Annotated in this window: 218 protein-coding genes and 3 pseudogenes (2 of these 221 only partly in view); 127 read left to right on the forward strand and 94 right to left on the reverse strand. The window is 62.6% G+C overall.

Annotation, left to right across the window (positions count from 1 at the left end; genetic code table 11):
* Positions 1 to 186, reverse strand: partial view of an MFS transporter gene (locus J2J99_RS06015; protein WP_168294371.1) — the beginning only. The gene continues 1242 nt to the left of window position 1, outside the view; the window shows 186 of its 1428 coding nt (coding positions 1-186); its start codon is at positions 184 to 186; its stop codon lies off the left edge, out of view.
* A 102-nt stretch (positions 187 to 288) separates the two neighbouring features.
* Between J2J99_RS06015 and J2J99_RS06020 the strand changes: the two genes are divergently transcribed.
* Positions 289 to 912: a helix-turn-helix transcriptional regulator gene (locus J2J99_RS06020; protein WP_168294370.1), complete on the forward strand. Its 624-nt coding sequence runs from the start codon at positions 289 to 291 to the stop codon at positions 910 to 912.
* A gap of 24 nt (positions 913 to 936) precedes the next feature.
* Here the strand turns inward: J2J99_RS06020 and J2J99_RS06025 are convergent, their stop codons facing one another.
* Positions 937 to 2148 (reverse strand): MFS transporter, encoded by a 1212-nt coding sequence (locus tag J2J99_RS06025; protein WP_168294369.1) that lies wholly within the window; start codon positions 2146 to 2148, stop codon positions 937 to 939.
* A gap of 355 nt (positions 2149 to 2503) precedes the next feature.
* Here J2J99_RS06025 and J2J99_RS06030 point away from each other — a divergent pair, with 355 nt between their 5' ends.
* Positions 2504 to 3511, forward strand: coding sequence for an asparaginase (locus J2J99_RS06030; RefSeq protein ID WP_168294368.1), 1008 nt, complete (start codon positions 2504 to 2506; stop codon positions 3509 to 3511).
* Here the strand turns inward: J2J99_RS06030 and J2J99_RS06035 are convergent, their stop codons facing one another.
* A complete protein-coding gene (locus J2J99_RS06035; protein WP_168294432.1) occupies positions 3512 to 4267 on the reverse strand; it encodes a DeoR/GlpR family DNA-binding transcription regulator in 756 nt (251 codons plus the stop codon).
* Between the two features lie 141 nt (positions 4268 to 4408).
* Between J2J99_RS06035 and J2J99_RS06040 the strand changes: the two genes are divergently transcribed.
* A complete protein-coding gene (locus J2J99_RS06040; RefSeq protein ID WP_168294431.1) occupies positions 4409 to 4765 on the forward strand; it encodes a DUF4406 domain-containing protein in 357 nt (118 codons plus the stop codon).
* Positions 4766 to 5029: 264 nt separating this feature from the next.
* Positions 5030 to 5650, forward strand: coding sequence for a glutathione S-transferase family protein (locus J2J99_RS06045; protein ID WP_168294367.1), 621 nt, complete (start codon positions 5030 to 5032; stop codon positions 5648 to 5650).
* Between the two features lie 245 nt (positions 5651 to 5895).
* On the opposite strand, the gene J2J99_RS06050 is transcribed toward J2J99_RS06045, so the two are convergent.
* On the reverse strand, positions 5896 to 6096 hold the full coding sequence (locus J2J99_RS06050; protein WP_168294430.1) for a hypothetical protein: 201 nt from the start codon (positions 6094 to 6096) through the stop codon (positions 5896 to 5898).
* Between the two features lie 112 nt (positions 6097 to 6208).
* Between J2J99_RS06050 and J2J99_RS06055 the strand changes: the two genes are divergently transcribed.
* Complete coding sequence (locus J2J99_RS06055; protein WP_168294366.1) at positions 6209 to 7105, forward strand: LysR substrate-binding domain-containing protein; 897 nt, start codon at positions 6209 to 6211, stop codon at positions 7103 to 7105.
* Here the strand turns inward: J2J99_RS06055 and J2J99_RS06060 are convergent, their stop codons facing one another.
* Entirely contained in the window at positions 7106 to 7771 is a 666-nt protein-coding gene (locus J2J99_RS06060) for a glutathione S-transferase family protein (protein ID WP_168294365.1), read from the reverse strand. It abuts the gene before it with no gap.
* Positions 7772 to 8026: 255 nt separating this feature from the next.
* On the opposite strand from J2J99_RS06060, the gene J2J99_RS06065 reads away from it, so the two are divergent.
* Positions 8027 to 8266, forward strand: coding sequence for a hypothetical protein (locus tag J2J99_RS06065; RefSeq protein WP_168294429.1), 240 nt, complete (start codon positions 8027 to 8029; stop codon positions 8264 to 8266).
* Between the two features lie 53 nt (positions 8267 to 8319).
* Complete coding sequence (locus tag J2J99_RS06070) at positions 8320 to 8784, forward strand: YbhB/YbcL family Raf kinase inhibitor-like protein (RefSeq protein ID WP_168294364.1); 465 nt, start codon at positions 8320 to 8322, stop codon at positions 8782 to 8784.
* Between the two features lie 72 nt (positions 8785 to 8856).
* Here the strand turns inward: J2J99_RS06070 and J2J99_RS06075 are convergent, their stop codons facing one another.
* Positions 8857 to 10221: a TIGR03808 family TAT-translocated repetitive protein gene (locus tag J2J99_RS06075; RefSeq protein ID WP_168294363.1), complete on the reverse strand. Its 1365-nt coding sequence runs from the start codon at positions 10219 to 10221 to the stop codon at positions 8857 to 8859.
* Positions 10222 to 10472: 251 nt separating this feature from the next.
* On the opposite strand from J2J99_RS06075, the gene J2J99_RS06080 reads away from it, so the two are divergent.
* Positions 10473 to 12767: a sensor domain-containing protein gene (locus J2J99_RS06080; RefSeq protein WP_168294362.1), complete on the forward strand. Its 2295-nt coding sequence runs from the start codon at positions 10473 to 10475 to the stop codon at positions 12765 to 12767.
* 39 nt (positions 12768 to 12806) lie between these two features.
* Here J2J99_RS06080 and J2J99_RS06085 read toward each other — a convergent pair whose 3' ends face one another.
* The gene (locus J2J99_RS06085) at positions 12807 to 13529 is read right to left on the reverse strand and encodes a LuxR family transcriptional regulator (protein ID WP_168294361.1); all 723 of its coding nucleotides are present in this window, start codon (positions 13527 to 13529) and stop codon (positions 12807 to 12809) included.
* A 462-nt stretch (positions 13530 to 13991) separates the two neighbouring features.
* On the opposite strand from J2J99_RS06085, the gene J2J99_RS06090 reads away from it, so the two are divergent.
* Positions 13992 to 15782, forward strand: coding sequence for a methyl-accepting chemotaxis protein (locus tag J2J99_RS06090; RefSeq protein ID WP_168294360.1), 1791 nt, complete (start codon positions 13992 to 13994; stop codon positions 15780 to 15782).
* Between the two features lie 18 nt (positions 15783 to 15800).
* On the opposite strand, the gene J2J99_RS06095 is transcribed toward J2J99_RS06090, so the two are convergent.
* Positions 15801 to 16772: a glycerophosphodiester phosphodiesterase family protein gene (locus J2J99_RS06095; protein ID WP_168294359.1), complete on the reverse strand. Its 972-nt coding sequence runs from the start codon at positions 16770 to 16772 to the stop codon at positions 15801 to 15803.
* Positions 16773 to 16892: 120 nt separating this feature from the next.
* Between J2J99_RS06095 and J2J99_RS06100 the strand changes: the two genes are divergently transcribed.
* The 10 genes from J2J99_RS06100 to J2J99_RS06145 all read left to right on the forward strand — a co-directional run bounded on the left by J2J99_RS06100 (position 16893) and on the right by J2J99_RS06145 (position 25118).
* Entirely contained in the window at positions 16893 to 17699 is an 807-nt protein-coding gene (locus J2J99_RS06100) for an alpha/beta fold hydrolase (protein WP_168294358.1), read from the forward strand.
* Positions 17700 to 17745: 46 nt separating this feature from the next.
* Positions 17746 to 18756, forward strand: a complete 1011-nt coding sequence (locus J2J99_RS06105) for a ligase-associated DNA damage response exonuclease (RefSeq protein ID WP_168294357.1) — start codon at positions 17746 to 17748, stop codon at positions 18754 to 18756.
* Between the two features lie 255 nt (positions 18757 to 19011).
* Complete coding sequence (locus tag J2J99_RS06110) at positions 19012 to 20637, forward strand: cisplatin damage response ATP-dependent DNA ligase (protein ID WP_168294356.1); 1626 nt, start codon at positions 19012 to 19014, stop codon at positions 20635 to 20637.
* Between the two features lie 119 nt (positions 20638 to 20756).
* Positions 20757 to 21680 (forward strand): alpha/beta fold hydrolase, encoded by a 924-nt coding sequence (locus tag J2J99_RS06115; protein ID WP_168294355.1) that lies wholly within the window; start codon positions 20757 to 20759, stop codon positions 21678 to 21680.
* A gap of 145 nt (positions 21681 to 21825) precedes the next feature.
* A complete protein-coding gene (locus J2J99_RS06120; RefSeq protein ID WP_168294354.1) occupies positions 21826 to 22632 on the forward strand; it encodes a L,D-transpeptidase in 807 nt (268 codons plus the stop codon).
* Positions 22633 to 22772: 140 nt separating this feature from the next.
* The gene (locus J2J99_RS06125) at positions 22773 to 23507 is read left to right on the forward strand and encodes a L,D-transpeptidase family protein (protein ID WP_168294353.1); all 735 of its coding nucleotides are present in this window, start codon (positions 22773 to 22775) and stop codon (positions 23505 to 23507) included.
* A 244-nt stretch (positions 23508 to 23751) separates the two neighbouring features.
* On the forward strand, positions 23752 to 23961 hold the full coding sequence (locus J2J99_RS06130; protein ID WP_085777399.1) for a cold-shock protein: 210 nt from the start codon (positions 23752 to 23754) through the stop codon (positions 23959 to 23961).
* A 239-nt stretch (positions 23962 to 24200) separates the two neighbouring features.
* Entirely contained in the window at positions 24201 to 24485 is a 285-nt protein-coding gene (locus J2J99_RS06135; RefSeq protein WP_097582792.1) for a cold-shock protein, read from the forward strand.
* Between the two features lie 54 nt (positions 24486 to 24539).
* Positions 24540 to 24776 carry a 30S ribosomal protein S21 gene (rpsU, locus tag J2J99_RS06140; protein ID WP_003569533.1) on the forward strand — a complete coding sequence of 79 codons (237 nt, stop codon included), beginning with the start codon at positions 24540 to 24542 and terminating at the stop codon, positions 24774 to 24776.
* Between the two features lie 108 nt (positions 24777 to 24884).
* Positions 24885 to 25118: a hypothetical protein gene (locus J2J99_RS06145; protein ID WP_168294352.1), complete on the forward strand. Its 234-nt coding sequence runs from the start codon at positions 24885 to 24887 to the stop codon at positions 25116 to 25118.
* A gap of 30 nt (positions 25119 to 25148) precedes the next feature.
* On the opposite strand, the gene J2J99_RS06150 is transcribed toward J2J99_RS06145, so the two are convergent.
* Positions 25149 to 25637, reverse strand: coding sequence for a MarR family winged helix-turn-helix transcriptional regulator (locus tag J2J99_RS06150; protein WP_168294351.1), 489 nt, complete (start codon positions 25635 to 25637; stop codon positions 25149 to 25151).
* Positions 25638 to 25875: 238 nt separating this feature from the next.
* Between J2J99_RS06150 and J2J99_RS06155 the strand changes: the two genes are divergently transcribed.
* Positions 25876 to 26298, forward strand: coding sequence for an organic hydroperoxide resistance protein (locus tag J2J99_RS06155; protein ID WP_168294350.1), 423 nt, complete (start codon positions 25876 to 25878; stop codon positions 26296 to 26298).
* Positions 26299 to 26582: 284 nt separating this feature from the next.
* Here the strand turns inward: J2J99_RS06155 and J2J99_RS06160 are convergent, their stop codons facing one another.
* On the reverse strand, positions 26583 to 27107 hold the full coding sequence (locus tag J2J99_RS06160) for a MarR family winged helix-turn-helix transcriptional regulator (RefSeq protein ID WP_168294349.1): 525 nt from the start codon (positions 27105 to 27107) through the stop codon (positions 26583 to 26585).
* Between the two features lie 86 nt (positions 27108 to 27193).
* On the opposite strand from J2J99_RS06160, the gene J2J99_RS06165 reads away from it, so the two are divergent.
* The 3 genes from J2J99_RS06165 (at position 27194) to J2J99_RS06175 (ending at position 29309) form a co-directional block, all read left to right on the forward strand.
* Positions 27194 to 27919: a DUF899 domain-containing protein gene (locus J2J99_RS06165; RefSeq protein WP_168294348.1), complete on the forward strand. Its 726-nt coding sequence runs from the start codon at positions 27194 to 27196 to the stop codon at positions 27917 to 27919.
* 94 nt (positions 27920 to 28013) lie between these two features.
* Positions 28014 to 28481: a DUF1579 domain-containing protein gene (locus J2J99_RS06170; RefSeq protein WP_168294347.1), complete on the forward strand. Its 468-nt coding sequence runs from the start codon at positions 28014 to 28016 to the stop codon at positions 28479 to 28481.
* 48 nt (positions 28482 to 28529) lie between these two features.
* Positions 28530 to 29309 (forward strand): VOC family protein, encoded by a 780-nt coding sequence (locus tag J2J99_RS06175; protein WP_168294428.1) that lies wholly within the window; start codon positions 28530 to 28532, stop codon positions 29307 to 29309.
* Positions 29310 to 29496: 187 nt separating this feature from the next.
* On the opposite strand, the gene J2J99_RS06180 is transcribed toward J2J99_RS06175, so the two are convergent.
* The 3 genes from J2J99_RS06180 to J2J99_RS06190 form a co-directional block, all read right to left on the reverse strand.
* Positions 29497 to 31023, reverse strand: a complete 1527-nt coding sequence (locus J2J99_RS06180; protein ID WP_168294346.1) for an ABC-F family ATP-binding cassette domain-containing protein — start codon at positions 31021 to 31023, stop codon at positions 29497 to 29499.
* Between the two features lie 502 nt (positions 31024 to 31525).
* A complete protein-coding gene (locus tag J2J99_RS06185) occupies positions 31526 to 33121 on the reverse strand; it encodes an ABC-F family ATP-binding cassette domain-containing protein (protein WP_168294345.1) in 1596 nt (531 codons plus the stop codon).
* Between the two features lie 349 nt (positions 33122 to 33470).
* Complete coding sequence (locus tag J2J99_RS06190; RefSeq protein WP_168294344.1) at positions 33471 to 35024, reverse strand: helicase HerA-like C-terminal domain-containing protein; 1554 nt, start codon at positions 35022 to 35024, stop codon at positions 33471 to 33473.
* 212 nt (positions 35025 to 35236) lie between these two features.
* Here J2J99_RS06190 and J2J99_RS06195 point away from each other — a divergent pair, with 212 nt between their 5' ends.
* From J2J99_RS06195 to J2J99_RS06205, 3 genes are all read left to right on the forward strand, one after another.
* Entirely contained in the window at positions 35237 to 35629 is a 393-nt protein-coding gene (locus J2J99_RS06195; protein ID WP_168294343.1) for a hypothetical protein, read from the forward strand.
* Positions 35630 to 35740: 111 nt separating this feature from the next.
* The gene (locus J2J99_RS06200; protein ID WP_168294342.1) at positions 35741 to 36196 is read left to right on the forward strand and encodes an NUDIX hydrolase; all 456 of its coding nucleotides are present in this window, start codon (positions 35741 to 35743) and stop codon (positions 36194 to 36196) included.
* Positions 36197 to 36327: 131 nt separating this feature from the next.
* Entirely contained in the window at positions 36328 to 36642 is a 315-nt protein-coding gene (locus J2J99_RS06205) for a hypothetical protein (protein WP_168294341.1), read from the forward strand.
* 12 nt (positions 36643 to 36654) lie between these two features.
* On the opposite strand, the gene zwf is transcribed toward J2J99_RS06205, so the two are convergent.
* From zwf to J2J99_RS06230, 5 genes are all read right to left on the reverse strand, one after another.
* Positions 36655 to 38172: a glucose-6-phosphate dehydrogenase gene (gene zwf, locus J2J99_RS06210; RefSeq protein WP_168294340.1), complete on the reverse strand. Its 1518-nt coding sequence runs from the start codon at positions 38170 to 38172 to the stop codon at positions 36655 to 36657.
* A gap of 140 nt (positions 38173 to 38312) precedes the next feature.
* Positions 38313 to 39083 carry a trans-aconitate 2-methyltransferase gene (gene tam / locus J2J99_RS06215; protein WP_168294339.1) on the reverse strand — a complete coding sequence of 257 codons (771 nt, stop codon included), beginning with the start codon at positions 39081 to 39083 and terminating at the stop codon, positions 38313 to 38315.
* 97 nt (positions 39084 to 39180) lie between these two features.
* Positions 39181 to 40455, reverse strand: coding sequence for a hemolysin family protein (locus tag J2J99_RS06220; RefSeq protein WP_168294338.1), 1275 nt, complete (start codon positions 40453 to 40455; stop codon positions 39181 to 39183).
* A gap of 367 nt (positions 40456 to 40822) precedes the next feature.
* Positions 40823 to 41272 carry a hypothetical protein gene (locus J2J99_RS06225; RefSeq protein ID WP_168294337.1) on the reverse strand — a complete coding sequence of 150 codons (450 nt, stop codon included), beginning with the start codon at positions 41270 to 41272 and terminating at the stop codon, positions 40823 to 40825.
* A 76-nt stretch (positions 41273 to 41348) separates the two neighbouring features.
* On the reverse strand, positions 41349 to 42035 hold the full coding sequence (locus J2J99_RS06230) for a TetR/AcrR family transcriptional regulator (RefSeq protein WP_168294336.1): 687 nt from the start codon (positions 42033 to 42035) through the stop codon (positions 41349 to 41351).
* Between the two features lie 313 nt (positions 42036 to 42348).
* Here J2J99_RS06230 and J2J99_RS06235 point away from each other — a divergent pair, with 313 nt between their 5' ends.
* Both J2J99_RS06235 and J2J99_RS06240 read left to right on the forward strand, forming a co-directional pair.
* Entirely contained in the window at positions 42349 to 43242 is an 894-nt protein-coding gene (locus tag J2J99_RS06235; RefSeq protein ID WP_168294335.1) for a DUF2092 domain-containing protein, read from the forward strand.
* A gap of 905 nt (positions 43243 to 44147) precedes the next feature.
* Positions 44148 to 44342, forward strand: coding sequence for a hypothetical protein (locus J2J99_RS06240; protein ID WP_168294334.1), 195 nt, complete (start codon positions 44148 to 44150; stop codon positions 44340 to 44342).
* Between the two features lie 111 nt (positions 44343 to 44453).
* Here the strand turns inward: J2J99_RS06240 and J2J99_RS06245 are convergent, their stop codons facing one another.
* Positions 44454 to 45032: a TetR/AcrR family transcriptional regulator gene (locus tag J2J99_RS06245; protein ID WP_246735311.1), complete on the reverse strand. Its 579-nt coding sequence runs from the start codon at positions 45030 to 45032 to the stop codon at positions 44454 to 44456.
* A gap of 271 nt (positions 45033 to 45303) precedes the next feature.
* Here J2J99_RS06245 and J2J99_RS06250 point away from each other — a divergent pair, with 271 nt between their 5' ends.
* The 6 genes from J2J99_RS06250 to J2J99_RS06275 all read left to right on the forward strand — a co-directional run bounded on the left by J2J99_RS06250 (position 45304) and on the right by J2J99_RS06275 (position 54273).
* Positions 45304 to 46368, forward strand: a complete 1065-nt coding sequence (locus J2J99_RS06250; protein ID WP_168294333.1) for an efflux RND transporter periplasmic adaptor subunit — start codon at positions 45304 to 45306, stop codon at positions 46366 to 46368.
* 1 nt (position 46369) lies between these two features.
* On the forward strand, positions 46370 to 47467 hold the full coding sequence (locus tag J2J99_RS06255; RefSeq protein ID WP_168294332.1) for an efflux RND transporter periplasmic adaptor subunit: 1098 nt from the start codon (positions 46370 to 46372) through the stop codon (positions 47465 to 47467).
* The gene (locus J2J99_RS06260; protein ID WP_168294331.1) at positions 47464 to 50505 is read left to right on the forward strand and encodes an efflux RND transporter permease subunit; all 3042 of its coding nucleotides are present in this window, start codon (positions 47464 to 47466) and stop codon (positions 50503 to 50505) included. The genes J2J99_RS06255 and J2J99_RS06260 overlap by 4 nt, the downstream gene beginning before the upstream one ends.
* 1 nt (position 50506) lies before the next feature.
* Positions 50507 to 51796 carry an alpha/beta hydrolase gene (locus J2J99_RS06265; RefSeq protein WP_168294330.1) on the forward strand — a complete coding sequence of 430 codons (1290 nt, stop codon included), beginning with the start codon at positions 50507 to 50509 and terminating at the stop codon, positions 51794 to 51796.
* 110 nt (positions 51797 to 51906) lie between these two features.
* Positions 51907 to 52179: a TetR/AcrR family transcriptional regulator gene (locus J2J99_RS06270; protein WP_246735310.1), complete on the forward strand. Its 273-nt coding sequence runs from the start codon at positions 51907 to 51909 to the stop codon at positions 52177 to 52179.
* 408 nt (positions 52180 to 52587) lie between these two features.
* A complete protein-coding gene (locus J2J99_RS06275; protein ID WP_168294329.1) occupies positions 52588 to 54273 on the forward strand; it encodes an ABC transporter ATP-binding protein/permease in 1686 nt (561 codons plus the stop codon).
* A 144-nt stretch (positions 54274 to 54417) separates the two neighbouring features.
* Here J2J99_RS06275 and J2J99_RS06280 read toward each other — a convergent pair whose 3' ends face one another.
* Positions 54418 to 55764, reverse strand: a complete 1347-nt coding sequence (locus tag J2J99_RS06280; protein ID WP_168294328.1) for a glucoamylase family protein — start codon at positions 55762 to 55764, stop codon at positions 54418 to 54420.
* A gap of 338 nt (positions 55765 to 56102) precedes the next feature.
* On the opposite strand from J2J99_RS06280, the gene J2J99_RS06285 reads away from it, so the two are divergent.
* From J2J99_RS06285 to J2J99_RS06295, 3 genes are read left to right on the forward strand one after another with little or no spacing between them, the layout of a single operon-like run.
* The gene (locus J2J99_RS06285) at positions 56103 to 57200 is read left to right on the forward strand and encodes an HlyD family secretion protein (RefSeq protein ID WP_168294327.1); all 1098 of its coding nucleotides are present in this window, start codon (positions 56103 to 56105) and stop codon (positions 57198 to 57200) included.
* The gene (gene rbbA / locus J2J99_RS06290) at positions 57197 to 59962 is read left to right on the forward strand and encodes a ribosome-associated ATPase/putative transporter RbbA (protein WP_168294326.1); all 2766 of its coding nucleotides are present in this window, start codon (positions 57197 to 57199) and stop codon (positions 59960 to 59962) included. The genes J2J99_RS06285 and rbbA overlap by 4 nt, the downstream gene beginning before the upstream one ends.
* Position 59963: 1 nt before the next feature.
* Positions 59964 to 61184, forward strand: coding sequence for an ABC transporter permease (locus J2J99_RS06295; RefSeq protein WP_168294325.1), 1221 nt, complete (start codon positions 59964 to 59966; stop codon positions 61182 to 61184).
* A gap of 176 nt (positions 61185 to 61360) precedes the next feature.
* On the opposite strand, the gene J2J99_RS06300 is transcribed toward J2J99_RS06295, so the two are convergent.
* Both J2J99_RS06300 and J2J99_RS06305 read right to left on the reverse strand, forming a co-directional pair.
* Positions 61361 to 61828, reverse strand: a complete 468-nt coding sequence (locus J2J99_RS06300) for a cupin domain-containing protein (RefSeq protein WP_168294324.1) — start codon at positions 61826 to 61828, stop codon at positions 61361 to 61363.
* Positions 61829 to 61899: 71 nt separating this feature from the next.
* Positions 61900 to 62526 (reverse strand): cysteine hydrolase family protein, encoded by a 627-nt coding sequence (locus tag J2J99_RS06305; protein ID WP_168294323.1) that lies wholly within the window; start codon positions 62524 to 62526, stop codon positions 61900 to 61902.
* 77 nt (positions 62527 to 62603) lie between these two features.
* On the opposite strand from J2J99_RS06305, the gene J2J99_RS06310 reads away from it, so the two are divergent.
* On the forward strand, positions 62604 to 63488 hold the full coding sequence (locus tag J2J99_RS06310) for a LysR family transcriptional regulator (protein ID WP_168294322.1): 885 nt from the start codon (positions 62604 to 62606) through the stop codon (positions 63486 to 63488).
* Between the two features lie 164 nt (positions 63489 to 63652).
* Here the strand turns inward: J2J99_RS06310 and J2J99_RS06315 are convergent, their stop codons facing one another.
* Entirely contained in the window at positions 63653 to 64693 is a 1041-nt protein-coding gene (locus tag J2J99_RS06315; protein WP_168294321.1) for a zinc-dependent alcohol dehydrogenase family protein, read from the reverse strand.
* Positions 64694 to 64943: 250 nt separating this feature from the next.
* Between J2J99_RS06315 and J2J99_RS06320 the strand changes: the two genes are divergently transcribed.
* Complete coding sequence (locus J2J99_RS06320; protein WP_168294320.1) at positions 64944 to 65831, forward strand: branched-chain amino acid aminotransferase; 888 nt, start codon at positions 64944 to 64946, stop codon at positions 65829 to 65831.
* A gap of 383 nt (positions 65832 to 66214) precedes the next feature.
* Here the strand turns inward: J2J99_RS06320 and J2J99_RS06325 are convergent, their stop codons facing one another.
* The gene (locus tag J2J99_RS06325) at positions 66215 to 67114 is read right to left on the reverse strand and encodes a LysR family transcriptional regulator (RefSeq protein WP_168294319.1); all 900 of its coding nucleotides are present in this window, start codon (positions 67112 to 67114) and stop codon (positions 66215 to 66217) included.
* Positions 67115 to 67250: 136 nt separating this feature from the next.
* Here J2J99_RS06325 and J2J99_RS06330 point away from each other — a divergent pair, with 136 nt between their 5' ends.
* From J2J99_RS06330 to nadE, 4 genes are all read left to right on the forward strand, one after another.
* A complete protein-coding gene (locus J2J99_RS06330; RefSeq protein WP_168294318.1) occupies positions 67251 to 68459 on the forward strand; it encodes an HlyD family secretion protein in 1209 nt (402 codons plus the stop codon).
* A gap of 76 nt (positions 68460 to 68535) precedes the next feature.
* Positions 68536 to 70155 carry an MDR family MFS transporter gene (locus J2J99_RS06335; RefSeq protein ID WP_168294317.1) on the forward strand — a complete coding sequence of 540 codons (1620 nt, stop codon included), beginning with the start codon at positions 68536 to 68538 and terminating at the stop codon, positions 70153 to 70155.
* A 27-nt stretch (positions 70156 to 70182) separates the two neighbouring features.
* Positions 70183 to 71373, forward strand: coding sequence for an adenylate/guanylate cyclase domain-containing protein (locus J2J99_RS06340; protein ID WP_168294316.1), 1191 nt, complete (start codon positions 70183 to 70185; stop codon positions 71371 to 71373).
* Positions 71374 to 71514: 141 nt separating this feature from the next.
* The gene (gene nadE / locus J2J99_RS06345; RefSeq protein ID WP_168294315.1) at positions 71515 to 72348 is read left to right on the forward strand and encodes an ammonia-dependent NAD(+) synthetase; all 834 of its coding nucleotides are present in this window, start codon (positions 71515 to 71517) and stop codon (positions 72346 to 72348) included.
* A gap of 9 nt (positions 72349 to 72357) precedes the next feature.
* Here the strand turns inward: nadE and J2J99_RS06350 are convergent, their stop codons facing one another.
* Positions 72358 to 73041, reverse strand: coding sequence for a glutathione S-transferase N-terminal domain-containing protein (locus J2J99_RS06350; RefSeq protein WP_168294314.1), 684 nt, complete (start codon positions 73039 to 73041; stop codon positions 72358 to 72360).
* 117 nt (positions 73042 to 73158) lie between these two features.
* On the opposite strand from J2J99_RS06350, the gene J2J99_RS06355 reads away from it, so the two are divergent.
* Positions 73159 to 73776, forward strand: coding sequence for a TetR/AcrR family transcriptional regulator (locus J2J99_RS06355; RefSeq protein ID WP_168294313.1), 618 nt, complete (start codon positions 73159 to 73161; stop codon positions 73774 to 73776).
* Here the strand turns inward: J2J99_RS06355 and J2J99_RS06360 are convergent.
* Positions 73738 to 75012 (reverse strand): MFS transporter, encoded by a 1275-nt coding sequence (locus J2J99_RS06360; RefSeq protein WP_168294312.1) that lies wholly within the window; start codon positions 75010 to 75012, stop codon positions 73738 to 73740. The two genes, J2J99_RS06355 and J2J99_RS06360, sit on opposite strands and share 39 nt — an antisense overlap.
* 113 nt (positions 75013 to 75125) lie before the next feature.
* Here J2J99_RS06360 and J2J99_RS06365 point away from each other — a divergent pair, with 113 nt between their 5' ends.
* Positions 75126 to 75467 carry a nuclear transport factor 2 family protein gene (locus J2J99_RS06365; RefSeq protein WP_168294311.1) on the forward strand — a complete coding sequence of 114 codons (342 nt, stop codon included), beginning with the start codon at positions 75126 to 75128 and terminating at the stop codon, positions 75465 to 75467.
* A 99-nt stretch (positions 75468 to 75566) separates the two neighbouring features.
* Here J2J99_RS06365 and J2J99_RS06370 read toward each other — a convergent pair.
* From J2J99_RS06370 to J2J99_RS06380, 3 genes and pseudogenes are all read right to left on the reverse strand, one after another.
* Positions 75567 to 76297 (reverse strand): annotated as a pseudogene (locus J2J99_RS06370) (sulfite exporter TauE/SafE family protein).
* A 58-nt stretch (positions 76298 to 76355) separates the two neighbouring features.
* The gene (locus tag J2J99_RS06375) at positions 76356 to 77009 is read right to left on the reverse strand and encodes a class I SAM-dependent methyltransferase (RefSeq protein WP_168294310.1); all 654 of its coding nucleotides are present in this window, start codon (positions 77007 to 77009) and stop codon (positions 76356 to 76358) included.
* Positions 77010 to 77159: 150 nt separating this feature from the next.
* Positions 77160 to 77486: a hypothetical protein gene (locus tag J2J99_RS06380; RefSeq protein ID WP_168294309.1), complete on the reverse strand. Its 327-nt coding sequence runs from the start codon at positions 77484 to 77486 to the stop codon at positions 77160 to 77162.
* Positions 77487 to 77698: 212 nt separating this feature from the next.
* On the opposite strand from J2J99_RS06380, the gene J2J99_RS06385 reads away from it, so the two are divergent.
* Both J2J99_RS06385 and J2J99_RS06390 read left to right on the forward strand, forming a co-directional pair.
* Positions 77699 to 78301 carry a superoxide dismutase gene (locus J2J99_RS06385; protein WP_168294308.1) on the forward strand — a complete coding sequence of 201 codons (603 nt, stop codon included), beginning with the start codon at positions 77699 to 77701 and terminating at the stop codon, positions 78299 to 78301.
* Between the two features lie 124 nt (positions 78302 to 78425).
* Complete coding sequence (locus J2J99_RS06390; RefSeq protein WP_168294307.1) at positions 78426 to 79271, forward strand: metallophosphoesterase; 846 nt, start codon at positions 78426 to 78428, stop codon at positions 79269 to 79271.
* Positions 79272 to 79602: 331 nt separating this feature from the next.
* Here J2J99_RS06390 and J2J99_RS06395 read toward each other — a convergent pair whose 3' ends face one another.
* A complete protein-coding gene (locus J2J99_RS06395) occupies positions 79603 to 80295 on the reverse strand; it encodes a helix-turn-helix transcriptional regulator (RefSeq protein WP_168294306.1) in 693 nt (230 codons plus the stop codon).
* A 129-nt stretch (positions 80296 to 80424) separates the two neighbouring features.
* On the opposite strand from J2J99_RS06395, the gene J2J99_RS06400 reads away from it, so the two are divergent.
* From J2J99_RS06400 to J2J99_RS06410, 3 genes are all read left to right on the forward strand, one after another.
* Positions 80425 to 81060, forward strand: coding sequence for a LysE family translocator (locus J2J99_RS06400; protein WP_168294305.1), 636 nt, complete (start codon positions 80425 to 80427; stop codon positions 81058 to 81060).
* Positions 81061 to 81196: 136 nt separating this feature from the next.
* Positions 81197 to 81637: a c-type cytochrome gene (locus J2J99_RS06405; protein WP_168294304.1), complete on the forward strand. Its 441-nt coding sequence runs from the start codon at positions 81197 to 81199 to the stop codon at positions 81635 to 81637.
* Positions 81638 to 81799: 162 nt separating this feature from the next.
* Positions 81800 to 82714 (forward strand): c-type cytochrome, encoded by a 915-nt coding sequence (locus tag J2J99_RS06410; RefSeq protein WP_168294303.1) that lies wholly within the window; start codon positions 81800 to 81802, stop codon positions 82712 to 82714.
* A gap of 19 nt (positions 82715 to 82733) precedes the next feature.
* Here the strand turns inward: J2J99_RS06410 and J2J99_RS06415 are convergent, their stop codons facing one another.
* Positions 82734 to 83228 (reverse strand): GNAT family N-acetyltransferase, encoded by a 495-nt coding sequence (locus J2J99_RS06415; RefSeq protein ID WP_168294302.1) that lies wholly within the window; start codon positions 83226 to 83228, stop codon positions 82734 to 82736.
* 279 nt (positions 83229 to 83507) lie between these two features.
* Between J2J99_RS06415 and dmeR the strand changes: the two genes are divergently transcribed.
* The 3 genes from dmeR (at position 83508) to bla (ending at position 85785) form a co-directional block, all read left to right on the forward strand.
* On the forward strand, positions 83508 to 83780 hold the full coding sequence (dmeR, locus tag J2J99_RS06420; RefSeq protein ID WP_168294301.1) for a Ni(II)/Co(II)-sensing transcriptional repressor DmeR: 273 nt from the start codon (positions 83508 to 83510) through the stop codon (positions 83778 to 83780).
* An 18-nt stretch (positions 83781 to 83798) separates the two neighbouring features.
* Positions 83799 to 84785, forward strand: coding sequence for a CDF family Co(II)/Ni(II) efflux transporter DmeF (dmeF, locus tag J2J99_RS06425; RefSeq protein WP_168294300.1), 987 nt, complete (start codon positions 83799 to 83801; stop codon positions 84783 to 84785).
* Positions 84786 to 84894: 109 nt separating this feature from the next.
* A complete protein-coding gene (bla, locus tag J2J99_RS06430; protein ID WP_168294299.1) occupies positions 84895 to 85785 on the forward strand; it encodes a class A beta-lactamase in 891 nt (296 codons plus the stop codon).
* Positions 85786 to 85813: 28 nt separating this feature from the next.
* Here bla and J2J99_RS06435 read toward each other — a convergent pair whose 3' ends face one another.
* Entirely contained in the window at positions 85814 to 86053 is a 240-nt protein-coding gene (locus J2J99_RS06435; protein ID WP_168294298.1) for a DUF1127 domain-containing protein, read from the reverse strand.
* Between the two features lie 175 nt (positions 86054 to 86228).
* Here J2J99_RS06435 and J2J99_RS06440 point away from each other — a divergent pair, with 175 nt between their 5' ends.
* Positions 86229 to 88235, forward strand: a complete 2007-nt coding sequence (locus J2J99_RS06440; protein ID WP_168294297.1) for a BTAD domain-containing putative transcriptional regulator — start codon at positions 86229 to 86231, stop codon at positions 88233 to 88235.
* Positions 88236 to 88561: 326 nt separating this feature from the next.
* On the opposite strand, the gene J2J99_RS06445 is transcribed toward J2J99_RS06440, so the two are convergent.
* The 3 genes from J2J99_RS06445 to J2J99_RS06455 form a co-directional block, all read right to left on the reverse strand.
* Positions 88562 to 90901, reverse strand: a complete 2340-nt coding sequence (locus J2J99_RS06445) for a glucose/quinate/shikimate family membrane-bound PQQ-dependent dehydrogenase (RefSeq protein ID WP_168294296.1) — start codon at positions 90899 to 90901, stop codon at positions 88562 to 88564.
* Positions 90902 to 91077: 176 nt separating this feature from the next.
* Positions 91078 to 92580 carry a protein adenylyltransferase SelO gene (locus J2J99_RS06450; protein ID WP_168294295.1) on the reverse strand — a complete coding sequence of 501 codons (1503 nt, stop codon included), beginning with the start codon at positions 92578 to 92580 and terminating at the stop codon, positions 91078 to 91080.
* A gap of 151 nt (positions 92581 to 92731) precedes the next feature.
* Complete coding sequence (locus J2J99_RS06455) at positions 92732 to 93625, reverse strand: LysR family transcriptional regulator (RefSeq protein WP_168294294.1); 894 nt, start codon at positions 93623 to 93625, stop codon at positions 92732 to 92734.
* Between the two features lie 103 nt (positions 93626 to 93728).
* Here J2J99_RS06455 and J2J99_RS06460 point away from each other — a divergent pair, with 103 nt between their 5' ends.
* From J2J99_RS06460 to J2J99_RS06470, 3 genes are all read left to right on the forward strand, one after another.
* Positions 93729 to 94598 (forward strand): SDR family oxidoreductase, encoded by an 870-nt coding sequence (locus J2J99_RS06460; protein WP_168294293.1) that lies wholly within the window; start codon positions 93729 to 93731, stop codon positions 94596 to 94598.
* A 32-nt stretch (positions 94599 to 94630) separates the two neighbouring features.
* A complete protein-coding gene (locus tag J2J99_RS06465) occupies positions 94631 to 95011 on the forward strand; it encodes a hypothetical protein (protein ID WP_207600953.1) in 381 nt (126 codons plus the stop codon).
* A 92-nt stretch (positions 95012 to 95103) separates the two neighbouring features.
* On the forward strand, positions 95104 to 96558 hold the full coding sequence (locus J2J99_RS06470; protein ID WP_168294292.1) for a DHA2 family efflux MFS transporter permease subunit: 1455 nt from the start codon (positions 95104 to 95106) through the stop codon (positions 96556 to 96558).
* Positions 96559 to 96822: 264 nt separating this feature from the next.
* On the opposite strand, the gene J2J99_RS06475 is transcribed toward J2J99_RS06470, so the two are convergent.
* Positions 96823 to 97770 carry a homocysteine S-methyltransferase family protein gene (locus tag J2J99_RS06475; protein WP_168294291.1) on the reverse strand — a complete coding sequence of 316 codons (948 nt, stop codon included), beginning with the start codon at positions 97768 to 97770 and terminating at the stop codon, positions 96823 to 96825.
* A gap of 222 nt (positions 97771 to 97992) precedes the next feature.
* Between J2J99_RS06475 and J2J99_RS06480 the strand changes: the two genes are divergently transcribed.
* Complete coding sequence (locus J2J99_RS06480) at positions 97993 to 98670, forward strand: TetR/AcrR family transcriptional regulator (protein WP_168294290.1); 678 nt, start codon at positions 97993 to 97995, stop codon at positions 98668 to 98670.
* Here the strand turns inward: J2J99_RS06480 and J2J99_RS06485 are convergent.
* Both J2J99_RS06485 and J2J99_RS06490 read right to left on the reverse strand, forming a co-directional pair.
* Positions 98667 to 99188 carry a DUF1697 domain-containing protein gene (locus J2J99_RS06485; protein WP_168294289.1) on the reverse strand — a complete coding sequence of 174 codons (522 nt, stop codon included), beginning with the start codon at positions 99186 to 99188 and terminating at the stop codon, positions 98667 to 98669. The two genes, J2J99_RS06480 and J2J99_RS06485, sit on opposite strands and share 4 nt — an antisense overlap.
* Before the next feature lie 43 nt (positions 99189 to 99231).
* Positions 99232 to 101340, reverse strand: coding sequence for a S9 family peptidase (locus J2J99_RS06490; protein ID WP_168294288.1), 2109 nt, complete (start codon positions 101338 to 101340; stop codon positions 99232 to 99234).
* A 242-nt stretch (positions 101341 to 101582) separates the two neighbouring features.
* Between J2J99_RS06490 and J2J99_RS06495 the strand changes: the two genes are divergently transcribed.
* The gene (locus tag J2J99_RS06495; protein WP_168294287.1) at positions 101583 to 101972 is read left to right on the forward strand and encodes a DUF930 domain-containing protein; all 390 of its coding nucleotides are present in this window, start codon (positions 101583 to 101585) and stop codon (positions 101970 to 101972) included.
* Between the two features lie 91 nt (positions 101973 to 102063).
* The gene (locus J2J99_RS06500; RefSeq protein WP_168294286.1) at positions 102064 to 102852 is read left to right on the forward strand and encodes a polysaccharide deacetylase family protein; all 789 of its coding nucleotides are present in this window, start codon (positions 102064 to 102066) and stop codon (positions 102850 to 102852) included.
* A 51-nt stretch (positions 102853 to 102903) separates the two neighbouring features.
* On the opposite strand, the gene J2J99_RS06505 is transcribed toward J2J99_RS06500, so the two are convergent.
* Both J2J99_RS06505 and J2J99_RS06510 read right to left on the reverse strand, forming a co-directional pair.
* On the reverse strand, positions 102904 to 104190 hold the full coding sequence (locus tag J2J99_RS06505; protein WP_168294285.1) for an NAD(P)/FAD-dependent oxidoreductase: 1287 nt from the start codon (positions 104188 to 104190) through the stop codon (positions 102904 to 102906).
* Positions 104191 to 104209: 19 nt separating this feature from the next.
* Positions 104210 to 105379 (reverse strand): AI-2E family transporter, encoded by a 1170-nt coding sequence (locus J2J99_RS06510; RefSeq protein WP_168294284.1) that lies wholly within the window; start codon positions 105377 to 105379, stop codon positions 104210 to 104212.
* 210 nt (positions 105380 to 105589) lie between these two features.
* On the opposite strand from J2J99_RS06510, the gene J2J99_RS06515 reads away from it, so the two are divergent.
* A complete protein-coding gene (locus tag J2J99_RS06515; RefSeq protein ID WP_168294283.1) occupies positions 105590 to 105973 on the forward strand; it encodes a hypothetical protein in 384 nt (127 codons plus the stop codon).
* 6 nt (positions 105974 to 105979) lie between these two features.
* Here the strand turns inward: J2J99_RS06515 and J2J99_RS06520 are convergent, their stop codons facing one another.
* Complete coding sequence (locus J2J99_RS06520; protein ID WP_168294282.1) at positions 105980 to 106840, reverse strand: VOC family protein; 861 nt, start codon at positions 106838 to 106840, stop codon at positions 105980 to 105982.
* Between the two features lie 229 nt (positions 106841 to 107069).
* Between J2J99_RS06520 and J2J99_RS06525 the strand changes: the two genes are divergently transcribed.
* The 4 genes from J2J99_RS06525 (at position 107070) to J2J99_RS06540 (ending at position 109779) form a co-directional block, all read left to right on the forward strand.
* Entirely contained in the window at positions 107070 to 107489 is a 420-nt protein-coding gene (locus tag J2J99_RS06525; protein WP_168294281.1) for a universal stress protein, read from the forward strand.
* A 156-nt stretch (positions 107490 to 107645) separates the two neighbouring features.
* Positions 107646 to 108314, forward strand: a complete 669-nt coding sequence (gene trhA, locus J2J99_RS06530) for a PAQR family membrane homeostasis protein TrhA (protein ID WP_168294280.1) — start codon at positions 107646 to 107648, stop codon at positions 108312 to 108314.
* Between the two features lie 102 nt (positions 108315 to 108416).
* Positions 108417 to 108932, forward strand: a complete 516-nt coding sequence (locus tag J2J99_RS06535; protein WP_168294279.1) for a GNAT family N-acetyltransferase — start codon at positions 108417 to 108419, stop codon at positions 108930 to 108932.
* 145 nt (positions 108933 to 109077) lie between these two features.
* Positions 109078 to 109779, forward strand: a complete 702-nt coding sequence (locus tag J2J99_RS06540) for a pentapeptide repeat-containing protein (RefSeq protein ID WP_168294278.1) — start codon at positions 109078 to 109080, stop codon at positions 109777 to 109779.
* Positions 109780 to 109842: 63 nt separating this feature from the next.
* Here J2J99_RS06540 and J2J99_RS06545 read toward each other — a convergent pair whose 3' ends face one another.
* The gene (locus J2J99_RS06545) at positions 109843 to 110115 is read right to left on the reverse strand and encodes an usg protein (RefSeq protein WP_168294277.1); all 273 of its coding nucleotides are present in this window, start codon (positions 110113 to 110115) and stop codon (positions 109843 to 109845) included.
* Positions 110116 to 110395: 280 nt separating this feature from the next.
* On the opposite strand from J2J99_RS06545, the gene groES reads away from it, so the two are divergent.
* From groES to J2J99_RS06570, 5 genes are all read left to right on the forward strand, one after another.
* The gene (gene groES / locus J2J99_RS06550; RefSeq protein WP_064681958.1) at positions 110396 to 110710 is read left to right on the forward strand and encodes a co-chaperone GroES; all 315 of its coding nucleotides are present in this window, start codon (positions 110396 to 110398) and stop codon (positions 110708 to 110710) included.
* 51 nt (positions 110711 to 110761) lie between these two features.
* Complete coding sequence (gene groL / locus J2J99_RS06555) at positions 110762 to 112390, forward strand: chaperonin GroEL (protein ID WP_207600954.1); 1629 nt, start codon at positions 110762 to 110764, stop codon at positions 112388 to 112390.
* Positions 112391 to 112485: 95 nt separating this feature from the next.
* Positions 112486 to 112899, forward strand: a complete 414-nt coding sequence (locus J2J99_RS06560) for a hypothetical protein (protein ID WP_168294262.1) — start codon at positions 112486 to 112488, stop codon at positions 112897 to 112899.
* 86 nt (positions 112900 to 112985) lie between these two features.
* On the forward strand, positions 112986 to 114080 hold the full coding sequence (locus J2J99_RS06565) for a glycosyltransferase family 4 protein (RefSeq protein ID WP_168294261.1): 1095 nt from the start codon (positions 112986 to 112988) through the stop codon (positions 114078 to 114080).
* Between the two features lie 15 nt (positions 114081 to 114095).
* Complete coding sequence (locus J2J99_RS06570) at positions 114096 to 116306, forward strand: amylo-alpha-1,6-glucosidase (protein WP_168294260.1); 2211 nt, start codon at positions 114096 to 114098, stop codon at positions 116304 to 116306.
* A 37-nt stretch (positions 116307 to 116343) separates the two neighbouring features.
* Here the strand turns inward: J2J99_RS06570 and J2J99_RS06575 are convergent, their stop codons facing one another.
* The gene (locus tag J2J99_RS06575) at positions 116344 to 116565 is read right to left on the reverse strand and encodes a hypothetical protein (protein ID WP_168294259.1); all 222 of its coding nucleotides are present in this window, start codon (positions 116563 to 116565) and stop codon (positions 116344 to 116346) included.
* A 215-nt stretch (positions 116566 to 116780) separates the two neighbouring features.
* Between J2J99_RS06575 and J2J99_RS06580 the strand changes: the two genes are divergently transcribed.
* Together J2J99_RS06580 and J2J99_RS06585 are read left to right on the forward strand one after the other, a co-directional pair.
* On the forward strand, positions 116781 to 117254 hold the full coding sequence (locus tag J2J99_RS06580) for an Hsp20 family protein (protein ID WP_168294258.1): 474 nt from the start codon (positions 116781 to 116783) through the stop codon (positions 117252 to 117254).
* Positions 117255 to 117343: 89 nt separating this feature from the next.
* Positions 117344 to 117853, forward strand: coding sequence for an Hsp20/alpha crystallin family protein (locus J2J99_RS06585; protein WP_168294257.1), 510 nt, complete (start codon positions 117344 to 117346; stop codon positions 117851 to 117853).
* Positions 117854 to 118021: 168 nt separating this feature from the next.
* Here the strand turns inward: J2J99_RS06585 and J2J99_RS06590 are convergent, their stop codons facing one another.
* Positions 118022 to 118321 (reverse strand): DUF982 domain-containing protein, encoded by a 300-nt coding sequence (locus J2J99_RS06590; protein WP_168294256.1) that lies wholly within the window; start codon positions 118319 to 118321, stop codon positions 118022 to 118024.
* Between the two features lie 337 nt (positions 118322 to 118658).
* A complete protein-coding gene (msrB, locus tag J2J99_RS06595; protein ID WP_168294255.1) occupies positions 118659 to 119072 on the reverse strand; it encodes a peptide-methionine (R)-S-oxide reductase MsrB in 414 nt (137 codons plus the stop codon).
* Positions 119073 to 119251: 179 nt separating this feature from the next.
* On the opposite strand from msrB, the gene J2J99_RS06600 reads away from it, so the two are divergent.
* The 9 genes from J2J99_RS06600 (at position 119252) to J2J99_RS06640 (ending at position 126637) form a co-directional block, all read left to right on the forward strand.
* Complete coding sequence (locus tag J2J99_RS06600; RefSeq protein ID WP_168294254.1) at positions 119252 to 119467, forward strand: hypothetical protein; 216 nt, start codon at positions 119252 to 119254, stop codon at positions 119465 to 119467.
* A 104-nt stretch (positions 119468 to 119571) separates the two neighbouring features.
* Entirely contained in the window at positions 119572 to 121938 is a 2367-nt protein-coding gene (locus J2J99_RS06605) for a putative monovalent cation/H+ antiporter subunit A (protein WP_168294253.1), read from the forward strand.
* A gap of 4 nt (positions 121939 to 121942) precedes the next feature.
* Positions 121943 to 122383 carry a Na+/H+ antiporter subunit B gene (locus J2J99_RS06610; protein WP_168294252.1) on the forward strand — a complete coding sequence of 147 codons (441 nt, stop codon included), beginning with the start codon at positions 121943 to 121945 and terminating at the stop codon, positions 122381 to 122383.
* Positions 122383 to 122760, forward strand: coding sequence for a Na+/H+ antiporter subunit C (locus tag J2J99_RS06615; RefSeq protein WP_168294251.1), 378 nt, complete (start codon positions 122383 to 122385; stop codon positions 122758 to 122760). The genes J2J99_RS06610 and J2J99_RS06615 overlap by 1 nt, the downstream gene beginning before the upstream one ends.
* A 303-nt stretch (positions 122761 to 123063) precedes the next feature.
* Positions 123064 to 124617: a Na+/H+ antiporter subunit D gene (locus J2J99_RS06620; protein ID WP_168294250.1), complete on the forward strand. Its 1554-nt coding sequence runs from the start codon at positions 123064 to 123066 to the stop codon at positions 124615 to 124617.
* The gene (locus J2J99_RS06625) at positions 124614 to 125087 is read left to right on the forward strand and encodes a Na+/H+ antiporter subunit E (protein WP_168294249.1); all 474 of its coding nucleotides are present in this window, start codon (positions 124614 to 124616) and stop codon (positions 125085 to 125087) included. The genes J2J99_RS06620 and J2J99_RS06625 overlap by 4 nt, the downstream gene beginning before the upstream one ends.
* Entirely contained in the window at positions 125084 to 125437 is a 354-nt protein-coding gene (locus J2J99_RS06630) for a cation:proton antiporter (protein WP_168294248.1), read from the forward strand. The genes J2J99_RS06625 and J2J99_RS06630 overlap by 4 nt, the downstream gene beginning before the upstream one ends.
* Positions 125434 to 125766, forward strand: a complete 333-nt coding sequence (gene mnhG, locus J2J99_RS06635) for a monovalent cation/H(+) antiporter subunit G (RefSeq protein WP_168294247.1) — start codon at positions 125434 to 125436, stop codon at positions 125764 to 125766. The genes J2J99_RS06630 and mnhG overlap by 4 nt, the downstream gene beginning before the upstream one ends.
* A gap of 439 nt (positions 125767 to 126205) precedes the next feature.
* Entirely contained in the window at positions 126206 to 126637 is a 432-nt protein-coding gene (locus tag J2J99_RS06640) for a Ros/MucR family transcriptional regulator (protein WP_010060045.1), read from the forward strand.
* Between the two features lie 560 nt (positions 126638 to 127197).
* Here the strand turns inward: J2J99_RS06640 and J2J99_RS06645 are convergent.
* Positions 127198 to 127626: a SufE family protein gene (locus J2J99_RS06645; RefSeq protein WP_168294246.1), complete on the reverse strand. Its 429-nt coding sequence runs from the start codon at positions 127624 to 127626 to the stop codon at positions 127198 to 127200.
* 415 nt (positions 127627 to 128041) lie between these two features.
* Complete coding sequence (locus tag J2J99_RS06650) at positions 128042 to 128536, reverse strand: DUF5330 domain-containing protein (RefSeq protein WP_168294245.1); 495 nt, start codon at positions 128534 to 128536, stop codon at positions 128042 to 128044.
* Positions 128537 to 128989: 453 nt separating this feature from the next.
* Between J2J99_RS06650 and J2J99_RS06655 the strand changes: the two genes are divergently transcribed.
* The 4 genes from J2J99_RS06655 (at position 128990) to J2J99_RS06670 (ending at position 133428) form a co-directional block, all read left to right on the forward strand.
* Complete coding sequence (locus tag J2J99_RS06655) at positions 128990 to 130531, forward strand: sensor histidine kinase (protein ID WP_168294244.1); 1542 nt, start codon at positions 128990 to 128992, stop codon at positions 130529 to 130531.
* Positions 130503 to 131456: a peptidoglycan-binding domain-containing protein gene (locus tag J2J99_RS06660; protein ID WP_168294243.1), complete on the forward strand. Its 954-nt coding sequence runs from the start codon at positions 130503 to 130505 to the stop codon at positions 131454 to 131456. The genes J2J99_RS06655 and J2J99_RS06660 overlap by 29 nt, the downstream gene beginning before the upstream one ends.
* A gap of 112 nt (positions 131457 to 131568) precedes the next feature.
* A complete protein-coding gene (locus J2J99_RS06665) occupies positions 131569 to 133017 on the forward strand; it encodes a methyl-accepting chemotaxis protein (RefSeq protein ID WP_168294242.1) in 1449 nt (482 codons plus the stop codon).
* Positions 133018 to 133083: 66 nt separating this feature from the next.
* On the forward strand, positions 133084 to 133428 hold the full coding sequence (locus J2J99_RS06670; RefSeq protein WP_168294241.1) for a DUF1491 family protein: 345 nt from the start codon (positions 133084 to 133086) through the stop codon (positions 133426 to 133428).
* Positions 133429 to 133448: 20 nt separating this feature from the next.
* Here the strand turns inward: J2J99_RS06670 and J2J99_RS06675 are convergent, their stop codons facing one another.
* The gene (locus J2J99_RS06675) at positions 133449 to 134498 is read right to left on the reverse strand and encodes a DUF2336 domain-containing protein (protein WP_207600955.1); all 1050 of its coding nucleotides are present in this window, start codon (positions 134496 to 134498) and stop codon (positions 133449 to 133451) included.
* Positions 134499 to 135467: 969 nt separating this feature from the next.
* On the opposite strand from J2J99_RS06675, the gene J2J99_RS33900 reads away from it, so the two are divergent.
* A complete protein-coding gene (locus tag J2J99_RS33900; RefSeq protein WP_168294239.1) occupies positions 135468 to 135650 on the forward strand; it encodes a hypothetical protein in 183 nt (60 codons plus the stop codon).
* On the opposite strand, the gene J2J99_RS06680 is transcribed toward J2J99_RS33900, so the two are convergent.
* The 3 genes from J2J99_RS06680 to J2J99_RS06690 form a co-directional block, all read right to left on the reverse strand.
* Positions 135647 to 136195 carry a DUF1254 domain-containing protein gene (locus J2J99_RS06680; RefSeq protein ID WP_168294238.1) on the reverse strand — a complete coding sequence of 183 codons (549 nt, stop codon included), beginning with the start codon at positions 136193 to 136195 and terminating at the stop codon, positions 135647 to 135649. The genes J2J99_RS33900 and J2J99_RS06680 overlap by 4 nt on opposite strands.
* Positions 136188 to 136775, reverse strand: coding sequence for a DUF1214 domain-containing protein (locus J2J99_RS06685; RefSeq protein WP_168294237.1), 588 nt, complete (start codon positions 136773 to 136775; stop codon positions 136188 to 136190). The genes J2J99_RS06680 and J2J99_RS06685 overlap by 8 nt, the downstream gene beginning before the upstream one ends.
* A gap of 291 nt (positions 136776 to 137066) precedes the next feature.
* On the reverse strand, positions 137067 to 139250 hold the full coding sequence (locus tag J2J99_RS06690) for a transglycosylase domain-containing protein (RefSeq protein WP_168294236.1): 2184 nt from the start codon (positions 139248 to 139250) through the stop codon (positions 137067 to 137069).
* 195 nt (positions 139251 to 139445) lie between these two features.
* Here J2J99_RS06690 and J2J99_RS06695 point away from each other — a divergent pair, with 195 nt between their 5' ends.
* The gene (locus tag J2J99_RS06695) at positions 139446 to 139928 is read left to right on the forward strand and encodes a YcgN family cysteine cluster protein (RefSeq protein WP_168294235.1); all 483 of its coding nucleotides are present in this window, start codon (positions 139446 to 139448) and stop codon (positions 139926 to 139928) included.
* 6 nt (positions 139929 to 139934) lie between these two features.
* Here the strand turns inward: J2J99_RS06695 and J2J99_RS06700 are convergent, their stop codons facing one another.
* The gene (locus J2J99_RS06700; RefSeq protein WP_168294234.1) at positions 139935 to 140495 is read right to left on the reverse strand and encodes a TetR family transcriptional regulator; all 561 of its coding nucleotides are present in this window, start codon (positions 140493 to 140495) and stop codon (positions 139935 to 139937) included.
* A gap of 90 nt (positions 140496 to 140585) precedes the next feature.
* Here J2J99_RS06700 and J2J99_RS06705 point away from each other — a divergent pair, with 90 nt between their 5' ends.
* Positions 140586 to 141500 carry an SDR family oxidoreductase gene (locus tag J2J99_RS06705; RefSeq protein WP_168294233.1) on the forward strand — a complete coding sequence of 305 codons (915 nt, stop codon included), beginning with the start codon at positions 140586 to 140588 and terminating at the stop codon, positions 141498 to 141500.
* Positions 141501 to 142054: 554 nt separating this feature from the next.
* On the opposite strand, the gene J2J99_RS06710 is transcribed toward J2J99_RS06705, so the two are convergent.
* Entirely contained in the window at positions 142055 to 142465 is a 411-nt protein-coding gene (locus J2J99_RS06710; protein WP_246638579.1) for a nuclear transport factor 2 family protein, read from the reverse strand.
* A 42-nt stretch (positions 142466 to 142507) separates the two neighbouring features.
* Between J2J99_RS06710 and J2J99_RS06715 the strand changes: the two genes are divergently transcribed.
* Entirely contained in the window at positions 142508 to 143554 is a 1047-nt protein-coding gene (locus tag J2J99_RS06715) for an AraC family transcriptional regulator (RefSeq protein ID WP_168294232.1), read from the forward strand.
* Positions 143555 to 143661: 107 nt separating this feature from the next.
* On the opposite strand, the gene J2J99_RS06720 is transcribed toward J2J99_RS06715, so the two are convergent.
* Positions 143662 to 144765, reverse strand: coding sequence for a fatty acid desaturase (locus J2J99_RS06720; protein WP_168294231.1), 1104 nt, complete (start codon positions 144763 to 144765; stop codon positions 143662 to 143664).
* A gap of 69 nt (positions 144766 to 144834) precedes the next feature.
* Between J2J99_RS06720 and J2J99_RS06725 the strand changes: the two genes are divergently transcribed.
* Positions 144835 to 145140: a hypothetical protein gene (locus tag J2J99_RS06725; RefSeq protein WP_168294110.1), complete on the forward strand. Its 306-nt coding sequence runs from the start codon at positions 144835 to 144837 to the stop codon at positions 145138 to 145140.
* A 51-nt stretch (positions 145141 to 145191) separates the two neighbouring features.
* Here the strand turns inward: J2J99_RS06725 and J2J99_RS06730 are convergent.
* Positions 145192 to 145591 (reverse strand): annotated as a pseudogene (locus J2J99_RS06730) (hypothetical protein).
* A 95-nt stretch (positions 145592 to 145686) separates the two neighbouring features.
* A complete protein-coding gene (locus J2J99_RS06735) occupies positions 145687 to 147087 on the reverse strand; it encodes an MFS transporter (protein WP_168294229.1) in 1401 nt (466 codons plus the stop codon).
* A 122-nt stretch (positions 147088 to 147209) separates the two neighbouring features.
* On the opposite strand from J2J99_RS06735, the gene J2J99_RS06740 reads away from it, so the two are divergent.
* A complete protein-coding gene (locus tag J2J99_RS06740; RefSeq protein ID WP_168294425.1) occupies positions 147210 to 148172 on the forward strand; it encodes a LysR family transcriptional regulator in 963 nt (320 codons plus the stop codon).
* 20 nt (positions 148173 to 148192) lie between these two features.
* Here J2J99_RS06740 and J2J99_RS06745 read toward each other — a convergent pair whose 3' ends face one another.
* The 3 genes from J2J99_RS06745 to J2J99_RS06755 form a co-directional block, all read right to left on the reverse strand.
* The gene (locus J2J99_RS06745) at positions 148193 to 148573 is read right to left on the reverse strand and encodes a VOC family protein (RefSeq protein ID WP_168294228.1); all 381 of its coding nucleotides are present in this window, start codon (positions 148571 to 148573) and stop codon (positions 148193 to 148195) included.
* 133 nt (positions 148574 to 148706) lie between these two features.
* Positions 148707 to 149612 (reverse strand): S1C family serine protease, encoded by a 906-nt coding sequence (locus J2J99_RS06750; protein ID WP_168294227.1) that lies wholly within the window; start codon positions 149610 to 149612, stop codon positions 148707 to 148709.
* Between the two features lie 149 nt (positions 149613 to 149761).
* Positions 149762 to 150706 carry an AraC family transcriptional regulator gene (locus J2J99_RS06755; protein ID WP_168294226.1) on the reverse strand — a complete coding sequence of 315 codons (945 nt, stop codon included), beginning with the start codon at positions 150704 to 150706 and terminating at the stop codon, positions 149762 to 149764.
* A gap of 114 nt (positions 150707 to 150820) precedes the next feature.
* On the opposite strand from J2J99_RS06755, the gene J2J99_RS06760 reads away from it, so the two are divergent.
* The 3 genes from J2J99_RS06760 (at position 150821) to J2J99_RS06770 (ending at position 153882) form a co-directional block, all read left to right on the forward strand.
* Positions 150821 to 151786 (forward strand): SDR family NAD(P)-dependent oxidoreductase, encoded by a 966-nt coding sequence (locus J2J99_RS06760; protein ID WP_168294225.1) that lies wholly within the window; start codon positions 150821 to 150823, stop codon positions 151784 to 151786.
* Between the two features lie 108 nt (positions 151787 to 151894).
* Positions 151895 to 153298: an aminotransferase-like domain-containing protein gene (locus J2J99_RS06765; protein ID WP_168294224.1), complete on the forward strand. Its 1404-nt coding sequence runs from the start codon at positions 151895 to 151897 to the stop codon at positions 153296 to 153298.
* A 215-nt stretch (positions 153299 to 153513) separates the two neighbouring features.
* Positions 153514 to 153882, forward strand: coding sequence for a DUF983 domain-containing protein (locus J2J99_RS06770; protein WP_168294223.1), 369 nt, complete (start codon positions 153514 to 153516; stop codon positions 153880 to 153882).
* Between the two features lie 2 nt (positions 153883 to 153884).
* Here the strand turns inward: J2J99_RS06770 and J2J99_RS06775 are convergent, their stop codons facing one another.
* Positions 153885 to 154778, reverse strand: coding sequence for a LysR family transcriptional regulator (locus tag J2J99_RS06775; RefSeq protein ID WP_168294222.1), 894 nt, complete (start codon positions 154776 to 154778; stop codon positions 153885 to 153887).
* Between the two features lie 158 nt (positions 154779 to 154936).
* On the opposite strand from J2J99_RS06775, the gene J2J99_RS06780 reads away from it, so the two are divergent.
* The 4 genes from J2J99_RS06780 (at position 154937) to J2J99_RS06795 (ending at position 157644) form a co-directional block, all read left to right on the forward strand.
* On the forward strand, positions 154937 to 155548 hold the full coding sequence (locus J2J99_RS06780) for a glutathione S-transferase family protein (RefSeq protein ID WP_168294221.1): 612 nt from the start codon (positions 154937 to 154939) through the stop codon (positions 155546 to 155548).
* A 42-nt stretch (positions 155549 to 155590) separates the two neighbouring features.
* On the forward strand, positions 155591 to 156523 hold the full coding sequence (locus J2J99_RS06785) for a pyridoxamine 5'-phosphate oxidase family protein (RefSeq protein WP_168294220.1): 933 nt from the start codon (positions 155591 to 155593) through the stop codon (positions 156521 to 156523).
* A 78-nt stretch (positions 156524 to 156601) separates the two neighbouring features.
* The gene (locus tag J2J99_RS06790; RefSeq protein WP_168294219.1) at positions 156602 to 157063 is read left to right on the forward strand and encodes a nuclear transport factor 2 family protein; all 462 of its coding nucleotides are present in this window, start codon (positions 156602 to 156604) and stop codon (positions 157061 to 157063) included.
* Positions 157064 to 157083: 20 nt separating this feature from the next.
* Complete coding sequence (locus J2J99_RS06795; RefSeq protein WP_168294218.1) at positions 157084 to 157644, forward strand: TetR/AcrR family transcriptional regulator; 561 nt, start codon at positions 157084 to 157086, stop codon at positions 157642 to 157644.
* Positions 157645 to 157682: 38 nt separating this feature from the next.
* Here J2J99_RS06795 and J2J99_RS34450 read toward each other — a convergent pair whose 3' ends face one another.
* Positions 157683 to 157814, reverse strand: a complete 132-nt coding sequence (locus tag J2J99_RS34450) for a hypothetical protein (protein ID WP_259665744.1) — start codon at positions 157812 to 157814, stop codon at positions 157683 to 157685.
* Positions 157815 to 157970: 156 nt separating this feature from the next.
* Here J2J99_RS34450 and J2J99_RS06800 point away from each other — a divergent pair.
* Positions 157971 to 158662: pseudogene (locus J2J99_RS06800) on the forward strand (hypothetical protein).
* Between the two features lie 13 nt (positions 158663 to 158675).
* Positions 158676 to 158981, forward strand: coding sequence for a Dabb family protein (locus J2J99_RS06805; protein WP_039618754.1), 306 nt, complete (start codon positions 158676 to 158678; stop codon positions 158979 to 158981).
* A gap of 187 nt (positions 158982 to 159168) precedes the next feature.
* On the opposite strand, the gene J2J99_RS06810 is transcribed toward J2J99_RS06805, so the two are convergent.
* Positions 159169 to 160392: an MFS transporter gene (locus J2J99_RS06810; RefSeq protein ID WP_168294216.1), complete on the reverse strand. Its 1224-nt coding sequence runs from the start codon at positions 160390 to 160392 to the stop codon at positions 159169 to 159171.
* Positions 160393 to 160718: 326 nt separating this feature from the next.
* Here J2J99_RS06810 and J2J99_RS06815 point away from each other — a divergent pair, with 326 nt between their 5' ends.
* From J2J99_RS06815 to J2J99_RS06870, 12 genes are all read left to right on the forward strand, one after another.
* A complete protein-coding gene (locus J2J99_RS06815) occupies positions 160719 to 160967 on the forward strand; it encodes a hypothetical protein (RefSeq protein WP_168294215.1) in 249 nt (82 codons plus the stop codon).
* A 54-nt stretch (positions 160968 to 161021) separates the two neighbouring features.
* Entirely contained in the window at positions 161022 to 161693 is a 672-nt protein-coding gene (locus J2J99_RS06820) for a response regulator transcription factor (protein WP_064682001.1), read from the forward strand.
* On the forward strand, positions 161683 to 163086 hold the full coding sequence (locus J2J99_RS06825; RefSeq protein ID WP_168294214.1) for a sensor histidine kinase: 1404 nt from the start codon (positions 161683 to 161685) through the stop codon (positions 163084 to 163086). The genes J2J99_RS06820 and J2J99_RS06825 overlap by 11 nt, the downstream gene beginning before the upstream one ends.
* 119 nt (positions 163087 to 163205) lie before the next feature.
* Positions 163206 to 163631, forward strand: coding sequence for a hypothetical protein (locus tag J2J99_RS06830; RefSeq protein WP_168294213.1), 426 nt, complete (start codon positions 163206 to 163208; stop codon positions 163629 to 163631).
* A gap of 98 nt (positions 163632 to 163729) precedes the next feature.
* A complete protein-coding gene (gene ccmI / locus J2J99_RS06835; protein ID WP_168294212.1) occupies positions 163730 to 164860 on the forward strand; it encodes a c-type cytochrome biogenesis protein CcmI in 1131 nt (376 codons plus the stop codon).
* Complete coding sequence (gene ccmE / locus J2J99_RS06840; RefSeq protein ID WP_168294211.1) at positions 164857 to 165369, forward strand: cytochrome c maturation protein CcmE; 513 nt, start codon at positions 164857 to 164859, stop codon at positions 165367 to 165369. Before ccmI ends, ccmE begins: the two co-directional genes overlap by 4 nt.
* Positions 165366 to 167363, forward strand: a complete 1998-nt coding sequence (locus J2J99_RS06845) for a heme lyase CcmF/NrfE family subunit (protein ID WP_168294210.1) — start codon at positions 165366 to 165368, stop codon at positions 167361 to 167363. The genes ccmE and J2J99_RS06845 overlap by 4 nt, the downstream gene beginning before the upstream one ends.
* Complete coding sequence (locus tag J2J99_RS06850; protein WP_168294209.1) at positions 167360 to 167815, forward strand: cytochrome c-type biogenesis protein; 456 nt, start codon at positions 167360 to 167362, stop codon at positions 167813 to 167815. The genes J2J99_RS06845 and J2J99_RS06850 overlap by 4 nt, the downstream gene beginning before the upstream one ends.
* Before the next feature lie 176 nt (positions 167816 to 167991).
* Complete coding sequence (locus J2J99_RS06855; protein ID WP_168294208.1) at positions 167992 to 169578, forward strand: Do family serine endopeptidase; 1587 nt, start codon at positions 167992 to 167994, stop codon at positions 169576 to 169578.
* Between the two features lie 66 nt (positions 169579 to 169644).
* Entirely contained in the window at positions 169645 to 170400 is a 756-nt protein-coding gene (locus tag J2J99_RS06860; RefSeq protein ID WP_375337381.1) for a response regulator transcription factor, read from the forward strand.
* Positions 170397 to 171809: a sensor histidine kinase gene (locus J2J99_RS06865; RefSeq protein WP_168294206.1), complete on the forward strand. Its 1413-nt coding sequence runs from the start codon at positions 170397 to 170399 to the stop codon at positions 171807 to 171809. The genes J2J99_RS06860 and J2J99_RS06865 overlap by 4 nt, the downstream gene beginning before the upstream one ends.
* A gap of 137 nt (positions 171810 to 171946) precedes the next feature.
* On the forward strand, positions 171947 to 174901 hold the full coding sequence (locus J2J99_RS06870; RefSeq protein ID WP_168294205.1) for a bifunctional [glutamine synthetase] adenylyltransferase/[glutamine synthetase]-adenylyl-L-tyrosine phosphorylase: 2955 nt from the start codon (positions 171947 to 171949) through the stop codon (positions 174899 to 174901).
* Here the strand turns inward: J2J99_RS06870 and J2J99_RS06875 are convergent.
* Both J2J99_RS06875 and pepN read right to left on the reverse strand, forming a co-directional pair.
* Complete coding sequence (locus tag J2J99_RS06875; RefSeq protein ID WP_168294204.1) at positions 174898 to 177207, reverse strand: PAS domain-containing sensor histidine kinase; 2310 nt, start codon at positions 177205 to 177207, stop codon at positions 174898 to 174900. The two genes, J2J99_RS06870 and J2J99_RS06875, sit on opposite strands and share 4 nt — an antisense overlap.
* Positions 177208 to 177399: 192 nt before the next feature.
* Positions 177400 to 180048: an aminopeptidase N gene (gene pepN, locus J2J99_RS06880; protein WP_168294203.1), complete on the reverse strand. Its 2649-nt coding sequence runs from the start codon at positions 180046 to 180048 to the stop codon at positions 177400 to 177402.
* Positions 180049 to 180541: 493 nt separating this feature from the next.
* On the opposite strand from pepN, the gene J2J99_RS06885 reads away from it, so the two are divergent.
* Both J2J99_RS06885 and J2J99_RS06890 read left to right on the forward strand, forming a co-directional pair.
* On the forward strand, positions 180542 to 181480 hold the full coding sequence (locus J2J99_RS06885) for a DMT family transporter (protein ID WP_168294202.1): 939 nt from the start codon (positions 180542 to 180544) through the stop codon (positions 181478 to 181480).
* Positions 181481 to 181703: 223 nt separating this feature from the next.
* Positions 181704 to 182576 (forward strand): hypothetical protein, encoded by an 873-nt coding sequence (locus tag J2J99_RS06890; RefSeq protein ID WP_168294201.1) that lies wholly within the window; start codon positions 181704 to 181706, stop codon positions 182574 to 182576.
* 243 nt (positions 182577 to 182819) lie between these two features.
* On the opposite strand, the gene J2J99_RS06895 is transcribed toward J2J99_RS06890, so the two are convergent.
* The 5 genes from J2J99_RS06895 to J2J99_RS06915 form a co-directional block, all read right to left on the reverse strand.
* Entirely contained in the window at positions 182820 to 183011 is a 192-nt protein-coding gene (locus J2J99_RS06895) for a hypothetical protein (RefSeq protein ID WP_168294200.1), read from the reverse strand.
* Positions 183012 to 183143: 132 nt separating this feature from the next.
* Positions 183144 to 184034 (reverse strand): uracil-DNA glycosylase, encoded by an 891-nt coding sequence (locus J2J99_RS06900; RefSeq protein ID WP_168294199.1) that lies wholly within the window; start codon positions 184032 to 184034, stop codon positions 183144 to 183146.
* A gap of 68 nt (positions 184035 to 184102) precedes the next feature.
* Entirely contained in the window at positions 184103 to 185395 is a 1293-nt protein-coding gene (locus tag J2J99_RS06905; protein WP_168294198.1) for an Hsp70 family protein, read from the reverse strand.
* Between the two features lie 255 nt (positions 185396 to 185650).
* Entirely contained in the window at positions 185651 to 188767 is a 3117-nt protein-coding gene (locus J2J99_RS06910) for an efflux RND transporter permease subunit (RefSeq protein WP_168294197.1), read from the reverse strand.
* Positions 188764 to 190071, reverse strand: a complete 1308-nt coding sequence (locus J2J99_RS06915; protein ID WP_168294196.1) for an efflux RND transporter periplasmic adaptor subunit — start codon at positions 190069 to 190071, stop codon at positions 188764 to 188766. Before J2J99_RS06915 ends, J2J99_RS06910 begins: the two co-directional genes overlap by 4 nt.
* A 271-nt stretch (positions 190072 to 190342) precedes the next feature.
* On the opposite strand from J2J99_RS06915, the gene J2J99_RS06920 reads away from it, so the two are divergent.
* Positions 190343 to 191224, forward strand: coding sequence for a phosphotransferase family protein (locus J2J99_RS06920; RefSeq protein ID WP_168294195.1), 882 nt, complete (start codon positions 190343 to 190345; stop codon positions 191222 to 191224).
* Positions 191225 to 191236: 12 nt separating this feature from the next.
* Here the strand turns inward: J2J99_RS06920 and J2J99_RS06925 are convergent, their stop codons facing one another.
* Complete coding sequence (locus tag J2J99_RS06925) at positions 191237 to 192025, reverse strand: SDR family oxidoreductase (RefSeq protein ID WP_168294194.1); 789 nt, start codon at positions 192023 to 192025, stop codon at positions 191237 to 191239.
* Between the two features lie 245 nt (positions 192026 to 192270).
* Here J2J99_RS06925 and J2J99_RS06930 point away from each other — a divergent pair, with 245 nt between their 5' ends.
* Together J2J99_RS06930 and J2J99_RS06935 are read left to right on the forward strand one after the other, a co-directional pair.
* On the forward strand, positions 192271 to 193935 hold the full coding sequence (locus tag J2J99_RS06930) for an electron transfer flavoprotein-ubiquinone oxidoreductase (protein WP_168294193.1): 1665 nt from the start codon (positions 192271 to 192273) through the stop codon (positions 193933 to 193935).
* 114 nt (positions 193936 to 194049) lie between these two features.
* Positions 194050 to 194664 (forward strand): L,D-transpeptidase, encoded by a 615-nt coding sequence (locus tag J2J99_RS06935; RefSeq protein WP_168294192.1) that lies wholly within the window; start codon positions 194050 to 194052, stop codon positions 194662 to 194664.
* Positions 194665 to 194744: 80 nt separating this feature from the next.
* On the opposite strand, the gene J2J99_RS06940 is transcribed toward J2J99_RS06935, so the two are convergent.
* Positions 194745 to 195647, reverse strand: coding sequence for a DMT family transporter (locus J2J99_RS06940; protein WP_168294191.1), 903 nt, complete (start codon positions 195645 to 195647; stop codon positions 194745 to 194747).
* Positions 195648 to 195742: 95 nt separating this feature from the next.
* On the opposite strand from J2J99_RS06940, the gene J2J99_RS06945 reads away from it, so the two are divergent.
* Positions 195743 to 196264, forward strand: coding sequence for an Lrp/AsnC family transcriptional regulator (locus J2J99_RS06945; protein ID WP_205918538.1), 522 nt, complete (start codon positions 195743 to 195745; stop codon positions 196262 to 196264).
* A 117-nt stretch (positions 196265 to 196381) separates the two neighbouring features.
* Here J2J99_RS06945 and mgtE read toward each other — a convergent pair whose 3' ends face one another.
* Together mgtE and J2J99_RS06955 are read right to left on the reverse strand one after the other, a co-directional pair.
* Positions 196382 to 197755: a magnesium transporter gene (gene mgtE, locus J2J99_RS06950; protein WP_168294189.1), complete on the reverse strand. Its 1374-nt coding sequence runs from the start codon at positions 197753 to 197755 to the stop codon at positions 196382 to 196384.
* A gap of 264 nt (positions 197756 to 198019) precedes the next feature.
* Positions 198020 to 199249: an MFS transporter gene (locus J2J99_RS06955; RefSeq protein WP_168294188.1), complete on the reverse strand. Its 1230-nt coding sequence runs from the start codon at positions 199247 to 199249 to the stop codon at positions 198020 to 198022.
* A gap of 290 nt (positions 199250 to 199539) precedes the next feature.
* On the opposite strand from J2J99_RS06955, the gene J2J99_RS06960 reads away from it, so the two are divergent.
* Positions 199540 to 200484: a diacylglycerol/lipid kinase family protein gene (locus J2J99_RS06960; protein WP_168294187.1), complete on the forward strand. Its 945-nt coding sequence runs from the start codon at positions 199540 to 199542 to the stop codon at positions 200482 to 200484.
* Positions 200485 to 200497: 13 nt separating this feature from the next.
* On the opposite strand, the gene J2J99_RS06965 is transcribed toward J2J99_RS06960, so the two are convergent.
* Entirely contained in the window at positions 200498 to 201847 is a 1350-nt protein-coding gene (locus J2J99_RS06965; protein ID WP_168294424.1) for a glutamine synthetase family protein, read from the reverse strand.
* Between the two features lie 83 nt (positions 201848 to 201930).
* Here J2J99_RS06965 and J2J99_RS06970 point away from each other — a divergent pair, with 83 nt between their 5' ends.
* On the forward strand, positions 201931 to 203298 hold the full coding sequence (locus tag J2J99_RS06970) for an aspartate aminotransferase family protein (RefSeq protein ID WP_168294186.1): 1368 nt from the start codon (positions 201931 to 201933) through the stop codon (positions 203296 to 203298).
* Positions 203299 to 203403: 105 nt separating this feature from the next.
* Here the strand turns inward: J2J99_RS06970 and J2J99_RS06975 are convergent, their stop codons facing one another.
* The 4 genes from J2J99_RS06975 to J2J99_RS06990 form a co-directional block, all read right to left on the reverse strand.
* Complete coding sequence (locus tag J2J99_RS06975; protein WP_168294185.1) at positions 203404 to 204894, reverse strand: ArnT family glycosyltransferase; 1491 nt, start codon at positions 204892 to 204894, stop codon at positions 203404 to 203406.
* Positions 204895 to 206394 (reverse strand): glycosyltransferase family 39 protein, encoded by a 1500-nt coding sequence (locus tag J2J99_RS06980; protein ID WP_168294184.1) that lies wholly within the window; start codon positions 206392 to 206394, stop codon positions 204895 to 204897.
* 12 nt (positions 206395 to 206406) lie between these two features.
* On the reverse strand, positions 206407 to 207423 hold the full coding sequence (locus tag J2J99_RS06985; RefSeq protein WP_168294183.1) for a glycosyltransferase family 2 protein: 1017 nt from the start codon (positions 207421 to 207423) through the stop codon (positions 206407 to 206409).
* A gap of 132 nt (positions 207424 to 207555) precedes the next feature.
* Positions 207556 to 209049, reverse strand: coding sequence for an ArnT family glycosyltransferase (locus tag J2J99_RS06990; protein ID WP_168294182.1), 1494 nt, complete (start codon positions 209047 to 209049; stop codon positions 207556 to 207558).
* A 183-nt stretch (positions 209050 to 209232) separates the two neighbouring features.
* On the opposite strand from J2J99_RS06990, the gene J2J99_RS06995 reads away from it, so the two are divergent.
* Positions 209233 to 210195, forward strand: coding sequence for a lysylphosphatidylglycerol synthase domain-containing protein (locus J2J99_RS06995; protein WP_168294181.1), 963 nt, complete (start codon positions 209233 to 209235; stop codon positions 210193 to 210195).
* On the opposite strand, the gene J2J99_RS07000 is transcribed toward J2J99_RS06995, so the two are convergent.
* From J2J99_RS07000 to J2J99_RS07015, 4 genes are read right to left on the reverse strand one after another with little or no spacing between them, the layout of a single operon-like run.
* The gene (locus J2J99_RS07000; protein WP_168294180.1) at positions 210163 to 211404 is read right to left on the reverse strand and encodes an RNA polymerase sigma factor; all 1242 of its coding nucleotides are present in this window, start codon (positions 211402 to 211404) and stop codon (positions 210163 to 210165) included. The two genes, J2J99_RS06995 and J2J99_RS07000, sit on opposite strands and share 33 nt — an antisense overlap.
* Positions 211405 to 211412: 8 nt before the next feature.
* The gene (locus J2J99_RS07005) at positions 211413 to 211772 is read right to left on the reverse strand and encodes a YciI family protein (RefSeq protein ID WP_168294179.1); all 360 of its coding nucleotides are present in this window, start codon (positions 211770 to 211772) and stop codon (positions 211413 to 211415) included.
* 3 nt (positions 211773 to 211775) lie between these two features.
* Positions 211776 to 212135 (reverse strand): YciI family protein, encoded by a 360-nt coding sequence (locus tag J2J99_RS07010; protein ID WP_168294178.1) that lies wholly within the window; start codon positions 212133 to 212135, stop codon positions 211776 to 211778.
* Positions 212136 to 212145: 10 nt separating this feature from the next.
* Positions 212146 to 212505: a YciI family protein gene (locus J2J99_RS07015; RefSeq protein ID WP_168294177.1), complete on the reverse strand. Its 360-nt coding sequence runs from the start codon at positions 212503 to 212505 to the stop codon at positions 212146 to 212148.
* A gap of 153 nt (positions 212506 to 212658) precedes the next feature.
* Between J2J99_RS07015 and J2J99_RS07020 the strand changes: the two genes are divergently transcribed.
* Entirely contained in the window at positions 212659 to 212871 is a 213-nt protein-coding gene (locus J2J99_RS07020; RefSeq protein ID WP_168294176.1) for a hypothetical protein, read from the forward strand.
* 128 nt (positions 212872 to 212999) lie between these two features.
* Here J2J99_RS07020 and amn read toward each other — a convergent pair whose 3' ends face one another.
* The 3 genes from amn to J2J99_RS07035 form a co-directional block, all read right to left on the reverse strand.
* A complete protein-coding gene (gene amn, locus J2J99_RS07025; RefSeq protein ID WP_168294175.1) occupies positions 213000 to 214502 on the reverse strand; it encodes an AMP nucleosidase in 1503 nt (500 codons plus the stop codon).
* A gap of 86 nt (positions 214503 to 214588) precedes the next feature.
* Complete coding sequence (locus J2J99_RS07030) at positions 214589 to 214768, reverse strand: hypothetical protein (protein WP_168294174.1); 180 nt, start codon at positions 214766 to 214768, stop codon at positions 214589 to 214591.
* 215 nt (positions 214769 to 214983) lie between these two features.
* Positions 214984 to 215322 carry a DUF2147 domain-containing protein gene (locus J2J99_RS07035; RefSeq protein ID WP_168294173.1) on the reverse strand — a complete coding sequence of 113 codons (339 nt, stop codon included), beginning with the start codon at positions 215320 to 215322 and terminating at the stop codon, positions 214984 to 214986.
* 449 nt (positions 215323 to 215771) lie between these two features.
* Between J2J99_RS07035 and J2J99_RS07040 the strand changes: the two genes are divergently transcribed.
* Complete coding sequence (locus J2J99_RS07040; RefSeq protein WP_168294172.1) at positions 215772 to 216038, forward strand: SEL1-like repeat protein; 267 nt, start codon at positions 215772 to 215774, stop codon at positions 216036 to 216038.
* Between the two features lie 185 nt (positions 216039 to 216223).
* Here the strand turns inward: J2J99_RS07040 and J2J99_RS07045 are convergent, their stop codons facing one another.
* From J2J99_RS07045 to J2J99_RS07055, 3 genes are all read right to left on the reverse strand, one after another.
* A complete protein-coding gene (locus tag J2J99_RS07045; RefSeq protein WP_168294171.1) occupies positions 216224 to 217336 on the reverse strand; it encodes a pyridoxal phosphate-dependent aminotransferase in 1113 nt (370 codons plus the stop codon).
* Between the two features lie 72 nt (positions 217337 to 217408).
* A complete protein-coding gene (locus tag J2J99_RS07050) occupies positions 217409 to 217840 on the reverse strand; it encodes a PilZ domain-containing protein (RefSeq protein ID WP_168294170.1) in 432 nt (143 codons plus the stop codon).
* A gap of 198 nt (positions 217841 to 218038) precedes the next feature.
* On the reverse strand, positions 218039 to 218440 hold the full coding sequence (locus J2J99_RS07055; protein WP_168294169.1) for a DUF2177 family protein: 402 nt from the start codon (positions 218438 to 218440) through the stop codon (positions 218039 to 218041).
* A 162-nt stretch (positions 218441 to 218602) separates the two neighbouring features.
* Between J2J99_RS07055 and J2J99_RS07060 the strand changes: the two genes are divergently transcribed.
* On the forward strand, positions 218603 to 219049 hold the full coding sequence (locus J2J99_RS07060; RefSeq protein WP_168294168.1) for a baeRF12 domain-containing protein: 447 nt from the start codon (positions 218603 to 218605) through the stop codon (positions 219047 to 219049).
* Between the two features lie 42 nt (positions 219050 to 219091).
* On the opposite strand, the gene J2J99_RS07065 is transcribed toward J2J99_RS07060, so the two are convergent.
* The gene (locus tag J2J99_RS07065) at positions 219092 to 219958 is read right to left on the reverse strand and encodes a LysR family transcriptional regulator (RefSeq protein WP_168294167.1); all 867 of its coding nucleotides are present in this window, start codon (positions 219956 to 219958) and stop codon (positions 219092 to 219094) included.
* An 89-nt stretch (positions 219959 to 220047) separates the two neighbouring features.
* On the opposite strand from J2J99_RS07065, the gene J2J99_RS33905 reads away from it, so the two are divergent.
* The gene (locus J2J99_RS33905; protein WP_168294166.1) at positions 220048 to 220293 is read left to right on the forward strand and encodes a hypothetical protein; all 246 of its coding nucleotides are present in this window, start codon (positions 220048 to 220050) and stop codon (positions 220291 to 220293) included.
* On the opposite strand, the gene J2J99_RS07070 is transcribed toward J2J99_RS33905, so the two are convergent.
* Entirely contained in the window at positions 220244 to 220576 is a 333-nt protein-coding gene (locus J2J99_RS07070) for a hypothetical protein (RefSeq protein WP_168294165.1), read from the reverse strand. The genes J2J99_RS33905 and J2J99_RS07070 overlap by 50 nt on opposite strands.
* 352 nt (positions 220577 to 220928) lie before the next feature.
* Here J2J99_RS07070 and J2J99_RS07075 point away from each other — a divergent pair, with 352 nt between their 5' ends.
* Together J2J99_RS07075 and J2J99_RS07080 are read left to right on the forward strand one after the other, a co-directional pair.
* Complete coding sequence (locus J2J99_RS07075) at positions 220929 to 221366, forward strand: glyoxalase superfamily protein (protein ID WP_205918536.1); 438 nt, start codon at positions 220929 to 220931, stop codon at positions 221364 to 221366.
* An 85-nt stretch (positions 221367 to 221451) separates the two neighbouring features.
* Positions 221452 to 222816 carry an MATE family efflux transporter gene (locus J2J99_RS07080; RefSeq protein ID WP_168294163.1) on the forward strand — a complete coding sequence of 455 codons (1365 nt, stop codon included), beginning with the start codon at positions 221452 to 221454 and terminating at the stop codon, positions 222814 to 222816.
* Positions 222817 to 222861: 45 nt separating this feature from the next.
* Here the strand turns inward: J2J99_RS07080 and J2J99_RS07085 are convergent, their stop codons facing one another.
* From J2J99_RS07085 to iolB, 4 genes are all read right to left on the reverse strand, one after another.
* Positions 222862 to 223023, reverse strand: coding sequence for a hypothetical protein (locus J2J99_RS07085; RefSeq protein ID WP_168294162.1), 162 nt, complete (start codon positions 223021 to 223023; stop codon positions 222862 to 222864).
* 95 nt (positions 223024 to 223118) lie between these two features.
* Positions 223119 to 223955 (reverse strand): helix-turn-helix transcriptional regulator, encoded by an 837-nt coding sequence (locus tag J2J99_RS07090; RefSeq protein WP_168294161.1) that lies wholly within the window; start codon positions 223953 to 223955, stop codon positions 223119 to 223121.
* 69 nt (positions 223956 to 224024) lie between these two features.
* Entirely contained in the window at positions 224025 to 224234 is a 210-nt protein-coding gene (locus J2J99_RS07095; protein ID WP_168294160.1) for a DUF1127 domain-containing protein, read from the reverse strand.
* A gap of 89 nt (positions 224235 to 224323) precedes the next feature.
* Positions 224324 to 224854, reverse strand: the 3' portion of a protein-coding gene (gene iolB / locus J2J99_RS07100) for a 5-deoxy-glucuronate isomerase (RefSeq protein ID WP_168294159.1). Its footprint extends 267 nt past the window's final position; the window shows 531 of its 798 coding nt (coding positions 268-798); the start codon falls outside the window, past its right edge; its stop codon occupies positions 224324 to 224326.

The following is a 224854-nucleotide window of genomic DNA, read 5'->3' on the forward strand; positions in this document are numbered from 1 at the left end:
AAACAGGGCAAGACCGCCGATGTCGCGCACGATCGAAGGGGCTATGGTCGCGGTGATGTAGCTCTCGACCGCATAAAGCGTCACGCCGCCGGCCAGCATCAGCGTTGCGGCCAGGTGCTCGGGAAGGAACAGGCGCAAGACGGAATTGACGTTCGCATTGGCGATGGTCTGGTCGATTTCGGACATGGGGCGATCCTCGACGTTTTCGCTGGCGGGAAATTATTTTCCAAGTTATAAATTGGAAAATTGCATGCCTCCCGAATTAAAACAAGACATGGCTTGGAAAATATGCGCCAATCCCCAGCCAACCGGATTCTGATCCTGATAAAGACCGAGGGTCCCCAGCTTGCCTCCGCAATCGGCGATACGCTCGGCATCACGGGCGAGGCCGCCCGCCAGCAGCTGGCCAGGATGGCGGAGGAGGGGCTGGTGGAGCCGGTTTCCGTCGCCGCCGCAGGCCGGGGACGCCCGCGTCAGCTCTGGCACCTGACCGCCGCCGGCAACCGCCGCTTTCCCGACGGCCATGCCGAACTGACGGCAAACCTGCTCGCCACCCTCACCGAACAGCTTGGAGCCGCAGCGCTCGATACCGTGATCTCCGCGCGCGAGGCCGAAACGCTGAAGCGCTATCGCCAAGAGCTGAAAATTGCCGGCGACCTTGCGGCGCGCGTCGAAAGCCTGGCCGCCATCCGCACGCGCGAAGGCTATATGGCCGATAGCTGGCAGGAGGCCGATGGCTCTTTCATACTGGTCGAAAACCACTGCCCGATCTGCGCGGCCGCATCCGCCTGCGCCGGCTTCTGCCGCTCCGAGCTTGAAACTTTCCGCGCCGTCCTCGGCGCCGGGGTCGAGCGCAGCCAACACATCCTCGCCGGCGCCCGCCGCTGCGCCTACCGCATCACGCCGCGTTGAGGCCTGTCCCGCGGGGCAGGCGCATCAGGCCGGCTGCCGCGCCTGGCGCCGCTCGCTTTCGAGATAGAGCAGAGCTCCGATCGCCACCAGACCGGCGCCGGCGCCGACGAAGGCGGTGCCGGAATAGTTGGTGATACCGGTGCCGAAGGCGAAGAACCCGGCGGCGATGCCGGTGCCGATGAAACTGTTGAGCGAGATCAGCGAGGTTCCGAGGCCCGGTCGGTCGGCGATCAGGTCCTGCAGATAGGTGATCGGCACGCTGAGGATCGCCGCCGCCCCGCACGCATTGAGGAGGAGCAGCGCGTAAATGTGCCAGCGCGCCGAGGCAAAGCCGAGCAGCATCAGATAGATGCAGTAGATCAGCGCGCCGAAGGCAAGCACATGCACGGTGCGGAAGCGGCGTTGGGCAAAACCCCACAGCATCATGAACGGCATTTCGAGAAAGGCCGTCAATCCGGCCATGAAGCCGACATCGACCACGGTTCCGCCGGCCGCATGGGTAATGATCAGCGGCGAGAGCATTCCGTTCAGCCGCTGCAGCCCGAAAAGCAGCGACATGACGACGACGCGCACCAGCACGGCAGGCATGAAGATCCGTTTCAGTGACGCCAGAAAGCCGGCGTGATCGAGACCGGGGCCGGCCGTGCCGTTGCCGGGAGCGAAGAAGAAATACAGGCAGAAGCAGACGAGGCTCGCGAAGGCCGCGATCCCATAGGCCGGCGTCATCGACGCCGAATTGGCGAGGTAAAGGCCGATCAGCCCCGGCGCCAGCGCCCAGGAGCCGGAAAACAGCGCCCGCACCGTCGCCGTAACCGCCGCTGCCTGGCCGCGCTCGATCTGGTTGGTCCTGGCGCGCAGGCTGGCGAAAAGCAGCGAATAGGTGGAATTGCTCATCGGCACCAGCAGCAGCGTCGAGATGGCGAAGATTGCCGGGCTGTGGATGATCGCGATCGATCCGAAGCCGAGCATGCCGGCAACCGACAGCGCCAGCACCAGCGGCCGCCGCTCCTTCAGCCTGTCCGACCAGATGCCGAGCGTCAGGCTGGTCGTCACATTGACGATCGCCGAGAAGAACACCAGCGCCGAATAGGCGCCGTTGCTGAGACCCAATTCATTGATGCCGATGATCGACTGGTAAGGCACGGTCGAGGCATAGGTAAAGGCGAGCGCGACGAGCGTCACGGTGGGAATGCGGATCCTGTTGTCGCCAAGGATCAAGGAAAAACTGGATGACATGCGAGCGGTTCCTGACGCATCACCTTTAGCCGGAATCGGAGACATCAGGGAAACGATAGTTTTCGATCGCATGCGTCAGTTTCTGTGATGAGTATTTGCGAAGAGGCGGTGGCCGTCCGACGGAGCTGCTTGGTCGAGCCCGGGGCTGCATTCCAGGCTCAAGGCCTGGAATGACGGAGGGTAGGGGTTCGACCGGCAGAAGGCGCGACTGTCCGGACGGAGAATTGGCACAGGTACTTGCTACTCCGCCGTACCTCACGTACTTGCCGCACGAAACAGGCCACCCAAACCCCGTTGGCTTTCGCGCCCTGACGGGTTATGGCTGCGGCATCCCACCAGCATCCGGATCAGAGCCATGACCAATCCCGTCGCCGTCGAAGTCACCCGTGGCCTGCTTGTCGAAAGCCGTCATCGCGGCGCGGTGGCGGTCGTCGATGGCGATGGCAGCCTTGTCTTTTCGCTCGGCGATATCGAGGCCGCCGTCTTCCCGCGTTCGGCCTGCAAGGCGATGCAGGCGCTGCCGCTCGTCGAAAGCGGTGCGGCCGACGCCTATGGTTTCGGCGATAAGGAACTGGCGCTCGCCTGCGCCTCGCATAATGGCGAGGACGAGCATGTGGCGCTTGCCGCTTCGATGCTGGCGCGGGCCGGCCGGGATGCCGAAGCGCTGGAATGCGGCGCCCATTGGTCGATGAACCAGAAGGTCCTGATCCACCAGGCCCGCACGCTGGAGGCGCCGACGGCGCTGCACAACAACTGCTCCGGCAAACATGCCGGCTTCATCTGCGCCTGCTGCCACCGGGGCATCGATCCGAAAGCCTATGTCGGTTATGAGCACCCATTGCAGGTCGAGATCCGCGCGGTGATGGAAAGCCTGACCGGCGCGGTGCTCGGCGCGGAGACCTGCGGCACCGACGGCTGCTCCATCCCGACCTATGCCGTGCCCTTGCGCAGCCTTGCCCACGGTTTTGCCAAGATGACGACCGGCAACGGCCTGGAACCTTTGCGCGCCAAGGCCTCCCGCCGCCTGATCGAGGCCTGCATGGCCGAGCCCTTCTATGTCGCCGGCTCCGGGCGTGCCTGCACGGCGCTGATGCAGATCGCCCCGGGCCGCATCTTCGTCAAAACAGGCGCCGAGGGCGTCTTCTGCGCCGCGATCCCGGAAAAGGGCATCGCTATCGCGCTGAAATGCGAGGACGGCGCCACCCGCGCCGCCGAAGCCATGGTAGCGGCGACGCTCGCCCGGTTTTTCGAGACGGAAGACGGCGTGCATGCCGCCCTGACGGCCTTTGCCGCAACCTCGATGCGCAATTGGAACGGCATTCATGTCGGCGATATCAGCGTTACCTCGGCTTTGGCGGAATGACTATGCCACGGCAATCGTGCCGTTGAGATCGCGATAGGGCTTCAGCCGTTCAGCAGATATCTCCGCCGGCACGATCAGCCCCGCCACCTCGGCAATTCCAAGCACCGGACAGGGTGAGACGAGGTCGAACTTCTCCTGCGTCAGCAGCACATGCGTTTCGGCCGAGCAGCGGGCGATATGGCGCTTGATCGCCGCTTCCTCGAAATCGCCAGTGGATAGCCCATGCACGGGATGGGCGGCGGTGACGCCGAGGAAAAACAGGTCGGGGCGCAGTTGCGAGATCGCCGCCATCGCCGCCGCCCCCGTCGCCACCATCGAATGTTTGTAGAGCCGGCCGCCGGCAAGAATCACCTCGGCCGTCGGATGGTGCTCCAGCTCGGCGGCGATCGTCGGGCTGTGGGTCGCAACGGTGAGCGGCATTTCGCGCGGCAGATGCCTGGCGATCTCCGCCGTCGTCGTGCCGCCGTCGAGAAAGATCATCTGCCCCGGCCTGGCCATCGCCGCCGCCGCCGCCCCGAGCCGCGCCTTGATCTCGGACGAGACGCTGCGCCGCGCGGTGAAATCGGGCAGATCCGGCGATAACGGCATCGCCCCGCCATGCACGCGTTTCAACAGCCCTTCCGCCGCCATTTCTCGGAGGTCGCGCCGGATCGTGTCCTCCGAAAGTGAAAAATCCTCGGCGACGCGCTTGGCGATCACCTGGCCGTCACGGCGCAATATGTCGAGGATCAGGGCCTTGCGTTGCGTGGTCAGCATCGTCTTCCGCACGAAATTGAACGAGATGGCATGATGTTGCACGGAATGACTCGACATTCAAGAATTATCGTGCATTTTCGGGAAATCCCGTTCATGAGGGCCGGGAGTGCTCACGCATAGGGCGGAGCGAAGGAGTGGATGATGTTGATTTTGATTGCCGGCCCCTACCGGTCGGGAACCGGCGACGACCCGGAAAAGATGGCCGCCAACCTGAGGCGGCTGGAGGAACCCTCGCACAAGCTGTTTGCCGCCGGCCACGTGCCGATGATCGGTGAATGGGTGGCGCTGCCGATCTGGCGTGCCGCCGGCGGCAAGTCGGTTGGCGATGCTCTCTACGAAGAGATCTTCCACCCGGTCGCCGGCCGGCTGCTGCAACTCTGCGAGGGCGTGCTGCGGCTGCCGGGCGATTCCAAAGGCGCTGACAACGACGTGCGTATCGCCAGAGAACGCGGCATCCCGGTCTGGCACCGGCTGGAGGATGTGCCGGGCTGCGGCTGAGTGGCGTTGCCCCTCACCCTAGCCCTCTCCCCGTTCTGACGGGGAGAGGGGACGTGCCAAACGCAACCTTGAGATAGAGGAAGCGGGTGCGGCATACCCCTTCTCCCCGTCAGACCGGGGAGAATGTGGCGGCAGCCGGATGAGGGGCAGCCCCCTGGCATGCCGATCATAGTCTGGCTGCCGAAAGCCTAAGTAAACCACCATCTCCCGGTTCCGGCGCACCAATCCCCGCGCTATAAGAGTGCCGAACGGGAGACGACAACCATGCTGACATTATATTACGCGTCTGGAACCTGCGCGCTCGCAAGCCTGATCGCCCTGGAAGAATCCGGCCTGGCCTTCGAAACGAAGACACTCAGCTTTGCAAACGGCGAGCAGCGTTCACCGGAGTATCTGCAGATCAATCCGAAAGGGCGGGTGCCGGCGCTGGTCACCGAGCGCGGCGTGCTGACGGAAACGCCGGCGATCCTCGGCTTCATCGCTGAAAGCTCGCCGGCCGCCAAGCTCGCGCCGCTCGGCGATGCCTTCGAGATGGCGCGGCTGCAGTCCTTCAACAGCTATCTCTGCTCGACCGTGCATGTGAACCATGCCCATCGCCGGCGCGGCTCGCGCTGGGCCGACGAGCCGGCGGCAATCGAAGCGATGAAGGCCAGGGTCCCACAGAATATGGCCGATTGCTTCACGCTAATCGAAGAGAAGATGTTCGAAGGCCCCTGGGTGATGGGCGAAACCTATTCGCTCGCCGATCCCTATCTCTTCGTCATCACCGATTGGCTGCCGGCCGACGGCGTCGATCCCGCCCGCTTCGCAAAGGTCAACGACCACCACGCCCGCATGCTGCAGCGTCCCGCCGTCCAGCGGGCGCTGGTCTATGACCGGGGCTGATGGCTTAACTGAGGCCCGCGGGGCAGGGTGGACCGCCGAATTCCCGGAGGTCATGCAGAGCTCTCCCAGGAGTCGATCACCGGCCCGTCGATGTCCCCAAGCGGCCGGATCGCGGCGATTCGGCCCCATTCTACGGCGATCTGATAGGCCGACTTCCGCCGCAAGCCGCTTCAAGCGCTCGAAGATAAGGCCGACATCGCCCGCCATTGTCCCGCCTCTCGCCTTGGGCGAAACTTGGCACGATGTCACGCGCATTTCGCCAGGGGCGGTTTCACCTCTGCCTGAAAGCCGGTCTCCACCCCAAGCGGCAGATCCGCAATTTCGCGCAGCGACATGCGCTGGACGTCGGGATGACGCAGCGGATCCTCTTCCCAAGCGGGGACATTGGCAGGTTGCGCGCTCCCGGCTCCAGCAACAGGCCTCAAGAAAAACTTCAGCAACGACATGGCGGGCCCCGCTTTCTTCAACGGTACTGGATCATGACTTTTGAGTGCAATGTCGGCCACCACGGGCGGATTTTCAATTGAGATTGCCGAGGTGCTGTTATAGAAAAACTATATGAAGAACCTCAACACCGTCCATCTCAATGGCCTCAGGGCGCTGGAAGCCGTCGGTCGTCTTGGCTCGCTGCAGGCAGCGGCTGATGAGCTCGGCGTCTCGGTCGGCGCCGTCAGTCAGCAGGTGATCAAGGCCGAAGCGCAACTGGGGCAAGTGATCTTCGAGCGCACCGCCCGGGGTATGGTTGCCACCGAACCGGGCCGGCCGGTGCTCGCAGCGCTCGACGAAGGCTTTGCCCGTCTTTCGCAGGCGGTATCGATCGCCGGCCGTAAGGACGATACGATCCTGACGATTTCGGTGGCGCCGGTCTTCGCCGCCCGCTGGCTCGTCTGCCGGCTCGATCGCTTCGCCGAGCGCCACCCTGACATCAAGCTGCGGCTGGATGCGACGACCAGTCTCGTTAATCCCGCCCTCGGCGATGTTGATATCGGCATCCGCGTCGGGAATGGCCGATGGCCCGACGTGAAGGCTGAGCTGCTGCTGGAACAGGAGGTCTTTCCCGTCTGTTCGCCCGAGATGGCGGCGAAACTGCGTGAACCCGCCGATATCCTGGCCCTGCCGGCGGTGATCGACGGCCGCGCCATGTTCAGCTGGGAGGTCTGGATGCACGAGGCCGGACTTTCGGGCGCGACGCTTGCGACGCGCCACGTCTTCAACGATGCCTCGCTGTGCCTCGATGCGGCGATCGCCGGCCAAGGCATGATGCTCGCCTGGCAGACTCTTGCCGCCTTTGCACTGGCTGAAGGCCGGCTGGCAGCGCCGTTCGGCATTCGCGCGAAAACCGGCTTCGGCCATTATTTCATCACCGCCGAGCGTGTGCGCGAGCCGAAGAAGGTCAAGGATTTCAAGGCGTGGATCCGCGAGGAAATGGACGGCACGCTCGCGCTCTTCCGATGATCAGACCTCGATCGGCTCCTTGCCGCGCGTCTCCTGCATTCTCTTGTAGGCGGGGCGGGACTGGCAGCGCTCGATCCACGCCTTGATGTTCGGATGGGCATCGAACAGCGCCGCCTCGCTCTGAGCGTAGCGCAGCACCTCGGCAATGTTGAGGTCGGCGACGGTGAAGCGGTCGCCGACGATCCACTGGCGGCCGGCAAGATGACTTTCGAGCGCCGCCAGCGGCCGGCGCAGCCCGTAGCCGGCGGCCGCGATCGTCTGCTTGCCCTCCTCGCTGTTTTCGAGCCCGTTATCGTAGGTCAGCACGATCCGCACCGAATGCGGCTCGACCTGCGAGGCCGCCCAGATCGTCCACATCGTCAGCAATCCGTCTTCTTCGACGGTTTGTCCGGAAAGCGGCCCGCCATGTTTGCGGGCGAGGTAGAGATTAATCGCCAGCGACTCGTGCATGACGAGATCGCCGTCGCGTATGCTGGGGATCTGCGCCATCGGGTTGAGGGCCGCGAAATCGGGTGAATGCGTGTTGAGCGGCGCCTCTTCGGCGAGCGGGTCGGCAAGCCGCCTGGCCTGCAGCACCGGCACGGAGCGGTATTCGAGCCCGAGTTCTTCCGCCATCCAGTAGACGCGCGAGGCGCGCGATCGATAGACGCCATAGATTGTCAGCATGCCCATATCCCCTTGATGTTCCCCATATCCCGTTGATGGTTAGAGAAACGGTAAACGCCGGATCACTCCCGGAAAAGTCCTCGCCGCTGATGGGACGATGAAAGCTTTTGATGCGGCCAGGCTCGTTCCCGATCAGGTCGAGCGCAATTGGGGAACAATGAGTGGGCGGGTGGGTTGGACCCTCAGACAGGCGCCGTCGACGCGCCCGAAGCGATGGGCCGCGTGCGCAGCGCGCGCCAGGCAAAGGAGGAACTCATGGCAGGCAAAAAGACGCATGAACAGCAGCTTCGTGTCATCGAAAAACGCGAGAAATCCGCAAATGCCGGCGAGGAATTCGACGCCAGGGCAGATCTGCAACGCAATGAGCAGGCGAGGGAAGCCTATCGGAAACGCGGTGATCTGAAGGCCGACCCGGACACCGGCAACGAGGACCGGGCGATGGTGCGCGGCCGCAACCAGGAGAGCGAGCATAAAAAGGGGAGCGGTCGTCCCTGACGGTGAAGGAGCCTCCGATAGAAAAGGAGCCCAGATCAAAAAAGGAGAACGTCATGACCTTGACATTGATCAGCAAGGCTTTTGCCGAGGATCAGCCGATCCCGAAGAAATATGCGCGAGCCGGCGAGAACCTCTTTCCGCCGCTTGCCTGGAGCGGTGCTCCCGCCGAAACCCGAAGCTTCGCTCTGGTGGTCGAGGATCCGGACGCTCCGCGCGGCACGTTCCGCCATTGCGGCATCGCCAATATCCCGGCGCAGTGGACCGAACTTGCCGAAAGCGCCGATACTGCGCCGGAGCAGGCGCCACGGTTCTACAAGAACGATTTCGGCAATGCCCGCTACGACGGCCCGCAGCCACCGGCCGGCGATCGCCCGCATCACTATATCTTCCGCCTCGCGGCCCTCGACGTGCCGAAGCTCTCGGTTCCGGATGCCGCCGGCATCAGCGCCATGTGGGCGGAGGCAAAGAAACACGCATTGGCGGAAGCGAGCGTGACCGGTACCTATCAGACGCAATGACGACGATCAGATTTTGCGTGAAGGCTCGGATGTGCGCAGAGCCGCCGCAAGTGCACAAGCGGCTTCCGCCGTTCAGGAAACGCGGTTTCGCTCGATGGTGAGCTGCGCATAGGGAGAGCCGCCATTCGCCAACTCGCCGGAGACGTTTTTCTCCCACTCGAAGCCGAGAACGGCGCCGTCCTTGATTTCCTGGAAGACATTGTCGGTGATGACGGCGGTGCCGGCGCCGTCGGCGACCGAGACGGCGCAGCCGACCGGCGCCTTGCGCACCACATTGCTGCTGACGACAACATTGCGCAGATAGGCGCCCCAGCCGATCTGCAGTCCCCAGCGCGGCGCCCCTTCGATCACATTGCCCGACACCAGCGTATCGGCCTCCGCCGCAATGCCGATGCCGAAGCCGACCTCGTGCTGGTAGGGCCCCTTCAGCGTCAGGTTTCGCACGACATTGCCGGTGACGCTTGCGAGCCTGCCGCCTTCGTCGAAATTGGCGATCGAGATGCCGTTTGCTGCCCCGTCGATCATATTGGCGGAAACGACCGCTCCTTCGAAGGCGAATTCGACATAGATCGCCGTCTCGCCGGAGCGCCGGCACTGGTTGCTGGTGATCTGGATGTCCGAAGCTGAATTGGCGCGGATGGCGGTAAAGGCGCAGTCGGAAATCTGGTTGTTGACAACCATTACGCCATCGGCGCGAAAGACATTGATGCCGTTGCCGTTCTGGCCGGTGCCGCCGTCATTGGCCCGGATGTTGGAAATCCGGTTGCCGGAGACGACCGTGCCGTCCTCCGCCTTCTTCCAGCGATGCACGAGAATGCCGCCATTGCCGCATTCCGAGACGCTATTTGCAACGATCGAAAGATTGGCGGAATCGACCGCGTAGATGCCGGATTGGGCGACGCTCGAAATGCGGCTGCGTTCGATCCGTCCGCCGCAGCGCTCCAATTGCAGGCCGTGCTTTCGGCTGCCGCCGATCTCGCAATTGTCGATCAGCACCTCGTCGACGCCGGTAAATTGCAGCAGCCCGCCTGCATAATCGCCGAGCCAACGATTGCCGCCGTCGATGACGAGATTGGAAAGCTCAATGCGCCTGATGTTTTTAGCCGAAAACAGGTGGCCGTCGCCGGTGTAGACGATCCGCGAGGCGCCGGGCACGCCTGATATGCGCGTATTGTCGGGCAAGGTGAGGTTGGAGACCTGATAGGTGCCGGGCGGCAGGAAGACCGGCACGTTCTCGGCCGCCGCCTGTCTGATCATCTGCTCCAGGTTGCGGATTTTACGGTCGCCGCTTTCGGGAAGAGCGCGATATTTCACCGCGTCGATCGCTCCGCGCAGATCGGGCTCGCTGGCCGCTGTCAGCGGCGAGGCAAACGCGCGCGATCTCCCGGCAGCAAGGGCCGAGGCGGCGAGAAAAAGAAGCATGTCGCGACGAAGCATTCCTGGCTCTCCTGTCATGACGCGCCCGTAGCAGAAAACGTGCCAGCCCGCCTGTCATCTTTTGGCACAGGCCCTTCACACTTGTCGGAAATTCTTGTTGCGGCAGAGGCCGATAGCAGGATCTCGCTGCTTATGTTGTCGCGTTGTTCACTCTTCCATTTAAGCAAGCCGAAGGGAATGCGGACTACTTTAAAGGGAAAATAGATGGATGTTGCGAGATGGGCCTTCAGCCGCTGGGAGAGAATGGCGTCATGCACGAACAGAGTGCCGGACGATGGGAATCGGTTGACTCCCTGACGGCTGAAACGCGGCGTCTGGTTGCCGCGACCGAAGCGATGATGGCGTCGACCGCCCATCACCTCTCGGAAGGTGTCGAGAACCTGCGCCTTAAGGAGATTATCCACGAACTTCCGGACTTCCTCTACGTCAAGGATCGCGACAGCCGCTTTGTCTTCGCCAACGCCGTCACCGCCGCCAGCCTCGGCCTGAGCGCCGAAGAGATCACCGGCAAGCGCGATTTCGACCTCTTCGATTTCGAGGTGGCGCGCCGTCATTTCGATATCGAGCAGCAGATCATGGCGACCGGGCAGGCCCGGATCGACATGGAGGAAACATTCGTTCCTCCAGGTTGCCCCCGGCCGAGATGCCGGCTCACCTCGAAGATTCCGCTGCGCAGCGACCGCGGCGAAATCGTCGGGCTGATCGGTGTTTCCCGCGATATTACCGAACGCAAGCTCCAGGAGGATCTCCATCGCGGCCAGGCGAAACTGCTCGAAATGATCGCCCGCAACGAGCCGCTGCCAATGATCCTCGAGGCGCTGGTGCTGATGATCGAGGCGCAGCTGACGGGTATCGACGGATCGGTGCTGCTGCTCGACAGCGAGGGCACCAGGCTCTATCACGGCGCGGCTCCCAATCTGCCCGGCGGCTACAGCCGCCTGATCGACGGCGTCACGATCGGCCCCAAGGTCGGCTCCTGCGGCACCGCTGCCTGGCGCGGCCAGACCGTGATCGTCGAGGACGTGATGAGCGACCCGCTTTGGGAGGATTTCCGCGCGCTGGTAGCGCCCTTCGGCTTCCGCTCCTGCTGGTCGACGCCGATCGCCACCTCTGAGAATAATGTGCTTGGCACCTTCGCCCTCTATTCCAGGGAAGTCCGCCGTCCCACAGAGCATGAAATGAAGCTGGTGGCGCTCGCCACCCACATCGCCGGCATCGCCATCGAGCGCAAGCGCGTCGACGACCGCATCCATTTCATGGCCCATCATGACGATCTGACCGGCCTGCCGAACCGCGCCTTCCTGAAGGAGCGGCTGGCCAATATCCTCGATCGGGCCAGGCGCAACAACCGCAAGGTCACCGTCGCCTATATCGATCTCGACAATTTCAAGGACGTCAATGACGGCCGCGGCCACGCCTCCGGCGACGAGGTGCTGAAGGAGCTCGCCGCCCGTATGGCCAACAGCATCCGCGCCTCGGATATGGTGGTGCGGCTCGGCGGCGATGAGTTCCTCGTGGTGCTCGTCCACCAGTCGAGCCACGATGCCGGCATCGCCCGCCGCCTTCGTGATCTGCAGAAGGCGATCAGCCGGCCGATACGCGGCAATAGCGGTGACATCGCCATCACCGCGAGCATCGGCGTTGCCGCCTTCCCCGTTGACGGTGCAACCGCCGAAGAGCTCCTCGCCAATGCCGACCGCGCCATGTACCGGGCCAAGCAACTCGGCCGCAATACGCTGCAGCATCACGATGGCGCCAGCACGTCGGTCGGCATGCCGCTCGGCGAGCAGGAGGAGCTCCACCAGGCGATCACTGGCGATCAGCTGTTCCTGGAATATCAGCCGCAGGTCGATGTCGCCAGCGGACGCATCACCGGCATTGAAGCGCTGGTCCGCTGGAACCATCCGGCCAAGGGCAGGGTGCCTCCTGTCAATTTCATCCCGCTTGCCGAACAGACCGGCCTCATCGTTCCCCTCGGCCTCTGGGTGCTGAACGAGGCGTGCCGCCAGGCGCGCACCTGGCATGATATGGGCCTGGCGCCGCTCACGGTCGCCGTCAATGTCTCGGCCAAGCAGTTCGCCGACCCGGATTTCGCAAGCCATGTCGCCGAGGCGCTGGAGCGCAACCGCCTGCTAGCGCGCTGGCTGGAGCTCGAAGTCACCGAAAGCGTGGTGATGCAGGATGCCGAGCGGGCGCTCGCCATGATGGAATCGTTAAGGGCGATCGGCGTTCGCCTGTCGATCGACGATTTCGGCTCCGGCTATTCCAGCCTTGCGGCACTGAAGACCTTCCCCTTCGACCGGCTGAAGATGGATCGTTCGCTGGTCGAGGCCCTGCCGGGCGACAAGACGGCCGTCGCCATCGCCTCGGCTGTCATTTCCCTGGCGCAGAAGCTGAAGCTGTCGGTTCTCGCCGAAGGCGTCGAGACCGACGCCCAAATGGATTTCCTGCGGCAGGCGCACTGCGAGGAAGCCCAGGGCTACCGCTTCTCGAGGCCCGTCCCGCCGGAGGAGGTTTCCCGAATGCTGCAAGCGCAGCTGCCCTGAACTTTTCGGCAGCTTGCTGACCGCGAGTGGATCGTTCGGTCAGACCCGAATGATGTTGAGACGCAGGGCGCTGACGACCGCCTGCGTTCTCGTCGTGCATCCCAGCTTCCTGATCACGCTGCCGATCTGGTTGTTGACCGCGTTTTCCGACAGATTGAGAAGCTTGGCAATTTCGCTGCTCTTCCTGCCTCCGGCCGTCAGTCTCAGGCAGTCCAGCTCGCTCTCTGTAAAGGCGACCGGCTTGTGTTTCTCGTTCAGTGTCAGCTGCGACAGCCGATCATAAATGAGCGTGGCGATAAACAGGAGTTTCGCCATTTCGACCATGCTGAAATTCCGAGACCCCGAAATCGACATCGCCCCACGTCCGGCTGCGGCATCATGGACAGGAAAATAGGCGCCCTTTTCCATGCCGTACCGCCTGAACAACCCGATGACGGTGGACTTCTTGCCTTCGCCGCGATCGGTGTTGATCGCCTCGACATCATAGTTGAAGGGGCTGGTCGACCTCAGCATCCGCCGGATGACCGGACTGTCGACCAAAAGGTTATGGGCGTCGTAATAATCAACCATTTCCGCCGGCCAGTTGGTGATGATCTTCGTCGCGCCGATTTCGACGACATCGACCGACGGGAGCGTCATGATCAGGAAGGCGGTCATTCCCAGATCCTGGGTGAGACGCTTCATGTATTTGAAGACTTCGTAATGTGTCTTGAAGCCTGCAGCGACTTCCTCAATTCGATTGAACTCGGCCTCGAGCGGCATATCTTTCTCCGATTACCTCGCATCCGGCGTTTGGCGGCTGGTGTGTCCACTTGCCGCTCGTATCCGAAGTTGATTCTGCAGGCTGGAAGGAGGGAAAAAATAGGCACGTGGAGAGAAAAACGCAAAGGCTCTTGGCTGCCTGCAACAGGCGGGCGGCCGTTGGTTAACAAAGAGTTTACGGATCTTCGAACCAATCGAACCCGGCAAAGGCGAAAAAATCGGTGGCGGCACTTATGACAACGTCCCGGAAGATCCGCTTCCTTAGCGAAGCCTCTAATCAAGTCACTGTTTGTGCTTCCTTATTTTTCAGTGTCGCTCGGATGTCACGCATCCGGTTTCGCGACGGCTCGGTTAAAGGAAGCTTAAAGATTTTATCGGATTCTATTTTCGGGGTGCCCGTCCAGCGCAAGTCCGTGATGGGTGGCGGCAGTCGTTCGCTCGATTTGAGCTAGGGGGAAGAGCATGAAGAAATTAGGATTGGGCTTCGGTTCGGATGCCAAGGCCGTCCTGGCCGCGATGAGCAGATCGCAGGCCATCATCGAATTCGACCTCACCGGCAGGATTCTCACCGCCAATGCCAATTTTTGCGCCGCGCTCGGTTACCAATTGTCCGAGATTGTCGGCCAGCATCACCGGATGTTCGTCGAACCCGCGGAAGCCTCGTCGGCCGACTATCGCGAATTCTGGGCGAAGCTCGGCCGAGGCGAGTTCGACCAGCGCCAATATAAGCGTATCGGCAAGGGCGGCAAGGAAATCTGGATCGAAGCCTCCTATAACCCGGTCCTCCGTGGCGGCAAGCCCTACAAGGTGGTGAAATTCGCGACCGATATCACCAGGCAGAAGCTGCAAAGCGCCGAGGATGCCGGCAAGATAAGTGCGCTGTCGCGCGCCCAGGCGGTCATCGAATTCACGCCGAAGGGCGAGATCTTGACGGCCAACGAGAATTTCCTGTCGGCGCTGGGCTATCAGCTCGCCGAGATCCAGGGCCGTCACCATTCGATGTTTTGCGACAGCACTTACGCCAACAGTGACGATTACCGGCGGTTCTGGGCGCGGCTGTCAGCCGGCGAATTCGTGGCCGACGAGTTCCTGCGCATCGGCAAGGGCGGCAAAAAGGTTTATATCCAGGCGTCCTACAATCCGATCTTCGACATGAACGGCAGGGTGTTCAAGGTCGTCAAGTTCGCGACCGACGTGACCGCCCGCGTCAACAACGTCGATCAGCTGGCGGCATCCCTGACGGCTTTGTCCGCCGGCGACCTGACCCAGGAAGTCGCAACCCCGTTCATTCCGACGCTGGAAAAAATCCGGACCGACTTCAACGCCGCCGTCGGCAAGCTGCGCGCAGCGATGCAGGCCGTGGCCGAAAACGCAACCGGCATCGCTGCAGGCGCCCAGCAGGTTCGTTCCGCCTCGGATGATCTGTCGAAGCGCACGGAACAGCAGGCGGCCTCCGTCGAGGAAACCGCCGCCGCGCTTGAACAGATCACCACGACGGTTTCCGATTCCAGCAACCGCGCCCAGGAGGCCGGCCAACTCGTGCGAAGGACCCGCGAGAACGCCGAGCGTTCCGGGGCGGTGGTCCGCAGCGCCGTCGAAGCCATGGGCAAGATCGAGACATCGTCGTCGGAGATCAGCAATATCATCGGCGTGATCGACGAAATCGCGTTTCAGACCAATCTGCTGGCGCTGAACGCCGGCGTCGAGGCGGCCCGGGCGGGAGATGCCGGCAAGGGTTTTGCGGTGGTCGCGCAGGAAGTTCGTGAACTTGCTCAGAGATCCGCCAAAGCGGCGAAGGAGATCAAGGAACTCATCGGTGCCTCCAACGAGCACGTGAAGAGCGGAGTGAGCCTGGTGGGGGAAACCGGCAAGGCCCTCGAAGAGATCGTCGGCCAGGTTCAGCAGGTCAACGGCAATGTTCTTGCGATCGTCGAAAGTTCCAAGGAGCAGGCGACGGGACTGAAGGAAATCAACACTGCCGTCAACACCATGGACCAGGGGACCCAGCAGAATGCGGCCATGGTCGAGGAATCGACGGCTGCCGCCCACAGCCTCGCCAGGGAGGCCGAGGCGCTTTTCCAGCTGCTGGGCCAGTTCAACATCGGCGGCATGGCCTCACGCCGGCAACGCCCCGCCGTGGCAACCGGTGCTTCCAGACCCGCCGCATCGGCGCCGCGGGCAATGATTGCGAAGGTCGGCGCCGCCTTCCATGGCAATGCGGCAGTTGCCGGCGGCGACTGGGAGGAGTTCTGAGGCCGCAGAGGCTCCACGTCATTTCATGAGCTTGCCCATCGTCTCGATCTCGTTCGTCCATAGGCCTGCCGCATAGTTCTGCGGCAGCCGCGCCAGTTGCGCGGGATCGTCGATGCCGGTGGAAAAATCATTGCCGCGATAGGGGCCGAGTACGAAAACCTCAGTGCCGGCGTCCTGCATCCGGTTGAGGAATCGGTCCGGCCAGCCCCAGAGCCAGGGGGCAATGTTGATCGGCACCAGCATCATCCGCCGCTTGCAGGCATCCGGCATGAGGCCGGTCCAACCATAGCCGATATAGCCGAAAAGGCAGCCCTTCAGACTCTGGCGCGAGGCGGTTTTGATATCGGGCACGAGCCGGCGAAGGACGTCGATCGGCGCGTCGCCGCCATAGACGATGATCTCGGCCCGCCGTGTCCTCGAAAGCCCGTTCAGCACGGCGGCGAGCTTTTCCCCTTCGGATGGATCGCGGCTCTTGATATTGATGAGAAAGCGCCGATCCGGAAAGGTCGACAGCACTTGCGCCAGCGTCGGCATCATGCCGATGCCACGACCGCGAAAGGGAAAGGTCCTGCCGCCGTCGGCGGTATAGCCATAGCCGATGTCGAGACCGCGCATGTCAGCCATCGAATGCTCGCGGGTCACGCCGTGGCCGTCGGTGCGGCAGTCGAGCGTCCAGTCATGGAAGACGGCGAATTCCCCGTCCGTCGTCGGATGCACGTCGATCTCGATGATATCGGCGCCGGCGGCAAACCCTGCCTGCATCGAACGGATCGTATTCTCGAGATAATCGTGTTTCGGCGCGAGCATGCGGCTCGCCGTGCAGGTGTCATTCTTCAGATCGGTCTCGTCGAAACGTTGGGCGATGCCGCGATGGGCGAGCAGCACCGGCTTTCCCGGCCGATGCCCGGCAAGCAGGCTTGTATTGTTGAGATAGATGGCGGCTGCGGCGAACGCGACCGCCGCCGCGCAATAGAAAAGCTTCCTGCCCAATCCTGCTCCCCCTGATTGCATCGAAGAAGGCAACAGCTAGAAGGCGATTCTGGTTGTTCTTGGGCTGTTTTCCGGCTTTTCTATGCAGAGCTAAATCTGCCGGAGAGGAGCGCTATTTCCATGGAACCACAGGACGACGAACTCATCCGTTTCGAAGCAGAGGGCGCTGCCCCTTTGCCGCCGGCAACGATCGATGGTCATGTCGCGCGTGATGGCGCCCGCATCTGGTATGCGAGCTATGGCGCCGGCCCTGCCGTCATTCTGCTGCATGGCGGCCTCGGCCACAGCGGCAACTGGGGCTATCAGGTCCCGGCGCTGGTGGGCAGCGGCCGCCGCGTCGTGCTGATCGACAGCCGCGGTCATGGCCGCAGCAGCCGCGATGCCCGTCCCTATAGTTATGAACTGATGGCTGCCGATGTGCTTGCGGTCATGGACGAACTCTCTTTGGACAAAGCGGCCTTTGTCGGCTGGAGCGACGGCGCCTGCATCGCGCTGATCCTCGCCGCCACGGCGCCGTCGCGTGTCGAGGGCGTCTTCTTCTTCGCCTGCAACATGGATCCGAGCGGCACACGGGAATTCGTTCCGACCCCGGTCATCGACCGATGCTTCAGCCGCCACGCCAAGGATTATGCGGCCCTGTCCGCCACGCCGGACGATTTCAATGGCTTCGTCGAGGCGGTCAGCCTGATGATGCGGACGGAGCCGAATTATCACGCCGAAGACCTCGGCCGCATCGGCGTGCCGGTTGCGATCGTGCTCGGCGAACATGACGAATTCATCAAGCCGGAGCACGCCGAATACCTCGCCCGCACGATTCCGAACGCCGAGATGATCTTTTTGCCCGGCGTCAGCCATTTCGCGCCGCTGCAGCGGCCGGCGGAGTTCAACGCCGCAGTGCTGTCCTTCCTCGACGGGCTCCCGTCTTGAATCGCTACCTCTGGCCTCGCGCCCATTTGCCGCTATCTCTTGCTGCATGAGAGCTGATGCGCTGCTTTATCCCGCCCCGGAAGGGCTCTATTGCCCCGAAGGCGGATTCTATGTCGATCCGGTGCGGCCGGTCGAGCGGGCGCTCGTCACCCACGGCCATTCCGATCACGCCCGGCCCGGCCATGTGAACGTGCTTGCCACCCGCCAGACGCTCGACATCATGCGCCTGCGCTACGGCGACGGCTTCTGCGCCAGCGAGCAGGCAGTCGGTTTCAACGAGGAACTGCTGGTCAACGGCGTCAAGGTGAGCTTTCATCCCGCCGGCCACGTGCTTGGCTCCGCGCAGATCGCCATAGAGAAGAACGGCACGCGCATCGTCGTCTCCGGCGACTACAAGCGTCGTCCCGACCCGACCTGCGCGGCCTATGTGCCGGTTGCCTGCGATGTCTTCATCACCGAGGCGACCTTCGGCCTGCCGGTCTTCCACCATCCCGATCCGATGGATGAGACCGGCAAGCTGCTGGCCTCGCTCCGCCAATTCCCCGAGCGCACCCATCTGGTCGGCGCCTATGCGCTGGGCAAGGCCCAGCGGGTCATCCGGCTGCTGCGCGATGCCGGCTACGGCGAACCGATCTATCTTCACGGCGCCATGGAAAAGCTCTGCGACTACTATGTCGGCGAGGGCATCGATCTCGGCGAGCTGCTGCCGGCCACGATCGAGAGCCGCGACAGATCCGCCTTCAAGGGCGCCATCGTCATCGGCCCGTCCTCGGCCTTCGCCGACCGCTGGGCGCGGCGCTTCAACGAGCCGCTGCCGGCCTTCGCCTCCGGCTGGATGATGGTGCGCCAGCGCGCCAAGCAGCTCGGCGTCGAACTGCCGCTCGTCATCTCCGATCATTGCGACTGGCCGGAGCTGACGGAAACGATCCGGGAGCTGCACCCGGCCGAGGTCTGGGTGACCCATGGCCGCGAGGAAGCCCTGGTGCGCTGGTGCCAATTGCACGGCATCAAGGCAAAACCGCTGCATCTGGTGGGCTATGAAGACGAGGCGGATTGAGGCGATGAGTTGTGTCGTGCGCGAAAACCCCTCTCTAGTCGGCCTTGCCGCCATCGCCGGCATCTTCATTCAGGTGCTCGGGCTTGACCCAAGGGATGTCACAGGAAACCAGCCACAGCGCGTCGGCGCGGCAAATGACTCATGCAATGCCGAAGCGTTTCTCGCGCCCAAGGACTTGGGCGCACTGGATTCCTGTGACAGGCACAGGAATGAGGGCGTACCCATTGAGCCTTCCCTCCAGGAGCGGAGGCCGAGATGAAAGCCTTCGCCGATCTCCTCGACCGCCTCGTCCTGACCCCCAGCCGCAACGGTAAGCTCAAGCTGCTGACCGATTATTTCCGCGACACGCCGGATCCCGACCGCGGCTATGGCCTTGCCGCCATCGCCGGCACGCTGGAAGTGCGCAACGTCAAGCCCGCCATGCTGCGCGAGCTGGTGCTGGAGCGCATGGACGAGGTGCTGTTCCGCTATTCCTACGATTATGTCGGCGATCTTGCCGAAACCATCTCGCTCGTCTGGGACAATGAACGGGATATCGACCGTTCCGCCCTTGCCCAGCCGCGCCTCGGCGAGGTCGTCACCCGCATGAATGGACTCGGCCGCACCGAAGTGCGCGGCTATGTCCGCGACCTGCTCGACCGGCTGGATTCCTCCGGCCGCTTCGCCTTCATCAAGCTGGCAACCGGGGCCATGCGCATCGGCGTTTCCGCCCGCCTCGCCAAGCAGGCGCTCGCCGATCTCGGCGGCAAGGACGTCACCGAGATCGAAACCCTCTGGCACGGCCTGCAGCCGCCGTATGAGACACTGTTCCAGTGGCTGACGGGCGGCGGCGACAAACCGGCGCTGGCGACGCCGGCGATCTTCCATTCCGTCATGCTCGCCAATGCGGTGGAGGAGGGCGATCTGACCGGTCTCGCCCCCGGCGACTATGCCGCCGAATGGAAATGGGACGGCATCCGCGTCCAGCTCTCCCGTTCCGGCGACCGGCGCAAGATCTATTCCCGTTCCGGCGACGATATCTCCGGCGCCTTTCCCGATATTCTCGACGCCATCAATTTTTCCGGCGTCGTCGACGGCGAATTGCTGGTCGGCGGCACCGCCCGCTCCAACAGCCCGACCCGCACCTTCTCCGACCTGCAGCAGCGGCTGAACCGCAAGACGGTGACGGCAAGGATGCTCGACGATTACCCTGCCTTCATTCGCGCCTACGACCTGCTGTTCGAGGATGAGGAGGATGTGCGCGGCCGAACCTATGTCGATCGTCGCGATCGCCTCGCCGAGATCATCGACCGCGCCCCCCATGATCGTTTCGATCTTTCACCGCTCGTGCCGTTCTCATCCTGGGAGGAGCTCGATACCCTGCGCGCCGCCCCGCCCGATCCGGTCATCGAAGGCGTAATGATCAAGCGCCGTGACAGCATCTACCAGGCCGGCCGCATGAAGGGTCCCTGGTTCAAGTGGAAGCGCAATCCCTACAACGTCGACGCCGTGCTGATGTATGCCCAGCGCGGCCACGGCAAGCGCTCGAGCTACTATTCCGATTTCACCTTCGGCGTCTGGGCCGACGACGAGGACGGCGAGCAGCTGGTGCCGGTCGGCAAGGCCTATTTCGGTTTCACCGATGCCGAACTCGAGCTGCTCGACAAGTTCGTGCGCAACAATACGACGGAGCGGTTCGGCCCGGTGCGGGCCGTGCGCGCCGACCGGGATTTCGGCTTCGTCGTCGAAGTGGCCTTCGAGGGCATCAATCGCTCGACACGGCACAAATCCGGGGTCGCCATGCGCTTCCCCCGCATCTCCCGCCTTCGCCCCGACAAGCCGCCCAACGAGGCCGACCGGCTGCGCACGCTGATCGCCATGATCGACGCCAAGCCAGGCTGAGCCGCGGGCCGCCTGCGCAACAATGACGCAGGGCGAGATTTTCAACGGGATGTGTCTTGGCGGCGGCGCGGTTTCCGGTGCAAATCTTGCAGACCGGGGAAATGATTTGGGTGCTGCGCATGAGCTCGCATGAACGAAATTCCTTTTTCCGCCAACGCCGTGCCGTGCTGGCGGGCCTTGCCGGCGCGCTCGTCCTGCCGCGCATGGCCGCCGCCTTCGATGTCCCGGAGGAACCGCGCCTTGCCAGGCACGACTACGCCGAGGTTCGCCGCCGTTTTCGCACGAAGCTGCTGCAGAAGGGCCCGGCCCCCGACAAGTACGAATCGCTGGCCGCGCCTGCCGACGCCGAGAAGATCTTCTACCGTTCCGGCTATGGCGGCGAGCTGGAGCTTGCGGCCTGGGTTTCCAAATATAAGCGCGAGCACACCGCAAAGCCTGCCGTGCTTTTCCTGCATGGCGGCAACGCCATGGGCATCGGCCACTGGCAACTGATGAAGCCCTATATGAATGCCGGCTACGTCGTGATGATGCCGTCGCTGCGCGGTGAAAACGGGCAGAGGGGCAATTTCTCCGGCTTTTACGACGAGGTCGACGACGTTCTCGCCGCGGCCGAGCGCCTGGCGCATCTGCCGGGGGTCGATTCCGGGCGCCTGTTCATCGCCGGCCACAGCATCGGCGGCACGCTGACCATGCTGACGGCGATGAGCACCCATAAATTCCGTGCCGCCGCGCCGATTTCAGGCAATCCCAACGCCTTCCGCTTCTTCAATCGCTATCCCCAGGATATCCGCTTCGACGACAGCAATACGCATGAATTCGAGGTGCGTTCGGCCCTCTGCTACGCTCACAGCTTCAAATGCCCCGTCCGGGTCGTCCACGGCACCGAAGAGGCGCATTTCAACGATCGCGCCGGCCTGCTCGCCCGCCGCGCCCGCGCTGCAGGCGCACACATCGAAACCGAAACCGTCGCCGGTAACCACACCACGGCGCTGCCGGCCGAGATCGAACAGAGTATCCGCTTCTTCCACGGCGTGGCGGCCTGATATTCGACAGCCCATGAACCCGCAGCCAGAAGGCAGGTTCATGGGCTTCCTGTATTTTCCGCCTCAACGCCAGCCTCGCGCCAGCCGCGGATGCCATCGTCGTGCCAGTATCGCTGTCTCGCCGATCGTTGATAAGGGTGGTTCCATGAATATTCTGCGCCGGGTCTTCCCGATTGCCGGGCTCGTGATGGTCGCTGCGTCGCTCAGCGGCTGCAACATCCTCATTCCCGATGTCGCCGCCGATTCGCCAGCCCGCTTCGTCCAGGAAACCTCGCCGGTCTTTTATCAGCCGCCGGGCGTCGATCCGCGCCGCGTGCGGCCGATCCCCGATCAGCCGGTGCCGCAGACGCGCGAGCTCTACAGGACCCAGTTCAACCAGACCTATGGCCTACCGGTTACCAACCCCGTGCACGCGACGATGTATGGCGAGCTGCGCGACGAGGGTTTCACCCTGCCGGCGATCCCGGTCAGCCGCGTGCAGCCGCAATACCTGCGCCAGGAGGTCGATTACCAGACGGCCGAGCGCCCCGGCACCGTCGTCGTCGATACCAAGGCGCGTTTCCTCTATTTCGTCGAAGGCAACGGCAAGGCGATGCGCTACGGCGTCGGCCTCGGTCGCGACGGTTACGCCTGGTCGGGCCGCGGCGTAATCCAGTGGAAGCAGAAATGGCCGCGCTGGACGCCGCCGGCCGAAATGGTCTCGCGCCAGCCCGATGTTCGCGCTTTTTCCGCCGAAAACGGCGGTATGAATCCCGGGCTCCAGAACCCGCTCGGCGCGCGCGCCATGTACATCTTCAAGGACGGGCAGGATACGCTCTATCGCATCCACGGCACCCCGGACTGGCAGTCGATCGGCAAGGCCACATCGTCCGGCTGCGTGCGCATGCTGAACCAGGATGTCGTCGATCTCTACGACCGCCTGCCTGCCAGGGCCGAGATCGTTGTGATGTAGCGCTGCAACAGCGCTCTTCATATCGTCGGCTCCACCAGGAACACGTCTGCGTGAAGCTATGGTTTATTTGGCGCAAGCCGATAGATTTCCTTATGTCGTTATCCAGGATTCCCGCATCAAAAGGAAATCAGTCCCGCGTCATGAGTTCCGATAGACATCTTTCCCGCCGAAGCTTTCTTTCCCTTTCGGCCTTGACGGCAGCCTCCGCGCTCACTGGCTGCGCCTCCTCCGCCAACACCGTGACATCGGGCGACACGTCGATCATCTACCGTTCGCCCATGCGCCTTTTCCAGTCGCCGGGAGCATCGAGCGTGCCGAGCGGGGCCGAGCTTGCCGTCATGTACGGCCCGGTCGAAGATGGCGGCTTCCTCATTCCCGCCGTTCCCTATGAACAGATCGATCCGCGCTACTATCGCCAGCGCGTTGTCGATCCCACCGGCCAGCCGCCCGGCACCATCGTCGTCGACACGCCCTCGCGCTTCCTCTATCTCGTTCAGGCCGATGGCACGGCGATGCGTTACGGCGTCGGCATCGGCCGCGAAGGATTTGCCTGGCAGGGATCGGGCGTCATCCAGTGGCGTCAGAGATGGCCGCGCTGGAAGCCGCCGAACGAAATGGTCGCCCGCCAGCCGGAACTCGTCAAATATTCGATCGACAACGGCGGCATGGAGCCCGGTCTGAAGAACCCGCTCGGCGCCCGTGCGCTCTATATCTTCTCGAACGGCGAAGACACGCTCTACCGCCTGCATGGCAATCCCGACTGGCGCTCGATCGGCAAGGCCGTCTCCTCGGGCTGCGTCCGGCTGTTGAACCAGGATATCATCGATCTCTATGATCGCGTTCCGACGAAGGCGCCGATCGTCGTCTGGCAATGATGCCGCCGGGGCGGCCGCCAGCCGGCCGCCTCCACCTGCTTTTCCGCCCGTCATTATCCTGCCAGGAAAAGTTTTATTTCCGGATAGCATTGCTTAATTCGATAAAAGGCCTACATGGTGCCTATCGAATATGCTCGTGACCTTTGTCCATGCGCGATCGCGCTTCGTCAGATCTCCTCTCAGCATCGATACTGCCCGTGGATATCCCTCCCGGGCGCACTCCAACGGTTGAAAGGAAATCGTTATGAATTCAGGCGTCGTCAAGTGGTTCAATGGTACGAAGGGTTTTGGCTTCATCCAGCCCGATGATGGTTCCACGGACGTTTTTGTTCACATTTCGGCAGTCGAACGCGCTGGCATGCGCGAACTCACCGAAGGTCAGAAGGTCCGTTACGACCTCGTTCGCGACAAGCGCTCGGGCAAGAGCGCGGCCGACAACCTTCAGGCCGCATGATTTGTCATTCGCCCTCCAGCGCCGCGCGTCTTCTTAAGACGGGCAAAGGACGCTGTAGCACTTTGGCTGGCCACGGTTGTGACAGCGAGCTGACCACGGATGTACTGGCAGCGAGCTTACCAAACTGGCACCGGAAGGGCTGAGTGACGGGAAGAGGTCGGGTCCGCGCCCGGCCTTTTTGCTTTGATCGCGGCCTTTGATCGACCAATTAAACAGCCGAAGAGTTGAGGGACGCTGCAATGGGCAGACCAAATTACAAAGTCGGCGACACGATCGTGCTGAAATCCGGCCTCACGCGCACCGCGAAAGCCGAGAAACGATGCCGGATCGCCAGCATTTTGCCCAACGACCACGGGCATGTGCAGTATCGCGTCCGGTTCGACGCCGAGAATTTCGAGCGCCGCATCACCGAGGCCGACATCGATACCGGGAAATCACCATGCGAGGCATCCCCCGAGGCGGTGGCAAAGTCGGACGGCGCCGGGTCCTGGCTCAAGCTTTCGAGCATCAGAATCGGGAAATAGTCCCGCGTTTTATTATGGACAGTGCGGCGTCGCCGCCCAAGAAAGGATATCATCTTGCAGGTACTCGTCAGGGATAACAATGTCGATCAGGCGCTCCGTGTGCTCAAGAAGAAGATGCAGCGCGAAGGCCTGTTCCGGGAAATGAAAGCGCGCAGCGCCTTCGAGAAGCCCTCCGAGAAACGCGCCCGCGAAAAAGCCGAAGCCATTCGCCGCCAGCGCAAGCTTGCCCGCAAGAAGCTGCAGCGTGAAGGCCTGTTGCCGGCGCCGAAGAAGGTTCTTCGCGCCCGCTAATCCAGCCGTAAAATCCCGGCCCGGCCGTAGATTGCGGCCCGGCCAGGGAAGCGCGGCTCTCGCGCTGCGGAGCCACTCAAACACCGTCGTCACCTGGGAAAGGGGCACATGACCGCCACCAAGGGAGAATTTTTCAATCCCGCCAAGCTGTCGTCCCGCGACAAAGCGGAAGCCACCGATCACACGGCACGCGCCATCATCGCGGCCGAGGCTTCAGCCCGCGACAAGAAGACGGAAAAGCTGCGGGCGCTGCGTCTGCAGCAGGCGGCCGAATCCGGCGCGGAAGCGGCGCCGGCAAAGAAGCGCCGGTCGCCGGCCAAGTCCGCTCCGCGGCGGTCGTAATCTTCGGCGGGTAAGGTTAGGGAAGAAGCCTCAGCCGCCGGCGGCGCCGGCCCGGCCGAGATTGCCGCGCAGCCGATGCAGCATGTCGCGCATCTGTCCCAGTTCCTCCAGTGTGCAGCCCGCGGCTTGTCCGATCGCCGTCATGATCGTATCGACTTCGGTCTTCATTGCCTCACCCTTCGGGGTCAGCGACACGATCACCTGGCGCTCGTCGCGCAGGTCACGGACGCGCTTGATCAGCCCGCTTTGTTCCAGTCGCTTCAACAGCGGCGACAGCGTGCCGGAATCGAGATCCAGTTGCTCGCCGATCGTCTTCACCGGCAGCTCGCTACGCTCCCACAGCACCAGCATCACCAGATATTGCGGATAGGTGAGGCCGACCTTGTCGAGGATCGGCTTGTAGGCGCGGGTGAAGGCATGCGCCGTCGCATAGACCGCGAAGCACAGCTGCTTTTCCAGCCGCTTCTCCTCCTCCGGTATCTCCATCGTCTTTGCCGTTTGCGCTTTCATATCCACCATCCCCAGCATGATGCCGAAAATTGTGAGCGGTTTTCGGACGACATCATGCTCTCGCTTTAACGTAGAGCAGGATTCAGTTTTTTGGCCCGAGCCGGCCAAAATTCATCCCGCTCCAAGGCTGCAATTGTCCCTCTTTTGGCATCGGAATGCAATTTGCAAAATTAACTTGCGTACAATTTAATTGTGCGATATTAAAAAAATCCAACCCCGATCGAAGGGCCAACCAAAGGAGATTGTCATGCCTATTCTCTATACGACCCAAGCCTCTGCCACCGGCGGCCGCGCCGGCCGCGCCGTTTCCGAAAACGGCGTTCTGGATGTGACGCTGACCGTTCCCAAGGAGCTCGGCGGCGACGGCGCGACCGGCACCAATCCCGAGCAGCTTTTCGCCGCCGGCTATTCCGCCTGCTTCCTCGGCGCCCTGAAATTTGTCGCGGGCCAGCAGAAGGTCAAGATTCCGGAGGAAACGACGGTCTCCGCCAAGGTCGGCATCGGCCCGCGCGAAGACGGTGCCGGCTTCGGCATCGAAGTGGCCCTGACCGTCAACATCCCCGGTCTCGACCGCGAAACCGCCGAGAAGCTCGCTGCCGCAGCCCACATCGTCTGCCCCTACAGCCACGCCATGCGCACCTCGACCGAAGTTCCGGTCACGGTTGCCTGATCCGGGCGCGTTCAGCAAAACTGTCGGCGACGGTCTGCGGCTTCGGTCGGGGCCGTCGCTTTTCTTGCTGCTGACATGAACGCAGCGTTCGTCGCACGGGTCCTCGGGTCAAGCTCCGAGGACGATGGAGCAAGCGGAGGCCTCTTGCTTCCAAACGATCCTGCTCGTCAATCTCCGTCGTGCCCAGGCCTGACCCGAGCACCCAGGCACGCTTGCCGGTGGCATCGCTGGAAACGAAGCGATTTCTCGAATCCAGGGCATGCTCAGTTAGCTCTACTCGGCCATCACCCGCGCTGTAGCGCGGCCCGCGCTGCAGCGCGGCCGGCGCGGCGAGCGGCCGGCTTCGGCGTCTCGTCCGTCATCCCTGACACCGTCTGCAGATCCTGCCGCAGCCGCGCGGAACTTCCATCCGGGAGCTTCTGGTCGAGCGCCGCATGCGTCTCTTTCCAGATCGGCAGCGCTCTCGCCAGCACCGCCTTGCCTTCGCCGGTGAGCACGAGCAGCCGGCCGCGCCTGTCCGTCGGATTTTCCATCACGCTCACCCAGCCCTTGCGCTGCAGTGGCTTCAGGGCCGCCGTCAGCGTCGTCTGGTCCATGGCGAGCAGGGCTGCGACCGGCCCCATCGGCGGCGGCTCCGGCCGGTTCAGCGACATCATCAGTGAAAACTGTCCGTTGGTCAGCCCTGCAGGCCGCAATGCGTCGTCGAACAGGCGGGCGAGCGCCCGCGCCGCTCGCTGCGCATGTAGGCAGAGGCAGGTGTCGCGCACCAGCAGCGTTGTAGAAAAAGGAATTTCAACCGAGTTTGACATGGCCATTTTATATTGATATCAATCTTTCTAGTCAAGGAGAAGGAGATGGGCCGGCTCGCCGGCAGCGCCGGAGGAGGGCGCATTCCATGCAGAACGAAGTTGTTTCCCGCGAGAAATGGCTGGAAGCCCGGCGCGCCCTGCTCTTGAAGGAAAAGGAGGCGACGAAGCTGCGTGACAGCATCAACGCCGCCCGTCTGGCGCTGCCCTGGGTGAGGGTCGACAAGGATTACGTCTTCGACACGCCTGAGGGAGAGAAATCGCTCGCCGATCTCTTCGATGGCCGCAGCCAGCTTTTAATCTATCATTTCATGCTTGGCCCGGACTGGGAGGCCGGCTGCCCCGGCTGCTCCTTCCTGTCCGATCATGTCGACGGCGCCCTGCCGCATCTCAACCATCACGACGTCACCTGGGTCGCCGTCTCGCGCGCGCCCCTCGACAAGATCGCCGCCTATAAAAGGCGGATGGGTTGGAAATTTCCCTGGGTCTCCTCCTTCGGCAGCGATTTCAATTTCGATTACCACGTTTCCTTCAGCCCGAAGGACCTTGCCAAAGACAAGGTCTTTTACAATTTTACACCTATAGAGCCGGCCGAGGCCAATGACGAACTACCGGGTCTCAGCGCCTTCTACCGGAACGACAAGGGCGAGATCTTCCACACCTATTCGAGCTATGCCCGCGGGCCGGAGGAACTGATTGGCACTTTGATGATCCTCGACCGCGCGCCGAAGGGCCGCAACGAGGAGGGCACGATGAATTTCGTGCGCCGCCACGACGAATATGAGGAGGCCAAGGCGCCATCCTGCTGTCACTGAGCCGGGAGATGATGAAACCGCTGAGCGGTTTCGACGACGTCATGTTCCCGGCAATGCCGGAAAACCATGCCGGCATCACTCAAGGGAGAAGAGGATGATGAAGACGGCTGAAGTGCTGAAGGAACATTCCTTCCTGGAACGGATGGTCGGCAACTGGAGCGTCACCGCACCGGAGATGGGCGGCGGCGGCGACTGGACGGAGACCGTCCGCTCGCTGCACGGCATCTGGTTCGTCGCCGAAGGGCACGGCCGCATGCCCGACGGCAAGCAGGCCACCACGATCCTGACGCTCGGCTACAACGCCGAAAAGGGCAAGTATGTCGGCAGCTGGATCGGCTCGATGATGGACTTCATGTGGGTCTATGAAGGCGAGGTCGATGTCTCCGGCAACGTGCTCGACCTCTATACGACGGGACCCGACTTCAGTGGCGAGGGCCTGGCCGATTACCGCGAGCAGATCACCTTCATCAACGCAGATCACCGCACCTTCACCTCCAGCGCCAGACAGGACGACGGTTCGTGGAAGCAGTTCATGGAAGCGCATTACACCCGCAAGATCTGACAATCACGGCGCCGCAAACAGCCAAGGCGTCAGAAGAGGGAGAATATGATGTCCGAGACGCATGGAAAGTTCATCTGGTGCGAGCTGATGACCCCCGACACGGCGGCTGCCGCGAAATTCTACAGCTCCGTCGTCGGCTGGACCACCTCCGAGATGAAGGTGGAGGGCATGCCGACCTATACGGTCTTCCAGGCCGGCGGCATCGGCGTTGCCGGTCTGATGGAGTTCCCGGCCGAACTCGAAGGCCAGGGCATCCCGCCGAACTGGACGGGTTATGTCGACGTCGACGATGTCGACCAGTCGGCAAGGGATTTCGCCGCCAGTGGCGGTACGGTCCGCCGTCCGCCGGAAGACATCCCCACCGTCGGCCGCTTCGCTGTCGTCGCCGATCCGGACGGCGCGGTGCTCTGCATCATGACGCCGGCGCCGATGGAACAGACCTGGCCTGAACTCGCCTTCGACGCGCCGGGCAACATCGGCTGGCGCGAGCTCTATTCCGGCAACGGCAAGGACGCGCTCGCCTTTTATTCCAAGCTGTTCGGCTGGACGAAGGACAGCGAAATGGACATGGGCCCGATGGGCGTCTACTACATCTTCGCCCATGGCGGCCGGCAGACCGGCGGCATGATGACCAAGCCGGACAACATACCGATGCCCTTCTGGTGCTACTATTTCATCGTGCCCACCCTCGACGCCGCGATCGAACGCGTCACCGCGGGCGGTGGCAAGGTCGTCCACGGCCCGATGGAAGTCCCCGGCGGCAGCTGGATCATCCAGGCCACCGACCCCCAGGGAGCCTTCTTCTGCCTGGTGGCGCCGAAGCGGTAGTGTTTTCGGTGTGTCGTTGACGGTGCACCGTGTGGCCGGCCCCTCATCCGGCTGCCGCCACCGTCCTGCAGACCCCCGTAAACGGGGCGAAGGGGATATGCCGCACCAGTTTCGTTAATTCGTGACGTTGCGTTTGGCACGTCCCCTCTCCGCGTTTTTACGGGGAGAGGGGCAGTGCCTTGCGCCATCATCCCCGCGATCCCACCGAAGCAAAGAAACCCACCGGGCTTTCTACCTCCACCAGCCGCTTCTTCTCGATCAGCCAGAAGCGGTTGCCCACCGCCCGCACGAAACTGCGGTCGTGCGAGACCAGCAGGCAGCTCGCATCGTGCGCCATCAACTCGCTTTCAAGCGCTTCCTGTCCCTCGATGTCGAGGTGATTGGTCGGCTCGTCGAGCAGATAGAAATTCGGCTCCGTCAGCCTGAGCACCAGCATGCCGAGCCGCGCCTTCTGGCCGCCGGAGAGCTGGCCGATCGGTTTTGCCTGCATGTCGATCGTCATGCCGGCGCCGGCCAACAGGGCGCGTGCCCTGTGGTCGCCGACATCGAAGCGGCGGATGATCGTGCCGATCGGCGTGTCGCCGTCGGCAAGATCGGCGAGCGCCTGGTCGCCATAACCGAGAACCAGCGACGGCGTCGCCTTGATCCCGCCAGGCGCCGTCTCCGGCCTTTCGATCGCCTGTCTCAGCATCGACACCAGCCGCGACTTGCCGGCGCCGTTGAGACCGAGGAGCACGATGCGGTCATCCTGGCAGATGAATTGCCGGCCGGTCCTGAAGAGCAGCGTTCCATCCGGCGTCGTCACCGCCGCGTCTTCCAGCGTCACCAGCACCTTGGCATGCGTGCCGCGGTTGGCAAGCCGGATGCCGCCGGCCGAACGCTCCAGATGCGCGGGTTTTGCCGCATCCTCCAGCTTCTCCGCCCGCTGTTTCAGCTGCTTCGTCTTGACGACGAGCAGGTCGCTGCCGGAATTGATGCCGATATTGTTGAGCTTGGCCGCCTGCCTGCGCAGCTGTTCCGCCGTCTTGATGTCACGCTCGTATCGCCGCGCGTCGGAAGCGTCGGCCTCGTCGAGGGCGGTGCGCGCTCTGGAATAGGGAAGCGCAAAGACCTGCGATTGCTCCGGCCGCAGGAACAGCGTCCGGTTGGTCGTCGCATCGAGGAAGGCGCGGTCATGGCTGGACAGGATGACCGGCACGTCGCGCGGCAAGGCGTTGAGCCAGCTTTCCAGCTGCGCGATCTTTTCGAGGTCGAGATGATTGGTCGGCTCGTCGAGCAGCAGCACGTCGGGCTCGCTGACCCAGGCGCGGGCCAGCATGGCGAGCCGCTGCCAGCCGCCGCTCAATTGCCGCAGCGGCCGGCCGCGCATGGCCTCCGGCACCTCCAGCGATTCCAGCACGACATCGACGCGCCAGCTCTCGTTTTCGGCCTGGTCGGCCGGCAGCGCCTGCAGCACCGCCTCATGGAACGGCGCATCGAAAAGGGCCGCCGGCACATTCTGCGCGACATGGCCGATGGTGAGCCCGCGCGCCTTGGTGATCTCGCCCTCGTTCGGCTCGAGCGCGCCGGTGAGGCAGGCGAGCAGCGTCGATTTCCCCCGCCCATTGGCGGCGACGAGACCGATGCGGTCGCCGGCGTTCACGACGAGGTTGAGCTTGGAAAACAAGGGGTTGCCCAGCGTGATGCCGAGATTGCGGATAGCGATGAGGGTCATGATGGTTCTCTGGTCTTGACCGGGAGCGGCGCATCCGGGGCATCAGCCATCACGGAATTGCGCCTATTGGGCCCGGGAGTTACAGGAATGCGGGCAGCTTGGGATACGGTGCCGCATTGGCCACGAGGGCAGACCAGGAAGGGATGTCGAGAACGGCCTCTGGTCAGCCCTGCAAACGCATTTGCAGGGCGTCGACGGGACCACGCTGGCGATGATGCCGGAAGTAGTGTTGCATACGTGATCCTCCTTTCTCGAAAGGGTTGCAGCAGTGAAATACCATTGCCCGCAGGAAGAGGCAAGAGAACCGCCGGCGCGCGTTGCCCAAGAGAGCCTCATCCTGAGTCGCCCCCGCAGGGGCCTCGAAGGACGAGGCGGGTGCGCTGACGCGAGGCGTAGCGTTGGAGCGTGTCGTTCGAGGCTCCGGCCTATGGCCTGCGCGCCTCAGGATAAGGGAGGTTGGTGGGTGCCGCGCTCCGGATAGGGGGCGCAAGTGGCTGTCTCTCTAACCCACCGGCTCACCGCCAGCCAATTCCAGTCGCCGCTCTATCCCGATGTTCTCAAGAAATCTCTCGTCATGGCTGACGACGATGAGCGCCCCGTCATAGGCACGCAGCCCGGCCTCGACCGCTGATATCGAATCGATGTCGAGATGGTTGGTCGGCTCGTCGAGGATCAGCAGCGGCGGCGGTGCGGAGCCGAGAACGCAGGCAAGGCCGGCGCGCAGCAATTGTCCGCCGCCCAACGTCGAGACAACCTGCAGTGCCGCGTCGGCCCTGAACACGAAGCGGGCGAGGGCGGCCCGGCAGGTGTTTTCATCGGCCTGCGGGTTGATCCGGCGGAAATTGTCGCGGATCGAGCCCGAGGGATCGAGAAGGCTGACCTTCTGATCGAGCATCGCAAAACCGGTCATGACCGCGACGGTGCCGGCCCAGGGCCTGAGTTCGCCGGTGAGAAGCGAAAGCAGCGTCGTCTTGCCAGAGCCGTTCGGCCCGGTGACGGCAATCCGTTCCGGCCCGGTCACGGCGAAAGAGAGATCGCCGATGACGGGATCATCAGGCCGATAGCCGGCTGTGACGCCTTCCATCTTCAGCACGGTCTTATTGGCGGCGAGGCCGGTCGGCGGCAGGCGCACCGACAAGGGCTGGAGGATCTCGATCTTCTCGCGCGCCGCCTTTGCGTCTTCCTGTGCCGCCGCGCGCCGGCGTTCGGCAAGACGGGCGTTGTCGCCGCCGGTCGTTTCGCTTCGTTCCTTCATGCCGCCGAGCATGATGCGCGGGATGCCGCCCTTGACGGCCATCTTCCGCCCGGCGCTGTCCCGGCGCGCCTGGCGTTCCACCGTGGCCTGCGCCTTGCGCGCCACCTCGGCCAAGCGCTTTTCGGCATCGGCAAGGTCATGTTCGGCTGCCGCAAGCTCCAGCGCCTTGCGCTCGCGATATTGGCTCCAGTTGCCGCCGTAGCGGGTGGCGCCGAGCGACGTCAATTCGACGATCGCATCCATGCTTTCGAGCAGTTCCCGGTCATGGCTGACGATGATCGCCCCGGCCCGCCAGCCAGATATCAGCGCGATCACCGCATCGCGGCCTTCGCGGTCGAGATTGTTTGTCGGTTCGTCGAGCAGCAAAAAATCCGGTTCGGTGAAGACAAGGGCCGCAAGCCCGGCGCGGGTGCGCTGCCCGCCGGAAAGCGCGGCAAGCCGTGTCTGTGGCTCTGCGTCGAGCCCGATGCGATCAAGGGCTGCGGCCATGCGCGCCTCTAGCGTCCAGTCCGCCGCTGAAAGCTCGTCGGCCGTTGCCGCGCCAGCTTCGGCACGGTGAAGAAGGCCGAGCGCCCCGACCACACCGAAGAGATCGGCAATGGTTTCGTTGGGCGCGACCTGAACGCTCTGCCGGAGGAGGCCGAGGCTGCCGCTGACCGATAGCGTCCCCGACTGCGGCTGGATATCCCCAGAGACGAGCTTCAGCAGCGTCGTCTTGCCGACGCCGTTGCGCCCGATAAGGCCGGAGCGCTCCGGCCCGAAACTCAGATCGAGATCGGAAAAAAGCGGCCGTCCGTCAGGCGTGGCCCATGAAATTTTGGAGAGAGTGATGGATGCAGGCATGGATATGGATTTCCCCGTTGGCAAGGCGAACTGGCATTGCGATCGGGTTGAAATCCATTGCGGCACACATCCTGTTGAAATGGTCGATGGCTGGGGATCTAGGGAAGAAGGGCGCCGGGTTCAAGGCAAAGCGGCGATTCTGCATTCTTTCAGGCATGTGTTTGCCCCTCACCCTGGCCCCGCACGGGGAGAGGGACGTGCCCTATGAGAGGCCTTGAGACGAACGGAGAGGTCGCGGCATGGTCCCTTCGCCCCGTTTACGGTCTGCAGGACGGGACGAGACCCGTGGCTCGACCCCGGTCGATGCCGGCAGGCGGATGAGGGGCTCACGCGCTGCCGCGCAAAATCCCTAGCGCTTCAAGCTCCCCAATATCCCGCGCACCAGCGCCCGGCCGACCTGGGTCGCTACCGTGCGCGCCACGCTCTTCATCGCCGCTTCCACCACCGTTTCGCGCTGGTAGCCGGACGACCTGCCGCGGGATTGGCCGCGGCTCTGGTTGTCGTCGCTGCCGAAGCCCGGCAGGCTCCAGCCGGAGGGGGTGCCGGGCTGTTCGGCCGCTTCCTCCTGCGCCCGCTTGGCGGCCTCGGCTTCCGCCGCCTTCCTGGCGCGCGCGGCCAGCATTTCGAAGGCGGATTCGCGGTCGACATCTTCGTCATAGACGCCAAGGACCGGGCTCTTGTCCATCACCTGCTGGCGCTCGCTGTCGGTCAGCGGTCCGACGCGGCCGGATGGCGGGCGGATCAGCGTGCGCTCGACGATCGACGGCGCGCCCTTGGCTTCCAGCGTCGAGACCAGCGCCTCGCCGGTGCCGAGATTGGTGATGACGGCGGCGCAATCGAAGGCCGGGTTGGGACGGAAGGTGTCGGCCGCCGTCTTCACCGCCTTCTGCTCGCGCGGCGAATAGGCGCGGAGGGCGTGCTGGACGCGGTTGCCGAGTTGGGCGAGCACCGTTTCCGGCACGTCGAGCGGGTTCTGCGTGACGAAATAGACGCCGACACCCTTGGAGCGGATCAGTCGCACCACCTGCTCGACGCGTTCGACCAGGACCTTCGGTGCATCGTTGAAGAGCAGATGCGCTTCGTCGAAGAAGAAGACCAGCTTCGGCTTGGCGGGGTCGCCGACCTCCGGCAGTTCCTCGAACAGCTCCGAGAGCAGCCAGAGCAGGAAGGTGGCATAAAGGCGCGGGTTCATCATCAGCTTGTCGGCGGCAAGCACCGAGATCTGGCCGTAGCCGTTATTGCTGGTGCGCATGATGTCGGAGATTTTCAGCGCCGGTTCGCCGAAGAAATGTTCCGCACCCTGCTGTTCGAGAACGAGCAGCGCCCGCTGGATCGAGCCGACCGAGGCCTTGGAGATCAGCCCGTACTGGGTGGAAAGCGCAGTGGCATTCTCGCCCATATAGTTGAGCAGCGAGGTGAAATCCTTGAGGTCGAGCAGCGGCAGCCCGGCCTGGTCGGCGATCTTGAAGGCGATGTTGATGACGCCTTCCTGCGGTTCGGAGGCATCCATCAGCCGCGCCAGCAGCAGCGGCCCCATTTCGGCGACGGTGGTGCGCACACGATGGCCCTTCTCGCCGAACAGATCCCAGAAAATCACCGGGAACTGGTCGAATTCATAATCGGTAAAGCCGATCTGCTCGGCGCGGGTGGTGAGAAAATCCTTAGGCTCGCCCTTGGCGGCGATGCCGGAAAGATCGCCCTTAATGTCGGCGGCAAAAACCGGGACGCCGGCCCGCGAAAAGCCTTCGGCCAGCACCTGCAGCGTCACCGTCTTGCCGGTGCCGGTGGCGCCGGTGACGAGGCCGTGGCGGTTGCCGAATCTCAGGTCGAGATATTCCGGCTTGTTGATGCTGTCGTCGGGATTGCGGCTTGCGCCGATAAAAATCTTGCCGTCCTCGATCATCCGCGACTCTCCCTTCGGCGCTGCCGCCATTTATTGAGAAGGCTTGGGCTTGCGCAGCCTTCATCGAACCATCGTTTCCCTGTTATAAGCAGGCGGATGGATGCGGACAACTGTTTGCATGGAAAGCAAAACCGCGGTTTGAAAGCGCGTCTTGAGTTGCGCTCGAATCTCGATTAACGTTGACGTTAACGTCAAAATAACAGGAGGCTGACATGAATGAAGTTGTAACCCAGATCGCCGATCGCGTGGGTATTGCGCCGGACTTGGCCGAAAAGGCGCTCGGCATGATGCTCGGCTTCCTGCAGCGCGAGGCGGCCGACGGCCCGGTCGCGCGGATGATCGAAGCGATCCCCGGCGGCGCCGATCTCGTCGCCCAGTTCAACGGCGCCGGTGCGGGCGGCGGCGGTCTGCTCGGCGGACTGATGAACTCGCTCGGCGGCGGCGGCATCATGGGCCTCGGCCAGCAGCTGATGGGCGAGGGCCTCGGCATGGGCGAGATCACCTCGCTTGCCAAGGAAACCATCGCTATCGCCAAGCAATATGCCGGCGAAGAGGTCGTCGACGAAGTCGTCGCTTCCGTCCCCGGCCTCAGCCAGTTCGTCTGAGCGATGCGGCCGGAAGCCTCCGCGGTCTCGCTGCTTGTGGCTTCCGGTCGCCCTTGTCATGCAGCCTCCTGCGGCTAGTTAAGGATTTCCGTCGAAAAGAAGGAGAGCCGAATGACCGTCTGGCGGCCACCGCAGCAGATCAGGGTGAAGGTGATCGGCCTTGCCTGGAGGCAGGATCGGTTGCTCGCCGCGGAAGTGGAGGATGACGGCGGCTGCATCAAGGGCATTCGGCCGCTCGGCGGCTCGATCGAATTCGGCGAGACGCGCGAACAGGCCCTGCAGCGCGAATTCCGGGAGGAACTCGAAACGCCAATCCGCATCGTCGGCCCCTGGCATCTGCTCGAAAACATCTTCGAGCATCACGGCGCGACCGGTCACGAATATATTTTCGCCGCCGATATCGAACTTGCCGATGCATCGCTCTATGCGCGCGATGAAATCCGCTATTGCGAACTCGACGAGACGGCGGCGACGGCGCGCTGGTTCGGCCGCGAGATGGTCCGCGATGCCGGCATCGCTCTCTATCCGACAGGGCTGGAAAAGCTGCTGTCACGCTGGTGCGATTGAGCCCGAGACGGAGTTTTTCCGCGGCCGATATTCCGCTCGCCAAACTTTTGTCGCCCGTGCCTGTTCAAGCGGAACAAGAAAGATCGAATTTCTGTTATCATCGCATCGTTGAAACCAGAGGGAACAGCATCATGCGCAGGTTTATTGCAGCAACGTCGATCGCTCTCCTCAGCCTCTCCGCCCCGGTCCTTGCCCAGTCGAATATGGGCATGGATGCCAGCGGCCGGTTCGACGGCACGCCGCCGCTCGGCACGGCGCCGGGCGCCGAGACGCAAAGCGGGCTGGTCATCCCGCTCGATTCGATCGAGACCGGCAGCGTCAAGAACGGCGCCCCGAGCGGCCGCGTCGATTGGGCCCGCTGCCCGCCGCGCAAGGCCCGCGGCGCGCTCGCGACCGAAGGCGGCAACAGCGGCGCCTCCGTCAGCGCGGCCTGCCGCGATCGGTAATAAAGAAGCGTTCTATTTGCCGTCTTTGCCGTTGCGATGCAGAAGGACACCAAGTTCATGCCATTGCCGCCCGTCGCGCTCAATGAGGCGATCGGCGCAGTCAGGTCCCATGCTCCCCGGCCTGTAAGCTTCGGGGGTGTTCGGGTCCTTTGCCCAGATATCGAGGAAGGGCTGTACCGCCGCCCAGCCGGCCTCGATGCCGTCGGCGCGCTGGAACAATGTCTGGTCGCCGATGAAGAGGTCGTAGAGCAGGGATTCATAGCCGGTGGTCTTGCCGATATCGAACTTGTCGGCATAGCGGAAGTCGAGGGAAACAGGCGTGGTATCGACCGAAAACCCCGGAGTCTTGATCGAGATTTCCATGCTCATTCCCTCGTCCGGCTGCACCTGGATCACCAGCCGGTTCGGCGGCAGACGGCGATTGACCTCGGTCTCGCGGAATTGCGCGAAGGGCACCGGCTGGAAAGTGATGACGATCTCTGTGTCGCGCGCGGTCAGCGCCTTGCCGGTTCTCAAATAGAAGGGCACGCCGGCCCAGCGCCAGGTATCGGCATAGAGCTTCAGCGCCACATAGGTCTCGGTCCGGCTGTCGGGGGAGACATCCTTGGTATCACGATAGGCGGGAAGCTCGACGCCGTTGAGCGGCCCGGCCGTATAGGCGCCGCGCACGCCATGGGTCTTTGCCTCCTCGGGCGTATAGATGCGCAGCGCCTTCAGCACCTTGCTCTTCTCGTTGCGGATCGCTTCGGCGTCGAAGCTGTTCGGCGGCTCCATGGCGATCATCGCCAGCAACTGGAAGAGATGGTTCGGCACCATGTCGCGCAGCGCGCCCGTGGCATCGTAGAATTTGCCGCGACTGCCGACATCGACGACCTCGGTGGCGGTGATCTGCACATGGTCGATGTAGCGGCTGTTCCACAGCGACTCGATCATCATATTGGCAAAACGCGCCGTCATCAGGTTCTGCACCGTCTCCTTGCCGAGGAAATGGTCGAGACGGTAGACCTGACTTTCGTCGATCTGCGCAAGGATACGGGCATTGAGCGCCTGCGCCGAAGCGAGATCGGTGCCGAACGGCTTCTCAATGGCGACGCGGCGGAAGACGCCATCGCTTTCATCGGTCAGCCGGTGGGCGGCCAGTTTTTCGACGATCGTGCCGAAAAAGGACGGCGGCACGGCGAGATAGAAGGCGGCATTGGCATGCGGACCCAGCCGTTTGCCGATCTCGAGGAAAATATCGTCCTTGGTGAAATCACCCGATGTGTAGCTTATGCGCCGGCGCAGGCTCTCCCAGGCTGCGTCCTTGACCGTCTGTTCGCCACCGCTCAGATGGTCGAGGAATGCGTCGAGCCGGCCGCGCAGGAATTCGTCGTCGCCCGGCTCGATGCCGATGCCGAGAATATGGAGATCCTCGCCGACCAGGCGCTCGCGCGTCAGGTTGATGATTGCCGGCATCAGCAGCCGGCGGGTCAGATCGCCGGTGGCGCCGAAGATGACGAGGGTGACCGGCGGGGTGGGGGCTGCGTCCATCGATGTCATCTCCCTAAGATTGCCCGCCGACTATAATGCGCGGCGGTTTTGCCGCAACCTATGAGGAGAAGGATAACGGGCATTTGACAGCATCCGGGGGCAGCTATCGGCGCAAAGCGAGGTATCCCGGCAGCAGCCGGCTATCCCTTTACCGCCACTATGAAGATCCTCGGAAACCGCAGCAGCACCCGCCCGTCTGACATCTTCGGATAGGCCCTTTCGACCCGCTCCAGATAATCCGCCAGAAACGCCTCGCGGTGCTTTTCGCCGGCATGGGCGAGATAGGGCATCAGGCCGGTGCCCTTCACCCATTCGACGATATCAGCCGCATCCGCCATCGGGTGGTTGTAGATGGTATGCCAGATATCGACGCGTAAAGCCTTGCCGATCAGCCTGGAGTAATAGCTCGAGGGCGGGGCCAATCGCTGGCGGCGCACGCTCTTCTCCTCGAAGGCGGCCTTCCACGGACCGGCATGGGCGGTCTCCTCCATCGCCAGATGTGAGGGTTCGCCGAGATTGTCGGGCATCTGCACGGCGAGTACGCCGCCTGAGGAAAGCCCGTCCATCAGCCGGTCGAAAATGTCGAGGTGATCGGGCAGCCATTGGAAGACAGCATTGGCAAAGAGCAGGTCGGCGGCCTCCGTCGGCTGCCAGCTGCCGAGATCGGCCTCGACGAAGGCGGTGCCGGGAAGCCGCTTGCGGGCCGCCTCCAGCATGTTGACGTCGCTGTCGAGGCCGGAGACGCCGTCGGCGCCATAACGCTCGATGACGAGTTCGGTCGAATTGCCCGGCCCGCAGCCGAGGTCGATGGCGCGGCGAAGGCTCTGCAGCGGCACCTGCGCCAGAAGATCACGCGCCGGTCGTGTGCGTTCGTCCTCGAATTTCACATATTGCTGGGCGGACCATGCCATGGCGGTACCTCCTGATGCCGGGCCACATTTCCCCTGGCGGATGCCGATCTTGTCGATGTTGCTCCGTCGGTCTCGACGATATCAAAGGCTCCGGCCTTCACTCCGCAGAGACAAGTATCTTGTCGACGCGCCTGCCGTCGAGATCGATGACTTCGAAGCGCCATCCGTCTCTGGTGAAGCTCTCACCTAGTTCCGGCAGATGTTTCAGCTCTTCCAGAACCAGACCGGCGACAGTCTGATATTCGAGATCGTCGTCGAGCTTGAGATTCAGGAATTCGGCGAATTCGTCGATCGGCGTCCAGCCCGACACCAGGTAGGAGCCGTCGTCGCGGCGGGCGATGGCCTGCTCGTCGACCGGTCCCTCCTGGAGAGCGCCCATGATCGCTTCCAGAATGTCTCCTGACGAAACAATGCCCTCGAAATGGCCGTACTCGTCAAAGACCAGCACCATGTGGACCGGCGATTTCCGGATGGCTTCAATGACGTTTATGGCGGTCGAAAGGTCTGAAACGACAGGAACATCCTGCGTCAAAGCCTTGATATCGGCGCTGCCATGTTCCGACATCGAATCGTAAAAATCCTTGACCGGCAGGATGCCGATCACCTCGTCGGAACTGCCTTTGCGAACGGGCAGCCGCGACCGTTTGGTCCGGTGAAGCTGCGCCCGGATTTCTTCAAGGCTGTCGTCGATATCGATAATTTCGACGTCGCGCCGCGGCGTCATCAGCGCCCGGGCAGTGCGGTCGGCCAGCCGCATGACGCCTGATATCATCGCCGACTCTTCGCTTTCGATCACGCCGGCCGACTGCGCCTCGGCGAGAACGGTTTTGATCTCTTCATCGGAGACATTGTCGCCGCCTTTTCCTGATTGACCAAGCAGCTTGAGCACGAGGTTCCCGGAGGCGTTCAGAAGCCAGACGAGCGGCAGCGCAATTTTGGAAAGCAGCGCCATGGCCGGCGCGACCCTCGCAGCGACGGCTTCGGGTTCTCGCAACGCGATCTGCTTTGGGACAAGTTCGCCGACGATCAAGGAAAGATAGGTGATGGCGACGACGACCGAACCGACGCCGACAGCGTCGGCGGCCGTCGACGACATTCCCTGTGCTTCCAGCCATCCCGACAGGCGGCCGCCGAGCGTGGCTCCGGAGAAGGCGCCGGAGAGGACACCGACCAGCGTGATGCCGATCTGAACCGTGGAGAGGAAGCGGCCGGGATTTTCGGCAAGTTTGATGGCCTGGGCTGCACCCTTGCTGCCATTGTCGGAGAGGACCTTCAGGCGGGCTGTTCGAGACGACACGACAGCCAGCTCAGACATGGCGAGCACACCATTGAGGATGGTGAGAAGCGCCACAATTCCAATTTCCAGAAACACAGGGACCCTATTCGTTGAGATTTTAATGCCGCGATGGTGAGGCGAGGCGGCGACCCGTTCGCATAGACGCTATATCAGCATCGCCCATCGTCTTTCCATCGTCGTATATCCCAGGCGAGGCGGGCGTCATCGCGCCTGCTACAATGGTCGCCAGCTTCCTCGGCCGGAAGATCCAGGCTGGAACGGGCGGAGCTTATACTGGATGGCTCGCTATCAGGCATGTTGCCGTTTTGGCGTTGAAACGCTTCCCGCGCAAGAGGCTCGGGGCAAAAATCATTATAGGATGCTGATGTGACAGTTTTGAAAATGGCGGAGCATCCGTTTGCGCCAAAGCTGGCGATCGCGTTGCCACCGAGTTCACAAATCCTTATCGGAGGGGAGATAGGCGCCCCGTCGCCAATTCTGCCCGGCAAGCCTCACCAAAATCGAGGAGAAAGTTCATCGCGCCGGAACGGGCAAGATCCCGGATTTCGGAGAGCGAAAGATTGGGCGTCAAATAGGTTTCGACGATCCTTGCCATCGCCAGTTCGGCTGCATTCACGACCGGGCGGGATGAAATCAGACGCATCTGGGCGACCAACGCATAAAGCAGTACGAGATCGGAAACATCGTCCTTCTGGTGGCTTAGTGCGTCACCGAAAAGCCGGGTGGCTTCGGCGATGAAATCGGAAAACAGCTTTTCGCGCTTGGCAATCTCGACCTCCCGATATTTTTCCCGCAGCTGTGACCGATGCGTCATCCATGTGCTGGCAAACGAGGTCAGGCTGCCAATCGCGATGCCGGCAAGACCCATTAGAGCAGAGATATATGCGTCCATGAGATTCTCCTCTCGGAACGGGCCGGCGCGCTTGGCACATGAATGACAGCGCACAGATCGCAATCAGCCCCGGCCTCTATTCGGCAGGCGGAGGCCCCACCCACACGCCGTCTGGCACTTCCGGGATACAATTTGCCAAGCCGTTGAGCATGCCTTGAAACACGCCCTCGCTCAGATCCTCAATCTTGCCGCTGGGACCGACGAGGCTGTCTACCAGCAGCAAAGTCAGGCCATGCATTTGCGACCAGAATATTAGAATGGCCCCATCGATCGTGCGCGCGTTTGCCGCATTGTTGGGAATGAGGCGTCCGAGAGCACCGTCGCATATCGCCTCTACGACAACGGCTTTCATGCGGTAGGCCGCCGTTCTTTCGATCGCAGGGCGCCCATTGTCCTGGCCACCAAGGTAGCCGCCGAACATCAATCTGTAGAGCGCTGGATTGTCGACGCCGCCGCAAACGTAAGCGCGTGCGATAGCCGCCAGTCGCTCGCGCGGACTGTCGAGTTCCTTCGTCGCATCTGCCATCCGCTTTGCAAGGAGCTCAAATCCGACCGCCGAGACGGCGGCCAGCAATTCGCGCTTATCGGCGAAGTGTTTGTACGGGGCATTGTGACTGACGCCCGCGCGTCGGGCGAGCTCGCGCAGCGAAAATTCCGTGCTTTGAGACTCGCTGAGGACGTCGAGCGCGGCCTCGACGATCGCCCTGTGCAGGTCGCCGTGGTGGTAGGGGCGCTGGTCTGTGATGGAAATGTCTTTGGTCATAACAATCCACTAGGTTGTTAAGTTGCTCATGTCAACATTCTTGATCGTAGAATGTTGACATTGTCTACTCTTCTCTCTAAGTGGGCGACGTCAACATAGGCGCGCCGCGTTGCGAGCAGACGATCGGCGCCCACGCTACAAAAAATAGGTACATCGATGGCCGATCAATATCCCGTCACAAACAAGAGGCACCGCGGACGCCACCCTTTGTAGCGCTGTCTGACGGAAACGCTCCCGCATCCCGAACCAACTCTACCGCGCGACGAGCCGCAGTGGGCTCGCGCTATCTCGTTTAGTGTCAAAGGAAATGAACATGGAAGTCTGTAATGGTTTGCGCCGACCCTTGACGAAGGTCCGCCGACCTGAGGTGGCTACGAACCGCTTTGTCGATGGCGCGGGCGCCCGTGGAGTGATTGCGATGCTGCGGAGTGTCGTTCAGACGGCCGCATTCGGCGTTCTTGTGGGATTCTCCACACTGCCGACAGCCCGAGCGGATGAACCGGCACCTTCGTTCAAGCCGGAGATCAGTGACGAGGCGGCGACGGCCGTCTCGCAGATGGGAAAGACTCTGCATGCCAGGGACCTGTCGATCACGGCAAGGACGGTCAGCGTCTATCTGGATGAATTCGGACAGCCGCTTCACATCTTCCATACGATGAAAATCGCCGCCCGCCGGCCCGATCGGATCGCCGTCGAGTTTATCGGCGATGACGGCAGACACGATCTATTCTACGACGGCAAGGCGGCCTCGGTCTTGTTTCCCGATAGAAAGGAATACATGACGATCCCGGCGTCGGGCGACATATCCTCCGCGCTCGACGAGATCGCCGACAAGCTGGACTTCGATTTTCCGCTCGGCGTCCTTTTTGCAGGCTCACCGGACGATGTTCTGCTGGGCGATGCCATGGCGGCCCGGCAGGTGGGCACGGCTACCGTCGACGGGATCGAGTGCCGTCATCTGCTCTTCTCACAGAAGTCCGGCATCGATGTGGAGTTGTGGGTCGAGAAGAATGACGCGGCGAAGCCCCATCGTCTGGTCGTCACCTACCCGTTGTTGCAAGGCCAACCAAGCTTCGTTGCAGAGTTCACCAGTTGGACGACGCAGCCCCCTCTGTCCGACTCCGAATTCACCTTTGAACCTCCGGCCGATGCGAAAAAGATTGATCCGACACCAGCCGTCGCGTCGGGATCGGAAGGGAGCCGGTGATGAACTATCTGAAGCGCAGCTGCCTTGCTTTTCTCGCTTTTACGGCCATCACATCCGACGTCGCCTTCGGTCAGTTTGCGCCGCCGCCCGGCGGTCCGCCGCCCCTGCCGTCTGGAGGGCCACCCCATTTCCCATCGGGAGGACCGAGCGGTCCCGCGCGTCCGCCGATGGCGAGCCACGCTCGGCCGCCGGTGAGCGCGCAGAACCGTCCGCCAGCGACCCCCCGTACTCGTATGCCAATTGTCGGTGGCGCAAAGGGGCGGTTGGCGGAAGGGCCAGGCCGCGGAGCGAGCAACCTGTCTGGAAACATCCGCAACACGGTGAACTCGGGCGGTAACATCGCCGGCAACCGCACCTTCACGAACGCCGGGGGCAATATCGTCGCGAAGGACTCGGGCAACCTCACCGTGAACAACTCAGGCGATCTCAAGGTCTCGGGCAACGGCAACGGATACTTTGGCCGTGGATATTATGGTCGCGGAGATCACCGCCGCGCTGAGTATGGCGGTGGAGACTATGGGCGTGGATATGGAGGTGGAGACTATGGGCGTGGATACTATCGCCGCGAAGCCTACGCTCTGGGCGGGTATGCGGCAGGCGTCGCCGTCGGTGCGGCAGCCGCGTCGGGCACCGGTGGAAGGACGTATTCCTCTTATGCAGATCAGTCTGGATCCGCTGCGGGCTCCTCTGGCGCAGCATCCTCCGGTTCGTCCCACGGCAGTGCTCAGAGCTCTGCCAACGCGGCGTCGTCAAGTTCGTCGCACGGGGGCTCTTCAAGTTCGTCACACGCCAGTCCTTCAGGCTCTGCTGGCGAGGTATATGCGAGCTCTTCCGATCAGAGTCGCTCCGGCCAGGCCGTTGCAGACAGGCGGAACCAGAGCGGCGGCAACAGCAGCTCCCAGTCTGTGAATCCTCTGATCGCCGGCCTGTTTGAGAGCCTTCCACCGGAAGGCACGGCATGGACGTCGGAAGAGGCGGTCGGCTGGCTTCAGGCTGCGGCCGCCAATTTACGGATCGTCTACAGGATCCAGGGTAACATCGTGGTCTCGGGCGAAACCCCGCCGTCGGACTACAATCGCGTACCTGGTAGGGACTACTAGATTCAACTCAGCATGAGGAAGAGGTTCAGGCCGGACGTCGCACGACGCATCCGGCCTTTGCCGCGCGCACTAAACCACACGGCTCTGTCCGCTCTGACGTATCTGCCCAAGTCACGCGGCTCGTCCCGAATGTTGCAGAGCCCCGTTCATAACGAGGTCGATGTGCGCCTCCATAAGCGCCCTGCCGTCGATCCGCTTTCGATCCGCAAACATCAGCCGCCAGACGGTAACCTGAAAAATCGAACTCGCGAGCACGCCCGGCATGTCGGCCGCCGCCTCCTGTATAAATTCTCCGGATGTCACGCCTTGCTCGACCAAGGCAGTAAGGGCTGCAAGCGTCGGTGCGATGAATTGCCCATGAAGGCAATCGACCAGTTCGGGAAAACGAGTTCCTTCGGCGATGGACAAGCGCAGGAGTTCTCGCGTCTTTCGGTTGTTGGCCGTGTTCTCATAAGCGATAAGCAGCAGGTCGCGGATCCGGTCGGCGCAGGATCCCCGAAGGTTGGCGATGGCGGTCGACAGATCAGCGGATGACGTCGAGTCGTGGCGAAACATTTCCCGGAAAAGAACTTCCTTGGTCGCGAAATAGAAGTAGATCGTTCCCTTTGTTATCCCCAGTCGGGCTGCGACGTCTTCGACCCGCGTCGCCGCATAACCTTTTGCCGCAAACTCCTCGAATGCGGCCTCCAATATTTCCTGGGGCCGCCGCGCCTTCCGTTCCGCCCTCGATGTACTCTTTTCAACTCGTTCCATCGGTCTGGAATTGTTCGGATTCCCGGCTAACTGCATCTGCTTCACCTATCTGCATGTTGCGCTTGTCAACATTTTCTCGTGATTATGTTGACAGCGCCCACTTTAGTCTTTAAGTGGGCGCTGTCAACATCAGGCATGAGCCTGGCAGCAGATTGAAGCTGGCCGATCAACAACGCGGCTTTCTTCGCAAACCGTACCGGAGCAAAAAATGCAGTCCTTTCGATTGCTGGGAATTGGTCTCGCCTGCGCAGTTCTGGCTGCCTGCGACGAAAAAGCAGAAGTGGCTCCGCCGCCGCAGCAGGTTCGCGCCGTCTCGGCCGCGGACGCGCAGTATCAACCCGGTGCGGAGATCACCGGCGAGGTGAAGGCAAGGGTCCAGACCGAACTTTCCTTTCGCGTCAGCGGTAGGGTTCTCGAGAGAAAGGTCGATGTCGGGTCGCATGTCCACGCCGGCGATGTCCTGGCCCGGCTGAACGACACGGAGCAACAGGCCGACGTCAGTGTCGCCCGCGCAGCACTGGAGTCGGCGCAGGCGGTCCTCGCGCAAAAGACGCTCGCCTTCGACCGGGCGTCGTCGCTTCTGCAGTCACAGGCGGTTCCGCGGGCGATCTTTGACGATGCCCAGAAAGAGCTTCTGAGCGCGCAGGCTTCCCTCGAGGCCGCCGAGGCCGCGCTCGCGACCGCGAAGGACGCGCTGTCCTACACAGAGTTGAGAGCGGCCGCTGACGGCATCATCACGGCGCGCAGCATTGAAGCGGGGCAGGTCGTCTCAGCGGCGCAACCGGCCTTCACGATCGCCCACGACGGGCCAAGAGATGCGGTGTTTGATGTCTTTGAAGCATTCTTTCTGGACGGCCGTCCTTTGAACGACGTCCTCGTCGCACCGGTTTCGGACCCCACGCGAGACGTCCACACCAACATCCGCGAGGTTTCGCCGGTCATAGACGCAAAAACAGGCACCATCCGGATCAAGGTGGGGCTTCAGGAGAACACGTCATGGCCGCTTGGAACGCCCGTCGTGGCCAAGCTGCGCACCGCGCCGCGCGACGGAATCGTGCTGCCTTACACCGCGATCGCATCGGCCGACGGCGAACCCGCCGTCTGGCTCGTCAACACCCAAAACCATACCGTTTCGCTCCGCAAGATTTCCGTCGGCCGATACCGCCAGAGCGATTTCATCGTGACCAGCGGCGTCGCCCCTCAAGACCTGGTTGTCACCGAAGGCGGAAAATTTCTCAAGGAAGGCCAGGCAGTCGCCTGGGAAGGCAAGTGAGATGACACTCAATCGCATATGCACCGCTCTCCCGCTTCTTCTGTCGCTATCGCCGCTTGCAGGCTGCGATCAGAACTCCGTCGCAGCGGAGGAGACGGCTCCCCGTCCTGTCAAGGTCGTCATGGCAACGGCCGAACGGGACAAAGCGGCAAGCTCGCCCGGCGTGGTGCGGGCCCGCATCGAGACCGACCTGGCTTTTCGCACGCTCGGGCGAATGGTCTCTCGCAAGGTCGATGTCGGCGACCTGGTCCACAAGGGTGATCTCCTCGCCGAGATCGATCCCCTCAGTCTTCAACTCGCAGTTGACGGCGCCGAAGCCGACCTCCGCAACGCCCAGGCGCTGTTGGAGAACGCCGAGACGACCGAAATACGCAAGCGAAAGCTCGTGCAGAGCAGTGCGGCAAGCATGGCGGATCATGATCTCGCCGTACAGCAACTCAAATCGGCTGTCGCCAATGTCGCGAAAGCGACGGCCAGCCTTGCGAAGGCGCGCGAGCAACTGGGCTACGCCGAACTGAGAGCCGAATTCGACGGCGTCGTGACCGCCACCTCCGCGGAAATAGGCCAGACCGTCTCGGCCGGCCAACCAGTCTTGAAACTGGCGCGCCTCGAGCAGCGCGACGTGGTCGTCGATGTGCCGGAAGCGCAGTTCAGTCGCGTTCGCCTGAACGACCGCTTCAACGTCGCCCTCCAGCTCGACAGCACGATCCAGGCCGTTGGCGTGGTCCGCGAGATCGCGCCGCAGGCCGATCCGAACACCCGCACCTATCGGCTGAAGATCGGCATCGATCAGGCGCCGGACATCTTCCGCCTTGGCGCCGTGGTCACTGCGACGCCGCTTGTCGGAGAAGGGAAGCAGGCGATCACGTTGCCGCTCTCAGCCATTCGCCATGAAGGCGGTACCAGCCAGGTATGGGTGGTAGATCGCGCCACGTCCCAGGTCGTCCTGAGGCCGGTTGAACTCGACGGCCCGGCGTCCGCCCCCCGTTCCGTCCTGGTTCAAGCAGGCCTGCAGGAAGGCGAAGAGATTGTCGTTGCCGGAGTCGAAGAACTCACCGATGGACAGAAAGTGAAACTCGGACAGGAGCCGCGCCCGTGAATAGATTCAACCTTTCGGACTGGGCGCTCAAGCATCGCTCTCTCGTCTGGTATTTCATGATCATGTTCGCGGTAGCGGGCGCCTTTGCCTATCTCGGGCTCGGCCGCGAAGAAGATCCATCCTTCACGATCAAGACGATGGTGATCCAGGCCCAGTGGCCCGGCGCTTCTGCCGAAGAGGTGACCCAGCAGGTTACCGACCGCATCGAAAAGAAGTTGCAGGAACTTGACAACCTCGAACATACGCGCAGCATCACGACAGCCGGTCAGACGACCGTCTTCGTTGACTTGCTGCCCGACACGAATGCACGGGACGTAAAGCCCACATGGTTGCGGGTCCGCAACCTGATCGACGACATCAAGCACGAATTTCCCCAAGGCGTGGTGGGACCCTTCTTTGACGACCAGTTCGGCGACGTCTATGGCAACATCTTTGCCTTTACGGGCGACAGCGGACTGAGCCAGAGGGAACTGCGCGATTTCGCCGAGAAGGCCCGAACGCAGATCCTCAAGATTCCCGACGTCGGCAAGGTCGACATCGTCGGGGCGCAGGACGAGGTGATCTACCTCGAATTCTCCACCCGCAAGATCGCCGCCCTCGGCATCGACCGCTCGGCCATCATCGCCACGCTACAGGCGCAAAACGCGGTCACCCAATCCGGCTTTGTCGAAACCGGGCCCGAGCGCGTCGCTTTGCGGGTCGGTGGACGGTTCATTTCCGAGGACACGTTGCGTGGGATCAATCTTCGGGTAAACGACCGCTTCTTCCCGCTGACCGACGTCGCAACGATCACCCGTGGCTACGTCGACCCGCCGACGTCGCTCTTCCGCTTCAACGGAAAGCCGGCCATCGGGCTCGCGATTGGCATGAAGACGGGCGGCAACCTGCTCGCCTTTGGGGAAACGCTCGAAAAGACGATGGGTAACATCGTCCGGGAGCTTCCAGTCGGCGTCTCCGTCGAAAAAGTCTCCGACCAGCCGAAGGTGGTCGAGGAGGCCGTCGGGGGCTTCACCAAGGCCCTGTTCGAGGCGGTTGCCATCGTCTTGGCGATCAGCTTCATCAGCCTCGGGATGAGGGCAGGCCTGGTGGTGGCAATAGCGATCCCGCTGGTTCTCGCCATCACTTTCATGGTGATGTTCTACACGGGCATCTCGCTGCAGCGCATCTCGCTCGGAGCCCTCATCATCGCGCTCGGCCTTCTCGTCGACGACGCCATGATCGCCGTCGAGATGATGGTTGCACGGCTGGAAGCGGGCGACAGTCTCACGAAAGCCGCTACCTACGTCTACACATCGACTGCGTTCCCGATGTTGACCGGCACACTGGTAACGGTCGCGGGCTTCATCCCCGTCGCTTTCAACAAGAGCAACGCCGGCGAGTTCACCTTCACCCTGTTTGTCGTCATTGCGGTTTCACTCGTCGTTTCGTGGGTGGTCGCGGTCGTGTTCACGCCGCTGATCGGCGTGACCATTTTGCCGAAGACGATGAAGAAGCATGCCGAGCACAAGGGTCGGTTTGCGAACGTGCTGCAATTGTGCCTGCGCTGGCGCTGGATGACGATCGTCGCGACGGTTCTTCTCTTCGCCGGATCGGTCGTCGGTCTGTCGATGGTGCAGCAGCAATTTTTCCCGAGTTCCGACCGTCCCGAACTGATCGTCGACTGGAACCTGCCGCAGAACAGTTCGATCGCCGAAACGAGCCGCCAGATGGCCCAGTTCGAACATGAGATGCTGGCCGACAATCCTGGAGTCGAGCATTGGTCCACATATGTTGGCAGGGGTGCGCCGCGCTTCGTTCTTTCCTTCGACGTGCAGCCAGCTGACGTTTCCTTCGGACAGACGATTATTGTCACCAAGGGCCTCGACGTTCGCGACAAGTTGAAGCGGCAGATGGAAGCCTACCTTCAGAAGACCTTTCCGGCAACGGACGCCTACGTGAAGCTTCTGGACATCGGCCCCCCCGTTGGCAAGCCGATCCAGTACCGTGTGTCCGGCGAAAATCTGCAGACGGTGCGCGATCTCGCACAGAAGCTGGGCTCGATCGTCGGCACCCATCCTTACCTCAGGAACCTTGCCTTCGACTGGAACGAGCCGGCCCGTGTCGTCAAGATAGACGTTCTGCAGGACAAGGCACGACAGCTCGGTGTCTCGTCCCAAGATATCGCAATGGCGCTCAACACCGTCGTGCAGGGTAACGCTATCACGCAGGTCCGGGACGACATTTACCTGGTCGATGTCATCGGCCGTGCCGCGGAAAAGGAGCGCGGCTCGATAGACACCCTGCTCGACCTGCAGCTTCAGAGCAGCAGCGGTCAGTCCGTGCCGCTGTCATCGGTCGCCACCTTCCACTATGAGCTCGAACAGCCGACGATCTGGCGGCGCGACAGAATTCCGACGATCACGATCAAAGCCGGAATCGGCGACGCGACACAGCCGGCGACGATTGTGAAGGCGCTATCCGACAAGGTTTCTGCCTTCGAAAAGACCATGCCGGCCGGGTATTCCCTGAAGGTCGGCGGCGCAGTCGAGGAGAGCGCCAAGTCGCAGGGTCCGATTGCCAAGGTGGCGCCGGCCATGTTCGTCATCATGGCGACGCTGTTGATGATCCAGCTTCAGAGCTTCCACAGGCTGTTCCTGGTGTTCTCGGTTGCCCCGCTGGCGCTGATCGGCGTCGTCGTGGCGCTGCTCGCCAGCAACTCGCCATTGGGCTTCGTCGCACTCCTCGGCGTGCTCGCGCTGGTCGGCATCCTCATCCGCAACTCCGTAATCCTGATCGTCCAGATCGAGGAACTGCGCGCGGAGGGAATGTCGGCGTGGAAGGCGGTGGTGGAGGCGACCGAGCACCGCATGCGGCCGATCATGCTCACCGCTGCCGCCGCGACTCTCGCCCTGATCCCGATCTCGCATGAGATTTTCTGGGGTCCGATGGCCTACGCCATGATGGGCGGGATCGTCGTCGGCACGGCGCTGACGCTTCTCTTCCTGCCGGCGCTTTACGTCGCATGGTTCCGCATTGGCCGCGAAGTCGAGCAGAACTGAGATGACCATATCGCTCTCATTCCCTGGGCACATTGCCCGGGGCCTCACCCGATTTGGGTTTGGGTTCGCCAAGGCGATCGCTCCCCGCTCGGGCCGAGCCGTGCCGGTCCTCGTTGCCCTGTCGCTCGTGACATCGGGTTGCGCCAACCGGGTACAGGATGTCCTTCAGCCTCTCGCCGTGACCCCAACCGGCACGAGCCATGTCACCATGCTCGTCGCCACGACACGCAAGCCTTCCGAGGATCCAGGGAAACTCTTTACCGGCGACCGCGGGACGGCGATCTCCCTTAATAGCGTCGATGTTTCCCTCCCGCCCGATCGGAACCGCAAGATCGGAGAGGTGCAATGGCCTTCCCGCATGCCGCCAAATCCGCAAAGGGAGTTCGCGGTCACCCAGGTCGCGAAGTTGCAATCCGAGGGGCAGGCTTTCGACTGGTACCGGAAGAACCGCAACAGCAAGCATCAGGTCGTCATTTTCGTGCACGGCTTCAACAACACCTACGCCGACGCTGTCTTCCGCTTCGCACAGATCGTTCATGACTCGGGAACCGACGCCGCGCCGATCCTCTTTACCTGGCCATCAAGGGGCCGTGTCTTCGACTACCTCTACGACAAGGAGAGCGCCAACTATTCGCGTCGCGCTCTGGAGGATCTGATCCTCCAGGCCGTGAAAAGTCCCGACGTCTCCGATGTGACAATCCTTGCCCATTCGATGGGCGGCTGGCTTGCGGCCGAGGCGTTGCGCGGCGTCGCCATGCGCGAGAAATCCATCCCGGCAAAGGTGAAGAACGTCGTTCTCGCATCCCCGGACATCGACATCGACGTATTCCGTCGCCAGTTCACAGAGATGGGGCCGAAGCGGCCGCACTTTGTGATCTTGACATCAACGCGCGACAAGGCGCTGGAGGTCTCGAGCTGGCTATCAGGTGGCGTCAGCCGCGTCGGCGGGTCGGATCTGAGACCCTATGCGCCTCTTCTCGACGAACTCGGCGTAACCGTGATCGACACGAGTGCGATCGCGACGAACGATCCGCTCGGCCACAATGCCTTCGCCGACAGTCCCGAGATCGTGCGCCTGCTCGGGCGGCGGCTGGCAGGGCAGAGCCTCGAGGGCGGCAAGGCAAGCTTTGCCGATGAGATCGGGATGACAGCGGCCAATTTTGCCGGCTCGGCAGCGCGCGTGGCCGTTGCCGCTCCAGTCGCGGTCATCAGCCCGGAGGCGCGAGAAGTCCTGAAGCGGGAACTCTCCCCGAAGGAGAGGAAGATGGTGGATGGTCAGATTGCGTACTGATCGTCCGCCGCCTCTGTCAGACGCTGTCTGAGATCGTCCGGCATGCGAAACAGGTAGGATTGGCGAATGGAGGTCGGCACGACTATAAGAACCGGCCACAGTCCAGCCATATGTCCTCGATCATCGAAGCCGGCACCGCAGCGTGCCGGCTGTACGGGCCATCGAAAACAAGCGTTGCCGATATCGCTCGGCTGCTGGGGAAGTCGCCGGCAAGTGCGTACAAAGTCTTTCCCTCCAAGTCGGTCATCTGGAATGCCATTACCGGGAATTTTTTCGAAACCGATCTCCGCTTCACTCCATCCAGCGATGGTGAGCTCACCAGCGCGGCGAGCGCCCTGGAAGAAGCCGCTCGGAGAACATCGCCTGATGCTGCAGGCGCGTGACGGCGACAGCCAGGATTATCGCCTGCCTAGCTCGCGTCTTGCGCTTCCCGGGCAAATGCCCGGGAACTTCGCCGAGAAGATCGGTGGCGGCAGATAAGGCGGATCACGACAAAGCGCAGGTAAAGAACAGCCTCCGGTTTGCTCTCGGACAGCGTTGTCAGCACTCGGCCTGTTCCTCTTGATTTAGCTCAATGCTCGATGCCCGGTATGGCGCAAGGTCAGGGAACCAGGGTGAAACTTGAGTTCTGCAATTACATTGAACCAGGCGAGGTGGCGATCGGCGCCGAGGATGACGCCACCGTGCTCTGATCTCGAGTGAACTGGTGCTTTTTAATGGCCGCCGAACGGGCGTCAGATGCCGATTCACGCCGGAGCTGCAATGCCCTGAGTTGCCAAAGGAATGATGACATGGATCGGCAACAAATTCCGCTTAAGGTAACCGCAGCTCGCTTTGCCGGAACGGTCGGAGATTTCGTGAGCTCCGATGTCGGGGGGAAGGCCAAACTGATGTTTGCCGGGCTCATCGCGCTGTTGTGCGGGATTAGCGGACTGAATGTTGTCAACAGCTACGTCGGACGAAACTTCATCACCGCGATCGCCGACCGCCAGACCCCGGAGTTCATCCGGCAATCAATCTTTTACGTAAGTGTGTTCGCCGTCCTAACTGTTGTTTCGGTAATTGCTCGATTTGTCGAGGAACGGCTGGCACTGCTTTGGCGTCAATTCATAACCCGTCGCGCGGTCGCACTTTATCTGGCCAATGGTACCTATTACCGTCTGGGCGTCTCGGGGCAACTTACCAACCCGGACCAGCGGATCGCCGATGACGTACGAGCGTTCACCGTCACGACGCTCTCCTTCGTCGTGATGGTTTTTAACGGCACTCTCACGATAGTAGCCTTCTCTGGCCTGCTGTGGTCCATCAGCCCTTTGCTGTTTGTCGTGGCCGTTCTCTATGCGGCTTGCGGCTCTTGCCTGACGTTTCTCATGGGGCGGCCGCTGATCAATCTGAATTACGATCAACTCGATAAGGAGGCCGATTTCCGCTCCAGCCTCATTCATCTACGGGAGAACGCCGAGTCAATCCTATTGGCACGCGCCGAGGAGCGGCAGAACATCCTCTTGTCGCATCGACTTGAGGCTCTGGCCGCCAATTTTCGCCGGATTACCGCAGTGAATCGCAATGTCGGATTTTTCACCACCGGCTACAATTGGCTGATCCAGATCATTCCGGCCCTGATCATTGCTCCCGCCTTCATAAGTGGGGAAATCGAGTTTGGTGTGATCACCCAGTCCGGCGCTGCCTTTGCGATGCTCGTTGGCGCTTTTTCATTGATCGTCACCCAGTATCAATCGATCTCGACATTCGCCGCAGTGGTCGCCCGGCTCAACTCCTTACCGGAGGCAATTGAAAGATCGCAAACAATCGCGGAGCCAGCCATCGAGTTTGTGGAACGAGAAGGGTCTTTGGCCTATGAGCGATTAACCCTGCTGTCATCGAACGGCGCGCCCCTTTTAAAGGAGCTGTCGGTAACGATCCCGGTCGGGACCCTCGTCTTGCTAACCGGACCTAGTCACGCTGCGGGAACGGCTTTGTTCCGCGCGACTGCGGGCATTCCGACGCTGGGCACAGGGCGAATAATTCGCCCTGTGCCCGACGACATCCAGTTTCTTCAGCAGCGACCTTACCTGCCGCCGGGCACGTTACGACAGATACTCGAGCGTTCGGAGAACCCGGATGAAAATTCGGATGAGAGAATTTTCCACGTCCTGCGCGAGCTCGATCTCGAACGGCTCGTGAGCCTCGCGGGCGGGCTGGATAGGGAGCGAGGCTGGGAAATGGAGCTCTCACTGACCGAGCAGCAGCTTTTGATGGTTGCAAACGTCCTGCTCGCAACGCCGCGGTTCGTCTTCATGGATCGAGTGGATACGACCTTGGGTTCTGAACAACTCCGCAAAATACTGCGCCTGCTTTCCGAGCGTTCGATCACCTGCATCAACAACGGCGGAGCCCATGACTCGCGTGGTCTTTATCACGCGGTCCTCGAATACGGTGAGGACGGCGGGTGGAAGTGGACATCGAACCGAGCCTGATTCTAACCCTCAAAGTCGAGGGAAGGCGCTCGCGCTTGTGGAAGCCCTTTTGCGCTGCAAGAGTTCATCCAGCGGAGCCATCAATGATAAGACGCGTGATCGAAAGTTCAAATGCGGAACGCCTGGGAAGGGCACGGTGCTCGATCAGATCGAATCGAGCCACCCACCCGCAAAACCGGCCTTTTTCAGGCCGGCCAAAATCGGCGGACAGCGGCGCATGATGTTCCACAGCAGGCCCGTCCGGTAATTCTCGATCGCCAGCACGACCGGTCCCTGGTCGATTCCAAAATGATACGGAGATATCCACCATCCGGTGGGACTGTCCTTCACTGCAAATGACTGATTGAATGACGGGTTGAATCCGTAAAGGCGGGTCATTCCAAGGTTCATTCGTGCAAAGTTGCGGATCGTTGGGACGACTATTTCTGGTGCGAACGGCAGCGAGGCAACGACAACCCACGGTGCGATCGTCCCGTCGTCAGGGCCAAAGGGAGCACCGCGGGCTACGTAGTCGAAGAACTGCCGCCCGATTCCATTGACCTCCCGCGTGATGTAACCGGGGCCATCGCACGCCGTGAAGCCCCAGCAATGTTGCCCGTAGCCGACGAAGTTCATCGGATTTCGGATGGCGTACTCCTGCTGAACGAAAGTCGCTCGCCGGCTGTTCTCGAAATAGTCGCTGTCACGTCGGCGCATGAAATCGTCGCGGATTGCCCGAAAGTCCACCCACAGATGCGACAGCTGATGGGTGAAAAGCGGGCCTGAATAGAGTAACTCGCGGCCGTAGATATTTTTCCATTCGTAAGTCGCCGTGTATGCCGCGTAACTCTCGGGCTCCAGCGGGTGGGTCGGCGAACCGAGGCCAAGGAAGTAGAGCAGCAAGCCCTCGTCGTAGCCGCGCCAGCGGTGAGGGATGAATCCGGTTTCGGGCTTCCAACCATGCGTCAGCGTGGGCTCGCCGTTGCAGGCCCAATTCCAGTCCGCGCGCTCGTAGAGTTCATTGGCAAGCTGGCGGACTTGCGCTTCCTCGGTCGTATCGCGATCGAAATAGGTGGAAACTGTCAGAGCGCCTGCGAATAGGAATGCCGAATCTATGGTTGACAATTCGCATTGCCAGACGCGGCGGCCGGTTTCGATGTCCAGAAAATGGTAAAAGAAGCCCTTGTAGCCAGACGCGTCTGGCTCCGGTCCCTGCGGCAGTTCCAGCAGATATCTCAATTGCCTGCGAGCGACCTTCGCGGCGAATTCGCGGTTGACGACGCCGCGTTCCACGCCAATTGGACTTGCCGCCAAGCCCATCCCGATCGCCGCGATGCTTGCCGGGGCATTCGGCTCGGTCTTGTCGCGGATCAGGCCGTTATCCGGGTTCGTGACCTGCAGGTAGTACAGCAACGTGGTGAATTGCAGCAGCAGACTCCAGTCCGTCGGCAACTCGGCGAAGTCTGCAATCGAGAATGTGTCGGGTGCTGCCCTTGGCTCAGTATCGCGCATAGTCGAAACCTCGTGACGATCCGGACTGCTCCACCGGAGCCAGGGGAGCCTCCGTTCGTTGCGAGCTGGTCTAGCGTGAAGTTTCACTAACACGGCAGCCGGGTTCTCAAATTGATATGAATCAAGATATCGGGACCAGCCGTGGAGCCCTCTGCCTACTGCGGAAGGTGAGACGAAGTCGAGGGCGGGTACCAGATGCAAGCTCCTCAAGTGGAGTAGGGCGCGACGATCTTCGCCGTTGGCTCGTGAGCCAAATATTGATCCAAATCAATGCGAACGGTCGCTTGGCACCTATGTTGACACCACACTGTGCTCAATCACACTCGAAGGAGAGTCGAATGTTTTTTCGGCCGTTGATCGTCGGCGTGCTGGGCGCTGTTTTCGTGTGCGTCTCTGTGTCATTGGTCGCGTCTGCGCTTGGCCTTTCTCAGGGAGAACCGCTCCCTCTAATCGTCAAGGCGCAGGCGCAATCGGACCAACAGAACCCTCTCGAACGAGCCCAATCGGCGGTGGAGAGCCTGATCGCGCGGCTGCGTGGGAACGAGATGCCCGACGGCATCGTCAAGTCGAACGGTCGAATCGAAGCAACGCAAGTCGATGTCGCTGCGAAATATCCCGGCCGGCTGGCTACCTTGACCGTGGACGAGGGAGACGAAGTCACGGCTGGACAGGTCGTCGCCACCATCTCGTCGCCGGAAACCGAGGCACAGTTGCGCGGCGCGCAAGCGCAAGTCCTGAAATCCAAACAGGCATTGGCTGAAGCGAACGCGCTCATCGCTCAACGCAAAAGCGATCTGGATTTCGCCCGAGCCGACTATGAGCGCGGAAAGAAGCAAATTGCGGACCGGAATCTGTCGGCACAGGTGTTTGATCAGCGTCGCAACAGGTTCGAAGCAGCTGAGGCTGCCTACGTTGCGGCAAATGCCCAGCGGGATCAGGCCAGTTTCGCAATTGACGTAGCTGAATCTGACGTCGAACGTTACCAGTCAATACTGGTTGATCTCGTGCTCGTCTCACCCAGAAGTGGGCGGGTACAGTACCGGCTCGCGCGCGCCGGCGAGGTCGTCGCTGCAGGACAACGCGTTCTGACTATTCTTGATCTGAACGATGTTTACCTCACGATCTATTTGCCGGCGGACGACGCCGGCAAGCTCACGCTAGGCGACGAGGCGCGCATAGTCCTCGATCCCGTTCCGCAATACGTGTTCCCTTCAGTGATCAGCTTCGTGGCGACCGAGGCCCAGTTCACGCCGAAGAGCGTCGAGACGTCCGAGGAGCGGGAGAAGCTGATGTTCAGGGTCAAGCTCCAAGGCGATCCGCGGGTGCTTGATAAGTATCATCGTCAGGTCAAGACCGGGGTGCGCGGGCTTGGGTTTGTCCGCACCGATCCCAAGGTGCCTTGGCCTCCGGTATTGAGCGTGAGGCTGCCGGAATGAGCACGGCCATCGTCGCAAGCGTCCAGCATGTCACTCACCGCTATGGAAAGACATTCGCGCTTAACGACCTGACGCTTGATATTCCCGCCAACTGCATGGTGGGGATGATCGGCCCAGACGGCGTCGGCAAGTCTACCTTGCTCGCCCTCATCTCAGGGGTGCGCAAGATTCAAACCGGCCAGGTCACGGTGCTCGACGGAAACATGGGGGATCAGAGCCATCGCCGGGCGAGCTACGGCCGCATTGCCTACATGCCGCAGGGGCTTGGTCGCAATCTGTATCCGACGCTCAGCGTTTTCGACAACATTGATTTTTTCGGGCGGTTGTTCGGCCAGGGATTGACCGAGCGACGCGCGCGCATCGACGAGCTTCTGATAGCCACCGGGCTTGACCCGTTCGCAGATCGACCCTGCGGCAAGCTCTCCGGCGGCATGAAGCAGAAAGCCAGCCTCTGCTGCGCTCTGATGCACGATCCCGATGTGCTCGTACTGGACGAACCTACCACAGGCGTTGATCCGCTGTCGCGGCGGCAATTCTGGGAGCTCATTGATTCAATCCGCGCGCGTCGGCCGCAGATGAGCGTAATCGTCGCAACCGCTTACATGGACGAGGCGAGCCGGTTCGATTGGCTTGCCGCCATGGACGAGGGGAAGGTCATTGCGCGTGGCGCTCCGAAGGAGATCCTCGCCAAAGCGCAAAAGACCAATCTCGACGACGCCTTCATAGCACTCCTTCCGCCCGAAAAGCGCGGTCTGCACGAGGAGGTGGTCGTGCGGCCGCGCGTCGAATCGGAGGATAAGACGCCGGCAATCGAGGCCGAAGGGCTTACGCGCCGGTTCGGCGATTTCGTCGCCGTCGACCATGTGAGCTTTCGCATCGCACGCGGCGAGATTTTCGGGTTTCTCGGCTCGAATGGCTGCGGAAAGACCACCACTATGAAAATGATGACCGGGCTGCTGCCGGTCACCGAAGGCTCGGCCAAGCTGTTTGGCAAGCCGATGGGCGCTAACGACATGGAGGCGCGGCAAAACGTCGGCTACATGTCGCAGGCGTTTTCGCTCTACAGCGAACTGACGGTTTGGCAAAACCTCGATCTGCACGCACGGCTCTACCGTTTGCCGCCGAACGAGATCGACACACGGATCAACGAACTGCTCGAGCGGTACGATCTGAAGAACGTCGCCGATGAGAAGCCGGAAGGCCTACCCCTCGGCGTCAAGCAGCGGCTGCAGCTTGCGGTGGCCGTGCTCCACCGGCCGCCGATCCTCATTCTTGACGAGCCTACGTCGGGTGTCGATCCGGTTGCGCGCGACGCCTTCTGGCGCACGCTGATCGATCTTTCCCGCAACGATGGCGTCACCATCTTTCTCTCGACCCATTTCATGAACGAGGCCGAGCGTTGCGACCGCATTTCGCTGATGCATCGCGGACGCGTGCTCGCCGTCGGCACGCCGAAGCAACTGGTGAAGGAGCGCAGCAGCGATTCTCTCGAGGACGCCTTCATCTCCTACCTGGAGGAAGCCGGCGAAAGCGAAGACAAGAAGAAGCCGGAACCAGCGGCGCAACCCTCGGCGGTTGCGGGCATCACGGCAACCGAGCCCGTCCAATCGCGTTCGTCCAGGCGATTTGACCTCGGGCGGCTGTGGGCCTATGCCCGGCGCGAAACAATGGAGCTTTTGCGCGATCCCATCAGGATGGCGTTCGCCTTCATCGGTCCCGTCATTCTGATGATCGCCTTCGGTTATGGCATCACATTCGACGTCGAGAACCTGAGATTTGCCGCCTTCGACCAGGACCGGACGCCCGAAAGCCGCAGGCTGCTGGAAAATTTCTCGGGTTCTCATTATTTCAGTGAGCGGCCTGCGATCAGCTCTACCGCGGAACTCGAGCAGCGCATGCGAAGCGGAGATCTTGCTGTCGCCATTGAAATTCCCGCGGGCTTCGGCCGTGATGTTGAAAACCTGCGTCCGCCCGAGGTCGCATTCTGGATCGACGGAGCTATGCCGTTCCGGGGTGAGACAACGAGAGGGTACGTAGCCGGCCTGGAGCAGCGGTACGTGCGGGATCTCATTGTTGAGCGCTTCGGCCCCAATGCGCCATCAAACGTCTATTTCGGCGGCGTCAATATCGAAAACCGCTTCCGCTACAATCAGGCGTTCAAGAGCATTTTTGCAATGGTTCCGATAACCATCGTGATGGTGCTGGTTCTGATCCCGGCGGTCATGGCGACCATTGCTGTCGTGCGCGAGAAAGAAACGGGCTCGATCGCCAATTTTCGCTCCACTCCCATCAGCAAATTCGAATTCTTGTTGGGCAAGCTGGTCCCCTATGTCGTTATCGCGATGGTGGCATTCACTATCATGCTGCTGATGGCGATCTTCCTCTTCAACGTGCCAGTCAAGGGGTCTTTCGCAGCTCTGGCCCTCGGGACACTGCTTTATGTTTGCGCAACCTGCGGTTTTGGACAGCTCATCTCGACCTTCACCCGGACCCAGGTAGCGGCGGTCTTTGCCACCACGGTTCTCGCCATCATTCCCACGGTGAATTTTTCGGGTCTCCTCACACCTGTGTCGTCGCTTACGGGCGCGGGAAGGGTCATTGGCCTCATGTTCCCAGCGGCTTGGTATCAGCCGATCAGCGTCGGCACCTTCACCAAGGGACTCGGCTATTCTGATCTCTGGTTCAATGCACTCATGCTCGCGGTCTTTGGGGTCAGCTACCTCGGTGCCGCTCATGTATTGCTGCGCAAGCAGGAGAGCTGAGATGTCGCAATCGGACCAGAGGATAGATTCACGACAACAGGCAACACCGCCTGCGATACCCGAGGCCACCCGGCTGAAGAGCCTGCGGTTGTCGAAGCTATGGGTACACCTCGCCAACATCTACCGGCTGACGATCAAGGAAATGCGCAGCATACGCGCTGACGCGGTTGTCCTGGCGCTTGTCGCCTTTTCCTTCACCATTGCGGTGGACGCTGCCACCGGCGCCTCGACCGAGGCGACCAACCTTTCGGTTGGCATCGTCGACGAGGATCGTTCCGACCTCTCGCGGCGTATTGCGGACGGCCTCACGCCTCCCACGTTCCAACCCGCCGTGGAGATCCAATCGACGGAAATCGACGCAGCGATGAATGCGCAACGCTTCCTTTTCGTTGTCGAAATTCCTCCGAACTTTCAGGCGGACATTTTGGTCGGGCGGCAGCCTTCGGTTCAACTCAATATAGATGCAACCGCCATTGCCCAGGCGTTTAATGGCATGACCTACATCCAAAACGTCATCCTAAACTATGTGACACAGTTCGTAACGAACCGCGAAGGACTGAGCAGCGAACCGGTCAAAATGGTGACGCGCGTGAAGTTCAACCAAAACCTGAAGTCCGCCTGGTTCACCTCGGTGATGCAGATCATTAACAACATCACCATGCTGGCCATTATCCTGACCGGCGCGGCGTTGATCCGCGAGCGCGAACAGGGGACGGTCGAGCATCTGCTTGTGATGCCGGTGGTTCCCCCCGAGATCATGCTCGCAAAGATCCTGGCCAATGGCATTGTCATCGTGATCGCCACCGGCCTGTCGCTGGTGCTTGTGGTGCAATGGTGGCTGCAGGTCCCAATTGCCGGATCGATCCTGCTGTTTCTGGGCGGGACGTGCTTTTATGTGTTCACGGTCGCAGCGCTAGGCATTCTTCTCGGTACCATTGCAGCCACGATGGGCCAGTTCGGTCTGCTGGCGGTTCCGGTGATACTGGTGCTGATGCTGCTGTCCGGGGCAATGACGCCGATGGAAAGCATGCCGGAGTTTTTGCAGTATCTCATGAACATCATTAGCCCGACGCCGCATTTCGTGGTTTTCGCCCAGGGGGTGCTTTATCGCGGCGCCGATTTTTCGATTGTCTGGCCGGAGATTCTAGCGATGACAGTCATCGGCAGTCTCTACTTCGGCTTTGCCTTGTACCGCTTCCGCCGCGCAATCTTTGAGAGCTGAAGTCCTGGCGGCCGGTGTTTGGCCCGCTCTACTTTCATCTTTCACATGTCGCAGTTGGAAACAGAATGCGCAGTTAGCGATCGTCCGATCAACGTCGCCCGGACGACGATCTCATTCTCCCGCGGCGCGCTTCCCAGCTCGCCACGGGATGACGCCCCGAGATGCCGCCGTCGGGGTCAGGCCGCGAGGATGGTGATCCCATAAGCATTGGCGGCGGCTGTCATGCGGGCGATGGTTTCCTCAGAAGGGCCGGCCTTCGGTGGCTCCGTCGTGCCTTCCGCCTCGATGAACTCGGCCATCTCGCGATCGACGACGGCCGAAAAGATGGCCGGGACGGTGCCGCGGTTGGCGTAGCCGTGCACCACAAACGGCGCGATCGTGACGATGTCGCCCGCGCCGGCCTCGATCTCTTCGGGACCGTTGACTGTCAGCCGCCAGATTGTCAGGCATCCCTCAAGGATGCGGAACACCTCAGGGCTCGCATGCGCGTGTTTCGGCGTCCGGCTGCCGGGCGGCACGGTGACGTCGAAGATGTTGAGCCAGGTTCCGCGGAGGCGAAGCCGCCGCTCGATCCGGTCGCCGAGGACAAAAAAGCGTCTTGCCTCTTTGCCGGCAGGTATTGTCACAAATGAGTTGGACATCATGTCTCTTTCTTCTTCTTACGGGCTTTTCATGCCCGCCTTTTCTTGCCCACCTTTTCTGGGCGGTGCAGCCGTTAGACCTTTACGCCGTCTTTGACAACAGACCCGGCATCCGGGACGACGGTCGCAAAACGGTCGGCGAGTTCGGCAAGCGCTGTGCGATGCACGAGATCAGCGCTGATGACGCCCCCGAGCGGATCGGGCAGGGCACGCGTGGCGGCGGCGGATGCGACGACGATTGCCCGAATGCCGAGATCGAGCGCCGCTCGCGCCGTGGCGCTCACGCACATATGCGTCATGAAGCCGACCAGGATGATATCGGTACGGCCGCTTCCTTCCGCAAGTTCCGTCAGCGCCGCCGAAAGCGTCGTGCCGGCAAAAGCATTGGGAAGCGTCTTTGCGATCACCCTCTCGCCGTCGACGGGGGCAAGCGCCGGAATGATTTCGGCGGCCCGTGAGCCGGCGGCAAAGAGGCTGCCCGTGGACGGTGCGTGATGCACGACATGGAAGACCGGCATTCCGTTTTCGCGCGCCGCGTCGAGCAGCCGGCCTATTTCGGCAATTGCCGGCCCGATGCCGGGAAGCGGCAGCTTGCCGTCGAGATATTCGTTCTGCGCGTCGATAATGACGAGCACCGATTTTGCAAGCTCGATCGGCTTTGGCGTTACGCCGGCATGCTGAAGAAGAGTGAGGGGAGCCATCTGTTTCTCCTGAGTTCGGGGTCGCTGCCATGAGATAGCGCCTGTCGGCCTGAGCGGATATCCGCTATATCTTCACAATGGCTGAGCAAAAACGCACAGGATTGGATTGGGAGGATCTGCGCTTTTTTGCAGCGCTGGCCAGGCACCGCAGCCTTTCGGCTACCGCACGCGCCCTGAAGGTCAATCACGCGACGGTGGCACGGCGCATCGCCGCGCTTGAGCAAAGCCTCGGCGCCAACCTGTTCGATCGCCGGGCCGACGGTTACGCGCTGAGCCGCCAAGGCAGCGCCATTCTCGCCGAAACAGGCGCGATGGAGGCTGCGGCTGCCGCAATCCGCGACCGGCTCGATATCGAAGACGGCCCGCGGGGCCGCGTCCGACTGACGACGATCCGCTCTCTTGCCGATCTCGTGTTGGCGCCGAACCTGGCCGAGATCCTCAATGGCCTGCCGCATGTGGAGCTGGAGATCGTCACCGACATCAAGGTGGCAAGCCTTGCCCAGCGCGAGGCCGATATCGCGCTACGGCTCGGCCATCCCGGCGACAGCGAGCTCTCCGGCCGGCGCGTCGCCACAATCCGCTACGGTTTTTTCGGCTCGAAGGAGACGCGGAGCGCCTTTGAGATGGGCGATCTTCCGCCGCTGATCCTGTATGACGGCGAGAGCCAGGGCGTCGCCGAAGCGCGCTGGCTCGACCACAATTTTCCCGACCACCCCGTCAGCCTGCGCTCCGGCAGCAATGCGGTGCAGGCGCAGGCCGCCGCGTCCGGCCTCGGCGTTGCCATGCTGCCACTCTACCTTGCCGCAACCGTCTCCGGCCTCGAGCCCGTCGCCTTCGCCGCGCCCATGCCCGAACGGGAGCTCTGGATGTTGACGCCGGCCGAACTCGCTCAAGTTCCGCGCGTGCGCGTCGTGCTCGATCGCCTCTCGCGGCTTTTTGCGCGCCACAGGCACCTGTTCTGAATGTCCCATAGCCCGAGACGGTGCCACCGTCGCTGTCCGTCAGACCACGGCATCCTTCGGGTCGGCGTGAGAAGATGACCGGCAGGCCAGCACGTAAAGGGTCGCGCCCAGCACCCAGAGAGTGCGGCTATGCAGCGTTGCCGGCTGCGCCGACTCATCCGGTTCTAGAATTGCGTGATGACGCTGATACCGGTTCCCTGGGCTTTTTCCATTGCCATCAGCGCCGGCACGGCTTCCTCCAGGCTGATGCGCCGTCCGATCAGCTTCTGCGGCGCGATCTTGCCGGCGGTCAGCATCGACAGCATGGCGTCGTAGCGCCAGGCCTGCATGCCGTGGCTGCCGTAGATCTCCAGTTCGTTGCTGATCACCTGGGCCATCGGGATTTGCGGCGTGGAATATTCGCCGAGCATCAGCCCCACCTGCACATGCCGGCCGCGCCGGCGCAGATTCTTGATCGAGTTGAAGCAGGTGGCGGGGTGGCCGAGCGCATCGATCGAGACATGCGCGCCGCCTTTGGTGATCTCGCGCACCGCCTCGGCCACGTCGGCAACGCTTGAGGCATTGACCGTCGCCACCGCGCCGCACTCTCTGGCGAAGGCGAGTTTCTCCTCCGATATGTCGATGCCGATCGCATTGGCACCCAGCGCGGTGGCGATCATGATCGCCGACAGGCCGACGCCGCCGCAACCATGCACGGCGATCCATTCCCCGGGTCCGGTGCGCGCATGGTCGGCGACGGCGCGAAACGAAGTGGCGAAGCGGCAGCCGAGGCTTGCCGCCGTCGCATCGTCGATCGTATCCGGCAGGTGCACCAGGTTGGTGTCGGCATAGTCGATCGCCACATATTCGGCGAAGGAGCCCCAATGGGTGAAGCCCGGCTGAAACTGGTTGGGGCAGACCTGCTGGTTGCCGGAATGGCATTCGCTGCAATGGCCGCAGCCGGACACGAAGGGCACGGTCACCCGGTCGCCGACCTTGAAGCGCATCACGCCGCGGCCGGTGGCGACGACCCGGCCGGCCAGCTCGTGTCCGGGCACATGCGGCAGGCGGATATCGGGATCGTGTCCCATCCAGCCGTGCCAGTCGCTGCGGCAGAGGCCGCTGGCGCCGACGGAGATGACGACGCCATCCTCTGTCGGCGTCGGATCGGGCAGGGTGCGGATTTCGGGCGCCTGCTCGAAGGCTTCATAATACATGGCTTTCATCGGCGTCTTCCCTTGCTGCTGTCCGGCGATTTCTCCTCATGATCGCATGCGCCAGCCCGCCATTCCAACAGAGATTGCATCATTTTTGCTGATGCACCCATCGCCGACGCCGCAGGTGTCGCGCACGAATATTGCGGCCGGACGCTGTGCTCCGGCATTTTCTTGCTTCCGTATTTCGGGCCGGGATTTGTCCTTGACCCGGCTTGCCGCCGGGGTTTTTGCTTTCCCGGATTCGCAAGGGAGATCAGCAATGGCCGTCGATACATCACCGCGTTCCACCACCTGGACTCACGTCGACGGGGAATGGCTTCCCGGCAATCCGCCGCTGATCGGGCCGACCTCGCATGCCATGTGGCTCGGCTCCACGGTGTTCGACGGCGCCCGCTGGTTCGACGGCATCGCCCCGGATCTCGATCTCCACTGCCAGCGCGTGAACCGCTCCGCACTCGCCATGGGTCTGAAGCCGGTGAAGTCGGCCGAGGAGATTGCCGCGCTCGCCTGGGAAGGCGTTGGCAAATTCGACGGCGCGACGGCGATCTACATCAAGCCGATGTATTGGGGCGAACATGGTTCGCCCGGCAGCATTGTCTCCGTCGATGCCGATTCGACCCGCTTTGCGCTCTGCCTCTTCGAGGCGCCGATGGGCGCCCATGCCGGCACCAGCCTCACCGTTTCGCCCTATCGCCGCCCGTCGCCGGAAACGGCGATGACCGAGGCGAAGACCGGCTCGCTCTATCCCAATAGCGGGCGCATGATCGCCGAGGCGCGCAGCCGCGGCTTCGACAATGCCTTGGTGCGCGACCTGAACGGCAATGTCGTCGAGACCGCCTCGTCGAATGTCTTCCTGGTGCGCGACGGCGTGGTGATGACGCCGGCCGCCAACCGCACCTTCCTCGCCGGCATCACCCGCGCCCGCGTCATAGGCCTGCTTCGCAAGGCCGGTTTCGACGTGGTGGAAGCAACCCTCTCCGTCGAGGATTTCCTCGCCGCCGACGAAATCTTCACCACCGGCAACTATTCCAAAGTCGTCGGCGTCACCCGCCTCGACGACCGCGATTTCCAGGAGGGCCCGGTCACCCGCAAGGCGCTGGAACTCTACATGAACTGGGCCCACGGCAGAACCGAGAGCGAGGAGTGAGGAGAGGTCCCGCGAAGCGGGAGCAATCGATCCAGTGAATCGATTGCAGCGACGAACGCCCGGAGCGCAAGCGCAGGGCTGGAGAGGTCCCGCGAAGCGGGAGCAATCGATCCAGTGAATCGATTGCAGCGACGAACGCCCGGAGCGCAAGCGCAGGGCTGGAGAGGTCCCGCGAAGCGGGAGCAATCGATCCAGTGAATCGATTGCAGCGACGAACGCCCGGAGCGCAAGCGCAGGGCTGGAGAGGTCCCGCGAAGCGGGAGCAATCGATCCAGTGAATCGATTGCAACGACGAACGCCCGGAGTGCAAGCGCAGGGCTGGCGCGGTTCGGCGCAGGGCCGGCGCAATCCCGTCGGCAGAATTGAGATGGGGATTGCACCCCTCACGTCATCCACTTCCGATGCTCGGCAAACCTCTCGGCCAAGAGGTCGATGAACAGCCGCACCTTGGTCGGCAGGTGGCTGCGATTGGGATAGACGGCGTTGATGGTGAATTCCACCGGTCGGTAATCCGGCATGATCTTTACCAGCCGCCCTTCGGCGATGTCGTCGAACACGACGAAGCTCGGCGCCAGGAAAAGACCTCGTCCGTTCAGCGTCAGGAAGCGCAGCATCTCGGCATTGTTCGAGACGACATTGCCGCTGACTTTGACGCTCTCCTGCCGGCCGTCGCTGTCTTCAAAGCGCCATTCCTCGCCATAAGGGTAATAGGCGTATTGCAGGCAGTTGTGCTCGGCGATGTCGGCGGGCTTCGTTGGGATCGGATGGCTGTCGATATAGGCAGACGAGCAGACGAGTATATGGCGCCAGGGCGTCAGCTTGCGGGCGATGAGAGACGAATCCGGCGGCAGGGTGCGGATGACAAGGTCGTAGCCGTCCTCGATCATGTCAACCATCCGCTCGCCGACGCTGAAATCGACTGAGATCGACGGATAGAGATCCATATATTCGCTGAAGACGGGCAGCAGGAAACGCACTATGGAGCCGCTGGTGTAGATCTTCAGCGTGCCGCGAGGCGTCGTGCTCAGCGCACTCGCCGTGCGATCCGCTTCATCGAGTTCGGCGAGAATCTGCGACGAGCGCTCATAATAATATTTGCCGGTTTCCGTCAGGCTGACCTTGCGCGTCGTGCGGTTGAGGAGCCGTACGCCGAGCCGATCCTCCAGCGACTGCACGTGATTGCCGACCATGGTGACGGACATGTTGAGCCGGCGTGCGGCGGCGGAAAAGCCGCCGCATTCCACCACCCGGCCAAAAACTGCGAGGCTTGTCAGCCGATCCATATTGCCCTCGCATTATCCGCTCAGAGTTGATGATCCTTCCTGATTTAAGCAGATTATCAAAGCCAATGGCAGGGTGCATTTTCCCGCGCATCGAATAGGCCTCGCCGAACGGGGCGAGAGATGAAGGAAAAGCACGATGGTTGAACTCCCTCGCAAGGAAGTTTTCGAAGCGGCGCCCGTCGCCGAAGCTCCTGTTGCCGAAGCCGCTGTTTCCGAGGTTCTGGCCGCGAAAACACCGAAGAAGGCTGGCGGAAGGATCGTCAAGCGCGCCGTCATTGCGGCGGCGCTGCTCGCCGGCGCTGCCTTTTCAGGCGATTTCGGCTATCGCTACTGGACCGTCGGCCGCTTCATCGAATCCACCGACGACGCCTATGTGAAGGCCGACTACACCACCGTCGCGCCGAAGGTCGCCGGCTATATCAGGCAGGTTCTCGTCAACGACAATGACCAGGTCAAATCGGGCCAGGTTCTCGCCCGCATCGACGACCGTGATTTCCAGGCAGCGCTTTCGCAGGCGAGAGCCGACGTCAAGGCAGCCGAGGCCGCCATCACCAACATCGACGCCCAGATTGCGCTGCAGCAGTCGGTCATCGAGCAGGCCAAGGCCACGCTCGACGCTTCGCAGGCCTCGCTGGCCTTTGCCGTGTCCGATGCGGCCCGCTCCGCCCGCCTGATCACCAACGGTGCCGGCACCCAGTCCCGCGCCGAACAGAGCCAATCGGCACGCGACCAGGCCGCTGCCGCCGTCGAACGCGACCGGGCAGCGCTCGTGGCGGCTGAGAACAAGGTGCCGGTGCTCCGGACCGAGCGGGAACAGGCGGTGGCCCAGCGCGATCGGGCTGCGGCTGCCGCTCGCCAGGCTGAACTCAACCTCTCCTATACGGATATCGTCGCCGCCGTCGACGGCACTGTGGGCGCCCGTTCGATCCGCGTCGGCCAGTACGTCACATCGGGCACGCAGCTGATGGCCGTCGTGCCGCTGCATGCCGTCTATGTCGTTGCCAATTTCAAGGAGACGCAGCTGACCTATATCCGCCCCGGCCAGTCGGTCGAGATCAGGATCGACAGCTTTCCCGGCAAGGCGATCAAAGGCCATGTCGACAGTGTTTCGCCGGCAAGCGGGCTCGAATTCTCGCTGCTGCCGCCCGACAATGCCACCGGCAACTTCACCAAGATCGTCCAGCGCATACCCGTCAAGATCGTCATCGACGACGAGCATATGGGCGGCCTTCTGCGTTCCGGCATGTCGGTCGAACCCGAGATCGACACCAAGGCTGCTGCCCAGAACGACGCTGAGAAGACCTCCGCGGCAGCCGAGGAGGGACCATCCAGTCACGCTGGATGATCCCTCACCATTGACCGGAACCATCAACCGAACCCGTCATGAGACGTTTTTCCGCGAAGCCGGAAGGGGATAAGTCATGGCCATTCGTCAGATCGCCGCAAACAGCAATGCGCTTGTGCGCCCCGCCGCGGCCGCGCCTGCCCAACCCGCAGCGATGAGCCCGCTGCGCACCTGGGCGGCCGTCGTCGGCTCGACGCTCGGCGCCTTCATGGCGGTCCTCAATATCCAGATCGTCAATGCCTCGCTTGCCGATATCCAGGGCGCCATCGGCGCCGGCACCGATGACGGCGGCTGGATCTCGACCTCCTACCTGATCGCCGAGATCGTCGTCATTCCGCTCAGCGGCTGGCTGGCGCGGGTCTTTTCGCTCCGCAACTATCTCTTGGCCAACGCCATCCTCTTCCTGATCTTCTCGGTCGCCTGCGCCTTCGCGGCCAATCTGCAGCAAATGATCATCCTGCGCGCGGTTCAGGGCTTTTCCGGCGGCGTGCTGATCCCGATGGCCTTCACCATCATCATCACGCTGCTGCCCAAGGCCAAGCAGCCGGTCGGACTTGCCCTGTTTGCCCTTTCGGCCACCTTCGCGCCGGCGATCGGCCCGACGATCGGCGGTTATCTCACCGAGAATTGGAGCTGGAAATATATTTTCTACGTCAATCTGGTGCCCGGCGCTCTGATGGTCGGCCTGCTCTGGGCTTCGCTCGACCGCGCGCCGATGAACCTGAAGCTTCTCGCCAAGGGCGACTGGCCGGGTATCGTCACCATGGCGATCGGCCTGGCCGCCTTGCAGACCGTACTGGAAGAGGGCAACAAGGAAGACTGGTTCGGCTCCGACTTCATCCTCCGCCTGGCTGTTATCGCCGCCGTCTCGCTGACGCTGTTCCTGGTCATCGAGCTGAAGACGGCCCAGCCGCTGTTGAACCTCCGGCTGCTGCTGCGGCGAAACTTCGGCTTCGGCATCGTCGCGAATTTCCTGCTCGGTATTGCGCTTTACGGTTCGGTCTTCGTGCTGCCGATCTATCTCACCCGGATCCAGGGCTATAATTCCGAGCAGATCGGCATGGTCCTCGCGTGGACCGGCATTCCGCAGCTGCTGCTGATCCCGCTGGTGCCGCGCCTGATGAAGCGTTTCGACGTGCGCCTGCTGATCATCATCGGTTTTGCCCTTTTTGCCGCGTCGAACTTCATGAACGTACACATGACCGGCGACTATGCCAGCGACCAGCTCTTCTGGCCGAACATCGTCCGTGCCATCGGCCAGGCGCTGGTCTTCACCCCGCTGTCGGCGATCGCCACATCAGGCATCGAGCAGGAGAATGCCGGTTCGGCTTCCGCGCTCTTCAACATGATGCGCAATCTCGGCGGCGCGGTCGGCATCGCCTTGCTGCAGACGTTCCTGTCGAAGCGCGAGCAGTACCACTCGAACATCCTCACCCATTCGGTCTCGGTTTTCGAGGAGGCCACCCGCGATCGTATTGCCCGGCTGGCAGCCTATTTCATGAGCCACGGCGTCAGCGACCAGGCGGCCGCCAGCCACAGGGCGGTCGTCGCCATTGCTCTGAAGCTGCGCAAGCAGGCCAATATCATGGCCTTCAGCGATGCGTTCTTCCTGCTCGGCGTCGCCCTCGTCGTCGCCCTGCTCGCGATCCTGCTTCTGAAGAAACCCGGTCAACTCTCGGGCGGCGGCGCCCACTAGCGCCGCATGTCTCAAGGAGAAGAAGCCATGACAACCGCGATCTTTTCTCCAACCGCCGAACGGCAGACCGATGCCGTCGGCCCCGGTGCGCTGCTTGCCATCATCGAATGGCTCTCCGGCGACGAATGCCATGCGCTCGACGAAGCCGGCCTCGTCTCCGGCCTCGGCCGCCGGCTTCAGGCACTCGGCCTGCCGGTCGACCGGATGACCCTGCATCTGATGACGCTGCATCCCGAACTCGTCGGCCGCACCATTGCCTGGGCGCCGGGCGAGCCGGTCGAAATCCACGACCGCGAACATGGCGCGCGGGTCGCTATCGCCAACACGCCGCTGCGCAGGGTCATGGAAACCCGGGAGCCGCTGGTCGTCGGTCCTGGCGAAAGCGTGCACGGCCGCTGGCAGCATATCGACGTTTTCGCCGATCGCGGCTTGATGCAGCTTGTGATCGCGCCGCTCTGCAATATCGATGGGCCGGTCGGCGCTGCCGTCTTCGCCACGAAGCGGCCGGTCGGCTTCACAGCCTCCGAACGCCAGGTGATCGAGCGTATTCTGCCGGCGCTGCGCAATACCAGCGAGTTGCGCATCCTTCGCCAGGTCGAGCTCAGCCTGCTCGACACCTATGTCGGCCCGCTGACCGCAAGCCGGATTCTGGCCGGCCGCATCCGCCAGGGCGAAATCGAATCGATGGAGGCCGCCCTGCTGCTCTGCGATCTGCGCGGCTTTACCGAGCTGTCGAACCGGCTGCCCGGAAGCACGGTGCTCGGGCTGCTCAACGCCTATTTCGACCGGATCGTCCCGGCGATCACCCGGGAAGGCGGCGAAGTGCTGAAATTCATGGGCGACGCCGTGCTTGCCTTCTTCCCCGGTTACGCTGCGGCCCATGCCTGCGGCGCGGCCCTGGCATCGGCCCGCACCATCCTCGATGAGATCGACCACTTCCAGTACGAGGGCATCGGCGTGAAGGCCGGCATCGCCCTGCACTACGGCGAGGTCAGCTACGGTAATATCGGTTCAGGCCGGCGTCTCGACTTCACCCTGATCGGCCGCGACGTCAACCTTGTCAGCCGCATCCAGACCGCCTGCAGTGAATTGGGCGAGGCCTTGCTGATGTCTGAGCCGTTCCGCGAGAAAGCCGGGGCAGGGGATGTGGTGTCGGTCGGGGGACATGGGCTGAAGGGGTTTGCCGAGCCGGTGGAGCTGTTTACGATTGTGCGGTAGGTGTACGCCAGCCCTCTCTGACTTGCCGGGCGTCTCCCCACTTGCACTGGACGCATGGCAGGTCTGCCCGAAACGACTTCGTCTTCCCCCATCTTTTCGCCATAGTGGCGCCGGAATTCCGTAAGCCGGGAGGAAGAGCTTATGACTGTGCTGTTCGACGAACAAGGCGAGATCATCCGCCAACTGGGTGTCGCCACCGACATCGACCCCGAGCGGGAGATCGAACGGCGAACCGCTTTCCTCAAGGATTATCTCGTCGGCTCGGGCATGCGCGGCTACGTCCTCGGCATCAGCGGCGGCGTCGATTCGCTGACCGCGGCTTTGCTGGCCCAGAAGGCCGTGCGCGAGCTGCGTGACGGTGGCCATGCGGCCGAATTCGTCGCCGTGCGCCTTCCCTATGGGGTCCAGGCGGACGAGGCCGATGCGGAGAGGGCGCTTGCAACGATCGACCCCGACCGCTCAATGGTGGTCAACATCAAGGCGGCGGCGGATGCGATGCTGGCGGCAGCGCAAAAGGGCGGTCTTGCCTTCGCCGATGAGGGCCGGCAGGATTTCATCCTGGGCAACATCAAGGCCCGCCAACGCATGATCGCCCAGTTCGCCCTGGCCGGCGCGCTCGGCGGTCTTGTCATCGGCACCGATCATGCCGCCGAGGCGGTCATGGGCTTCTTCACCAAATTCGGCGATGGCGCCGCCGACATCTTGCCGCTCGCCGGCCTCAACAAACGACGGGTGCGCCTGCTGGCAAAGCGGCTCGGTGCGCCGGACGAACTGATCTTCAAGGTGCCGACCGCCGATCTCGAAGACCAGCGGCCGCTGCGCCCCGACGAGGAGGCCTATGGCGTCTCCTATGACGAGATCGACGATTTCCTCGAGGGCAAGCCGGTCGGCGAGATCGCCCGCCGCCGCATCCTCGCCGCCTATCGGGCGACCGCCCATAAACGCGCGCTGCCGGTGGCCGTCAACGCGCTCTGAGCGGCGCGCTCAGGGCTGCACCGGCGAGCCCGTCCAGCCCGACGAGGCGAGATAGGCATTCGGCGCGAAATAGACGCCGTCGACGTCGAAGGCTTGGAGATCTTCGGCCCGCAGCGCCTCGCGCACCTTCGGGCGTGCCGCCACACGGGCCATGAAACCGTGCAGCACCGGCCATTGCCTGAGATTGATCTTCGTCCAGGGCGACCAGTTCAGGCAGACGAAGAGATAGACGTCTGCCACGGTGAAGGCCTCACCGGTCAGGTAGGGTCCCACAAAACGGCCGCTCAGCCAGGAAAGCCGCTTTGCGACCTGGGCACGGATCTTCTCATGCACGCTGGCATAAGCCGGCTCGAACAGCAGCACCATCGGCTTGTGCAGTTCGGCGGAGATGAAATTCAGATAGGACTGCACCTCGTTGCGTCTGAGGTTGCCAACCTCCGGCAGCATTGCGGCGCCTTGCGGCACGCTGTCGGCGAGGAATTGCGCGATCGCCGGCCCCTCGGTCAGCACCTTGCCGTCGTCGAGCATCAGCGCCGGCACATAGCCATTGCCGTTGATGGCGAGATAGTCCTTGCCGTCGCTCGTCCGATGCGTTTCCCGGTCGACTTCGACGAGTTCGATATCAAGCCCCAGCTCCCGGCAGACGATATGCGGTGAAAGCGAGCAGGCGGCGGCGTTCATATAGAGTTTCATGGCAATTTCCTCTCTCATGCAGGGCGGACGACGCCGCCTGTTCGATATTGTTGAACTTATGTACTGTTTCGCATAAAATAGGCTTCGTCAATGATTTAATGCGAAACGGTACAAAATATGAAGGATGAGAAGAAGCGCGGCCGCCCGAGGGCTTTCGACGCCAAGTCAGCGCTCGGCAAGGCGCGGGACGTCTTCTGGGACCGGGGTTTTGCCGCCGCCTCGCTCGATAATCTGAGCGCCGCGACCAACCTCAACCGCCCGAGCCTCTACGGCGCCTTCGGTGACAAGGAGGATCTCTATCTCGATACGCTGGAAGGTTATCGCCAGGACGGCATGGATGCGCTGGCCGCGGCTCTCGATCCGTCGCTGCCACTGCGCGACAATCTCGCCCGGGTCTATGAAAGCGCGCTGGCGATCTATCTGCACGGTGAAACCGCCGCCCGCGGCTGTCTGCTGATCGGCACGGCGACGGTCGAGGCGGTCGAGCGTGAACGGGTCCGCGAGGTGCTCGGCCGCAGCCTCAGCGATTTCGACGGCGAGATTGAAAAGCGCATGCGCCTTGCCGTCGAACGCGGCGAGCTTCCCGAAAGCGCCGATCCGCAGACGCTGGCAAGACTCGCTTCCGCCGTCATGCATTCGCTCGCCGTGCGCGCCCGCGCCGGCGACAGCCGCGAGACGCTGGAGGCGATCGCTCGCTCAGGCGTCGAGCTGATCTGCGGCAGCGCGCGCAGCTGATCCCGATCCGGCCTCAGTCGTCCTGGGCCGCACCATCCAGGCATAGGCGGCGCCGCTGAGAAGCAGCACCGAGGTGCCGAGGAAAACGGCCCGCATGCCGATATGGCCGCCGACGAAGCCGCCGAGAATCGGACCGGCCACCTGGCCGATATATTGCGAGGAGACGGACAGGCCGAGAATGCCGCCGGCCGCGCTGTCCGGCACGCTGTGGCGGATGACGGCGGTAATGCAGGGCAGGAGCCCGCCGAGGGCGGCCCCCATCAGGAAGCGCAGGATGATCAGCTGCCAGGAACTGTTGACGAAGGCCTGCGGGATCAAAAGCAGCCCGGCGAGGGCGAGCGCGCCCGATATGACCGGCCAGTGGCCGATCCTGTCGGCGAGCCTGCCGAGCCATGAGGCGGAAAGAATGCTGCCGAGCGCGGCGGCCGACATGACGAGCCCCGAGATCTTCGTCACTTGCGCCGCGACCGGCACGATCTGCGCCACATAGACGGTGATGATCGGCTCGATCGACATATTGGCGAACATCAGCAGCATGCCCGTCGCCAGCATGGCGACAACGGGCCTTTTATCGGGAATGGATTTCCAGCCGCCGCTTGCCTTGGCCGCCTGTTTGCGGGCTGGCGACTTCTCCTCCTTGATCAGCAGCGCAGTGGCGAGAAAGGCGAGGAAGATCGTCGCCCCGGCCGCGAGAAAGGTGCCGCGGATACCGATGACAGGCGGCAGCACCCCGCCGATCAGCGGCCCGACAAGATTGCCGGCCATGATGCCGCAAGAGAGCACGCCGAGCGCCCAGGCCGAACGCTCCTTCGGCGTCTGCGTCGCCACCAGCACCATCGAGCCGGAGGAGTAGCCACCGGCAAGCCCGACGAAGAGGCGCAGCGCCACCAGCTGCCAGACACTGCCGGCCATGCCCATCAGCGAGATCGCCAGCGTCATGCCGAGGCTGGCGCGCACCAGCATCAGCTTGCGGCCGTAAATGTCGCCGAGCCGCCCCCAGAGTGGCGCCACGAGCGCGGCGGCCAGGAAGGTGGCGCCATAGGCGATGCCCGACCATTGCACGATCGCCGCATGGTCGGCCACACCGAGTTCCTCCACATAGAGCGGCAGGAAAGGCAGCAGCAGCGTCATCGCCACGATCGTCGTGAAGGAGCCGATCAGCGAGACGGCGAGATTGCGCTTCCAGTGGATCGAGCCTGCCTTAACGCTCGCCGCGTCCAATTGCGTATCGGTCATTCCTGCCTCGGCGTCGATCACGGGGCGCAATTACGCCAAAACTGGATCATTTGAGGTAAATATGTTAGACATACTGATTGCATGATGCAATCGGTTAATCGGAGGATATTGCCATGAACGATATGCGCACGAGGCAGCAGACCGTCCGTGATCTCTACGCCGCCTATCTCGAAGACCGCAAGGATATTGTCGGCGCTATGCTGACGGAGGACTTTACCTTTTCCAGCCCGCGCGACGATCATATCGACCGCGCGACATATTTCGAGCGCTGCTGGCCGAAGGAGCCGTTCTTCCGCGCCATCCATATCGAATTCCTGGCGGTCGATGACGATGAGGCCGCTGTCCGCTACCGCGCCGAAAAACTCAACGGCGGCAGCTTCGGCAATATGGAGAGCCTTCGTTTCCGCGGCGACAAGATCGCTTCGGTGGAGGTCTATTTCGGGCGGAACCTGTAGCTGGAGCCTGGCTCGCAAATGTGTGCGGTCTTGCGATAAAAACATCATAAAAACAAAGACTAAAGCGTGGCAAGCGAATCTCAAAGATCGCGACACGCTTCAGAAAATTCGCAGCGCCGACGTCGTGATGATGACCATGGAGACAGCCACCATCAGCGCCCGCACCGGCAGCCGCTCGACCAGGATGGCGCCGAAAGGGGCGGCGATGACGCCGCCGATGATCAGGCCGATCGCCGAATTGAGTTCCGACCAGCCGAGCGTCAGAATGAAGGTCAAGGAAATCGTCAGGGTCACCGCGAATTCGGTGAAATTGGTCGAGCCGATCACCCGCTTCAGATCATGGCCGCGCCCGACCAGCGTGCTGGTGACGACGGGCCCCCATCCGCCGCCGCCGATCGCATCGAGCAGGCCGCCGCAAAAGCCGACCGGCGGCACCGCCCAGTCGCGCACCTCGCGCCTGGATGGCGGCCGGAACGCCTTGTAGAAGATCAGCAGGCCGATGGCTATCAGAAGGCGGACACGAAGGGCGCGATCACCTTGCCGTCGATATTGGCAAGCAGATAGGCGCCGATCGCGCCGCCGATCATGCCGGCAGGCGCCAGCCGGGCCACCAACCGCCAGTCGACATTGCGATGGTAGGCATGCGACAGGCCGGAGGCGGCGGTGGTGAACATTTCCGTCACATGCGTCATGGCGCTGGCGTTGGCCGCCGGCACCCCGAAGGCCAGCAGGCTCGTCGTCGACAGCACGCCGAAGGCCATGCCGAGCGCGCCGTCGACGATCTGCGCGCAGAAGCCGACGGCGATGAAGAGGAAGATATCCGATGTCATGCTGTCCCCTCAGACGAACGATAGCATCAGAATCCGCGATGCGTGAGAAACTTTTGACTCAGGCCGAAAGTCCGCGCTGCTTCAGCCGGACGATCTTGAAAAAGCCGTTCGGAAAGACCGGCAGAATGTCGGTCGTGGAAAAATCGCCGCGACGTTCGGCCCAGGCGAGGATGCGATGGATGCGGAAGGCGGAGGACCAGCCGATGTGACGCACCAGCGGCGCCACCGCCGCCTCGATAGCCCCCTGCAGGCCGGCGCCGTCGCCGAGTTTGCTGGCGAGGATGATCTCGCCGCCCGGCCGCAGCACCCGGGCGCATTCGTCCAGCGCCCGTTCCGGCTCGGGAATCAGCGTGATGACGAAGGGCAGGCAGACCGCGTCGAAAGACTGGTCGGCAAAGCTCAGCGCATGCGCATCCATCACCTCGAGCGCCTTCACATGCTGCAGCCTTTTGCGCCGCACCTTCTCGCGCGCCCGAGCGATCATATGTTCGGAAATGTCGATGCCCGTCACCCGGCAGCGGCTGGGATAGTACCCGAGCGTCAGGCCGGTGCCGACTCCGATTTCCAGGATATCCGTGCCGGCCGCAGCGGCAAGCGCGGCAAGCTTGCGGTGGCCGTCACGCAGAATGCCGCGATAGACGCGATCATAGACCGGCGCCCAGCGCTGATAGATTTTCTGCTGATCTTCCGCCCGGTTGCGAAGCTCCGACATGCCTTTACCTCCCTGCGCCGCTCTCCGAAAACCGGAAGTGTTTTCCGGAAGGCATCATACATAGAGCGCCTTGGCGCCTCTCATAGGTGCGCAGCGCTCTAAAAAGCCCGCAACTTCAACTCCAGGGGGTGGGCTTGGGTTCCGCCGAGCTTATTTCGCCGGTGCGAGTCCCAGCTCCTTGACGTCCATCTCGCTGCCGATTTCGACGGTTTTGTTCTGCTTGTCGTAAACGCAGATCTGGGCGACGAGCCCATTGGCGCCCTTCGGCTTTCCGGTCACCAGGGCCAGCCCGTAACGCCAGGTGCCGAAAGGATCGACGGCGGCAGCCGGCTTCTCGATCGCCACCGCCGCCTGCCTGCATTTGGCGTCCACGTCCGCCGCCAGCTCTTTCCAGGCCTGTTCGGAAGAGGCCTGCGCCGCAGCGGCCGGGCAAAGAAGCGCCGCTGCGCATAGCAGCTGGATTATATTCCTGTTCATCAAGGATCTCCGTGATCTCAGTGGCCGGCAGAACGGTTTTCGGCGCGGCTATCCCAAGGATTCTTCTCATGCGATTCCAGCACTGCAACTGAGGCAAATTTTCCTTCGGCGGATCGTTTTTTGACATTTCGCCGGTTGCCTCTCCCCCGTTCCCCTCCTATGTTCCGCCTCACCTGCCGATGACGCAATCTATTGCCAAGAGGAGATCTGACATGGCTTTCGAATTGCCTGAACTTCCCTATGATTACGAAGCCCTTGCCCCCTTCATGTCGAAGGAAACGCTGGAGTTTCACCACGACAAGCACCACAAGGCCTATGTCGACAACGGCAACAAGCTCGCCGCCGAGGCCGGCCTTTCGGATCTGTCGCTCGAAGACGTGGTGAAGAAGTCCTTCGGCACCAATGCCGGCCTCTTCAACAACGCCGCGCAGCACTACAACCACATCCATTTCTGGAAGTGGATGAAGAGGGGCGGCGGCGGCAACAAGCTGCCGGGCAAGCTCGAGGCGGCCTTCACCTCCGATCTCGGCGGCTACGACAAGTTCAAGGCCGATTTCGCCAACGCCGGCGCCACCCAGTTCGGCTCCGGCTGGGCCTGGGTTTCCGTCAAGAACGGCAAGCTCGAAATCTCCAAGACCCCGAACGGCGAAAACCCGCTCGTCCACGGCGCCACGCCGATCCTCGGCGTCGACGTCTGGGAACACTCCTATTACATTGACTATCGCAACGCCCGCCCGAAATATCTCGAAGCCTTCATCGATAGCCTGATCAACTGGGACTACGTCCTGGAACGCTACGAAGAAGCCACGAAGTAAGCGCCCGGGCTCGCCGCCAGCCGCGGCGATCTCTCGATTTCGCACCCGGCGTTCTCCGAACGTCGGGTGTTTTCATGACGCGAGCCGTCACATCCCTGTCACCGGCCGATCCTAATCACGCTCGATGTCCTGTTCCGATGTTTCCCCGTTCCGCTTCGGCATCATCGCCGATCCGCAATATGCGGCGATCCCGCCGCATGCGCCCATGGACCGCTATTACGCTAACAGCCTCGCCAAGGTCGCCGAGGCGATCGAGGTCTTCAACGGCTGGGAATTGAGCTTCGTCATGACGCTCGGCGATATCATCGACCGCAGCTTCAGGAGCTTCGACGATATCCTGCCGGTCTACGGCAAGCTGAGACACGAGGCGTTCTTCCTGCTCGGCAACCACGATTTCTCCGTCTCAGCGGGGCATCTCTCCGAAGTCGCCGCGCGTCTCGGCATGCCGTCGCCCTATTACAGTTTTACCCGCCACGGCTGGCGCTTCATCGTGCTCGACGGCAATGAGGTCAGCACCTTCGCGCCGCCCGAAGGCCATCCGCACCGCGCCCTTGCCGCGCAAATGCTGGCGAAGCTGGAGGAGAAAGGCGCCAGGAATGCCCATCGGTGGAATGCTGCGCTGAGCGACGTGCAGTTCGCCTGGCTAGGCGATGAAATCGCAGAGGCAGCTGCGGCCGGCGAGAAGGTGATCGTCATGAATCACTATCCCGTGCATCCGCCAAGTGAGCATGGCATGTGGGACAGCGAGCGCATCGTCGCGCTGCTCGCCTCGAAGGCCAATGTCGTCGCCTATCTCAACGGTCACGACCACGTCGGCAACTACGCCAAGGCCGGCTCCTGCCACTTCGTCAATTTCAAGGGCGTAGTCGACACTGAAAGCGAAAACGCCTTCGCCATCGTTGAGCTCCACCCTGAGCGCATCGAAATCCGCGGCTTCGGCCGCGAGGAGAGCCGGACGCTGGTTTATTAGGCTGGGAGAGACTGTCGATAAAGGTCAGCCAGCTGCTGGCTCATGTCATGCTCGGCCTCTACCGACTCTATAACAGAAATTGACCGAGATTGCGGGGCCTCGCCGAAGAAGCACCCAACCCGCCGACGGTGAGTTTGGCGGAACGCAACCCCCTCCTCCGTCATCCTCGGCTCAAGGCCGAGGATGACGGAGGAGGGGGCAGATGTCGGCGGTCCTTTGGCGACGTCGAAGATGTGCCAGGCACGAAAGCGCTATCCCCGGGGCCGCATTGGCACTGACCTCCCGCTCGTCCCTCAAACGCTGCCAACCTGTTCGCATAAACGCCCACCCATTACACCTGCACAGTCTTCTCCGCCCACCCACTCGTCCAAAGCTCCCGCAGCCTGTCGCCGTCGCCCTTGAAGAAAGCCTCGGCTGCCGCGCAGTGCTCCACCCGGTCGCTTCGGAAATTGCGGATCGCCTGGCGCAACTCGCACCAGGCGACGATATTGGCTGTCTGCGAATAATAGATCAGCGCGATCGGCTGGATCGTTCGCTCGCTGGCGCGGCCGAGTTCGTCGCGATAGCCGAGCATCAGCTTGCGCTCGTCGCGGATCGCCCGGCGCACGATCGCAAGGTCGAAGCCGGCCGGCTGCGCGGTCGAGCCCCAGGCATAAAGCGCCTTGGTATCCATTGCCTGGCGCAGCGGCGGCGGCACGGCGCCTGATATCTTCCGGTTGACCCGGCGGGCGGCCTGCTTCAGCTCCTCGTCGGCCGTGCGTTCGAGCAGCGCCAGCGCCAGCACGATCGCCTCCATCTCCTCGATCGAAAACATCAGCGGCGGGAGGTCGAATCCCGGCCGCATGATATAGCCGATGCCGCGCCCGCCCTCGATCGGCACGCGCATCGCCTGGAGTGCGGCGATATCGCGATAGATCGAGCGCACCGTCACGTCGAGCGTCTCGGCCATGTCAGCCGCCGTCATCGGTTTTCTGGCGAGCCGCAGGATCTGAATGATCTCGAAAAGCCGTGAGGCCTTGCGCATTTTGCCTCTCCCATCCCTCACGCTCCTGACAATACACTGTCAGTTGGGTTTGCGTATAGTGCCGCCTATCGGATTGAAATCTATCAGGGTCTTTCGAAACGGCCCCGAGACGAAAAGGCGGTAACTGACATGAATTATCACGAAAACCTCTGGCTCTTCTTCACCCTTCTCTTCGGCATCATCATCGTACCGGGTATGGACATGCTCTTCGTGCTCGCCAATGCGCTGACCGGCGGTATCAGGCGAGGACTGGCGGCAACCGGCGGCATCATGGCAGGCGGCGCCGTGCATTCGGCCTATGGCGCGGCCGGCGTCGGTGTGCTCGTCACCATGCTGCCGCAGCTCTTCAACGTGCTGCTCTTTGCCGGCGTCGCCTATATGATCTGGATCGGCATTTCGCTGATGCGCAGTTCGATCACCGTCGAGGCGGTCGGGCCGGCAACAGCGCACTCCGGCTGGCGCGCCTTCCGCCAGGGCGCCGTCACCTGTCTGATCAATCCCAAGGCCTATATCTTCATGTTCGCCGTCTATCCGCAGTTCCTGAGGCCGGAATTTGGCCCGGTCTGGAGGCAGGGCCTGATCATGGGCGCCATGACAGTCGTAACTCAATTCGCAATTTACGGCACCCTGGCGATGACCGCCGGCCGCAGCCGCGAGCTGCTGGTGGCAAATCCCGATGCCACGGCGTTTGTCGGCCGCTGCGCCGGACTGCTTCTGGTCGCGGTCTCCGCGCTTAGCCTCTGGCACGGGTGGAAAAGCGCCTGAGCCGTCGCCGCGGCGTATCACGTTGTTTTTATGGTGATCCGGCAAAACGTGACCACTTCTCGCCATGGATTTTGTCATCCTTCCGGTGCAGATTGGCCGTCGGCCGCCTTGGCCTCGAGAAAATGGAGAGGAATACATGAATTGGAAAGCAGTAGCTGCCGCCGCAGCGATGGCTGGCATCGCCTTCGGTTCGGTGACCGCCGCCGATGGCACCCATGATTCGCGCATTGCGTTGATGAAGCAGATCGGTGGTTCGGCCGGTGCGCTCGCCGCCATCGCCAAGGGCACCAAGCCCTACGACGCCGAGGCGGTCAAGGCGGCGCTGACGACGATTGCCACTTCTGCCAAGGTCTTCCCCGATCAGTTCAAGCCGGGCAGCGATATGAACGATCCCGAGGTCAGCCCGAAGGTCTGGGAAAACATGGATGACTTCAAGGCGCGCGCCGCAAAGCTATCCACTGACGCCGAAACTGCGCTCGCTCAGCTTCCGGCCGATGCCGCAGCCGTCGGCGCCACGGTCAATACGCTCGGCGCCAATTGCGGCGGCTGTCACAAGGCCTATCGTATCAAGGAGTGATGGGGCGACTGAGCAACTCCAGCAAAGGTGCGCGGCTTGCTCCCGCGTGACGCGCGGGAAATGGAATGCTCTGGATCCGCGATCCGTGCCCGGCTTGCCGCCGGCGCGGATCGCCTTATGTGGGGCCGACGGTTGAAACATCGGCAAGAGGGGAGGCGGCGCATGGTCCGCAGGTTCATCCGGATATTGCTCTGTCTGATCGGCGTTGCCGTCCTCGGTGGCGCCGCCTTGCGTCTCGTCACCGCGCCCGATCCGTTGCCAGAAAGCCATTGGGCAGGGTTAGGCGCCGCGGACCCGGCCAACGGCCAGATGGTCTTCTGGGCGGGCGGCTGCGTCAGCTGTCATTCAGCGCCCGGCTCCGAAGGCGATGCCAGGCTGACGCTGTCGGGCGGTCTGGCGTTGAAAAGCCCTTTCGGCACGTTCCACGTGCCGAACATTTCTCCGGATGAAAAGGCCGGCATCGGCGCCTGGACGATCGCCGATTTCGGCAATGCGATGAAGCGCGGCGTCGGCCCGGATGGCCAGCATCTCTATCCGTCTTTTCCCTATGGTTCCTATGCGCGCATGAGCGACAAGGACGTCAACGATCTCTTCGCCTTCCTGAAGACGCTGCCGAAGAGCGCCAACGTCGCGCCCCCGCATGAGCTGCCGTTCCCCTATAATCTCCGGCTGGCGCTCGGCGGCTGGAAATTCCTCTATTTCAACGACCAGCCGCGCGTCGCGCTCGCCAGCAGCGACGACAAGATCAGGCGCGGGCAATATCTCGTCGAAGGCCCCGGCCATTGCGGCGAATGCCACACGCCGCGCGATGCGCTCGGCGGCTTTGAGGCCGGTCAATGGCTTGCCGGCGCCCCCAACCCGGAAGGCAAGGGCCGCATCCCGGATATCACGCCATCCTCCAGGAGCATCGGCGGCTGGAGCGAGGCCGATATCGCCAGCTACCTCGAAACCGGTTTCACCCCCGATTTCGATAGCGTCGGCGGCTCGATGGTCGATGTCCAGCAGAACATCGCCCGCCTGCCGGCGGCCGACCGCGAAGCGATCGCCGCCTATCTGAAGGCCGTGCCGGGACGCTAGGACACGATGCTCGCGGAGCTTAAGCGATCGACTGCATGTAACGCATGCCGGTGACCGGCCGCGGAGTGAAATCCAGCTGCTCGTAGAAGCGGTGCGCCAGCACGTTGCCGGTCGCGGCGCTGACCGAGAGGTAACCGCAGCCGGCATTGCGCGCCGTCTCGCGAGCCCGGTCGACCAGCAGCTGGCCGGTGCCGTGGCCGCGATGGCCGTCGCGCACGAAGAGGTGATGCAGGTCCATGCCGCGTTTTCCCTCCTGCGCCCTGTAGAGCGGCACGAGGATGGCGTAACCGATCAGCCCTTCTCCGGTCTCGGCAACGAGAGCATGGATCCAGGGCAGGGGGCCGAACAGGTCGCGCTCGAGCTGCTCCGGCGTTGCAGCCGCTGCGTCGCCGTGATGGGCGGCGAGCAGCGCGATCATTTCGTTGAGCTCGGGCAGGTCGCGCGGCTTGGCGGTGCGGATCGTCACCACCGAGGGTCGCACCAGTGAAATTTCGCTGTCTTCGATTTCGGTCATGGTCTTCGCGTCCTTTGATAGTCTGCCGTCAGGACGCTGCCGATACAACAAAGCCGCCTGACGGCGGCTTGTTGACAATATGATCTGTCCGGCCGCCCTTTACAGGTACAGCCAAAAATACGAGCGGCTCTGATGCGCGTTTTTGATCATGGCGCATCAATCGCCGCAAACGCGGCGTTTGTCAATGGTGTTGAGCGTGAGGTTCAAAACGCTGCCACGGCGGTTGATGTCAACCGGTTCGCTTGATAGGATACCCCCCTATGTTATAGAAGGCCGGTCATGTCCCATACCACACTACAGAAGAAGAAGCTTATCGCCCGCATCAGCCGCCTGAAGGGGCAGATGGAGGCGGTCGAGCGGGCGCTCGAGGCCGAGCGCCCCTGCGGCGAAATCCTGCAGCTGCTGGCCTCGATCCGCGGCGCCTTGACCGGGCTGACCGGCGAGGTGCTGGACGATCATCTGCGCGAGCATGTGCTGAACGCCGCCGACGACGTGGCTCGTGCGGACGCGGTCGAGGAAATTTCGGAAGTGCTGAGAACCTATATTCGCTAAGTAGAGAAGGAGCCTGGAATGAATGCCGGGACCGGACGGGCCGAGATGAATGCCCTCGAACATGACCATATCTTCCTCGGCGCCGATCATGCGGTGAACGAGCGGCGCATCTGGCTGGTGATCGGGCTGACGGCGGTGATGATGGTGGCGGAAATCATCACTGGCACCGCCTATGGCTCCATGGCACTGGTGGCTGATGGCTGGCACATGTCGACCCATGCCAGCGCTCTTCTGATCTCGGCGCTCGCCTATCTCTTTGCCCGCCGGCAGGCACGCAATCCGCGCTTCACCTTCGGTACCGGCAAGCTCGGCGATCTCGCCGGCTTTGCCAGCGCCATCGTCCTTGCGCTGATTGCGCTGCTGATGGCCTGGGAAAGCTTGCTGCGTCTTGCAAATCCGGTGCCGATCGGCTTTGCCCGGGCGATTGCCGTGGCGGTGGTCGGTCTTATCGTCAATCTCGCCAGCGCTTGGCTGCTTGCCGGCGGCGGCCATCATGCACATGGCCACCACGCACATCATCATCATAGCGATCACACCCATGATCATCACGCCCACTATCATCACGCCCACGATCGTCACGCAAAGCACGGCGATAACAATATCCGCGCCGCCTATCTGCATGTCGTCGCCGACGCGCTGACCTCCGTGCTTGCCATCGCGGCGCTGACGCTCGGCAGCCTCTATGACTGGCTCTGGCTCGATCCGATCATGGGCATTGTCGGCGGTCTGGTCATTGCCAACTGGTCCTGGAGCCTGATGAAATCCTCTGGCGGCGTGCTTCTCGACGTCGTGCCCCAATGCGAGACGCTGCCGTCCGAAATCCGCGAGGCGATCGAGACGGAGGAGGACCGGATCACCGATCTGCATGTCTGGCAGGTCGGACCCGGTCATCATGCCGCGATCGTCGCCGTCCTCACCCCGAGCGATCCGGCCTTCTACAAGACCCGGCTTTCGGCGCTCTCGGAATTGTCGCATGTGACGGTCGAGGTGACGCGCGCCGCATGATTCCGGTGCGCGGACGACTCGTCGCCGCGGGACGACTTCGTCGCCGCGATGACGAGATGCCGCCGCAATCGCGCCTTAGCTCTGTCCTCCTCACCGTCGGAGGAAATTCATGGATCTCAGTCTTACCCGCCGCAGGCTGATCGGCTCGGCTTTGTGCCTGCCTGCGCTCACGCTTCCCGTCAGGGCCGAGGAGAAGAGCGAGGAGGGTGACGACAATGTCGAGCGCCGCTTGGCCGAACTGGAAAAACGCACCGGCGGGCGCCTCGGCGTCTCGGTGCTCGACACCCAGACCAGCATCTCCTTCGGCTATCGCGGCAGCGAGGCCTTTCCGATGTGCAGCACCTTCAAGGCACTGGCCGCCGGCTTCGTGCTGGCCCGCGTCGACAAGGGCGATGAGAGCCTCGACCGGCGGGTGAGCTACGGCAAGGACAAGCTTGTCGACTATTCGCCGATCAGCGAAAAACACGCCGGCGCCGACGGCATGACGATCGCCGAACTCTGCGAAGCGGCGGTGACGGTCAGCGACAATACCGCCGGCAACCTGCTGCTCGAAAGCTTCGGCGGGCCGGCCGGGCTGACCGACTGGCTGCGCTCCATCGGCGACGGCACGACCCGTCTCGACCGCACCGAGCCGACGCTGAACGAAGGCCGGAAGGACGACCCGCGTGACACGACGACGCCGGATGCGATCCTGGATACGCTCGGCAACGTGACCCTCGGCTCGGTGCTGACCGAGGCGTCCTCGGACAGGCTGATCGCCTGGCTGGTGGCAAGCACGACCGGCAAGGAGCGGCTGAGGGCCGGCCTGCCGGCCGATTGGAAGGTCGGCGACAAGACCGGCACCGGCCCGAACGGCTCTCTCGGCGACATCGCCGTCATCTGGCCCCCCGACCGCGGCCCGATCGTCGCCGCCGTCTACATCGCCGAGGCGACTGCGCCGGTGAAGGATCTCAATCCGATCTTTGCCGAAGTCGGCAAGATGATCACCGAGATGGTGTGACGCAGGAAATCGCTTCAGAAGCAATTGATTACCGCATCGACATCAAGTTCGTGATCAGACCTGGTTCGATTTCGAGCACCGGCCGATTGGCCTCCGGGTGACCGATGTCTCTCAGTTGATAGGGTGTCAGCTCTGCCAATTGTTTCCGACTAGCGACCGCCCGTTGCCACGCCTGCAGGTCAGCGACCAAGGTCGCGATGATGTTCATGGGGCCAGGCAACTGCCTTGTCGGCGCGCTGACGATGGCCTGTATTTCCGTATGAGCCATTTTCGGATCTCCCACCTGTGATGTGCGGGTGGAAATCTGCCATGCGAGCGTTTTCTGCCTGTTCGGCTGGGCGCGAAAGGAGAAGAAAACTTCGATACGCCGCCGCTAAATCGGTGTTAAATCCGTCTCCCCAAGTGCTATTCTGCCAGCGGCGGTCCAAAGCTGGAGGCTTTCTGTGCGCATCAGGTTGCTAGGCGGTCTTGAGGTTGCCTCCGGAGAAGACCGGCAAGTCCGCTTCGCCACGCGCAAAACGTCGCTGCTGTTTGCGGCCCTGGCCCTGGCAGGCCGCCGCGGCTGTCGCAGGGAGGTGCTTTCCGAAGCCTTCTGGCCGGGACGAAGCGATGAGCAGGCCCGCAATAGTTTGCGGCAGGCGCTGGTCGATATCAGGCGGTCGTTCCCGGCAAGCAGTGACGCCACCGCCTATATCGAAGGGGATCAGGAGACCGTGGCGCTGATTGTCGCTCCTGATGAAGTCGACATTTCACTCTTCGACCGGATGCTGGGGACGGGCTCGAGCACAGATCTCGCCTCCGCAGCGGATCTCTACCGCGGCGACCTGCTTGAAGGCGAGTCCATTCCGGATGAGTTGGGTGAGTGGTTCGCACCTTACCGGAGCACATATCAGCGCAAGGCGCTGCAGCTCGTGGAACGTTTGAGCCTTGCCCTCTTGGAACCAGGCTCCGCGGAAGAATTGCCTTGTGAAGGCCTTGCCGAGAGACTTTTCGCCTCCGACCCGACGGCGGAGGCTGCCCACAGGGCGCTGATGCGGATCCACACTCTCCGCGGACACGAGAACATGGCCTTGCGCCAGTTCGAGACCTGCCGGGCTCTCCTGAAGAAGCATATGGATGTCGAACCCGAAGCGGAGACGTCGTCCTTGGCTGCCTCGCTGCAACCGCGGCAGCGATCCGGTGATCCGCGGGCCACGCCCGCAATCGAGTTGCCGCTGCAGACCTTCTCCGCTCCGCCGAAACATCATGATCGGCCATCCCTTGCGGTGCTGCCGTTTCAGAATTTGAGCGGCGATGCGGAACAGGACTATTTTGCCGACGGCATTGTGGAGGATATCACGATCGCTCTCGCGCAGTTCCGCCACCTCTATGTCATCGCCCGCAATTCGAGCTTCACCTACAAGGGGCAGGCCGTCGACATAAAGCGGGTCGGGCGCGAGTTGGACGTGGACTATGTGGTCGAGGGGAGCGTGCGCCGCGCGGGTGACCGGCTTCGTATCGCCGGACAGCTCATCGACACCTCGACCGGCGCGCATCTCTGGGCAGACCGTTTCGACGGGACGCTGGCGAACCTGTTCGATCTGCAGGACCAGGTCGCATCGAGCATTGTCGGTGCGATAACGCCGAAGGTGGAGGAGGCGGAGATCGAGCGCGCCAAACGCAAGCCGACCGAAAGCCTTGACGCCTATGACTATTATCTCCGCGGGCTGGCGGCCTTCGACCGGACGGTGACCAACAGATCGGTCGTCGACGAGGCCCTGCGGCTGTTCATGAAGGCGATCGAGCGCGATCCGGATTTTGCCATTGCCCATGCTCGGGCGGCGCGCTGCTACGCGACCCGAAAGAGCAATGGCTGGATGGTTGATGCCGCCACCGAGATTGCCGAAGCGACCCGATTGGCGAGAAGGGCCGTCGAACTCGGCTGGGACGATGCAATCGCGCTCTCCTACGGCGGATATGTGCTCGGTTATATCGGCGGGGACCTCGATGATAGCGCGGCTTGTATCGATCGCGCTCTCTTCCTCAACCCGAACCTGGGCGCCGCCCTGGGCGTCAGCAGCTGGGTGAGAGCCTGCCTGGGCGAGCCGGACAAGGCCATCGAACACGCCACGCTCGCCATGCGCCTGAGCCCCTTGGATCCGCGCCTGTTTGCCTGGCAGTTTAACACCGCGCTGGCTCACTTCTGCGCCGGGCACTACGACGATGCCGCCGCCTGGGCGGCAAAATCCCTGCGCCACCAGTCGAACTACCCGAGCGCGATGCGCGTGATGGCGGCCGGCCATGCCATGGCTGGGCGGAACGCGGAGGCAGGGGAAACGATTGCGCGCCTGCGCCTGCTGGATCCGGCACTTCGGCTTTCGAATCTCGCCGACATTCTCCCACCGTTCCGGCGACCGGATGACCGCAACCGCTATATAGAGGCCCTTCGTATGGCGGGGTTGCCGGAGTAGGCATGCGGCGAAGGAGACCTCCGCGCCCCATTCGCTTTCCGCTCGAGGGTCGTCCCGTCGTCGCGGCCGTCGGCATGATGGACAGATCTCCGGTTCGCCCCGGAAGACCCCTCCCCAACCCCACAAGGGGGAGGGGCTAACCCGCAGCGGGATTCTGCCATTAACATACGCCGCCACATGCTGTACCGTCAGGAATGAAATGCGACGGCGCCGCAGAGTGGTCCCTCCCCCTTGGGGTTGGGGAGGGGTCTTCTCACACACCCAAGTCAGTGATTTCTTTCTACCCGCTTAATCGGTTGGAATGCGGCCCAAGGCGCTGCCTCCCATCATGGCAGCGTATAGGCGATCACATAATCGCCGGGCTTGGTGCCGACCGAGCCGTGGCCGCCGGCGACCATGACGACATATTGCTTGTTGTCGTCGGTCGTATAGGTCATCGGCGTCGCCTGGCCGCCGGCGGGCAGCCGCGCGCGCCAGAGTTCCCGCCCGCTCGTCACGTCATAGGCCCTGAGGTAGTTGTCGACCGCGGCCCCGAGGAAGGCGACGCCGCCTTTGGTCAGCATCGGCCCTCCGATGCCGGGCACGCCGACCTTGAAGGGCAGGGGCAGTGGCGTCATGTCGCGCACAGTGCCGTTCTTATGCATATAGGCGATCTTGCCGGTACGCAGGTCGACGCCTGCGACATAGCCCCATGGCGGCGCCTGGCAGGGGATCTGCATCGGCCCGAGGAATGGCCCCATGAAGACGCCGTAGGGCGCGCCGTCATTGCGGTTGAGCCCCTGTTCGCTGCCCTTCTCGTCCTGGCCGCGCGGCGGAATGTCGGCGGCCGGCACCAGGCGGGAGGTGAAGGCGAGATAGGTCGGCATGCCGAACATGATCTGCCGCTCCGGATCCACCGCCACTGAGCCCCAGTTGAAGGTGCCGAAATTGCCGGGATAGACGATCGTCCCTTTAAGCGACGGCGGCGTGTAGCGGCCCTCATAGCGGTAGCGGTGGAAATCGATGCGGCAGAGCAGCTGGTCGAACAGCGACACGCCCCACATGTCCTTTTCCTTCAGCGGCTCGGGCGAGAAGGTGAGGTCGGAGATCGGCTGCGTCGGTGAGGTATGATCGCCCGAGACCGCGCCGCCCGGCGCTGGAATCTCCTTGATGGGAATGATCGGCTCGCCGCTGCGCCGGTCGAGCACGTAGATATCGCCTTGCTTGGTCGGGCCGACGAGGGCGGGAACCACGCTGCCGTCAGGCTTGGTCAGATCGATTAGCGCCGGCTGGGCCGGGACATCCATGTCCCAGAGGTCGTGATGCACGGTCTGGCGCACCCAGCGCAACTGGCCGCTGGCGATGTCAAGGGCGACGATCGAGGACGAGAATTTCTCGACATTGTCGCTGCGGCCGATGCCGATCTGGTCGGGCACCTGGTTGCCGAGCGGGATGTAGACCATGCCGAGCGCCTCGTCGACGCTGAAGACCGACCAGCTGTTCGGCGAATTGGTCGTATAGGTCTGGCCCTCGGCGATCGGCGTCGTCACATCGGGATTGCCGGAATCCCAGTTCCAAACCAGTGCGCCTGTCCTGATGTCGAAGGCGCGGATGACGCCGGACTGCTCCTCGGTCGAATAATTGTCGTTGACCGCCCCGCCGATGATGATCTTGCCAGCCACCGCGACGGGCGGCGAGGTGGAATAATAATAGCCGGCCGGGTTGAAGCGCATGCCGGTTTCCAGGTGCAGAACGCCCTGATCGGCAAAGCTGGTGCACACCTTCCCGTCTGCCGCGTCGAGCGCGATCAGCCGGGCATCCGAGGTCGGCAGGTAGACGCGCTCGGCGCAGGGCTGGCCAGCCGCCACATCGGGATCGGCATAATAGGTAACGCCGCGGCACGTCTGATGCTGCCGGTTCGGGTTCATGCCGGAATTGGCGTCGTATTTCCATTTCTCCTTGCCGGTCTTGGCGTCGAGCGCGATCGCCCAATTGTGCGGCGTGCAGAGATAGAGCGTGTCCTTCACCTTGAGCGGCGTCACCTGATAGGTGGTCTCGCTGATATCCTCCGGCCGTTTGACGTCGCCGGTCTGGTATCGCCAGGCCTCCTTGAGCGTGGAGACATTCTCTGCGGTGATCTGGTCGAGCGGCGAATAGCGCTGGCCGAACGGCGTGCGGCCATATTGATGCCATTCCCCATCCGGCACGCTGCCGCCGAAAGCGGGGTTGGCTGCGACCTGATCCTTCGGCAGTTCGCCGGCGAGATCATGCGGATCCGTCGTCATCGAATAAAGGGCGACGAGGATGGCCAGAATGACCGGTATGGCGAGCGGCCAGGGATTGGCGCCGTAGGTGATGCCGGTCGGGCTGCGAAAGCCGAGTGGCTGGCGAATCCATGGCGTCAGCAGCCAGAGTCCGAGCAAGATGATGACGCCGCCGCGCGGGCCGAGCTGCCACCAGTCGAAACCGACCTCCCACACCGCCCAGACAAGCGCTGCGACGACGAGCACCGCATAGACCCAGAGCGCCACCGCCTTGCGCATCAGAAGCAGCCCAGCGGTGATGAGAAAAATCAGCCCGGCGAACAGATAGAAGATGCTGCCGCCGAGCGTGACGAGCCAGAGCCCGCCACCACCGAGCGCCAGCCCGATGATGATGAAGAGGATGGAGGTGATGACGATCGTCATTAGGCTGTCTCCCGCAGAGGTTCGTCGGGTGAAGGAAGGGCGGAAAAGCCCCGCCGATCAGCCAGATAGCGCGAGAGAGATTCCTTTCAACGGCCGCATTTGCCGCAGGGTGAAATCACGGCACGGTTGTAACAATGACGGCCGCGGGCCCCAATGGAGGCAGGATCTAACGTCGCTCACGTCCCGCAGAAGGTCGCAAGCACCCGTTCGTGCGGTTTCGGCGGCTCGCCATAGCCGGCAAAATCCGGCTGGTTCTCATAAGGCCTGGCAAGTACCGTCAGCAGCGCCTCGAACAGCGAGAAATCGCCGTTTTCGACCGCAGCTTCGATCGCCTGTTCAACCCGGTGGTTGCGCGGAATGAAGGCCGGATTGACGCTGCGCATGGCGGTGGCGCGCGCGCTGGTGGTCTGGGGATCGCGTGACAGCCGCTCGCGCCATTGCGTGAGCCAGGCGCGGCTGGCTTCCGCCTCGCGGAAACTGGCGGCAAAGGCGGGCTCCGCGGCCTCGTCGCCGGCAAGATCCGACAGCCGGCGGAAAGTCAGGGTGAAATCGGCGTTCTGTGCCTGCATCAGCGACAGCAGCGCCTGCACCAGCTCGAGATCGCCATCCTCGTCGCCGGTAAGGCCGATCTTTTTTCGCATCCCGGCCAGCCAATGCGCCTGGAACCGTTCGCCATAGGCGCGGATCACGCCATTCGCCTTGTCGACCGCCGAGTCCGGCTCACCGTCGATCAGCGGCAGCAGCGTTTCGCCGAGCCTTGCGAGGTTCCATTGGCCGATGCCGGGCTGGTTGGCATAGGCATAGCGGCCATGCTGGTCGATCGAGGAGAAGACGGTCGCCGGATCATAGGCATCCATGAAGGCGCAGGGACCGAAATCGATCGTCTCGCCGGAAACCGTCATATTGTCGGTGTTCATCACGCCGTGGATGAAACCGACATGCAGCCAGCGGGCGATCAGCGCCGCCTGACGTTCCGAAACCGCCTCGAACAGTGCGAGATAGGGGTTGTCGGCTTCTCTCAGCGCGGGATAGTGCCGATCGATCACGTAATCGGCGAGCGACCGCACGCCTTCGGTATCGCCCCGCGCCGCAAAATATTGGAAGGTGCCGACCCTGATGTGGCTGGCCGCCACCCGGGTGAAGACGGCGCCCGGCAACACCTCTTCGCGATAGACCGGCTCGCCTGTCGTCACCGCCGCCAGCGCCCGCGTCGCGGGGATGCCGAGCGCAAACATCGCCTCGCTGATGATATATTCGCGCAACACCGGCCCGATTGCCGCCCGCCCGTCGCCGCGACGCGAAAAAGGCGTCGGCCCGGCACCCTTCAGCTGGATATCGAAGCGCTTGCCGCTACGGTCGATCACCTCCCCGAGCAGGATCGCCCGGCCGTCGCCGAGCTGCGGCGAGAAGCCGCCGAACTGATGCCCGGCATAGGCCATCGCCAGCGGCTCGGCCCCCTCGGGAATGAGATTGCCGGAAAAGATCGCCGCGCCGTCACGCCGCAGCGCCTCGACATCGAGCCCGAGTTCGGCGGCCAGCGGCTCGTTGAGCTTGATCAGCCAGGGTTCGCTCACCGGCGTCGGCGATTGCGGCGCAAAGAAGTGCTTGGGCAAGCCGACATAGCTGTTGTCGAACGGAAAGGCCGCGCCGGACCGGATTTTCTGCGGGGTCGAGGTCATTAGTCTTAGGTAGGGCTGCGGTGACCGCAGCGCAAGCCGCTGCTGTCAAGCCAGGACTCCTTGCGAAGGCCGAGAGCAAGGCCGATTTAAAGATGCCTTCGCGGCCCTAGCCGTCCTTGGCTGTCCGCTGGGGAATCGGCGACGTGCCTGCTCATCGTTCGATATAGGCGGCAAGCTCTTCAGGCGTTCCCTGCGGAAAGGCCGCTTTCAGATAGTCGAGAAACGCCGACACGCGCGCGCTGAGCAGCCGCCGTGACGGATAGAGTGCCCAGAGAGTCGTCTCAAATTCATCCGCCTGGCCCCAGTTCGCCAACGTGCCGGCAGCCAGATCGGAGATCGCAAGCGACAGTGGCAGGCGCGCCGCGCCGAGACCCGCGCGAACGGCATCTCGAACCATGACGAACGAGGCGAGGCTCAGAACCGGCTTTGCCGTCAGGCGCGACTTTCCCTCGGGCGTCGTGACCGCCCACGATTCGGCGCCGGCCATCGATCCCCGCACAATGGCAGGAACAGGCTCGCCGCCATGTGGACGCGGCAGCTTGGGGCTTGCCACCACGACCAACCTGTCACGCAAGAAGACACGCCCGACGAGACTTTCGTCCGGCTGCGGATTCACGCGAATGACCAGGTCATAGGCTTCGTCGATCATGTCGACGGCCCTGTCTTCCGTCGTGATTTCGAGCTGAACTTCGGGATATTTCAGGACGAATCCTGCCGCGAGCTTTCCCAATACCGTCTGGGAAAACAGCAGCGGTGCACTGAGCCGCAACCGACCCCTCGGGCTTTGCCCTCCCGAGGCAATTGCCTTCGCGGTTTCATCGAGCTCGGTCAGCAGCGCGCCGGTTCGCTCAAACAGAGCGCGTCCCTCCTCCGTGAGCTTCAGCGTGCGCGCGCCTCGCTCGAACAGGCGCAGATCGAGATTCGCCTCCAGCTCGGCCACGCGTCGGGAAAGCGTCGCCTTCGGACGGCCCGCTGCCCGTGCAGCCTTTCCGAATCCACCATGGCGGGCTACGAGATTGAAATCGGCAAGCGCGAGGAGGTCCATGTGTTTCACCAGCGAGACAGAGTGTCCAGATTCCGGGTCTATTGGTGTTAATCTGGATCACTTACTTGGTTGGTGTCAACTGAACTCAACCGGAGTAACCCCGATGACCATTCTCGTTACTGGCGCCACCGGCCGCGTCGGCCGCCACCTGGTCGACCAACTCGTCCAGCGCGGTGCAAAGGTCCGCGTGCTGACGCGCGACGCTTCAAAAGCCAATGTCCCTGTCGGCGTCGAAGTCGCTCAAGGCGAAATGCTCGACATCGATGCGCTGCGCAGCGCCTTCAAAGGCGTCCGCACCCTGTTCCTGCTCAATGCCGTCACCGGCGACGAATTTACCCAGTCGATCATCACCCTCAATGTCGCTCGCGAGGCGGGGATCGAGCGGGTGGTCTACCTGTCGGTGTTTGGAGCCGACCGCGCGGTCAACGTGCCCCATTTTGCCGTGAAGTTCGGCGCCGAGCGCATGCTCGCGCAGATGGGCTTCAGCGCCACGATCCTGCGTCCGACCTACTTCATCGACAACGAGCTGATGATCAAGGACGTGATCCTGGGCCACGGCGTTTATCCCATGCCGATCGGCGGCAAGGGCTTGGCCATGGTCGATGCGCGCGACATCGCAGAGGTCGCCGCAATCGAACTCATTCGGCGCGACCGCGCCACCGGTGCGCTCCCGATCGAAACCATCAATCTGGTCGGCCCCGACACGCTGACCGGTACCGACGTGGCGAAGATCTGGTCAGACCTGCTGGGGCGGCCGATCGTCTATGGCGGCGATGATCCCAGCGGCTTCGAGCAGAACATGGCCAGCTTCATGCCTAAGTGGATGGCCTATGAGATGCGACTGATGGCCGAGCGCTACGTTACCATCGGCATGGTTCCAGAGGCGGGCGACGTCGAACGGCTGACCGGGATCCTGAGACGCCCGCTGCGCTCGTACCGCGATTTCGCGGCCGCGATTACGACTGCCGCCTGAGCGGAGCCGCGATCCGACGACGAGGAGATCCCATGAAACCTCCGGCGAATTCGCACTCGGCTTGCGAGCAGGTCTGGAAGGGATTGGAGCTGAAGGCGCGAGACGCGCGCCTTTGTTCCCTCCGCGGTCTGCACCGGATTCGATGCGGTGGCGAGCGTGCAATTATTTCACCGGCGAGGCCACTCGCCGGCGGGGATCCCTGCGCGATCGTCACCCTTCGGCAGCATCCAGCTGCCGCATTGCTTCGCCCTGGCGCAGTTGACTACAAGGCGGCTCCCGCTGCCCGCCTGGCGGGCATGGAGGGCGCCGTCACGAAGATCGTGCCGATGCAAGCAATCGTGATCTGCTTTTCCCTCTCGTCAAAGCTGCTTTGCCATAAAGGACATAGCGCCGCCATGATCGCGGGCGTATAGCAGATTGTCTCCCCTTGGCATTATGCCATGTCATCCCCCGCGGCCTTGCAGCCTCGTGTGCTTCGCCGCGCCACCGCGAGTGATCCCGGACGATGTCGGATCAGATTTACCAGGCGCCGATGGTGCGGCGCGCCGCGCCCAATTTCCGGGTGATCGCGATGATTGTCGCGAGTGCGATGCTGATGGAAAATATCGACGCGACTGTGCTGGCGACGGCGCTACCGACCATGGCGCGCGATTTTGCTGTCAGCGCGCCGGCCATGTCGATCGCGCTCACCTCCTATCTCCTCAGCCTGGCGATCTTCATTCCGGCGAGCGGCCGGATGGCCGACAGTTTCGGCTCCCGCACCGTCTTCCGCGCGGCCATCGCCGTTTTCGTGATCGGCTCCATCCTCTGCGCGCTGGCGCCGACGCTGCCCTTCCTGGTGCTGGCGCGACTGTTGCAGGGCATGGGCGGCGCGATGATGATGCCGGTCGGCCGCCTCGTGCTGATGCGCAGCGTCGCCCGCAAGGATATGGTCAGCGCCATGTCCTGGCTGCTGGTGCCGGCGCTGATCGGCCCGATCGTCGGCCCGCCGCTCGGCGGCTTCATCGTTACCTATCTCGACTGGCGCTGGATATTCTACATCAACGTGCCGATCGGCATCATCGGCATGATCTTCGTCTCGATCTACATCGACGAGGTCAAGGGCAAGGCGAGCGGCCGCTTCGATACGATCGGCTTCGTCCTCTCCGGCATCTCGCTCGGCTCGCTGCTCTTCGGCTTCGAAATGTCGAGCCACGAAGGCGAGGGCGCTTTCTCGATCTTCCTCATCGCCATCGGCCTCATCTTCGGCATCGCCTATTTGAGGCATGCCCGCCGGCATCCGTCGCCGATCCTGGATTTCTCGTTGATGAAGGTGCCGAGCTTCGGCACCTCGGTCATCGCCGGTTCGCTGACGCGCATCACCCAGGGCGCCCAGCCCTTCCTGTTGCCGCTGCTCTTCCAGATCGGCTTCGGCCTGTCGGCGGCCGCCGCCGGGCAGATCGTCATCGCCACCGCGCTTGGCGCTCTCGCCATGAAGCCGATGGCGAAGTTCGTCTTCAGCCGGCTCGGTTTCCGCCGCAGCCTCGTCCTCAACGGCATTCTCGGCACGATCGGCTACGGCCTCTGCGCCGCCTTCCGGCCGGATTGGCCGATGCCGCTGATCTTCATCGTCCTGATACTCAGCGCCTTCTTCCTGTCATTCCAGTTCACCGCCTACAACACGATTGCCTATGACGAGATCGACAGGGAGCGGATGAGCTCGGCCACGAGTTTCTACACAACCTTCCAGCAGCTGATGCTGTCGCTCGGCATCTGCATCGGGGCTTTGGCACTGCATGGATCGATGGCCTTGTCAGGCGCCGAAACGCCTGGTCTCGGCGATTTCTCCGCCGCCTTCATCGTCGTTACGGTCATCTCGATCACCGCGACCGTCTGGAACCTGCGCTTCTCGCCGACATCAGGCGAGGAGATCAGCGGCTACAAGGCGAAACGGACGAATGGCGCCGTCGCCGAGGGCTGACGCCGCCTCTTCTCTCATTAGAAGCAGACGGTCCCCCGCGGTGGCTTGCGCCGCATGGGCCGGCCCTCACGCCGGTCGGCCTCGAGCCCGTAGGCGCTCGGCCCGCCGAAGGCTGCGAGATCGATATCCCGCAACGCTACCTCCACCATCGCCTCGGACTCGGCGCGCCCGCGCCGCCCCGTGATTCTAAGCCACAGCCCGCGCCAGTCTCGCCGGCGCGACTCCGCTCTCACCATCGTCATCGTGCTGTCCTCCCTCTTGGGCTCACGCCGCCTGCGGCAGGCATGCCTCGCAGATGGCCGCGACATGGCGATGATCCGTGCCGCAGCAGCCGCCGAGCACGCGCAGCTCGGGCAGGCGATCGAGAAGCTTGCGGTATCGCCGCCCGAGATCTTCGGGATCGCCGGCATCGAGTGTCTCGCTGTTATCAAGCTGCTCGTGGCTCATGGTCGAAGCATTGGCGCGGATTCCGGAAATGCGCTTTACCCATGCGCTGCCATGATCGAGAGCTCCTTCGAAGTGCATCGGATGCGCGCAATTGATCATGTAGTAGACCGGCGCTCCGCCGGTCGCCATGTCGGTCGTCTCGATGGCGTCCTGAATGCTGCGGCCCGTCACCAGCCTGCCGTCCGTCTCCAGCGTGAAGGAGATGGCGCAGGGCATGGCGAACGACTTTGCCGCACGCGCCACGCCGATCGCCTCGTCGATATTCGTCAACGTGAAGGCGCTCACCATATCCGCCTCCGTGCCCGCAAAGGCTTCGATCTGGAAGGCGTGGTAATCCTCCGCTTCGTTGGCGCTCATCATGCCCGCCTTGTAGCCGTCGCCGCGCGGGCCGATGGCGCCGCTGATGACGATCGGCTGCCCTGGCTGCTCATAGGTGCTGCGCAAGCCGGCCAGCAGTTCGACGGCTTCTTCGTTCGCCGCCTTCAGCGCTTCGCTGGCGTAACCGAGCTTTCGCCCCCAATCGGGATTGGCCCGCCACGTGGCGGTGTCGAGCACGAAGCCGGTACCGTGCCGCCGTGCGATGTCGAGGTAGCGGCGATAGTAGTTCCGCGTGCGGTTCCGGCCATCTTCGGAAGCCAGCAATACGAAGGCGGCGAAATGCGGAAGCGCGATCCCTTCCTGGAAGATCATCGTCGTCTCCATGCCGCCATCGGTCAGGAAGGTGCCGCCTTTGAGTTGCGGTAAACTATGTCTGTACTTTGCCATTGTTGTGGTCTCTCCCGTCGTGGCGCCTGAAATGGCGGCCGTCGATGAGTAAAGTTCTGCCGCTTAATCGGCTGCCAAACTAGGCGACTTGAGGTATACTGGCGAAAATTTCGATTTTAGACGATTCAAATCAAGCACTTGGCATCAGCCGATGCTGCCCGGAACCGAAGCGGATGCGAACCTTCGGCGCTCGAAACTGTACCGCGGGTACAGGAGGGGGAGATGCGAAAGGGCGAGGAAACGCGAACCCGCATTCTCGATGTGGCCGAAGCGGCGGTATTGCAGAAGGGCTTCGGCGGCACCTCCATCGAGGAGCTGATCGCCGAAACCGGCATTACCAAGAGCGGCTTCTTCTATCACTTCAAGGACAAGAACGAACTCGCCAAGGCGCTGCTCAACCGTTACATCGAAAACGACGAGCGCATCTATGACGAGATATTCAGCCGTGCGCGCGATCTCATGGACGATCCGCTGCAATCCTTCCTGCTCGGCCTGAAGCTGCTATCCGAACTTCTCGCTGACCTTCCCAACGGCCATCCCGGCTGCCTCGTGGCGACCGTCTGCTATTATGAGCGGCTGTTCGACCGGGAGATACAGGAAACGAACCGAAATGCGGTGCTTGCCTGGCGTCGCCGCTTCGGCCGTATGTTGAGGGAGATCATGGATGTCTATCCGCCGCGCGAGCCCGTCGATGTCGATCAGCTCGCCGACATGGTTTCCTCCGTCCTCGAAGGCGGCATCGTGCTGTCGAAGACACTGAAGGAGCCGAACACGCTGGCCGAGCAGGTGCTGATGCTGCGGACCTTCGTACGCCTGCTCTTCCAGCCGGCTGTCGAGCAGCCCCTTGCCGTCGTGAGGCCTGCTCAGGCCTTTGGCGCCGCCGGCGGCGGCCAGCCTTAGCCGGCCTCCATGTCGGCCGCCATTTCGGCGAGCTTGCGCACGGTGTTGAGGTTGCGGGACGTTCCGGGCTTCAGCGCCGGCAGCTTCAGCTTCGACCGGCCGGGGCCGTTGGGATAATGCACATAGATTTCCCGCCCGGCAAGCTTCACCTCCTCGCCGTCGGGCGCCACCATCTTGTCCAGCGCATCGCCGGGCGTCTTTTCGGGCAGGAAGTAGACAAGCAGGAAGTTCGGCTTGGCATGGGGGAAGGGAGCGTTGGCGATGATGTCGCTAAGTTCCTTCCGGCTACGCACCATCACGCCCGGCCGCTTGCCCGTCTTTTGCCCGAGGGCTTCGTCGAGCTTCGCCTCGACCGCTTTTGCGGATTCATCCGAGCGGAAAAGCACGTTGCCGCTCTGGATGTAGGTCGTCACATCGGTAAAGCCGAGGCCTTCGCAGATCACCTTCAGCTCGGCCATGGGCAGCGAACCGGTGCCGCCGACGTTCACGGCGCGGAGGAGGGCGACGTAGACGGGCATTTTTTTCTCCCTTGGCCGTTGTACCGCGCCGGCCCTAAAGTTTTCACATCTTCCCCGCCACCTTGATCGCAAACGCATACTCAAACGCAATCTCCTCCAGCCGCTGGAAACGCCCCGAGGCGCCGCCATGGCCGGCGTCCATGTTGGTCTTGAGCAGGATCGGCGCCGCGCCGGTGGTCTTGTCGCGCAGCTTCGCCACCCATTTGGCCGGCTCCCAATAGGTGACGCGCGGGTCAGTCAGGCCGCCGAGCGCCAGGATCGGCGGATAGGCTTTGGCGCCGACATTGTCATAGGGCGAATAGGCGGCGATCTGCTGGTATTCTTCCTTACTGTCGATCGGGTTGCCCCATTCCGGCCATTCCGGCGGCGTCAGCGGCAGGGTGTCGTCGAGCATGGTGTTAAGCACGTCGACGAAGGGGACGGCGGCGATGATGCCGGCAAATTTCTCCGGCGCCATGTTGGCGACGGCGCCCATCAGCATGCCGCCGGCCGAGCCGCCCTCGGCGATGATCTTCGCGTAAGAGGTGAACTTCTGTTGATTCAGATAATCGGCCGCGGCGATGAAGTCCTTGAAGCTATTCGTCTTCTTGTCCATCTTGCCGTCTTCGTACCAGGCAAAGCCCTTGTCCTTGCCGCCGCGGATATGGGCGATGGCATAAACGAAGCCGCGGTCGGCGAGCGACAGGCAATTGGTGTTGAAGCTGGCCGGAATGGTGATGCCGTAGGCGCCGTAGCCGTAGAGCAGGCAGGGGGCGGTGCCGTCGAGCGGCGTGTCCTTGCGGTAGAGCAGGGTGACCGGCACTTTCTCGCCGTCCCAGGCCGGAGCGAAGACGCGGCGGGTGACATAGTCGTCGGGATTGTGGCCCGACGGCACTTCCTGTGTCTTCAAGAGCGTGCGTTCGCGCGTCACCATGTTGTAGTCGTAGAGCTGCGACGGTGTCGTCATCGAGGAATAGGAGAAGCGGATGACATCCGTGTCGTATTCGGCCGCGCCCGAAAGCCCCAACGAATAGGCCTCCTCGGCAAAGGCGATCGCATGTTCCTCACCCGTCCTGCGGTCGCGGATCATGATCTGCGGCAGCCCGTCCTTGCGCTCCAGCCACAAGAGATGGCGGGCATAGGCCATGTGGCTGATGATCAGCGTGCCCGGCTTGTGGGGCACCACTTCACGCCAGTTTTCCTTGCCGGGCTTATCAACCGGCGCTTCCATGATCTTGAAATCCTTGGCGCCGCCGTCATTCGTAAGGATGTAAAAGACGTCGCCGCCCTCCGTCATCGAATATTCGATGCCTTCCTCGCGCGCGGCCACCAGCTTCGGCTCGGCCATGAGATCCTTGGTCGACAGCAGCCGGTATTCGCTGGTCTCGTGATCGTGGATGTCGATATAGATGAAATCATCAAGCAGCGAGCCGCCGACGCCCATGAAGAAGCCGGCGTCGGCTTCCTCGTAGACCAGTCGGTCTTCCGACTGCGGCCGGCCGACAATATGGTGGAACACCTTCGAGGGACGGTGGTTCTCGTCGAGCGCCGAATAGAAGAAGCTCTTGCCGTCGGGCGCCCACACACCGCCGCCGCCGGTATTCTCGATCACGTCGTCGAGATCCTGGCCGCTCGAGAGGTCGCGGACCTTCAGCGTGAAGAACTCCGAGCCCTTGTCGTCATAGCCCCAGATGCCGTGACTGTGATCGGTCGTATGGTCGAGGCCGGCGAGGCGAAAATAGGCTTTGCCCGATGCCTCCTTGTCGCCGTCGAGCAGCACCGTGCGGATCGTCTCGTCGGCGACGTCACCGTCGCGGGGGATGCGGAAATAGCGCGGCTGCTCGCCGCCGGTCACATAGGACGTGCCGTAGGCATAGGCGCCGTCCTTCACCGGCACCGAGCTGTCGTCTTCCTTGATGCGGCCGCGCATTTCGGAAAACAGCACCTTCTGCAGCGGCTTGGTGTCTTCCATCGCCGCGTTCATATAGGCGTTTTCGGCTTCGAGATGCCGGCGGATGTCGGGATCGAGGATCGACGGGTCCTTGAACATCGCCTGCCAGTTGTCGGCGCGCAGCCAGGCATAATCGTCCGCGCGGGTAATGCCGTGGAGCGTATCGGAGACGGGCTTCTTCGGTGCGGCGGGCGGTGTCGGCAGATTCTTGAAAACGGACAAGGAATTGGCTCCGGTGGGAATTTCGGGTTGGCAAGAGATAGAGGCGCGCTGCCGCCGGATCAAGCGCCAAGCGGGCAGTTGGCCTTCCACAGGCGAGGCGGCGGGCTCGGTTCGGCCTGCCTTGATGTCACCACAATATTTAACAATGTCCGCTATCGCAGATCGAAGTTTGCACGTGCCAAGCCCCCGGCAAGCTGCCTGTGGCAAGGTGAAGACTGGACAACAGCGAGGGATTTTCTTCAATGCCGAAACACCTGCTTCTGTTTGCATCCCTCCTCGGCCTTGCTGCCCCTGCCTTTGCCGTCGATCCCGCCATCAAGAAGCAGCTCGAAAAACTCGATCCCTCGACCCGTCTGGAGCAGAGCTGCGACACCGAGGCGATGAGCCGCATCAACCAGGACAGCACCGGCTTCAAGCCCGACAAGGTGATCGCCTACACCTTCAAGGACCCGATCGCCGGCGACAATTCGCTGCAGGCGCCGGGCGCGGTCTTCCGCAGCAAGGGCGACTGGTACCATCTCTCCTACACCTGCATCACCGGTCCGAAGCATATCAATGTACGCGAGCTCGATTACCAGATCGGCGGCAAGGTGCCGCGCGAGAAGTGGGACAAATATTACCTTTACGATTGATCGCCTGTCCCGTTGGCTGCGCTGACCGGCCACATGGCGGTGGACGAATGCAACCGCTAAACTCCACCGATCGAATCGTAGAAGTCCATCCATGAACCGCATCTTGCTTGCTTCGGCGTTTCTTCTGGCCGGCCTCTCCACGTTATGCGCGGCCGAAACGCCGCCGCTGCCGGCCGCCGCCGCTCCGGTCATGAAAAGACCGGCGGTAACGCTCGTCGAGCCGCATCTGCATATTGCCCGCTCCAACATATCAGGCCATGCCCGCATTGCGCTCACCTTCGATGCCTGCATGGGCCAGGCGGATGAGCGCATTCTGTCGATGCTGGTGCGCGAGCGCATTCCCGCGACGATCTTCGTCACCGCCCGCTGGCTGAAGCGCAATCCCGCCGCGCTCGCCGTCTTCCTGCAGAACCCCGATCTGTTCGAACTTGAAAATCACGGCGAGAACCACATTCCGGCTGTCGATAGGCCGACGCTGGTCTATGGCATCGCCTCGGCCGGTTCGGCGCAGGCCGTCCGACAGGAAGTCGAAGGCGGCGCTGCCGCGATGCTCGCAGCCGGCATTCCCGCTCCGCACTGGTTCCGTGGCTCGACCGCCAAATATGACCTTTCCGCCATCGGCGAAATCCGCGCCCTCGGCTATCGCATCGCCGGCTATTCGGTGAATGGCGACGGCGGCTCGCTGCTCGGCGCGGCAATCACCGAAAAGCGCATCGCCTCGGCCAAGGACGGCGATGTCGTCATCTCCCACATCAACCAGCCGACCCATGCGGCGGGCGAGGGGGTGGCGAAGGCGCTGGTCGATCTCAAGGCGAAGGGCACGGAGTTCGTCCGGCTGCAGGATGTGCAAGATATGGGCGACGATAAGACGACGGAGTAGTTCTGCTATTGAGGGGGCTGTCACCACGGCACAACAGCCAAAGCAAGGCCTCTACCTCAGTTCCTCCCCGATCCCCAGCCGATCCTCCCCAAACCGTCGCAGCCCCGGTCCATCCCGGTCGAGCGCGAAATCCTCGAACCAGTCACGATGCATGCCGGCAATCATCGCGCCGATCATCTGGGCGGCGAGATAGGAAAAGGTAAAGCCGTTGCCGCCGTAGCCATAGGCGGCCATCACATGCGGCATGCCGGGCACCTGCCCGATCAGCGGCAGGCCGTCGGCCGTTTCGCCGAAGGTTCCGCCCCAGGCATGGGTGATGCGGGTATCGGCTCTCGGCCATAGCCGCTTCATTTTTTCCTGGATTGCCCGGGTCTTGGCCGGCAGCTGGCGATCGCGCGTCGCCGGATCCGTCGTGCCATCATCCTCGCCGCCAGCGACGATGCGGTTGTCGGCGGTCGTGCGCATGTAGAGATAGGGACGGCTGTCCTCCCAGATCAAAACCCTCTCGCGCCAAAAGGTCGCGGGATCCTGCGGCGCGGTGGCGACCGCCCAGCTCGAGCTTGTACGATGCAGCTTCGGCATATCGAGTCCCGGCACCGTATAGCCGGTCGCCAGCACCACATGCCGCGATTCAATGACATGGGCGCCGTTTGTCTCGACCGTGACGTGGTCGCCTTCGCTATGCAGCGCGGTTACCGAAGCCCTGACCAGCCGCGCGCCGCGCCGCACTGCCATCGCGATTAGCGCCCAGGTCAACAGCAACGGATCGGCCTCCGCCGAACCCGGCGAATAGATCGCCCCGTCCCGGTCGAGCTCGAATTGGGTGAAGAGGTCGGGATGTTCGAAATAGACGCCGGGCAGGCCCGCCCGCCGGCGCAGCTGGCGCTCCTCCAGCAGGTCGCGGGCGCCTTCCTGGTTGGCGGCGAGATAGAGCGTGTTGCGCGGCCGGAAGTCGCAGGCGATTGCGTTTGCGGCAATCAGCTTGGCAAGACCTGCGACGGCGGCGGCGCTGCGGCGATAGATGCCGGCGGCGCGCTCGAAGCCGTACCAGGTCTCCAGATCGCTGAGCTTGCTATCGATCTCCCATTGCAGCATCGCGGTGCTGGCGGCGGTACTGCCGAAATCCGGGTCCTCCCGGTCGACAATGGCAACGGAGAAGCCGCGCGCCGCAAGGTGCTCCGCGACCAGCGCGCCGGTGATGCCGCCGCCGATCACCGCGACATCGGTGGAAAGGCTCTCACCGATCGGTCGCCATTCGGGCCGAATGCCGCTTCGTCCCCAAAGCGAACGGCTACTTTGCTCATGATCGGATTCGTCGAGATCGAGATCGGATGCCACGGATGTCTCCCTCGCGTGATCACTTCGGCAATTGTGGCTGCGGCCTTTCTTCGATCAGCAACTCCTCGATAACGGTCATTACGATCAGCGATAGCGGCAGCGCCAGCATCGCCCCGACCGCGCCCCACATCCAGGTCCAAAACAGGATGGCCAGGAAGACGATGAAAGGGTTGATTTCCAACCGACGCCCCATCACTGCCGGGAAGATGATATTTTCCATGACGAGATGCACCGTGAAGAAGGCGGCCGCCGGCATCAGGCCGACGACGAAACCGTCATGCGTGATGATACCGGCGATGGCGACGGACAGCGTCATCAGCGTGATGCCGAGATAGGGAATGAAGCTCGACAGGAAGGCAAAGAAGCCCCACAGCACCGGCGCCGACAGTCCGCCGGCATAGGCGATGACGGTCATGATGAGGCCAAGCCCGACATAGATCAGCGAGGCGGTGGCGAAATAGAAGCCGAGCACCTGTTCGACGCCGTTGATGACGCGGATCGCTGCCAGCCGCTGCGAGCGGGTGCGGAAAGTCATGATGATCGTCTTGCGCAGATTGACCCGGCTGGCGAGGAAGAGCAGCAGCGCGGCGAAGAAGATCAGCCCCTGCACCAGCGCCGGCGTCAGGTTTGTTGTGACCACATGAAGGACGTTGCCGGTGTTTTCGAGCAGCGCGCCAATCGACATCGGCCCGCTTTCGAATGTCGCCGGCGTGATGTGCAGCCATTCGATGCGCTCCAGATAAGGCATGATGCGGGTGATCGTCCGCTCGACGAAAGCCGGCGCTTCATTGGCAAGGGTCGCCAGCGGACCCGCAAGCGAGTTGGCCAGCAGCGCGATGACAAGAGCGACCCCGCTTGACAGCAGGAAGGCGTTGGCGAGCCGCGGGACCCCCATTTTACTGAGATTTTCGGCGGCGATCCCGAGGATCATGCCGACGACCACTGCAAGCGTGATGGGGATGAGGATCAGCGACATCATATAAACGGCCGCCAGCCCGAGGATGGCGAAGATGCCGATGATTGCCCAGGCCATGCTGATATCGAGCCCGTCCTTTTCCAGTCGGCGTACCGGCGCTGGCGGTGGCAACTCCTCCGCCGCCTCTTGCAATGTCTGCGCCCAGGTGCTGGTGCGGCGTTCGCCGATGGCGATCTTCTTTGCCTGTTTGCGGATGCCGTTGGCGATGCCCATGCGGTGAGGTCCCCGAAGCCCCATTGCTTCGTGACAAAAACGCGCTGATGCAGTTCCGGTTCCGCTCGGCATTATGCGACGTCGAAAGACGGCCCCTCGGCGCGCCGCAGGGGTGATCGGCAGGGGGCTGCGCCTTCATCGACGACCGCGTCGATTTGATCCGGAACAACCTCGCAGTCGCCGGCGTTCGACCCCGGAAGGAGATAGCTCATGACTGCAGATCCCGATCAGACGAAGGTCACCGAGACCTATTCGACCAATCCCCCTTACGCGGACGAGGCGAGCCTCAAAGCCGCCGACAACAGGCGGTGGTGGGCTTGGGCCGTCCTCGTGGCGGGTGCGGCGGTGCTCATCATTGCCGGCGTGAGCGTTGCGATCTGGCCCGATCCCGGCAATAACGATCCGACGGCCACCGCCTCGACGAAGCCGGATCCGATCAATGCGCAGCCGTCCGGTCCTGGCGCCTTCAACAATGACCCGGCCTCTGGCCCGTCACGGCCGCCCGAGGAGACGGACCGTGCGCCGACACCGAGCGGAAATGGCGGCGGACCGACCGGGGTAACCACGCCATCCGGAACCGAAAAGGTTCAATAATGTGGTTCAGGCCGACAGCGTCAGGCCGATGCCCCAGGGGTCCCTCAGGAAGACGCCGCCGTTGCGCTTCTCGCTGTTGATCTCCAGTGCGTCGAGCTTGGAGACCGCCGCATCCAGCGTCGCCTTGTCGTTGAAACGGATCGTGTAGTCAGACAGCCCGGTCATATTGTCGGCGCGCGGGGCCGCGCCCCGGCTGTTCCAGATGTTGGCGGCGAGGTGGTGATGATAGCCGCCGGTGGCAAAGAAGCTCGCGCCGGGATAGCGGGCCATCAGCTTGAGGCCGAGCACGTCGCGGTAGAAGGCGTCGGCCTGCGGGATGTCGCCGACCTGCAGGTGCAGGTGGCCGATTGCCGTCCCCGCGGCCATGCCGTTCCAGCGCTCATCCGGCGCGCTGTCATAGAGCGCCTGCAGGTCGAGGCGCAGTGTCGCCATCTCGATCATCCCATCCTGATGGAACTTCCATTGCTCGTGTGGCCGGTCGGCATAGATTTCGATGCCGTTGCCTTCGGGGTCGGAAAGGTAGATTGCCTCGCTGACGAGATGGTCGGAGGCGCCGTCGAGCGCGACATTGTGATGCGCCGCATGGCGCAGCCAGCGCGCCAGTTCGGTGCGGTCGGGCATCAGGAAGGCGGTGTGGAAGAGCCCGGCGGCGTTGCGCGGCGCGATGGCCGCGTTGCGCGCGGTCGTCAGCGTCAGCAGCGGCAGATCGCCGACCCCGAGAATTTCGCCGCTTGCGGTCTTTTCGATAATCTTGAGGCCGAGCATCGACTGGTAGAAGCCGGACACGAGAGCTAGATCGCTGACGACGAGATGCGATTGGTCGATATAGGCAGGCCGCGTCAGCGCATAGGATGTATCGGTCGTCATGGGTAACTCTCCTGCCTCTGAGATTGAAGGCGCACCGGTCGTGGCGGCTGCCGTGCTTGCTCCTTATATGGCCCATCGCCATTGTTCACAGAAGACTCGTTTTTGGAGATGAAGCGTTGAACGGCCGTTGACGATGACGGGCGCCGACTTGCCCGCTGACTTGATCGCCATCAATGCGTCCATATCTTCTTCAGAAGAAACTTATGCATCTCAGTCAGGGAGGGAAGCCATGTACAAAAAGATCATCGTGGCGATCGCGCTCGGCGGCCTCGACAGGGGAGAAGACATCCTCCGCAAGGCCGCGTCGCTGCTCGACGCGGGCGGCGAGATCGTCGCGCTCAACGTCGTCGAGGACGTTCCGACCTATGTCGCGATCGAACTGCCGGCCAATATGCTCGAGGACGCCATGAAGGACAGCCGCGACAGGCTGCAGGCGCTGGTCGCCGCGACCGGAGTCGCGGCAACGGTGGAAATCCGCAACGGCCCGCCGGCCAAGGCCATCATTGCGGCCGCTGAAAGCCATCGCGCCGACCTCATCATCCTCGCCTCGCATGTCCCGGATTTTTCCAACTACTTCATTGGCGCCACGGCCGACCGCGTGGTGCGCCATGCCAAGTGCTCGGTGCTGGTCGAGCGCCACAAGATCTGAGTACGCGTCTTCCATTTTCTCCGCTCGCCACCCTCAAAGCGCAGCAGGCGCCGCGTGACTTGTCACGAAGATTTACCTCAGGCTCGCTGTGCCGCTGTTGCGCCGCCATCCGTTCAATGCGACCATCGCCGTCGGGCACGAAACGGATTGGCGCGCATGGCTGAGTTCAACGGCATTCGCTGGGCTTACGACAGATATGAGCTGATCGCCGATGGCATCGTCCATGGCGTCGGCCTGGTGCTGGCGCTGGTCGGCGCCACCGTGCTGATTTTCTATGCCACGGTCTGGAGCTCCTACGGCGCGCTCGCCGCCGCCTGGATCTATGGCGTCGGACTGGTGCTGACGCTTGCCATCTCCTTTTCCTACAACGTCTGGCCGGTCTCGCGCACCAAATGGTTCCTGCGCCGCTTCGATCATTCGGCGATCTTCATCCTGATCGCCGCCACCTATACGCCCTTCCTCGAACGCGGCGCTGACGATCCGCTGCTCTTCTACATGCTGGTGGCGATCTGGGTGTTTGCCGCCGTCGGCATTGTCCTGAAATGCGTCTTTCCCGGCCGCTACGACCGTCTCGCCATCCTGCTTTATCTCGCCATGGGCTGGAGCGGCGTGCTGGTGGCCGGGCCTGTCGCCGCGCGCATCCCCTCCGCCTCGATGCTGCTGATCATCATCGGCGGCGTCCTCTATTCGCTCGGCGTCATCTTCCATGTCTGGGAGAAGCTGCGCTTCCAGAACGCCATCTGGCACGGCTTCGTCGTCATCGCCGCCGCCGTGCATTATTCGGCGGTCTTTACCTGTTTCAGCCTGTCGGCATCGGGTTTCTGAGGGGCAGCTGTCCGAGCGACCGTCTCTCTGCCGCACCCGCAGTTTACATCTTTTAGGCCGGGGCGTATGTCACCCTTCGCAGCCAATCGGACCGGACCAGCCATGACAGACGCCGTTCTTATTCGCGACGCCATCGAAGTCGATCTTCCCGCCATCCGCGATATCTACAATCACGCCGTCGAGCATACGACGGCGATTTGGAACGAGACGCTGGCCGATCTCGAAAACCGGCGGGAATGGATGAAGGCGCGCAAAGGCCGCGGCTTTCCCGTCGTCGTCGCCGAAATGTCGGGCAAGGTCGCAGGCTACGCCTCCTATGGCGACTGGCGCGCCTTCGACGGCTATCGCCACACGGTTGAGCATTCCGTCTATGTCGACAAGGATTACCGCGGGGCCGGCATCGGCGAGGCTCTGATGCGGGCGCTGATCGCCCGTGCCGCTGCCGCCGATATCCACGTGATGATCGCCGGCATCGAGGCCGAGAACACCGCCTCGATCCGGCTGCACGAGAAACTCGGCTTCCGCATCGCCGGCAGATTTTCCGAAGTCGGCACCAAGTTCGGCCGCTGGCTGGATCTGACCTGCATGGAGCTTCGTCTGCCCTCAAAGGCGGATTGACCGCCGGCTTGGCGCCGCCGGAGTGAGCCCGCAAATGATTGCCGGCGCGTTCGCCATCTTTTTATTGTATTCTGAGCTGTGTAGAAATGGGGGCGCCTGCTTCGCGACAGCCGGCGTGAAAAGCGTCATGGAGATCAACAGTTCAATGGCAATGCATAGATCGCCGCTCGGCCTCCTTGCCTTCCTTCTTCTCGCCTCTGCCCCGATATCCACCCGCGCTGCCGATTGCGGCAGCACGCCTTCACCAAAGCTCGACTGGCAGGAATGTTCAAAGAAGAACCTGATGCTGCAGGGCAGTGATCTTGAAGGCGCCAATCTCTTCAGCACAGATTTTTCGCTGACCGATCTCAGCGGCGGAAATTTCAAATCCGCCAATCTCGAGAAGGCGACTTTGGTGCGCGCCTCGCTCGAGGGTGCACATGCCGAAGGGGCCAATTTCGCCAAGGTCGAGGCCTATCGCGCCAGCTTCGCCAATATTGCCGCCGAAGGCGCATCCTTTGCCGGCGCCGAGCTGCAGCGCGCCAATTTCGGCGGCGCCCGGCTCTCCGGCGCGAGCTTCGAAAAGGCCGAACTCGGCCGCGCCGACTTCGACAAGGCGGTACTGACGGGGGTAAAATTCTCCTACGCCAATCTCTCCCGCGCCGACCTTTCCCACGCCACCTTCGAAGGCCCGTTAATCTTCGAGCGCGCCTTCATGTTCCTGACTCGCATCGAAGGCCTCGACCTCTCGGCTGCCGCCGGGCTCGAACAGGCACAGATCGACCTCGCCTGCGGTGACGCCTCGACCAAACTGCCCGCCGGCCTCTCGGCGCCGACGACATGGCCTTGTCCGGCTGATCACGAGTGATTACCAGGCGACACTGTACGCATATGGCAACACGCGCGTCTCTCTGGGATGGTTCGGTTCAACTTAGTGGAGTTTGAACTCGCCCATGACGCGGCGCCACTCGTTCGGCCCGATCAGCCGCTGGTGGGTGTAGCGAACAGAATGCAACGGCCCGTCGAGGGAGGACTGCCAGAACTCGAGAAACTTGTGCATCTCCGGAAAGTCCGGGGCAAGATCGTAATCCTGCCAGACATAGGTTTGCAGCACGGATTCAAAATCAGGAATGCGATAGAGGATATGTGCAGTGGTCAGCCCATAGCCGTTCAGTTGACGTTCCAGATCTGAGGAAAATCGCATACTTCATCTCCGTTTCGTGACGCTCGAAAAGTGGCGCAAAATTTTGCGGCCATCAACGGATTTCTGAACGCGTCCACCGTGTTTATTGTTCCTTTACAGGATGTTAGCAGCCACTTCGCGCGAGTGCTAATTTTTTTATGGCGCCCTCTTGAAATGGAAAAGCCGCAAAACCAGATCATTGCGCGCAGAACGCTCGATCGAGGTTTTGCACCCGCCCGGACTGGTCATCCGGTCCGGCCAGGGGAATAACATCGTTATTGTTTGTCCATTGGAGGAAAACATGTCGTTCCGACCGCTTCATGATCGCATTCTCGTCCGCCGCGTCGATTCCGAGGAAAAGACCAAGGGCGGCATCATCATCCCCGACACCGCCAAGGAAAAGCCGCAGGAAGGCGAGGTCATCGCCGTCGGCCCCGGCGCGCGCAATGATGCCGGCCAAATCCAGGCGCTCGACGTCAAGGTCGGCGATCGCATCCTGTTCGGCAAGTGGTCGGGCACGGAGATCAAGATCAACGGCGAAGACCTGCTGATCATGAAGGAAAGCGATGTCATGGGCATCATCGAGGCCCGGGCCGCCGAAAAGATCGCTGCCTGAGGCGATTTCCGCGCATTAGTCGAAAAAGCTGCCTATTGAAGGAGTGACAGAATGGCTGCGAAAGAAGTCAAATTTCATAGCGATGCCCGTGAACGCATGCTGCGTGGGGTCGATGTGCTGGCCAATGCCGTGAAGGTGACCCTCGGCCCGAAGGGCCGCAACGTCGTGATCGACAAGTCCTTCGGCGCCCCGCGCATCACCAAGGACGGCGTTTCGGTCGCCAAGGAAATCGAACTCGAAGACAAGTTCGAGAACATGGGCGCCCAGATGCTGCGTGAAGTTGCATCGAAGACAAATGATCTCGCCGGGGACGGTACCACGACGGCGACCGTTCTTGCTCAGGCGATCGTCAAGGAAGGTGCCAAGGCGGTTGCCTCAGGCATGAACCCGATGGACCTGAAGCGCGGCATCGATCTTGCCGTTACCGCCGTCGTCGCGGAACTGAAGGCCAACGCCCGCAAGATCTCCAACAATTCCGAAATTGCTCAGGTCGGTACCATTTCCGCCAACGGCGATTCCGAGATCGGCCGCTACCTCGCCGAAGCGATGGGAAAGGTCGGCAACGAAGGCGTCATCACGGTCGAAGAAGCCAAGACCGCCGAAACCGAGCTCGAAGTCGTCGAAGGCATGCAGTTCGACCGCGGCTACCTCAGCCCCTATTTCGTCACCAACCAGGACAAGATGCGGGTCGAGCTTGAGGATCCCTATATCCTCATCCATGAGAAGAAGCTCTCGAACCTGCAGTCGATGCTCCCGGTTCTCGAGGCCGTTGTCCAGTCCGGCAAGCCGCTCCTGATCATCGCCGAAGACGTCGAGGGCGAAGCGCTTGCAACGCTCGTCGTCAACAAGCTGCGCGGCGGCCTGAAGATCGCTGCCGTCAAGGCGCCTGGCTTCGGCGACCGCCGCAAGGCCATGCTCGAAGACATCGCCATCCTGACGGGCGGCACCGTGATCTCCGAAGATCTTGGCATCAAGCTCGAGAATGTGACGCTCAATATGCTTGGCCGCGCCAAGAAAGTGGCGATCGAAAAGGAAAACACCACGATCATCGACGGTGCTGGTTCGAAGGCGGAACTCGACGGTCGCACCGCTCAGATCCGCGCCCAGATCGAAGAAACCACCTCCGACTACGACCGCGAGAAGCTGCAGGAACGCCTTGCCAAGCTCGCCGGCGGCGTTGCCGTCATCCGCGTCGGCGGCTCGACGGAAGTCGAAGTGAAGGAAAAGAAGGACCGCGTCGACGACGCCCTTCACGCAACCCGTGCGGCGGTCGAGGAAGGCATCCTGCCGGGCGGCGGCGTGGCGCTGCTGCGCGCCGTCAAGGCGCTTGAAAACGTTCAGACCGCCAATGCCGACCAGCGCGTCGGTCTCGATATCGTCCGCCGGGCAATCGAGGCTCCGGTTCGCCAGATCGCCGAAAACGCCGGCGCGGAAGGCTCGATCATCGTCGGCAAGCTGCGCGAGAAGAGCGAGTTCTCCTATGGCTGGAACGCCCAGACGGGTGAATACGGCGACCTCTATGCGCAGGGCGTCATCGATCCGGCCAAGGTCGTCCGCACGGCGCTACAGGATGCCGCCTCCGTTGCCGGTCTTCTGGTCACGACGGAAGCCATGATCGCCGAGAAGCCGAAGAAAGACGCCGCTCCGGCAATGCCGGCCGGCGCCGGAATGGACTTCTAAGCGATCGCTTGGCCCGTCCTGCCCTCGGGGCGGGCCTCGCCACTCACTATGCGGATGAACCACGTTCCATCGGTCGACATCAATGGAGCCAAGCTATGAGAAAGGAAAGCATCAGCAATTCCATCGCGCCGCAAGCCACGGCGGCGATAAGCGCGGCGCATCTGCTGCATCCGGCGAAACATTTCAGTCACCCGCGTGACGTGCTGGCTGCCGCCGACATCAGCGATGCCGAAAAGCGGGCCATTCTCGCCTCATGGGCATCCGATATCTTTGCGATCGAATCCGCACCTGCCCTGCGCCTCTATCCCGGGACGGAAACAGCCGTTTCCTATGATGAGATCCTTGAAGCGCTGAAGACATTGGACAAGGTTGATCGGCAATCTGTGCAGCAAAGTTCGTCGACTGCCCAAAGGCCCCATCGCCAAAGACTGCCGGGACGCCGGCTTCCCGGATTCGGCCTTTGCAGCTATTCGAGAGGAGGACGGCGCCGCCAGCTATTCGAAAGTTGACCCCCATCTGGCCTGCCGCGTGCCTCTTGAGGACGCAGGCATGATTTTTACCGACGACTCTTTGCTCAACTGAGGAGGTTTTGCCGATGAAGATCGCTCAGATTGCACCGCTCGCCGAGAGTGTTCCGCCGAAGCTCTACGGGGGAACGGAGCGCATCGTTTCTTATCTGACTGAAGAACTCGTCGCCCAGGGGCACGAGGTCACGCTCTTTGCCAGCGGCGATTCCGTCACTGGCGCGAGACTAGTCCCGTGTGCGGATGTCGCACTTCGGTTGAATCCGATGGTCAAGGACCATCTGCCGCATCAGGTCGTGATGCTGGAGGAGATCCGTCGGCGCGCGCATGAGTTCGACGTGCTGCATTTCCACATCGATCTGCTGCATTTCCCACTGATCCGCGATTTCGCCGATCGCACGGTTACCACACTGCACGGGCGACTGGACCTGCCGGATCTCAAGCCGCTTTACACGGCCTTCCCGGATGTTCCGCTGGTGTCGATCTCAAATGATCAGCGCCGCCCTATGCCGCCGGTGGACTGGCGCGGAACGGTCTATCACGGTCTGCCGGTCGACCTTCTCCCCTTCACGCGGAACCCCAGGGGCAACTACCTTGCCTTCCTTGGGCGAATTTCCCCGGAGAAGCGCCCCGACCGCGCAATCCAGATCGCGGCGAAGGTGGGTATGCCGCTGAAGATCGCCGCCAAGATCGATAATGTCGACAAGGCCTATTGGGAAACTGTCATCCAGCCGATGGTTAAGAGCCATCCGCAGATTGAATTCATCGGCGAGATCGATGAACAACAGAAAGCGGACTTCCTCGGAAACGCAGGTGCTCTGCTTTTCCCGATCGATTGGCCGGAGCCCTTCGGCCTGGTGATGATCGAGGCCATGGCCTGCGGCACGCCGGTGATCGCGTTCGGCTTTGGCTCGGTTCCCGAGGTCATTGACAATGGCATTTCCGGCATTCTCGTCGACAGTGTCACCGAGGCGGCCGAGAACGTCGAATGGGCGCTCCGGCTCGATCGGCGAAGGGTGCGGGCCGCGTTCGAAAAGCGCTTCACCGCGGAACGTATGGCGTGCGACTATCTCGACATCTACCGCAACTTGCCGGGCGTTCGTACCAAAGCCGCGCCAATCCGTCGGTCGAATGGTCGCGCGCCCGACCTGCAGGCTGTTGCCTGACGTCAAGGAGGAGAAATGTCGAAGATTTCTGCGGACAGCAACTCCGCCACGGCATCGCCGGGCCCGATGGGGGCGGTCGCTCAGTTCTTCATTCCGGCTGCCGCATCGCTGCAGGAGCGCCGGCCCCGCACCCTCAAGCACGGCGATACTTTCGCCGTCTTCGACTATAATGGCGACGCTCTTTCCGGTCTCGGCAGTCCGGAGGGGCTCTTTCACCGCGATACCCGTTATCTCTCGCATTTCTACCTGACGATCAACGGACGGCGGCCGATGCTTCTGTCGTCGACGCTGCGCGATGACAACGCCACGCTGACCTGCGATCTCACCAATCCGGATCTGTTCGACAACAAGGGAAAGCTGCTTCTGGGCCATGACCTGATTCACCTGCGCAGGTCGCGGTTTCTCTGGAATGCCTGTTGTTATGAACGGGTGGCCGTGAGGAATTATGACGATCGGCGGCAACATGTCCGCATCGAGATCGCGTTCGAGGCGGATTTCGCCGATCTCTTCGAAGTCCGCGGCACCGCAAGAGCGCGGAGAGGGCGCCATCTTCCGGCCGTCATGGAGCAGGATTGCGTCCTGCTTTCCTATATTGGCCTGGACGGCCGCAAGCGGTCGACGCGCCTTTCCTTCATGCCTGAACCGGTTGAAATTCATAACGATTTTGTCGCCTATGATCTCCATCTCGAGCCGCACGCGACCAAATCGCTCTTCATCCAGATTGGCTGCGACCAGACCTCCGGCGACCGACTGAGCCGCCTTTCCTTCTTCTTGGCGTTGCGAGACGCCCGCCGTGCATTGCGCGCCTCTTCCTCGCGCGCAGCGTCGATTGCGACATCCAACGAGATCTTCAACGAAACCGCTCGCCGCAGCGTCTCCGACCTCTACATGCTGATGACCGACAAGGCCGAAGGACCCTATCCCTATGCCGGCATTCCCTGGTTTAGCACTGTCTTCGGCCGCGACGCCCTGATCACGGCGCTTCAGACACTTTGGCTCGACCCTGAGATCGCCCGCGGGGTTCTCGGTCATCTCGCAGCCAACCAGGCGACGAATGTCGATCCTGGCTCGGACGCCGAGCCGGGCAAGATCCTGCACGAAACGCGTTACGGCGAAATGGCCGAACTTGGCGAGGTTCCATTCGGGCGCTATTACGGCAGCGTCGATTCGACGCCGCTGTTTGTGATGCTGGCTGGCGCCTATCTCCAGCGTACCGGTGATCTTGCGACGATCGACCGTCTTCTGTCACATGTCGAAGCGGCACTGACGTGGATCGACGAGCATGGCGATCGCGACGGCGACGGCTTCGTTGAATATGGACGTTTGACGGAGGAAGGACTGATCAATCAGGCCTGGAAAGACAGCCATGATTCGGTTTTCCATGCCGACGGCACATTGGCCAGGGGGCCGATCGCGATTGCTGAGGTCCAGGCTTATGTCTATGGCGCGTGGCAAAGTGCTGCCGAGATCTTCCGGCGCAAGGGAATGCCTGAACGAGCGGCGAGCTTTCTCGCGCGGGCGGAGGGACTGCGCCGGGCCTTCGACGTGAGCTTCTTCGATGAGGAGCTTGGCACATATGTATTGGCCCTGGACGGGGACAAACAACCCTGCCGGGTTCGATCCTCAAATGCCGGCCATGCGCTGTTCACCGGTATTGCTTATCCTGAGCGGGTCGAACAGGTTACGCGCACTCTAATGAGCGCATCGTCCTTCTGTGGCTGGGGCATCCGCACCATTCCCTCCACCGAAGCGCGGTACAATCCCATGAGCTATCACAATGGCTCGATCTGGCCACATGACAACGCCTTGATCGCCAATGGCCTTGCCCGCTATGGCTATCGCGTCGAAGCTGCGCGGATCTTCGAGGGCTTGTTTGCTGCCGCGACCTATATCGACCTGCGGCGACTCCCCGAGCTTCTCTGCGGCCTGCCGCGCCAACGGGCGCGGGGGCCGACATTTTATCCCGTCGCGTGCTCGCCTCAAGCATGGGCGGCAGCAGCCCCCTTGTCTCTGCTGCAATCCTGCCTCGGCCTCGACTTCGACCCGAATGGACCGCTCATCAGCTTCAATATGCCGCGACTTCCATCTTTCCTCGATGAGGTGATCTTGCGACGCCTGCTGATCGGCAGTGGCTCGGCCGACGTCGCCGTCCGTCGGTCGGGAGGTCAGTTCGTGGTCGACGTGATCAATCGCCAGGGCAATGTTCAGGTGGCCATCACGGCCTGATCAGGGAGGTCTCGGAAAGGCGGGTCCCCCGCCTTTCCTAATCCTCTTCCTCTTCATCGGACCTTAGCAGATCGACAAGCGCAGCAACCCTGCCGCTCGGCAGATGCCGGCCTTCACTCATCAATGCCTCGTCGTTGTTAACCCATGCAAATGCCTCGGCAAGTTCGGCCTGCGTCGCACCTGTCGCGATGACTTCGGCCACAAGCGTTTCGTCGGCTGGGCCCAAGACGGCGATGACATCGTCTGAAGTCATTGTCATGGTGATTGCTCCTCGCTCAAACTTCGCCCAGATATGGTGGCGTCTTCGAAAAAATCAATTTTCTTCGTTGAGAAGTTTCATCCTCTTGAAACCGTAAGATACTGAATTATATCAATATTGTCGATCGCGGGCTCGGGGTCGACACAAGGTCCAGGAGACGCCGGTCGCTCTGGGCGTCTCCTTATATACATGTTGCTTGTAAGGAGGATATGGCTATGAGGACAAACCTCGATTTCTCTCCCCTGTTCCGGTCGAGCATCGGCTTCGAGCGTATGTTGAACGCGCTCGAGACCGCGAGCCGCGCCGAGACGGTCGATAACTGGCCGCCCTACGACATCGTCAAAACCGGCGACGATGAGTACCGCATTGCTATGGCGGTAGCGGGCTTCTCGCGCGAGGAGCTGGCGATCACTCAAGAGCAGAACATGCTCATCGTCTCGGGGCAGAAGACCGACAGCGAAGATGTGCAATACCTGCATCGCGGCATTGCGGCGCGGTTCCAGCGTCAGTTCGAACTCGCCGACCACGTGAAGGTCGTGGATGCCGGCCTCGTCAACGGTCTGCTGACCATCGGTCTCAAGCACGAAATGCCCGAACAGTTGAAGCCGCGCCAGATTGAGATCGCAACGGTTCAGGCGAGGCCGAAAGCGGAACCGAAACCGATCGAGGCAGGCAAGCACGCGGCTTAAGCTTCGCCGGCAGTAGGCAGGTTGGCGCCGGGAGTGGCCTGAAGCCAAACGAAGAGCTTGCCCACGAACCACCAGAAAGGAGTAAACACATGAGTGTCCGTGACTTGATTCCCTGGGGTCGCAATAACGGCAACCAGGTTCCGACTTTCTTTCGCGACGATGACCGCGATCCCTTCCTGTCACTTCATCGCGAAGTCAACCGGCTGTTCGACGATGTTCTCCGTGGCTTCGGCTCCGGCCTGCCGTCACAGCGCGGCGCCAGCGGCTTCGGCGCCGGCTGGCCCAATGTGGAAATCTCCGATACCGGCAAGGAAATCAAGGTAACGGCCGAAGTCCCCGGCCTTGAGGAGAAGGACATCGAGGTCCTGCTCGATGACGGCGTTCTGACGCTGAAGGGTGAAAAACGTTCCGAGACCGAAGACAAGGAGAAGCAGTTCTCGGAGCGCTACTACGGCCGCTTCGAGCGACGCATCCCGCTCGGTTCCGAGGTCAAGGAAGATCAGGTCGAAGCCACCTTCAAGAACGGCGTCCTGACCGTAAGCTTGCCAAAAACCGAAAGGGCTCAGTCACAGGTCAAGCGCATCGCGATCAGGAGCTGATAGGTCCGCACCACCCGGTGGTCGGCCCTTGGGCGGCGCGCGCCTTCTTTTGGTCATCAGGTGAACGAGGGTGGGCGTCCCGCTGGTGATGTTAACGCGCGATCGGCCCGCTGGGTGTAGTGTCTCTACACCACGGGCCAATCGGCCGCCGGAACTCATGTCCCGAATTTAAGGGACGTGCGGTTCCTTGTTTCGCTGCGGAAGCGACGTTATCAGGGTTGCGCTCTCCGGCGCCAGCAGATCGTGTCTATCAGCAAACGCGACAAACAGACCACGGGCGGTTTCCGCCTCGATTTCGCCGCGGAGTGCGGCGGTACAAGCCTTGAGGGCAATCGAATGGGCCGCGTCTCTGAGTGTCGCCGGCCATTCGGAAAGATGCCGATAGGCTTCCATGACTGTTCGGACCTCCGCTGGAAATCCGAGGCCGACAAAAATAGTGACAGGCTTTTTGAACACATCGGGTTTCATCTTTCGCTCCTTCCCTACCGCGATGTTGAACGCGCAATCTGCGCCAAGCGGCCTGCGATAAGCGATGATGCGGCAGGCCCTTGGGCGGCGCTCGACTGGCGGCAAATTAATTGGTTTTTGCGGGTTTTCGATTCAATAGGAAACGAGGGAAAAATTGGCGGATTTTCCAACCGGAAGCGCGCATCGACGCCGTGAAACCAACCTCTGACGCGACATCGCGTCGACCCCTGACGCAGGGGTCGTGCGATGACATCGGCTCAAACGTCGCGGTCGGATTGCACCGTGCTTCCACTGATGACGCACTTCCTTTCTTGCCGGGCGAGCCGGAGGCGAAAGCCTATTTCCCCGGCTCGAACACCATGGCGTGGCCGTTGATGCAGTAGCGCAGGCCGGTGGGTGGCGGACCGTCGGGGAAGACGTGGCCGAGATGGGCATCGCAGCTGCCGCAGCGGATTTCGGTGCGCACCATGCCGTAGGTCGTGTCGCGATGTTCCGTCACCGCATCGGGCGCCACCGCTTCGAAATAGCTCGGCCAGCCGCAACCGGCGTCGAATTTCGTGTCGGAGCGAAAGAGCGGCGCGTTGCAGCCGACGCAGCGGTAAAGCCCCGTCTCGAAGGAATCCCAGTAGGGGCCGGTGAAAGCGCGCTCGGTGCCGTGCTGGCGCGTGATGCGGTATTGCTCGGGCGTCAGTTGCTCTTTCCATTCGGCATCGGTTTTATGGATCTTGGCGGTGGTTGCCGTTTCGGACATCGCGTGCTCCTTTCGCCGAGGGGGCCGTTGCGAGAAAATGTGGTGCGCCGCCCTTGCTTCATCAAGCCTCCGGCGCCGTGGGGACCGCGGCATGCGGCAATTCAAGGGAAGCCGCCTGCTTTTACATCTATTAAGGGTTTTGTGTTAGGGTTAATGTTACGTGCATTGAGGAAACATTGGTGTTTGAAGCCGCAATCGCCCTGCTCTACGGTCTCGTGACCGCGGCCGCTATCACGGTCACGATGCTGGAAGGCTGGGCCAATCATGACGGCTTGACGTTCCATCGTCTTGCCGGCCTCGTCGGGTGCCTGCTGTGGCCGCTGACGCTTGTCCTCTTTGTCCTGCACGGCTGCGTCGTCCGGATGCTGGTGCGTCTTTCCCGCTCGGCCGCCTGACCGCGCCGGCGACCGAAATCGCTTGAGACGCCTTCACGATTCGCCTAAGTCAGAAGACGAGCCGATTTGCATCGGCGTTCCGTCTGGCAGGTAGAGGAGGAGACATGGCCGATGTCACGGCTCTGACATTACTGGCCCTGTGTCTGCCGCTCGCCGGCGCTCTTGCCGCTCCCCTCGTCATCCGCATCCTCGGCGCAAATGGCGCCTGGTTGCTGGCGGCCGCTCCGCTCTTCGCCTTCCTGCATTTTCTGCGGCTGCTTCCGCAGATCGCGCGCGGTCAGACCGTCACCGGTGGTTATGCCTGGGTGCCGAGCTACAACCTCTCCTTTTCCTGGTTTCTCGACGGGCTGTCGCTGGCTTTCGCGCTGCTGATCACCGGCATCGGCACGCTGATCGTGCTCTATGCCGGCGCCTATCTCAGGGGGCACAAGGATCAGGGCCGCTTCTTCTCCTTCATCTTCCTCTTCATGGGGGCGATGCTCGGCATCGTGGTGTCCGACAGCTTCCTGATGTTCTTCATTTTCTGGGAACTGACGTCGATCACTTCCTTCCTGCTGATCGGCTTCGATCACGAGCGCGAGGCGGCCCGTCGCGCCGCCCTGCAGGCGCTTGTCGTCACCGGCGGGGGAGGGCTCTGTCTGCTCGCCGGCCTGCTCATCCTCTGGAACATGTCGGGCGTCACGCAGATGTCGCAGCTGATCGGATCGGGCGATATCCTGCGCGAAAGCCCGCTCTATCTGGCGGCTCTCATTCTGGTGCTCGGCGGCGCCTTCACCAAGTCGGCGCAGTTTCCCTTTCATTTCTGGCTGCCGAACGCCATGGAGGCGCCGACGCCGGTGTCGGCCTACCTGCACTCGGCCACCATGGTGAAAGCTGGCGTTTATCTGCTGATGCGGCTCAATCCGGTCATGGGCGCAACGCCTGCCTGGGAAATCCTTCTGCCCTTCTTCGGCGGCCTGACCCTGGCGGTCGGCACGGCGCTCGCCGTCCGCCAGACCGACCTGAAGCTCAAGCTCGCTCATACCACCGTCTCCTCGCTCGGCCTGCTCGTCATGCTGATCGGATTCGGTTCCGACGACGCGGTGGAGGCGGCGGCGCTCTATCTGGTGGCCCATTCCCTCTTCAAGGGTGCGCTCTTCATGGTCGCCGGCATCATCGATCACGAGACCGGCACGCGCGACATCACCCGGCTCGGCGGCCTCGGGCGGGCCATGCCGATGACATGGATCATCGCCCTTGCCGCGGCCTTCTCCATGGCCGGCCTGCCACCCTTCTTCGGTTTTCTCGCCAAGGAGGAGATCTATGCAGCGCTCGTCGGCGGCGACATCCGCGCCATCACCTTCACGGCGATCGCCGTCTTCGGCAATGCGCTGATGTTTGCCGTCGCTTTCGCCGTGGCGCTGAAACCCTTCCTCGGCCGGCCGGCGCAGACGCCGAAAACCGCGCACGAGGCGCCCGTCCTGCTCTGGCTGGGCCCCGCCGTCCTCGCCGTCCTCGGCCTGTTGTCGGCGGTTTTTGCGACCTTCACCCATGCCGCTCTGTCCTCGCCGATCGCGGCCGCGATCCGCGGGGCCCCGGTCGAAATTGCCATTTCGCTGGCGCCGCATATCGGCCTTCCCTTGGCCCTTTCGCTGCTGACGGTGCTGCTCGGCATCGGCGTCTACTGGCAGCTCGATCGGGCGCGATTCTGGATGGCGGTTTTTCTGCGCGCGGCCGGGCGCGGGCCGGACCATGGTTTCGACCTTGCCATGTCGGCCCTTGTCCGCTTCGCCGGCCGCCTCATCCGCATTGTCCAGCCGGGGCGGCTGGAGATCTATGTCGCCTGCACCTTCCTCTGCCTCGCCGCCATTCTCATCATTCCGCTGATCCTCTATGGTGAACTGCCGCATCTTCCCGCCTGGCCGGCAGATGTCAGGCCGCATGAATGGGCGGTCTTCCTGATCGCTGCCTTCGGCCTTGCCGCCGTGCTCGTTGCCCACGACCGGCTGACAGCGATCGTCTCGCTCGGCATCCAGGGTTTCGCCGTCGCCGTCATCTTCCTGCTGTTCGGCGCGCCGGACCTGTCCTTCACCCAATTCATGGTCGAGACGCTTTCGGTGGTCATCCTCGCCCTCGTCATGACCAGGCTTCGGCTCTCTCCCGACGACCGGCGCCGGCCCGGCCACAGGCTCTTGCACGGCGCGCTGGCGCTTGCCTGCGGCCTCGGTTTTTCGCTTCTGCTGCTGCGGGCGACGCAGGGGCCGTTCAACGAGGCGCTGACAGCATTTTTCAACGCCTATTCCAAATCGATCGCCCACGGCGCCAATGTCGTCAACGTCATCATCGTCGATTTCCGCGGCACCGACACGCTCGGCGAGATCGCCGTCGTCGCGGTGACCGGCCTTGCGATCCTGGCGCTCATCCGCATCCGTGCTGGCAGCGAGCGCAGGCTTGCGGCCAATGATCCCGATGCGGTCGGAGCAGAGGATTGATGACGTGAACACGCTGATCTTCCGCACCGTCGCTCCGTTCCTGACCGCGCTGATGCTGCTTTTTTCCGTCTTCGTGCTGCTGCGCGGCCATAACGAGCCGGGTGGCGGCTTCATCGGCGGGCTGATCGCCGCCTCGGGACTGGCGATCTTCGGCATTGCCCGGGGCGTCGCCGCCGTCCGCCGCGCCCTGTACTTCCACCCGCTGTCGATTGCCGGCTGCGGCCTCTTCCTATCGACTGTGGCCGGTCTTCTCTCCATCCTCGTCGGCGTTCCCTTCATGACCGGCCTCTGGATCTACCCGAACCTTCTCGGCCTCGAGGTGCCGTTGTCGAGCGTCATGCTCTTCGACGTCGGCGTCTATCTCGTCGTGCTCGGCGCCATCACCTCGATCGCCCTGACATTGGAAGAAAAGGAAGTGGCAATGGAAGAAAAGGAGATGGAGTGATGGAGCCGCTTCTCGCGATCCTCGTCGGCCTCTTCTTTGCCGCCGCGATCTATCTGATGCTGTCGAGGTACTCGATCCGCATTATGCTCGGCATCGCCATCCTCGGCAATGCGGTCAACCTGCTGCTCTTTACCGGCGGCCGGCTGACGCGTGCGGTGCCGCCGATCATCCCGGCGGATGTCGACGCCTTGCCCGCCGGCGCCGCCAATCCGTTGCCGCAGGCGCTTATCCTGACGGCGATCGTCATCTCCTTTTCCTTCCTCGCCTTCCTGCTGGTGCTGACCTACCGCGCCTATCAGGATCTCGGCACCGACGACACCAGCGAAATGCGCGCCGCCGAACCCGACGACCGGCCGCTGCCGCCGTTGGGGTATTGAGGATGGAGATGCGGAGCCTGATTGAAGCGCTGTCAGCTGCTTCCCTCTTCTCCCCAGCGGGGGTCCGAAGGATGGGTCGAGACCCGTCGCTCGATCCGGATTGGTGCCCGTCAGGGCGGATGAGGGGCGAGAGGAGCAATAGCGACGAGCGTCCGAAACGCAAGCGAAAGGCAGTAATTTCGGCACAACGAAGGGTAGCCTATACCGTGTGGCGGCCCCCCTCATCCGATCCTTCGGGCCACCTTCTCCCCGCCGGGGAGAAGACGGAGCAAGCCTCGCCGACCGGAAAAGAAACCTGATCGCATGGCCGCTCCCACCGCCACCGTTGATCTCTCCGCCGCCCTGGTCACCGCCCCGGTGCCCATCGGTCATTGGCTTGCCATCCTGCCGGTGGCCCATTGCATCATGCTCGGCGCCGTCCTGCTGATGGTGCGCGCCTATCCCCGCTTGCAGGCCTGGCTGGCCATTTCCGGCCTCGCGGGCTTGGCGCTGATGGATGCGGCGCTGCTTGCCAAAGTCGCGGCCGAAGGGCCGCTGACCATGGTCATGGGGCGCTGGCTGCCGCCCTTCGGCATCGCCTTCACCGTCGATCTCTTCGGTGCGCTGATGGCCTTCGCCGCAGCCCTTGCGGGGCTCGCCGGCGGCATCCATGCGCTGGCCGATATCGGCGAAAGCGGCCGCCGATACGGTTTCTTTCCGTTGCTCATGCTGCTGATGGCCGGTGTCACCGGCGCCTTTCTCACCGGCGACGTCTTCAATCTCTATGTCTGGTTCGAGGTTCTGCTGATCTCCTCCTTCGGGCTGATCATCCTCGGCTCGGAACGGCAGCAGATCGACGGCGCGCTGAAATATGCAGTACTCAACCTGATTGCCACGACCTTGTTCCTGGTCGGCGTCGGCATTCTCTATGCCGTCTTCGGCACGCTCAACATGGCCGATATCGCCGGGAAGGCGAGCGACATCGGCGGCACGGCGCCGTTGATGTCGCTGGCGAGCCTCTTCCTGCTTGCCTTTGCCATGAAGGCGGCCGCCTTCCCGGTCAATTTCTGGCTGCCCGCCGCCTATCATACGCCGCGCATCACCGTCTCGGCGCTGTTTGCCGGCCTGCTGACCAAGGTCGGCATCTACGCGCTGGTGCGGGTCATGGTCATGCTGCTGCCGGTCGAACGCGCCGAACTCAGCCTGGTGATCGCGCTCGCTGCCGCCGCCACCATTCTCGTCGGCGCGCTCGGCGCCTTGGCCGAAAACGATGTCCGCAGAATGCTCGGCCATGTCGTTATTTCGGGCATCGGCAACATGCTTGCAGGCGTCGCGCTCGGCAATGCCGGCGGCATCGGCGGCGCCGTCTTCTACGCGCTCCATTCCATGGTGCTGATGACGGCGCTTTATCTTGCCGCCGGCGAGATCGGCCGACGCGGTGGTAGCTTTTCGCTCTCGGAACTCGGCGGGCTCTATCGGCAAAGCGGCGGCTTCGCCGCGCTGTCGCTCGTGCTCTTCCTTGCCGCCTGTGGCCTGCCGCCCTTTGCCGGCTTCTGGCCGAAGGTCATGCTCGTCAAGGCGGCGCTCGATAGCGGTGCCTGGTGGTTGGCGGCGGCAATCCTCGCCGGCGGTTTCTTGACGACGATCGCTTTCGGCCGCCTCTTCCTCTTTGCCTATTGGCGCCCCGCGCCGATGGCGCTTGCGCCGTCGCGGCCCTCCTGGCGCACCGTTCTGCCGGTCGCCGTGCTGACCGCCCTCACCATCGGCTTTGGCATCCTGCCGGAACGGCTGCTGGCGCTGTCGCAAGCGGCCGCCGCCGGCCTTGTCGATCCCCGGGCCTATCTCCAGTCGGTCTTCCCGGAAGGAGCTCAGCGGTGATCGTCTTTCTCTTCAACCTGCTGCTCGCCATCGCCTGGGTCGCCGTTACCGGCAGCGCCTCGCTGCACAATCTCGTCTTCGGCTTCCTGCTGGCGGCCCTGGCGCTGGCCGTCATCCGTGAACCCTTCGGCGGCGGGGGATATCTGCGCCGCACCCGCTTGCTGCTTTCGCTGATGGCCCTGTTCCTCAAGGAACTGTCGCTGTCGGCCTGGAAGGTCACGCTCACCGTTCTCTCGCCGGATATGAAGCTGAAGCCCGGCATCTTCGCCTTTCCTCTGACGGTGACGAGCGATTTCGAAATCACCCTGCTTGCAAATCTCATCACCCTGACACCCGGCACGCTTTCCGTCGATGTCTCGTTGGATCGCCGCACGCTCTATGTCCACGCGCTCGATTGCTCCGATCCCGAGGCGACAAGTCGCGGCATTGCCAACGGTTTCGAACGCAAGATCATGGAGGCCTTCCGGTGATCACGCCTGCCGCCATCGTCGCCGTCGCATCCTCGGCCGCCCTCGTCATCCTCGGCCTGGCGCTGCTTTTGACCGTCTGGCGGGTCGTTGCCGGCCCAACATTGCCGGATCGCATCCTCGCCCTCGACATGCTGACCGGCATCGCCATCGGCTTCATCGCCGTCATCGCAATCAAGACAGGGTTTTCCCTCTACATCGATATCGCCATCTCGCTCGGCCTCGTCGGCTTCCTGGCAACCGTCGCCTTCGCCCGCTTCGTGCTGTCGCGTGGCAATGACAAATCGCCGCCATCGGCGTCCGCGACAAAGAGCGGCGCAAAGAGGCGCCCAGTTGGGAGGAAGGGAGGATGATGGCTTATCTCGTCGCAGCCGTCACCGCGGTGCTGCTTATTGCCGGTGCGTTCTTTGCCCTCGCGGCGGCCACCGGCCTGGTCCGGCTGCCCGATCTCTATACGCGCATGCACTCGGCCTCGAAGGCCGGCACCGTCGGCTCCGGCCTGCTGCTCTTTGCCGCCGGGCTCTATTCGCAGGACCCAGCGGTTATCGCCCGCGCCCTTGCCGGTTTCGTCTTCTTCCTGTTGACGGCGCCGGTTTCCGCCCATTTGCTGGCGAGGGCGGCACATCATTCGGGACACGATCTCGGTGCGATCTCGGTCCGCGATGATATGCGCAAACGCTGAGGGGTGCTATTGCGGCCTTAACCTGTTTTACGTCTGACTTATGCACAGGAACCTGTGAGTAAAGCTTGGCCTAAAGTCCTATAATTCTTCGTCGGCCATTTTTTCTCAAGAAAAACGACAAATAATAATTGGCCTTTCGGTCAAACGATGGTATTTGAAAATGCAAGTAGAATTCTGATTGCGAGTTACAATCGTACTGCTTCCAAGTCCCTCAGTTTTGATTTTTCAATGTCTAAACTGGGGCCATCGCCTGGAGCACGACGTAGTGGTTTTCGGTCAGGCAGTATAAGAACAGGTCTCGAACTTCGGAATCTAGGGGTGGATTTCACGTTTTTCGAAACAGAAGATTGCTTCCTGTGCTTTTGCTGTTCGCTTCTACGAGGCGGGTCTTTGGCGTGACAGTCAAAGATCGTTTGAGCATGCTAACAGGAGAAAAAATATGACGGATATGGCGACCGGCAATGGGCCGGAGCTGCTTGTGGAACTGACGGCCGACATCGTCGCGGCTTATGTCAGCAACCATGTTGTCCCGGTCAGCGACCTGGCAAATCTGATTTCCGACGTGCATTCGGCACTGAGCAACACATCCGTACCGCAGCCCGCTGCGGCCGTTGTCGAAAAGCAGAAGCCTGCAGTCTCTGTCCGCAAGTCCGTTCAGGACGAGCAGATTACGTGTTTGGAATGCGGCGGCAACTTCAAGTCCTTGAAGCGTCACCTGATGACGCATCACTCTCTCTCGCCGGAAGAATACCGCGAGAAGTGGGACCTGCCGACCGACTACCCGATGGTAGCGCCCGCCTATGCCGAAGCGCGTTCGCGCCTGGCCAAGGAGATGGGCCTGGGTCAGCGCCGCAAGCGCGGCCGCGGCTGAGCTTTTTCGAAAGCAGTCAACGACAAAAGCCGGGTCTTGTGCCCGGCTTTTCTGTCTGTATTTCCAATGTGATTCCAAATCTGCGAGCCGCTTTCGGGCGACATTCTGTGCCGACTCGTTAATTGACACCGGGAGTCAGACTTTAGAGCCTTTCCGGGTTAGATTGAAGCATTCTGCCGGAGCAGGTTTTCGTCAGGGCAAAGGCGATTGGCGAAGGGCATACCCCAAGGTACGTCCGAGCCAATCGCCTTTGATCCTGGCGGAAAGATGCCCGGCCCTTCGGGTTGGCTGAAACGGGCCGGTCGACCATCCGACTCCGCTTGAGCCAACAGAATGATTCAATCTAGCCCGGAAAGGCTCTACTCCGGGGAGGCCAGACATTATCCTGTTCCAGGCGGGAAAAATAATGTGTCAGACTATTTTGCGCCTATCGCAAGTGGATTTGGCGAAGGCGGGATATCACGAGGCGCCGCATCTTATGCTTCCGAGGCGAGGCGTAGAATGTATTCCTATACTATAAGCGAGTGTTAATATACTCGACGCATTCGGGCCGAATCGAATCACGTTCGGGCCGCGGCGCGGACTTTCGCCTCTTCCCGGATTCTCTTCACCATCGAGCGCAGCCCGTTCGAACGCTGCGACGACAGGTTCTCCACCAGACCGATCTTCGAGAAGATTTCGAAGGCATCGAGCGCGGCGATCTCGGATGCCGGCTTGCCGGAATAGGTGGCAAGCACGATGGCGACGAGGCCGCGCACGATGTGGGCATCGGAATCGCCTTCGAAGATCATGATTGGGTTGTCCGGATCACCCGACGTGTGCGTTACCAGCCACACCTGGCTGGCGCAGCCCATCACCTTGTTCTCGGAGGTGCGCTTTTCCTCGGCCAGTTCGGGCAGCGCCTTGCCGAGTTCGATGACATAGCGGTAGCGGTCTTCCCAATCGTCCAGGAAGGTAAAGTCGTCGATGATCTGGTCGAGGGATGCCATAAAAAGCCTTTCACCATTGGCATGGCCGGCGAAACTGCACGGCAAATTCGCCTCCGGACATGCTCTAGAACTGCATATAGGTGAAAGACCGACGGATTTGAACCGCTAAAGCGCGTCGCAGCGTCTCGGATTTGCTCTTGCTTCAGCTTTTTGTTTGCGCATGCCGCGCAAGACCCGGCGGATCTTCACGGGTGATGCGGTCTTAAAAGAAACGCCGTGAGGGATGGGCATCCTCACGGCGTAGCAAGATGCTGAATTAAACAGGGCAGGCACGTCAGGCATGGAGCATTTCCGCATCATGCGGACCACCGATGCAAGTTCAGGCAATTCCGGCTGCGAAGCTGTTTCTATCCGGAATTGCGTCAACAGAATAAAGAATTCGAAATGCGCTGCGGGCGGGCGCGCCGCAGTGTCGTCAGATCGCCGGTTTCGGCGTCGGCAGCGGGATCGCGCCGGTGACCACCGTCTCGGCGGCCGTTTCATCGTCGACCGGCGGACGGTAGGGCATCGGCTGGTTGAGCGCAGCCTTTGCCTCGAGCACCTTCTCCTGGACGGAAGGAGCGGCGAGGGAGGGCATGGCGGGTGCCGTCCCTTTTGCCGTTTCGGCGGGTCTTGCGGTCGTTGCCTGCTCGTCGCTGAACTGGCTGTCGAGCAGTTCATAAGCGACGTGGGCGCCCTCGCGGGCCCGGTAGCCGAGCGCCGTCAGGGTCTCCGCGCCCTTGGCGCAGACCTCGGGCTTTTCCGAGCACATGCCGGTCAGATAGTCATAGGCGCCGCTCGCCGCAGCAAAGGCGTCCGAAAGCTGCAATTGGGGGCCGCTGGCGAGCTTGTCGGAACTCTCCGTGCTGAAGACGGAAAGAAGCACGAGCACAAGGCCAAACCAGAAGGATCCTTTGATCAGAAACCACATTGTCGTTGCCCATCCTGTTTTCCCGTCCGGTTCTTTTCGCCGAATCAGGCCGGTTGTCCGGTGTGCTTTCACCCTATCGACAAGTTGCGAATGCCGCTTTTCGAAACTCGCGCGCATTTGCGGCAAATTTAATTCAAATTGTAGCGAAGCGGATTTGAGCCGCATTTAAATCGAATGCCAGCGATTGCCGTTAAGCATCAGGGCAGCACCTCCTTGCAATTGCAGGGCTTTTGGCCACTCGCCTTGCCACAGGAGTTAACGCCATGCTGAAATATGAGGGAATTCCGTTGCTTACCGGCTATTAACCACAAAAGGCAAAGGGGCTCTCGGATGCCTCAAAACGGGAATTTCCACCCTTTCCGACTGTGAACAGCGCTTTTGCCTTATCCTTTCCTTAAGTCGCGGGGGCCTATTGTCCGGATCGACAGACAGCCTTTTTCGGGCGGGTATTGCGTGCGAGTATTGAGTGACATTGGCGGCTGGGTGACGGCGCTCGTAGACCGGGCGGCGACAAGCTGGCTCTCCCGGACGGGCGGCGGCGAAGCCGTGCGCCAGCGCGAGCTTGCGATTCTGCGCCGCCTCGTCCTGCTGTCCTCGGCCGCTCTCGTCGCTGCGCCCGTCGGTCTTTCTGCGGTCACCAGCCCCGCCGTCGCCTTGCCGGCCGGTGTCGCCATGGTGTGCGCCGCCTTCCTCTTTTCCGCCGTCGGCAGCATTGCGCTGGCCCGCCAGGGCTCGTCGGCCGGCATCGCCACCCAGTCGGCCGAGGACTTCTTCCTGAGCGTCACGCCCGGCCTCGTCTTGTTCTTCGATCCGCACGGCAGCGTCGCCACTATTGGCGGCCGTGACCGCCGCGATTTCCTCGCCTGGATGCGCGATCCGAAGGGCAGGGGCTTCCTGGAGCAGGTGCATGTCTCCGATCGCATCCTGTTCCTGCAGGCGCTTGATGGGCTGCGCCGCGGTGAGGATGCCGCAAGCGTCGATCTGCGCCTCGATCGGCCTTCGGTTTCGCGCGATCAGCGTCAGTTCGCTTATCTCAGAATGGATATGACTGCCCGGCGCGATGCCGATGGCGAACTCGCCGCCGTCATCGCCCAGCTGCGCGACGTCTCCGTCGAGCAGCAACTGCGGGCCGAAGCGCAAAGCCGCGCGGCCGACGCCGAATCGGCAAACGATGCCAAATCGCGGTTCCTCGCCGCCGTCAGCCATGAGCTGCGCACGCCGCTCAACGCCATTCTCGGTTTTTCCGACATTCTGATCGGCGAATATTTCGGCAAGTTCGAAAACGACCGCCAGCGTGAATATGTCGGCCTCGTCCGCGAATCCGGCGCGCACCTGCTTTCCGTCGTCAACACCATGCTCGACATGAGCAAGATCGAAGCCGGACGCTACGAGCTGATCCTCGAAGCTTTCGATATATCGGCCTCCGTCAGATCCTGCGAATCGATGCTGGCCTTGCAGGCCAAGACCAAGGGCGTCACCCTGACGAGCCGGATCCAGCGCGGCCTCGGCGAGATCGTCGCCGATCAGCGCGCCATCCAGCAGATCCTCATCAATCTCGTCGGCAATGCCGTGAAGTTCACCGAGGCCGGCGGCGTCGTCTCCGTCGATGCGGCGGCCCGCGACGGCATCCTGAAGCTGACGGTCAGCGACACCGGCATCGGTATTGCCGCCGACAAGCTGGCATTGCTCGGCCAGCCCTTCGTCCAGATCCAGAACGACTACACCCGCCGCTTCGAAGGCACCGGCCTCGGCCTTTCACTGGTCAAGGGGCTGGTGGCGCTGCATGGCGGAAATTTTGCTATCGCCAGCCAGCCGGGTGAGGGTACGATCATCACCATCGAGATCGCGGTGGACGGTTCGGGCGTCAGGCGGGCAGACGATGCCGGTCAGGGCGCGACCGTCGAGTTTCCGCCGCGGCTGAAAGACGTGGTCAAAACAGGGGTAGAATTGGAAGAGGGGCTTTTCGATGGCCGCGCGCAAGCGAAAATCGCCTAAGGGAAAAAAACGACGGCAGCAGCCGGGCCTTGTGGTGTCAGGTGCGGCCGCTCTCGGCGGCCTCGGCCTGCAGGGTGCATCTGCGCTGGGTGGTCTCGGCCTCCAGGGCGCGTCGGCGCTCGGCGGCGTCATCGGCCGCAATCCGTCGGTTGCCGGCGGCACGATCGCCTTCGTCGTCATCTTCTCTTTCGTTGCGGCCAATGCGCTCTGGTATCAGCCCGGCTTGCATCCGCATCCGATTTTCCGCACCCGCGACCCGCAGTCTTCCAACGTGCTCGGCGCTCGCCGCCCGGCTGACGAGCAGCAGGGCGAAGTCACCACCTTCCGGATCGAACGGCCGGAGGATGCCGCCATCACCAGCGCGACGCCGGCGCCGGTCGCACCGGCTCAGCAGCCGAGCGAACTCGTCATGGGCATCCAGCAGCAGCTGGTGCGTCGCGGCCTTTATAACGGTGTCCCTGACGGCATCATCGGCCCACGCACCAGCGCCGCCATCCTCTTCTTCCAGGAGACCGTCGGCATGGCCCAGACCGGCGAGGCGACGCCGGAAGTACTGGCCGCGCTGAAAACCGACGCTGCCGGGCCTTCGACCGTGCCGATGGAAAAGCCGCGTGAGGATGTGAGCTCGAAAGCGGCTGCGGAAGACCCGGTGGCCGCCGCGATCCGCAGCGCCGAAAAGACGGTCAAAACGGCGCCATCAGCGGTAAAGCAGCTTCCTTCAAGCGAGCTCACCACTGTCGACCTGGTGCTGAAGATCCAGAAGGGTCTGTCCAATATGGCCTATGCCAATGTCGGCGTCGACGGTGTTGCCGGCGAGCAGACACGGGCCGCCATCCGCCATTTCCAGAAGCACTACAACCTGCCCGAAAACGGTGAGCCGAACGAGGCGGTGCTGAAAAAACTCAAGGAAATCGGCGCGATCTGAGACGTATCGCGCAACCCGAGGCTACAACCTAAGTCTAAGACGCCGGCGCTGTTTGCAGCTTGTTAACCATGTTGTCCGAAGCTTTGCTAATAGAGGCGGGGGGACGTCGGTCATGCATGCGCTGAAGGCGATAGACGATCTGGTCGGAGAACCGGCGGTCGAAGCGGAAGGTCCTGATCGTGAGGCGTTGCGCCACATCCTCCAGCGCCTTGCCGAGGAAGCCTCCACTCTTGGCATCGATCTCGTCGATATTGCCGGTGCCATTCAGGACATGGCGGCGATGTCGGCGCGCCATGCCTCCGCCTTCGATCATGTCACCCGCACCGCTCTTTCGATTGCCGAAACCAACCGCTCGGTCGCCCTGTCGCTGCGCGAGACCGACCGCACGGCGGCCGAAGCCCGCCAGATGCTGAAGGAATCGGCCGACCGCCTGTCCGGTTCCGTCGCCGAGATCGGTCACATGGTTCAGTCCTCCAACGTCATTGGTGAGGAGATCGCCGGCTTTTCGAAGTCGCTGGCCGATGTCGACAAGATCGCCGACGAAATCAGCACGATTGCCCGCCAGACCAACCTCCTGGCGCTGAACGCCGCGATCGAGGCAGCGCGCGCCGGCGATGCAGGCAAGGGTTTCGCCGTCGTCGCCGCCGAAGTGCGCGCCCTCTCGCTGCAAACCTCGAAGGCGACCGGCTCCATTCAGGACACGCTGGATGAATTGCGGGTGAAGATCGACCGTCTGTCGTTGGTCGGCGGCGATGCGCGCAACAGTGCCGCCGGCGTGCGCGACAAGTCGGAGGCAATGCGCGGCGCCTTCGAAAGCATGGAACATGTCATCACCCGTATTCTCGACAGTTCGACTGTCATGGCCAACACCACCGAGGCTGTCGACCAGCAATGCGCCGGTTTCGTCGAAAAGCTCAGCGAGATGTCGGGCGAGGTCGCCGGGTCGAATGTCGCCCTGCAGCAGGCGGCAAAACGGGTCGATAGCGTCGTCGGTCTCTCCGAAACCCTGGTCCAGCTGACGGCGAGCGCCGGTGTGAAGACCGCCGACGGCCGCTGGATCGAGGAGGCGCAATCGGTGGCAAGGCAGATATCAGGCGCATTCGAACGGGCCGTCGCCGAGGGACAGATCGGCCTCGACGCCCTCTTCGACCGACGCTACCAACCGATACCGGGCACCGACCCGGCTCAGATGATGGCCGCCTTCACCGAGCTCACCGACCGGCTGCTGCCGCCGATCCAGGAACCGGTTCTTGCGCTGGACGAGGGCGTCGCCTTCTGCGCGGCGATCGACGAAAACGGCTATCTGCCGACCCACAACCGGAAATTCTCGCAGCCGCAGCGGCCGGGCGATGCCGTTTGGAACACTGCCAATTGCCGCAATCGCCGCATCTTCGCCGATCGTGTCGGCCTGGCAGCCGGCCGCAGCACCGCGCCTTTCCTCGTCCAGACCTATCGGCGCGACATGGGCGGCGGCAATTTCGTGATGATGAAGGATATTTCCGCGCCGATCACCGTGAGGGGCCGCCACTGGGGCGGATTGCGGTTGGCGGTCAAGGTCTGACGCATCGTCATCGTCATCATTTGACTGCGGATTGCCGATACCGGCGCGCCGGTCTATACCGCGCCGATGAGATTACGCGCCGACATCTTCGTTTCATCCCTGCTGCGCCGCGTCTTCGCCAGCGGCGATTTCGCCGCCGTGGAGAAGAAGGGGGCCGAGGAGGCCGGTGCGATCTTCATTCGCCAGCACTTCCGCGACGGCCTGGAGACGCTTTACGCACCGGCGCCGCAGACCGCCTTCGCCGAAGACGAGATCCGCGATCGCCTCTTCGAAATCCGTCTTGCGCGCAGCGAGCCGGAAGCGGTGCGGGCGATGCTGGAGCGCGAACGTCGCTTCGATCCCGATCTGTGGATCGTCGAGCTGGAGGCGGAGGAATTGGGCGACATGATCCCGCTCGCACGGGATGGCTGAGATCTGGGCCGCTTGTCAGCTCAGCGCGACCGCCGTCCGAGCATGCGCATGTCGCGCTGCACCGGTGCCTGGCGGACGAAGCGGTGGCTTTCCGTTTCCTCGAGCGCTGGCGTAACAGCCGCCTCCGGATTGTAGGTATAGCGGTCGGCGCGCCGCCAGGCCTCTACTCTTTCGTGGCATTCTTCCGGATCGAGCGCATCGAGCACCATCCAGGCGCGCGTGACATGATGCTGCTGTTCGCCCAGGTGCGGATAGAACCGTTCCAGCACGAAGACGGAGTCGAGAAAGCCCATGCCGAGGCTCGTCAACGTCGTGGCGAGCTGCTGGCCCGATAGATCGAGCATGATGCGCTCGGCAAGCCAGCGGCTGGCGGAAAGCGTGTCGGCGAGCGCGGTTGCGAAATGGGTTGCCTCGCGCGAGCGGGCAAAGCGCACCAGCAGCGCCTCCTGAATGTCGGTCAGCGTGCGCAGGCCGAGCCTGTCGTCGTCCTTGCGGCCTAGATGGCCGGCAAGGTCGAGAATGCGCTCGCGCAACGCCTCTTCATTGGCGAGACGCTGTTGCGCCAGCGCTTCGGCCTCGTTGCTCTCTGCCCGGGTCGGCGACAGCGGCACGGCCTCCGATTCTGTGATCGGCGCTGCGGGGGGCGCCGAGCGCGGCTGGGTCTGGCGCAACGCTACCAGCGCGTCGATGACCTTGGGCGAGAGCGAGTCGCGGCTGACGATCGCCTTGACATGGGCTGCGCCCTGCATGCGCGCAATGGTAATCAGCGTGTCGTCGGCAATGGCCTTGGAGGCGGCAAGAAAGGGTGCTGCGATCTCGATCGGCTGATTGCCGATGAATAGCGCCACGGCTGCCGGCATGGTCTGGCATTGGGAAAGGGCGGCGACCGCCTGGCGCTTGGCTTCGTCGGAGGAGGCCTGGAACAGCGGTGTGAAAAGCTCGGCGAATTGGCGCAGTTCGGATCGTGTCGGATGAGACAGGCTCTCGAAACTGCTGACAGTCGCCATTAACACCACGTCCTTTTTCCTGACGGCCAAGGGGCCCTCGAGGTCTCGAAACCGGTCACGCACATGCACACCCTGAAAACGCAGAACCAAGGGAACCGTGGGCCGATAGCGCTGGCGGAACACCTGTCGGATCGCACGGATATGAACAAATCCTACACCGGTACGGTTAATGGATGTTGAAGACTTTATTAAAATGCTACAGAAATATACACGTAGCGATTGTGGCCTGATGGTCGGCAACGAAAATTCCGTGGCTGTTGAAGGGCTGCAGCGGCGGGTTTCGATCGCTGTTTCGACCGCGGCAAATCGTAGCCTTGTTGTCCTCGGGTGCGGTGTGCAGCAGCTTTGCGCGGCAGTCATCGTTACGCTGCGGATCATGTTTGGTGCCGCAGGCGGCGTCTTAAGGCCCGCGCTCTTGATATGCCGTCGGCGCCGCAGCGCTACGTCACCGGGGTCGTCGGACAAGAAAGGGAGAAACAAGGGGCACGGACTGTTGCCCTTCGCTGTCGCTCGAACCCGGAAAGATTCGCGGTCGGCGATGGCTGCAAACCGCCCTCCCGATTGAGGGCGGATCGAGGCCGATCCTGGGCGGCGGCGCAACGGATGTCGGGCTGACGCATATTTGCAACACCCGCACCGCTTTCGGCATGCCGGTCGTCTCTACATCGTCAACTATATGAATTATATCTAATTTTATCCTTTGGCGGGTTTCCGGACCCCGCGCAGGCGGCATGAAACCAAATTGGCGTTTCAGGCGTTGAAGAGGAAGTGACGGGAACTGTGTTTGGCAATCGCTGAATATTAGTAAACTGTTAACTGTCATGTGTCTCAATTCGGACAGGAACGACGCGATTTGAGTGTTTGGATCGTTGAAACTCCGCATCACGGTATTTCAGTCAGGTGCCGTGGGAAAGGCGCGAATGCCCTCGGTTCGGTCATGCCGGCACCGCAGGACGCGCCGGCCCGCACATTGGCGGGCAGGGTGAAATCCATCGCAAGTTCATCCGTCTCGGGCAGTGCATGGAGACGAGAATGGCAATAGTAGTCGCATTGGCGGATCGGCGACCGCGGACGCCGCGTCCTCAGGACAAGGAACCCCGCGAAGCCAAGATCCTCTGGTTCACCGGCGTCCGCTACGAGCGGCTGGCTGAGAGCCCCAGACATGGCCCGGCGCTCACGCCGCGCGCCAGCAAAAGTAACGTGGCTCAACCTTAGCGGGCGCTGAACTGCTCGCAGCCGGCTTCCGTCAGGAAGTTTCGCGCCGCCTCGTCGAAACTCGCCTGCGGCGCCAGCGTCCGCAACACGGCGTAACCGTCCGGCCGCGCCATTTCGACCAGGATCGCCTGTTGCAGTTCCCGCGGCAGGTTCTTGCGCAGGTCCGTCAGCTGGATCGGACCGCCGGCCAGCACATCGAGCGCGCCGCCGACCGAAGTCCGATCATTCATGCTGAAGACCTCGTTGGAGGCGCTGTCGTAGATGGCAATCGACCAGAAGGGCACATTGCCCCTGGCGGTGAAATGCACCGGCCCATCCTCGACGTCGAAGGAGCAGACGGCGGTGCGAACAAAGGGATCGCCATTGGCAAGCCCCGCCTCGTCATACTCGTCGTTCAGCAGGTAGAAATTGTTGAGGTCGCCTTCCGCCTCGATGCGGGTCGCCGCGTCCCTGCCGGTGAAATGCGGCAGCGAAAGGATGATGACAAGATGCAGAAGCGCTGCACCGAAAAGGCCGGTCAGGATGGCGAAAACGACCCTAAGCATTGCCGCACCCGGTCTTGGTAAGCTTGGGCATGGCGAGGTCGATCACGCCGGAACTACCGGCCGTCGGCGTATCGAACAAGGTCAGCACCAGCCGGAAAGTGCCGGCCTGCGGCAGGGCCAGCCAATTGCCCGGCTCGGCGACGGCGGAGATCTCGATCGAGAAGCTGCTGTCGGGCTGGCGCAGCACCGTCCAGGAATTCAGCGCCGAAGGAAGCCCGGACTTCACCGCCGCCGGATTGCCGCCATTATCGGCGGTAAAGAGCGTCCACAGCCGGGCGGGCGGGGTCTGCCCGCTGATGCGGTAGCGGCAACCGGCATTCAGCCGCGCCCCCTCGTCGTCGACGCTCGCCGTGAAGGTCAGCCCCTCGGCGCTGCCATAGAGCAGCTTGCCGGCGCGCGCCCGGTGCGATTTTGCGTAAGGATCGGCATCGACTGTCTGCAGCGCCGGAAAAGCCTCCCAGGCGCCAAGCTTGATCGCTCCGAAACCCTGCGTCGCATCCAGCGCATACAGCGAAATCATGATCCCGCCGCCAAAGGCAACGATCAGCGTGATCAGGATGAAAAGGGGGAATCGAAACACGTCATGACCTTGGAAACCATATCCGATGGAAGGGTTACCACTGATTCTGGCAGGGTGGAATGCCGTGCGACGACATGGACGTCGATCTGTCCAGAGGCGTGCGCAAGCGCGCCGTTGACTTGCCTCTCACCTTCACCCTAACCCTCTCCCCGTAAACGCGGTGAGGGGACGTGCCATGCAAGCGTTCAGCGAGGGACGGAGAGGTCGCCGCTATCTCCTCGGCCGCAAGCGGGGGGCCGAAGGACGGTGCCGGCAGGCGAGGGGCTGATCTCGCCGATCTCCTGGATTGGGCTACTGCGCGCTCGCGACCTTCTGCGGCGTAAGCGGGGCTGCTTCCTTCAGCTTTTTGCCGAGGTCTTTCAGAATATTCGTCGATTGTACCGAGAGCATGCGCGGCCGGATGAGTTGCGGCAAGCCGTCCTGCGGCTTGACGGCGGCCGTCTTGGCGACTTCCTTGTTCGAGGGTGGGGGATTTTCGACGCCTGGGATGGCCCGCAGCGTCACCCCCTGATGCGCGTAATCCATGGCGCGCTTGAAGGTCATTGCCGGCAGCGAGCCGCCGGTCATGTTGTTGGTCGAGGTGTAGTCGTCATTGCCGAACCAGACGGCGCAGGTGTAGTTGCCGGTGAAACCGACGAACCAGGCATCGCGATAGGCCTGTGTCGTGCCGGTCTTGCCGGCGGTCAAAATGCCGTTGTCGAGAGCCGCCTTGCGCGCCGTGCCGACATAGGGTACGCGCGACAGCATCTGGTTCATATAGGCGTCGGCCTGTTCCGACAGCACGCGTTTGGCGGCCGGCTCGTCGCGGTCGAAATCATAGAGCACATCGCCCTCGTAATCGAGGATCTGGCTGATGCCGTGGCGGCGCGACTGGTAGCCGCCGGCCGGGAAGGTGGCATAGGCGGTCGCCTGGTCGAGCACCGTCACCTCGGACGTGCCGATCGGAATGGTGACGTCGTCGCGGATCGGCGTTTCGACCCCGAGGTTCTTCGCCATCGCCCGGATCGGCTGGATGCCGAGCTTCTCCTTGGCGAGCCGCACCGGCACGGTGTTGATCGACTGGGCGATGGCGGTCTCGAGCGTGATGCGGCCGACATAGCGGTTGGCGTAATTGTGCGGGCTCCAGTTGCCCCAGGAGATCGGCGCGTCGACGATCGTCGTCTGCGGCGTCATCCCGCTCTCCATCGCCAGGGCATAGGTATAGACCTTGAAGGAGGAGCCCGGCTGGCGCAGCGCCTTGGTGGCGCGGTTGAACTGGCTTTCGCCGTAATCGCGGCCGCCGACCATGGCGCGCACGGCGCCGCCATTCTCGATCATCACCATGGCGCCCTGCTTGGTGTGATAGGCCTCGCCATATTCGCGCAGTGACGTTTCGACCGAATCCTCGGCCGCCTTCTGGATCCCCATGTCGATCGTCGTGCGCACGATCAGCGAATGCTGGTGGAAGCGCGGTGAAAGCCGCTGCACCTCGTCGAAAGCCCAGTCGAGGAAGAAATCGGGCGATTCCACTTGATTGCGGTCGACGACGGTGGCCGGATTGCGCCGGGCAGCGATCACCTGGCCCTCGGTCATCAGCCCGCTCTGCACGAGATTGGTCAGCACCTCGTTGGCGCGGGCGCGGGCGGCCGGCAGGTTGACATGCGGCGCATATTTGGCCGGGGCCTTGAATAGGCCGGCCAGCATGGCGGATTCGGCGAGGTTCACATCGGTGATGTTCTTGCCGAAATAGAATTGCGCCGCCGCCGCCGCGCCGAAGGTGCCGCCGCCCATATAGGCGCGGTCGAGATAGGTGGAGAGGATTTGCTTCTTGGAGAGGTTAGCCTCAAGCCAGAGCGCCAGGAAGGCTTCGGTGATCTTGCGGTCGATCGAGCGCTCGTTGGAGAGGAACAGGTTCTTGGCGAGCTGCTGGGTCAGCGTCGAGCCTCCCTGCACTACTTCGCCAGCCTGGGCGTTGGTGACCATGGCGCGGAAGAGACCGATGGCGTCGATGCCGAAATGGTCGAAGAAGCGCCGGTCTTCGGTAGCGAGCACCGATTTGATCAGCGAATCCGGCAGCTCGTCGATCGGCACGGAATTCTGATGGATGACGCCGCGATGGCCGATGACGTTGCCGTAGCGGTCGGTGAAGGTGACGGCGAAATCGCCGCGGTTGCGCCAGTCCTCCTTGGTCGCTTCGAAGGCCGGCTGGGCAAGCGCCAGCATCAGCACCGCGCCGACCGTGCCGAGGGTCAAGCCTTCGCCGGCCAGTTCGAAGACGATGCGCTTCCAGCCTCGCACGCGGAAACGGCGGAAGAAGATGGTGGTGTCTTCCCAGATCTCGGCGGCGCGGAAGCCGGCGTTCCAGACGGTCGAATCGATCCACGAATCGATGCGCAGCAGAATGTGACGGCTCTTCGCCGGCCGCCTGCCCGTGTCGGCCGCCTGCTTTTCTGCCCCTTTTTCAGGCCCTTTTTCAGGGTTGTCCGGATCCTGCACGTCCTGTATTCCCGCCTGATCGCGCTTGCTTCCTGTCCGGCCGCCGGAAAGCGGCGAAAGCGCGAGGCCCGATGGGCCTGAAAGCTCTCCGATACCAGGAGCATGCTGAAGAATTGATTGATTTTGTGGCGGATAACAAGAGAGTAGAGTGGCGGTCACGCGAATTTTGCGGGCCGCTGTTGCAAGAAACGAACGATGAACAATCTGCCCTTCTGGAAGAGCAAGACGCTGGCCGAAATGACCGCCCCCGAATGGGAAAGCCTTTGCGACGGCTGCGGTCTCTGTTGTCTCAACAAGATCGAGGAATGGGATAGCGGCGATATCTATTTCACCTCGGTCAGCTGCAAGCTGCTCGACGGCCAGAGCTGTCGCTGCTCGAGCTATGGGAACCGCTGGGACTTCGTGCCGGATTGCGTACAGCTGACCAAGGAGAATGTTCCCGACATCGCCTGGCTGCCGCCGACCTGCGGCTATCGGCTGATTAACGAGGGCCGCGATCTCTACTGGTGGCATCCGCTCGTCTCCGGTGACCCCGAAACGGTTCATGCCGCCGGCATTTCTGCCCGCGGCCGCACGATCAGTGAAACAGAGATCGATATCGAGGATCTCGAGGATTACGTCGTCGACTGGCCGCTGACTGTCGGCGAGGCGAAGGACGAGGAAGAGGAAGAGGCGTAAGCGGGCTCACGCTTTCACTGCGGCGAGAAAGCGCCGCAGTTCCGTCTCCACATAGGCGGCCACCGGCCCGTCTGCGCTGAAACCCCACCAGGTCAGCGAGCCCTGCCATTGCGCCAGCATCAGCCGGGCGATCGTCTCCGGCGCTTGCGCCGATGCGAAACAGCCGGCGATCACTGTCGTTAGTGCCTTGCCCCAGGCCGCGCCCCGGGCCCGCAGCACCGGATCGCGGAAGTCTTCGCGAAGCAGCAGCAGTCCCTCGCCATAGGCGGCGGCATTGTCGCCGTAATCCTGCGACAGGCCGACCAGCAGCGCGACCGCACCGTCCGGCGTTTTCGGCACGCTTTCGGCGAGCCTTGCCGTTTCCGCATCCAGCCTGTCCCAGGCATAGAGCAGGGCTGCGCGCAGCATCGCCGCCTTCGTGGCAAAACGCTGCACCAGTGTCGAGCCGGACAGGCCGCTTGCCTTCGCCACCGCCGCAAAAGTCGCCGCGTCCGGTCCTTCCGCCTGGATCAGCGCCAGCACCATGGCGAGAAGCTGCTCATCGGAAAGGGTACGGCGGCGCGGCATGAAATTCCCTCTTGCATCCAGCTGGTTTATGAACGAACATTCGTTTATATGCAATGGGCGCTTGTCGGTTCTAACTCGGAGGATGGCGAAATGACAGCGGGCTTGCGGGAGAAAGTGGCTTTGGTCGCCGGTGCGACCCGCGGTGCGGGCCGCGGTATCGCGGTGGAACTCGGCGCGGCCGGCGCAACGGTTTATGTGACGGGGCGCACGACGCGCGCCCATCAATCCGAATATGCGAGGCCGGAGACGATCGAGGAGACGGCCGAGCTGGTCACCTCGGCGGGCGGCAGGGGCATTGCCGTGCAGGTGGATCATCTGGTCGCCGGCGAAGTCGAGGCGCTGGTCGCCCGCATCCGGGCCGAGTCCGGAAGGCTCGATATTCTCGTCAATGACATCTGGGGCTGCGAGAAGCTGTTCGAATGGGACAAAGCCGTCTGGGAGCATTCGTTGGACAAGGGGTTGCGCATGCTGCAGCTCGGCGTCGAGACGCATCTGATCACCGCCCATTACGCGCTGGCGCTGATGATCGAACGGCCGGGCGGACTGCTGGTCGAGGTCACCGACGGCACGGCGGAATACAACGCCGCGCATTACCGGCTGTCGCCCTTTTACGACCTCGTCAAGACAAGCATCACCCGCATGGCCTGGGCGCATGCCCAGGATCTGGCCAAGCACGGCGCCACCGCGATTGCAATCACGCCCGGCTGGCTGCGCTCCGAAATGATGCTGGAGGCCTATGGCGTCAGCGAGGCGAACTGGCGCGACGCGACGAAGGTCCAGCCGCACTTTGCCATTTCCGAAACGCCGCGCTTTGTCGGCCGCGCGGTGGCGGCGATCGCTGCCGATTCCGATCGCGCCCGCTGGAACGGCCAGTCGCTGTCGAGCGGCGGGCTGGCCAAAGTCTACGGCTTTGACGACATCGACGGGTCCCGGCCGGATTGCTGGCGCTACCTGATGGAAGTGCAGGGGCCGGGCAAGCCAGCGGATGTGACTGGCTACCGCTGAGCGTTCTTAGAGCCTTTCCGGGTTAGATTGAAGCATTCTGCCGGTGCAGGTTTTCGTCAGGGCAAAGGCGATTGGCGAAGGGCATACCTCAAAGTACGTCCGAGCCGATCGCCTTTGATCCTGGCTAGAGATGCCCGGCCCACCGGCCGCACCGCTTCGCCGTGGCTAAGCGATAAGTTCGTCGGGCGATTCTGGAGTCTTGCAGATTTGCCGAGCAAATCTGCGGGAGGGTTGGCTGAAACGGGCCGGCCGGCTTGGTCGTAGAGTCGGGCTACGACGCGCGCCGGCCGGTCGACCATCCGACTCCGCTTGAGCCAACAGAATGATTCATCTAGCCCGGAAAGGCTCAAGAACAGATGATTTAGGCCCAGTGGGCCTAAAATCTGAATCCTGTTCTAAATATGGAGTTAGAGCATGATGTCGTCCGAAAACCGCTCACACGTTTCGGCATCATGCTCTAAATTAAGCATCGCACATCGAAGTCCAACTTCCGTTAAGTTTACAATGCCGGTGTGCGACAGGCTACTGTAGGTGCAGGCCGCCTATTACTTTGGTCAAACCATCCAATTGGCGTGCAATTCACTTTGTTGCACAGCTTGGCGAACTTCCCAATGTTCCACCAATTTTCCCTCCGACAGGCGGAAGAAATCGACAATAGCGAGCCCCGCATCGCCTTGTTCGCGTTGGGCGAACATATGCACTACAACGTAATCTCCTTCCGCAACGATTCGTTTCACCTCTGCTCGGACCGCGGGAAAGGTACCGCGCAACTTACGCACATAGGCCTTGAAGCCCTCGATGCCGTCCGGAATATTCGGGTTGTGCTGAATGTAAGCCTCTCCGAAATATCGGCTGGCGGCCTCGAGATCGCCAAGGTTGACTGCCTTTTCGATGAAGTCGAGTACGATCGCCTTGTTCCGCTCGGTGGTTAACATGCCGTGATTGTTCTCGCGATCATCGTGCATGGGTTTAGGTCCTTTCTTCGATTAGTGAAAGAGTAGTGTTGCTTGCGTGACAAGGACTATTCGGTTTACGATCGACGGACGATGGCCGAAACTGACGATTTCTTATCCGGTCGTCTCAGAATTGGAACTGCCATGCAAGAGATGGACCTATTGTCGGATGTGCTTTCAGCGTCCCGCCTGGGAGCTTCGCAGATCAGCTTCGCGCATCTGCTAACGCCTTGGGGAATTGCGGTGGAGCCGATGCGCAATGCGGCGATTCACCTGGTTCAGGCAGGGGAGTGCTGGTTGCGACTTGAGGGAAGGGCGGAGCCAATTCATATTGGTCAGGGCGACATGCTGCTGGTCGCCGGTGGCGTCGCCCATCAGATAAGCAACCCGCCAGATGCCGAGGTCTTGCCGATGCAGATGGCACTCGCGCATTCCCGCGCAGGAGATCGGGATGCCAGTGGCGAGGGCGAGACAACCCTTCTCTGCGCCAAACTTTCCGTGCGGGAAAGAGTGCCCAATCCATTGGTACCGCTGCTGCCGCCGCTGGTACTGTTGACGCGCGCTCAGGTTGAGGCAGATGCGTCCCTCCGGCTGATCGGCGAGCTTCTTCGCATCGAAGCCGATGGTTTGAACATCGGCCGCGATATCGTGGCGCCCCGCCTTCTGGACAGTGCACTGGTGTTTCTGCTGCGCGCTTGGCTGGAAAGCCAGCCCGTCCAGGTGGCAGGCTGGTTCGCCGCATTGCGCGATCCCGCCGTCGCCCGCGCCCTTCGTCTCATCCATGCGGCTCCGGCAAGGCCGTGGAGCGTCGAGTCTCTCGCAAGCAGCGTAGGCCAATCCCGCGCGACCTTCGCGCGACGCTTTGCGAAGGTCATGGGAGAGCCACCGTTGACCTATGTCGCCCGCTGGCGAATGAATATGGCAGCCCGTGCGCTGGCCGAAACCAGCGATACTGTCGACCAGATTGCCCATCGCGTCGGCTACGAATCCACGCCCTCGTTTTCTCAGGCTTTTCAACGGATCGCTGGCCGGTCGCCCGGTGAATATCGCAAGTTCCAGGGAGCCGACCGGGCGCACGTGAACACGGCGCATCGATCCTGATCCGGATAGAATTGCTCAATCGCTTTAAAACGGCGGAATGCCTGTTCGGGAAATGCTCCATTCGCGCCCTTGCCGGAGCCCGACGTCGCCACGCAAGCCGAACTAAATTAGCTTGCGGCTCTGAGCCGCGCCGCGTCACGAAACGACACCAGCCGCATCGCCTGTTCGTCCCAGAGCACCAACTTGACGCAGCGCAAGCTTTCCATGAGCGTGATGCGGCCGATACCGGCCAGCTCGGGATGGTCCCTTAGCACCTCCGGCAGCCGATAATAAGGCACCCGGCTCGCCAGATGATGCACATGGTGGATGCCGATATTGCCGGTGATCCAGCGCAGCACCGGCGGCAGGTCGTAATGCGAGGCACCGTGAAGCGCCGCATGCTGGAACTGCCAGGCCGGTTTCTTCGACCAGTGCGTTTCCTCGAACTGGTGCTGGACATAGAACAGCCAGACGCCGGCAGCGCCCGCTAACAGCACTATCGGCAGGTGAACCAGCAGGAACGGAACGATCCCACCCGCCCAGATCAGCAAGGCGGCGACCAGCGCGATGGCAAGGTTCGTCGCCATGGTCGAGATCCAGGGCAGGGGGCCTGAGCGCATCATGCCGAAAGGCAGGCGCTGCTTGAAGATGAACAGCCATGCCGGCCCGATCCCGAACATCACGACTGGGTGCCGGTAGAGCCGGTAGGCAAGCCGCCCCCGGCGCGACAGCGCATTGTATTCGGCGATCGTCAGTGTCTCAATGTCGCCAACGCCGCGCTCGTCGAGGTTTCCGGCCGAGGCGTGATGTTCTGCATGCGCCCGACGCCAGTAATCGTAAGGTGTCAGCGTCAATATGCCGATCGTGCGCCCGACCCAGTCGTCGAGGCGGCGGCGGGCGAAAAAAGCGCCGTGGCCGCAATCATGCTGGATCATGAACAGCCTGAGCAGGAAAGCGGCCGCCGGAACGACGAGGATCAGGCCCGGCAAAAAACCGTAACGAACGGCCGCCCATGCGGCGGCCCAGAACAGCGCAAAGGGAATAGCTGTGACCGCCAGTTCAAAGGCACTGCGCGTGGCCCTTGGCTGGCGATATCCTGCAAGGATCTTCAACCAGGCTTTTTCAGCGAAAAGTGCTGTCGATGCCGCAGGTTTCTGCGCATTTTCACAAGGCTCGTCCAAGGCGGCAAGCCGGATTTCCTCGCTCTCGAAGCGGTGCGCGCGTTCGATCACGAAATATCGCCGCAAACGGCTGCGACGCACGACGGATCGTCGACGCGGTTGATGATTTGAAGAGGAGTCATGCTCTGTGGCACCTTCCGGCTTTTCGAAAACACGATCATCGCTGATCGCGCGTCCCGGCAGGACGCGCTGCCGCTTTTAGCCACACATCGCTCATTACGCAAATCGATCCCGACTCGCATTTGTCATGAAGGCGGCGAGGGCGATTCACCCGAGGGCTCGGTGCGAGCTTATTTCTTCGGCGCGCTGCTTCCGTGCGGAGCGGCCTGGGCCGCGGCCTTCATCTGGCCTGCGAATGTGCCGGCCATCTTCGGCGCCAGCTTGTCCTTCTTCGGTTTGCGAGCCTCGCGATTGCTTCTCAACTGACCTTTTGCCATCGATCGATCTCCTGTTCAGACGGAAGTTCCGAAGCGGTTTTCAGCTTCGCGCGTCGGGTTTGCGATTTATCTCACGCCTGTCGCTGGGCAATCCCTGGATCGCATAACGGTCGTAAACCGGAGTGACTGGTTTCGGCACCGTTTTCAGCTTGCCGAAGTGGTGTTCGAGCGCCAGCGAAAGCATGGCGGGCGACGTTATGCCCTCCTCAAATAGCTTGATCAGCAGCATCGCTGCGACGTTGCAGCACTTGCCGTCGTCGACCACGATCCTGGCCTCGTAACCCGCATTGTCGAGTACGGATTGAAGCATGTCGAGATCGGACGAGGTCAGATATGGCTTTTTGGAAGTGGAAGACATCAGTCCTCCTTTCGTCGGGGCGAAGGTATTCATATCCCTCAGTCGGCAGCGCCCGCTCAATGGCTGCCGAAGCGCCGATCATGCACCTTTCGTCCCTGCAACACAACGGGATTCTCGCTGCGCAGCCCGCGCCGATCGGCGCAAAAGCCCGCACCGCTCAGGTGCGGGCGATGATGCTCATTCCGCCGGTTGGTAGGCCGTCTGCCGCGCCGGCGATGTCCGCGGACCGGACGCCGCAAGCAGGGTGATGGCGATGGCAAGCAGCGCCACGAAGGCGACGCCGGCGGTATACGGGTTCCAGCCGAAATCCGGCGCGGCGGCGAAGACCGCCGAAGCAGCCGCCAGCACAATGCCGCCGCCGATCTGGAAGGACGCGAAGAGCAGACCAGAGGCGAGCCCCGACTTGTCGTCCTCAACGTCGGAGAGGGCCGCGACCTGCACCGAAGGGTAGGTCATGGCATAACCGAGGCCGAGCAGGACCTGTGAGACCAGCACGAGCAGGATGGGATCGACATGTCCGAGTGCCGCCACCCAGAAGATGTAGCTGAAGGCCTGCAGCCCGACGCCGGCCGCCATCAGCCCGGTGGCGCCGCGGTTTTGCGCCAGGCTCGCAAATCGTGGCGCCAGGAACATCACGAAGACGCCGCCGAGGGCAAATGAGAAGCCGGTTGTGAAGGCCGACCAGCCGATGGCGTTCTGATAGTAGAGCGTCGCCAGAAACTGGAAGCCGACATAGGCGCCCTGGAAGAGGGCGGCGATCGCATTGGCGTGCCGCAGCCGCGCCCGGCGGAACATGCCGAGCGGCACCATCGGATCGGCATGGCGTGCTTCGACGGCAAGGAAGAGCAGGATCAGCACCAGCGACGCCAGCAGCGAACCCCAGGTCGGCAAGGCCTGCCAGCCGGCGGCTGCGGCATTGGTGATGCCGAAGACGAAGAGCAGCAGCCCGGGTGTAATCGTCAGTGCGCCGGCCCAGTCGAAGGCCGGCCGCGGTCCGGTCCTTTTCGGGTCGGCCGGCAGCGCCAGCGGCGCCAGGACGAGTGTCAGGATGGCGACGGGCGCGCCCATGACCAGCGTTGCCCGCCAGCTGACGATCGTCGCGGCACCGCCGAGCACCATGCCGAGCACGAAGCCGGTCGCACCCGTGGAGGCGAAGACGCCGAGCGCTTTCGCCCGGGCTGCTCCTTCGCCGAACACCGAGAGCAGCAGCGCAAGGGCCGCAGGCGCAGTGAAGGCGGCGGCAATGCCCTTGATCAAACGGGCAGCGATTAAGGTCGGGCCGCTGTCGATGAAGCCGCCGGCGATGCTGGCGGCGGCAAAAGTTGCCAGCGACCAGAGGAAGACGCGCCGATGGCCGAAGACGTCGGCGACGCGGCCGCCGAGCAGCAAAAAGCCGCCATAGCCGAGCACATAGGCGCTGACCGCCCATTGCAGCGATGTCGCCTCCATGCCGAGCTCGGCCTGGATGGCGGGAAGCGCAACGCCGATGGTGGAGACATCCATGGCGTCGAGGAAATTGGCGGCGCAGAGCAGCAGCAATGCCAGCCCCGCTCCGCTTCTCGATTTGGAAAGTGTCATCTAAATCGTTCCTTCTTTGCTGCCGCCTGATGGCGGAGGTTGCCGAGCGGCAGGGAACGAGAAAATGTACAGCTTCTATTCCTATTGCAAATTGATAGTAGCCATGCCAGGTATTACTGATGATGATGAATGACGCCACGCTGCGCAAGATTGACCTCAACCTGCTGCTGGCCTTTTCGGTGCTGATGCAGGAGCGCAATGTCAGCCGCGCCGCCGAACGCCTGCTGCTCGGGCAGCCCGGCCTGTCAGCCGCCTTGCGCCGCCTGCGCGAGGCGCTGGACGATGAATTGTTCGTGCGAGTCGGCCGCAGTCTGCAGCCGACGCCGCGCGCTCTGTCCATTGCTCCGGCAATCGAGGATGCGTTGTCGGGCATCGAACGCGCCATTCGCCCGCAGGCCGACTTCGATCCGGCAAGCTGGCAGGGCGAGTTTCGCATCGGCATGTGCGACAATCTCGAATCGGCCTTTTTCGGCCCGCTTGCCGCCCGCCTGCTGCAGCTTTCACCCGGTGCCCGGTTGATCGGCATCGCTTCCGAAAAGCGCAATGCCGCCCGCCGGCTGGACGAGGGGGTCTTCGATTTCAGCGTCTCGGTGCACGACGAACCCGCCTCCTGGCACATCCGCGCGCCGCTGTTCAACCAGGCCTCGATCTGCATCTACGACGACGCTCAGCTCCAGCTGAAGGCGCAGTTGAGCCTGGAAGATTTCGCCAGTGCCGCGCATGTCACCGTCTCGTTTGAAGGCAACGCGTCGACCAGCATCGATATCGCGCTCAGCCGCACCGGCCATCTCAGGCGTGTGGTGGCGACCGTACCGCGCTTTTCCGCCTTGCCGACGGCGCTGCGGGCAATGCCCGTCATCGCCATCGTGCCGGAATCGATCGGCCGCTGCATGGCGCAACTGCATGGACTGACGATTTGCGAGCCGCCACTGCCGCTGCCGGTCGACCCGGTGACCATGCTCTACCGTCGGGTCGATCAGGCGGACGGCCGGGCGCGCTGGTTTCGCCGGCTGTTCCTTGACGTTGCCGGCGAGGCGCTCGAAGCCTCCGGCTGCCGCGTGGCGATCTCCAGGGCCGCGGCCTGACGGCGCGTTCTCTGGCCGGGCTATATCTCACCCTTGTGGAAATAGGCTTCGAGCCGGTAGCCGTCGGGGTCGATGACGAAGGCAGCATAATAGAAGCGGCCGTAATCCGGCCGGATGCCCGGTTCGCCATTGTCGGTGCCGCCGGATGCGATAGCCGCCGCGTGAAAGGCGTCGACAGCGGCCTCGTTCGGGGCGACGAAGCAGAAATGCAGCCCCGATTGCATGTTGGCGACAACGGGATGCTCGGCCTGTATCACCCAGAAGCCGACCTCGTCCGGGCCGTAGCCGATCGCGCCATCGGAATTGGACAGACGCTCATATCCGAGCGGCGCCAGCGCCGCATCATAGAAGCGGCGGGCTCTTTCGAGGTCTTTGACGCCGATGGAGATATGATCGAACATGAAGCGCAAACTCCGTTCATCCCGAGATTGACGTGAGGCAGCATCTTTCAACGGCGGAGCCAAGTCAACGAACCATTCGCTTGTTCATCGGCGCGCCGGATCGCCGGCCCCGCGCGTGCCCGCCGATGCGGCCCTACTGCAACTGCGGCTTTTTCAGGAAGCTGTTGCGGTCGGCGGATTTGATCCGCAGCCAGGCTTCCCGACCGTTGCGCAGAATCCGCATGGGAATCTCGGCGCCGGCTGGGCCGCTGCTCCAGAGCTTGCGGTAGAAATCGGCCAAGCCATCGACCTCTTGGTCGCGGATCTCCGAGATGATATCGCCCTGACGCAGGCCGGCCTCGGCGGCTGGACCGCCTTCGGCCACGCTCATCACGACAACGCCGCCATTGCTCTCGGCGGAGAAAGCGCCGAGCCAGGGCCGCGGCGGCTTGTTGACCTGGCCGCGGTTCAAGAGATCATCCAGAATTGGCGGCAACAGATCGATCGGAACGACCATATTAATGTCCGCGACCTCGCCGTCCTGGCTCATTTGCAGACGAAGCGAACCGATGCCGAGAAGCTTGCCGTCCGCGCCGATCAGGGCCGCGCCGCCCCATGCGGGATGGGCAGGTGCGGTAAAAATCGCCTCGTCCAGCAGATATTCCCAATAGCCGGCGAATTCCTGCCGAGCGACGATGTTTGCCTGGATATACTCGCCGATGCCGTCGGCAAGCACGACGGGATCGCCGGGCTGGGCCGCGGCCGCATTGCCGAGTTCCACAGCCGGCGCGTTCAGGATGCCGAGCGCCTGGACCAAACCGAAACCGCTCTCCTGGTCATAAGCCAGCGGATGGGCGGGAACCACCCGGCCGTCACGGGTCGTCAACCAGACTTCGTCGGCCTCGGTGATGAGGTAACCAATCGTCAGCACCAATCCATTGTCGCGGATGACCACACCGCTGCCCTCACGGATGGTTCCCAGCGTCTCCGCCGTGAAGGCATCTTCCGGAATGGAGGAGCGGATGGCCACGATTGACCGCAAGATGGGATTGATATTCATGCTTTCATCCTAATGGAGTGCCGGTACGAAATAAGACCGGCACATTCATTCTTGGATAGGTAAGAGAGTGGGCGACGGGTGCAAGACCGTGTCAAACGGAATCTCCGCCGGCCGATGCGCGATTGCCCGCTAATGGCACACGATCAGGTTCATCGAGCGCCAACCTCATTTCGCATGGTATCGCCGACCTGCTGAGCGGCACCATATTGCCGAGGTGAGCACCCCATAACCCGTTTGAAAGCGGTGCTGAAGGCGCTTTCCGAATCATAACCGAGCGACAGGCCGACGCTCGCAATTGCTTCGGCGGGATTTGCCAGCCGGTCTGCCGCGACAAGCATGCGCCAGCGCGTCAAATAATCCATCGGCGCCAGCCCGACCTTTGCCTTGAAATGAAGGGCAAAGGTGGACCGGGACATCGACGCCCGTTCGGCCAGCAACTGCAACGTCCATTTGCGTGCCGGATCGGCATGTATGGCCGCGAGCGCCGCTCCGATCCGCCTGTCGGTGAGTGCGAAAAGCCAGCCCACGCCGCGGGCATCCGGCGATGCGATATGGAGGCGCAACACCTGCATGAGCATCACATGCGCGAAATGCTCTGCCATCAGAAAACCGCCGGGTTGTCGGTCGCGCAGTTCGCGCGTCATCCGATCGAGCGACCAGCGCAGCACGGCGGCGTGATCGGAATCCCTTTTCACATGAACGATTGGCGGCAGGATGCCGAGAAGGATGTCGGAGTTTCCTCCCGAAAAGGAAAAACGGCTGCCAATCAGGAAGAAATCGCCCCCGCCGTTGCAGGTCGCAATTCCATCGCGGGCAATCGAATAGATCGCCTCGCAGGGCATCGCTTCGACAGATGGATCACTGGCGAGACGAAAAGCCCGGCGGCTTGTCAGGAGAAAGCAGTCGCCTTCCTCCAGCCGGACGGACTCGGCAACGCCATCGACGCTGAGCCAGCACGCCCCGGAAACGACCGCGTTGAACTTGATGCCGTCAGGAGGTGGAAAATCGAGCGCCCAGGCGCCGCCGGCATCCAGTCCCGCGGAGACATAGCTTCGAGGTTTGAGCAATGCGAGGACATTGGATAAAGGGTCCATGCGGAAATTCCGGACGATAACGAAGAGATGACGGACTCTAGCGCATGGATCGTCTGATCGCCACGCCCTATCCTCGCGACTGTCCTCCTAGAAACGTTAATGAAGGCAATTATCATGAATGATAAGCAAGTCCCAATCGGCTCGGGCTTCGGAGCCCGCACGACCGCCGTCGAGGTCGTGGCCGGCCTTGATCTTTCCCGCAAGTGCGCCGTCATCACGGGCGGCCATTCCGGCCTCGGGCTGGAGACCACGCGCGCTCTGGCTGGCGCCGGCGCTAGGGTAATCATCGGGGCAAGGAACATTGACGCGGCCCGAGACGCCGTTGCCGGCATCGATGGCGTACAGGTCGAACGGCTGGATCTCTCCAATCTGGAAAGCGTCCGCCGCTTCGCCCAGCGCATCGTCACGGCTGGCCGCAGCATCGATATTCTCATCAACAGCGCCGGCATCATGGCCTGCCCGGAGACCCGCGTCGGCGATGGCTGGGAGGCGCAATTCGCAACGAATCATCTGGGCCATTTCGCTTTGGTTAACAGCCTTTGGCCGGCATTGTCGCGGAATGCGCGTATCGTTTCGGTTTCGTCAGGCGGCCATCAGATCTCCGGAATCCGATGGGACGACCTGCAGTTCGAGACTGGCTACGACAAATGGCAAGCCTATGGGCAGTCGAAGACAGCCAATGCGCTTTTCGCCCTGCATCTGGACAGGCTCGCGCGCGGCGTTGGTATCCGCGCGTTTTCGCTGCACCCGGGCAAGATCCTCACGCCACTGCAGCGGTATCTTTCACGAGAGGAAATGGTGGGTGCGGGGTGGATCGACTCGAACGGCAATCCGATCGACCCGACATTCAAGACGCCGTCGCAAGGCGCCGCCACCCAGCTATGGGCGGCGACCTCGCCTCAGCTCGAGGGTATGGGAGGCCTCTATTGCGAAGATTGCGATGTGGCGAACAGGGCGTTCGATGGGAAGCCGGGTGGCGTCAGCGATCACGCCGTTGACCCCGAGCAGGCCGAGCGGCTGTGGGCCCTGTCGGCCAGGCTGAGCGGCATCGACGCCTTCGCGTCACCATCAATGCGGTGAGACATCCAGTCGGCGTCGGCTTCCGTCGCGGAGGCTGACTTTTTTCGTGACAGCGGGGAGATGCAACAATATACGGTCAATGCTTCCATTATGTTGATCGGATCAAGAATGAAAGACTGGCATCCCGACCTGAGCCGCAGCAGCAGCCCGCGTTACATGGCGATCGCCGATCTGATCGAAATGGATCTGCGAAGCGGGCATCTGGCGGTCGGTGACCGGCTGCCGCCGCAGCGCGAACTTGCCAGACGGCTGAACGTCGATTTCACGACGGTGGCGAGAGGTTACGTCGAGGCGCAGAAGCGCGGTCTCGTGGATTCCCATGTCGGCCGAGGCACTTTCGTCACCGGCGCGGCGATCAAACACCGCCAGGACTGGGGCGCCGGCGCCGCACTCGACCCCCGGCGAGCGGCCGTCGTCGACTTCTCGATGAACCTGCCGCCGGAACCTGACGATCCGGAACTGATCGCCCGTATGCGGGCGGGCATGTCGGCGGTGGCCGCAAATCTCATCCCGCTGCTGCGCTACCAGGGCTTCGGCGGCGGCGGCGTCGATAAGGATGCTGCCGCCGCCTGGCTCGGCCGCCGCGAAATCAACCCGTCTCAGGAACGGATCTTCGTCACGCCAGGTGCCCATCCGGCCATGCTGGCGATCTTCGGCCTGCTGGCGAAACCGGGCGAGACGGTGCTGTCGGAAATCATCACCTATCCCGGCATGCGCTCGATCGCCGCTCAGCTGCGGATCAACCTCGCCGGCCTGCCGATGGACGGGGACGGGATCCTGCCGGACGCATTTGCCAGCGCCTGCGAGCGGTTGAAGCCGAAGGCGCTCTATCTCAATCCGACGCTGCAGAACCCGTTGACGTTGACGATTCCAACCGGCCGGCGTGCGGAAATCGCAGCCGTCGCCCGGAGATATCAGCTGCCGATCGTCGAGGACGATGCCTATGGCTTCATCCCAGAGCAAGGTCCGGCGCCGCTTGCGGCAATGGCGCCGGATTTGACGTGGCATATTGGCGGCCTGGCGAAATGCCTCGGCGCCGGCCTGCGCCTTGCCTATGTCGTGGCGCCCGATAGCAAGGCCGTATGGCCCTTCGTCAGCGCCATGCGCGCCAACAACGTCATGGCCTCGCCTTTGACCGTGGCGCTTGCCACCCGCTGGATCGAGGACGGCACGGCCGATGCGATCCTGCGCTTCATCCGCGCTGAGGCCTCGGCCCGCCAGCAGATAGTCGCCGCCATCCTGCCTGCCGGCAGCTACCGCGCCGATCCGATCAGCTTCAATATCTGGCTGCCGCTCGCCAATGGCTGGACCCGTTCCACCTTCGGCAGCCATATGCGTTCCTCCGGCATCGGCGTCGTGGCAAGCGATGCCTTCACCGTCGAGGGCGCTGCCCCGGAAGCAGTGCGGGTCTGCCTTGGCGGCCCGATCACCCGGGAGAGACTGCACGGCGCACTGGAATTCATGGCCCATGCGCTGGAAGGCCCGCCGGAGATGGCGGCTTCGTTCTTCTAATCCTGGCAGCTTTACAGCGTGTCCTCAGGCAGGCCGCGAGTTTCGCCACCCTTCGATGATCTGCGGGACGTCTGCTGCTGCCGGCCGGCCGACGGAGATCTGCGGCATTCTGACAAATTGACTGGCAATTGCCGTATAATGTAACTATATTGAATGCATACATTGGCGTGGCATTGATGGGTATTGAGCCGCGTGCCAGAGATGACGAGGTTATCATGGATACCGAATATCCCCCGCTTCCTCCGATGCAGACTGGCGTCAGGGGACGCTGCCCGCGCTGCGGCCAGGGCCACATGTTCAAGGGCTTTCTGACGCTGCAGCCGCAATGCGCGGTTTGCGGCCTCGATTATGCCTTCGCCGATCCGGCTGACGGTCCGGCCTTTTTTGTGATCTGCTTCGCCTGCATACCGAGCGTGCTGCTCGGCGTCTGGCTGGAGGTGGCGTTTTCGGCGCCGATCTGGGTGCAGCTTCTGGTCACCGGGCCCTTCATGCTCGCCACCTGCATTCCACCGCTCAGGCCCTTGAAGGGCTGGTTGGTCGCCAGCCAGTATTTCTACAAGGCGGAAGAGGGCAAGCTCGCCTAAATCTATTTCAGCGTCGCCCGCAGGCGTGGTGTGGCGAAGTCAAGGAGCGCCCGTAGCTTCAGCGGCACCAGCCCCTGCGAGGGGTAGACGAGGTGCACCGGCGCCGGCGGCGGTTCGAAATCGGTAAGCAGCGGCACCAACAGGCCCGCCGTCTCGGCGCCGGCCGCCTGATAGGAGAGCACCCGGGTGATGCCGAGGCCGGCGACGGCCGCATCGACCGCGGCCTCGGCGGTGTTGACGGCAAGCCGCGAGTGAATCGGCACGGCAAGGTCGCGTTTTCCCTCGCTGAATGTCCAGCTCCGCATCGAGGCCATGTTCTCGAAGGTGATGCAATCATGAGCGGAAAGATCACCCGGCTGCCGGGGTGGGGCGTTCCGCGCCAGATAATCCGGGCTGGCATAGACGGTGCGGCGGATCGCGCCGAGCCGCGTCGCGATCAGGTTGCTGTCTACAAGGGTGCCGATCCTCAGCGCCAGGTCGATATGATCCTCGACGAGATTCGACAGCCGGTCGCCGAGCATCAGCCGCAGATTGATCTCGGGATAAGCCTTCAGGAAATTCACCACGACAGGCAGGACGTGCAGCCGCCCGAAGACGATCGGCGCGGTCATTGTCAGTTCGCCCTTCGGCGCACTGTATTCGCCGGCGGCCGTCCGTTCTGCCTCTTCCACCCGGTCAAGAATTTCCCGCGCCGCCTCGACATAGGAGCGCCCGGCCTCGGTCAGCGTGATCTTGCGGTTGCTTCTCTGCAGCAGTTTGGCGTGAAGATGGGTCTCAAGCTCGGAGACCTTGCGGCTGACGGTTGCCAGCGGTGAACGCAGATGCCGCGAGGCGGCCGACAGGCTGCCTTGTTCGACGACGGCAAGAAGCACGCGCATGGCGTCGAGGCGGTCCATTTTATCCTTCCAATAATTGGGAACAGGCCTTCCAGATTACCATCCTATTGCAGTTGATTGGAAGGCAGTAAATTCCTCCGCAGATGGTTGGAAACGGTCATCGCCGGCAAGGCCGCTGCCTTGCTCCCGCCGCCCCATCAGACACAAGAGGAACCGTCATGAAACTCTATTATCATCCGCTGTCCGGCCATTCGCACCGAGTTCACCTGTTCCTGTCGCTGCTCGGCGTGCCTTACGAACTGGTCGAGGTCGACCTGGCTGCCGGCGCTCACAAGGCTCCGGAATTCCTGGAGCTCAATGCCTTTGGCCAGGTGCCGGTACTCGACGACGATGGAACGATCATTTCCGATTCCTCTGCCATCCTCGTCTATCTCGCACGCAAATTTGGCCGCACCGACTGGCTGCCGGACGACATTCTGACGGCCGCGCGGATTCAGAAATGGCTCTCGGTCGCCGCGGGCGAGATCGCCTACGGACCTTGCGCCGCCCGTCTGGTCACCGTCTTCGGTTCCAATTTTCGTGCCGACGAGGTGATTGCCCGGGCGCACCGCATTCTCGCGCTGGTCGAGACGGAACTTTCCGGCCGCGCCTTCCTGCTCGGCGACAATCCGACGATCGCCGATATCGCGCTTTACAGCTACATCGCCAATGCGCCAGAGGGCAATGTCGACATCTCGTCCTATCGGGCCGTGATCGCGTGGCTTGCCCGCATCGAGGCGCTGCCGGGTTTCGTCGGCTTCCGCAAGACCAAGATCGGTCTAGCCGCATAAAGATCCGTCCCGGTCAAAAATCGCGCCTGAAAGGAGGCCGTGATGCTGAAGCAATCCGGAGAAGATGCCGCATCGCCCTGGCATAGGGGTGAACTAGAAATGCAGCGCAGTCTCGGCGTCGTCGAGCGCATGGACGGGCCGGGGCGGAATTTCGTCCGCAAGGCGATGCCCGAGCAGCACCGCGCCTTCTTCCCGATGCTGCCTTTCGTGGTGCTCGGCGCGGTGGATGCGAAGGGCGACGTCTGGGCGACGGTGCGGGCCGCGCAGCCGGGTTTCATGTCCTCGCCGGACCCCGAGACGCTTGAGGTCCGCCTGCCGCGCGAGCCGGCCGATCCTGCCGATGCCGGCATGGAGGATGGCGCCGCCATCGCCATGCTCGGCATTCAGCTCGAAACCCGGCGGCGCAACCGGCTGAACGGTGTGATCGGCAGGACGGATGCCGGCGCCTTTCGCTTGCGCGTCGGCCAGAGCTTCGGTAATTGCCCGCAATATATCCAGCCGCGCGCTGCCGCCTTCGTCCGCGATCCCGCTCTGCCGACCACGCTGCCGCCGCTGCGTTTCCATGAGTTCGACGCGCGCGCGCGGCGGATGGTCGAGAGCGCCGATACGTTTTTCGTCGCTTCCTATGTCGACCGCGAGAATGGCGAACGCCAGGTCGACGTCTCCCATCGCGGCGGCTATGCCGGCTTCGTGCATCTCGGCGCCGATGGCGCGCTGACGGTTCCCGACTTTGCCGGCAATCGCTTCTTCAACACGCTCGGCAATTTCCTGGTCAATCCGAAGGCCGGGCTGGTCTTCATCGATTTCGAAACCGGCGACGTTCTTCAAATGACCGGCAGGGTCGAGGTGCTGCTCGATTCGCCCGAGATTGCCGCCTTTCCCAAGGCGGAAAGGCTTTGGCGCTTCACGCCCGTAAACATTGTGCTTCGCCCGGATGCCCTGCCGTTGCGGTGGAATCGGCGCTCCGACGTGTAAGCTCGAGCGCCGCCCGCTGCAGCCTTGCAAATTGTGTACCGATCAGTAAACTGATAACCAATCAGTACGGGAAATGTCATGTCCAGCCTTGTTCCGCCTTTCACCTTCGAGACCGCCACGCAGAAAGTCCGTCTTGCCGAGGACGGCTGGAACAGCCGCGATCCCCAGCGCGTCTCGCTCGTCTATACGCCGGACAGCCGCTGGCGGAACCGCTCTGAATTCGTCACCGGCCGCGCCGAGATCGTCGCTTTTCTCACGCGCAAATGGGCCAAGGAGCTTGACTACCGACTGATCAAGGAGATCTGGGCCTTCACCGACAATCGCATTGCCGTGCGCTTTGCCTATGAATGGCACGATGACAGCGGCAACTGGTTCCGCTCTTACGGCAACGAGAACTGGGAATTCGATGCGGCCGGTTTGATGCAGCGCCGTTTTGCCTGCATCAACGATCTGCCGATCCGGGAAACGGAGCGCAAATACCACTGGCCCCTCGGCCGACGGCCGGACGATCATCCCGGTTTGACCGAGCTCGGCCTCTAAAACAGGAAGAATTCAAGCCGGTGAAGACCGTCTATGAACGCGCCGACATCGTGCCGCTGCTCGCGGAAATCTTCCGCGAGCTCGGCTATGAGGGCGCCACGCTCAGCCGAATCACCGAACGCACCGGCATCGGCAAGGGCAGCCTTTATCACTTCTTCCCGGGTGGCAAGGAGGAGATGGCCGGCGCCGTGCTTGCCGATATCGATGCCTGGTTCGACGCGGCGGTCTATCGGCCGTTGCGCAATGACGATGCCCGTCAGGCGATCGCGGCAATGTGGGCGAATGTGAATGATTACTTCCGCTCCGGCCGCCGTATCTGCCTCGTCGGCGCCTTCGCGCTCGACGACACGCGCGAGCGGTTTTCCCGAGCGATCGGCGATTATTTCATTCGCTGGATCGACGCGTTGCGATCGGCGCTGATGCGGGCCGGCTGTGTCGAGGAGGAGGCGCAAACGCTGGCCGAGGAAGGCGTCTGCGGCATTCAAGGGGCGCTGGTGCTGTCGCGCGCGCTCGCAGATGAAACGGTCTTCATCCGGTCGGTGGAAACCCTGGCGAAGCGGCTTGGGGCCGCAACGCGATGAGGGCAGCCCTTACATCCGCGCCGCTTTGCCTGTATTTCTCACCGCTGCTGTTGAGGCTGCCGGGTCGGGCGGGTGTTCTCTCGTTCAACGCGAATCTGGCGCCATTCATTTTCCATCTGGTCGACGACATGCTGGGGAATGGTGGCTTGCGGAGTGGCGGGCGTCTGCATCGGAAGTCTCCTCTTGCGGTGGTAGGGCTTCGGGACAAGGAAATGCATCGCACAAGACAAAAGCCGTGTAAATCAGGGGCTTAGACACTTCAAACGATTAAGTTGATTTTAATCGATTAAGACGGTTTTAACCACGAGATTCCCGGGAAGCGCGGTATGGTTGTCCACATGGATCGGATGTTCTTTTTTGATGCGGTTCGCGACGGGCTATTCAAAGGAGAGCTAACTCAGCCTCAGGTGGAGGGCATCACCGCGATTCTCGACGCCTGGGAAAGGCGGTTCGCGCCTGCCGACCGCCGATGGCTGGCCTATATCCTCGCCACCGCTTACCACGAGACTGCCTATACGATGCAGCCGGTCCGCGAGACGTTGGCGCAATCCGATGCCCGCGCGGTCGAGATCCTCGAGGCGGCCTTTGCCACCGGCCGGCTCTCCTGGGTAAGGACGCCCTACTGGCGGCCGGACCAGGACGGCCGCTGCTGGCTGGGGCGCGGTCTGGTGCAACTCACCCACAAGCGGAATTACGAGGCGATGAGCGCGTTGACCGGCATCGATCTCGTTGCCGATCCCGACCGGGCGATGGAGATGGATGCGGCGGTGACGATCCTGATCGAAGGCATGCTGCAGGGCAGCTTCACCGGCCACAAACTTGCCGATCACCTGAATGCGACGACCGAGGACTGGGTCAATGCGCGCCGCATCGTCAATGGCACCGACCGGGCCGAGAAGCTCGCTGGCTACGCCAAGGCCTTCCATGCGGCAATGCGTCCGGATGCCGCGCAGGGCAGGCCGCGCGATTGAAGGCCAGGAGCGCACATGTTATCGCGCGGCTGACCTTTGAAATCTGACAGGAGCTTCCGCGTGATCCGCCACATCGTCTTCTTCACCGTGCAGGAGGAACATCTGGAGGAGGTAAGGGCCGGGCTTTCGATCCTGACCGCCATTCCGCACGCGCGGCTCTTGGAAATCGGCACCAACGTGAAGACCGATCAGCTGGGTACCGAGATTGATCTTGTCGTCTACGGCGAGTTCGATGACGAGGCGGCTCTCGCCGCCTATAAGGCGCATCCCGATTATCAGCGCTCGATCGAGCGTGTTCGGCCGCTGCGGGAAAAGCGCATTGCCGCGGACTACGACAGCCGCGCGGCGGTGACGCGGCCGCTCTGAATCGGCAGCCCTCGGCTGCCGGCCATTGTTTCGCTGAAATTTCAAAGAGATAAGCAGCTTTCCGGACTCGGGGGCGCCGGATGTTGAATGCAGCCTGAGCCACCGGACCCAACTTTCGAAAAATTGGCGGCAAACGATTCAAAAGATTCGTCAAACGCGACGGTTCATGCGTCAGCGGAAGACGGCGTCATGAAGGGGCAGGACTCGGCTGCGTTGCCCGCGCACCGCGCACCAGCGTCATAAGCATCAGCACCAGGGTGAGAGACAGGGCGGCAAGAACGGCAGCGGCGAAAAGCGCCGGGCCGGTGCCGGCGCGGTCGAGGATGGCGGTGAAGACGACTGGGGCGATCGCATTGGCGAGGTTCTGCGGCAGCGACAGCCGCGCCGATTGCAGGCCGAATTCGCGCGGCGAAAACAAGGCGAGCGGCAGAAGTGCGCGGGCGACGGTCATGACGCCGGAGCCGAAGCCATAGAGCAGGACAAAGCTGACGAGCAGCGGCGTCGACGGACTGGCGGCCAGCATCATCAGGAAGCTAACCAGCATCAGGCCGATGCCCATGGCGGCGCTGACGATGGGATTGCCGCGCCGGCCGAGCAGCATGTCGAGGAAACGCGCCGAGATCCCGAGCACGCCGCGGGCCGAGCCGAGCTGCAGCGCGAAGGTCGGCGAGGCGCCGGACTGGCGGAAGATCTCGAGCAGCGAGGGCGAGATGCCGAAGGTGATGAAGGTGGTGATGGTCGTCGCCGCGGCAATCAGCAGGAAGGCCTTGCGCTGCGCCGGCTTCGACAGCGGCCCCGGGGCGATGTCGGCTTTCCCGCCGTCGATGTGGGCCGCGATCGGCTTCGGCAGGGCGAAAAGATGCAGCGGCAGGCATATGAAGAATTGCAGGCCTGCGCAGACGAGGAAGGTGAAGCGCCAGCCGACGGTTTCGTTGAGCAGGCTGAGGACCGGCCAGAAGATGGCGCTCGAAAGCCCGGTGAACAGCATCAGCACGGCAATGACCCCCTTTCCGTTCATCCCTTCGCGCTCGACGACGGCGGTATAGGCGGGCGCCGACAGGCCGAGCGCGCCACCGGCGCCGATCACGATCCACGCGGCGGCGTAGAGAATGACGCCGTTGGCGGCGGCGAGCAGACTGAGGCCGATGGCAAAGGTCAGGGAAGCCGCCGAAAGCACCCGAGCCGCACCATAACGGCCAAGCCAGCGGCCGGTCGCAGGGCCGACGATGGCGCTGACCGTCATCATGATCGTCAGCCCGGCAAACGCCACCTCGTTCGCCATGCCGAGGTCCGGCGCCACGATACGGCCCATCACCCCGAGCATGTCGAAGGTGGTACCCCAGCCGACCAGCTGGGTAATGGCGAGCACGAAGACCGTCTGCGCCGAGCGGAAGCGGAAGGAGTTTGGCATTGGTGCTGAAAGGGCTGAATGCGGGAGCCGCAAGGACATAACAGGTTCAATCAGCCGGTAAAAGCTGTGATTGCAATTCCCGGCAGCCCGCCGCGCCCGGGCTTGACCCCAGCATCCACTCCGAGCTTTCCGTATACGTCTGGTGCCGAAGACTTTTCCCGCGCGCAGAAGGCCGCCGCGGCAACGGTTTTCAGCAACTGACGCCGCCTGTCGCCAACAGTCGAGAACGGTTCTAAGCGCCCTGTATTACAACGCATTCATTTGCCATTCAGGTCGCGTGAGTACATAGTCGCAGCAAGTTGGAACTACCCTTGAAAGCATAGCACATGGCCTTTCCTCTGAGCGTCGCAGTAGTGGCCGCCGGACTGGTGGTATCGGCGCCCTCACCGGACGGCGCGGGCACCCTCGTCCTGCGCGTGGCGGGCGATTGCAGCGCCGCCGCAGCCCAGGTCGTCGAGCAGACGGGCGGCCAGCTGCTGTCCGTGCAACCGTTGGGCGATAGCTGCATCATCACCGTTCTCGTGTCGGGCAACGGCCAGCGTCCGCGCAAGGTGACGGTAAAGGTTCCGATGTAGGCGGAATCGGTCTATTCAGAACATGATCGATTTGAAGCGGACGAAGGTGGACCGATGCGCATCCTGGTAATCGAAGACGACGTCAACCTCAACCGGCAGCTGACCGACACGCTGAAGGAGGCTGGCTATGTCGTCGACCAGGCGTTCGACGGTGAAGAAGGCCATTTCCTCGGCGATACTGAACCCTATGACGCCATCATCCTCGATATCGGCCTGCCGGAGATGGACGGCGTCACAGTGCTCGAAAAATGGCGCGGCGCCGGCCGCGGCATGCCGGTTTTGATCCTGACGGCGCGCGACCGCTGGAGCGACAAGGTCGCCGGCATCGACGCCGGCGCCGACGATTACGTCACCAAGCCTTTCCATGTCGAGGAAGTGCTGGCGCGCATCCGGGCGCTGATCCGGCGCGCCGCCGGGCATGCCTCTTCCGAGATCGTCTGCGGGCCGGTGCGGCTCGATACCAAGTCCTCGAAGGCGACGGTCAACGGCACGGCGCTGAAGCTGACCTCGCACGAATATCGGCTGCTTGCCTATCTCATGCATCACATGGGCGAGGTCGTCTCGCGCACCGAACTGGTCGAGCACATGTACGACCAGGATTTCGACCGCGACTCCAACACGATCGAGGTCTTCGTCGGCCGTCTGCGCAAGAAGATGGGCGTCGACCTGATCGAAACGGTGCGCGGTCTCGGCTACCGCATCCAAGCGCCGAAACATGCGAATTAAGTCGCTCACCGCACGCGTGCTGCTGCTGACCACGGTCTGGTCGACGGTGGCGCTGGTGGTGATCGGCCTGCTGATCTCGACGCTCTACCGCAAGAGCGCCGAACGCGGCTTCCAGGATCTCTTGCGGGCACAGCTCTATAACGTCATCAATTCCGTCACGATCGGCGATCAGGGGGCGCTGAGCGGCAGCCCGCAGCTCGGCGATCTGCGCTTTGCCCAGCCGAAGACCGGCTGGTATTGGGTGGTGGAGCCGCTCGGCACCTATACCACAGCGCCGCTGGTGTCGCCTTCGCTCGGATCGGCGGTCATCCCGGTTCCCTCCGTCGTCGAGGCACCCTTCGATAAGAATTACGAACGCTACTACCAAGTGACGGATGCCTCCGGAAACCGCGTGCAGGTCGCCGAAACCGAAGTGGTACTCGACACCGACGGACGCGCGGCGCGCTTCCGCGTCACCGGCAATGTCGATGTCGTCGAGGACGACGTGCGCACCTTTTCCCACAGCCTCTATCTGGCGCTCGCCGGTTTCGGCGTCGGCAGCCTGATCGTCAATGCACTCGCCATTCTTTACGGCCTGAAGCCGCTCGACAAGGCGCGCGCAGCCCTGGAGCGGATCCGCGCCGGTGAGAGCGAGCAGCTCAAAGGCGACTTCCCGCGCGAGATTCTGCCGCTCGCCAACGAGGTCAACGCGCTGATCGACAGCAACCGCCGCATCGTCGAGCGGGCGCGCATGCAGGTCGGCAATCTCGCTCATTCGCTGAAGACGCCGATCGCCGTTCTTTTGAACGAGGCGCGTGTTCTGGAAAAACCCCATGGCGAACTGGTGCGCAGCCAGGCGGAATCGATGCAGGGGCAGGTGCAGTCCTATCTCAACCGGGCCCGCATCGCCGCGCAGCGCGAATCCGTGCTTGCGCGCACCGAAGCCGAGCCGGCGCTGGAACGGCTGGTGCGTGTCATGCGCCGGCTGAATATCGAGACCGAATTCGATCTCGTCGTCTCGCCGCCGCATCTGGCCGTCGCCATGGAGCAGCAGGATCTTGAGGAGACGGTCGGCAATCTCTTGGAAAATGCGGCGCGATTCGCCAAGAGCAGGGTCCGGCTTACGGCCGTCGAGGCGGGCGAGGAGGTGAAAGGGGCGGGGGCGAGTGCGCGCCGCCATTGGGTGGAGCTCGCCGTCGAGGACGACGGGCCAGGCCTGGAGCCCGACCAGATCCGCGAGGCGCTGAAACGCGGCCGCAGGCTCGACGAAAGCAAGCCAGGAACCGGGCTCGGCCTGTCGATCGTCACCGAGATTTCCAATGAGTACCAGGGGCGGCTGGAACTGTCCCGCGGCGAGTGGGGCGGGCTGAAGGCGAAGCTTATCCTGCCCGGCGTCACAAAGGATGTTGCATGACCAACTGCTTGATGTCACAAGGATAGTGGCAAACGCATAGCATGCTTTGCCTTAATGCTGACACGGGGACGCTGCACTTCGATCGGCTGTAATGTGACCTCTGATCGTGGTTCGACGCAATGATTTTACGCTCGCAAGGCATGATCGTTTCCATCCTGCTTCTCGCCGTCGCGCTCACCGGCTGCACGACGACGAAGGGGGCTGCCTCGCGCGGCATTTTTTCCAGCAAACCCTCGGCATCGGCCGTCTTCATTGCCGCGCTGCATGGCGGCATCGTCGGGCGCAGCGGCGTCACGCTGAGCGACAGCGACAAGCAAAGAGCGCTTGAGGCGGAATATCGGGCGCTGGAAGGGGCAGCCGTCGGCCAGCCCGTGGTCTGGAGCGGCAGGAACGTCACCGGCAAGGTGGTGGCGGCAGCGCCCTATCAGGTCGGCTCCCAGAACTGCCGGCAGTATACCCATACTCTGACGGTCGACGGCAAGGACACCGTGGCGCGAGGCGCCGCCTGCCGCAACGACGACGGCAGCTGGTCGCCGCTCGGGTGAGGCTCATTCCAAGCTGACTTGCGGCGAATAGCCTCAAATCTTCGTCATTCCGGCTTTCGCAGTTGGAATAGCGCCGCGCTTCACGTATTTGGGCCGCTATGCTGTTCTGGATTCTCGTTGCCGTTCTGACGGCAGCCGTCGCCGTCATTCTGCTGTACCCCCTTCTGCGTGGCGCGAAGGCGGCGGAGGACAGCCGTGCCGGTGAGGCGGCAGTCTATCGCGACCAGCTGCGTGAACTCGACCGCGATCTTGCCGGTGCGCTGATCACGCCGGAAGAGGCTGACTATGCCAGGGCCGAAATCGGCCGGCGGCTGATCGCCGTTTCTGCCGGCGAGCCGGAGACGACGCCGAAAGCCGCACGGCATCACCGTGTCACCGAAGCCTTCGTGCTCCTGATCCTGCCGGTGCTCGGGCTCTGTCTTTATTTGACGATGGGCAGGCCGGACCTGCCCTCGCAGCCGCTCGAAGCGCGGCTGGAAAATCCCGGCAATGATGTGGCGGTGCTGATCGCCAAGGCGGAACGGCATCTGGCTGCGAACCCCGACGACGGCAAGGGTTGGGACGTGCTGGCGCCGATCTATTTCCGCACGATGCGGGTCAACGATGCCCAGGTCGCCTATCGCAACGCGATCCGGCTTCTCGGCCCGAGCCCGATCCGGCTCGATGGCCTTGCCGAGACGCTGATGGCGGTCTCCGACGGCGTGGTGACGGAAGAGGCGCGCCAGGCGCTGGAGCAGTCGCTGACCCTGGAACCGGACAATCCGCGGGCCCGCTTCTATGTCGCCCTCAGCATGGAGCAGGCGGGGCGGGCCGAGGAGGCGCGCCGGGCCTTCGAAGCGCTGGCGCAGCAATCGCCTGCCGATGCGCCCTGGCTGCCGCTGGTCAACGAACATATCGCCAAGAACGGCGGCGCGGCTGCCCAGCCGACAGCGCCTGGCGGACCGACATCGGAAGATGTGGCGGCGGCCGAAGACATGAGCTCCGGCGACCGCCAGCAGATGATCCGTGGCATGGTCGAAAGCCTCGACGCCAAGCTGAGCGCCGAGCCCAACAATTTCGAGGGATGGATGCGGCTCGTCCGCTCTTACGCCGTATTGAACGACAAGGATCGCGCGGCCAGCGCCCTGAAGCGCGGCCTTGCGGCCTTTCCGCCGACGGGTGAACAGGGCCGGCAATTGCTGGCGCTTGCCAGGGAACTAGGCATCTCTACGGAGGGACTGACGCAATGACGCGCAAGCAGAAGCGCCTTGCGGTGATCGCGGGCGGGATGGGTTTCATCGTTGCGGCGGTGCTGTTGGTGATGTTCGCCTTCAGCCAGTCGGTGGCCTATTTCTATATGCCGGCGGATCTGGCCAAGACCCCGGTGGCGCCGCAGACCCGCATCCGGCTGGGCGGCCTGGTCGGGGCAGGCAGCGTCGTGCGCGGCGCCGGCTCGACGGTGGAGTTTGCCGTCACCGACGGCAGCGCCAATGCGGTCAAGGTCCAATATACCGGCATCCTTCCGGATCTGTTCCGCGAGGGCCAGGGTGTGGTCACCGAGGGCATGTTTGCCTCAGGCAGCAACGTCTTTGTCGCCGACACGGTGCTCGCCAAACATGACGAGACCTATATGCCGAAGGAGGTTGCCGACAAGCTGAAGGCGCAGGGCCTGTGGCAGGAAGGCCAAGGCGGACAAAGCCAGGGGGGGCAGAGCCAGGGGGGACGGAGCCAGGGGCAGGAGGCAAAGGCGACGCCATGATCATCGAGATCGGCCATTACGCCCTGGTGCTGGCGCTGGCGACGGCGCTGATCGTCTCGATCGTGCCTGTCATCGGCGCCCGCCGTCATGACCGGGCGATGATGGATGTGGCGACCTCCGGCGCGCTGGCGATGTTCGCGCTCGTCGCCTTTGCCTTCGCCGTCTTGACCTATGCCCATGTCGTCTCCGACTTCTCGGTCGAGAATGTCTGGGAGAATTCGCATTCGCTGGTGCCTCTGATCTACAAATATTCCGGCGTCTGGGGCAATCACGAGGGATCGATGATGCTCTGGCTGCTGATCCTGACGCTGTTCAGCGCGCTGGTCGCCGTCTTCGGCCGCAATCTGCCGGAGACGCTGAAGGCCAATGTGCTTGCCGTGCAGGCCTGGATCTCGCTCGCCTTCACCCTGTTCATCCTTTTGACCTCCAATCCCTTCCTGCGGCTCGATCCGGCTCCGGCCGAGGGCCGCGACCTCAATCCGGTGCTGCAGGATGTCGGTCTCGCGATCCACCCGCCATTGCTCTATCTCGGCTATGTCGGCTTTTCCGTCTGCTTCTCCTTTGCCGTCGCCGCCCTTCTGGAAGGCCGCATCGACGCCGCCTGGGCGCGCTGGGTCCGGCCCTGGACGCTGGCCGCCTGGACCTGTCTGACGCTTGGCATCGCCATGGGCTCCTACTGGGCCTATTACGAGCTTGGCTGGGGCGGCTGGTGGTTTTGGGACCCGGTGGAGAACGCCTCCTTCATGCCGTGGCTCGCCGGCACGGCGCTGCTGCATTCGGCCCTCGTCATGGAAAAGCGCGAGGCGCTGAAGATCTGGACGGTGCTGCTCGCCATCCTCACCTTCTCGCTGTCGCTGATGGGCACCTTCCTGGTGCGCTCCGGCGTGCTGACCTCGGTGCATGCCTTCGCCAGCGATCCCTCCCGCGGCGTCTTCATCCTGTCGATCCTGTTGATCTTCATCGGCGGGGCCCTGTCGCTGTTTGCCCTGCGGGCGCCGAAGCTTGCGGCCGGCGGGCTGTTTGCGCCGATCTCGCGCGAGGCGGCGCTGGTCCTCAACAACCTGGTCCTGACGGTCGCCTGCGGCACGGTCCTGACCGGCACGCTCTATCCGCTGCTCCTGGAAACGCTGACCGGCGACAAGATCTCCGTCGGGCCGCCCTTCTTCAACCTGACCTTCGGCCTCCTAATGGCGCCGCTGATCGTCATCGTGCCGTTCGGGCCGCTGCTGGCCTGGAAGCGCGGGGATCTGCTCGGCGCCCTCCAGCGGCTCTATGCCGTCGCGGCTCTCGCCTTCCTGGCCGCCCTCATCGTCTTCTATCTCGAACATGGCGGGCCGGTGCTATCAGTGCTCGGGCTGGCGGCCGGGCTGTTCCTGATCCTCGGCGCCATTGCCGATCTCTGGTATCGCGCCGGCATCGGCAAAGTAGCAGGAAGCATCGCCTGGCGCCGGCTTGCCGGTCTGCCGCGTTCGGCCTTCGGCACGGCGCTCGCCCATGCCGGGCTCGGCGTCAGCGTGCTCGGCATCGTCGCCGTCACCACCTTCCAGAGCGAGCATGTCGTCGAGATGAAGCCGGGCCAGACGGTCGAGGCCGGCGGCTACAGTTTGCAGTTCGACGGCATGCAGCCGGGCAGGGGGCCGAACTATAGCGAGGAGCGCGGCCACTTCAGCGTCCGGCGCGCCGGGGTTGCGGTCGCTGACACCTGGTCGGCCAAGCGGCTCTATACCGCCCGGCAGATGCCGACGACCGAGGCCGGCATCCTGACCTTCGGCCTCAGCCAGCTCTATGTCTCGCTCGGCGACGCCACCCAGGAGGGCGGCATCGTCGTGCGCATCTGGTGGAAGCCGTTCATCCTCTGCATCTGGGGCGGCGCGCTGATCATGGCGGCCGGCGGCCTCGTCTCGCTCTCCGACCGCCGCCTGCGCGTCGGCGCCCCGCGCCGAAAGGCGAAGCCGACAAGGCCGGCGGCTCCTGCCATGGAGCCGGCGGAATGATGCGGCGACTGCTCCTGGTTTTGGCCCTGATGCTTTCGGCCGCCCCGGTCTTCGCCGTCAATCCCGACGAGGTGCTGGCCGATCCGGCGCTGGAGGCGCGCGCCCGGACGCTTTCGGCCGAGCTGCGCTGCATGGTCTGCCAGAACCAGTCGATCGACGATTCCAATGCCGAACTGGCCAAAGACCTGCGCCTCTTGGTGCGCGAGCGCATCAAGGACGGCGACAGCGACGAGGAAGTGCTGGACTATATCGTCTCACGCTACGGCGAATTCGTGCTGCTCAAGCCGCGGTTGAGCATGAAGACGGTATTGCTCTGGGGCGCGCCTGCGCTGCTGGTGCTCGTCGGGGGACTGTCGCTGCTGGTCTTTGCGCGCAGACGGGCTGGCAAGCCGACCGGCAGCAAATTGACTCCGGAAGAACAGGCGCAATTGAACGAGCTGCTGGATAAGTAACGCCAACCCCAATCTAATCGTCGCGATGCTCGGGTGCGGGCAAGCAAAGTTCTCAAACATTACGAACTTTTCATTGGCCGGACAGTTCGCAGTAAGGTGCGCCATCCTATATCTTCAGTCATCGACTGAGCCGGCGGTGCCGGTCTGAAGATCCAAGAACAAGAGAAGGTGCTCCAATGCTGAAGAATTTCAACGGACGTCCGTCCCTCGCCACTGTGCTCAAGGCTTCTACCGTCGCCGGTATCGCAGCCGCTGTGCTCGCAACCGGCGTTCCGCTCGAAATCACCCGGTCCTACGCTGAGGCGGTCAAGGTTCAGGCGCCTGCCGTTCCGAGCTTCGCCAATGTCGTTGATGCCGTTTCGCCCGCCGTTGTGTCCGTCCGCGTCGAAAACCGCGTCAATCCCGTCGCCGACAATGACGGCTTCTCCTTCGATTTCAACGGCCGCGGTTTCGACGACCTGCCCGATGATCACCCGCTGAAGCGCTTCTTCCGTCAGTTCGGCCAGGATCCGAACGACCAGCAGGGCGGCCACCAGCACCGCTTTGGCCAGAACGGTCCGGGTGGCCCGAACGGTCCCGGCAAGGGCCGTCTGCGTCCGGTCGCTCAAGGCTCCGGCTTCTTCATCTCCGAAGACGGCTATATCGTCACCAACAATCACGTCGTTTCCGACGGTCAGGCTTTCGTCGTGGTCATGAATGACGGAACCGAGCTCGATGCCAAGCTGATCGGCAAGGATCCGCGCACCGACCTCGCCGTGCTGAAGGTCGATGGCAAGGGCAAGAAGTTCACATACGTCAACTGGGCTGACGACAACAATGTCCGCGTCGGCGACTGGGTTGTCGCGGTCGGCAATCCCTTCGGTCTCGGCGGCACGGTCACTGCTGGCATCGTCTCGGCCCGCGGCCGCGATATCGGCTCCGGTCCCTATGACGATTACCTGCAGGTGGATGCGGCCGTAAACCGCGGCAATTCCGGCGGTCCGACCTTCAACCTCAACGGCGAAGTCGTCGGCATCAATACCGCGATCTTCTCGCCGTCAGGCGGCAGCGTCGGCATCGCCTTCGCCATTCCCGCCTCGACCGCCAAGGACGTGGTCGCCGACCTGATGAAGGATGGCCAGGTCTCGCGCGGCTGGCTGGGCGTCCAGATCCAGCCGGTGACCAAGGACATCGCCGAATCCATCGGCCTTTCCGAACCGAGCGGCGCGCTCGTTGTTGCCCCGCAGCCTGGATCGCCGGGTGACAAGGCCGGCATGAAGGCCGGTGACGTGGTCACCGCACTCAATGGCGAAACGATCAAGGATGCCCGCGATCTCAGCCGCCGCATTGGTGCGATGCAGCCGGGCAGCAAGGCCGAGCTTTCGGTCTGGCGCGCCGGCAAGGCCCAGTCGCTCACCGTCGAACTCGGCACGCTGCCGGCCGATCAGAAGGATGCCAGCGCCGACGACAACAACCAGCCGCAGCAGCCTGAGGCACCGGCTTCCGAGAAGGCGCTTGCCGATCTCGGCCTGACGGTTGGTCCCTCTGACGACGGCAAGGGCCTCGCGATCACCGGGATCGATCCGGACTCCGATGCCGCCGACAAGGGCATCAAGGAAGGCGAAAAGATCACCTCGGTCAACAACCAGGAGGTCTCTACCGCTGCCGATGTCGTCAAGGTGCTGAACCAGGCCAAGAAGGACGGCCGCACCCGGGCGCTGTTCCAGATCCAGTCCAGCGAAGGTAGCCGTTTCGTTGCGCTTCCGATCAACGGCCAGGGCTGATCCTTAGGGAAAACGGAAGCCGCGCGGAGGAAACTCCGCGCGGCTCATTCCTCTGATCTTTGAAGGATGATCGCGATGAGCACCGCTCCGCAGCCAGATGCTTTGAGCCTTGCCGAAACGCAGCCGGTGGGTAATGTCGGCCGCATGAAGATTCTCATCATCGAAGATGATCTCGAAGCCGCGGCCTACCTCACGAAAGCCTTTCGCGAGGCGGGCATTGTCGCCGATCACGCCAGCGACGGCGAGAGCGGTCTGTTCATGGGATCGGAAAATACCTATGACGTCATCGTCATCGACCGTATGCTGCCGCGCCGCGACGGGCTTTCCGTCATCAGTGAGTTGCGCCGCAAAGGCATCCATACGCCGGTCCTCATCCTATCGGCGCTCGGCCAGGTCGATGACCGTGTGACCGGTCTTCGCGCCGGCGGCGACGATTACCTGCCGAAGCCCTATGCCTTCAGCGAGCTACTCGCCCGTGTCGAGGTGCTTGGCCGCCGCAAGGGCACGCCGGAGCAGGATGTCGTCTATCGCGTCGGTGATCTCGAACTCGACCGGCTCTCCCACGAAGTGCGCCGCGGCGGCAAGGAAATTCCGCTGCAGCCGCGCGAATTCCGCCTGCTCGAATATCTCATGAAGAATGCCGGCCAGGTGGTGACTCGCACCATGCTGCTCGAAAACGTCTGGGACTATCACTTCGACCCGCAGACCAACGTCATCGACGTCCATGTCTCGCGCCTGCGCTCGAAGATCGAGAAGGACTTCAGCCAGCCGCTCCTGAAAACCATTCGGGGCGCGGGGTATATGATCAAGGACGAGGGATGAGCCGCTTCAGGGTTCTCTTCAAGTCCACCGCAGTCCGCCTTTCGGCACTCTATATCCTGCTTTTCGCCATCTGCGCCGCGACCCTCGTCTTCTATGTGACGGCGATGTCGGAACGGCTGCTGACCGGCCAGATCCGCGATGCCGTCAAGCAGGAGGTGGAGCAGGTGCAGCGCGCCTACGACACCGGCGGCATGAACCTCCTGCTGCGCACGATGGAGCGGCGCGCCCGCCAGCCGGGCGCCAATCTCTATATCATCGCCGGCCCGTCGGGCGATATTCTCGCTGGCAATGTCGCCTCTGTGCAGCCGGGCGTCTTCGAGGAGGTCGGCTGGACTTCCGCGCCCTTCGCCTATCAGCGTTATACCGACGGCGGCGGTCTCGAGCGGCGCCATCGGGCGATCGCCAATATCTTCGTGCTCGACAACGGCTTGCGGATCCTGATCGGCCGCGACCTCGGCGATCCCGAACGTTTCCGTCTCCTGGTGCGTCAGGCATTGATGGTGGCGCTGGCGATTATGGGGCTCGGCGCGATCATCATCTGGTTCGCCATCGGCCGCAATGCGCTCAAACGCATCGACCGCATGTCGGATGCGAGCAAGAAGATCATGGCCGGCGACCTGTCGCAGCGTCTGCCGGTTGGCGGCTCCGGCGATGAGTTCGATCGGCTGTCGATGTCGTTGAACACCATGCTGGAGCGCATCGAGAAGCTGAATGAAGGCCTGCGGCAGGTCTCCGACAACATCGCCCACGATCTCAAGACGCCGCTGACCCGGCTGCGCAACAAGGCGGCCGATGCGCTCGACATGACCGATACCGATACGCGGCGGGTAGCACTCGAAGGCATCATTTCCGAATCGGACCAGCTGATCCGCACCTTCAACGCGCTGCTGATGATTTCGCGTGTCGAGGCCGGATCGGTCGCCGCGGAGATGTCGCCGGTCGAGCTGTCGGCCATTGTCTCCGACAGCGCCGAGCTTTACGAGCCGGCGGCGGAAGAGGCCGGGCTCGGCTTGAGCGCCAGCGTCGAACCCGGGATCGAGGTGCAGGGAAATCGCGAGCTGATCGGTCAGGCGATCTTCAACCTCCTCGACAATGCGATCAAATATTCGTCCGATAGGCAAGGGGCGGGCGAGGTGTCGCTGAAGCTTGCCCGCCGCCCGGATGGCATCTGCCTGTCAGTGGCCGACCATGGGCCGGGTGTTCCGGCCGATCGGCGCGACGACGTGGTCAAGCGTTTCGTGCGCCTCGACGAAAGCCGCTCGAAACCGGGCACGGGGCTCGGACTTTCGCTGGTGGAGGCGGTGATGGAACTGCACAACGGCCGGCTGGAGCTCTCCGATACCAATCCGGACCAGCCGGAACAACGCGGACTGACCGTCAGCATGATCTTCCCGGCTAAGGCTGCCTAAACCGCTTATGCGGAAACACGATCGGTTGAATCGCGTATTGGCGGTTTGGCGCCGAGACCCTAGTTTAATTCCGATCGAGAAAACGGGGCCGTGATTCTGCCGGCCTTTTCCGTCCGCTCCAAAGCCAGGGAGAGCGTATGCTGACGAAATCGACGCATGGCCTGAAGGACGTTGGCGAAGGGCTGTTGCGACCGCTGAGCCAGACGGAGCTGAAGCTGGCGATGAGCGACCTCCAGCAGGCCGGCAAAAGCGAGCCGGCCGTCGCCGCGATGCTGAAGAGCGAGGGGCGGCTGCGCGATTTCATCGCCGCGGTGCTGACGCTCTCGCCCTACCTGCGCGAAATCGTCAATCTCGACCCGGCCATCCTCGCCGGCGCCATCACCCAACCCTTGGAGCCGCAGATCGAAGCGCTGATCGCCGAGGCGCGGGACTGTTGGCGGCCGGGCGAGGGGGACGCGCCGGCCGAATCGGCGGTAATGAGCAGGCTGCGGATCATCAAGCGCAAGGCCGCCTTCCTCGTTGCACTCGCCGATCTCTCGCGCATCGTCGATGGCCGGGCCACGACCGCCTGGCTGAGCGAGCTCGCCGAAGCCTCTGTCGCCGCTGCAATCGACCATCTGCTGCTCTCCGCGCATGAGGGCGGAAAAGTCAGGCTGCGGGATCCGGCGAAGCCGAGCGAGGGCTCGGGACTGATCGTGCTCGGCATGGGCAAACTCGGCGCCTGCGAGCTTAACTACTCCTCCGATATCGACCTCGTCGTCTTTTTCGACGAGCAGGCCGGCATCGTGCCCGACCCCGATGACGCCATCGAGGTGTTCCCGAGGATGATGCGCCGGCTGGTGCGCATCCTGCAGGAGCGCACCGCTGATGGTTATGTCTTCCGCAGCGATTTGCGATTGCGCCCGGATCCCGGCTCGACGCCGCTGGCGATCCCGGTCGACGCGGCGATGATCTATTACGAGGGCAGGGGCCAGAACTGGGAGCGGGCGGCCTTTATCAAGGCGCGCGCCGTGGCCGGCGACCTTGCTGCGGGCGAGGAATTCCTGCGCGGGCTGTCGCCTTTCGTCTTCCGCAAATATCTCGATTACGCGGCGATCGCCGATATCCACTCGATCAAGCGGCAGATCCACGCGCATAAGGGGCACGGCGCCATCGCGGTCAAGGGCCATAATGTCAAGCTCGGGCGCGGCGGCATCCGCGAGATCGAATTCTTCGTCCAGACCCAGCAGCTGATCGCCGGCGGCCGCATGCCGGCGCTGCGCGGCCGCGGGACGGAGGAGACGCTCGGCGAGCTCACCAAGGCGAAATGGATCGACGCCGAGACTCGCGACGAACTGACGGAGGCCTACTGGTTCCTGCGTGACGTCGAACATCGCATCCAGATGGTGCGCGACGAGCAGACCCACCTGTTGCCGGAGACCGACGCCGACCTCAAGCGCATCGCTTTCATGATGGGCTTTACCGACACGCCGAGCTTTACCGAACGGCTGGTCGGCGTGCTGAAGACGGTAGAGCGGCGGTATGCCCGCCTATTCGAACAGGAGAGCAAGCTTTCCACGGAAACCGGAAACCTCGTCTTCACCGGCCAGGGCGACGATCCGGATACGCTGGAGACCTTGAGGAAGCTCGGCTTCACCAGGCCGTCCGACATTTCCCGCATCATCCGAACCTGGCATTACGGCCGCTACCGCGCGACGCAATCGGTGGAGGCGCGTGAAAGGCTGACGGAGCTGGCGCCGGAACTCCTGCGCGTCTTCGGCGAAAGCAAGCGCGCCGACGAGGCGCTGCTGCGCTTCGACAGTTTCATCTCGGGCCTTCCCGCCGGCATCCAGCTCTTCTCGCTGCTCGGCAGCAACCCGGCGCTCCTGTCGTTGATCGTCAACGTCATGTCCTCGGCACCGCGGCTGGCCGAAGTGATCGCCGCCAAGCCGCATGTTTTTGATGGCATGCTCGATCCTGGCCTGATGGCCGAGCTGCCGACGCGCGATTATCTCGGCGAGCGGCTGAAGGGCTCGCTCGTCCAGGCGCGCCATTATGAGGAGGTGCTCGACCGGCTGCGCATCTTTGCCGCCGAACAGCGCTTCCTGATCGGCATCCGCCTGCTCACCGGCGCAATCAATGGCGCAATGGCCGCCCGCGCCTTCACCCATCTCGCCGATCTCATCATCGCCGCCGCACTCGATGCCGTGACAAGCGAGATGCGGGCCGCACACGGCGAGTACCCCGGCGGGCGCATCGCCATCGCCGGCATGGGCAAACTCGGCAGCTTCGAGCTGACTGCAGGATCGGATATCGATCTGATCCTGCTTTATGATTATGACGACGCCGCCTCCGAATCCGACGGGCCGAAGCCGCTCGACGCGACGCGCTACTTCACCCGCATCACGCAGAGGCTGATCGCCGCCTTGTCGGCGCCGACGGCCGAAGGCGTGCTCTATGAGGTCGACATGCGGCTGCGCCCCTCCGGCAACAAGGGGCCGGTTGCCACCCGCATCAATGCCTTCGGCAAGTATCAGCGCGAGGAGGCCTGGACCTGGGAGCATATGGCGCTCAGCCGCGCCCGGCTGATCTCCGGGGATGACAGCCTGATCGCCGAGGCGGAGCATATCGTCCGGGAGGTGCTGTCGGCCGATCGCGACATCGCCAAGGTGGCGCATGACGTCGCCGAGATGCGCGAACTGATCAAAACGGAAAAACCGCCTTCCGGCCCCTGGGACCTGAAGCTGATCCCCGGCGGCGTCGTCGATCTCGAATTCATCGCCCAATACCTGGCGCTGATCGCGCCCGCCAAGGGCGTTGATGTCGCCGTCAACGGAATGAGTACCGGCGAGGCCCTGAAAGTGCTGGGCGGTGGGCTGATGGCGGCGGCCGATCTCGACACATGCCTGGAAGCCTTCGCGCTCTACACCAGCCTTTCACAGCTGATCCGACTCTGCATCGAGAGCGAGTTCGACCCGAACGACGCACCGTCCGGCCTCGTCGAACTCGTCTGCCGCGCCGGCGACTGCCCCGACATCGGGATCCTGGAGGGCGAGGTGAAACGGCTTTCCAAGGCGGTCAGGAAGATTTTTTTGAGCGTGGTCAAAGCTTAAGCATCATCCGGGATGCACAGCGAGATCACCGTGCCCACCGCTTCGCGCGAGCGTATTTTCATGCGGCCGCCATGCAGCGCGGTCAGCGAACGCGAGATGGCAAGCCCGAGGCCGGAGCCGCCCTTGCTTTTGGCATACTGGCTCTGAACCTGTTCGAAAGGCTGGCCGATCTTCGACAGCGCCGAGCGCGGGATGCCGATGCCGGTATCGGCGATGGTGACGGTGACGGCGCCGTCGACGCGGCGTGTGCGCACCGCGATGCGGCCGCCATTGTCCGTGAACTTCACGGCGTTGGAGAGCAGGTTGAGCAGCACCTGTTTCATCGCCCGGCGGTCGGCCGTCAGCGTCAGGCCGGAAGAGATGCGCTGGTCGATGAGGATATTCTTTTCGGCCGCCGGAATGGCGGTGAAGCGCAGGCTTTCCTCGATCAGCGGCACGAGGTCGATGCGCTCGCGATGCAGCCGGAGATGGCCGGCCTCGATCTTCGACATGTCGAGGATGTCGTTGATGACGTTGAGTAGATGCTTGCCGCTGTCATGGATATCGCGGGCATATTCGTCGTATTTCAGCGAGCCGAGCGGCCCGAACATCTGGTTCTGCAGGATTTCCGAGAAGCCGAGAATGGCATTCAGCGGTGTGCGCAGCTCGTGCGACATGTTGGCGAGGAATTCCGACTTGGCTTTGTTGGCAGCCTCGGCGCGTTCCTTCTCCGCCTGATAGTTGGCGTTGGCCGTCGATAGCTCGGCCTTCTGGATTTCCAGCGTCTGGCGCGAGGCGGAAAGATCGCCGATCGTCGCCATCAGCCGGCGTTCGGATTCGCGCAACCGCTCCTGATGGCGTTTCATCAGCGTGATGTCGGTTCCGACGGACACCCTGCCGCCGTCGCGGGTGCGCCGCTCGTTGATCTGCAGCCAGCGCTCGTCGGCCAGCTGCACCTCGGTCGTGCGGGAATAGCCGGAGCCGTCGGCATCGGCGATCCGCCGTTCGATCACGGGGCGAGCTGCGGCGGCATTGACGATCGAGCGCTCGGTGCCGGGCACCAGCACGCTGTCCGGCAGCCCGTAAGCCTGCTGGAAATGCGTGTTGCACATGACGAGCCGGTCGTTCTTGTCCCAGAGCACGAAGGCTTCCGAGGTGCATTCGATGGCGTCGGCGAGCCGCTGGTCGGCTTCCGCATAGCGCTGGGCGAGCCGGTGCTGTTCGGTCACGTCCATGGCGATGCCGATCAGGTGCATGCGGCCGGAATTGCTGCGGATCACCTGGGCGCGGGCGCGCATCCAGACATAGTGGCCGCCGGCATGGCGCATGCGGAAGATCTGGTCGACCTGGCCGGAATGGCCCTTGGCGATGGCGCGGGCGATCTCGTAGAGGCCGCCGTCGTCGGGATGCATCAGCCGCGCGGCCTCGCCGAAGCTCATCGTCTTGTCGGAGCCCGGCAGGCCGAGCATGTCGTACATCGAGCGCGACCAGAAGAATTCCCGGTTCTCGAAATCGAAGTCCCAAAGGCCGCAACGGCCGCGCGACAGCGCCGTCTCGACGCGCAGGTTCGATTCCAGGAAGATGTCGTCGGCGTCGCGGGCCCGCTTCACCTGCGTGTAATAGGCATAGAGGATGACGAGCAGGATTGAGGAGATGCCGGCAAACAGAGTGACGTTGAGCGCCAGCTCCTCGCGCCAGAGCCGGCCGACCTCCTCGAGCGAGGTGGCGGCGACGACATAGCCGCCAGCATTGCCCATCAGCGTGATCTCGGCATAGTGCGGCACGCCGCCGATCGTCGTTTCGATGACGCCGGCCCGATCACCGAAACGGCGGATCGCCGAGACTTCGGGGAAGAAATCGCCGACATTGCTGCCGACACGCGGAAGCCCGGCGGTGGTTGCGGCAAAGACCTTGCCGCTGGCCTGCACCAGCAGCACGAAGGCGCCGTTGTCCAGCCGGTCCTGCGGCAGGTACCTGGCAAGCCGGGCCTGTCCCTCGGCGATATCGCCGCTGTCGAATATGTCGGCCGCATCGGCAAATACGGCAGACGCCGTTGCCGCCGAAAGCGCGGTGGCATGGCGGGCGGAGGCCTCGAGCCGGCTATATTCGCTCATCATGCCGAAGAAATGCGAGGCGGCGACGACGGAGAGGAAGGCGATGATCAATGCCGGAATGGCGCGCTTCAAGATGAGCTCCGCCTTCGGCAGATGACGCAGGAGGGGTTCCGATGTCGAGCGACCGGAGAGGCTGTCTCGCCAGGCTTTCAGCCCGTCAAAATCGACACGCAGCCGTCCTCCGGCCACGGTTGCCCGCCGCACGTCCATCATCTCTTCGCCTTGTCCCTCGTGTGATTCGCGCGCCGCTCGCTCGAACCTGACCTAGAGAATCATGGGTGATTCGCCTTGTCCAGAGGTAAAGGTAAAAATCCGTTAACTATTTATATTTTCGTATCTTTCGGGCGATTCGAATCGCCGGGCGAAGCGGCCGTCGCATGCTGCGCGACGGCCCGTCCGGGCAAATCACCCTTTAAGCGTGCGCTCGACGATATCGCGCACGTCAGTGGAAAGGTCGGGCGCTCGCTCGATCTCGATCAGTGCGGAGCGGGCGTGATCGGCGCGTGTCGGTTCCAGCGAGCGCCAGGAGCGCATCGCGGTGAGAATCCGGGCCGCAAGCTGAGGGTTGCGGCCGTCGATCTCGAGAATCTGACCGGCGAGGAAGCGATAGCCTTCGCCGTCGGCCCGGCCGAAACCGGTCGGATTGGCAAAGGCGAAGGTTCCGACCAGTGCCCGCATCCGGTTCGGGTTGGTCCGCTTGAAAAGCGGATTCTCCATCAGGCCGCGCACCCGGTCCAGCGCCTCGACGCCTGGAATGCCGGCCTGGATCGTGAACCATTTGTCGATGACGAGCGCGTTTTCCGCAAAGCGATCGCGGAAGGCGGCCAGCGCCTCGCTTGTCTCCGCACTGTCGGGGAAACGATGGGCGAGGATCGTCAGCGCATGGCTGAGGTCGGTCATGTTGTCGGCTGCGTCGAAGGCTGCCTTGGCGCGCGCAGTCGTCTGTTCGGCGTGCGCGAGATAGGTCAGCGCGCTATTGCGCAGCGCGCGCAGGCCGGCGCTCTTGGCATCGGGGCTGAAGCCGCCGGATGTCGCCATCGCTGCGTAGAGGCCGGCAAAGACATCCTTTCCGGCATCGGCGATCTGTTTGAGGATTGCCTGCCGGCCGGCATGGATGGCGTCGGGATCGTTATTGCCGCCGAGTTCGCGGGCAATATCGGATTCGCTCGGCAGCGCCAGCGCCTGGGCGCGGAAGGCGGGCTCGAGGCTTTCGTCGGCGGCCGCCGCAATCAGCGTCTCGACGAAGGTCGGCTCGCAGACGACCGGCTTGCCCTCGCGCGCGTCGCGGGCAGCTTTCAGAAGGTTCGGCAAGGCCAGATCGGTCAGCGCCTGCCAGCGGGCGAAATGATCCGTCTCGTGGCGGGCAAGATGAGCAAGATCGGCCGGGCTTTGATCGAAATGCAGGTTGATCGGCGCCGAGAAGCTGCGGTTGATCGAGACGACGGGGCGCGAGCCGACGCCGTGAAAAACCGCCGTCTGCGTGCGGCCGGTCAGATGCAGCACCTCGCCGGCATACTCGGCGCCCTCGACCGAGCTCGGCGCGATCTTGCCGCCGTTTTCGCCGAAGAGCGCCAGGCTGAGCGGGATATGCATCGGTTCCTTGCTCGGCTGGCCGGGTGTAGCAGGCGTCATCTGTTCGAGCGACAGGGTGAAGCTGCCGGCCGCCGGATCATAGCTGCCCGATGCGGTGACGAGCGGCGTGCCGGCCTGATGGTACCAGAGCGAGAATTGCGTGAGGTCGCGCCCGCTCGCATCCTCGAAGCATTTGACGAAATCCTCGATCGTCACTGCCTGCCCGTCATGGCGGTCGAAATAGAGATCCATGCCCTTCTTGAAGCCGTCTCTGCCGAGCAGCGTCGCGATCATCCGCGTGACTTCGCTGCCCTTCTCGTAGACGGTCCTCGTGTAGAAATTGTTGATCTCGCGATATGTCGTCGGCCGCACCGGATGGGCGAGCGGGCCGCCATCTTCCGGAAACTGCTCGGACTTCAGATGGCGCACATCGGCGATGCGCTTGACCGGGCGTGAGCGCTGGTCGGAGGTAAATTCCTGGTCACGAAAGACCGTCAGGCCTTCCTTGAGGCACAGCTGGAACCAGTCGCGGCAGGTGATGCGGTTGCCGGTCCAGTTGTGGAAATATTCGTGCGCGATGACCGTCTCGATATTGGCGTAGTCGGCATCGGTCGCGGTCTCGGGATCGGCAAGGATGTATCTGTCGTTGAAGACGTTGAGGCCCTTGTTCTCCATCGCGCCCATGTTGAAGTCGGAGACGGCGACGATCATGAAGATGTCGAGATCATATTCGCGCCCGAACCTCTCTTCGTCCCACGCCATCGAGCGCTTCAGCGCATCCATGGCATAGGCCGCGCGCGGCTCCTTGCCATGCTCGACATAGATCTTCAGCACCACGTCGCGGCCGGACATGGTGGTGAATGTGTCTTCGACGACGCCGAGATCGCCGGCGACCAGGGCAAAGAGGTAGCTCGGCTTCGGATGCGGGTCGAACCAGGCGGCGAAATGTTTGCCCGGGCCGTAGCCGGCGCCGCCGAGGAAGTTGCCGTTCGACAGGAGCAGCGGATTGGCCTCCTTGTCGGCGATGATGTTGACGGTGAACGGCGCAAGCACGTCGGGCCGGTCGGGGAAATAGGTGATGCGACGGAAGCCCTCCGCCTCGCACTGCGTGCAGTAGATGCCGCCGGTGCGATAGAGCCCCATTAGCTGGGTATTGGCCTCGGGATTGATGATCGTGGTGATCGTTAGCTCGAAGGGAGCGCTTTCCGGCAGGTCGCGCACCGTGAGGCTTTCCGGCGTCGCGTCATAACGCGTGGGATCGAGCTCCACCTGGTCGAACAGCAGCCCCGCCAGGGTCAACTCGTCGCCGTCGAGCACGATCGGCGCGGTCATGTCGGCGCCCGGGCGGCGGTGAAAGATGAGACGAGCTTCGACCTTGGTCTCCGTCGGATCGAGTTCGAAGGTCAGGTCCACGCGTTCCAGCACGAAGTCGGTGGGACGGTAATCTGCCAGATGTATGACCTGGCCGGTATCTGTTCGCATGGTGTTTCCTGAAGACCGTTATTTGACAACCGCGGAATACAGAGGCGGGCGCGCTCTGTGATATTTTGCCGGCATGATTACATTAAAGTCTGAACTAAAGTTAAAGCAAATTGCCCGTGAATGCGAAGTTGACGGGCAAAATATCTTATTGGAAGCGGAGGAATGAGGCTGCCGGTCGAAAGGCGCTATTTTCGATTGAGCGCCTTGCTCGCCGTCGGCTGTGCGACAGCATCTTCGCCGAGGCCGGCGCAATTCCGGTGGGTGGCATTTCACCCGGCGGTTGGATGCGAAGAGGCGGAAAACTTGCGAGCGGTGGCGCTTGCGCCGCATTGTTCCCCTCCGGCTGAAAGCGATTTCGCGATTATCCCGCTTTGTGGCGGTTTTTTTCGCCCATCTCGATTTTCTTTGGCTACGATGGCAGACGTCACTCGCCGCGTCCCCGAGTCGGGACACGTCTCCCCGTTCATGTTACGTCAGCATCAGAGCCAGGATCATGCACTCGGTTCTCAGAAACCCGATGAGAGGCATTGCGCTGAAAGTCTCGTCGGTCGTGGTCTTCCTGGCCATGCAGACCTTCATCAAGCTGGCCGGCCCGGATATTCCGCCAGGGCAGGTCACTTTCTGCAGGTCCTTCTTCGCGCTCTTCCCGATCATGGCCTATCTCGCCTATATCGGACAGCTGCGCGCCGCCTTCCACACCGACAATCCGGTCGGTCACCTGAAGCGCGGCACGATCGGCATTCTGTCGATGGCTTTCGGCTTTTACGGCCTCCTGCATTTGCCCCTGCCGGAGGCGATCGCCCTCGGCTACGCATTGCCGCTCGTCGCCGTGATCTTTGCCGCCGTTTTTCTCGGCGAGACCGTACGCATCTATCGCTGGAGCGCCGTCCTGGTCGGCGTGGCCGGCGTTGCCATCATCTCCTGGCCAAAGCTCACGCTGTTTCGCGACGGCGGCATGGAAACCGAACAGGCCGTCGGCGCGCTGTGCGTGCTGTTTTCGGCGGTTCTCGGCGGCATGGCGATGATCCAGGTGCGCCGCCTCGTCGAGGAGGAGAAGACGGCGACGATCGTGCTGTATTTTTCGCTCACCGCATCGGTCTTCTCACTGGCTTCGCTTCCGTTCGGCTGGCTCGTCCTGCCATGGCCGTCGGCGCTTTTTCTCGTCGCCGCCGGCTTTTGCGGCGGTGTCGCGCAGATCCTGCTGACCGAAAGTTACCGCCATGCCGACGTCTCCACCATTGCGCCGTTCGAATATACTTCGATCCTGCTTGGCGGCATCGTCGGCTACTTCGTCTTCGGCGATGTGCCGAGCGCTACCATGCTGATCGGCACCGTCATCGTCGTCGGCGCCGGCATATTCATCATCTATCGCGAGCATCAGCTGGGCATCGAACAAAGAGAGGCCCGCAAGGCGACGACGCCGCAGGCCTGAGGCTCACGACGGGCAAACGCAGGGATTGGCAGCGCAGAACCCGCTGTTCGAGGCGAAGGAGTGGTCAATTCTGGGGATGGCGGCGATTTCAGCAATATGATTGTTGAACATGAGAAACTATCATTTATTCAACGCTGTGCATGGCTGAGAGGCCATTGCCGCCGCGGCTTTCGATATTACTGCTCCGAACGCTGGCCTGCGAGCGGAGGTGGAGAAAAGCATAATGGCATACACGGCGGAGCAATTGGCGGGGAACTGCTCCTTTCTGACGAGCGTCCGCTTTCTCGCCAGGCAGACGCGCAGCATGTTCGACGCCGGCCCGCGTCTGGCGCGATTGCTCGCCTCCCACCAGCGCTGGCTGCTGACCCAGACCGCCTATGCCCTTCACCTGGAATATGATGCGCGCGAGCCGACCTCGGGTTTTACCGCCGTTCGGCTGACCGGCCGCATCACCGCGCACAAGGTCGCGAGCCGCAATACCGTGCTCGCCTTCATCGAAGAACTCTATACCTATCGCTTCATCGTCCATACGCCCGGCGACGAGCGGCGCCGGCCACGCCATTTCGAGCCCGCCAATGTCAGCCACCAGGCGATGTTTGCCTGGATTCATGCCAATCTCGCCGCACTCGATCTGCTCGACGGCGGTGAACGGGCGGCTGTTTTCCAGGCAAATCCGTCATTGATGAGGCTCGTACAGCCGCGCATTGCCCGCCACTGCCTGGAAGACGCCGCCTGGCGGGAGCCGCCGGCGCAGGTGGCGTTGTTTCTCTGGACGGAAGCCGGCGGCCTCGTCGTCGACAACTTCATCGCCAGGATGGATCCGGAAGACGCCGGGGCCGGCAAGCTTCTCGTCGGCCGCGTCGAAACCCGCGCGCTCGCCGCCGATTTCATGATGTCGCGCACCCACCTGCAACGGCTCCTGGCAAAGGCGGCGCAGCGTGGCTGCGTCGGCTGGCATGATGAGCCGCGCAAGACGCATCTTTGGATATCGCGGCATTTCGTCGAGGAATATTGCGCCTGGCAGGCGGTCAAGTTCGCCTATGTCGACGAAGCCTTCGAATGGGCAACGGCTCAGATCGACGCGCTGACGGAGTGATCACAACACGATCGCTCCTGAGCCCGGGGCGGCATTGGCCGGCTTTGGCGACAGCTCGCGCTCATATTCGCGCGCGGCGCAGACCGCGGCGCGGATATGCTCGAATGTTTCGATGTTGCGCAGAAGCGATAGCAGGATCGTTGAAATGGTGGATGATTCTGAAATGAAAATGCAGCAAATTCAAAGTGCTACAGCACGAACCGCACGTCTGGAAAGCCGCGGCCGGGCTGTAGCGATCGCCGCTCAATATTGCTGGAAGTCCGAGAAAATGGCGTTCGGGCGCGCCGTGCGGCTGTTGATACCGGTGCCGCGGGCAATCATCTGTTCGTTCGTGGCGAAGCCGAAGCGGCTGTAGCCATGTGTGGAGCGAAGCTGGTCGCCGGCAAGGCGAAGGGTTTCAAACCCGGAATGGATAGGACGATATCTCTTGTTCATGGCCTTGGTTCCTGTGATTCCTCCCAAGACACAGGCTTATATTGCAGTGCAACATAGATTCTGCAAGGCATGCTGACGCGGTGCAGCCATGCGAAAAATGCATGGCGCGTTTCATAAATTATTCAACTTCGGCTAATTTCTGAGCAAGGAGAGGGATTTGAGTTTTGCCTGAAAAGCGAGAAGATCGTTCCAGGCCAGCCGCTTGTTGACGGGCGCTGTTAACAGATCCTGGGGATGCAGGCTGGCGATGGCCGGAATGGCACGATCCGCGATGACGATGTCCTTCCAACGGCCCCGCAGGCCGTGAATCGTATCGTTTTCCCCGAAGAAGAATCGCGCCGCGAAATTGCCGAGCAGCAGGATCGCCTGTGGTTCGATGAGCGCGATCTGTCGTTCGATGAAGGGCCGGCAGATGTCGATCTCGGCCGCCGATGCCGCCCGGTTGCCCGGCGGGCGCCAGGGGATGACCTGCGTTAGCAGAACGCTTGAGCGGTTCAGCCCGATCGCCGCCAGCATCTTGTCGAACAACTGGCCGGACTTACCCGAGAAGGGCAGCCCTTCACGATCGTCTTCGGCGCTCGGCGCCGAGCCGATCACCATGATGCCGCTTTCGGCATCGCCGCTGGCAAAGATGGTCGAGCGGGCGCTGTGCTTGAGATTGCAACCGTTGAAGGCTTCGATCGCGGTCTTCAACTCGCCGAGCGATCGCGCGGCTTCGGCGACGAAGCGCGCCTGCTGCACCGCCTCGCCGTCCGGGATCGCCGGCTGCGGGCCGGAGACCGGAGCAGGACGGGCTGCGGCAGTCGGGCGCGGCGATGTCTGACGTTCTCCGACGCTTGGACGCTCCCCGGCCGCAGGACGCTCCTGCTGCGCCGACGCCGGACGGCGCGCGGCCTTCATCGCTTCGAACTCGGCGAAGCGGTCGACCGCCTCTTCCTCCAGCAGCCACTCCACGCCGGCATCCGCATGGAAATGCAGAAGCGCTGCAAGCTCGGCGGGGGAAAGGTCGTAGGCGGAGATCATGCGGCAAGTTTAACGGAGAGAAATGGGCATTGAAAGGGCAGGCTGCAGATTGGCCGCTCCGGCCGGTTCTATTGCACAGTCCATTGCGTGATGTCCTCGCGTTCGCCGATCAGCGCCAGGCCGTGGGCGATCGACAGCAGTTCGCCGCCGCTTTCAATCCGGTCGCGGTCAAAGCGCTCGGTGAAGATACGGCGTACGGCCGGCACGAAGGACGTACCGCCGGTCAAGAACACTTTGTCGATCTCGGCAGGCTTCGTCTCGGTCTTGTCGAGCACCTCGTCGAGCGCGGCTTCGATGCGGGCGAGATCCTCGGCGATCCAGCCTTCGAAATCGCTGCGCCGGACGCTGCGGTGGCCGCTGCGGCCGAGTGGTGCGAAATCGAAAGGCGCCTCCTCGGCGGCCGAGAGCGCCATCTTCGTCGCCGATACCGCCTGATACAGCGGATATCCCTCGTCATGGTCGATCAGGTCGATGAAGATCTCCAGCTTTTCCGGTTCCAGGCTGGTGCGCACCAGCTTCTTCAGATCCTCGAATTCGCGCGTGGTCTTGAAGATCGACAGCTGGTTCCAGCGGCCGAAGCTGGAATAATAGTTGGACGGCACTTCAAGGAGCTTGTCGAAGCTCTTGAAATAGCTGCCCTTGCCGATCAGCGGCGCAACGATATTGTCGATCATCCTGTAGTCGAAGTGATCGCCGGCGACGCCGACGCCGGAATGGCCGATCGGCGTTGCCGTCAGCCTGCCGGCGACGGTCTCGAAGCGGATCAGCGAATAGTCGGTCGTGCCGCCGCCGAAATCGGCGACCAGCACGGTCGCATCCCGCTTCAGGTTCTGCGCGAAATAGAAAGCGGCGGCGACCGGCTCGTAGACATAGTGGATTTCGGGAAAGCCGAAGCGCGACAGCGCCTCGTTATAACGTTGGGTGGCAAGATCGGGATCTGGGCTGGCGCCGGCGAAATGTACCGGGCGGCCGGCGACGATGCGGCTTACGTCTGAGGGCCAGCTGTCGCCGGCATAGTTGCGCAGGCGCCGCACGAAGACCTCCATCAGATCTTCGAAATTATGCCGCTTGGCGAAGATCAGCGTGCCTTGGAACAGCGCGCTCGCCGCAAAGGTCTTGATCGACTGCAGGAAGCGGCATTCGCCGGGATTGTCGATGAACTGACGGATCGCCGCATGGCCGGCCTCCACCTTCAGCGCCGAAGCGCCAAGCTGGGCATCCTTCATGAAGGACAGCGCGGTGCGCATGCTGTCGGCGGTGCCCGCCGTGCTCGTGAATGTCATAGAGCCCGTAGTTCCGCCGTCCGCCATGGCCAGAACCGTATTCGTCGTGCCGAAGTCGAAACCTAGCGCCTGAGCCATGCCCGCACCCCTTCATGCCGATTGTTATTGGAGACGGAGCATCGCTCCGTGAAGGGCGAAAGGACGCCCGGATTCAGGAGGGCGGGTGATGCCACAGAGGCGTGACACATTCAAGAGGATCGAAAGTTGATGTGATCGAAGGCGCACGTGTTCTCCCCGGGGGAAGAAGTATTCTACCCGGCGGGACGAAGTTTCTCCCCGGGGAAGAAGACGTGCGCCGCAAGGGCTGGCGATACCGAAGTCAGAGGGCCGTCATCATTCGGCAGCCATTGCCCTGGCCTCCTGCAACTCCGGCTTCTCAACCTTCCTGCCGCCCATCAGCCGGCCGAGGAAGTTTCCGAACCGGTCCATCTCGATGAAGATGACCGGCATGATGAACAGCGTCAGCAGCTGCGAGACGACAAGGCCGCCGACGACGGCAATGCCGAGCGGCTGGCGCAGCTCCGAGCTTGCGCCGGTGCCGAGCGCGATCGGCAGGGCACCCAGCAGGGCGCAGAAAGTCGTCATCATGATCGGCCGGAAGCGCCGCACGCAGGCCTCGTGGATCGCCGCCGTCGCCTTTTCTCCCGTCGTGCGCATGGTCTCCACCGCCACGTCGATCATCATGATGGCGTTCTTTTTGACGATGCCGATCAGCATCAGCAGGCCGATGAGCGCGATGATCGACAGATCGAGGTCCATGATCTTCAACGCCAGCAGCGCGCCGAAGGCCGCTGCCGGCAGACCGGAAAGAATGGTCAGCGGGTGGATGAAGCTTTCATAGAGCACTCCGAGCACGACATAGATGGTCAGCACCGCCGCCAGGATCAGATAGGGCGTATTGCCCTGCGACTGCTTGAAGATCTCCGCCGTCCCGCCATAGGAGGTGAAGACGTCGGCCGGCAGGCTGATGTCCTTCTTGATCTCTTCGATCGCCGCTGTCGCGTCGCTGAGCGAAACGCCTTCCGGCAGGTTGAAGGACACTGTGGTCGAAACGAGCTGGCCCGTCTGGTTGATGGTGACCGGTCCGGTCGTGCGTTGCACGTGGGCGAAGTTCGACAGCGGCACTAGGCTGCCATTGGAGGAGGCGACACGGATTTCCGCCAGTTTCTGGTCGTCCCAGGGTTTGCTGGTGTCGTATTCGACGATGACGTCGTAGCTGTCGCCAGTCGACTGGATCTCGGCCGCCGTATATCCGCTGAAGGATTCCTGCAGCGTCGTGCGCAGCGAATCGTTGTCGATCCCGTAGGCGGCCGCCCGCTCGGTATCGATGACGATATCGGCCTGCAGGGCGTTATTCTGGGCGTCCGAGGTGACGTCGGTGAACAACCGGTCCTTGCGCATTGCCGCCTGAATCTTGCCGGCCCAGAGGTTGGTTTGATCGGCACTCAGCGCCTGGATGACCAGCTGATACTGGCTGGCGGTCTGACGTCCGCCGAAGCGCAGGCTCTGGTTCGGCGTCACGAAGGCCCGCAATCCGGGGATCCTGTTGATGGCGGCGCGCAGCTCGCGCAGCGTCTGGTCAAGCGGCGGCCGCTCCTTTTTGTCTTTGAGTTCGACGAACATCGAGCCGTTGTTCTGCGGTTTGTTCGGGTTGCCGCCGATCGTCGACATCACGTGGTTGACCGCCGGGTTCGCCTGGACGACGGCCGCCGCCTGCCGCTGCAGCGCCTCCATGGCAATATAGGAAATATCCTGGCGGGCCTGGGTACTGATCGTCAGGCGGCCGATATCTTCCTGCGGGAAGAAGCTCGTCGGCAGCGTCATGAAGAAATAGACCGTCAGCGCCACCGAGCCGAGGAACACGCCGAGGATGGTGACGCGATGACGCAGGCACCAGCCGACCGACCGGTCATAGCCGCGGAGTGTCCGCTCGAATCCGGCATCGAAGATGCGGATCAAAAGCGGCGGGCGCCTGTGATTGTTGGAGAGGCGCGAACCGAGCATCGGTGTCACGGTCAGCGAGACGATGGCCGACGAGATGATGGCGATGGCGACTACCATGCCGAACTCGTTGAACACCCGGCCGACGACGCCGCCCATCAGGAGGATCGGGATGAAGACCGCGATCAGCGAAACCGACATGGAGATGATGGTGTAGCTGACTTCGCCAGCCCCCTTGATCGCCGCCTCGCGCACCGGCATGCCCTCCTCGACATGGCGCAGGATGTTTTCCAGCATGACGATCGCGTCGTCGACGACCAGCCCCACCGCGAGCGTCAGCCCGAGCAGCGAAATATTGTCGATGCTGTAGCCGAGCACATACATCATGCCGAAGGTCGAGATCAGCGACAGCGGAACGGCAAGCCCGGGAATGATCGTCGCGGTCGGATGGCCGGTGAAGAGGTAGATGACGAGAACGACGAGGCCGATCGTCAGGAACAGCGTGAATTTCACGTCGGCGATGGCAGCGCGAATGGGTTTTGCGGCGTCGTTCATGACCACAGTCGTGACCGAAGCCGGGATTTCGGCGTGAAGCTGTGGCAGCTTGGCATTGATCGCATCGACGACGTCGACCGTGTTGGCATCCGGCTGCCGCTGGATGGCGAGAATGATGCCGCGCTGGCCGTCATACCAGCTGCCGGTATAAGGGTTTTCGACGCCATCCTGGACATCGGCGATATCGCCGAGATGAATCGGCGCACCGTTCGGATTGGCGATCACAAGCGAGCGAAACTGCTCGGCATTGGTGCGCTGCGTGTTCGCCGTGATGGTCATGCTCTGCGCATTGTTCTGCAGCGTGCCCACAGGCTGCTGGCTGTTGGAGGCAGAAAGCGCCTTGTTGACGGTGTCGATGCCGATGCCGCGGGTGAGCAGCTTGTTGGGATCGACCTCGACGCGCACCGCATAGGTCTGCGCGCCGAAGACGCTGACCTGGGCGACGCCGGGGAGGGTGGAGAGCGACGGCGAGATGATGTCTTCGGCAATCGCGTCGAGCTTGCTGCGCGGCATGGTGTTGCTCTGCACGGAGAGCAGCATCACCGGCGCATCGGCCGGGTTGGTCTTGCGGTAGCTCGGCGGCGTCGTCAGATTGTCGGGCAGCTGCCGGGTCGCGTGCGAGATCGCCGCCTGCACGTCGGCCGCGGCCGCGTCGATATTGCGATTGAGGTCGAACTGCAGCACGATGCTGGTGCTGCCGAGCGAACTCGAGGCGCTGATCTCGCTGATGCCGGGAATGGTCTCGAACTGCTTGATCAGCGGCGTGGCGACCGACGTCGCCATCGTCTGCGGCGAGGCGCCGCTCAATTGCGCCGAAACATTGATCGTCGGAAAATCGACCTGGGGCAGGGCCGCGACCGGCACGAGCCGGTAACCGGCAAGACCGGCCAGAATGACGCCGATGGCAAGCAGCGTCGTCGCGACGGGGCGCTGAATACAGAAATTGGGGATCATTGCTGCGCTCCCGCCGTAATCGTCTCGGACTGCTGCGGCTGCCGAGGCGTGTCGGCGGAAGCGACATCCAGCGCCTTTTCGTCGAACTGCTCGTGGATTGCTTGTTGATCGCTGAGCTGCCCTTGGCCCTCGACGACGACATGGTCGCCTTCTGAAAGGCCTGATTCAATCGCGGTGAAGCCGCCATTGGCGCGGGCGATGGTCACCGGCGTCAGCCGCGATTTGCCGTCCTTGGCGACGAAGGCGAAGAAGCCGTCCGGGCCGGGGCTGACGGCAACCGTCGGCACGAATACTTGCTCTTCACTGCTGTTGAAATGCACCACGATATTGACCGACTGGCCGGGCCAGAGGGCGCCAGAGGCATTCTCGAACTTCGCCTTGGCAAGGATCGTGCCCGAGGCGGTATCGACCGAGTTGTCGTAGAAACTGATCTCGCCCTTGCGGACCTGCCCCTTGGTGGAGTTTGGAGTCGTGCTGACCTCGACCGGACCGGCAGCCAGAGCTTTCTTCAGCACCCGCAGATAACGCTCCTGCAGGTGGAATTTCACATAGATCGGATCGTATTTGGCGATGGTGACGATGGCCGCGCCTGCATTGAGGAAGGCGCCCCTGCTGATGGCGATGTCGCCGAGCCGCCCGTCGAAGGGCGCGCGGATATCGGTATGCTCGAGGAGGATCTGATCGGAGGCAAGGGTCGCCTTGTCCGCGTCGACGGTCGCTGCGGCGGTGTCGCGGGCCGCTCTCGCCTGATCGAGGCTCTGCTGGGTGCCGGCTTTCTGGTCGAACAGGTCCTGCGCGCGTACCAGCGCGGTCCCTGCTTCCGAAAGCGTCGCCGTGTCGCGCACGATCATCGCGTTGTCCTTGTCGACGGCAGCCTTGGCCGTCCGGTCGTCGAGCTTGGCGATCAGGTCGCCGGCCTTGACGGTCGCTCCGTCCTGCGTAGCGATGCTGACGATCAGCCCCTGTTCCTGTGCGGCGATGGTGGTGTTGTCATCCGCGTCGGCCCAGCCGGACGCCGTCACATCCATCGGCAGTGTCGTTTTGACAGCTGCGACGGTCTTGACGACGGTCGGGCCGCCGCCGCGCCGGCCGCCGCCGCGCTGACGTTGACCGCCATCTTGCGATGGTTCGGCCTGTGCCTGGCCGCCCTCAGCCTGCTGGCCGCTGCCATTGCCGCCGGCCGGCTGCCTGATCAGCTGCGAGAGATAGGGAATGCGCGAGGCGTAGGGGATCATATTGCCGAACTGCCAGAGGCCGATGGCGGCAACGGCGATAATACTGACGGTGATCCAAAATTTCTTCATGGCGAGACCGGTTGAGCAGAGTTCAGAATTTATGCTTGATTGAGCCACTTTTATTGCGGCGCAAAAAAGACACAATTCCCGGGCTGCGATCACTAAGTGGTTATAACGGCTTAAATTTTTGTAATGAATATTCCGTAATATTCAAATTATACTAATATAACAGGAGTGCGCTTGACGCGCCTAAGAGGCGGCGTTTCCGGCAGGCCGACGCCGCTCCCGCATGCGGGTCGCTGCACGCAAGGAATAGCGGAAACAGAGAAGGCAGCTCGTCATGACTGAGTTGGACACCAGCGAACTTCGCACTCTCATCACAAGCGTGTTTCCCCAGCTGACGGCCTCCGTCTTCAAGCTGTCTGCAAGAAGCTGGGATTCGATAGCGGTCGATGTCGACGACACGCTGATCTTCAAGTTTCCCCGCCATCTCAGCGCCGAAAGAGCGCTGGTGAAGGAAGCGGCTTTGCTCGAAATCGTTCGGCCGTCGCTGTCGATGGCTGTTCCCGACATGCGCATCCACGACGGGCCGCCGATCTTCTCCAGCCACGCCAAGCTGGAGGGCGAGCATCTCATTGCCGAAGATTATGAGGCGCTCGGGGAGGGCGTACGCCAACGCCTGGCGGATGATCTCGCGCGTTTCTACGCCGAGCTGCATGCGATTGACGCCGAGCGCCTGCGCGCGGCCGGCGCATCAGCGATCCAACCGTGGCAATCGCCGGACGTGGTGCGAGCGAAGGCCTTGCCGCTGCTGCCGGCTGATATCCAGCGCTTTGCGGAGACCGTCGTTTCGGATTTCGAATTCCTACCGCCGGATCCTTACGGCAACGTCTACGGCTTTTTCGCCGGCCACGGCTGGAACATGGCCTTCGATTTTCGGCAGGGCAGGCTCAACGGCATTTACGATTTCGCCGATTCCGGTTTCGGGCCGTTGCACCAGGAGTTCATCTATTCGAACTTCATCTCGCCCGATCTGACCGCACGCATCGTCTCGGCCTATGAAATCCTGACCGGGCGCCGGCTTGACCGGCGGCGCATCGCGATCATGACCGGCTTCCACCGGCTTTCCGAGGTCGCCGAACTTGCCGACGATCCGGTCAATGTTGAACAGATGATCCGCAGTGCCGCGAACTGGGCCGCCGCCGCAGCCCGCCTCGTCTGAGCGGAGAATCGATTAGACGGATCGTGCCGCGCCGCCGTCGCAGCGGATGAGCGAGCCGGTGATGTAGCTTGCCGGCTGGCTGCACAGGAAGGCCGCTGTTGCGGCAAACTCCTCCACCCGGCCGTACCGGCCGATCGGAATGCGGGCCTCCTTGTCGGCGCGGATTTCCGCCATGCTTTTGCCCGTCCGCTTTGCCGCGGCGCCATCGAGATCGTCGAGCCGCGCCGTCAGAATGCTGCCCGGCAGGAGCAGGTTGGTGGTGATGCCGAAACGCGCCACTTCGGAGGCAAGCGTCTTGCTCCAGCCAGCAAGCGCAGGGCGCAGCGTATTCGACAGCGCCAGGTTGGCGATCGGCTCGATCACGCCCGATGAGGCGACCGTCAGGATGCGGCCCCAGCCCTGCGCCTTCATATCAGGCAATAGCGCATTGGTTAGGGTGATCACCCGGGCGACCATGGAGAGAAAATAGGTTTCGAGTCTCTCGGCCGTCATGTCCTCGGTGGTGCCGGGCGTCGGGCCGCCGGTATTGTTGACGAGGATATCGATGCCGCCGAACTTGTCCTTCACGGCCGTCGTCGCCGTCGCGACGAAGCGCTCGTCAGCGAGGTCGGCCCAGATCCAGTCGGCCCGGCCGTTGCCCTCGCTGTTGATCGCCTTGCAATTGGCCTCCAGTTGCTCGCCGCTGCGCCCGCAGAGCAGCACGTTTGCGCCCTCCCGCGCCAGCGCGAAGGCGATGCCGAGGCCAAGCCCGCGCGAGGAGGCCAGAACGAGCGCTCTTTTGCCCTTGATGCCGAGATCCATGATTTTCTCCGATGACGTTCAGCGATGTATAAGGCGCAGACGACGAAAAAGGAAAGATAGGGGTGGCGATATCGCTTTCGTAATTGACGTTGACGTAAGCGTTATCGTAAATCTCGGATCGGCGGAGAGATCGTTGTGCGAATTGGAGATTGGCTGTCGCATCCCGGCTCGACAATGCTTCGCCGTTTTGACAAGAAAGTCCCCCAAGGGATGATGGCCGCAGACGGCCAAGCGGAGACGAGTGAATGACCGAGACGACTGAGCTGCCCGAACGCGAGAGCATGGAATTCGACGTCGTGATCGTCGGCGCAGGCCCTGCCGGTCTTGCGGCGGCGATCCGGCTGAAGCAGGTCAATCCGGAATTGTCGGTCGTCGTGCTGGAGAAGGGCGCGGAAGTCGGCGCCCATATTCTCTCGGGCGCCGTCGTCGATCCCATCGGCATCGACCGGCTGCTGCCCGGCTGGCGCGATGAGGCCGACCATCCCTTCAAGACGGAAGTGACGGCCGATCACTTCCTGCTGCTCGGGCCGGCCGGCTCGATCCGCCTGCCGAACTTCATGATGCCGCCGCTGATGAACAATCACGGCAACTACATCGTGTCGCTCGGCAACGTCTGTCGCTGGCTGGCCGGCAAGGCCGAGGAGCTCGGCGTCGAAATCTATCCGGGCTTTGCCGCTGCCGAAGTGCTCTATGACGACAAGGGTGCGGTCATCGGCGTCGCCACCGGCGACATGGGCATCGAGAAGAACGGCGAGCCCGGCCCGAACTACACCCGCGGCATGGAGTTGCGCGGCAAATATACGCTGATCGGTGAAGGCGTGCGCGGTTCGCTCGCCAAGCAGCTGATCGCCAAGTTCGATTTGCAGAAGGATCGCGAGCCGCAGAAATTCGGCATCGGCATCAAGGAGCTCTGGGAGGTCAAGCCGGAGAACCACAAGCCGGGCCTGGTGCAGCACTCCTTCGGCTGGCCGCTCGGCATGAAGACCGGCGGCGGTTCCTTCCTCTATCACCTCGAAGACAATCTGGTGGCGGTCGGTTTCGTCGTCCACCTCAATTACAAGAACCCCTACCTCTACCCCTTCGAGGAATTCCAGCGCTTCAAGACGCATCCGGCGATCCGCGGCACCTTCGAGGGCGGCAAGCGGCTCTCCTATGGCGCGCGCGCCATCACCGAGGGCGGTTACCAGTCGGTGCCGAAGCTGTCCTTCCCCGGCGGGGCGCTGATCGGCTGTTCGGCCGGTCTGGTCAACGTGCCGCGCATCAAGGGCAGCCACAATGCGGTGCTGTCGGGTATGCTGGCGGCCGAGAAGCTGGCGGCGGCGATTGTATCGGGCCGCAGCCATGACGAGGTCGTCGAGATTGAGAGCGACTGGCGCAAGGGTGACATCGGCAAGGACCTGAAGCTTGTCCGTAACGTCAAGCCGCTGTGGTCGAAGTTCGGCACGGCGCTCGGCGTGGCGCTCGGCGGTCTCGACATGTGGGTGAACACGCTGTTCGGCTTCTCCTTTTTCGGCACGTTGAGACACGGCAAGACCGATGCGCAGTCGCTGGAGCCGGCCGCGCAGCACAAGCCCATCGCCTATCCGAAACCGGATGGTATTTTGACCTTCGACCGCCTGTCCTCGGTGTTCCTGTCGAACACCAATCACGAGGAAGACCAGCCGGTGCATCTGCAGGTCAAGGACATGGCGCTGCAGAAGGCCTCCGAACTCGGCATCTATGCCGGCCCGTCGACGCGCTACTGTCCGGCCGGCGTCTATGAATGGGTGGAGAAGGACGGCGACAAGACCTTCGTCATCAACGCCCAGAACTGCGTGCACTGCAAGACCTGCGACATCAAGGACCCGAACCAGAACATCAACTGGGTGCCGCCGCAGGGCGGCGAGGGGCCGGTCTATCCGAATATGTAAGGGCGATTGCCGGCTGCGGCCGGCAATTTCGTATTCCCACTGCCGCCCTTAGCGATTCATTAACCATAATTTCCTTAGCTTGCGACATCATCTTGACGCACTAAGGACACATTCATGACGATCTCCCGCCGGGGCTTTCTGATTGCTCTGCCGTTTGTCGTGGCCGGTTGCTCTTCGACAGGCTTGAACAGCCAGACCAACTACGCCGCACTCCCGGATGAAAAATTTCCGTTGAAGCAAGTGCCGATCGATAGGATCAAGCGGGAGCTGCGTCGCCAGGAAGTGGCCTACGAAACCACGCATGCAGCAGGCACGATCGTCGTCGATACACCGGCGCGCCGCGCTTACTATGTCCTCGGCGACGGCAGAGCGATGCGCTACGGCGTCGGTGTCGGCCGCGAAGGGATGGCATTTGCCGGAAACGCCTATATCGGCCGCAAGGCCGAGTGGCCGAGCTGGACGCCGACGGAAAACATGCAGCGTCGCGAGGAGCGCTATCGCAGGCTTGCGGGCGGCATGCCGGGCGGCCCGAACAACCCGCTCGGCGCGCGGGCGATGTATCTCTATCGGGGCGGCAACGACACGCATTTCCGTATTCACGGCACCAATCAGCCGGAATCGATCGGGCTCGCCATGTCGAGCGGCTGTATCCGCATGATGAACCATGACGTGATCGACCTCTATAGCCGAGTCGATGTCGGCGCCAGGGTTGTCGTCATCCAGGCTTGAGCAGCCAAAGTCAGGCCCATTGAAAAAGCCGCCGCAGCGATAGCTGCCGGCGGCTTCGTCATATTGGTCGCAGCTGATCGTCAACGACGTGCCGCGATGCCGGTGGAAAGCGCCACGCCGATGCCGGTGATGACTGCGGCGCTGACCTCGGCAATGCCGACCGCTTCGCCGAGCAGGAAGCCGCCACCCAGCGTCGCCAGCACCGGCGTCAGCGCCGTGAAGGCGGCGGCCTGCGTGCCGCCGAGGGTTCTCACCGCGGTGCCGTAGGCGAGCATCGCTACGAGGCCGGAAAGAACGCCCTGGCTCAGCGCCTGCAGGCCGATTTCCTGCAGGGGCGCCTGCGGCAACGAGGTGCCGAAGATCAGCGCCAGCGTTCCCATGATCAGGAAGGACCAGACGGCGATGAGCGCGCTCGCCTGCACGGCCGTCAGGCCGGAGCGACGGAAAGCATGCGTATAGCTCGCCCACAGAAGAGCGCCGGCGGGCAACAGCACGAAGCTTGTCCATGGCAGCGAGGCGTCGGCAAGGCTGCGCGCCAGCAGGATCAGCACGCCCGCGACGATTGCGACCAGCCCGGCAATACGTGTGCGGTCAGGTCTCTCGGCAAACAGCGCAGCCCCGATCAGGGCGGTGGCGAGCGGCATGGAGCCGCCGAGCAGAATGCCTGACGAGGCAGCCGGCGTCGAATGGATTGCGAAGGTGGTCAGCAGGAAGAAGACGGCGCCGGAACCGGACACCATGATCGCGAGCAGATGAACCGGCAGGCCCTTCGGCAGCAGTCCCGTCCTCAGCCAGACGGGCGAAAGCACGAGGGCCGGAATGCCGAAGCGGATCAGCCCGATATCGATCGAGCCGAGCGGCGTTGCCGCGCTGTGGCGGGTGACAAGAAACCATGTCGCCCAGATCAGCACGGTGACGGTACCGCCGGCATAACCCAGCGTCTGCGACGGCGACTTGTCGTTCGAAAATGCGATGGTGGTCATCGTCTTATCCTTTCTCCGTCCGGAGCCTCTCCGGTTGAAGAAAAGACTAGCGCTGAAGGCCGAGGCATGTCCTTGCTATCTGTGGCTCGAAAACCATGATAAACGCAATCTTCTGCCAATTGGTGGCAACGAGGGTGATGAAAATGCCAAACTTCGATAAATTCGATATCGCCATTCTGAAATGCCTGCAGGAAGATGCGCGCGCCACCAATGTCGAGATTGCCGAGAAGGTCAACCTCTCGCCGTCGCCCTGCCTGCGCCGCATCCGCAATCTTGAACGCTCCGGCATTATCCGCGGCTACACCGCCGATATCGACCGCAAGGAGGTCGGCCTCGGCCTGACGGTTTTCGTCGAATTCAAGGTCGTCCACCACAGCCGCGAGAATTCCGAGGCGCAGCAGAAGGCACTGCTTGCCATTCCCGAGATCGTTTCCTGTTTCCTGATCTCGGGCACGGCCGATTTCCTCGCCGAAGTGGTGGTGGAGGATCTCGCCGCCTATGAACGGCTGCTGACCGAAACGCTGCTGACCTTGCCGAATGTCAGCGACATCCGCTCGAACTTCGCCATCCGCAGCATCAAGACGCACGGACCGCTGAAGCTACCCGAGGGAAAGTAATTTTCCTCGGGGCTTGTGCCTTTTCTCGGCCTGGCGCCCGGAGCCGCCCCTCATCCGCCTGCCGGCACCGGGTCTCGACCCCCGGTAAGGGTTAGGGTGAGGGGCAAATTCCAGGCGTTACAGCAGCGTCCCGCTGAGGATGAGCAGCGCCACCGAGAAGTAGATGACGAGCCCGGTGACGTCGACCAGCGTGGCGACGAAGGGGGCCGAGGCGCTGGCCGGGTCGAGCCGCAGCTTCTGCAGCACGAAGGGCAGCATCGAGCCGCAGATCGAGCCGAAGGTGACGATCCCGATAAGGGCGGCAAACACCGTGATGGCGACCATCTGCCAGTGCGGACCGTAATCATAGAGCCCGGCCGACTGCCAGAAGACGATGCGGATGAAGCCGACGAGACCAAGGATCGCGCCGAGCACGATGCCGGTCGGCAGTTCGCGGAACAGCACCTTCCACCAATCCGAAAGCTTCAGCTCGCCGAGCGCCAATGCCCGGATGATCAGCGATGTCGCCTGCGACCCGGAATTGCCGCCCGAGCTCATGATCAGCGGGATGAACAGCGTCAGCACCACAGCCTTTTCCAGTTCGCCCTCGAAATGCTGCATGGCGCTCGCCGTCAGCATCTCGCCGAGGAACAGGGCGGCAAGCCAGCCGGCGCGCTTGCGGATCATCCCGGCGAAGTTGATCTTCATATAGGGCTGGCCGAGCGCCTCCATGCCGCCGAACTTCTGGGCCGCTTCCGTCGTGTCTGCGATCATCGTATCGATCACGTCGTCGACGGTGACGATGCCGAGCATCTGCCCATGGTCGTCGGTCACCGGCAAGGCGAGGAGGTCGTGCTTGCGGATCAGCCGGGCGACATCCTCCTGCTTCATCAGCGGATCGGCCGAAACCGGCGCGCCCTTCTGGGCGACCGAGAGGATGGAGGCCTCCGGCTCGCCGGTGATCAGGCGGCGCAGCGTCACCACGTGCATGAGCGCATGGCTTGCCTCGCCGAGCACATAGATGGCGTAGACGGTCTCGCGCGAGCGTTCGACCTGGCGCACATGATCGAGCGTCTGGGCAACGGTCCAGCTGTCGGGCACGCTGACGAATTCCGTCGTCATGATGCTGCCGGCGGTGCGCGGCGGATAGCCCATCAGGTGCTGGATCGCGATGCGCACCGGCTCGTCGAGGCTGGCGAACAGCCGGGCGCGGGTCTCACCGTCGAGCTCGAGCAGCACGTCGGCGACGCGGTCGTTCGACATGCCGTGCAGCAGCCGTGCGGCATCCTCGGCGCCCATCAGCGCGAGGATTTCGGCGGCGTTGCGAAGCTCCGGCCGGTCGAGAATGTTGACGGCATAGTCGAGCGGCATGCCGGTCAGAACGCGCCCGGCGTCCTGGACTGCGAGCGCATTCAGCGCCTCGACGCGTTCGGCGATGGTTGCACCGCGGCTGTTGTTGATGAAGGCACGGGCGGCATGGCCTGCCCGAAGAGGGAAGCGATTGATATTCATTGAGGCTCGCCTTTCCATCGATCCGCCGTAGCGTCCGACGGGCGAGCCGACAGGAGTCGGTCAGCGCACGAGGGCCGCGTACGGCAAAGGCAATCGACTGCTACTGTCGCTTGGCATCGCTAAGATGGCTCCGTTAAAATCCGTGGCAGGACGAGTGTCATCCACGTGTCATGCTAAGTGGTCCCGAACGCGAAAAAAGTCAAGCGGAGTAAATGCTTAACGCCAGAATGTCGCACCCGCGCGCGACCTGCCTCGCCAATGGCTTCAGAGGGCCGGTGCGGTCCGGCCGCGGCGCTCCAGGCGTAGCGAGGCTGCGAAGACGAAAAGGCCGAGGAAGGACAGCGCGGCGCCGACATAGCCGGTTGCCGCAAAGCCGTAGCCCCAGGCGATGACGAGGCCGCCAAGCCAGGCGCCGAGCGCATTGGCGATGTTGAAGGCGGAATGGTTGGAGGCGGCCGCCAGCGTCTGCGCATCGGCGGCGACATCCATCAGCCGCGTCTGCAGCGCCGGCCCGGCGGCAAAACCGCAGCCGACGAGGAAGACCGAAAGGCCGAGCATATAGGGGTTGGCGGCGGTCAGCGCGAAGGTGGTCAGCACCACGATATTATAGATGAGCGAGCCGCCGATCGTGCCGAGCAGCGATTTGTCGGCCAGCCACGAGCCGATGAAATTGCCGGCGTTCATGCCGACGCCGAACAGGACCAGCATGATCGGAACCGCGCTTTCCGGCAGCATCGCCACCTTCGTCGTGGTCGAGGCGATATAGCTGAACATGGCGAACATGCCGCCATAGCCGACGGCGGCGATGCCGAGCGTCAGCCAGACCTGTGGCCGGCGGAAGGCGCCGAGCTCGCGCAGGAAGCTCGCCTCTTCGGAGACCCTGTCTTTCGGAACGTGGAACCAGATCAGCGCCACTGTCAGCAGGCCGACGATGCCGACCGATAAAAACGCCACCTGCCAGTCGAGCGACTGACCGAAGAGCGTCGTCACCGGGGTGCCGAGGAGCGTGGCGATGGTCAGGCCGAGCATCACCCGCCCGACCGCGCGTGCCCGCCGATGCACCGGCACCATCGAGGCAGCGACGAGGGCGGCAACGCCGAAATAGGCGCCGTGCGGCAGGCCGCTGACGAAGCGCAGCAGAGTGAACGTCTCGAAGGTCGGCGCCACGGCGCTGAGGATGTTGCCAATGGCAAAGACCAGCATCAGCATCAGAAGCAGCGTGCGGCGCGCCATCTTGGCCGCGAGCACGGCGATGACCGGCGCGCCGACGACGACGCCGAGCGCATAGGCGCTGATGACGTAGCCGGCCTGCGGCGTCGTGACCGAGAAGGTTTCGGCGACGTTGGGCAGCAGGCCCATGATGGCGAATTCGCCGGTGCCGATGCCGAAGCCGCCGCAGGCCAGCGCCAGCTGAACCAGCGCGACGGTCGTCGACGACGGCAGCGCGGCCTCCGGCTGGCTTTCGATGGGTTCATTGATCGCGATCTGGCTCACGAGAGCTCCTTGAGACGGTTCTCTGCTTGGCAAGGGCCTTGGCGCGGACGCGGGCCGATCGTTCGGAATGGCAGGATGCGGAGGGGTAGTGGAACCTCCATCTATCCGCAACGCCACGGCCTGCGTCGAGTGCGTTTTTTGCAGTGCAGCGTCCTGTTATGTGCATATGTCTGTTGCAATTTTTGCCTCTCCGGCGCTTCTGGGGAAAAGCGGCGGCGCTTGAAATCGCCGATACCGCAACCATCTCAGAGGCAAGGCAGGATCAGTTCACGCCAGAGACGGGAGCCCTCATGAAGCTTGTAGGCTTTTTCAATCGCGACGGCGGCACATTCAGGACCACGGATATGCTGGCCTATGAGAAGAGGGCGGAGGCGGCTTTCCGGGATGCAGGTCACGATTTCGAAGCCATCGTTTTCTCCGGCAAGGAGATCATTCCGGCCATGGAGCGGGCCGCCAGGCGTGATGATATCGATGGCATCGTCGCCGGCGGCGGCGACGGCACGATTTCGGCGGCGGCATCGATTGCCTGGAAAAACGGCATTTCACTCGGTGTCGTGCCCGCTGGTACGATGAACCTCTTTGCCCGCTCGCTGCGCGTGCCGCTCGATATCTGGCAGGCGCTCGATGTGCTCGCGACCGGCGAGATCGATAATGTCGATATTGCCAGCGCCAATGGCCGGCCCTTCATTCACCAGTTTTCCGCTGGCCTGCATGCCCGCATGGTGCGCTACCGCAATGCCTACAGCTATCGCTCCCGGCTGGGCAAGATCCGGGCGAGCACCAAGGCCGCCCTCGGCGTCGTGTTCAATCCGCCGGAATTCGAGGTCGAATTCGAGGCGGCCGGCATGCGCGAGCGCCGCTGGGTGTCGGCGATCTCAGTCTCCAACAACCCCTTCGGCGAGAATGTGCTGCTCTACGCCGATAATCTCAGAAGCGGCGAACTCGGCTTCTATACGGCAAAACCGCTGAAGCCGCTCGGCGTCGCCCGCCTCGCCATCGACATGCTGCGTGGCAAGGTTCGCGAGAATGCCGATGTCATGGTCATGCACCCGGCCGAGGTACACCTGCATTTCCCGAAACTGCGGCGTAAGGCCAATTGTGTCATGGACGGCGAATTGTCGCCGCTCGCACGCGACGTTTCCCTCCGGCTGCATCCGCGCGAGCTGAAGGTCCTCGTCAAGCAAGGGCTCGCCGCTCAGGTGGACGCCGTCGAACGCCGTGAGCCTGCAGCCTGAGACCCGGAAGGCTTCAGAGCCGTGGCAGATAGGTGCGGTAGTCGAAATCCGAGACGGTGCGCAGATGCGCTAGCGCTTCCTTGCGTTTGGTGTCGCCATAAAGCGCCTGATAACGCGGGCCGACGATATCGGCGATGAAGGGCGAGGTGCGGAAGGTCTCGACCGCGCTCAGGAAATCATGCGTCAGCCGCGTCGTATTTTCCGGCGTATGCGAGGGTGTCGTCTCTTCGCCGGGATTGAGGTCGCCGTCGAGGCCGATGAGCATGCCGCCGAGGATCGCTGCAAGCAGTAGATAGGGATTGGCATCGGCGCCGGCGACGCGATGTTCGATGCGCGCGCCCGGCCCGTCCTTGTCGGGTATGCGGATCGCGGTTCCGCGATGGCCGCTGCCCCAGGTGAGATCGACCGGTGCGAAGGAGCCCGGCTGGAAGCGCCGGTAGGAGTTGGCGAAAGGGGCGAAGATCAGCTGCGCCTCGCGCATGGTCTTGAGCAGGCCTGCCGTCACCGATTTCAGCAATGTCGGCTCGCCGCCCTTGGCATCGAGGATGTTGCGGCCCTGCCGGTCGACGACGCTGGCATGGACATGCAGGCCGGAGCCGGCATGGTCGGAATAGGGTTTTGCCATGCAGGTCGATTTCAGCCCATGTCGGCGTGCCGCCTGCTCGGCGATGCGCTTCAGATAGAGGCAATCGTCGGCAGCCGCCAGCGCATCGGCGCGGTGCAGCAGATTGACTTCGAACTGGCCGGGGCCGAACTCCGCCGTCGTCGCATCCGCCGGCAGCCCCTGGGCGGCCGCATAAGCCCGCAGCGTCTGCAGGTAGCCGTCGAGCGCATCGACGGCGCTCATGTCGTAGAGCTGGAAACCATTCGGCTCGCCGCGATAGGTCAGGCTTTCCGGCGGGGAGGGGCGGCCGGTTTCGCGCCAGTCGCCCGACATCACATAGAATTCCAGCTCGGTGGCGACGACAGGCGTCAACCCGCGGCTGCGATAACGCTCGACCACGGAAGCGAGAATGGCGCGCGGATCCATGAAGCTCGGGCTGCCGTCGAATTCATGCATGGTGGCGAGCACCTGCATCGAGCCCTCCGGGGCCCAGGGCATCGGCGCGAGGCTGCGCCGGTCGGGAACGACCATGCCGTCGGGATCGCCGATCGTCAGCGACAGGCCGGTGATATCGTCATTGTCGTCGCCCCAGATGTCGAGCGATTGCGTCGAGGTCGGCAGGCGGATCTCACCGGCCCAGGCCTTGCTTTCGGCGGCGGGCGGCAGCTGCTTGCCGCGCAGGTCGCCGTTCATGCCGACGATCAGGATCTCGAAACGCGGGTCGCCGCCGGCCTTGCCGTCCATCCTGCCGCTCGCCATGACCTTGAAAATCCTCCGGGACAAGGCCAAGCTCCTATCCCATCAATAGCAGCCTTTCAATCCGCGAGGGTCTTTTACCAGCCATGCCCGATACTCACCCGCCCTCGAACGTTGCCGCGATCGACGCAGCCCATCATCTGCACCCCTTCGCCGACATGAAAAAGCTGAACGCCGATGGCGCCCGCATCATCCAGCGCGGCGAGGGCGTCCATATCTTCGATGATCGCGGCCGGAAATATCTCGATGGATTCGCCGGCCTCTGGTGCGTCAATATTGGCTATGGCCGCCGCGAGATCGCTGAGGCCGTCGCAAGGCAGATGAACGAGCTGCCCTATTATAACACCTTCTTCGGCACGACCTCGACGCCGACGGCGTTGCTTGCGCAGAAGGTGACGTCGCACGCGGGCGCGCGTTTCAACCATATCTTCTTCACCGGCTCCGGTTCGGAGGCGAACGACACCTGGTTCCGCATGGCCCGCGTCTACTGGAGCGTCGTCGGCAGGCCGTCGAAGAAGATCGTCATCGCAAGGAAGAACGGCTATCACGGCTCGACCGTCGCCGGCGCCAGCCTCGGCGGCATGAAATACATGCACGAGCAGGGCGACCTGCCAATATCGGGCATCGTCCATATCGGCCAGCCCTACTGGTACGGCGAGGGCGGCGATCTCTCGCCTGATGAATTCGGTCTCAAGGTCGCCCGCGAGCTCGAAGCGAAGATCGACGAGCTCGGCGAGGAGAACGTCGCCGCCTTCGTCGCCGAGCCGGTGCAGGGAGCCGCCGGCGTCATCATCCCGCCCGAAACCTACTGGCCGGAGATCGACAGCATCTGCAAGGCGCGCAATATCCTGCTGGTGACCGACGAGGTGATCTGCGGTTTCGGCCGGTTGGGCGCCTGGTTCGGCCATCAGCATTTCGGCGTCGAGCCGGATCTGGCGCCGATTGCCAAGGGGCTCTCCTCCGGTTACCTGCCGATCGGCGGCGTGCTCGTCAGCGACAAGATCGCCGACGTGCTGATCAACGACGTCGGCGAGTTCAACCACGGCTTCACCTATTCCGGTCATCCCGTCTGTGCGGCCGCCGCCCTCGAGAACCTGCGCATCATCGAGGAGGAAAGGCTGGTCGAGCGCGTACGTGACGACATTGGCCCCTATTTCGGCAAGGCGTGGGCAGCGCTCGCCGATCATGACCTGGTCGGCGAGGCCGTCAGCATTGGCCTGATGGGCGGACTGCAGCTTGCTGCCGACAAGAGCACACGAACGCGTTATGAGAAGCCTGACCCGGTCGGGGCGCTGGTGCGCAATCACGCGCTGGCAAACGGCCTCGTGCTGCGCGCCACCGGAGACCGCATGCTGGCCTCGCCGCCACTCGTCATCAGCCACGCGGAGGTGGACGAGATGGCCAGGATTACCAAGCTGGCGCTGGATGCGGCCTGGAAGGAGCTGAAATCCTGATGTCTTTTGGCCGACCGGGTCTATTGCGGATGGTCGATAAGCAGGCTGTTCGCAACGCTCCTCGCGCTTCCGGCCATTCGGTCCCCAGCGACCGCCTTTTCCAGTTCACTCAGCTGGCCGGTCGAGCCAGGCATATCCGAATCGGTAACGGTCGTCGCCGCGCTGATAGAAATAGGGCACGTCGATGAACGACGCCTCAGGTTGGGATGCGCCGAGATTGGCCTGCAGCCATTCAGCCATGACCGGCGGGAGCCCATCGCTTGCCGCTTTCGGCGGGATCAGCCACACGAGAAGCAGCGGTTGCCGGCCCGCAAGATCCGGATGGAAGCCGGGATAGTCAACCGAGAGGACCGGTACATCGGGAATATCCTGCCTGAGATTGCCGGCAAGCAGGCTGTCGCCGGCAAGGATCGCCGCCGGTTCGGCCTGTTTGCGCAAGCTTTCGAGCATCGTGGCATAGGGTCTGTTCAGCCGTTCGTAATGGCCGGTGAAGCGTGCAGCCGCGACGCTGCCGTAAAGGGCGGCCGGCACGCCAATCATGATGACGGCGACGACAGCCATGAAACGACGGGACGCCCTGGCTGTCGCAACGCCGGCGGCATCGATTTTCAGGCAGAAATAGAGCGGCAGGATGAAGAGCATCGGCACCAGCCAGCGATCCTTGATGCCGGTGGCTCCGCCGAAGACGATCAACAGCAGGATGCCGGCCAGGAAGACGAACATCATCCGCTCGATGAGCCGCGTCCAGTCCGAGCCGGCGGCAAGCGCCGGACGAAGCCCCTTGCCGAAGACGAGCGCAAACACCGCCACTGTCAATCCGGCAAAGCTGATGATGGCGAGAGCAAGCGAGCCGATACCCATGGCCACCTGCATGAGATAGCTGGCATGGCCGCTCGCGGTCATCTTCTCCAGCGTGCGGGCGGTGGCGAAATTGAGATTATCCTTCAGCCAGAAGAGATGCGGCAGGGTGAGGATAAGCGCCACGGCAATGGTCACCACCAGCCGCCGGTCGAAGATCCGCGGCCGCAGGCGCGCATCGGCCAAGGCGGCGATCAGGGCGGCAGCCGGCAGGATGGCAAAGTTATATTTGGCAAGCAGGCCGAAACCGATGCCGATGCCTGTTATCAGATAGGAGGCAAGGCTCGACTGCTTCAGGCTGCGGATGAAGCCGTAGAAGAAGATGCTGGCCGAGAAGAACACCGCCACCGTGTGCGTCAGATCGCGCTGCATCTCGAAAGCCATCTGCGGAATCGTCAGCAGCCCGAGCGTCGCCATCGCCACCAGCGCCTTGTCGCGCAGGATAAGTCGCGCCGTCAGGCCGTAGAGCAGATAGGAAATGAACAGCAGGAGGTTCTTCACCACCGAAAGCGCGGTAAGCGAGACCCCGGCAACCTGGAAGACGCTATATTGCAGCCAGTTGTAGAAGGGCGGTTGCGGGCCGTAGCCGGCGGCCAGCCATTGCGACCGGAAGACCTGCTCGGCCTCGTCGAGATCGAGCGAATGCGAGGTCGCCAGCCGCACGCCGATCTGAAGCGTGAAATAGGCCGCCAGCAGCGCGAAAATCCATCGCATGTCGCGAAGGTTGGTTTCGGTCATCTATCTAGCCCCCGGCCGAACCCATGCGTAACCGAGCGCGAAGTTGTCGCCCTGGCGGCCGAAATAATAGGGAAGCGACAGCGAGCCCATCTCCTGCGGCACGATGCCCGCTGCCGCCAGCGCCGATGAAAACCGCTCCGGCATAACCGCATCCGCAGCCGCCGCCGCCTTCTTGCCGCGCCAGACGATTAGCACCGGTCCGCCTGCTATTGTGTAGGCCGGAATGCCCGCAACGGGAAAATCGGGGATGACAACCGGCACGTCGGGAAGCTGCAGACGCATGTTCCCGGCGACATAGGGGTCCGAAGCAATCACCAGCGCGGGTTCGGCCGGTCGGGTCATTTCGCGGACGAGATCGGCCATTGGCACATTCGGTCGGCTGTAGGTGCCGATCAGCCCGGCGCCGACCACGCGGAAGCAGAGCGCGACTAGCACACAGGCCATCAGCACCGGAACGACCGGCCGGAAGCGGCGCAGCCCGGCGGAAAGATCGAGCCCGGCCGCCTGCATCTTTGCCAGGAAATAGATCGGTAGCACCAGCAGGAACGGGTCGAGCCATCGCTCACGCACCGTGGTGGAACCGGTGAACAGCACGATCAGAACGATGCCGGCAAGGCTTGCCAGCATCATCCGCTCCATCATCGTGGTCCAGCGGTTTCCTGCCGAAAGCATCAGGACAAAATCCCGCCGGAAGGCGGCTGCGAAGATGGCCACCGGGAGCGCCGCAAAGGCGATGATGGCGATGAGAAAGGCGAGGAGGCCTTTGCCAACCCGGGCGATGCCGGCGGGTTCGTTACCGGCGGCCATCTTGACCAGAGTATCGGAGGAGGCGAATGCGAGATTGCCCTGCAGCCAGATTGCGTGCGGCAGGACGATGACGAGCGCGACGGCAATCGCGATGAGCATACGCCAGTCGAGCGTCCTGCGCCGCCAGTCGGCGTCAGGCAGGATGGCAATCAGCGCGACGATCGGCATCAGCGCGAAATTGTACTTCGAGATCAGCCCGATGCCGGTCGCAAGCCCGAGCAGCAGGTAACTGCCGGTATCCGGCCGCTCGAGCGTGCGGAAGAAGCCGTAGAGGAAGAGCGAGCTTGCAAAGAGCAGCGCCGTCGTGTGGGTCAGATCCTGCTGCGCCATGTAGGAGACCTGGGGCAGGGTGATAAGCGCCATCATCCCGACGGCGGCAAGCTTCTGGTCCTTCAGCGCCTCGCGTCCGGCGAGGCCGTAAAAGAGGTAACACAGGAAGAGCAGGATATTCTTCGGCACGATCAGCGCGCCGATCGACATGCCCGTCACCGAAACGATGGCATATTGCATCCAGTTGTAGAAGGGCGGCTGCGGGCCGTAGCCCGCCAGCAGATATTGCGAGAAGAAGGATTGCTCGGCCTCGTCGAGCTCCAGCGAATGCGGAAGCGCGATGCGCAACGCGATATTCAGCACGAAATAGGCTGCAAGCAGCAGCGCCGCGGTTCTGATCGTCCTCGTCGCGCGTTCCAGCATCGTGCTGCCAGCTTAGGCTTGGCTTTGATCGTCGAAGATCTGCCGTACGATATAATTCGGAGAAGCGTCGTCACGATAATAGGTGCGCGCGATCATTTCCGCCAGAATGCCGGTCGTGATCATCTGCACCGACGACAGCAGCAGCACGACGCCGACCATCAGCATCGGCCTCGTGCCGATATCATTTCCCATGATGAACTTGTCGAAACCGAGGTAAAGCAGGATCAGCATGGCGACGGCGCCGAGGCCGAGACCCAGCGAGCCGAAGAAATGCCCCGGCCGCGCCTTGTAGCGCATGAAGAACATCACCGACAGCAGGTCGAGGATGACGCGGAAGGTGCGCGAAATACCGTATTTCGAAACGCCGTGCTCGCGGGCATGGTGGGTGACGGCCATCTCGCCGATGCGCGAGCTCGGGACGACACCGGCCACCCAGGCCGGGATGAAGCGGTGCATCTCGCCCATCAGCTTCACCTGCTTGATGATCGAGGCCCGGTAGATCTTCAGGCTGCAGCCGTAGTCGTGCAGCTTGACGCCGGTGATGCGGCCGATCAGGTAGTTGGCGCACCATGAGGGAATCTTGCGCAGAAACAGACCATCCTTGCGGTTCTTGCGCCAGCCAACCAGCAGGTCGAGTTCGCGTCTTTCGAGCTCCGAGACCATCGCAGGGATGTCCTTGGGGTCGTTCTGCAGATCGCCGTCCATCGTCGCGATCAGCCGGCCCCGGGCGGTGTCGATGCCGGCCTGCATGGCGGCGGTCTGGCCGAAATTGCGCTGCAGCTCAACGATTCTGAGCGCCAGCCCGTTTCGCCCGACAAATTTGCGGGCGTTGACGAGCGTCGCATCGGTGCTGCCGTCGTCAACGAGGATCAGTTCCCAGCGATGAGGATATTGGGCCATCGCAGCGAGGATGCGTTCGACCAGTGGGCCGACGCTTTCCTCTTCGTTGAAAACCGGCACGACCAGCGACAGCTCGAGCGATTGTACCGGATCATTCGTGCCACGAATGGGCTCTACCGTTGTCTGCAACTTTCATCTCCAAAAGCCGGGCGGCCTGGCAATCCTTACTGCCGCCACCGCGTTTGCGGAAGCCTACTACATGAAGTGTCCGTCCGTTGCCAGCGGACAATACCGGTTTCCCTCGCCCGAGCTGCCGCAACGCTATAGCGCGCCGCCCTCCACCCAGGAGTAGCCGATGGAAAAGGTATGTTTGCCGTCGCCGAAAAGATAGGGCAGCGTCAGCGTATTTATCTCTTTCAGACGAATACCCGATTTGACGAGATTGTCGGCGAATTCGGGCGAAATGGTTGGATCATTTGCGGTTTCGCCCCGCCAGACGACGAGCACAGGACCCTTCGCGGCCGCATATTCGGGCACCCCTCGCCCTGGAAAGAAGGGGATTACGACGGGAACGTCGGGGAATTCCAGCTTCATGTTGCCGGCCACGAACTTGCTTCCCGCGACGATCAGCACCGGCTTGCGTGTCGCGGTCAGTTCGTCAACGAAATTCGCGAACGGCACATTCGTTCTCGTATAAACGCCGGTATATTGCATCGCGACGATCCTGAGCAGGAGGATCGCCAGGATGACGACCATGAAGACCGGCACTACTGGCCGGAAGCGCGCCAGGCCAGCGGAAAGATCGAAGCCGGCGGTTTCGAGCTTCAGGAAAAGATAGATCAGCATGACGAGCAGGCACGGGTCGAGCCAGCGCTCGTGGATGTCGCTCGCGCCGGCGACGATGACGACACCGACGAAGGCCAGCAGGCTGACAATCATCATCCGCTCGATGACCCGGATCATCGGACTGGACGCGGAAAGTGCACGGAAGAAATCCCGTCGGAAGGCTGCTGCGAAGAAAACGATCGGCAATGCGACGAAACCGAGGACGGCGATGACGAGGGAGAGCAGTCCCTGTCCGATGCGGGGGAGGCCAGCGGCCGCTTCGTGCTCGGCGGTCATCCGCTCCATGGTCGGGGCCGAAGCGCTGACGAGGTTATCGGGCAGCCAGAGCGCATGCGGCAGAACGACCACAATGGCGATTGCGAACGCCGGCAGCAGACGCCAGTCCAACAGACGGCTGCGCCACTTTCGGTCCACCAGGACCGCGACGAAGGCGGCAAACGGCAGAATGGCGAAATTGTATTTGGAGATGAGGCCGATGCCGGTGGCGATGCCGATGACGAGGTAGCTGCCGATCGTCGGCTGCCGAAGTGTGCGAAAAAAGCCGAAGAGGAAGAGCGAGGTCGCAAACAGCAGGGCAACGGTATGGGTCAGTTCGCGCTGCGCCATGAGGCCGACCTGCGGCAGGGTAATCAGGCTCAGCATGGCGATGGGCGGGAGAAGACGGCTCTTCAGCACCTCGCGCGCAGCAAGCCCATAGAACAGATAGCAGCCGAAGAGAATGATGTTCTTCGGAACCGAGAGCGCCCACATCGTGATCCCGGTGACCGAGACGATGGCGTATTGGATCCAGTTGTAGAAGGGCGGTTGCGGGCCGTAGCCGGCCAGAAGATATTGCGAGTAGAAAGATTGTTCCGCCTCGTCGAGATCGAGCGTATGGGGCAGCGCGATGCGGAGCACGATGTTCAGCAGGAAATAGACTGCCAGAAAAATGCTCGCGCTCGTAATATTTCTCGTAATGCGCTCCAACATCGATCTCCAAGTCAAACCGGCAAGGTGCCGTCGTCCATCGGTCTGCCGCCGGATCGTCGGCCTTAAAGCGATCGCGCCGCCACCGCCATCAACTCCGCCGTTGTGCCCAACCGCCATTTCTCCTAAAACGCCTGGCAATAGAGCCGGGGCTCATGCCGACGCCAAGCGAGGAATGCCTACTACATGAAGAGTTCGATCGTTGAAAGCCAGCAGTCCTGGTTTATGCGCAATCGCATGACGGCGCTGACGGTCGTAATTGTCGCAGCCTATGCGCTCTTCGTGCAATGGTTCTGGGGTTGGCCCGTTATCATTCGCCAGTGGGCCGATGTCGGGGCAGGCCCGGTGATCGGAGCGCTCGTGGCGCTGACCGGCACCTATTTCCTGCGCACATGGCGCATCTACGACTATTTTCCGAAGGAGACCGCGGGCCGGTTCGCGACCCTTTTCCGTGTCACGCAGATCCACAATCTCCTGAACATCATGCTGCCCTTCCGGACCGGCGAGACCAGCTTTCCGCTGTTGATGCGCACCGAATTCGGCATTCCGCTGACGCGCGGAACCTCGGCGCTCTTCGTCATGCGGCTGCTCGACCTGCATGCTCTGCTGGCGGCTGCCGGCATCGGCTTTGCGCTCGCTGCGGCCGATGCTCTCGTCGCATGGTCGCTTTGGGCGGTCTTCCTGCTGCTGCCGGTCGCAGCCTTCGCCGCGCGCAAGCCGCTGTTGCGCGGCGCCGCCAGGCTGTTGCCTGCAAAGGCGCAGAAATTGGTCGTCGAGATCGAAAACGGCTTGCCGCTCGGCGCCGCGGCCTTTGCGCGCGCCTGGGCGATGACCATCGTCAACTGGCTGGTGAAGGTGATCGTGCTCGCCTGGGCACTCGGCCTGATGGGCGTTGTGCCGATGGCGGCAAGCTTCGGCGGCGCGCTTGGCGGCGAACTCTCCTCCGTCCTGCCGGCGCATGCGCCGGGCGGGGTCGGCACCTACCCAGCCGGCATCACTGCCGGCGCCATTGCGCTCGGGGCGTCGAGCGAGCGGGCGGCTCTGGCTGCACTGGCGCAGGCGAGCGTCAATGCCCATCTGCTGATCATCGTCTCGGCACTGACGGGCACGGCGATCTCACTGCCGCTCGGACGCCGCGGCAAGCGCTGAAATCCGTTTCCTCAAGAATGCCTGCTCCGGCTCCTGCCGGCAGAGCGACAAGGCCGTCTGATAGGATGCGATCGCCTCTTCTCTCCGTCCCAGCCGTCGCAGGAAATCGGCGCGCGCCGAATGGGCAAGGTGATAGGCCTGCAGCTCCCGGCGCCCCAGAATGGCATCGATGAGATCCAGCCCCTTTGCCGGCCCTTCGGCCATCGAAATCGCCACCGCCCGGTTGAGCTCGACGACCGGTGAGGGCTGGGCTGCCAGAAGTAGGTCGTAAAAGAAGGCAATTCGCCGCCAGTCGGTTTCCTCGGCGGTCGGCGCCTTCGCATGTTCGGCGGCAATCGCCGCCTGCACCGTATAGGTGCCGATCTCTTCCGTCCGCATTGCCTTGGCGAGGAATGCCAGGCCTTCCGAGATCTTGGCGCGGTCCCAGAGCGAGCGGTCCTGATCGGCCAGCAGCACCAGCGCTTCCTCCTCGCTGCTGCGGGCGCTGCGGCGGGAATCCTGCAGCAGCATCAGCGCCATAAGTCCGCAAACATCAGGATGCGGCAGCAGCGCCAGGAGCAGCCGCGCCAACCGGATGGCCTCGCCGGTCAGGTCGGCGCGAACGACCGCGTCTCCCGAAGAGGCGGAATAGCCTTCGTTGAAAACGAGATAGATGACGTGCAGCACCCGGTCGAGCCGCTCGGGCAATGCCTCGCGGCCCGGCACTTCATAAGGGATGTTCGCAGCCCGGATCCTGTTTTTGGCGCGCACGATCCGCTGAGCGACCGTCGGCGCCGGAATGAGGAAGGCATGGGCGATCTCTTCGGTGGTCAGTCCGCAGATTTCCCGAAGCGCCATCGCCGTCTGCGCATCCGCGGGGATAGCCGGGTGGCAGCAGGTGAAGATCAGCCGCAGCATGTCGTCCTCGATCGCTTCCATGTCGCCCGTCTCCGTTTCGTCGACGCTATAGAGGCTGTCCTCGATGTGCTGCTGCGCGGCATCGAAACGCGCACGCCGCCGGATCGCGTCGATCGCCTTGAAGCGGCCGGTCGAGACAAGCCAGCCGGCGGGGTTGGCGGGAACGCCATCGACCGGCCATGTTCGTGCGGCGGCCGCAAAGGCATCGTGCAGCGCCTCCTCCGCGCGGTCGAAATCGCCGAGCAGTCGGATCAGCGTCGCCAGCACCCGGCGAGACTGGGTTCGGTAGATCTCCTCGATGACGCTTTCCAAGGGGCACCTCAGTTTGGAAGGGTGAGCGTTCGCACCGGCCTCAGTTCGACCGCGCCGTAGCGGGCCGACGGAATTCGCCCGGCGATTTCCGTCGCCGTCTCAATGCCAGGCGCCTCGATGACGTAGAAGCCGGCCAGATGCTCCTTCGTCTCGACATAGGGGCCGTCTGTGGCGGAGAGCTCATTGTTTCGAACCCGCAGCACGCTTGCTCGGTCAGGCATTTCGAGCGCATCAGAATGGATCATGAAGCCGTCGCGGCGCAATTCCTCGTCGAAGGCGAAATGCGCCTTGATGAGTTCGTCGGTTTCATCAGCTGTCAGTCTGCCGTCGGTATCGGCGCTGTTATAGATCAGGCAGATATAGCGCATCGCTCAGCACTCCTCCTTGATCGAATAGGCCGGGCGCACCTCGATCGCGCCATAGCGCGCCACGGGAAAGGTCGCGGCGATCGCGGTTGCTTCCTGCATATCCTTGGCCTCGATCAGCACGAAGCCGCCGAGATGTTCCTTGATTTCGGCGAAAGGGCCGTCCGTGGCCGTCACCCCGTTGCTGCGAACCCTGACCGTCACGGCCGTTGACGGCTCGCGCAGCGCCAAGGCCACGAGCAGATGGCCGCTGTCTCGCAGCCGGTCGTCGTTGACGACCGAATCCTTCGTCAGCTCTTCGCCTTCCTCGGGGGAAATGGCATTGATCTTCGCGGTTTCGAACCAGACCTGGCACAGATATTTCATCGCCGTCTCCTCACGCTTCTTTTCCGAAAGAATGAATGGGCCGGACCTCGATCGCACCGAGCTTTGCAAGCGGGATGCCGGCGGCGATGCGGATCGCTTCGTTGAGGTCCTTGGCCTCGATCAGGATGAAGCCGCCGAGCGCTTCCTTCGTCTCTGCGAAGGGGCCGTCCGTCACCGATATCTCGCCACTGCGCACCCGCACGGTCACCGCCGATGTCGGCGGCTGCAGCGCCTGGGCGACGATCATGTGGCCGCTTTCGGCAAGGTCCTTGTCGTAGTTCAAGGAATTCGCGTCGAGTTCGGCCTTCTGCTCTTTCGTCATCGCGTCGAGCACTGCGCCGTCGAACCAGACCTGACAGAGATAATTCATCGCGGACAGCCTCCTTGGGGTGTTTCAATGACTCTGGACGATCGAGCTTCACATTTTTCGACAGCGACCGAAAAAATCTTTGTCGCCGCCGGCTGTCGAAATCGCAAGGCGCGCTCGACAAGGCTTCATCGAAACCTGTCGAGGAGAACGGCAATGTCTATTCTTGAAATCGCGCTCGCAAGCCAGATACGGGCCCGCCGCCATGACAACCGTCGCCAGGAATTCGACGAAAGCGATGGGCGGAAGGTCCTGCTGCGCACCGCTTTCGCCTTTGCCGCCTTCACCCTGCTGATAGCAGGGCTGAACCTTGCCGGCAGACCGCAGGAGGTTGCGCAGCAAAGAGCGCCCGTCGTTGCAGGCAGATGAGGAACCTGCCCAGAGCAACTCCAGTAAAACTGCGCAGCGGCTTTGCCAGGCAAAGCGCGAAGCGCTTTTGCCGGGAATGTGTGAAAACAAAGAGATAGAGCATTTTCCGTTAGCAAAACGGGAATATTCTATTGGAAGGCCGTTTCGAAGAAGCTGCGCAGCTTGCGCGAATGCAGCGCTTCCTTCGGCATAGCGGCAAGCTTCTGCACGGCGCGGATGCCGATCTGGAGATGCTGGTTGACCTGCGTGCGGTAGAAGGCGGTTGCCATGCCCGGCAGCTTCAATTCGCCGTGCAGCGGCTTGTCGGAGACGCAGAGCAGCGTGCCGTAAGGCACGCGGAAGCGGAAGCCGTTGGCTGCGATCGTTGCCGATTCCATGTCGAGTGCGATGGCGCGCGCCTGCGACAGCCGCTTTACCGGTCCGAGCTGATCGCGCAGTTCCCAGTTGCGGTTGTCGATCGTGCCGACGGTGCCGGTGCGCATGATGCGCTTCAACTCGAAGCCCTCGTAGCCGGTAATTTCGGCAACGGCGGCCTCCAGCGCTACCTGCACTTCGGCGAGCGCCGGGATCGGCACCCAGACCGGCAGGTCGTCGTCGAGCACATGGTCCTCGCGCATATAGGCATGGGCTAGAACATAATCGCCGAGCCGCTGGCTGTTGCGCAGACCGGCGCAATGGCCGAGCATCAGCCAGGCATGCGGGCGCAGCACGGCGACATGGTCGGTGATCGTCTTGGCGTTGGAGGGGCCGACGCCGATATTGATCATGGTGATCCCGGCATGGCCCTTCTTCTTCAGATGATAGGCCGGCATCTGCGGCAGGCGTGCGAGTGTCACATCCGTTTCCGGCACGCTCGAGCCGGGCAGTGTGACGACATTGCCGGGCTCGACGAAGGCGGTATAACCGTCGCCGCCCTCGGCCATCAGCTTGCGCGCCCAGTTGCAGAATTCGTCGATATAGAACTGGTAGTTCGTGAACAGCACGAAATTCTGGAAATGCTCGGCATGCGTCGCGGTATAATGCGACAGCCGGGCCAGCGAATAATCGATACGCTGGGCGGTGAACGGCGCAAGCGGCGAGGGCTCGCCCGGCGGCGGGATATATTCGCCGTTGGCGATCTCGTCGTCGGTGGTGTTGAGGTCCGGCGTGTCGAAGATATCGCGCATCGGGACGTCGACGAAGGCGGAGGCCGATGCTTCCACATGCGCGCCCTCGCCAAAGGCGAAATGCAGTGGAATCGGCGTCGTCGATTCCGAGACGATCACCGGAACATTGTGGCTCTTCATCAGAAGCGACAGCTGCTCCTTCAGGTAATGCTTGAAGAGCTTCGGCCGGGTGACCGTCGTCGTGTAGATGCCGGGCGCCGTGACGTGGCCGTAGGAGAGGCGCGAATCGACATGGCCGAAGCTGGTCGTCTCGATGCTTACCTGCGGATAGAAGGCGCGGTAGCGCGAGGCGATGGGAGCGCCTTGGGCAAGCTCGGTGAAGCTCTCGATCAGGAACGCCGTATTGCGCTCGTAAAGTGCGATCAGCGTCTCGACAGCCCTGGCGGGATCATCGAAGCTCTGCGGCTGGAAAGGGGATGGAGAGGAAATGTCGAGGGGCGACAAAGGGGAGATTCGTTTGTTCATGACGCATTATAGAGAGTTGTTTTTGACAAGCAAACGACGTGCGCCGGCGGAAATCGATTTTTTAGCTTCTTCCGTGTCTGTACCGCTCACCGCACCGTCGGCGCGCAGAAGATCCCGTTACTCTCCAGGCAGGTGTAGCTCGCACCGAAATGCGACTGCATGCCGCCGCCGCCCTCATGCACGACGACCGCCGAAAACGTGATCGCGAAGATCGCTGCAAACAGCGTGATGATGCTGAAACGCCTTGCCAGAATGTAGAGGTTCATCTCATGCCCCGATACGCAACCTAACCATGACATGAGTTTTGCCATGCGGCGGCTGAACGAGTGCTGAGATGCCGGTTCATCCAGCGTTCAGCTTGCGGGGGCAGGGACCGGCGGTTGTCGTGAAGATCGGCGAGCCGAGAAAGTTCGAGAAATGCCGGCACTTCGGCCGGCATACTCGGCCATTTTGCGACGCTTGCGGTGTCGGCCTTACCGCGTCAGAGCCGCGTCCAGGTCTGCGACTTGCAGAGGACTTTCAGGACGCAGCCCTGCATCCGCAGCGAATCGCCGGAAACCTTGCCCGAGCCGCTATAGGTCTTGTCGGCGGCCGGATCGGTGATCTCGCCAGCGTAGCTGCCGCCGGTGCCGGCAAGCGTACCGATCTTCCGGCCGCTGTATTTGCCGGTTTTCAGCGTCACGCAGTAGCTGCCGCCGCAGGCCGCGATCACCGCCGTTTCGCCCGAGGCGGTTTTCCAATTGCCGACGATCGGCTCTTCGGCATGCGCCGTGCCCGCGAGCACTGCGATGGCGCCGGCGAGTATGAAGCTGCGGATCATCTTTTCCTCCATGGTGTCCTTTTGACCGGGCGCGAAAATAACTAACGCGAACGTAAAGGTAAATATGGGTATCGCTATCGCGCCGCGATCGCTGAACGTAGGCCAAATCCGAGAGTTCGTTCGAAGCTCTTAGAGCAGATGTCTGCTGATTTCATGATGAACGATCCGTTTATTTTCGAATCTGAATTTTTTGTAAAATTTGAGCGAAACCCCCTCAGTCGCAACGAATCCCATGTTTAACAAAAATCCAATTTTACCAAGCGTTTGCACTTTGTTTGTCTCAAATTAATCATGCATTTTAGGCGTTTTTTGAAGGCCGTTTGGCATAGTGATGCCATCAAACGAGCGGGGCAAACCCGCCGGACCGAAAGGGCCGTAAGCCGCGATAGACGGCAAGGCCCGGAGGTAAAACAGGGTAAGTCATAAACAGGCTAACAGGGATAAAACCGATGGCACGCTTTGAAATGCACAATGCTGAAACGGCCACCATGGGTGGCGACAACAGCGCCGATGTCTTCTGCGAAATGGGTCTGATGTATGCGACCGGCCGCGGCTGCGCCGTCGATCTCGTCGCTGCCCACAAATGGCTGAACATTGCCGCAATCAAGGGCAACGACCGCGCCGCCGAGCTTCGCGCCGACGTGGCCGCCAGCATGAACAAGATGCAGCTCGTGGAAGCGTTGCGCGCTGCCCGCGAATGGATGACGGTTCACTGAAACCGTCTCCTGCTCGCGGTTCGACAGAAATAACAACCTCGAAAGAGGGGCTGGCGGGCGATTGAAACGCCGATGCCGGGAGAAGAGAGCCGCGGCCGGATATCCTCCACCGGCCGCGGTTCTTCGTTGAATTATCAGCATGATGTCGTCCGAAAACCGCTCACGGATTTCGGCATCGTGCTGGATCAACCGATCGCCTTCAGCACGTGCGGCAGCGTTTCCTCGAGGAGCGCCATTTCGGCCTCCGGTCCGACGCTGACGCGGATGCAGCGATTGAGCGGCGCCACCCCGGGCATGCGGATGAAAACCCCATGCTCCATCAGCCCGTCGACGATCGCCCGCGCGTAGGCGCCGTCGCGGCCGGCGTCGATCGCCACGAAATTCGTCGCCGAGGGCAGCGGCTCAAGGCCATTTGCCCGCGCGATGCGGCCGATCCGCTCCCGCGCCGCATGGATCCTGCCGATCACCTCGGTGAGATAGGCCTGGTCCTTGAGGGCGGCAAGTGCGGCGGCCGTCGCCAGCCGGTTCATGCCGAAATGATTGCGAATCTTGTCAAAGGCCTGCGCCGTGCCCGGCGTCGAGATCACGTAACCGGTGCGTGAGCCGGCAAGTCCGTAGGCCTTGGAAAAGGTGCGGGTGCGCACGATGTTCGGCAGATCGATAAGCGCGGCGATCGACGGCAGCGAACTTGCCGGCCCCGTCTCGCTATAGGCTTCGTCGAGCACCATCAGCGTCGTCTCGGGCAGTGCCCGGGCGAAAGCGACGATGCTGTCGGCGTCCCACCAGCTTCCCATCGGATTGTCGGGATTGGCGAAATAGACGAGCGGCGCATTCTCGCGCTTGACGGCCTCGAGCAGTCCGTCGAGATCCTCGCGGTCCTTCACATAGGGCACGGTCACCAGCCGGCCGCCGAAGCCGGCGACATGGAAGTTGAAGGTCGGATAGGCGCCGAGCGAGGTGACCACCGGTGCGCCGGCTTCGATGACCAGCCGGACGATCTGGCCGAGCAACTCGTCGATGCCGCCGCCGATGGCGATATTGGCGGGGGAGGTGCCGAGATGGGTGCCGAGCGCCTCCCTCAGCGCGAAATTCTCCGGATCATTGTATTTCCAGATATTGCCGGCCTCCTCGCTTATCGCCGCAAGCACGGAAGGGGCCGGGCCGAAGCCGTTCTCATTGGCGCCGATGCGGGCAAGAACGGCACGTCCGCGTTGGCGCTCAATGGCCTCGGGGCCGACGAAGGGCACTGTGGAGGGCAGGGCGCTGATGAGGGGCGTGAAGCGCGAAAAGGCGGACATGCGAAGGCAATTTCCCGGACATGTTGACGGTTGGCGCAACAATAGGCCGGGGTGCGGCCAAGGCAAGGAAGATTATTTCGACAGCAGACTGGTGGGCGACGCTTGCGGGCGGAACATCGGCGTCCGCCGTGCGTCGATCGCTTCCATGTTGCCGACAAGGAAATCGGTGCGCACGACACGGCGCAGGACGTCGGGATCCATCAGGTTGATGAACCGCACGCCGATGCGTTCCTTGTGGCGATAGACCTCCGCACATCCGATCCGGTAGGCGAGGCCGAGGATATTGAGATAATAATGTTTCGGCAGACCGGCGGTGGTCGACACGATGAAAGTCGCGCCGCCTTGCGAGATATCGATGATCTCGGCGCTTCGCATCGACACGCCGGTGAGACACGGCCGGACGGCAACGATACGGGCCGGTCGCTTGACGTGGAACTCTTCCCAGCGCTGGTCGTAAATGGCGGATTTGACCGTGGCAAGGTGTGTGGCGCGGAGCATAGTCATCTCACATTCTCCGTCAGGCAGGGCACAATTGGGGTTCTTGCGCTGGAGCAAACTGATCTTGCTCCGGCCAAGCTCACATGAATGTTTTGCACATTCGTCAAATATGAAATGACAATTTTAACGAGTCTGAAATTTGTGCCCAAGCGGGACGGTCGATGATTCCGATCGGGACGCTCGGCTGACTCCCGACTGTTCGGTTCAGCCGAAGGTCCTTGCGGCGAGATATCCACCGGCGGCGGTCAGCGCCGTCAGCAGTGTGCCCCAAGCCATGTCGATGAGGCTCATGGCAAGTGGCCAGTTCCGAAGCGTGGCGAGGTTCGTGATGTCATAGGTGCCATAGGCCGCCAGTCCCAAAATGGCACCGTAGACAATCGCGCTGGCGAGCGAGCCTGCAGATAATGCCGGCTGAACCGCCAGGACGATCACCGCAGCGGCGAAGAAAAGGTAAAATAGTGCCGCTACCGCAAGATTCGGCGAGGGCAGCATCAGCGTTCCGAGCTGGTCGCGATAGAAGCTGCGGGCGACAAGGCCAAGCCATATGGCATCGCAGACGAGGAGGGTAAGGAGGCTGCCGGCATAGGCGAACACAGCTGTCTTCATCGTCGATCTCCCGAGCTTGCCTTTCTTCTACGGGAGAGAAGCCGGAGTGGATCGCCGCTCCGTCGATTTCGGCACAATTTCTCGAACTCTTTAAAAGGCCGGACGTTCTGTCTTGATCGATGAAGCATGGCGCGCGTCGATGACGACAGCGAGGAGTTGAAGATGACCGACGTCAAAATTCCCTGGAAATCATGGGTCGTAGCCTGCAATGGCGCCAAGGCCTTGATCATGCAGAATGCCGGCGATGCCCAATTGATGAACCTCAAGGTGCTGGAAACCCTGACGCAGCCGAACGAGCCAGATCGCGAGATCGGTGCCGACAAGCCTGGCCGCAGCCATGCCGCCGATGGGTTCAGCCGCAGCGCTGTCGAAGAGACGAGCTGGCAGGAGCAGGCGGAAGCTCAATTTCTGAAACATGTGGCGGAACGAATGGACGAGTTGACCCAAGCCAACGATGCGCACCACATCGTCCTCATCGCGCCGCCGAAGGCGCTCGGCACCTTGCGGCCGGCACTCAGTGCCGAAACGCAGGCAGCGATTTCGGCGGAATTGGCGAAAGACTATACCAATCTGCCGATCGACGAGATCGAGCGACATCTCGCCGCCTGATTCGAGAGAGCGTAGGTCGCCGACCCGCATTTCCTGCTTGCCTCACCCTGACGATCGGAGCCCGGCAAACAGATCTTCATGATCGGCAAACAGCGCCGCCAGGCGGTCGATGACGGTCCTGACCTGCGGCCGTTGCCGCTCGTCGTCATGCGCGACGATCCACATCTCGTAGGTCAGATCGTCGATGACAGGCCCGGCGCGCACGAGCTTGCGCTCCTGATCGCCGATGAAGCAAGGCAGCACGCCGCGGCCGGCACCGCCACGGATCAGGTAAAAGAGCATATGCGGCGTGTTTGTCCAGCTGGTGATCCAATAATCCGGCTGTTCGAACGTCCATTTGTCCGCCGGCGTGATCGCGGTGTCGGTGCCAAGCGAAATCCAGTTGCAATTGCTCTCGGCGAATTCGGTCGCCTGGTAAGCGGCATGGGCCACCTTGACCGAACGGCGGATCGCGACGTTGCCGCTGTCCGGCCGGCTGTGGCGAATGGCGATATGCGCCTCGCGATAGGTGAAGTCGACGTTCGCATCACAGCTCTTGTAGCACATGCGGAAACTGTCGCTCGGCGTCCAGACGCCGGCCAGATGGTCGGCGATGAATCGCAGGGTCCAGCTGTCGGCGGCCGTCGAGACGATCGGCAGCATCAGCACTTCGCCGCGCCAGTCGGAGATCGCCTGCGCCGCATCCTGCATCCGCCGGACGCGATCAAGCAGTTCCTGACCATCCCTGGCCAGCAGGTAACCGGTGGGGCCGCGGCTGAACAGCGACCGGCCGGTCGTCCGTTCCAGCGCCAGCATGCGCCGTCCGATCGTCGGCGCGCTGAGGCCGGTGCGTGCTGCCGCCGCCGAAAGCCCGCCGCCGGTCGCGACGTGGAAGAAGAGTTGCAGATCGTCCCAGCTTGCATCTTTCATGGATGAAAACCCCCTTTCTCCGGCGCCTCTACATAGCCAGCGCGTGAAGGCCTAGCTCAAGTGCTCCAGCAATAGATGGAGGATAAGCAATGCTTCTCAACTGGGTCGTCCTTTTCGAGGAAGTCGAAACCCGCAATCGCCGCATGCGCCGCGATCCCATGGCCGACCCGCTCGATGGCCCGGAATGGCGCGGGCTTCTTTGGATCATTCCGATCATCGCGTATCTCTCCTCGAGAAGAGGCGAGACGAGGCCGCGCCGCGATAAGGCGCGGATTGAAGGCAGCCTCAGGTTTCGAAGCTCAGTCGCAGCACGTGGTGCAGGAATTCCGGATTGAGCAGCATGTTGAAGCTGATCGTCACCAATTCGCCTTCGCGCTTGACCATGGTGGCACCGATCTCGTCGTGGATGCCGAGGATTTCGAGAAAGAAATGGCTCGGCATCTCCAGGCTCGGGCTAACTTCGAGCGCCGCGCCGGCCAGCGTGATCGTGCGGATCAGGCAGCGCACCTGCGTTCCGGTGCTGAGGTGATGGCCGACGAAGATGATATTGCCGGGCCTGTCGAGGTTGAATTCCCTGTAAGCGCGTTCCGGCTTGGGGTGTTCCGTGTCGAGGTGCATCTGAAAGGCCCTTTTAGCCTCCGCTTATCATATGAGAAAATTAGCACGCGATTACTGATAGCTGCTGAAGAACATTGTTAACATTTAAATCTTTTTGGGAGAACGCCGGAGAATCGCATCGATTTCGGGCAGATTTGCCCCAAAATTGTTCATTCCCGCTGCATATTGGCCATTCTTGACATGTCGGCGGCCTTCGCGCATACAAAGGCCGGTTCGAGGCACCGGCCGCTCGCGGATGAAAATCCATGGTGAAGCCCTCGCGATCATGGTCACGGCCCCTTGTGCATGCTGACTGACGGCAATGCGAGCTCCCATTTGCAGTCGAAGAGCATGCCTTGCGAAGGCTCACTCCATGACGACCTATCCCGGTATTGACGAATTGAAGGCCCAGGCCAAACGCCTGCGTCAGGCGATGAACGATCGCGGCGCCGCGCTGACCCATAGTGCCGCGCTCGAAATGATTGCCCGCCAGCACGGCGCGCGCGACTGGAACACGCTGGCAGCGCTGGCGGCAAAGCCCAATGTGGCTGCGAAGACGCCGCTTTTCGTCGGCGCACATATTCGCGGCCGCTATCTCAATCAGCCGTTCACCGGCGAAATCCTCTCACTCTCGGCGCTGCCGGGCGGCGAGTTCCACAGGATCACCATCCATTTCGACGAAGCGGTGGATGTCGTCACCTTCGAGAGCTTTTCAGCCTTTCGCCGGCGTGTCAGCGCGCAGATCGATGCCGACGGCGTCTCTCCGAGGAAGACCTCGAATGGCGTGCCGCATCTGGTGCTCGATCTGTAAATCGTCTCCAATTGCTTTTGCGGCCGTCTGAATCCGGATGATTTCAACCCGGATCGGACCTCACTGATATCACACGGATTTTTCCATGACCGATCTTTCCCAGGGCAATGCCTTTCTCATCGGCTGGCTGCCGGGCGTCTTTGCCAGAACGGCGGCGCCGATTGTGGCGATCACCACGCTCAACGGCCTCTTCTCCGTCATCGACGCTTATTTCCTCGGCGCCTATGTCGGCCCCGAGGCGCTCTCTGCAGTCAGTCTCATCTTCCCGGGGCTGATGCTGTTGATTGCTCTGCAATCGCTCGTCTCGAACGGCATGGCGAGCATCCTCGCCCGCCGGCTCGGCGCCGGCGATCGCCAAGGCGCGGGCAAGGTATTTGCCGGCGCCCATGCGCTGGCGCTGGCCGTCACTCTCATCCTCAACATCGTCTTTTGGAGCCTCGGCCGACAGATCATCGCCGCCGGTGCCGGCGCGGCCGCCGTAGCCGATGGCGCCATGCTGTTCATGGGTACGATGATCGCCGGTGCGCCTGTGAGCTTCTTCCTGTCGCTGCATCTCGACGGGTTGCGCTGCGAAGGCAAGATCGGGTTCATGACGCTGGCCACCTTGTCGGCCTCGCTGCTCAACATCTTCGCCAACTGGCTGTTCATGGCGGTGATGCATTGGGGTGTGTTCGGTTCGGCGGCCGGCTCCATCGCCTCACAATTCGCCTGTCTCACTGCCGTGTTGGCCCATCGCGGGCGCCGGCCGGCGGCACTCAGGCCTTATCGGGGATTAGCACTTGGCGAATGGCCCGGCATCATCGCCTTCGGCGCGCCGATGAGCCTCGGCTTCATCGGCATATCGCTGGCATCCGCCGCCATTCTCGTCAATATCTCGCTCTGGGGCACGCGTGATCATGTCGCGACGGTTGCCGCCTACGGCATCATCACCCGGATCATGACCTTCACGTATCTGCCGCTGCTTGGCCTCAGCATCGCGTTGCAGACGATTGCCGGCAACAATCACGGCGCCGGCTTCGGGCTGCGGGTCGGCCGCAGCCTGCAGATCGCCATGGGCACAGCGCTCGTCTATTGCAGCCTGGTGGAGATCGCTGTCGAACTTTTGGCTGGCCGCCTCGGCGCTGTCTTCGTCGCCGACCCCGACATTGTCGCCGAGGTCAGGCGAATTCTGCCCTGGACGATCGGCGCCTATTTTCTCTTCGGGCAGATGCTGATCCTGTCGTCCTATTTCCAGTCGATCGGCGATGCGCCGCGTGCGGCGATCTTCGGTCTGTCGCGGCCCTATCTGCTCACCCTGCCGCTCACCTTCCTGCTGCCTTTCGTCTTCGGGGAGCAGGGGATCTGGATGGTGCCGGTCTTTGCCGAGGCAGGCATGCTTGTTCTTGCCGTGCTGGTGCTGTCGCAAAACGCCAGACGCCGCGGCTGGCGCTACGGGCTTCTGCCAGCTTGAGAGCGGAAGCCGCGCCTCGCTGGCGCGGCTTCTGTCGATGGCCGTCTATTCCTTGCCGCTCTGAGCGGCCGAGGTCGCGGCTTCCGCTTCGTTTAGCGCCTGAGCGCATTCCTGGCAGCAGACTTCGACGGTCTTGCCACCGAGCTTGACGGTGATGGTTTCCGCGCCGAGTTCACAGTCGCAGGCAGCGCAGGTCGTCTTCTTCATTGGATGATCCTCCGATTGATCGTCCCGCGATCGGGACAGGCTCATAAGATCATCGAAGGCCGCATTGCCGCTGTCGAAATCTTTAGCGATCGACCTTACCGGCGTCGCAATTCCGCCGCGCGCTGGAATTCGCCAGGGCTCTGCCCAAAGGCCTGCTTGAAGGAAGCGCTGAAATGGCTGTGGCTGGAAAAGCCGAGATCGAGGCCGAGCGCCGTCAGATCCTCGTACTGGCCGAGCAGGTCGAGGGCGCGGGCAAGCCGCAGCCGCAACTGATAGCGGTAAAGCGGTGTGGCTTCGACCTGTTGGAAAACCTGGGTGAGATAAACCGGCGAGACGCCCACTTCGGCGGCGATTTCCCCGAGCGTCCAGCGTCGGGCGAGATCAGAGGTGAGCACCAGCTTTGCCCGGTCGACGAGTTTCTGCCGGCCGACGCTGGCGCCTGCCGCATGTGATGTGCGCTCGCCGAGCGAGCGGCGCACCAGCGTCAGCGCCAGTGTCTCCGCCTCCAGTGTTTCAGCGACATTGCGGCTGAGACCGTGCCGAAGCAGCGCGACCAGCGCCTGTGCGCGCGGATCGATCCGCCGGCGCTGTCGACGGAAGGAAAAGGCTGGGCCCGGCTGCACCTGTTCTTTCGGCGCTAGCTCTTCGAGCATGGCTTCGTCGATTGCCAGATCGATACAGGCATCGCCGCCCTCGATCGGATGGCTGATGCGATACCCTTGGCCGGCATTGAAGAACAGCACCTGATTGGCTTCGGCCACCGTATCATTGCGGCCGACATGCCGCATGAAGACGCCGCGATAGGGGTAAACGAGGCTTGTCTTGTGGGTGCATTCCTCGTCGCTCTTATGGCGGCACTCGCCGTTACAGACGATATCACGAATGGTGACCATCTTCGTTTTCAGGAGCGGTGCTGTTGAAAACTGCGACATCTGATGTTCCCGGCCACACAGGCCGCCAGGAGGCGGCCCGGGCACAATATCACAACGGATGCTGATGTTTCAGTACCGGCTGTAGACGTGAACGTCGCTTTCCGTCTGCCCTCGGGAAAGGCCGATATCCTTCAATTGCTCGTCGGACAGCTCCATCAGGGCATTGCAGTTGCGTCGTTCGTTCATCTTGCGTGCCAGCCAGTGTGCTGCGGCAACTATTGCAGGGAACAGGCCGGGCCGCATATTGCGAGCCGAGATTGTGGAATTCGAGCTATGCATGGTGATCCTCCATCCGTGTTTGGATGGAGGCAGTGAACCATCAGCGGCGGCTTGGCGCTGTCAGATTATTTAGCGATCGAACGAGACCGTTACGCCTTCACCAGCCACTCGTGCTCGGCGGCATTGTGGAATTTCCAAATCCGCTTCGGTCCGGCCATGACGTTGAGGTAATAAAGATCGTAACCATGGCAGGCCGCGCAGGGGTGATAACCCTTCGGCACCAGCGTCACGTCGCCGTCCTCGATCGCCATCGCCTCGTCGAGCGAGCGATCGTCGGTGTAGACTCGCTGGAAACCGAAGCCCTGCGGCGGGTTGAGCCGATGGTAATAGGTCTCTTCCAGGAAGCTCTCGTTCGGCAGGTCGTCCTGGTCGTGCTTGTGCGGCGGATAGGAGGAGGTATGGCCGCCGGGCGTGATCACTTCGACGACCAGCAGCGAATGCGCCGAGTTGTCGTCCTCAGGCATGATATTGTTGACGTAGCGCACATTCGTGCCCTTGCCGCGCGTCACCTGCGGATGTGTGCCGGGCGGAATTTCCTTCGCCTCATAGGTGCCGCCGCCGGGCGCCGAGCAGACGGCGAGCTCGAGATCGGTCTCCGCCGTGACGGACCATGTCGATTC

Origin of the sequence: Rhizobium binae (assembly GCF_017357225.1) — a bacterium.
GTDB classification, from domain to species: domain Bacteria; phylum Pseudomonadota; class Alphaproteobacteria; order Rhizobiales; family Rhizobiaceae; genus Rhizobium; species Rhizobium binae.

Bases quoted from the DNA above. Each gene is read 5' to 3' on its own strand.
- J2J99_RS07005 (WP_168294179.1), bottom strand. From the start codon at position 211,772: ATGCGCTATATCTGCCTGATCTATAACAGCGCCGATACCGACGGCAGA.
- J2J99_RS06090 (WP_168294360.1), top strand. From the start codon at position 13,992: ATGAAGAAATTAGGATTGGGCTTCGGTTCGGATGCCAAGGCCGTCCTG.
- J2J99_RS06585 (WP_168294257.1), top strand. From the start codon at position 117,344: ATGAGTGTCCGTGACTTGATTCCCTGGGGTCGCAATAACGGCAACCAG.
- J2J99_RS06885 (WP_168294202.1), top strand. From the start codon at position 180,542: ATGCACTCGGTTCTCAGAAACCCGATGAGAGGCATTGCGCTGAAAGTC.
- J2J99_RS06120 (WP_168294354.1), top strand. From the start codon at position 21,826: ATGAATATTCTGCGCCGGGTCTTCCCGATTGCCGGGCTCGTGATGGTC.
- J2J99_RS06660 (WP_168294243.1), top strand. From the start codon at position 130,503: ATGGCCGCGCGCAAGCGAAAATCGCCTAAGGGAAAAAAACGACGGCAG.
- J2J99_RS06255 (WP_168294332.1), top strand. From the start codon at position 46,370: ATGACACTCAATCGCATATGCACCGCTCTCCCGCTTCTTCTGTCGCTA.
- J2J99_RS06745 (WP_168294228.1), bottom strand. From the start codon at position 148,573: ATGTTCGATCATATCTCCATCGGCGTCAAAGACCTCGAAAGAGCCCGC.
- J2J99_RS06770 (WP_168294223.1), top strand. From the start codon at position 153,514: ATGGATACCGAATATCCCCCGCTTCCTCCGATGCAGACTGGCGTCAGG.
- J2J99_RS06640 (WP_010060045.1), top strand. From the start codon at position 126,206: ATGACGGATATGGCGACCGGCAATGGGCCGGAGCTGCTTGTGGAACTG.
- J2J99_RS06945 (WP_205918538.1), top strand. From the start codon at position 195,743: ATGATAAACGCAATCTTCTGCCAATTGGTGGCAACGAGGGTGATGAAA.
- J2J99_RS06525 (WP_168294281.1), top strand. From the start codon at position 107,070: ATGTACAAAAAGATCATCGTGGCGATCGCGCTCGGCGGCCTCGACAGG.
- tam (WP_168294339.1), bottom strand. From the start codon at position 39,083: ATGGCATGGTCCGCCCAGCAATATGTGAAATTCGAGGACGAACGCACA.
- J2J99_RS06360 (WP_168294312.1), bottom strand. From the start codon at position 75,012: ATGACCGATACGCAATTGGACGCGGCGAGCGTTAAGGCAGGCTCGATC.
- J2J99_RS06475 (WP_168294291.1), bottom strand. From the start codon at position 97,770: ATGGCAAAGTACAGACATAGTTTACCGCAACTCAAAGGCGGCACCTTC.
- amn (WP_168294175.1), bottom strand. From the start codon at position 214,502: ATGAACAAACGAATCTCCCCTTTGTCGCCCCTCGACATTTCCTCTCCA.
- J2J99_RS06275 (WP_168294329.1), top strand. From the start codon at position 52,588: ATGGATCGGCAACAAATTCCGCTTAAGGTAACCGCAGCTCGCTTTGCC.
- J2J99_RS33905 (WP_168294166.1), top strand. From the start codon at position 220,048: ATGCTTCTCAACTGGGTCGTCCTTTTCGAGGAAGTCGAAACCCGCAAT.
- J2J99_RS06480 (WP_168294290.1), top strand. From the start codon at position 97,993: ATGCGAAAGGGCGAGGAAACGCGAACCCGCATTCTCGATGTGGCCGAA.
- J2J99_RS06995 (WP_168294181.1), top strand. From the start codon at position 209,233: ATGAAGAGTTCGATCGTTGAAAGCCAGCAGTCCTGGTTTATGCGCAAT.
- J2J99_RS06250 (WP_168294333.1), top strand. From the start codon at position 45,304: ATGCAGTCCTTTCGATTGCTGGGAATTGGTCTCGCCTGCGCAGTTCTG.
- J2J99_RS06135 (WP_097582792.1), top strand. From the start codon at position 24,201: ATGGGCAGACCAAATTACAAAGTCGGCGACACGATCGTGCTGAAATCC.
- J2J99_RS06045 (WP_168294367.1), top strand. From the start codon at position 5,030: ATGCTGACATTATATTACGCGTCTGGAACCTGCGCGCTCGCAAGCCTG.
- J2J99_RS07040 (WP_168294172.1), top strand. From the start codon at position 215,772: ATGGCACGCTTTGAAATGCACAATGCTGAAACGGCCACCATGGGTGGC.
- J2J99_RS06225 (WP_168294337.1), bottom strand. From the start codon at position 41,272: ATGGACGCATATATCTCTGCTCTAATGGGTCTTGCCGGCATCGCGATT.
- J2J99_RS07035 (WP_168294173.1), bottom strand. From the start codon at position 215,322: ATGATCCGCAGCTTCATACTCGCCGGCGCCATCGCAGTGCTCGCGGGC.
- J2J99_RS06575 (WP_168294259.1), bottom strand. From the start codon at position 116,565: ATGACAATGACTTCAGACGATGTCATCGCCGTCTTGGGCCCAGCCGAC.
- J2J99_RS07090 (WP_168294161.1), bottom strand. From the start codon at position 223,955: ATGTCGCAGTTTTCAACAGCACCGCTCCTGAAAACGAAGATGGTCACC.
- J2J99_RS06390 (WP_168294307.1), top strand. From the start codon at position 78,426: ATGTCCTGTTCCGATGTTTCCCCGTTCCGCTTCGGCATCATCGCCGAT.
- J2J99_RS06035 (WP_168294432.1), bottom strand. From the start codon at position 4,267: ATGCTGACCACGCAACGCAAGGCCCTGATCCTCGACATATTGCGCCGT.
- J2J99_RS06165 (WP_168294348.1), top strand. From the start codon at position 27,194: ATGCAGAACGAAGTTGTTTCCCGCGAGAAATGGCTGGAAGCCCGGCGC.
- J2J99_RS06465 (WP_207600953.1), top strand. From the start codon at position 94,631: ATGAAACCTCCGGCGAATTCGCACTCGGCTTGCGAGCAGGTCTGGAAG.
- J2J99_RS06615 (WP_168294251.1), top strand. From the start codon at position 122,383: ATGGAGCCGCTTCTCGCGATCCTCGTCGGCCTCTTCTTTGCCGCCGCG.
- J2J99_RS06065 (WP_168294429.1), top strand. From the start codon at position 8,027: ATGGCAGGCAAAAAGACGCATGAACAGCAGCTTCGTGTCATCGAAAAA.
- J2J99_RS07080 (WP_168294163.1), top strand. From the start codon at position 221,452: ATGACCGATCTTTCCCAGGGCAATGCCTTTCTCATCGGCTGGCTGCCG.
- J2J99_RS06485 (WP_168294289.1), bottom strand. From the start codon at position 99,188: ATGCCCGTCTACGTCGCCCTCCTCCGCGCCGTGAACGTCGGCGGCACC.
- J2J99_RS06775 (WP_168294222.1), bottom strand. From the start codon at position 154,778: ATGGACCGCCTCGACGCCATGCGCGTGCTTCTTGCCGTCGTCGAACAA.
- J2J99_RS06905 (WP_168294198.1), bottom strand. From the start codon at position 185,395: ATGGCTCAGGCGCTAGGTTTCGACTTCGGCACGACGAATACGGTTCTG.
- J2J99_RS07020 (WP_168294176.1), top strand. From the start codon at position 212,659: ATGTCTATTCTTGAAATCGCGCTCGCAAGCCAGATACGGGCCCGCCGC.
- J2J99_RS06570 (WP_168294260.1), top strand. From the start codon at position 114,096: ATGTCGAAGATTTCTGCGGACAGCAACTCCGCCACGGCATCGCCGGGC.
- J2J99_RS06020 (WP_168294370.1), top strand. From the start codon at position 289: ATGCGCCAATCCCCAGCCAACCGGATTCTGATCCTGATAAAGACCGAG.
- J2J99_RS06920 (WP_168294195.1), top strand. From the start codon at position 190,343: ATGACTGAGTTGGACACCAGCGAACTTCGCACTCTCATCACAAGCGTG.
- J2J99_RS06200 (WP_168294342.1), top strand. From the start codon at position 35,741: ATGACCGTCTGGCGGCCACCGCAGCAGATCAGGGTGAAGGTGATCGGC.
- J2J99_RS06070 (WP_168294364.1), top strand. From the start codon at position 8,320: ATGACCTTGACATTGATCAGCAAGGCTTTTGCCGAGGATCAGCCGATC.
- J2J99_RS06580 (WP_168294258.1), top strand. From the start codon at position 116,781: ATGAGGACAAACCTCGATTTCTCTCCCCTGTTCCGGTCGAGCATCGGC.
- J2J99_RS06115 (WP_168294355.1), top strand. From the start codon at position 20,757: ATGAGCTCGCATGAACGAAATTCCTTTTTCCGCCAACGCCGTGCCGTG.
- J2J99_RS06375 (WP_168294310.1), bottom strand. From the start codon at position 77,009: ATGTCGGAGCTTCGCAACCGGGCGGAAGATCAGCAGAAAATCTATCAG.
- J2J99_RS06230 (WP_168294336.1), bottom strand. From the start codon at position 42,035: ATGACCAAAGACATTTCCATCACAGACCAGCGCCCCTACCACCACGGC.
- J2J99_RS06335 (WP_168294317.1), top strand. From the start codon at position 68,536: ATGGCCATTCGTCAGATCGCCGCAAACAGCAATGCGCTTGTGCGCCCC.
- J2J99_RS06820 (WP_064682001.1), top strand. From the start codon at position 161,022: ATGCGCATCCTGGTAATCGAAGACGACGTCAACCTCAACCGGCAGCTG.
- J2J99_RS06500 (WP_168294286.1), top strand. From the start codon at position 102,064: ATGAACCGCATCTTGCTTGCTTCGGCGTTTCTTCTGGCCGGCCTCTCC.
- J2J99_RS06145 (WP_168294352.1), top strand. From the start codon at position 24,885: ATGACCGCCACCAAGGGAGAATTTTTCAATCCCGCCAAGCTGTCGTCC.
- J2J99_RS06450 (WP_168294295.1), bottom strand. From the start codon at position 92,580: ATGACCTCGACCCCGCAGAAAATCCGGTCCGGCGCGGCCTTTCCGTTC.
- J2J99_RS34450 (WP_259665744.1), bottom strand. From the start codon at position 157,814: ATGCAGACGCCCGCCACTCCGCAAGCCACCATTCCCCAGCATGTCGTC.
- J2J99_RS06975 (WP_168294185.1), bottom strand. From the start codon at position 204,894: ATGACCGAAACCAACCTTCGCGACATGCGATGGATTTTCGCGCTGCTG.
- J2J99_RS06520 (WP_168294282.1), bottom strand. From the start codon at position 106,840: ATGACGACCGATACATCCTATGCGCTGACGCGGCCTGCCTATATCGAC.
- J2J99_RS06320 (WP_168294320.1), top strand. From the start codon at position 64,944: ATGGCCGTCGATACATCACCGCGTTCCACCACCTGGACTCACGTCGAC.
- J2J99_RS06100 (WP_168294358.1), top strand. From the start codon at position 16,893: ATGGAACCACAGGACGACGAACTCATCCGTTTCGAAGCAGAGGGCGCT.
- J2J99_RS06755 (WP_168294226.1), bottom strand. From the start codon at position 150,706: ATGGACCCTTTATCCAATGTCCTCGCATTGCTCAAACCTCGAAGCTAT.
- J2J99_RS06565 (WP_168294261.1), top strand. From the start codon at position 112,986: ATGAAGATCGCTCAGATTGCACCGCTCGCCGAGAGTGTTCCGCCGAAG.
- J2J99_RS06815 (WP_168294215.1), top strand. From the start codon at position 160,719: ATGGCCTTTCCTCTGAGCGTCGCAGTAGTGGCCGCCGGACTGGTGGTA.
- J2J99_RS06765 (WP_168294224.1), top strand. From the start codon at position 151,895: ATGAAAGACTGGCATCCCGACCTGAGCCGCAGCAGCAGCCCGCGTTAC.
- J2J99_RS06080 (WP_168294362.1), top strand. From the start codon at position 10,473: ATGCACGAACAGAGTGCCGGACGATGGGAATCGGTTGACTCCCTGACG.
- J2J99_RS06680 (WP_168294238.1), bottom strand. From the start codon at position 136,195: ATGCTTAGGGTCGTTTTCGCCATCCTGACCGGCCTTTTCGGTGCAGCG.
- J2J99_RS06860 (WP_375337381.1), top strand. From the start codon at position 169,645: ATGATCGCGATGAGCACCGCTCCGCAGCCAGATGCTTTGAGCCTTGCC.
- J2J99_RS07085 (WP_168294162.1), bottom strand. From the start codon at position 223,023: ATGAAGAAGACGACCTGCGCTGCCTGCGACTGTGAACTCGGCGCGGAA.
- J2J99_RS06265 (WP_168294330.1), top strand. From the start codon at position 50,507: ATGACCATATCGCTCTCATTCCCTGGGCACATTGCCCGGGGCCTCACC.
- dmeF (WP_168294300.1), top strand. From the start codon at position 83,799: ATGAATGCCGGGACCGGACGGGCCGAGATGAATGCCCTCGAACATGAC.
- J2J99_RS06315 (WP_168294321.1), bottom strand. From the start codon at position 64,693: ATGAAAGCCATGTATTATGAAGCCTTCGAGCAGGCGCCCGAAATCCGC.
- J2J99_RS06560 (WP_168294262.1), top strand. From the start codon at position 112,486: ATGAGAAAGGAAAGCATCAGCAATTCCATCGCGCCGCAAGCCACGGCG.
- J2J99_RS06310 (WP_168294322.1), top strand. From the start codon at position 62,604: ATGGCTGAGCAAAAACGCACAGGATTGGATTGGGAGGATCTGCGCTTT.
- J2J99_RS06545 (WP_168294277.1), bottom strand. From the start codon at position 110,115: ATGCGATTTTCCTCAGATCTGGAACGTCAACTGAACGGCTATGGGCTG.
- groL (WP_207600954.1), top strand. From the start codon at position 110,762: ATGGCTGCGAAAGAAGTCAAATTTCATAGCGATGCCCGTGAACGCATG.
- J2J99_RS06195 (WP_168294343.1), top strand. From the start codon at position 35,237: ATGAATGAAGTTGTAACCCAGATCGCCGATCGCGTGGGTATTGCGCCG.
- zwf (WP_168294340.1), bottom strand. From the start codon at position 38,172: ATGGACGCAGCCCCCACCCCGCCGGTCACCCTCGTCATCTTCGGCGCC.
- J2J99_RS06845 (WP_168294210.1), top strand. From the start codon at position 165,366: ATGATCATCGAGATCGGCCATTACGCCCTGGTGCTGGCGCTGGCGACG.
- mnhG (WP_168294247.1), top strand. From the start codon at position 125,434: ATGATGGCTTATCTCGTCGCAGCCGTCACCGCGGTGCTGCTTATTGCC.
- J2J99_RS07070 (WP_168294165.1), bottom strand. From the start codon at position 220,576: ATGCACCTCGACACGGAACACCCCAAGCCGGAACGCGCTTACAGGGAA.
- J2J99_RS06925 (WP_168294194.1), bottom strand. From the start codon at position 192,025: ATGGATCTCGGCATCAAGGGCAAAAGAGCGCTCGTTCTGGCCTCCTCG.
- J2J99_RS06895 (WP_168294200.1), bottom strand. From the start codon at position 183,011: ATGAACAAGAGATATCGTCCTATCCATTCCGGGTTTGAAACCCTTCGC.
- J2J99_RS06025 (WP_168294369.1), bottom strand. From the start codon at position 2,148: ATGTCATCCAGTTTTTCCTTGATCCTTGGCGACAACAGGATCCGCATT.
- ccmI (WP_168294212.1), top strand. From the start codon at position 163,730: ATGCTGTTCTGGATTCTCGTTGCCGTTCTGACGGCAGCCGTCGCCGTC.
- J2J99_RS06865 (WP_168294206.1), top strand. From the start codon at position 170,397: ATGAGCCGCTTCAGGGTTCTCTTCAAGTCCACCGCAGTCCGCCTTTCG.
- J2J99_RS06830 (WP_168294213.1), top strand. From the start codon at position 163,206: ATGATTTTACGCTCGCAAGGCATGATCGTTTCCATCCTGCTTCTCGCC.
- J2J99_RS06270 (WP_246735310.1), top strand. From the start codon at position 51,907: ATGTCCTCGATCATCGAAGCCGGCACCGCAGCGTGCCGGCTGTACGGG.
- J2J99_RS06445 (WP_168294296.1), bottom strand. From the start codon at position 90,901: ATGACGATCGTCATCACCTCCATCCTCTTCATCATCATCGGGCTGGCG.
- J2J99_RS06665 (WP_168294242.1), top strand. From the start codon at position 131,569: ATGCATGCGCTGAAGGCGATAGACGATCTGGTCGGAGAACCGGCGGTC.
- J2J99_RS06340 (WP_168294316.1), top strand. From the start codon at position 70,183: ATGACAACCGCGATCTTTTCTCCAACCGCCGAACGGCAGACCGATGCC.
- J2J99_RS06785 (WP_168294220.1), top strand. From the start codon at position 155,591: ATGCTGAAGCAATCCGGAGAAGATGCCGCATCGCCCTGGCATAGGGGT.
- J2J99_RS06295 (WP_168294325.1), top strand. From the start codon at position 59,964: ATGTCGCAATCGGACCAGAGGATAGATTCACGACAACAGGCAACACCG.
- J2J99_RS06400 (WP_168294305.1), top strand. From the start codon at position 80,425: ATGAATTATCACGAAAACCTCTGGCTCTTCTTCACCCTTCTCTTCGGC.
- J2J99_RS07095 (WP_168294160.1), bottom strand. From the start codon at position 224,234: ATGCATAGCTCGAATTCCACAATCTCGGCTCGCAATATGCGGCCCGGC.
- J2J99_RS06760 (WP_168294225.1), top strand. From the start codon at position 150,821: ATGAATGATAAGCAAGTCCCAATCGGCTCGGGCTTCGGAGCCCGCACG.
- J2J99_RS06470 (WP_168294292.1), top strand. From the start codon at position 95,104: ATGTCGGATCAGATTTACCAGGCGCCGATGGTGCGGCGCGCCGCGCCC.
- J2J99_RS06940 (WP_168294191.1), bottom strand. From the start codon at position 195,647: ATGACCACCATCGCATTTTCGAACGACAAGTCGCCGTCGCAGACGCTG.
- J2J99_RS06780 (WP_168294221.1), top strand. From the start codon at position 154,937: ATGAAACTCTATTATCATCCGCTGTCCGGCCATTCGCACCGAGTTCAC.
- J2J99_RS07015 (WP_168294177.1), bottom strand. From the start codon at position 212,505: ATGAATTATCTCTGTCAGGTCTGGTTCGACGGCGCAGTGCTCGACGCG.
- J2J99_RS06645 (WP_168294246.1), bottom strand. From the start codon at position 127,626: ATGGCATCCCTCGACCAGATCATCGACGACTTTACCTTCCTGGACGAT.
- J2J99_RS06535 (WP_168294279.1), top strand. From the start codon at position 108,417: ATGACAGACGCCGTTCTTATTCGCGACGCCATCGAAGTCGATCTTCCC.
- J2J99_RS06055 (WP_168294366.1), top strand. From the start codon at position 6,209: ATGAAGAACCTCAACACCGTCCATCTCAATGGCCTCAGGGCGCTGGAA.
- J2J99_RS06125 (WP_168294353.1), top strand. From the start codon at position 22,773: ATGAGTTCCGATAGACATCTTTCCCGCCGAAGCTTTCTTTCCCTTTCG.
- J2J99_RS06160 (WP_168294349.1), bottom strand. From the start codon at position 27,107: ATGTCAAACTCGGTTGAAATTCCTTTTTCTACAACGCTGCTGGTGCGC.
- J2J99_RS06190 (WP_168294344.1), bottom strand. From the start codon at position 35,024: ATGATCGAGGACGGCAAGATTTTTATCGGCGCAAGCCGCAATCCCGAC.
- J2J99_RS06515 (WP_168294283.1), top strand. From the start codon at position 105,590: ATGACTGCAGATCCCGATCAGACGAAGGTCACCGAGACCTATTCGACC.
- J2J99_RS06695 (WP_168294235.1), top strand. From the start codon at position 139,446: ATGAACAATCTGCCCTTCTGGAAGAGCAAGACGCTGGCCGAAATGACC.
- J2J99_RS06965 (WP_168294424.1), bottom strand. From the start codon at position 201,847: ATGGCGAGCGGCAGGATGGACGGCAAGGCCGGCGGCGACCCGCGTTTC.
- J2J99_RS06410 (WP_168294303.1), top strand. From the start codon at position 81,800: ATGGTCCGCAGGTTCATCCGGATATTGCTCTGTCTGATCGGCGTTGCC.
- J2J99_RS06385 (WP_168294308.1), top strand. From the start codon at position 77,699: ATGGCTTTCGAATTGCCTGAACTTCCCTATGATTACGAAGCCCTTGCC.
- J2J99_RS06040 (WP_168294431.1), top strand. From the start codon at position 4,409: ATGTTGATTTTGATTGCCGGCCCCTACCGGTCGGGAACCGGCGACGAC.
- J2J99_RS06670 (WP_168294241.1), top strand. From the start codon at position 133,084: ATGAGATTACGCGCCGACATCTTCGTTTCATCCCTGCTGCGCCGCGTC.
- J2J99_RS06330 (WP_168294318.1), top strand. From the start codon at position 67,251: ATGGTTGAACTCCCTCGCAAGGAAGTTTTCGAAGCGGCGCCCGTCGCC.
- msrB (WP_168294255.1), bottom strand. From the start codon at position 119,072: ATGTCCGAAACGGCAACCACCGCCAAGATCCATAAAACCGATGCCGAA.
- J2J99_RS06870 (WP_168294205.1), top strand. From the start codon at position 171,947: ATGCTGACGAAATCGACGCATGGCCTGAAGGACGTTGGCGAAGGGCTG.
- groES (WP_064681958.1), top strand. From the start codon at position 110,396: ATGTCGTTCCGACCGCTTCATGATCGCATTCTCGTCCGCCGCGTCGAT.
- J2J99_RS06960 (WP_168294187.1), top strand. From the start codon at position 199,540: ATGAAGCTTGTAGGCTTTTTCAATCGCGACGGCGGCACATTCAGGACC.
- J2J99_RS06350 (WP_168294314.1), bottom strand. From the start codon at position 73,041: ATGAAACTCTATATGAACGCCGCCGCCTGCTCGCTTTCACCGCATATC.
- J2J99_RS06130 (WP_085777399.1), top strand. From the start codon at position 23,752: ATGAATTCAGGCGTCGTCAAGTGGTTCAATGGTACGAAGGGTTTTGGC.
- J2J99_RS06460 (WP_168294293.1), top strand. From the start codon at position 93,729: ATGACCATTCTCGTTACTGGCGCCACCGGCCGCGTCGGCCGCCACCTG.
- rbbA (WP_168294326.1), top strand. From the start codon at position 57,197: ATGAGCACGGCCATCGTCGCAAGCGTCCAGCATGTCACTCACCGCTAT.
- J2J99_RS06405 (WP_168294304.1), top strand. From the start codon at position 81,197: ATGAATTGGAAAGCAGTAGCTGCCGCCGCAGCGATGGCTGGCATCGCC.
- J2J99_RS06540 (WP_168294278.1), top strand. From the start codon at position 109,078: ATGGCAATGCATAGATCGCCGCTCGGCCTCCTTGCCTTCCTTCTTCTC.
- J2J99_RS06705 (WP_168294233.1), top strand. From the start codon at position 140,586: ATGACAGCGGGCTTGCGGGAGAAAGTGGCTTTGGTCGCCGGTGCGACC.
- J2J99_RS06890 (WP_168294201.1), top strand. From the start codon at position 181,704: ATGGCATACACGGCGGAGCAATTGGCGGGGAACTGCTCCTTTCTGACG.
- J2J99_RS06435 (WP_168294298.1), bottom strand. From the start codon at position 86,053: ATGGCTCATACGGAAATACAGGCCATCGTCAGCGCGCCGACAAGGCAG.
- trhA (WP_168294280.1), top strand. From the start codon at position 107,646: ATGGCTGAGTTCAACGGCATTCGCTGGGCTTACGACAGATATGAGCTG.
- J2J99_RS06620 (WP_168294250.1), top strand. From the start codon at position 123,064: ATGGCCGCTCCCACCGCCACCGTTGATCTCTCCGCCGCCCTGGTCACC.
- J2J99_RS06415 (WP_168294302.1), bottom strand. From the start codon at position 83,228: ATGACCGAAATCGAAGACAGCGAAATTTCACTGGTGCGACCCTCGGTG.
- J2J99_RS06185 (WP_168294345.1), bottom strand. From the start codon at position 33,121: ATGCCTGCATCCATCACTCTCTCCAAAATTTCATGGGCCACGCCTGAC.
- pepN (WP_168294203.1), bottom strand. From the start codon at position 180,048: ATGCGAACAGATACCGGCCAGGTCATACATCTGGCAGATTACCGTCCC.
- J2J99_RS07055 (WP_168294169.1), bottom strand. From the start codon at position 218,440: ATGAAGACAGCTGTGTTCGCCTATGCCGGCAGCCTCCTTACCCTCCTC.
- dmeR (WP_168294301.1), top strand. From the start codon at position 83,508: ATGTCCCATACCACACTACAGAAGAAGAAGCTTATCGCCCGCATCAGC.
- J2J99_RS06710 (WP_246638579.1), bottom strand. From the start codon at position 142,465: ATGCACGATGATCGCGAGAACAATCACGGCATGTTAACCACCGAGCGG.
- J2J99_RS06725 (WP_168294110.1), top strand. From the start codon at position 144,835: ATGCTCTGTGGCACCTTCCGGCTTTTCGAAAACACGATCATCGCTGAT.
- J2J99_RS06875 (WP_168294204.1), bottom strand. From the start codon at position 177,207: ATGATGGACGTGCGGCGGGCAACCGTGGCCGGAGGACGGCTGCGTGTC.
- J2J99_RS06050 (WP_168294430.1), bottom strand. From the start codon at position 6,096: ATGTCGTTGCTGAAGTTTTTCTTGAGGCCTGTTGCTGGAGCCGGGAGC.
- J2J99_RS06235 (WP_168294335.1), top strand. From the start codon at position 42,349: ATGGAAGTCTGTAATGGTTTGCGCCGACCCTTGACGAAGGTCCGCCGA.
- J2J99_RS06380 (WP_168294309.1), bottom strand. From the start codon at position 77,486: ATGAACAGGAATATAATCCAGCTGCTATGCGCAGCGGCGCTTCTTTGC.
- J2J99_RS06355 (WP_168294313.1), top strand. From the start codon at position 73,159: ATGAAGGATGAGAAGAAGCGCGGCCGCCCGAGGGCTTTCGACGCCAAG.
- J2J99_RS07075 (WP_205918536.1), top strand. From the start codon at position 220,929: ATGACGACCTATCCCGGTATTGACGAATTGAAGGCCCAGGCCAAACGC.
- J2J99_RS06650 (WP_168294245.1), bottom strand. From the start codon at position 128,536: ATGTGGTTTCTGATCAAAGGATCCTTCTGGTTTGGCCTTGTGCTCGTG.
- J2J99_RS07060 (WP_168294168.1), top strand. From the start codon at position 218,603: ATGACCGACGTCAAAATTCCCTGGAAATCATGGGTCGTAGCCTGCAAT.
- ccmE (WP_168294211.1), top strand. From the start codon at position 164,857: ATGACGCGCAAGCAGAAGCGCCTTGCGGTGATCGCGGGCGGGATGGGT.
- J2J99_RS06740 (WP_168294425.1), top strand. From the start codon at position 147,210: ATGATGAATGACGCCACGCTGCGCAAGATTGACCTCAACCTGCTGCTG.
- J2J99_RS06180 (WP_168294346.1), bottom strand. From the start codon at position 31,023: ATGACCCTCATCGCTATCCGCAATCTCGGCATCACGCTGGGCAACCCC.
- J2J99_RS06510 (WP_168294284.1), bottom strand. From the start codon at position 105,379: ATGGGCATCGCCAACGGCATCCGCAAACAGGCAAAGAAGATCGCCATC.
- J2J99_RS06990 (WP_168294182.1), bottom strand. From the start codon at position 209,049: ATGTTGGAGCGCATTACGAGAAATATTACGAGCGCGAGCATTTTTCTG.
- J2J99_RS06700 (WP_168294234.1), bottom strand. From the start codon at position 140,495: ATGCCGCGCCGCCGTACCCTTTCCGATGAGCAGCTTCTCGCCATGGTG.
- J2J99_RS06495 (WP_168294287.1), top strand. From the start codon at position 101,583: ATGCCGAAACACCTGCTTCTGTTTGCATCCCTCCTCGGCCTTGCTGCC.
- J2J99_RS07045 (WP_168294171.1), bottom strand. From the start codon at position 217,336: ATGTCCGCCTTTTCGCGCTTCACGCCCCTCATCAGCGCCCTGCCCTCC.
- J2J99_RS06365 (WP_168294311.1), top strand. From the start codon at position 75,126: ATGAACGATATGCGCACGAGGCAGCAGACCGTCCGTGATCTCTACGCC.
- J2J99_RS06590 (WP_168294256.1), bottom strand. From the start codon at position 118,321: ATGAAACCCGATGTGTTCAAAAAGCCTGTCACTATTTTTGTCGGCCTC.
- J2J99_RS06085 (WP_168294361.1), bottom strand. From the start codon at position 13,529: ATGCCGCTCGAGGCCGAGTTCAATCGAATTGAGGAAGTCGCTGCAGGC.
- J2J99_RS06280 (WP_168294328.1), bottom strand. From the start codon at position 55,764: ATGCGCGATACTGAGCCAAGGGCAGCACCCGACACATTCTCGATTGCA.
- J2J99_RS06605 (WP_168294253.1), top strand. From the start codon at position 119,572: ATGGCCGATGTCACGGCTCTGACATTACTGGCCCTGTGTCTGCCGCTC.
- J2J99_RS06790 (WP_168294219.1), top strand. From the start codon at position 156,602: ATGTCCAGCCTTGTTCCGCCTTTCACCTTCGAGACCGCCACGCAGAAA.
- J2J99_RS06105 (WP_168294357.1), top strand. From the start codon at position 17,746: ATGAGAGCTGATGCGCTGCTTTATCCCGCCCCGGAAGGGCTCTATTGC.
- J2J99_RS06915 (WP_168294196.1), bottom strand. From the start codon at position 190,071: ATGAAGAAATTTTGGATCACCGTCAGTATTATCGCCGTTGCCGCCATC.
- J2J99_RS06300 (WP_168294324.1), bottom strand. From the start codon at position 61,828: ATGATGTCCAACTCATTTGTGACAATACCTGCCGGCAAAGAGGCAAGA.
- J2J99_RS06325 (WP_168294319.1), bottom strand. From the start codon at position 67,114: ATGGATCGGCTGACAAGCCTCGCAGTTTTTGGCCGGGTGGTGGAATGC.
- J2J99_RS07030 (WP_168294174.1), bottom strand. From the start codon at position 214,768: ATGAACCTCTACATTCTGGCAAGGCGTTTCAGCATCATCACGCTGTTT.
- J2J99_RS06395 (WP_168294306.1), bottom strand. From the start codon at position 80,295: ATGCGCAAGGCCTCACGGCTTTTCGAGATCATTCAGATCCTGCGGCTC.
- mgtE (WP_168294189.1), bottom strand. From the start codon at position 197,755: ATGAATATCAATCGCTTCCCTCTTCGGGCAGGCCATGCCGCCCGTGCC.
- J2J99_RS06825 (WP_168294214.1), top strand. From the start codon at position 161,683: ATGCGAATTAAGTCGCTCACCGCACGCGTGCTGCTGCTGACCACGGTC.
- J2J99_RS06075 (WP_168294363.1), bottom strand. From the start codon at position 10,221: ATGCTTCGTCGCGACATGCTTCTTTTTCTCGCCGCCTCGGCCCTTGCT.
- J2J99_RS06970 (WP_168294186.1), top strand. From the start codon at position 201,931: ATGCCCGATACTCACCCGCCCTCGAACGTTGCCGCGATCGACGCAGCC.
- J2J99_RS06935 (WP_168294192.1), top strand. From the start codon at position 194,050: ATGACGATCTCCCGCCGGGGCTTTCTGATTGCTCTGCCGTTTGTCGTG.
- J2J99_RS06155 (WP_168294350.1), top strand. From the start codon at position 25,876: ATGCCTATTCTCTATACGACCCAAGCCTCTGCCACCGGCGGCCGCGCC.
- J2J99_RS06175 (WP_168294428.1), top strand. From the start codon at position 28,530: ATGTCCGAGACGCATGGAAAGTTCATCTGGTGCGAGCTGATGACCCCC.
- J2J99_RS06170 (WP_168294347.1), top strand. From the start codon at position 28,014: ATGATGAAGACGGCTGAAGTGCTGAAGGAACATTCCTTCCTGGAACGG.
- J2J99_RS06900 (WP_168294199.1), bottom strand. From the start codon at position 184,034: ATGATCTCCGCCTACGACCTTTCCCCCGCCGAGCTTGCAGCGCTTCTG.
- J2J99_RS33900 (WP_168294239.1), top strand. From the start codon at position 135,468: ATGGCAATAGTAGTCGCATTGGCGGATCGGCGACCGCGGACGCCGCGT.
- J2J99_RS06060 (WP_168294365.1), bottom strand. From the start codon at position 7,771: ATGCTGACAATCTATGGCGTCTATCGATCGCGCGCCTCGCGCGTCTAC.
- bla (WP_168294299.1), top strand. From the start codon at position 84,895: ATGGATCTCAGTCTTACCCGCCGCAGGCTGATCGGCTCGGCTTTGTGC.
- J2J99_RS06810 (WP_168294216.1), bottom strand. From the start codon at position 160,392: ATGCCAAACTCCTTCCGCTTCCGCTCGGCGCAGACGGTCTTCGTGCTC.
- J2J99_RS06910 (WP_168294197.1), bottom strand. From the start codon at position 188,767: ATGATCCCCAATTTCTGTATTCAGCGCCCCGTCGCGACGACGCTGCTT.
- J2J99_RS06980 (WP_168294184.1), bottom strand. From the start codon at position 206,394: ATGCTGGAACGCGCGACGAGGACGATCAGAACCGCGGCGCTGCTGCTT.
- J2J99_RS06930 (WP_168294193.1), top strand. From the start codon at position 192,271: ATGACCGAGACGACTGAGCTGCCCGAACGCGAGAGCATGGAATTCGAC.
- J2J99_RS07065 (WP_168294167.1), bottom strand. From the start codon at position 219,958: ATGAAAGATGCAAGCTGGGACGATCTGCAACTCTTCTTCCACGTCGCG.
- J2J99_RS06455 (WP_168294294.1), bottom strand. From the start codon at position 93,625: ATGGACCTCCTCGCGCTTGCCGATTTCAATCTCGTAGCCCGCCATGGT.
- J2J99_RS06205 (WP_168294341.1), top strand. From the start codon at position 36,328: ATGCGCAGGTTTATTGCAGCAACGTCGATCGCTCTCCTCAGCCTCTCC.
- J2J99_RS06735 (WP_168294229.1), bottom strand. From the start codon at position 147,087: ATGACACTTTCCAAATCGAGAAGCGGAGCGGGGCTGGCATTGCTGCTG.
- J2J99_RS07050 (WP_168294170.1), bottom strand. From the start codon at position 217,840: ATGACTATGCTCCGCGCCACACACCTTGCCACGGTCAAATCCGCCATT.
- J2J99_RS06030 (WP_168294368.1), top strand. From the start codon at position 2,504: ATGACCAATCCCGTCGCCGTCGAAGTCACCCGTGGCCTGCTTGTCGAA.
- J2J99_RS06750 (WP_168294227.1), bottom strand. From the start codon at position 149,612: ATGAATATCAATCCCATCTTGCGGTCAATCGTGGCCATCCGCTCCTCC.
- J2J99_RS06150 (WP_168294351.1), bottom strand. From the start codon at position 25,637: ATGGTGGATATGAAAGCGCAAACGGCAAAGACGATGGAGATACCGGAG.
- nadE (WP_168294315.1), top strand. From the start codon at position 71,515: ATGACTGTGCTGTTCGACGAACAAGGCGAGATCATCCGCCAACTGGGT.
- J2J99_RS06850 (WP_168294209.1), top strand. From the start codon at position 167,360: ATGATGCGGCGACTGCTCCTGGTTTTGGCCCTGATGCTTTCGGCCGCC.
- J2J99_RS06855 (WP_168294208.1), top strand. From the start codon at position 167,992: ATGCTGAAGAATTTCAACGGACGTCCGTCCCTCGCCACTGTGCTCAAG.
- J2J99_RS07010 (WP_168294178.1), bottom strand. From the start codon at position 212,135: ATGAAATATCTGTGCCAGGTCTGGTTCGAAACCGCGAAGATCAATGCC.
- J2J99_RS06110 (WP_168294356.1), top strand. From the start codon at position 19,012: ATGAAAGCCTTCGCCGATCTCCTCGACCGCCTCGTCCTGACCCCCAGC.
- J2J99_RS06285 (WP_168294327.1), top strand. From the start codon at position 56,103: ATGTTTTTTCGGCCGTTGATCGTCGGCGTGCTGGGCGCTGTTTTCGTG.
- J2J99_RS06305 (WP_168294323.1), bottom strand. From the start codon at position 62,526: ATGGCTCCCCTCACTCTTCTTCAGCATGCCGGCGTAACGCCAAAGCCG.